224 protein-coding genes, 1 tRNA gene, 1 pseudogene and 2 riboswitches (2 of these 228 cut by a window edge) are annotated in these 230686 nt (G+C 68.4%); of the genes and pseudogenes, 109 read left to right on the forward strand and 117 right to left on the reverse strand.

Annotated elements, in window-relative coordinates; translation table 11 throughout:
- The 10 genes from ABZ195_RS14430 to ABZ195_RS14475 all read right to left on the reverse strand — a co-directional run.
- On the reverse strand, positions 1-1094 hold the 5' portion of the coding sequence (locus tag ABZ195_RS14430; protein ID WP_355218752.1) for a lipopolysaccharide biosynthesis protein. It extends 217 nt beyond the left edge of the window; only the first 1094 of its 1311 coding nucleotides appear in the window; its start codon is at positions 1092-1094; the stop codon falls past the left edge of the window.
- Entirely contained in the window at positions 1069-2148 is a 1080-nt protein-coding gene (locus ABZ195_RS14435) for a glycosyltransferase (RefSeq protein WP_355218754.1), read from the reverse strand. The genes ABZ195_RS14430 and ABZ195_RS14435 overlap by 26 nt, the downstream gene beginning before the upstream one ends.
- A 236-nt stretch (positions 2149-2384) precedes the next feature.
- Positions 2385-3305 (reverse strand): glycosyltransferase family 2 protein, encoded by a 921-nt coding sequence (locus ABZ195_RS14440; RefSeq protein WP_355219221.1) that lies wholly within the window; start codon positions 3303-3305, stop codon positions 2385-2387.
- Between the two features lie 61 nt (positions 3306-3366).
- The gene (locus ABZ195_RS14445; protein ID WP_355219223.1) at positions 3367-4128 is read right to left on the reverse strand and encodes a glycosyltransferase family 2 protein; all 762 of its coding nucleotides are present in this window, start codon (positions 4126-4128) and stop codon (positions 3367-3369) included.
- Between the two features lie 894 nt (positions 4129-5022).
- The gene (gene regX, locus ABZ195_RS14450; RefSeq protein WP_355218756.1) at positions 5023-5709 is read right to left on the reverse strand and encodes a two-component sensory transduction protein RegX; all 687 of its coding nucleotides are present in this window, start codon (positions 5707-5709) and stop codon (positions 5023-5025) included.
- The gene (locus ABZ195_RS14455) at positions 5706-6890 is read right to left on the reverse strand and encodes an ATP-binding protein (protein WP_355218758.1); all 1185 of its coding nucleotides are present in this window, start codon (positions 6888-6890) and stop codon (positions 5706-5708) included. Before ABZ195_RS14455 ends, regX begins: the two co-directional genes overlap by 4 nt.
- Positions 6891-7030: 140 nt before the next feature.
- Positions 7031-7771 carry a phosphoglyceromutase gene (locus ABZ195_RS14460; protein ID WP_355218760.1) on the reverse strand — a complete coding sequence of 247 codons (741 nt, stop codon included), beginning with the start codon at positions 7769-7771 and terminating at the stop codon, positions 7031-7033.
- 43 nt (positions 7772-7814) lie between these two features.
- Positions 7815-8312: a YbjN domain-containing protein gene (locus ABZ195_RS14465; RefSeq protein ID WP_355219225.1), complete on the reverse strand. Its 498-nt coding sequence runs from the start codon at positions 8310-8312 to the stop codon at positions 7815-7817.
- A 41-nt stretch (positions 8313-8353) separates the two neighbouring features.
- Entirely contained in the window at positions 8354-9640 is a 1287-nt protein-coding gene (mshA, locus tag ABZ195_RS14470) for a D-inositol-3-phosphate glycosyltransferase (RefSeq protein ID WP_355218762.1), read from the reverse strand.
- A gap of 55 nt (positions 9641-9695) precedes the next feature.
- Positions 9696-10997, reverse strand: a complete 1302-nt coding sequence (locus ABZ195_RS14475) for an ROK family protein (protein ID WP_355218764.1) — start codon at positions 10995-10997, stop codon at positions 9696-9698.
- A gap of 190 nt (positions 10998-11187) precedes the next feature.
- On the opposite strand from ABZ195_RS14475, the gene ABZ195_RS14480 reads away from it, so the two are divergent.
- Positions 11188-11940: an SDR family oxidoreductase gene (locus ABZ195_RS14480; RefSeq protein WP_355218766.1), complete on the forward strand. Its 753-nt coding sequence runs from the start codon at positions 11188-11190 to the stop codon at positions 11938-11940.
- On the opposite strand, the gene ABZ195_RS14485 is transcribed toward ABZ195_RS14480, so the two are convergent.
- Positions 11924-13270 carry an Ig-like domain-containing protein gene (locus ABZ195_RS14485; protein ID WP_355218767.1) on the reverse strand — a complete coding sequence of 449 codons (1347 nt, stop codon included), beginning with the start codon at positions 13268-13270 and terminating at the stop codon, positions 11924-11926. The genes ABZ195_RS14480 and ABZ195_RS14485 overlap by 17 nt on opposite strands.
- Positions 13271-13285: 15 nt before the next feature.
- Positions 13286-14350, reverse strand: coding sequence for a UDP-N-acetylmuramate dehydrogenase (locus ABZ195_RS14490; protein ID WP_355218769.1), 1065 nt, complete (start codon positions 14348-14350; stop codon positions 13286-13288).
- A gap of 26 nt (positions 14351-14376) precedes the next feature.
- Here ABZ195_RS14490 and ABZ195_RS14495 point away from each other — a divergent pair, with 26 nt between their 5' ends.
- From ABZ195_RS14495 to ABZ195_RS14510, 4 genes are read left to right on the forward strand one after another with little or no spacing between them, the layout of a single operon-like run.
- Positions 14377-14883 carry a DUF2505 domain-containing protein gene (locus tag ABZ195_RS14495; protein WP_355218771.1) on the forward strand — a complete coding sequence of 169 codons (507 nt, stop codon included), beginning with the start codon at positions 14377-14379 and terminating at the stop codon, positions 14881-14883.
- A gap of 7 nt (positions 14884-14890) precedes the next feature.
- Positions 14891-15649, forward strand: a complete 759-nt coding sequence (locus ABZ195_RS14500) for a class I SAM-dependent methyltransferase (protein ID WP_355219227.1) — start codon at positions 14891-14893, stop codon at positions 15647-15649.
- Positions 15650-15674: 25 nt separating this feature from the next.
- On the forward strand, positions 15675-16490 hold the full coding sequence (locus ABZ195_RS14505; protein WP_355218773.1) for a carbon-nitrogen hydrolase family protein: 816 nt from the start codon (positions 15675-15677) through the stop codon (positions 16488-16490).
- A complete protein-coding gene (locus tag ABZ195_RS14510; protein ID WP_355218775.1) occupies positions 16487-17404 on the forward strand; it encodes a DUF2993 domain-containing protein in 918 nt (305 codons plus the stop codon). The genes ABZ195_RS14505 and ABZ195_RS14510 overlap by 4 nt, the downstream gene beginning before the upstream one ends.
- Here the strand turns inward: ABZ195_RS14510 and deoC are convergent.
- The 6 genes from deoC to ABZ195_RS14540 all read right to left on the reverse strand — a co-directional run bounded on the left by deoC (position 17401) and on the right by ABZ195_RS14540 (position 21334).
- Complete coding sequence (gene deoC, locus ABZ195_RS14515; protein WP_355218777.1) at positions 17401-18084, reverse strand: deoxyribose-phosphate aldolase; 684 nt, start codon at positions 18082-18084, stop codon at positions 17401-17403. The two genes, ABZ195_RS14510 and deoC, sit on opposite strands and share 4 nt — an antisense overlap.
- Positions 18084-18506: a DUF2599 domain-containing protein gene (locus ABZ195_RS14520; RefSeq protein ID WP_355218779.1), complete on the reverse strand. Its 423-nt coding sequence runs from the start codon at positions 18504-18506 to the stop codon at positions 18084-18086. Before ABZ195_RS14520 ends, deoC begins: the two co-directional genes overlap by 1 nt.
- Positions 18507-18509: 3 nt before the next feature.
- Entirely contained in the window at positions 18510-18791 is a 282-nt protein-coding gene (locus ABZ195_RS14525; protein ID WP_263996967.1) for a DUF2516 family protein, read from the reverse strand.
- A 65-nt stretch (positions 18792-18856) separates the two neighbouring features.
- The gene (locus ABZ195_RS14530; protein ID WP_355218781.1) at positions 18857-19465 is read right to left on the reverse strand and encodes a heparin-binding hemagglutinin; all 609 of its coding nucleotides are present in this window, start codon (positions 19463-19465) and stop codon (positions 18857-18859) included.
- Positions 19466-19523: 58 nt separating this feature from the next.
- Positions 19524-19934 carry a helix-turn-helix transcriptional regulator gene (locus tag ABZ195_RS14535; protein ID WP_355218783.1) on the reverse strand — a complete coding sequence of 137 codons (411 nt, stop codon included), beginning with the start codon at positions 19932-19934 and terminating at the stop codon, positions 19524-19526.
- 98 nt (positions 19935-20032) lie between these two features.
- The gene (locus ABZ195_RS14540) at positions 20033-21334 is read right to left on the reverse strand and encodes a DUF445 domain-containing protein (RefSeq protein ID WP_355218785.1); all 1302 of its coding nucleotides are present in this window, start codon (positions 21332-21334) and stop codon (positions 20033-20035) included.
- 98 nt (positions 21335-21432) lie between these two features.
- On the opposite strand from ABZ195_RS14540, the gene ABZ195_RS14545 reads away from it, so the two are divergent.
- Positions 21433-22149 carry a TetR/AcrR family transcriptional regulator gene (locus ABZ195_RS14545; RefSeq protein ID WP_355218787.1) on the forward strand — a complete coding sequence of 239 codons (717 nt, stop codon included), beginning with the start codon at positions 21433-21435 and terminating at the stop codon, positions 22147-22149.
- Between the two features lie 4 nt (positions 22150-22153).
- Positions 22154-23014, forward strand: a complete 861-nt coding sequence (locus ABZ195_RS14550; RefSeq protein WP_355218789.1) for a polyphosphate kinase 2 family protein — start codon at positions 22154-22156, stop codon at positions 23012-23014.
- A gap of 7 nt (positions 23015-23021) precedes the next feature.
- On the opposite strand, the gene ABZ195_RS14555 is transcribed toward ABZ195_RS14550, so the two are convergent.
- From ABZ195_RS14555 to ABZ195_RS14565, 3 genes are all read right to left on the reverse strand, one after another.
- Positions 23022-23921: a 3-hydroxybutyryl-CoA dehydrogenase gene (locus ABZ195_RS14555; RefSeq protein WP_355218791.1), complete on the reverse strand. Its 900-nt coding sequence runs from the start codon at positions 23919-23921 to the stop codon at positions 23022-23024.
- A gap of 77 nt (positions 23922-23998) precedes the next feature.
- A complete protein-coding gene (aceA, locus tag ABZ195_RS14560) occupies positions 23999-25285 on the reverse strand; it encodes an isocitrate lyase (RefSeq protein WP_355218793.1) in 1287 nt (428 codons plus the stop codon).
- A 258-nt stretch (positions 25286-25543) separates the two neighbouring features.
- Positions 25544-26320 (reverse strand): acyl-[acyl-carrier-protein] thioesterase, encoded by a 777-nt coding sequence (locus ABZ195_RS14565; protein WP_355219230.1) that lies wholly within the window; start codon positions 26318-26320, stop codon positions 25544-25546.
- A gap of 120 nt (positions 26321-26440) precedes the next feature.
- Between ABZ195_RS14565 and ramB the strand changes: the two genes are divergently transcribed.
- Together ramB and ABZ195_RS14575 are read left to right on the forward strand one after the other, a co-directional pair.
- A complete protein-coding gene (ramB, locus tag ABZ195_RS14570) occupies positions 26441-27865 on the forward strand; it encodes an acetate metabolism transcriptional regulator RamB (protein WP_355218795.1) in 1425 nt (474 codons plus the stop codon).
- A 20-nt stretch (positions 27866-27885) separates the two neighbouring features.
- A complete protein-coding gene (locus tag ABZ195_RS14575; protein ID WP_355218797.1) occupies positions 27886-28440 on the forward strand; it encodes a carboxymuconolactone decarboxylase family protein in 555 nt (184 codons plus the stop codon).
- 6 nt (positions 28441-28446) lie between these two features.
- On the opposite strand, the gene ABZ195_RS14580 is transcribed toward ABZ195_RS14575, so the two are convergent.
- The 3 genes from ABZ195_RS14580 to ABZ195_RS14590 are packed head-to-tail and all read right to left on the reverse strand — an operon-like array spanning position 28447 to position 30670.
- Positions 28447-28719 (reverse strand): hypothetical protein, encoded by a 273-nt coding sequence (locus ABZ195_RS14580; protein WP_355218799.1) that lies wholly within the window; start codon positions 28717-28719, stop codon positions 28447-28449.
- 13 nt (positions 28720-28732) lie between these two features.
- Positions 28733-30127 carry a dihydrolipoyl dehydrogenase gene (lpdA, locus tag ABZ195_RS14585; protein WP_355218801.1) on the reverse strand — a complete coding sequence of 465 codons (1395 nt, stop codon included), beginning with the start codon at positions 30125-30127 and terminating at the stop codon, positions 28733-28735.
- Positions 30128-30172: 45 nt separating this feature from the next.
- Positions 30173-30670, reverse strand: coding sequence for a DUF779 domain-containing protein (locus ABZ195_RS14590; RefSeq protein ID WP_355219232.1), 498 nt, complete (start codon positions 30668-30670; stop codon positions 30173-30175).
- Between the two features lie 77 nt (positions 30671-30747).
- Between ABZ195_RS14590 and ABZ195_RS14595 the strand changes: the two genes are divergently transcribed.
- The 5 genes from ABZ195_RS14595 to ABZ195_RS14615 are packed head-to-tail and all read left to right on the forward strand — an operon-like array spanning position 30748 to position 34532.
- Positions 30748-32787: a prolyl oligopeptidase family serine peptidase gene (locus ABZ195_RS14595; protein WP_355218803.1), complete on the forward strand. Its 2040-nt coding sequence runs from the start codon at positions 30748-30750 to the stop codon at positions 32785-32787.
- A gap of 46 nt (positions 32788-32833) precedes the next feature.
- Complete coding sequence (locus ABZ195_RS14600; protein ID WP_355218805.1) at positions 32834-33304, forward strand: DUF417 family protein; 471 nt, start codon at positions 32834-32836, stop codon at positions 33302-33304.
- Positions 33305-33335: 31 nt separating this feature from the next.
- Positions 33336-33971: a sigma-70 family RNA polymerase sigma factor gene (locus ABZ195_RS14605; protein ID WP_355218807.1), complete on the forward strand. Its 636-nt coding sequence runs from the start codon at positions 33336-33338 to the stop codon at positions 33969-33971.
- On the forward strand, positions 33968-34204 hold the full coding sequence (locus ABZ195_RS14610; RefSeq protein ID WP_355218809.1) for a zf-HC2 domain-containing protein: 237 nt from the start codon (positions 33968-33970) through the stop codon (positions 34202-34204). Before ABZ195_RS14605 ends, ABZ195_RS14610 begins: the two co-directional genes overlap by 4 nt.
- Before the next feature lie 22 nt (positions 34205-34226).
- Positions 34227-34532 (forward strand): hypothetical protein, encoded by a 306-nt coding sequence (locus ABZ195_RS14615; RefSeq protein ID WP_355218811.1) that lies wholly within the window; start codon positions 34227-34229, stop codon positions 34530-34532.
- On the opposite strand, the gene ABZ195_RS14620 is transcribed toward ABZ195_RS14615, so the two are convergent.
- The 6 genes from ABZ195_RS14620 to ABZ195_RS14645 all read right to left on the reverse strand — a co-directional run bounded on the left by ABZ195_RS14620 (position 34529) and on the right by ABZ195_RS14645 (position 39384).
- The gene (locus ABZ195_RS14620; RefSeq protein ID WP_355218813.1) at positions 34529-35383 is read right to left on the reverse strand and encodes a hypothetical protein; all 855 of its coding nucleotides are present in this window, start codon (positions 35381-35383) and stop codon (positions 34529-34531) included. The genes ABZ195_RS14615 and ABZ195_RS14620 overlap by 4 nt on opposite strands.
- 34 nt (positions 35384-35417) lie before the next feature.
- Positions 35418-36284, reverse strand: a complete 867-nt coding sequence (gene ppk2 / locus ABZ195_RS14625) for a polyphosphate kinase 2 (RefSeq protein ID WP_355218815.1) — start codon at positions 36282-36284, stop codon at positions 35418-35420.
- 65 nt (positions 36285-36349) lie between these two features.
- Entirely contained in the window at positions 36350-37861 is a 1512-nt protein-coding gene (locus ABZ195_RS14630; RefSeq protein ID WP_355218817.1) for an aldehyde dehydrogenase family protein, read from the reverse strand.
- The gene (locus ABZ195_RS14635; protein WP_355218819.1) at positions 37845-38450 is read right to left on the reverse strand and encodes a PA-phosphatase; all 606 of its coding nucleotides are present in this window, start codon (positions 38448-38450) and stop codon (positions 37845-37847) included. Before ABZ195_RS14635 ends, ABZ195_RS14630 begins: the two co-directional genes overlap by 17 nt.
- On the reverse strand, positions 38447-38971 hold the full coding sequence (locus tag ABZ195_RS14640; protein WP_355218821.1) for a mycothiol transferase: 525 nt from the start codon (positions 38969-38971) through the stop codon (positions 38447-38449). Before ABZ195_RS14640 ends, ABZ195_RS14635 begins: the two co-directional genes overlap by 4 nt.
- A gap of 29 nt (positions 38972-39000) precedes the next feature.
- Entirely contained in the window at positions 39001-39384 is a 384-nt protein-coding gene (locus ABZ195_RS14645) for a VOC family protein (RefSeq protein WP_355218823.1), read from the reverse strand.
- Between the two features lie 47 nt (positions 39385-39431).
- Here ABZ195_RS14645 and ABZ195_RS14650 point away from each other — a divergent pair, with 47 nt between their 5' ends.
- Positions 39432-41153 carry an amidohydrolase family protein gene (locus tag ABZ195_RS14650; RefSeq protein ID WP_355218825.1) on the forward strand — a complete coding sequence of 574 codons (1722 nt, stop codon included), beginning with the start codon at positions 39432-39434 and terminating at the stop codon, positions 41151-41153.
- Positions 41154-41241: 88 nt separating this feature from the next.
- Entirely contained in the window at positions 41242-42549 is a 1308-nt protein-coding gene (locus ABZ195_RS14655) for an MFS transporter (RefSeq protein WP_355218827.1), read from the forward strand.
- Positions 42550-42611: 62 nt separating this feature from the next.
- On the opposite strand, the gene ABZ195_RS14660 is transcribed toward ABZ195_RS14655, so the two are convergent.
- The 3 genes from ABZ195_RS14660 to ABZ195_RS14670 all read right to left on the reverse strand — a co-directional run bounded on the left by ABZ195_RS14660 (position 42612) and on the right by ABZ195_RS14670 (position 45955).
- On the reverse strand, positions 42612-43445 hold the full coding sequence (locus ABZ195_RS14660; RefSeq protein WP_355218829.1) for a DUF559 domain-containing protein: 834 nt from the start codon (positions 43443-43445) through the stop codon (positions 42612-42614).
- Positions 43446-43590: 145 nt separating this feature from the next.
- Complete coding sequence (gene groL, locus ABZ195_RS14665) at positions 43591-45216, reverse strand: chaperonin GroEL (protein ID WP_355218831.1); 1626 nt, start codon at positions 45214-45216, stop codon at positions 43591-43593.
- A gap of 181 nt (positions 45217-45397) precedes the next feature.
- Complete coding sequence (locus tag ABZ195_RS14670) at positions 45398-45955, reverse strand: helix-turn-helix domain-containing protein (protein ID WP_355218833.1); 558 nt, start codon at positions 45953-45955, stop codon at positions 45398-45400.
- A 97-nt stretch (positions 45956-46052) separates the two neighbouring features.
- Between ABZ195_RS14670 and ABZ195_RS14675 the strand changes: the two genes are divergently transcribed.
- Positions 46053-46943, forward strand: a complete 891-nt coding sequence (locus ABZ195_RS14675) for an SDR family NAD(P)-dependent oxidoreductase (RefSeq protein WP_355218835.1) — start codon at positions 46053-46055, stop codon at positions 46941-46943.
- Here the strand turns inward: ABZ195_RS14675 and ABZ195_RS14680 are convergent, their stop codons facing one another.
- Complete coding sequence (locus ABZ195_RS14680) at positions 46944-47690, reverse strand: acyl-ACP thioesterase domain-containing protein (protein ID WP_355218837.1); 747 nt, start codon at positions 47688-47690, stop codon at positions 46944-46946.
- Positions 47691-47769: 79 nt separating this feature from the next.
- On the opposite strand from ABZ195_RS14680, the gene ABZ195_RS14685 reads away from it, so the two are divergent.
- Positions 47770-48264: a cupin domain-containing protein gene (locus ABZ195_RS14685; protein WP_355218839.1), complete on the forward strand. Its 495-nt coding sequence runs from the start codon at positions 47770-47772 to the stop codon at positions 48262-48264.
- A gap of 4 nt (positions 48265-48268) precedes the next feature.
- Here ABZ195_RS14685 and ABZ195_RS14690 read toward each other — a convergent pair whose 3' ends face one another.
- Positions 48269-49060 (reverse strand): polysaccharide deacetylase family protein, encoded by a 792-nt coding sequence (locus tag ABZ195_RS14690; RefSeq protein WP_355218841.1) that lies wholly within the window; start codon positions 49058-49060, stop codon positions 48269-48271.
- A 179-nt stretch (positions 49061-49239) separates the two neighbouring features.
- Here ABZ195_RS14690 and ABZ195_RS14695 point away from each other — a divergent pair, with 179 nt between their 5' ends.
- Complete coding sequence (locus tag ABZ195_RS14695) at positions 49240-50934, forward strand: DEAD/DEAH box helicase (RefSeq protein WP_355218843.1); 1695 nt, start codon at positions 49240-49242, stop codon at positions 50932-50934.
- A gap of 16 nt (positions 50935-50950) precedes the next feature.
- Here ABZ195_RS14695 and ABZ195_RS14700 read toward each other — a convergent pair whose 3' ends face one another.
- The 3 genes and pseudogenes from ABZ195_RS14700 to ABZ195_RS14710 form a co-directional block, all read right to left on the reverse strand.
- Positions 50951-51763 carry an HAD-IIA family hydrolase gene (locus ABZ195_RS14700; RefSeq protein ID WP_355218845.1) on the reverse strand — a complete coding sequence of 271 codons (813 nt, stop codon included), beginning with the start codon at positions 51761-51763 and terminating at the stop codon, positions 50951-50953.
- Between the two features lie 10 nt (positions 51764-51773).
- A pseudogene (locus ABZ195_RS14705) lies at positions 51774-53282 on the reverse strand (PH domain-containing protein).
- On the reverse strand, positions 53279-53779 hold the full coding sequence (locus ABZ195_RS14710) for a PH domain-containing protein (protein ID WP_355218847.1): 501 nt from the start codon (positions 53777-53779) through the stop codon (positions 53279-53281). The pseudogene ABZ195_RS14705 and the gene ABZ195_RS14710 overlap by 4 nt, the downstream one beginning before the upstream one ends.
- A gap of 22 nt (positions 53780-53801) precedes the next feature.
- On the opposite strand from ABZ195_RS14710, the gene ABZ195_RS14715 reads away from it, so the two are divergent.
- The 5 genes from ABZ195_RS14715 to ABZ195_RS14735 are packed head-to-tail and all read left to right on the forward strand — an operon-like array spanning position 53802 to position 59729.
- Positions 53802-54725: an SDR family NAD(P)-dependent oxidoreductase gene (locus tag ABZ195_RS14715; RefSeq protein WP_355218849.1), complete on the forward strand. Its 924-nt coding sequence runs from the start codon at positions 53802-53804 to the stop codon at positions 54723-54725.
- Complete coding sequence (glp, locus tag ABZ195_RS14720; RefSeq protein ID WP_355218851.1) at positions 54722-55915, forward strand: gephyrin-like molybdotransferase Glp; 1194 nt, start codon at positions 54722-54724, stop codon at positions 55913-55915. Before ABZ195_RS14715 ends, glp begins: the two co-directional genes overlap by 4 nt.
- Positions 55916-55936: 21 nt before the next feature.
- On the forward strand, positions 55937-56650 hold the full coding sequence (locus ABZ195_RS14725; protein ID WP_355218853.1) for a phosphatidylserine decarboxylase: 714 nt from the start codon (positions 55937-55939) through the stop codon (positions 56648-56650).
- A complete protein-coding gene (locus ABZ195_RS14730; RefSeq protein WP_355218855.1) occupies positions 56647-57504 on the forward strand; it encodes a phosphatidylcholine/phosphatidylserine synthase in 858 nt (285 codons plus the stop codon). The genes ABZ195_RS14725 and ABZ195_RS14730 overlap by 4 nt, the downstream gene beginning before the upstream one ends.
- 14 nt (positions 57505-57518) lie before the next feature.
- Entirely contained in the window at positions 57519-59729 is a 2211-nt protein-coding gene (locus tag ABZ195_RS14735; RefSeq protein WP_355219234.1) for an AAA family ATPase, read from the forward strand.
- A 2-nt stretch (positions 59730-59731) separates the two neighbouring features.
- Here ABZ195_RS14735 and ABZ195_RS14740 read toward each other — a convergent pair whose 3' ends face one another.
- Entirely contained in the window at positions 59732-60160 is a 429-nt protein-coding gene (locus ABZ195_RS14740) for an SRPBCC family protein (RefSeq protein ID WP_355218857.1), read from the reverse strand.
- A gap of 159 nt (positions 60161-60319) precedes the next feature.
- Between ABZ195_RS14740 and ABZ195_RS14745 the strand changes: the two genes are divergently transcribed.
- The 7 genes from ABZ195_RS14745 to ABZ195_RS14775 are packed head-to-tail and all read left to right on the forward strand — an operon-like array spanning position 60320 to position 67938.
- Complete coding sequence (locus ABZ195_RS14745) at positions 60320-63205, forward strand: Na+/H+ antiporter subunit A (RefSeq protein ID WP_355218859.1); 2886 nt, start codon at positions 60320-60322, stop codon at positions 63203-63205.
- Entirely contained in the window at positions 63202-63681 is a 480-nt protein-coding gene (locus ABZ195_RS14750; RefSeq protein ID WP_355218861.1) for a Na(+)/H(+) antiporter subunit C, read from the forward strand. The genes ABZ195_RS14745 and ABZ195_RS14750 overlap by 4 nt, the downstream gene beginning before the upstream one ends.
- The gene (locus ABZ195_RS14755) at positions 63678-65279 is read left to right on the forward strand and encodes a Na+/H+ antiporter subunit D (protein ID WP_355218863.1); all 1602 of its coding nucleotides are present in this window, start codon (positions 63678-63680) and stop codon (positions 65277-65279) included. The genes ABZ195_RS14750 and ABZ195_RS14755 overlap by 4 nt, the downstream gene beginning before the upstream one ends.
- Complete coding sequence (locus tag ABZ195_RS14760) at positions 65276-65845, forward strand: Na+/H+ antiporter subunit E (protein ID WP_355218864.1); 570 nt, start codon at positions 65276-65278, stop codon at positions 65843-65845. Before ABZ195_RS14755 ends, ABZ195_RS14760 begins: the two co-directional genes overlap by 4 nt.
- The gene (locus ABZ195_RS14765) at positions 65842-66123 is read left to right on the forward strand and encodes a monovalent cation/H+ antiporter complex subunit F (RefSeq protein ID WP_355218866.1); all 282 of its coding nucleotides are present in this window, start codon (positions 65842-65844) and stop codon (positions 66121-66123) included. Before ABZ195_RS14760 ends, ABZ195_RS14765 begins: the two co-directional genes overlap by 4 nt.
- A complete protein-coding gene (gene mnhG, locus ABZ195_RS14770; RefSeq protein ID WP_355218868.1) occupies positions 66120-66458 on the forward strand; it encodes a monovalent cation/H(+) antiporter subunit G in 339 nt (112 codons plus the stop codon). Before ABZ195_RS14765 ends, mnhG begins: the two co-directional genes overlap by 4 nt.
- Before the next feature lie 25 nt (positions 66459-66483).
- Positions 66484-67938, forward strand: a complete 1455-nt coding sequence (locus ABZ195_RS14775) for a DUF222 domain-containing protein (RefSeq protein ID WP_355218870.1) — start codon at positions 66484-66486, stop codon at positions 67936-67938.
- Positions 67939-67969: 31 nt separating this feature from the next.
- On the opposite strand, the gene ABZ195_RS14780 is transcribed toward ABZ195_RS14775, so the two are convergent.
- The 5 genes from ABZ195_RS14780 to ABZ195_RS14800 are packed head-to-tail and all read right to left on the reverse strand — an operon-like array spanning position 67970 to position 71318.
- Positions 67970-68605 (reverse strand): LON peptidase substrate-binding domain-containing protein, encoded by a 636-nt coding sequence (locus tag ABZ195_RS14780; RefSeq protein ID WP_355218872.1) that lies wholly within the window; start codon positions 68603-68605, stop codon positions 67970-67972.
- Between the two features lie 25 nt (positions 68606-68630).
- On the reverse strand, positions 68631-69782 hold the full coding sequence (locus tag ABZ195_RS14785) for a glutamate--cysteine ligase (RefSeq protein WP_355218874.1): 1152 nt from the start codon (positions 69780-69782) through the stop codon (positions 68631-68633).
- A complete protein-coding gene (locus ABZ195_RS14790) occupies positions 69763-70470 on the reverse strand; it encodes a superoxide dismutase family protein (protein ID WP_355218875.1) in 708 nt (235 codons plus the stop codon). Before ABZ195_RS14790 ends, ABZ195_RS14785 begins: the two co-directional genes overlap by 20 nt.
- A gap of 10 nt (positions 70471-70480) precedes the next feature.
- Positions 70481-70948, reverse strand: a complete 468-nt coding sequence (locus ABZ195_RS14795; RefSeq protein ID WP_355218876.1) for a LytR C-terminal domain-containing protein — start codon at positions 70946-70948, stop codon at positions 70481-70483.
- Between the two features lie 52 nt (positions 70949-71000).
- Positions 71001-71318 (reverse strand): DUF3263 domain-containing protein, encoded by a 318-nt coding sequence (locus ABZ195_RS14800; protein ID WP_355218878.1) that lies wholly within the window; start codon positions 71316-71318, stop codon positions 71001-71003.
- Positions 71319-71453: 135 nt separating this feature from the next.
- Here ABZ195_RS14800 and ABZ195_RS14805 point away from each other — a divergent pair, with 135 nt between their 5' ends.
- Genes ABZ195_RS14805 through ABZ195_RS14815 form a run of 3 tightly spaced genes read left to right on the forward strand, consistent with a single transcriptional unit; the run spans position 71454 to position 73748 of the window.
- Positions 71454-72047 (forward strand): peptide deformylase, encoded by a 594-nt coding sequence (locus tag ABZ195_RS14805; protein WP_355218879.1) that lies wholly within the window; start codon positions 71454-71456, stop codon positions 72045-72047.
- Positions 72047-72949, forward strand: a complete 903-nt coding sequence (locus ABZ195_RS14810; protein ID WP_355218881.1) for a GNAT family N-acetyltransferase — start codon at positions 72047-72049, stop codon at positions 72947-72949. Before ABZ195_RS14805 ends, ABZ195_RS14810 begins: the two co-directional genes overlap by 1 nt.
- 4 nt (positions 72950-72953) lie before the next feature.
- Positions 72954-73748, forward strand: a complete 795-nt coding sequence (locus ABZ195_RS14815; RefSeq protein ID WP_355218883.1) for an exodeoxyribonuclease III — start codon at positions 72954-72956, stop codon at positions 73746-73748.
- Here the strand turns inward: ABZ195_RS14815 and ABZ195_RS14820 are convergent.
- Complete coding sequence (locus ABZ195_RS14820) at positions 73745-74488, reverse strand: YoaK family protein (RefSeq protein WP_355218885.1); 744 nt, start codon at positions 74486-74488, stop codon at positions 73745-73747. The two genes, ABZ195_RS14815 and ABZ195_RS14820, sit on opposite strands and share 4 nt — an antisense overlap.
- Positions 74489-74742: 254 nt before the next feature.
- Between ABZ195_RS14820 and ABZ195_RS14825 the strand changes: the two genes are divergently transcribed.
- Positions 74743-74976, forward strand: a complete 234-nt coding sequence (locus tag ABZ195_RS14825) for a hypothetical protein (protein WP_355218887.1) — start codon at positions 74743-74745, stop codon at positions 74974-74976.
- 2 nt (positions 74977-74978) lie between these two features.
- Here ABZ195_RS14825 and ABZ195_RS14830 read toward each other — a convergent pair whose 3' ends face one another.
- Positions 74979-76730 (reverse strand): MFS transporter, encoded by a 1752-nt coding sequence (locus tag ABZ195_RS14830; RefSeq protein WP_355218889.1) that lies wholly within the window; start codon positions 76728-76730, stop codon positions 74979-74981.
- A 142-nt stretch (positions 76731-76872) separates the two neighbouring features.
- Positions 76873-76984, forward strand: a riboswitch (TPP riboswitch).
- Between ABZ195_RS14830 and thiC the strand changes: the two genes are divergently transcribed.
- The 13 genes from thiC to ABZ195_RS14895 all read left to right on the forward strand — a co-directional run bounded on the left by thiC (position 76976) and on the right by ABZ195_RS14895 (position 87159).
- Complete coding sequence (thiC, locus tag ABZ195_RS14835) at positions 76976-78577, forward strand: phosphomethylpyrimidine synthase ThiC (protein ID WP_355218891.1); 1602 nt, start codon at positions 76976-76978, stop codon at positions 78575-78577. It overlaps the preceding riboswitch by 9 nt.
- Positions 78574-79419, forward strand: a complete 846-nt coding sequence (gene thiD / locus ABZ195_RS14840; RefSeq protein WP_355218893.1) for a bifunctional hydroxymethylpyrimidine kinase/phosphomethylpyrimidine kinase — start codon at positions 78574-78576, stop codon at positions 79417-79419. Before thiC ends, thiD begins: the two co-directional genes overlap by 4 nt.
- Positions 79409-80044, forward strand: a complete 636-nt coding sequence (locus ABZ195_RS14845; protein ID WP_355218894.1) for an alpha/beta family hydrolase — start codon at positions 79409-79411, stop codon at positions 80042-80044. The genes thiD and ABZ195_RS14845 overlap by 11 nt, the downstream gene beginning before the upstream one ends.
- Complete coding sequence (locus tag ABZ195_RS14850) at positions 80044-80658, forward strand: septum formation family protein (RefSeq protein ID WP_355218896.1); 615 nt, start codon at positions 80044-80046, stop codon at positions 80656-80658. The genes ABZ195_RS14845 and ABZ195_RS14850 overlap by 1 nt, the downstream gene beginning before the upstream one ends.
- 98 nt (positions 80659-80756) lie before the next feature.
- Complete coding sequence (locus ABZ195_RS14855) at positions 80757-81083, forward strand: hypothetical protein (RefSeq protein ID WP_355218898.1); 327 nt, start codon at positions 80757-80759, stop codon at positions 81081-81083.
- Between the two features lie 26 nt (positions 81084-81109).
- A complete protein-coding gene (locus ABZ195_RS14860; RefSeq protein ID WP_355218899.1) occupies positions 81110-81661 on the forward strand; it encodes a hypothetical protein in 552 nt (183 codons plus the stop codon).
- A gap of 220 nt (positions 81662-81881) precedes the next feature.
- The gene (locus ABZ195_RS14865; protein WP_355218900.1) at positions 81882-82550 is read left to right on the forward strand and encodes a hypothetical protein; all 669 of its coding nucleotides are present in this window, start codon (positions 81882-81884) and stop codon (positions 82548-82550) included.
- A gap of 9 nt (positions 82551-82559) precedes the next feature.
- Positions 82560-82832, forward strand: coding sequence for a hypothetical protein (locus ABZ195_RS14870; RefSeq protein WP_355218902.1), 273 nt, complete (start codon positions 82560-82562; stop codon positions 82830-82832).
- 17 nt (positions 82833-82849) lie between these two features.
- Positions 82850-83080 carry a hypothetical protein gene (locus ABZ195_RS14875; RefSeq protein WP_355218904.1) on the forward strand — a complete coding sequence of 77 codons (231 nt, stop codon included), beginning with the start codon at positions 82850-82852 and terminating at the stop codon, positions 83078-83080.
- Between the two features lie 124 nt (positions 83081-83204).
- Positions 83205-84692, forward strand: a complete 1488-nt coding sequence (locus tag ABZ195_RS14880) for an NAD(P)/FAD-dependent oxidoreductase (protein WP_355218905.1) — start codon at positions 83205-83207, stop codon at positions 84690-84692.
- 15 nt (positions 84693-84707) lie between these two features.
- Positions 84708-84977, forward strand: coding sequence for a hypothetical protein (locus ABZ195_RS14885; RefSeq protein ID WP_355218907.1), 270 nt, complete (start codon positions 84708-84710; stop codon positions 84975-84977).
- Between the two features lie 154 nt (positions 84978-85131).
- Positions 85132-85923: a polysaccharide deacetylase family protein gene (locus tag ABZ195_RS14890; RefSeq protein WP_355219236.1), complete on the forward strand. Its 792-nt coding sequence runs from the start codon at positions 85132-85134 to the stop codon at positions 85921-85923.
- Positions 85924-85941: 18 nt separating this feature from the next.
- The gene (locus ABZ195_RS14895; protein ID WP_355218909.1) at positions 85942-87159 is read left to right on the forward strand and encodes an amino acid permease; all 1218 of its coding nucleotides are present in this window, start codon (positions 85942-85944) and stop codon (positions 87157-87159) included.
- On the opposite strand, the gene ABZ195_RS14900 is transcribed toward ABZ195_RS14895, so the two are convergent.
- From ABZ195_RS14900 to ABZ195_RS14915, 4 genes are read right to left on the reverse strand one after another with little or no spacing between them, the layout of a single operon-like run.
- Positions 87156-87821: a GntR family transcriptional regulator gene (locus ABZ195_RS14900; protein WP_355218911.1), complete on the reverse strand. Its 666-nt coding sequence runs from the start codon at positions 87819-87821 to the stop codon at positions 87156-87158. The two genes, ABZ195_RS14895 and ABZ195_RS14900, sit on opposite strands and share 4 nt — an antisense overlap.
- Positions 87822-87864: 43 nt before the next feature.
- Positions 87865-88848, reverse strand: coding sequence for a transketolase C-terminal domain-containing protein (locus tag ABZ195_RS14905; protein ID WP_355218913.1), 984 nt, complete (start codon positions 88846-88848; stop codon positions 87865-87867).
- Positions 88845-89687 carry a transketolase gene (locus ABZ195_RS14910; protein ID WP_355218915.1) on the reverse strand — a complete coding sequence of 281 codons (843 nt, stop codon included), beginning with the start codon at positions 89685-89687 and terminating at the stop codon, positions 88845-88847. The genes ABZ195_RS14905 and ABZ195_RS14910 overlap by 4 nt, the downstream gene beginning before the upstream one ends.
- Positions 89687-91021: an MFS transporter gene (locus tag ABZ195_RS14915; protein ID WP_355218917.1), complete on the reverse strand. Its 1335-nt coding sequence runs from the start codon at positions 91019-91021 to the stop codon at positions 89687-89689. The genes ABZ195_RS14910 and ABZ195_RS14915 overlap by 1 nt, the downstream gene beginning before the upstream one ends.
- A gap of 198 nt (positions 91022-91219) precedes the next feature.
- Here ABZ195_RS14915 and ABZ195_RS14920 point away from each other — a divergent pair, with 198 nt between their 5' ends.
- The 4 genes from ABZ195_RS14920 (at position 91220) to ABZ195_RS14935 (ending at position 94595) form a co-directional block, all read left to right on the forward strand.
- Positions 91220-92050, forward strand: coding sequence for a sugar phosphate isomerase/epimerase (locus tag ABZ195_RS14920; protein ID WP_355218919.1), 831 nt, complete (start codon positions 91220-91222; stop codon positions 92048-92050).
- A gap of 45 nt (positions 92051-92095) precedes the next feature.
- Positions 92096-92866 (forward strand): SDR family NAD(P)-dependent oxidoreductase, encoded by a 771-nt coding sequence (locus ABZ195_RS14925; protein WP_355218921.1) that lies wholly within the window; start codon positions 92096-92098, stop codon positions 92864-92866.
- Positions 92867-92995: 129 nt separating this feature from the next.
- Entirely contained in the window at positions 92996-94321 is a 1326-nt protein-coding gene (locus tag ABZ195_RS14930; RefSeq protein ID WP_355218922.1) for a solute carrier family 23 protein, read from the forward strand.
- Positions 94322-94334: 13 nt separating this feature from the next.
- Complete coding sequence (locus ABZ195_RS14935; RefSeq protein WP_355218923.1) at positions 94335-94595, forward strand: hypothetical protein; 261 nt, start codon at positions 94335-94337, stop codon at positions 94593-94595.
- An 88-nt stretch (positions 94596-94683) separates the two neighbouring features.
- Here ABZ195_RS14935 and ABZ195_RS14940 read toward each other — a convergent pair whose 3' ends face one another.
- Positions 94684-96099 carry a M28 family peptidase gene (locus tag ABZ195_RS14940; RefSeq protein WP_355219238.1) on the reverse strand — a complete coding sequence of 472 codons (1416 nt, stop codon included), beginning with the start codon at positions 96097-96099 and terminating at the stop codon, positions 94684-94686.
- 23 nt (positions 96100-96122) lie between these two features.
- A complete protein-coding gene (locus ABZ195_RS14945) occupies positions 96123-97631 on the reverse strand; it encodes a M28 family metallopeptidase (RefSeq protein WP_355218925.1) in 1509 nt (502 codons plus the stop codon).
- A gap of 115 nt (positions 97632-97746) precedes the next feature.
- Here ABZ195_RS14945 and ABZ195_RS14950 point away from each other — a divergent pair, with 115 nt between their 5' ends.
- Positions 97747-98493, forward strand: a complete 747-nt coding sequence (locus ABZ195_RS14950; RefSeq protein ID WP_355218926.1) for an SDR family oxidoreductase — start codon at positions 97747-97749, stop codon at positions 98491-98493.
- Between the two features lies 1 nt (position 98494).
- Here the strand turns inward: ABZ195_RS14950 and ABZ195_RS14955 are convergent, their stop codons facing one another.
- The 7 genes from ABZ195_RS14955 to thiO all read right to left on the reverse strand — a co-directional run bounded on the left by ABZ195_RS14955 (position 98495) and on the right by thiO (position 102371).
- Positions 98495-98983 (reverse strand): MarR family winged helix-turn-helix transcriptional regulator, encoded by a 489-nt coding sequence (locus tag ABZ195_RS14955; protein ID WP_355218928.1) that lies wholly within the window; start codon positions 98981-98983, stop codon positions 98495-98497.
- Between the two features lie 13 nt (positions 98984-98996).
- Entirely contained in the window at positions 98997-99764 is a 768-nt protein-coding gene (locus ABZ195_RS14960) for an SGNH/GDSL hydrolase family protein (protein WP_355218930.1), read from the reverse strand.
- Positions 99765-99766: 2 nt separating this feature from the next.
- Positions 99767-100054 carry a WXG100 family type VII secretion target gene (locus ABZ195_RS14965; RefSeq protein ID WP_355218931.1) on the reverse strand — a complete coding sequence of 96 codons (288 nt, stop codon included), beginning with the start codon at positions 100052-100054 and terminating at the stop codon, positions 99767-99769.
- Between the two features lie 10 nt (positions 100055-100064).
- Positions 100065-100367 (reverse strand): hypothetical protein, encoded by a 303-nt coding sequence (locus tag ABZ195_RS14970; RefSeq protein WP_355218933.1) that lies wholly within the window; start codon positions 100365-100367, stop codon positions 100065-100067.
- A gap of 39 nt (positions 100368-100406) precedes the next feature.
- The gene (locus ABZ195_RS14975; protein ID WP_355218935.1) at positions 100407-101162 is read right to left on the reverse strand and encodes a thiazole synthase; all 756 of its coding nucleotides are present in this window, start codon (positions 101160-101162) and stop codon (positions 100407-100409) included.
- On the reverse strand, positions 101155-101352 hold the full coding sequence (gene thiS, locus ABZ195_RS14980) for a sulfur carrier protein ThiS (protein ID WP_355218937.1): 198 nt from the start codon (positions 101350-101352) through the stop codon (positions 101155-101157). Before thiS ends, ABZ195_RS14975 begins: the two co-directional genes overlap by 8 nt.
- Positions 101349-102371, reverse strand: coding sequence for a glycine oxidase ThiO (thiO, locus tag ABZ195_RS14985; RefSeq protein ID WP_355219240.1), 1023 nt, complete (start codon positions 102369-102371; stop codon positions 101349-101351). Before thiO ends, thiS begins: the two co-directional genes overlap by 4 nt.
- Positions 102360-102470: riboswitch (TPP riboswitch) on the reverse strand. Its footprint overlaps the gene before it by 12 nt.
- Before the next feature lie 42 nt (positions 102471-102512).
- Between thiO and thiE the strand changes: the two genes are divergently transcribed.
- Positions 102513-103190, forward strand: a complete 678-nt coding sequence (gene thiE, locus ABZ195_RS14990; protein WP_355218939.1) for a thiamine phosphate synthase — start codon at positions 102513-102515, stop codon at positions 103188-103190.
- Here thiE and ABZ195_RS14995 read toward each other — a convergent pair.
- Entirely contained in the window at positions 103174-103671 is a 498-nt protein-coding gene (locus ABZ195_RS14995) for an NUDIX hydrolase (RefSeq protein ID WP_355218941.1), read from the reverse strand. The genes thiE and ABZ195_RS14995 overlap by 17 nt on opposite strands.
- Positions 103672-103803: 132 nt before the next feature.
- Between ABZ195_RS14995 and glnX the strand changes: the two genes are divergently transcribed.
- From glnX to ABZ195_RS15010, 3 genes are read left to right on the forward strand one after another with little or no spacing between them, the layout of a single operon-like run.
- Positions 103804-105123 carry a protein kinase G-activating protein GlnX gene (glnX, locus tag ABZ195_RS15000; RefSeq protein WP_355218943.1) on the forward strand — a complete coding sequence of 440 codons (1320 nt, stop codon included), beginning with the start codon at positions 103804-103806 and terminating at the stop codon, positions 105121-105123.
- Positions 105124-105149: 26 nt separating this feature from the next.
- Positions 105150-106127 (forward strand): glutamate ABC transporter substrate-binding protein, encoded by a 978-nt coding sequence (locus tag ABZ195_RS15005; protein ID WP_355218945.1) that lies wholly within the window; start codon positions 105150-105152, stop codon positions 106125-106127.
- Positions 106124-108376, forward strand: a complete 2253-nt coding sequence (locus ABZ195_RS15010; RefSeq protein WP_355218947.1) for a serine/threonine-protein kinase PknG — start codon at positions 106124-106126, stop codon at positions 108374-108376. Before ABZ195_RS15005 ends, ABZ195_RS15010 begins: the two co-directional genes overlap by 4 nt.
- Here the strand turns inward: ABZ195_RS15010 and ABZ195_RS15015 are convergent.
- The gene (locus ABZ195_RS15015; RefSeq protein WP_355218948.1) at positions 108373-109296 is read right to left on the reverse strand and encodes a cytochrome c oxidase assembly protein; all 924 of its coding nucleotides are present in this window, start codon (positions 109294-109296) and stop codon (positions 108373-108375) included. The two genes, ABZ195_RS15010 and ABZ195_RS15015, sit on opposite strands and share 4 nt — an antisense overlap.
- Positions 109297-109517: 221 nt before the next feature.
- On the opposite strand from ABZ195_RS15015, the gene ABZ195_RS15020 reads away from it, so the two are divergent.
- Positions 109518-111236: a DUF222 domain-containing protein gene (locus tag ABZ195_RS15020; RefSeq protein WP_355218950.1), complete on the forward strand. Its 1719-nt coding sequence runs from the start codon at positions 109518-109520 to the stop codon at positions 111234-111236.
- On the opposite strand, the gene ABZ195_RS15025 is transcribed toward ABZ195_RS15020, so the two are convergent.
- From ABZ195_RS15025 to fgd, 3 genes are all read right to left on the reverse strand, one after another.
- A complete protein-coding gene (locus ABZ195_RS15025) occupies positions 111129-112277 on the reverse strand; it encodes an acetate kinase (protein WP_355218952.1) in 1149 nt (382 codons plus the stop codon). The two genes, ABZ195_RS15020 and ABZ195_RS15025, sit on opposite strands and share 108 nt — an antisense overlap.
- Positions 112274-114361 (reverse strand): phosphate acetyltransferase, encoded by a 2088-nt coding sequence (gene pta, locus ABZ195_RS15030; protein WP_355219242.1) that lies wholly within the window; start codon positions 114359-114361, stop codon positions 112274-112276. The genes ABZ195_RS15025 and pta overlap by 4 nt, the downstream gene beginning before the upstream one ends.
- Before the next feature lie 135 nt (positions 114362-114496).
- Positions 114497-115507, reverse strand: coding sequence for a glucose-6-phosphate dehydrogenase (coenzyme-F420) (gene fgd, locus ABZ195_RS15035; RefSeq protein ID WP_355218954.1), 1011 nt, complete (start codon positions 115505-115507; stop codon positions 114497-114499).
- A gap of 59 nt (positions 115508-115566) precedes the next feature.
- Between fgd and ABZ195_RS15040 the strand changes: the two genes are divergently transcribed.
- Positions 115567-116298, forward strand: coding sequence for an MBL fold metallo-hydrolase (locus ABZ195_RS15040; RefSeq protein WP_355218956.1), 732 nt, complete (start codon positions 115567-115569; stop codon positions 116296-116298).
- Here ABZ195_RS15040 and ABZ195_RS15045 read toward each other — a convergent pair.
- From ABZ195_RS15045 to ABZ195_RS15055, 3 genes are read right to left on the reverse strand one after another with little or no spacing between them, the layout of a single operon-like run.
- Entirely contained in the window at positions 116291-116581 is a 291-nt protein-coding gene (locus tag ABZ195_RS15045) for a hypothetical protein (protein WP_355218957.1), read from the reverse strand. The genes ABZ195_RS15040 and ABZ195_RS15045 overlap by 8 nt on opposite strands.
- A gap of 19 nt (positions 116582-116600) precedes the next feature.
- Positions 116601-117713, reverse strand: coding sequence for an LLM class flavin-dependent oxidoreductase (locus ABZ195_RS15050; protein ID WP_355218959.1), 1113 nt, complete (start codon positions 117711-117713; stop codon positions 116601-116603).
- Complete coding sequence (locus ABZ195_RS15055; RefSeq protein ID WP_355218961.1) at positions 117710-118207, reverse strand: GNAT family N-acetyltransferase; 498 nt, start codon at positions 118205-118207, stop codon at positions 117710-117712. The genes ABZ195_RS15050 and ABZ195_RS15055 overlap by 4 nt, the downstream gene beginning before the upstream one ends.
- Before the next feature lie 117 nt (positions 118208-118324).
- Between ABZ195_RS15055 and ABZ195_RS15060 the strand changes: the two genes are divergently transcribed.
- Positions 118325-119188: an SDR family oxidoreductase gene (locus ABZ195_RS15060; protein WP_355218963.1), complete on the forward strand. Its 864-nt coding sequence runs from the start codon at positions 118325-118327 to the stop codon at positions 119186-119188.
- A 10-nt stretch (positions 119189-119198) separates the two neighbouring features.
- Here ABZ195_RS15060 and ABZ195_RS15065 read toward each other — a convergent pair whose 3' ends face one another.
- Genes ABZ195_RS15065 through ABZ195_RS15095 form a run of 7 tightly spaced genes read right to left on the reverse strand, consistent with a single transcriptional unit; the run spans position 119199 to position 123718 of the window.
- Positions 119199-119717, reverse strand: coding sequence for a hypothetical protein (locus tag ABZ195_RS15065; RefSeq protein ID WP_355218964.1), 519 nt, complete (start codon positions 119715-119717; stop codon positions 119199-119201).
- 43 nt (positions 119718-119760) lie between these two features.
- Positions 119761-120144, reverse strand: coding sequence for a hypothetical protein (locus ABZ195_RS15070; protein WP_355218966.1), 384 nt, complete (start codon positions 120142-120144; stop codon positions 119761-119763).
- Entirely contained in the window at positions 120145-121359 is a 1215-nt protein-coding gene (locus ABZ195_RS15075; RefSeq protein ID WP_355218968.1) for an O-succinylhomoserine sulfhydrylase, read from the reverse strand.
- On the reverse strand, positions 121356-121769 hold the full coding sequence (locus ABZ195_RS15080; protein ID WP_355218970.1) for a rhodanese-like domain-containing protein: 414 nt from the start codon (positions 121767-121769) through the stop codon (positions 121356-121358). Before ABZ195_RS15080 ends, ABZ195_RS15075 begins: the two co-directional genes overlap by 4 nt.
- Positions 121770-121803: 34 nt before the next feature.
- The gene (locus tag ABZ195_RS15085) at positions 121804-122238 is read right to left on the reverse strand and encodes a lumazine-binding protein (RefSeq protein WP_355218971.1); all 435 of its coding nucleotides are present in this window, start codon (positions 122236-122238) and stop codon (positions 121804-121806) included.
- Positions 122235-123380 carry an ATP-grasp domain-containing protein gene (locus tag ABZ195_RS15090; protein ID WP_355218972.1) on the reverse strand — a complete coding sequence of 382 codons (1146 nt, stop codon included), beginning with the start codon at positions 123378-123380 and terminating at the stop codon, positions 122235-122237. Before ABZ195_RS15090 ends, ABZ195_RS15085 begins: the two co-directional genes overlap by 4 nt.
- A 23-nt stretch (positions 123381-123403) precedes the next feature.
- Positions 123404-123718 carry a UBP-type zinc finger domain-containing protein gene (locus ABZ195_RS15095; RefSeq protein ID WP_355218974.1) on the reverse strand — a complete coding sequence of 105 codons (315 nt, stop codon included), beginning with the start codon at positions 123716-123718 and terminating at the stop codon, positions 123404-123406.
- A gap of 53 nt (positions 123719-123771) precedes the next feature.
- On the opposite strand from ABZ195_RS15095, the gene ABZ195_RS15100 reads away from it, so the two are divergent.
- From ABZ195_RS15100 to ABZ195_RS15110, 3 genes are read left to right on the forward strand one after another with little or no spacing between them, the layout of a single operon-like run.
- Positions 123772-125367 (forward strand): Na+/H+ antiporter, encoded by a 1596-nt coding sequence (locus tag ABZ195_RS15100; protein ID WP_355218976.1) that lies wholly within the window; start codon positions 123772-123774, stop codon positions 125365-125367.
- Between the two features lie 23 nt (positions 125368-125390).
- Positions 125391-126599, forward strand: coding sequence for a cytochrome P450 (locus ABZ195_RS15105; protein ID WP_355218978.1), 1209 nt, complete (start codon positions 125391-125393; stop codon positions 126597-126599).
- An 11-nt stretch (positions 126600-126610) separates the two neighbouring features.
- The gene (locus ABZ195_RS15110) at positions 126611-126799 is read left to right on the forward strand and encodes a ferredoxin (RefSeq protein ID WP_355218980.1); all 189 of its coding nucleotides are present in this window, start codon (positions 126611-126613) and stop codon (positions 126797-126799) included.
- Here the strand turns inward: ABZ195_RS15110 and ABZ195_RS15115 are convergent.
- From ABZ195_RS15115 to ABZ195_RS15125, 3 genes are read right to left on the reverse strand one after another with little or no spacing between them, the layout of a single operon-like run.
- Positions 126785-127459 (reverse strand): hypothetical protein, encoded by a 675-nt coding sequence (locus tag ABZ195_RS15115; protein WP_355219244.1) that lies wholly within the window; start codon positions 127457-127459, stop codon positions 126785-126787. The genes ABZ195_RS15110 and ABZ195_RS15115 overlap by 15 nt on opposite strands.
- A 54-nt stretch (positions 127460-127513) precedes the next feature.
- Complete coding sequence (locus ABZ195_RS15120; RefSeq protein ID WP_355218982.1) at positions 127514-128140, reverse strand: PaaI family thioesterase; 627 nt, start codon at positions 128138-128140, stop codon at positions 127514-127516.
- 34 nt (positions 128141-128174) lie between these two features.
- Positions 128175-129464, reverse strand: coding sequence for an adenylosuccinate synthase (locus ABZ195_RS15125; RefSeq protein WP_355219246.1), 1290 nt, complete (start codon positions 129462-129464; stop codon positions 128175-128177).
- A 42-nt stretch (positions 129465-129506) separates the two neighbouring features.
- On the opposite strand from ABZ195_RS15125, the gene ABZ195_RS15130 reads away from it, so the two are divergent.
- The 3 genes from ABZ195_RS15130 to ABZ195_RS15140 are packed head-to-tail and all read left to right on the forward strand — an operon-like array spanning position 129507 to position 132662.
- The gene (locus ABZ195_RS15130) at positions 129507-130142 is read left to right on the forward strand and encodes a peptidase M50 (RefSeq protein WP_355218984.1); all 636 of its coding nucleotides are present in this window, start codon (positions 129507-129509) and stop codon (positions 130140-130142) included.
- A gap of 14 nt (positions 130143-130156) precedes the next feature.
- Positions 130157-130939: a site-2 protease family protein gene (locus ABZ195_RS15135; protein WP_355218986.1), complete on the forward strand. Its 783-nt coding sequence runs from the start codon at positions 130157-130159 to the stop codon at positions 130937-130939.
- Positions 130940-130949: 10 nt separating this feature from the next.
- The gene (locus ABZ195_RS15140) at positions 130950-132662 is read left to right on the forward strand and encodes an FUSC family protein (RefSeq protein ID WP_355218988.1); all 1713 of its coding nucleotides are present in this window, start codon (positions 130950-130952) and stop codon (positions 132660-132662) included.
- Here ABZ195_RS15140 and ABZ195_RS15145 read toward each other — a convergent pair.
- Positions 132659-133075: a DUF3151 domain-containing protein gene (locus ABZ195_RS15145; RefSeq protein ID WP_355218990.1), complete on the reverse strand. Its 417-nt coding sequence runs from the start codon at positions 133073-133075 to the stop codon at positions 132659-132661. The two genes, ABZ195_RS15140 and ABZ195_RS15145, sit on opposite strands and share 4 nt — an antisense overlap.
- 102 nt (positions 133076-133177) lie before the next feature.
- Between ABZ195_RS15145 and ABZ195_RS15150 the strand changes: the two genes are divergently transcribed.
- Positions 133178-133963, forward strand: a complete 786-nt coding sequence (locus ABZ195_RS15150; protein WP_355218992.1) for a DUF4878 domain-containing protein — start codon at positions 133178-133180, stop codon at positions 133961-133963.
- Between the two features lie 27 nt (positions 133964-133990).
- Here the strand turns inward: ABZ195_RS15150 and fbaA are convergent, their stop codons facing one another.
- Positions 133991-135028: a class II fructose-bisphosphate aldolase gene (gene fbaA, locus ABZ195_RS15155; RefSeq protein ID WP_355218994.1), complete on the reverse strand. Its 1038-nt coding sequence runs from the start codon at positions 135026-135028 to the stop codon at positions 133991-133993.
- Between the two features lie 69 nt (positions 135029-135097).
- On the reverse strand, positions 135098-135649 hold the full coding sequence (locus ABZ195_RS15160) for a helix-turn-helix domain-containing protein (protein WP_355218997.1): 552 nt from the start codon (positions 135647-135649) through the stop codon (positions 135098-135100).
- Positions 135650-135888: 239 nt separating this feature from the next.
- On the opposite strand from ABZ195_RS15160, the gene ABZ195_RS15165 reads away from it, so the two are divergent.
- Both ABZ195_RS15165 and ABZ195_RS15170 read left to right on the forward strand, forming a co-directional pair.
- Positions 135889-136323 (forward strand): MmpS family transport accessory protein, encoded by a 435-nt coding sequence (locus tag ABZ195_RS15165; protein WP_355218999.1) that lies wholly within the window; start codon positions 135889-135891, stop codon positions 136321-136323.
- The gene (locus ABZ195_RS15170) at positions 136320-139169 is read left to right on the forward strand and encodes an MMPL family transporter (RefSeq protein ID WP_355219001.1); all 2850 of its coding nucleotides are present in this window, start codon (positions 136320-136322) and stop codon (positions 139167-139169) included. The genes ABZ195_RS15165 and ABZ195_RS15170 overlap by 4 nt, the downstream gene beginning before the upstream one ends.
- Here the strand turns inward: ABZ195_RS15170 and ABZ195_RS15175 are convergent.
- Positions 139145-140158, reverse strand: coding sequence for an alcohol dehydrogenase catalytic domain-containing protein (locus tag ABZ195_RS15175; RefSeq protein ID WP_355219003.1), 1014 nt, complete (start codon positions 140156-140158; stop codon positions 139145-139147). The two genes, ABZ195_RS15170 and ABZ195_RS15175, sit on opposite strands and share 25 nt — an antisense overlap.
- A gap of 77 nt (positions 140159-140235) precedes the next feature.
- Here ABZ195_RS15175 and ABZ195_RS15180 point away from each other — a divergent pair, with 77 nt between their 5' ends.
- Entirely contained in the window at positions 140236-140904 is a 669-nt protein-coding gene (locus ABZ195_RS15180; RefSeq protein ID WP_355219005.1) for a VTT domain-containing protein, read from the forward strand.
- On the opposite strand, the gene ABZ195_RS15185 is transcribed toward ABZ195_RS15180, so the two are convergent.
- The 7 genes from ABZ195_RS15185 to ttfA are packed head-to-tail and all read right to left on the reverse strand — an operon-like array spanning position 140901 to position 148173.
- A complete protein-coding gene (locus ABZ195_RS15185; protein WP_355219007.1) occupies positions 140901-141809 on the reverse strand; it encodes an LLM class F420-dependent oxidoreductase in 909 nt (302 codons plus the stop codon). The genes ABZ195_RS15180 and ABZ195_RS15185 overlap by 4 nt on opposite strands.
- Before the next feature lie 49 nt (positions 141810-141858).
- Positions 141859-143814: an acetoacetate--CoA ligase gene (locus ABZ195_RS15190; protein WP_355219009.1), complete on the reverse strand. Its 1956-nt coding sequence runs from the start codon at positions 143812-143814 to the stop codon at positions 141859-141861.
- A complete protein-coding gene (locus tag ABZ195_RS15195) occupies positions 143811-144959 on the reverse strand; it encodes a glycoside hydrolase family 76 protein (protein WP_355219010.1) in 1149 nt (382 codons plus the stop codon). The genes ABZ195_RS15190 and ABZ195_RS15195 overlap by 4 nt, the downstream gene beginning before the upstream one ends.
- Before the next feature lie 45 nt (positions 144960-145004).
- The gene (locus tag ABZ195_RS15200; RefSeq protein ID WP_355219012.1) at positions 145005-145661 is read right to left on the reverse strand and encodes an RNA methyltransferase; all 657 of its coding nucleotides are present in this window, start codon (positions 145659-145661) and stop codon (positions 145005-145007) included.
- A complete protein-coding gene (locus tag ABZ195_RS15205) occupies positions 145654-146553 on the reverse strand; it encodes a hypothetical protein (protein ID WP_355219014.1) in 900 nt (299 codons plus the stop codon). Before ABZ195_RS15205 ends, ABZ195_RS15200 begins: the two co-directional genes overlap by 8 nt.
- Positions 146554-147330: an SDR family oxidoreductase gene (locus tag ABZ195_RS15210; RefSeq protein WP_355219016.1), complete on the reverse strand. Its 777-nt coding sequence runs from the start codon at positions 147328-147330 to the stop codon at positions 146554-146556.
- A gap of 36 nt (positions 147331-147366) precedes the next feature.
- Complete coding sequence (gene ttfA / locus ABZ195_RS15215; RefSeq protein ID WP_355219018.1) at positions 147367-148173, reverse strand: trehalose monomycolate transport factor TtfA; 807 nt, start codon at positions 148171-148173, stop codon at positions 147367-147369.
- Between the two features lie 109 nt (positions 148174-148282).
- Between ttfA and ABZ195_RS15220 the strand changes: the two genes are divergently transcribed.
- Positions 148283-148960, forward strand: a complete 678-nt coding sequence (locus ABZ195_RS15220; protein WP_355219020.1) for an SDR family oxidoreductase — start codon at positions 148283-148285, stop codon at positions 148958-148960.
- Positions 148961-148976: 16 nt separating this feature from the next.
- On the opposite strand, the gene clpB is transcribed toward ABZ195_RS15220, so the two are convergent.
- Positions 148977-151523 (reverse strand): ATP-dependent chaperone ClpB, encoded by a 2547-nt coding sequence (clpB, locus tag ABZ195_RS15225; RefSeq protein ID WP_355219021.1) that lies wholly within the window; start codon positions 151521-151523, stop codon positions 148977-148979.
- Positions 151524-151622: 99 nt separating this feature from the next.
- Complete coding sequence (locus ABZ195_RS15230; RefSeq protein ID WP_355219023.1) at positions 151623-153911, reverse strand: bifunctional diguanylate cyclase/phosphodiesterase; 2289 nt, start codon at positions 153909-153911, stop codon at positions 151623-151625.
- Positions 153912-154076: 165 nt separating this feature from the next.
- Between ABZ195_RS15230 and ABZ195_RS15235 the strand changes: the two genes are divergently transcribed.
- Genes ABZ195_RS15235 through ABZ195_RS15245 form a run of 3 tightly spaced genes read left to right on the forward strand, consistent with a single transcriptional unit; the run spans position 154077 to position 158598 of the window.
- Positions 154077-154904 carry an FAD binding domain-containing protein gene (locus tag ABZ195_RS15235; protein ID WP_355219025.1) on the forward strand — a complete coding sequence of 276 codons (828 nt, stop codon included), beginning with the start codon at positions 154077-154079 and terminating at the stop codon, positions 154902-154904.
- The gene (locus ABZ195_RS15240; protein ID WP_355219027.1) at positions 154901-157618 is read left to right on the forward strand and encodes a molybdopterin cofactor-binding domain-containing protein; all 2718 of its coding nucleotides are present in this window, start codon (positions 154901-154903) and stop codon (positions 157616-157618) included. The genes ABZ195_RS15235 and ABZ195_RS15240 overlap by 4 nt, the downstream gene beginning before the upstream one ends.
- Before the next feature lie 8 nt (positions 157619-157626).
- Positions 157627-158598, forward strand: coding sequence for an antibiotic biosynthesis monooxygenase (locus ABZ195_RS15245; RefSeq protein ID WP_355219248.1), 972 nt, complete (start codon positions 157627-157629; stop codon positions 158596-158598).
- On the opposite strand, the gene ABZ195_RS15250 is transcribed toward ABZ195_RS15245, so the two are convergent.
- The 3 genes from ABZ195_RS15250 to ABZ195_RS15260 form a co-directional block, all read right to left on the reverse strand.
- A complete protein-coding gene (locus ABZ195_RS15250; protein WP_355219029.1) occupies positions 158579-159721 on the reverse strand; it encodes an AI-2E family transporter in 1143 nt (380 codons plus the stop codon). The two genes, ABZ195_RS15245 and ABZ195_RS15250, sit on opposite strands and share 20 nt — an antisense overlap.
- 30 nt (positions 159722-159751) lie before the next feature.
- The gene (locus ABZ195_RS15255; protein WP_355219031.1) at positions 159752-162928 is read right to left on the reverse strand and encodes a multicopper oxidase domain-containing protein; all 3177 of its coding nucleotides are present in this window, start codon (positions 162926-162928) and stop codon (positions 159752-159754) included.
- A 126-nt stretch (positions 162929-163054) separates the two neighbouring features.
- A complete protein-coding gene (locus tag ABZ195_RS15260; protein WP_355219032.1) occupies positions 163055-164440 on the reverse strand; it encodes a hypothetical protein in 1386 nt (461 codons plus the stop codon).
- Between the two features lie 158 nt (positions 164441-164598).
- Between ABZ195_RS15260 and ABZ195_RS15265 the strand changes: the two genes are divergently transcribed.
- From ABZ195_RS15265 to ABZ195_RS15275, 3 genes are read left to right on the forward strand one after another with little or no spacing between them, the layout of a single operon-like run.
- Positions 164599-165258 (forward strand): GAP family protein, encoded by a 660-nt coding sequence (locus tag ABZ195_RS15265; protein ID WP_355219033.1) that lies wholly within the window; start codon positions 164599-164601, stop codon positions 165256-165258.
- Between the two features lie 32 nt (positions 165259-165290).
- Positions 165291-166457, forward strand: coding sequence for an FAD-binding oxidoreductase (locus tag ABZ195_RS15270; protein WP_355219035.1), 1167 nt, complete (start codon positions 165291-165293; stop codon positions 166455-166457).
- A gap of 18 nt (positions 166458-166475) precedes the next feature.
- Complete coding sequence (locus tag ABZ195_RS15275; protein WP_355219037.1) at positions 166476-167378, forward strand: aldose 1-epimerase; 903 nt, start codon at positions 166476-166478, stop codon at positions 167376-167378.
- Here ABZ195_RS15275 and ABZ195_RS15280 read toward each other — a convergent pair.
- A complete protein-coding gene (locus tag ABZ195_RS15280) occupies positions 167365-168585 on the reverse strand; it encodes a mannosyltransferase (protein WP_355219039.1) in 1221 nt (406 codons plus the stop codon). The genes ABZ195_RS15275 and ABZ195_RS15280 overlap by 14 nt on opposite strands.
- Complete coding sequence (locus tag ABZ195_RS15285; RefSeq protein ID WP_355219041.1) at positions 168578-169786, reverse strand: mannosyltransferase; 1209 nt, start codon at positions 169784-169786, stop codon at positions 168578-168580. The genes ABZ195_RS15280 and ABZ195_RS15285 overlap by 8 nt, the downstream gene beginning before the upstream one ends.
- Before the next feature lie 229 nt (positions 169787-170015).
- Here ABZ195_RS15285 and ABZ195_RS15290 point away from each other — a divergent pair, with 229 nt between their 5' ends.
- Positions 170016-172124 (forward strand): acyltransferase family protein, encoded by a 2109-nt coding sequence (locus ABZ195_RS15290; RefSeq protein WP_355219043.1) that lies wholly within the window; start codon positions 170016-170018, stop codon positions 172122-172124.
- Here the strand turns inward: ABZ195_RS15290 and ABZ195_RS15295 are convergent.
- The 5 genes from ABZ195_RS15295 to dnaK form a co-directional block, all read right to left on the reverse strand.
- Positions 172121-173440: a mannosyltransferase gene (locus ABZ195_RS15295; protein ID WP_355219045.1), complete on the reverse strand. Its 1320-nt coding sequence runs from the start codon at positions 173438-173440 to the stop codon at positions 172121-172123. The two genes, ABZ195_RS15290 and ABZ195_RS15295, sit on opposite strands and share 4 nt — an antisense overlap.
- A 372-nt stretch (positions 173441-173812) precedes the next feature.
- Positions 173813-174202 carry a helix-turn-helix domain-containing protein gene (locus tag ABZ195_RS15300; RefSeq protein ID WP_355219047.1) on the reverse strand — a complete coding sequence of 130 codons (390 nt, stop codon included), beginning with the start codon at positions 174200-174202 and terminating at the stop codon, positions 173813-173815.
- Positions 174202-175380 (reverse strand): molecular chaperone DnaJ, encoded by a 1179-nt coding sequence (dnaJ, locus tag ABZ195_RS15305; RefSeq protein ID WP_355219049.1) that lies wholly within the window; start codon positions 175378-175380, stop codon positions 174202-174204. The genes ABZ195_RS15300 and dnaJ overlap by 1 nt, the downstream gene beginning before the upstream one ends.
- A gap of 43 nt (positions 175381-175423) precedes the next feature.
- Positions 175424-176065, reverse strand: a complete 642-nt coding sequence (grpE, locus tag ABZ195_RS15310; protein WP_355219051.1) for a nucleotide exchange factor GrpE — start codon at positions 176063-176065, stop codon at positions 175424-175426.
- Positions 176062-177924, reverse strand: a complete 1863-nt coding sequence (gene dnaK / locus ABZ195_RS15315; protein WP_355219053.1) for a molecular chaperone DnaK — start codon at positions 177922-177924, stop codon at positions 176062-176064. The genes grpE and dnaK overlap by 4 nt, the downstream gene beginning before the upstream one ends.
- 305 nt (positions 177925-178229) lie before the next feature.
- Between dnaK and ABZ195_RS15320 the strand changes: the two genes are divergently transcribed.
- The gene (locus ABZ195_RS15320) at positions 178230-178448 is read left to right on the forward strand and encodes a hypothetical protein (RefSeq protein WP_355219055.1); all 219 of its coding nucleotides are present in this window, start codon (positions 178230-178232) and stop codon (positions 178446-178448) included.
- A gap of 70 nt (positions 178449-178518) precedes the next feature.
- On the opposite strand, the gene ABZ195_RS15325 is transcribed toward ABZ195_RS15320, so the two are convergent.
- Positions 178519-179346 (reverse strand): alpha/beta hydrolase, encoded by an 828-nt coding sequence (locus ABZ195_RS15325; RefSeq protein WP_355219057.1) that lies wholly within the window; start codon positions 179344-179346, stop codon positions 178519-178521.
- A 154-nt stretch (positions 179347-179500) separates the two neighbouring features.
- On the opposite strand from ABZ195_RS15325, the gene ABZ195_RS15330 reads away from it, so the two are divergent.
- The 8 genes from ABZ195_RS15330 to ABZ195_RS15365 all read left to right on the forward strand — a co-directional run bounded on the left by ABZ195_RS15330 (position 179501) and on the right by ABZ195_RS15365 (position 187931).
- Positions 179501-180301: a class II aldolase/adducin family protein gene (locus ABZ195_RS15330; protein ID WP_355219059.1), complete on the forward strand. Its 801-nt coding sequence runs from the start codon at positions 179501-179503 to the stop codon at positions 180299-180301.
- Between the two features lie 49 nt (positions 180302-180350).
- The gene (locus tag ABZ195_RS15335) at positions 180351-180890 is read left to right on the forward strand and encodes a hypothetical protein (RefSeq protein WP_355219061.1); all 540 of its coding nucleotides are present in this window, start codon (positions 180351-180353) and stop codon (positions 180888-180890) included.
- 38 nt (positions 180891-180928) lie between these two features.
- Positions 180929-182371, forward strand: a complete 1443-nt coding sequence (zwf, locus tag ABZ195_RS15340; RefSeq protein ID WP_355219063.1) for a glucose-6-phosphate dehydrogenase — start codon at positions 180929-180931, stop codon at positions 182369-182371.
- Positions 182364-184196 carry a glycoside hydrolase family 15 protein gene (locus ABZ195_RS15345; RefSeq protein ID WP_355219065.1) on the forward strand — a complete coding sequence of 611 codons (1833 nt, stop codon included), beginning with the start codon at positions 182364-182366 and terminating at the stop codon, positions 184194-184196. Before zwf ends, ABZ195_RS15345 begins: the two co-directional genes overlap by 8 nt.
- Positions 184193-184816, forward strand: a complete 624-nt coding sequence (locus tag ABZ195_RS15350; RefSeq protein WP_355219067.1) for a TIGR03085 family metal-binding protein — start codon at positions 184193-184195, stop codon at positions 184814-184816. Before ABZ195_RS15345 ends, ABZ195_RS15350 begins: the two co-directional genes overlap by 4 nt.
- Positions 184817-184839: 23 nt before the next feature.
- Positions 184840-185772 (forward strand): LLM class F420-dependent oxidoreductase, encoded by a 933-nt coding sequence (locus tag ABZ195_RS15355; protein ID WP_355219069.1) that lies wholly within the window; start codon positions 184840-184842, stop codon positions 185770-185772.
- 37 nt (positions 185773-185809) lie between these two features.
- The gene (locus ABZ195_RS15360) at positions 185810-186241 is read left to right on the forward strand and encodes a hypothetical protein (RefSeq protein ID WP_355219071.1); all 432 of its coding nucleotides are present in this window, start codon (positions 185810-185812) and stop codon (positions 186239-186241) included.
- A gap of 109 nt (positions 186242-186350) precedes the next feature.
- Entirely contained in the window at positions 186351-187931 is a 1581-nt protein-coding gene (locus tag ABZ195_RS15365) for an alpha/beta-hydrolase family protein (RefSeq protein WP_355219250.1), read from the forward strand.
- Between the two features lie 7 nt (positions 187932-187938).
- Here ABZ195_RS15365 and ABZ195_RS15370 read toward each other — a convergent pair whose 3' ends face one another.
- The 4 genes from ABZ195_RS15370 to ABZ195_RS15385 all read right to left on the reverse strand — a co-directional run bounded on the left by ABZ195_RS15370 (position 187939) and on the right by ABZ195_RS15385 (position 193296).
- Positions 187939-189432, reverse strand: coding sequence for a dynamin-like GTPase family protein (locus tag ABZ195_RS15370; protein WP_355219073.1), 1494 nt, complete (start codon positions 189430-189432; stop codon positions 187939-187941).
- Positions 189433-189466: 34 nt separating this feature from the next.
- The gene (locus ABZ195_RS15375) at positions 189467-191308 is read right to left on the reverse strand and encodes a dynamin-like GTPase family protein (protein ID WP_355219075.1); all 1842 of its coding nucleotides are present in this window, start codon (positions 191306-191308) and stop codon (positions 189467-189469) included.
- Positions 191309-191391: 83 nt separating this feature from the next.
- Entirely contained in the window at positions 191392-192444 is a 1053-nt protein-coding gene (locus ABZ195_RS15380) for an IniB N-terminal domain-containing protein (protein WP_355219077.1), read from the reverse strand.
- A 279-nt stretch (positions 192445-192723) separates the two neighbouring features.
- Positions 192724-193296, reverse strand: a complete 573-nt coding sequence (locus ABZ195_RS15385) for an Rv0340 family IniB-related protein (protein WP_355219079.1) — start codon at positions 193294-193296, stop codon at positions 192724-192726.
- Between the two features lie 288 nt (positions 193297-193584).
- Here ABZ195_RS15385 and ABZ195_RS15390 point away from each other — a divergent pair, with 288 nt between their 5' ends.
- The 3 genes from ABZ195_RS15390 to ABZ195_RS15400 all read left to right on the forward strand — a co-directional run bounded on the left by ABZ195_RS15390 (position 193585) and on the right by ABZ195_RS15400 (position 201128).
- On the forward strand, positions 193585-195396 hold the full coding sequence (locus tag ABZ195_RS15390) for an Hsp70 family protein (RefSeq protein ID WP_355219252.1): 1812 nt from the start codon (positions 193585-193587) through the stop codon (positions 195394-195396).
- On the forward strand, positions 195396-197873 hold the full coding sequence (gene iniR, locus ABZ195_RS15395) for an isoniazid response ATPase/transcriptional regulator IniR (protein ID WP_355219081.1): 2478 nt from the start codon (positions 195396-195398) through the stop codon (positions 197871-197873). The genes ABZ195_RS15390 and iniR overlap by 1 nt, the downstream gene beginning before the upstream one ends.
- A 216-nt stretch (positions 197874-198089) precedes the next feature.
- The gene (locus tag ABZ195_RS15400) at positions 198090-201128 is read left to right on the forward strand and encodes a heterodisulfide reductase-related iron-sulfur binding cluster (protein WP_355219083.1); all 3039 of its coding nucleotides are present in this window, start codon (positions 198090-198092) and stop codon (positions 201126-201128) included.
- 37 nt (positions 201129-201165) lie between these two features.
- On the opposite strand, the gene ABZ195_RS15405 is transcribed toward ABZ195_RS15400, so the two are convergent.
- Positions 201166-201579 (reverse strand): hypothetical protein, encoded by a 414-nt coding sequence (locus ABZ195_RS15405; RefSeq protein ID WP_355219085.1) that lies wholly within the window; start codon positions 201577-201579, stop codon positions 201166-201168.
- A gap of 182 nt (positions 201580-201761) precedes the next feature.
- Here ABZ195_RS15405 and ABZ195_RS15410 point away from each other — a divergent pair, with 182 nt between their 5' ends.
- Positions 201762-203024, forward strand: coding sequence for a pyridoxal phosphate-dependent aminotransferase (locus ABZ195_RS15410; RefSeq protein WP_355219087.1), 1263 nt, complete (start codon positions 201762-201764; stop codon positions 203022-203024).
- Here ABZ195_RS15410 and ABZ195_RS15415 read toward each other — a convergent pair whose 3' ends face one another.
- A complete protein-coding gene (locus tag ABZ195_RS15415) occupies positions 203025-203588 on the reverse strand; it encodes a hypothetical protein (RefSeq protein ID WP_355219089.1) in 564 nt (187 codons plus the stop codon).
- A gap of 63 nt (positions 203589-203651) precedes the next feature.
- Here ABZ195_RS15415 and ABZ195_RS15420 point away from each other — a divergent pair, with 63 nt between their 5' ends.
- A complete protein-coding gene (locus tag ABZ195_RS15420; protein WP_355219091.1) occupies positions 203652-204887 on the forward strand; it encodes a YibE/F family protein in 1236 nt (411 codons plus the stop codon).
- Here the strand turns inward: ABZ195_RS15420 and ABZ195_RS15425 are convergent.
- The 6 genes from ABZ195_RS15425 to dcd form a co-directional block, all read right to left on the reverse strand.
- Positions 204884-205633 (reverse strand): maleylpyruvate isomerase family mycothiol-dependent enzyme, encoded by a 750-nt coding sequence (locus ABZ195_RS15425; protein ID WP_355219093.1) that lies wholly within the window; start codon positions 205631-205633, stop codon positions 204884-204886. The genes ABZ195_RS15420 and ABZ195_RS15425 overlap by 4 nt on opposite strands.
- A 2-nt stretch (positions 205634-205635) precedes the next feature.
- Positions 205636-206949, reverse strand: coding sequence for a cytochrome P450 (locus ABZ195_RS15430; RefSeq protein WP_355219253.1), 1314 nt, complete (start codon positions 206947-206949; stop codon positions 205636-205638).
- Positions 206950-206972: 23 nt separating this feature from the next.
- Complete coding sequence (locus tag ABZ195_RS15435) at positions 206973-207296, reverse strand: DUF1330 domain-containing protein (protein WP_355219095.1); 324 nt, start codon at positions 207294-207296, stop codon at positions 206973-206975.
- Between the two features lie 9 nt (positions 207297-207305).
- Positions 207306-208646 carry a UDP-glucose/GDP-mannose dehydrogenase family protein gene (locus ABZ195_RS15440; protein WP_355219097.1) on the reverse strand — a complete coding sequence of 447 codons (1341 nt, stop codon included), beginning with the start codon at positions 208644-208646 and terminating at the stop codon, positions 207306-207308.
- A gap of 92 nt (positions 208647-208738) precedes the next feature.
- Positions 208739-210295: a hypothetical protein gene (locus ABZ195_RS15445; protein WP_355219099.1), complete on the reverse strand. Its 1557-nt coding sequence runs from the start codon at positions 210293-210295 to the stop codon at positions 208739-208741.
- A gap of 161 nt (positions 210296-210456) precedes the next feature.
- The gene (gene dcd / locus ABZ195_RS15450; protein WP_355219101.1) at positions 210457-211026 is read right to left on the reverse strand and encodes a dCTP deaminase; all 570 of its coding nucleotides are present in this window, start codon (positions 211024-211026) and stop codon (positions 210457-210459) included.
- A 175-nt stretch (positions 211027-211201) separates the two neighbouring features.
- Here dcd and ABZ195_RS15455 point away from each other — a divergent pair, with 175 nt between their 5' ends.
- The 14 genes from ABZ195_RS15455 (at position 211202) to ABZ195_RS15520 (ending at position 224160) form a co-directional block, all read left to right on the forward strand.
- The gene (locus tag ABZ195_RS15455; protein WP_355219255.1) at positions 211202-211984 is read left to right on the forward strand and encodes a cutinase family protein; all 783 of its coding nucleotides are present in this window, start codon (positions 211202-211204) and stop codon (positions 211982-211984) included.
- Positions 211985-212045: 61 nt separating this feature from the next.
- Positions 212046-212954: an LLM class flavin-dependent oxidoreductase gene (locus tag ABZ195_RS15460; RefSeq protein ID WP_355219103.1), complete on the forward strand. Its 909-nt coding sequence runs from the start codon at positions 212046-212048 to the stop codon at positions 212952-212954.
- Positions 212955-213011: 57 nt separating this feature from the next.
- Positions 213012-213085 (forward strand) — tRNA-Gly (locus ABZ195_RS15465).
- A 631-nt stretch (positions 213086-213716) separates the two neighbouring features.
- Positions 213717-215429 (forward strand): cellulase family glycosylhydrolase, encoded by a 1713-nt coding sequence (locus tag ABZ195_RS15470; RefSeq protein ID WP_355219104.1) that lies wholly within the window; start codon positions 213717-213719, stop codon positions 215427-215429.
- Positions 215430-215550: 121 nt separating this feature from the next.
- Entirely contained in the window at positions 215551-216858 is a 1308-nt protein-coding gene (locus ABZ195_RS15475) for a LuxR family transcriptional regulator (protein WP_355219106.1), read from the forward strand.
- Positions 216859-216931: 73 nt separating this feature from the next.
- Positions 216932-217750: an alpha/beta hydrolase gene (locus tag ABZ195_RS15480; protein WP_355219108.1), complete on the forward strand. Its 819-nt coding sequence runs from the start codon at positions 216932-216934 to the stop codon at positions 217748-217750.
- On the forward strand, positions 217747-218625 hold the full coding sequence (locus ABZ195_RS15485) for a dioxygenase (RefSeq protein ID WP_355219110.1): 879 nt from the start codon (positions 217747-217749) through the stop codon (positions 218623-218625). Before ABZ195_RS15480 ends, ABZ195_RS15485 begins: the two co-directional genes overlap by 4 nt.
- Positions 218622-220151 (forward strand): GMC family oxidoreductase N-terminal domain-containing protein, encoded by a 1530-nt coding sequence (locus ABZ195_RS15490; RefSeq protein WP_355219112.1) that lies wholly within the window; start codon positions 218622-218624, stop codon positions 220149-220151. The genes ABZ195_RS15485 and ABZ195_RS15490 overlap by 4 nt, the downstream gene beginning before the upstream one ends.
- Before the next feature lie 67 nt (positions 220152-220218).
- Positions 220219-220734, forward strand: a complete 516-nt coding sequence (locus tag ABZ195_RS15495) for a nucleoside deaminase (RefSeq protein WP_355219114.1) — start codon at positions 220219-220221, stop codon at positions 220732-220734.
- Between the two features lie 7 nt (positions 220735-220741).
- On the forward strand, positions 220742-221137 hold the full coding sequence (locus ABZ195_RS15500; protein WP_355219115.1) for a PPOX class F420-dependent oxidoreductase: 396 nt from the start codon (positions 220742-220744) through the stop codon (positions 221135-221137).
- A 95-nt stretch (positions 221138-221232) separates the two neighbouring features.
- Positions 221233-221571 carry a DUF202 domain-containing protein gene (locus ABZ195_RS15505; protein WP_355219117.1) on the forward strand — a complete coding sequence of 113 codons (339 nt, stop codon included), beginning with the start codon at positions 221233-221235 and terminating at the stop codon, positions 221569-221571.
- Entirely contained in the window at positions 221568-221852 is a 285-nt protein-coding gene (locus tag ABZ195_RS15510) for a DUF202 domain-containing protein (RefSeq protein ID WP_355219119.1), read from the forward strand. Before ABZ195_RS15505 ends, ABZ195_RS15510 begins: the two co-directional genes overlap by 4 nt.
- Positions 221853-221999: 147 nt before the next feature.
- Complete coding sequence (locus ABZ195_RS15515) at positions 222000-223211, forward strand: DNA cytosine methyltransferase (RefSeq protein ID WP_355219120.1); 1212 nt, start codon at positions 222000-222002, stop codon at positions 223209-223211.
- A 43-nt stretch (positions 223212-223254) separates the two neighbouring features.
- Complete coding sequence (locus ABZ195_RS15520; protein ID WP_355219122.1) at positions 223255-224160, forward strand: XamI family restriction endonuclease; 906 nt, start codon at positions 223255-223257, stop codon at positions 224158-224160.
- Here ABZ195_RS15520 and ABZ195_RS15525 read toward each other — a convergent pair.
- Positions 224146-224589, reverse strand: a complete 444-nt coding sequence (locus tag ABZ195_RS15525) for a very short patch repair endonuclease (RefSeq protein ID WP_355219124.1) — start codon at positions 224587-224589, stop codon at positions 224146-224148. The genes ABZ195_RS15520 and ABZ195_RS15525 overlap by 15 nt on opposite strands.
- A gap of 68 nt (positions 224590-224657) precedes the next feature.
- Here ABZ195_RS15525 and ABZ195_RS15530 point away from each other — a divergent pair, with 68 nt between their 5' ends.
- Together ABZ195_RS15530 and ABZ195_RS15535 are read left to right on the forward strand one after the other, a co-directional pair.
- Positions 224658-225314 carry a GNAT family N-acetyltransferase gene (locus ABZ195_RS15530; RefSeq protein ID WP_355219126.1) on the forward strand — a complete coding sequence of 219 codons (657 nt, stop codon included), beginning with the start codon at positions 224658-224660 and terminating at the stop codon, positions 225312-225314.
- Between the two features lie 61 nt (positions 225315-225375).
- Positions 225376-225918 carry a hypothetical protein gene (locus ABZ195_RS15535; RefSeq protein WP_355219128.1) on the forward strand — a complete coding sequence of 181 codons (543 nt, stop codon included), beginning with the start codon at positions 225376-225378 and terminating at the stop codon, positions 225916-225918.
- A gap of 74 nt (positions 225919-225992) precedes the next feature.
- On the opposite strand, the gene ABZ195_RS15540 is transcribed toward ABZ195_RS15535, so the two are convergent.
- Positions 225993-227399: a hypothetical protein gene (locus ABZ195_RS15540; RefSeq protein ID WP_355219130.1), complete on the reverse strand. Its 1407-nt coding sequence runs from the start codon at positions 227397-227399 to the stop codon at positions 225993-225995.
- 717 nt (positions 227400-228116) lie between these two features.
- Here ABZ195_RS15540 and ABZ195_RS15545 point away from each other — a divergent pair.
- Entirely contained in the window at positions 228117-229214 is a 1098-nt protein-coding gene (locus ABZ195_RS15545) for a fatty acid desaturase (protein WP_355219132.1), read from the forward strand.
- On the opposite strand, the gene rfbA is transcribed toward ABZ195_RS15545, so the two are convergent.
- On the reverse strand, positions 229211-230074 hold the full coding sequence (gene rfbA, locus ABZ195_RS15550) for a glucose-1-phosphate thymidylyltransferase RfbA (protein ID WP_355219134.1): 864 nt from the start codon (positions 230072-230074) through the stop codon (positions 229211-229213). The genes ABZ195_RS15545 and rfbA overlap by 4 nt on opposite strands.
- A gap of 43 nt (positions 230075-230117) precedes the next feature.
- Positions 230118-230686, reverse strand: partial view of a hypothetical protein gene (locus tag ABZ195_RS15555; RefSeq protein WP_355219136.1) — the 3' portion only. It continues 67 nt past the right edge of the window; the window shows 569 of its 636 coding nt (coding positions 68-636); its start codon lies off the right edge, out of view — the gene reads right to left on this strand; its stop codon occupies positions 230118-230120.

Consider the following 230686-nt stretch of genomic DNA (forward strand, 5'->3'; position numbering starts at 1 on the left):
ACCATGCACTGCGTCATCACCGCCAGCGTCAGCCTGCGATAGACCCGTGCCAGCCCGTCGTACACCGCGCCAATCACGGTGAAGGGAATGAAGATTGCCGCGAGGAAGAGGATTGGAGTCCCGTGCTCGCGATACTGATTGCCGATGAAGCCGAGCGCAACGGGTCCGATGACCGCGAGCCCCGCACCGCCGAGCAAGGCAACGAAACCGATCGTCTTGACGAACTGGGCTGACAGCGTGCCGATACGATCCGGGTGCGCCGCGCATTCGGCGACGAAGGGGCCGATCAAGAGACTCAACATGACGTATACCGCGGTCACCATCGACCAGCTGACCGCGAAATACGCGCTCGCATCCGGTCCAAGTTGCGCAATGACGACCAGTGGAACGACGAGAGGCGCAATGGATGCAAGGGCTGTAATCCCGTACGAAGCTCCGAAATAGCGCCACATCTCACCGCGCGACGGCAGATCGGGCGGCCACGAGTACCTTGCATCGGTCCGGATCAACCGCCGCATCGCGATGATCACACACCCCATCGCGATGGCCGCGGTCATACCCCAGGACATGATGATCGCCAGCGCAGCACCAGACGCCGAAAGCGCCACGAGCAGGGCCAGTTTGGCTACCGCATGCACACCATTCTTCACGGCTCCCCAGCGCGCTACGCCGAGCCCGGCGACCGTGTTGTCCTGCAGCGCGAAGAGGGCGAGCACGACCACGAACAAGGGGTAGAACACCTTCTCCGCACTGGTCGGGAACAGCGCCTCGGGCCCCAGCAGGAGGACCCCGAGGGCGAGGACCACTGCCGCGACGGCGACCAGCAGATAGCCGCGGATCAACAACACACCGGCTCGGTGTCCGGCGACGGGCAGGAACCGCTCGTACATCGCACCGATGCTCAGATTCGAGAGGGTCGACAACATGATCGCCGATGCAATGGTCGCCGATGCCACTCCGACTTGGGCCGGCGTGTACAACTTGGCTGCAACGGCCCAGAACGCAAGTCCGAGCACACCAGTGCCGACATTGGAGACCACCACGGCGAAGGAGTTCAGCCGGAGGTTCCTACCCGTCGACGACAGCGGGCTCATGACAGCCTCCCATCAACGGAGAAGCGCGGCGACCTTCGCGTCGGGCGGCGCGATAGGCGAGAGGTCCGCGAAGAATCGACGTGAGTTCCAATTTGCCGACGCCGCCGGGAACCAGCGATACCAGTGCTGCCGGGGGGTTGGCGACCTTGGCCATCCGGTAACCAAGTCGGCCTGCGGTGCGCGCATTGCGCACCAAGGTGCGCAGAGCGAGCAAGGCGGTTCGCCGATCGAGCGCGATCTTGGTCAACCACGCACCCAGTCCGAGGCCGTAGCCGCGTGCTTGCACGGCCAAGGCATCGTTGTCGGCGCGGTGGCGGTGCCACACGATTGCCGACGGTTCGTACGCCAAGCTCCAACCGCCCAGCAGGATTCTGAAGAACATGTCCAAGTCTTCGCCGCCAGCGGTGGGCGATCCGACTCCAAGCGCCTCGTCGAACCCACCCAGCGCGAACACCACCTCCCGGCGGACGGCGAAGTTGGCACCGGTTCCGTAGATGCCTACCTGGAACGGAAAGAGCGGCACCCCGGCTGGGGGTGAATCCAGTTCGTACAGTGCGGGATTGCACGAGCTGGCCCAACCGACGCGCTGATCGAAATACGCCTGTGCGGGCGTTCTGATTTCGCCGCTGGGAACGATCCCGCTGACACACGCCGCCGTCGGCGCCCGGCCAAACCCGTCGGCGATGCCTTGCAGCCAGTGCCTGTCGACCAGGACGTCGTCGTCGGTGAATGCGACGATCTCGGTGGTCGCGGCGGACAACCCGGCATTGCGTGCACGCGACAGACCTGGTCGCGGTTCGACGACCAATCGCACGCGCGGATCGCCAAGACCGGTGACGTAGTTGCGAGTCTCATCGGTCCGTGCGGCATTGTCGACCACGATGACGGCGTAGTTGGCGTAGTCGAGCGCAAGGATGGAGGCGAGCGCGACCTTGAGCATGTCGACGCGGTCACGGGTGCACACGACGACGGTGATCCCCACCGCCTCGGCTGATCCAGACGACTTCGTCAGCGGCCCACTGTGCATGTGACTGACGGCATCGCTCAACTCCACCGGGTCGACCGTATCCGCCTGCACACCGACTTCGACGAACCCGACGGCGTCTCGGCCGCGACGAACGAGAAGCCGCGCGCGAGTGTAGCCATCCGAATCACGCAGCCGGTATGCACCTCGTCGGTCAACCGATGCGATGTCGATCGCCCCAATCCAGATGGCGCCAGCCCAGGTTGGCACATGCGTCGTCGGCAGGGCGGGGTGCAACTCAACCGCCTCTGCGGCGGTCGAGAGCGTCACCGGACGATCCGATGCGACGCGGCTTCCGCTTGGCCCTTCGCGTACCCGAGCGTGGTCAGCAAGACGCCGGTCACGACTACCGTCGCGCGGACGAATCCGGCGGCGCTGAAGCTCGCGAGGCCACGTGCCACCGCCCTCGGCAGCACCTTCGTGACGTAGGACCGTTCACTGCTCAGCCCGTCGGCTGCACCGACGAGACGAGACACCATCGCCTTCGACCTTCCCTCGTGGTAGCAACGGCTGACGAAGTAACGGAACGTCGTGCGTTCTCCGGTCACCGTGTGCAGCACGCGCATTTCCGGGTCGAAGAGGAGCCGAGCGGATGGCGTGCGCTGGCTGATTCGGATGCACAACTCGGTTTCCTCGCAGCCCGTAGGTTTCGAACCGACCCGCCCAACGGCAGAGTCGAAGCCGCTGACGGACACCATCGCATCCCGCCGCAGGGACATGTTGCATCCGAGGAAGTTGCGCACCGGAGTCACCACCATCGGCTGACCGACATAGCTGCACCCCACGACCCAGTCGAACTCGGCGGGCAACCACCAAGGGCGTCCAGCCGGCCATTGCGGAGCCGCGTATCCGCCGACGCCCGCCACATCCTCGACGCCGTAGTGTCCGACCATCGCTCGCGACCAACTGCTCTCGGCACGCGCATCATCGTCGAGAAAGGCGACCACATCCGAGGTGGCGGCCTGCAAACCCGTGTTGCGAGCACCGGACAGACCCCGACCGGCATCGTTACGCAACACCTTTACCCGTGGGTCGGCGCCATAGTGATCGACCGCAGCCTCGAATAGTTGGTCGTTGTAGTCGATGACCAAGAGGACTTCGTCGACCGGCCACTCCTGAGCCAAGACGGAGTCGACCGATGCACGCAAGTCTTGCCACCGTTGCATCGTGTAGGCGCAGATCACCACGGACGTCGAAAGTGGCTTCGCCCCTGGGCGATCCAGTTCGACGGTGCACGCACGCGTGACGTCATCGACTGACATGCTGACCAACTCGCGCAGCTTCGGCGAGAGCTCGCGTGCCGCGACGTCGCGGGGCCCGTTCACCGTGGATCGTGCGCAGTACACGCCACCCGTCGCTGAAGGCATGCAGATTGCTCGCGCCGTGGATGCGGCTGCGTTCGAAACTCGGGACCTCGACGACCTTCAAGCCGGACGTGAGGATCCGCACGTTGATCAACGTCTCGATCTCGAATCCGTCGCCCCACTGCGCTTCCGTGGCTTCGGTGTCGGGTAGCGCCATGGCAGGCAGGTGGCAGCGCCAGAACGCCATGTATCCGTAGCAGAGATCGGTGAACGAAGCCCCGAATTTCGCGTTGACCAATGCATTGAACAGCTTGTTGCCGAAGCGACGGGTCAGGGTGAAGTCAGCACTCCCGCCACCCTTTGCGAAACGACTTCCCTTCACGACGTCTGCTCCGCCGTTCAGGGCGTCGACGAACAGTGCGATCTCGCCTGGATCCGTTGATCCGTCGGCGTCGATCATCACGACGATGTCGGACGTCGCTGCTTGGAAACCACACACGAGAGCGTTTCCCTTGCCGCGCCGTGTTTGCGAGATGATCTTCGCCGTCGGCCACAGCATCCGAGCGACCTCGATGGAGTCGTCCTCGGAGTGCCCGTCCACGAAGATGATTTCGTCAATGCCATCGGGCATCCGCAGCGCCACGTCCGGTAGGTTCCGCGCCTCGTTCATGGCCGGAATGATGACCGTCACGGTGGTTCGTGGCATTGCCTCTACGAGCAGCGGATCGTTGCCCGTCTCGATCGTGTCTTGTTCCTCGGTGCCTGGTGCTTCGACACTCATGGCCTAAACCCCTTTTTCGGTGGAAGCAGCCATGGCTGTCCAAAGACCGTCAGTGATGATGAAGATGATCGCGTTCACGCGAGACCAACTTCGGTTCGTTGCCGAGCATCACTCCATCTGCTTTGACGGTGCTTGGCCGAGAACCCAGTGATTCCGACGTACGCAGGATGCCCGAACGACAGCTCGACGTCATTGCTAACTTTGCACGCCGATGCACACCTACACGGCAGGCGCAACACCAAGTCCGTATAGAGAGGGCGGACTGACCCGTCCGCCATCATCCGCAAGGCCATCCTCACCCCGTGGCGAAAACATGAATTCACGACTGGAAAGCTACCCGCCGACACTCTGCAACGCAACCTGAAGGTGCAATTTTGGCAAACGCCACTACCCAGTGGCGTGACAGCAGTTCCATGCACTTAAGCCGGTTAAACGAACGCGCCCTTGCAGATTTGGCTAACTTTTACGGGACACCGCCAGCGATCTTCAATCATCTGCGACCATTCGGGTGCCGGACTTGTGCGCGCCAGGGCGGGAACGGACGACCCTTGCCGCCTGTCAAATTGATGAAAAAAGTATGAAAGATGCAGCTCACAGGCCGTGCGATTTGCTGTGGTCAAGACGCGACGGCATCATCGCGGGACTGCTGAATGCGCAGTGATGTCGTTGGCCGGTCCTCGATGGCCGGCGCAAGGCGCTTGAAACTGTGCGGAGGCGCCGAGAACGGAAGTTTCTGCGGGGCGCCTGTGAATCGGTCTGAATTGTGGCTCGAGTCGCTCGGCCGCGGTAGCACCAGCGGCCTGGGGCAAAACCGAAGAATCAGCCCTCGAGCTTGTAGCCCAGACCGCGGACCGTCACCAGGTGAACCGGGTTGGCCGGGTCACCTTCGATCTTGGAGCGCAGCCGCTTGACGTGCACGTCGAGGGTCTTGGTGTCGCCCACGTAGTCCGCACCCCACACCCGGTCGATCAGCTGCCCGCGGGTGAGTACCCGGCCGCTGTTGCGCATCAGATATTCGAGCAGGTCGAATTCCTTGAGCGGCAACGTGATCGAACTGCCGTTGACCGACACGATGTGCCGTTCGACGTCCATCCTCACCGGCCCCGCCTCCAACACCCCGTCGTCGCCCCCGGAATCGTCGGTGTCGACGCCGCGGCGCAGGACCGCCCGGATGCGGGCGATGAGCTCACGTGCGGAGTACGGCTTGGTGACGTAGTCGTCGGCGCCGAGTTCCAGCCCGACGACCTTGTCGATCTCGCTGTCCCTCGCCGTGACCATGATGACCGGCACGCTCGAGCGGGATCGCAGTTGTTTGCAGACGTCGGTTCCGCTCATGCCGGGAAGCATCAGGTCCAACAGCACGATGTCGGCGCCCGAGCGTTCGAACTCGGCCAGGGCCGACGGGCCGTCGGTGACGACGGTGGCCTCGAAGCCCTCCTTGCGCAGCAGGAACGCCAGCGGATCCGCCAACGACTCCTCGTCCTCCACGATCAACACGCTCGTCACGATTGGTCCTCTCGTACATCCGACTCGTCGTCGGTTTCGGGATGGGCCGGGATCGACAGGGTGAACGTCGAACCGGTACCGGGCTGACTCCACAGCCGGATGGATCCGTTGTGATTGGCCGCCACGTGCTTGACGATGGCCAATCCGAGTCCCGTGCCACCGGTGGCCCGGGACCGCGCCGTGTCGACGCGGAAGAATCGCTCGAAGACGCGCTCCTGGTCGTCGCGCGCGATGCCGATGCCACGATCGGTGACCGCGATCTCGATGTCGTCGCCTCGGCTGCGCCGGCTGATCGACACCGGAGAGCCCTTGGGCGAGTACGCGATTGCGTTGGAGACCAGGTTGGCGATCGCCGTCACCAACAGACCCTGGTCGCCGCGGACGCTGAAGCCGGTCGGGGCGTCGGTGGTGATCGCGATGTCGGCGTTGTCGGCGGCCACCTTGTACCGCGACAGCGCCTCGCTGACCACGGAGTCGACGTCGACGGCCTCGAGGTTGGGCAGTGGTTCGGCGCCCTGCAACCGGGACAGCTCGATGAGTTCGCCGACCATGTTGGCCAACCGGTTGGACTCGGTGATCATCATGTCGGCGAACCGACTGACGGTCTCGGGGTCGTCGGTGGACGCCTGCAGAGCCTCCGCCAGCACGCCCATGGCGCCAACGGGCGTCTTCAGTTCGTGGCTCACGTTGGCCACGAAGTCGCGGCGGGTGGCCTCCATGCGGGCGTATTCGGACTGGTCGTCGACGAAGACCACGGCGAAGCGCCGGTCGTCCTCGCTGAGCAGGCGGACGTGACCGCCGACGGACAACCCCGATCGACCCGGGATCGGGCGCCGCACGGGTGCGAGGTCGAAGTCGACGTCGTGACCGGTGGCCAGGGTGCGCTGCGCGGCGGCCCACGCCCGGTCGTCGAGCAAGCGGTCGCGGACCAGGCCGAGCTCGCGCGCCTTGTCGTTCATGAAGACGACGTCACGGTAGGTGTCGACCACCACGGTGCCCACCGGCGACAACGAGACGATGCGCTGCAGCATCTGGGAGACGGTCAGGCCGTCCTCTTCGTCCGAGCGGCGTCGCCGTCGCTCGGCGATCCGGGGCGCCAACGCGAACCCGACGGCCACTCCGGCGGCCAGCGCGACGAGCGACACGACTGCCGTCAGCAGCAGCGCCGCTACCCCAGTCACGCGAAAATCGTACGCATTGGATGAACGTCATCCCAGCAGCGTGCGGCCAAATCGGGACAAGTCACAAAGACAAATACAGGAGTTCGGGCTCCGTTCACCGGAGTTCACCCACTGTTCGCCCGCGCCGGCCTCGGCGAGGACTACTTGGCACCCTGGGCGGCGACGGCGGCGGCACCCGCGGCGGCGGCGTCGGGATCGAGGTACCGGCCGCCCGCCACGGTGGGCTCGAGATTCTCGTCCAATTCGTAGACCAGGGGTATCCCGGTGGGGATGTTGAGTCCCACGACGTCGTCGTCGGACATTCCGTCGAGGTACTTGACCAGCGCCCGCAGGGAGTTGCCGTGCGCGGCGACCAGCACCGTCTTGCCGGCCCCGAGGTCCGGGGCGATCGTCTCGGTGAAGTACGGGACGAAACGCGCTACGACGTCGGCCAGGCACTCCGTCAGCGGGCCGCCGCCGATGCCCGCGTAGCGCGGGTCGGCGTCCTGGCTGAACTCGCTGCCACTCTCGATGGGCGGGGGTGGCGTGTCGTAGCTGCGACGCCACGCCATGAACTGCTCCTCGCCGTACTTGGCCTTGGTCTCGGCCTTGTCGAGGCCCTGCAGGGCGCCGTAGTGCCGTTCGTTGAGCCGCCAGTCCCGCACGACCGGGATCCAGTGCCGGTCGGCCGCATCGAGCGCCATGTTCGCGGTGGTGATCGCGCGCCGCAGCAGGGAGGTGTAGAGCACGTCGGGCAGGACGCCCTCGGCCTTCATCAGCTCACCGCCACGAACCGCCTCGGCCCGGCCCTTGTCGGTCAGGTCGACGTCGACCCAGCCGGTGAAGAGGTTCAGCGCGTTCCATTCGCTCTCGCCGTGACGCAGAAGCACCAGTGTCGCCATGGCGACGATGCTATCCCGCCGAGATACCGGGCGCGGCGTTCGCTCAGTCGTCGTCCTGATCGTCGATCAGGTGCTCGAAGGCCTTGAGATTCTTCAGCGATTCGCCGCGCTTGACCCGCCACTCCCACTCCTTCTGGATGGAGGAGTGAAAGCCCAACTCCAGCAACATGTTGAAGTCGGATTCGACGGCCTGAACCACCTGTCCCAGGATGCCGTCGATCACCTCGGGGGTGACGGACTCGAGCGCGATCTTGCCGACGAGGTAGATGTCGCCGAGATTGTCGAGGGTGTAGGCGACGCCGAACAGCCGACGGTTGCGCCGCAGCAGGTAGCGGTAGACCTTCTCGAAGTCCTCGTCGGGCTTGCGGCAGATGAAGGCCTCGATGCGGACCGTGTGGTCACCGACGGTGAGGATCGTGTTGGTGATCAGCCGCCGCTCGCCGGGCACCTGGATCACCACCCCCGACGGGGCGCCGTCGGCACCCTCGTGGAAGGCGAACTCGAGGTCGGCTTCCTTGCACGTGGCCTCGATGACCTGCAGGGCAGGGTTGTCGGCGAGCCGCGTGGGCGGCTGGTTGACGCTCACGAGGCCCGGATCCCGCGCCGGATCGAGAACCGTCGGGCGGTACGCCGCGACGGTGTGTCCGGCCGTTGGTGGCGGGCGCGATAGTCGCTGATCGCCCGGCCGTAGCTGGTCTGCAGGGCGTCCACGGTGTGAGCCCAGGAGAAGGTCGCGGCGTGCTCGACGGCGGCCGCGCGCATCGTGTCGGGTCCGCGGTCGAACAGCCCGCCGATGGCGGCGGCCCAGTCGTCGGGATCGTGGCCGTCGACGAGCACGCCGGTGACCCCGTCCCGAACGGCGACGGGAAGCCCGCCGACCGCGGCCGCCACCACCGGCGTTCCGCAGGCTTGGGCTTCCACGGCGACGAGGCCGAAGGACTCGGCGTAGCTGGGCACCGCCATCATGTCGGCGGCCCGGTAGAGACCGACGAGCTGTTCGCGGGTTTGGGGAGGAAGGAAGGTCACCCGGGGGGTGATACCCAGGTCCTCGGCCAGCCGAACCAACGAGTCCGGATTGGCCAGCCCGTTGCCCGAGGGGCCGCCCGCGATCACCACGCGCACGTCCCCCGCCAATTTGGCCGCGGCGCGCAGCAGCACGTCGGGCGCCTTGAGTGGCTGAATGCGGCCGACGAACGCGACGACCTTCTCGTCGGCCCCGAGGCCGAGCTCGCGCCGCGCCTTCGCCCGGTCACCCGGGGTGAACGTCGCAAGGTCGACGCCCGGATGGACGACGTCGATGCGGTCCGGGTCGGCGTGATGCAACGACACCAGCTCGCGCGCTTCGTATTCGGTGTTGACGATCAACCGGTCCGCCTCGTCGACGACCTGTTGCTCGCCCACCGACCGCAGCGGCGGCTCGGGTCGGTCGCCGGCGGCGAGGGAGGCGTTCTTCACCGCGGCGAGCGTGTGGGCGGTGTGCACGAGCGGCACCGCCCATCGGTCGCGTGCCAGCCAGCCGACCTGGCCCGACAACCAGTAGTGCGAGTGGACGACGTCGTAGTAGCCGGGTTCGTGAGTGGCCTCGGCGCGCAGGACGCCGGCGGTGAACGCGCACAGCTGGGTCGGCAAGTCGTGCTTGTCGAGGCCCTCGAAGGGTCCCGCCACCACGTTGCGGACCAGTACACCGGGGGCGACCCGCACTACCGCGGCGTCCGACGACGTCGTCGCCCTGGTGAAGATCTCGACGTCGACTCCGCGGCGGGCCAGTTCCAGCGCGGTCTGCAGGACGTAGACGTTCATGCCGCCCGCGTCACCCGTCCCGGGCTGAGCCAACGGGGACGTATGGACCGACAGGACGGCTACGCGCACAACCCATACTTACACCGGGCGGCCCCGGCTCCGACCTCGCCCTGGCCGGACGTCATCAAGCCGTCTTGTCCCGCGCCGCACGGCGCATCGCGGCGATCGGATCGGCGTAGAGACCGCCGAGGGACACCACGCCGGCGCCCGCCTCCTGAATGCGGTTCCCGAACGAGGTCAGCCGGAGGTCGCGCGGCGCGAGTACCGACCGCCGGGCGTAGGCGGCCTCGACCGCGGCCATGCCCTCCGGGTACTCGGTGAACGCCTGCCCGCCGACCACCAGGTCGTCGGGGTTGAGCATGTCCCGCAGCAGCGCCACCGATTCGCCGAGCACCCTGGCGCGCTCGTCGAGCAGTTCGACGGCCGTCTTGTTGCCCTGGCGCGCCGACCGCAGGACGGCCCCGATGGTCGAGGACGGGCCGTCGGCCGGCACGATCCGCAGCTTGCGCGCGGCGGTCAGCACCGCTTCGTCACTGACCGTCGACTCCAATTGCCCACTGCCGCCCAGCATTTCGGACTGTGCCGGAAGTGCGGCGATGGTGCCGGGGCCGCTGGTCGGCGAGTGCACCCGGCCGCCGATGGACAGGGCGTAGCCGACGGTCTCGCGGGCGTAGACGTACAGGCTGGTGGCCGGGGCCCCGGCGGCGGCGTTGGCGGTCGCCTGCCCGGTGAGCCGTCGGCCGCCACCCAACAGCAGTTCGGCACCGGCCATCGCGTCCACGTGGGAGGCCAGCGACACCGGCAGCCCGAGGGCCTCGGCCAGCACCGGACCCACCGGTGCGTCGGTCCACCCGAGCCGCGCGTGGTCGACGTGTCCGGTGGCGCTGTCCACGACCCCGCCCGCGGTCACGCCCACCCACAGCGGTCGGCGACGGTGCCAGCGGCTCAGGTATCGGCTGGCGCTGCCCGCCAGAGCCGCCAGCGCCGCGCTCTGTCCACCCCGCGGCGTCGGCGTCTCCACCACGTCGAGCGTGCGGCCGAACAGGTCGGTGGCCACGATGATCGCGGTGCGGGCGCCGATGTGGATGCCAAGGGTCAGGAACGGTTCGTGGTTGACCTCGACCGGCACCCGCGGCCGTCCGATGGCACCGGAGACCGCGAGGTCGGCCCGCTCCCGCAGGACACCGGCGTCGAGCAGGGCCGTGACCTGCCGGTTCACCGTCGCGATGCTCAGGCCGGTGGTCTGGGCAATGACGTCGCGGGCGATCGGGCCCCGCAACCGGGCTGCGCCGAACACCGACGCCGACGCCGCCTCGGCGACGCGCAACGACGGGGCGACGATGTGGTGCCGGGCGAGCAGCGCGCGCTTGGTGCGCGGGGTCGCGATGACGGCGGGGGTCTTGCGGAGGGCGGTGGGAGTGCTCACGAGGGGTCCTTGCGGGAAGTCGGCCGGTGGGGTTGTGCCTCACCTGGCGACTCAGCAGGACCGTTGGGTCCGGGGTTCAGTCAGGCGCGGCGAAGCTGGCGACGACAACAACACGCACGCGATGCGGCGGCGGTGAAACCCTGACTAGCGGACACGTGCCGAATTTAGCACGCTGATTACAGTAGGACGAATGACGTCACCAGAATCCGACCGGCCCGTCGCGGTCGTCACCGGCGCCAGCTCCGGCATCGGCCAGGCAACCGCGAGAACCCTTGCAGCCCATGGCTTTCACGTCGTCTGCGTGGCCCGGCGCCAAGAGCGTGTCCAGGCCCTGGCGACGGAGATCGGCGGCACCGCAGCTGTGGCGGACGTCACTGACGGCGAGGCCGTCGAGCGCCTCGCGGCCGGGTTGGACCGCGTCGACGTGCTCGTCAACAACGCCGGTGGGGCCAAGGGCGTGCAGTCCGTGCTCGACGCCGATCTCGACGACTGGCGGTGGATGTGGGAGACCAACGTGGTGGGCACCCTGCGCATGACGCGGGCACTGCTGCCCAAGCTCATCGCCTCCGGAGACGGACTGGTCGTCACGGTCACCTCGATCGCCGCCTTCGAGATCTACGACGGCGGTGCGGGTTACACCTCGGCGAAGCACGCCCAGGCCGCGTTGCACCAGACGCTACGCGGCGAGCTGCTCGGAAAACCGGTGCGCCTCACCGAGATTGCGCCGGGGATGGTCGAGACGGAGTTCTCCGTCGTGCGTTTCGGTGGCGACAAGGCCCGGGCCGACGCGGTGTACGAGGGCATGACGCCGCTGACCGCCACCGACGTCGCCGAAGTGATCGGATTCGTGGCCTCTCGACCGCCGCACGTCAACCTCGACCAAATCGTCATCCGGCCACGGGATCAAGCCACCGCGACGAGGAAGTTCACCCGCCCGGAGTGACCGTCGAGGTGGGGGTCGACGTCGGGGTCGTCGTCACCGTCGGCGAGACCGTCACCGCCGAGGGCGGCGTCGTCGTCGGAGTGCCCGACAGCGTCGGCGCGTCGGTGGGGGTGGCCGGCGCGTTGCTCGGGACGTTGGACAGCGGCGAGGTGTCGGTCAGTGCCGACATGGACTTCCATTCGTCCCAACCCACGGCCCAGTCCCAGATGTCGCCATCGGCGTAGGACAGCTCGATCGACGTGCCGGTCACCTCGACCGGGTCACCGTAGATGGCGGTGTTGAAGTACTGCTCGGCGTCCGAGGTGGACAGGTTGATGCAACCGTTGGTGACGTTGGTGTTGCCCTGCGCACCCGCACTCGACGGGTTGGCATGGATGAATTCGCCGTTGTTGGAGATCCGCACCGCCCATCGCTCGTGAGCGTTGGTGTAGCCCGCCGCCGGGTTGGACATGTAGAAGTCCTCGTACTTCTCGGTGACGACGTGGATGCCGCTGCGGGTCACGTTGCGCGGCAGGTCGGCCTCGCCGTAGCTGCAGGGCAGCGTCATGATCGTGCCGGCGTCGGTGATCACTTCGATCTGGTGCGACGACGCCTCGGCCTTGACCACCTGGCGACGGCCGATCTCGATGTCCAGGGTGGAGTCGGCGGCGCCGAACGCCCCCTCGCCGAACGGCACGCCGTAGGTGTTGGCCGCGACGTGCACCTTGGTGCCGGGCGGGTAGTAGTCCTTGGTGCGCCAATGCAGGCGCGAGCCGCCGACCTCGTCGGGCAGCCAGGCCCAGCTGCCCTCGACGGGCGGGGTGGTGGTGACGACCAGCGCGCGTTCGACGGCGGGCTTGGCGTCGTCGCCGATGGCGGCGTCGAACTGCATGATGATCGGCGCCGCGACGCCGACCACCTGACCGTCGGCGAGCTGGAACTGACCGTTGACCCGAGTCTGCGGGGTGACGGTGGTGAAGCTGCCCGTCAGCGGGATCGCCTTGCCGTCGCGACCGACCGCCGAGCCACCCCACGTGTACGTGGATCCGTAGCCGAGCGGCTCGGTCACCTTGAACGACGTGCGGTCGGGGTTGAGGACACCGGCCACGACGGTTCCCTCGGCGTTGGTCAGGGTGACGCGCTGCAGCCAACCGTTCTCGACGGACACGCCAACGGAGTCGGTGGGCACGACGTCGGCGGCGTTCTTGGCGGGCTTGAAGGCCACGTTCGCCTTGGCGGGTGCCGCGGTCGTATCGGGCGTCCCGGTCGTGGTCCTGCCGCTACAGGCGGCGAGCACGCCGGAGGCGCCCACGGCGAGGGCGGTCAGCGCTTGGCGCCGATTGAGGGTCACGTGTACACACGGTACCTAGAGTTCGCAGCCAACCAGAATCGGTTCTGGTACCAGATGGACCCCAAATGCCTGGAACACACCGTCACGCACGTCTCTGGCCAGCGACAACAGCTCTGCAGTGGTCGCCGAACCACGATTGGTCACAGCGAGGGCGTGCTTGGTCGACAGACGGGCCGAGGCGCCGTCACCGGGGTAGCCCTTGCCGAACCCAGCATGCTCCACCAGCCATCCCGCAGCCAGCTTGACCCCATCCGGGGCGGGGTAGTTCGGCACCGGTCCGTCCACCGACGCGCGCAGCCGGTCGAAGTCGGCCGGTGACACGACGGGGTTGGTGAAGAACGAGCCGACGCTCCAGGTGTCGGGGTCACCGTCGTCGAGGACCATGCCCTTGCCGGTCCGCAGCGCCAGCACGGCCTCGCGCACCCGGGTGGGGACCGCACGATCGCCGGGTTCGACGCCCAGCGTCCGCACGAGCTCGCCATAGCGCAGCGGCGCGCTGCGATCCGCGGCGTCCAGCGCGAACTCGACTTCCAGCACCACCACGTCCGACCGGTGCTTCAGGACGCTGGTGCGATAGCCGAAGCCCAGCTCCCCCGGCGGCGCCCATCGCACCTCGCCGGTGCGCCGGTCCAGCAGCCGGACGCGGCCGATGACGTCGGCCACCTCGACCCCGTAGGCGCCGACGTTCTGCACCGGCGTCGCTCCGGTGGAACCCGGGATGCCGGACAGGCACTCCAGGCCACCGAGCCCGTGGGCCAGCGCCGTCACCACCACGTCGTCCCAGCAGGCGCCCGCCTCGGCACGCACGACGTCGCCGTCGACGGTGATCTCGGTGTTGGCCAGTCGAACCACCGTGAGGTCGGGCAGATCGTCGGCGACGACGACGTTGGATCCCCCACCGAGGATCAGCGTGCGCTCACGGGGATCGTCGGGGGGAAGTTCGCGCAGGACGGCGATCACCGCGTCGGTGGTGTCGCAGGTGAGGACCCTGCTGGCAACGGGCCCCAGCCTCAGCGTGGTCATGGGCGCGACGGGGACGAACTCCTCCACCACGACGCCACCGATATCCGAACTGACCACGGGCCGTAACGGTAGCGTGGTCGGCTATGCCGCGTTCCTTCGACATGGCAGCCGACTACGACGGCACCGTCGACCAGATCCATCAGGCCTTCGGCAACGAGAGGTACTGGCGCGAGCGACTCGCCGAGTCGGGTGCCGACGACGCGACGTTGGACTCGATCGAATCCGACGCCGACGGCGGCGTCGACGTCGTGACCACCCAGACGATGCGGGCCGACCGGCTGCCTGCCGTCGTCGGGCAGTTCCACCACGGCGACCTCCACTTCGTGCGCGAGGAGGCGTGGACCCCGGTGCGTGACGGTCGCGCGACCGCAACGGTCCGGGGCTCGATTCCCGGTGCCCCGGCGACGCTCTCGGGCACCGCGGTGCTGTTTGCCACCGACAGCGGGTCCCGGCTGGAGTTCCGCGCCACCGTCGAGGTCCGCATCCCGCTCGTCGGCGGCAAGGTGGAGAACTTCGTCGGCAGCCAGCTGGTGGGATTGCTCACCGCGGAGCAGAACTTCACCACGGCGTGGATCAAGGCCAACGCCTGACGTGCCCATTGGGCAGCCAACCCGGGGGACGACCGGATACAACCGGTTGCGGCGCAGCGACCGCTGGCTGGTCCACGCGCCGAGGGTGCGGGCGGCCCTGCTCTCGGCGGCCAAGCCCGTCGTCGTGGACCTGGGGTACGGCGCGCTGCCCGTCACGACGCTGGAGTTGGCGGCACGACTGCGCACGGTCCGGCCCGACGTGCGGGTGGTCGGACTGGAGATCCACCCCGAGCGCGTCGTCCCCTCCCAGCAGGGCGTCGACTTCGGTCTGGGCGGCTTCGAACTGGCGGGGCTGAGTCCAATCCTGGTGCGCGCGTTCAACGTTCTGCGGCAGTATCACGTCGGCGAGGTCGCCGAGGCGTGGGCGCAGATGCGCACGCGACTCGCGCCGGGCGGGTTGATCGTGGACGGCACGTGCGACGAACTCGGAAGGCGTTGCTGCTGGGTGCTTCTCGACGCCACCGGGCCGGTGAGCCTGGTGCTGGCCTGCGATCCGTTCGCGATCGACAAGCCGTCGGATCTGGCCGAGCGCCTGCCGAAGGTGCTCATCCACCACAACGTGCCCGGCCAGCCCGTCCACGATCTGTTGGCTGCGGCCGATCGCGCCTGGGCGTCGGCTGCCGGGCACGGAGTGTTCGGTCCACGGGTGCGGTGGCGGGCGATGCTGGAGTCGCTGGCTGCCGACGGTCACCCGGTCGAGCCGCCGCGGCGGCGGTTGCGCGACGGTGTGCTGGCAGTGCCCTGGTCGGCGGTCGCGCCACTCTAGGCCCACCCCGCACTAGGCTGTCCCCATGCGGATTGCCCTTGCGCAGATCCAGAGCGGCACCGAACCCTCGGCCAATCTCGGCCTGGTCGAGGAGTACAGCCGCCGCGCCGCCGACGCCGGTGCGGCCATGGTGCTGTTCCCCGAGGCCACGATGTGCCGGTTCGGGGTGTCCCTCAAGCGCGTCGCCGAACCGCTTGACGGCCCGTGGGCCACGGGAGTCCGCGCCGTCGCCGAGAGCACCGGCGTCGTCGTCGTGGCCGGCATGTTCTGCCCCGCCGACGACGGCCGGGTCACCAACACGCTGCTGGCCACCGGCCGCGGCGTCGACGAGCACTACCACAAGATTCACCTCTACGACGCGTTTGGCTTCACCGAATCACGAACCGTCGCACCGGGTTTCGATCCGTTGATGATCACCGTCGACGGCCTGGCCGTGGGGCTCACCACGTGCTACGACGTTCGCTTCCCCGAGTTGTACGTCGAACTCGCCCAGCGGGGCGCACGCGTGATCACCGTGCACGCGTCGTGGGGATCGGGCCCGGGCAAGCTCGACCAGTGGACACTGCTGTCCAGGGCCCGCGCCGCCGACGCCACCAGCATCGTGGCCGCCGTCGGTCAGGCGTACCCGGGTGACGAGGTCGCCGCTGCCGGACCGACCGGCGTCGGGGGCAGCATGGTGTGCTCCCCTACCGGTGACGTTCTGGCCTCCGCCGGCGCCGACCCCGACCTCGTGGTGGTCGACCTCGACCTCGATTCGGTCGAGAAGGCCCGCGACACCGTCGCCGTGCTGCGCAACCGGACCGAGTTCGCTCGTTCCGGTAGGGCACAATCGCTGGGGTGACCGACCCATCCGATCCCTGGGCCCGCCAAGGCCAGCCGCCGCAGCAGTACCAGCCCCCGACGGGGTCGGCCGGGCCGCAGTACGCCGGGCCGCCGCCACAGGGACCGCCTCCGGGTCAGTACCCGACGCAGTCCGCCGCGCCCACCGAACCCGGTGAAGAACCGCCCCGCGGCAGGTTCGGACGACTGGTCCGCGACCCGCTGTCGATCGGGCTGGTGTTCGTCATCGTGCTCGCGCTGGCCGCCGCCGGCCTGGTCGGCGGCGAGATCTACGCCCGCCAACGCGGCGCGTCCATCGTCGAGGCCACGATGAAGTGCGTGCTGCAGGACGACGTCTCGGTGTCCTTCGGGGCCTTGCCGCCATTTCTGTACCAGTGGGCCACCGACGACTACGCCCACGTGTCGATCACCTCGGCCGGCAATCAGATCCGCGACATGAAGGGCATGAAGGTCCAGATCGACATCGACGGCGCGCGCCCGGCCAGCGACCCCAACTCCCAGGGCAGCCTCACGGCACTCGACGTCACGGCGACCTGGTCGACCGACGGCATCAAGCAGACGGTCCAGAACGCCATCCCCCTGCTCGGCGGCCTGGTCAGCGGCGTCACCACGAACGCCTCCGACGGCACGGTCGACATCCAGGGCCCCCTCGGCAGCATCGTCACCAAGCCGCAGGTCAACAACGACGAATTGACCCTGCAGGTGCAGCAGCTCACGGGCCTGGGCTTCACGTTGCCGCGCGAGGCGGTTCAGCCGGCTCTCGACGCCGTCAGCTCGCAGCTGACCAAGAACTCGCCGCTGGCCCTCAAGGTCGACGGCGTCCAGGTCACCGACACCGGTGTGGTCACCAAGCTCTCAGCCCGCAACGCGACGATTCCAGGCGGGCAGGACGAGCCCTGCAACACCGGACTCTAAGAGCCGCTGGGTAGTCCGTCGAGGACCGCGCGCGTTCCGGACAGCCCCAACCGGGTCGCGCCGGCCTCGAGCATCGACACGGCGGATTCGGACGTGCGGATGCCGCCGCTGGCCTTTACCTCGACGGTCGGTCCGACGGTGGCCACCATGATCTCGACGGCCCGCACCGACGCGCCGCCGGCGGGGTGGAAACCGGTCGAGGTCTTGACGAACTCGACGTCGGCTTCGGCGGCCGCCAGGCACACGTCGACCAGCGTCTGCTCGCCGGCCAATTCGAGTAGCGCCGCGGACTCCACGATCACCTTCAGCACCGAACCCGGCACTGCCGCACGCACGGCCGCGACGTCGGAGCGAATCGCGTCGATGTTGCCGCTCACCGCGGCCCCGACGTCGATCACCATGTCGACCTCGGCGGCGCCCGCGGCGACGGCGAGGGCAGCCTCGTGGGCCTTGACGTCGGAGACGTGCTTGCCGGACGGGAATCCGACGACCGTCGCGATCAGGGTGCCCGCGGTCCGGGCACGGACCGCGGCGGCCACCAGCGACGGTGACACGCAGACCGCGTAGACGTCCAAGGCGGCGGCCTCGGCGATCAGGGCGGCCACGTCGGCCTCGGTGGCCTCCGGCTTGAGCAGGGTGTGGTCGACCATGCTCGCGACCAGGTCGCGCGTCCAGATCATCAGAACGGCTCCTCCGTGCCACCGGGATTGCAGCGGGTGTCGACCATCGTCGCGTCGTCGACCACGGGACGCCACGGTTCGAGGTTCCAGCTGGTCTTGCCGGGCTGGACGATCTCGGCGAAGCTCCAGTGGCACATGAACTGGTCGTGCATACCGGGCATGTCGGCATCGGGCGCCAGTGCCAGCACCTCGCCCCACGCCTCCTCACCCTGGGCGGCGTCGTTCAGCTGGCCGGCGGCTTCGCGGCCAGCCGCGGTGGGATAGACGCGCAGGCTGGACAGGTCACCCCAGTGCGCCCACTGGGCGTGGTCGACGAAGGGCGGGCTCGCCACCGGCGAGGCGGCCGCGGTCGGCGCCAGCAGCAGGGGCGTGACGGCGCACGCCGCCGTCACCGCCGCGAGGGCGGTACGCAACGAGGACATCGGCTAGCGCGACTTTCCCTGGACTTCGAGGATCTTCGGGCGGACGTCGACCAGGTACACCCCGACCGCGCACGCGGCGATGGCTGAGCCGACCGGCGGCGGCAGGAACAGACCCACCAGGGTGGTGCCGCCGAGAATCGCCAACCAGATTGGCTTGCTGAGCTTCTCGGCGGCGGGATAGGCGTCGGTGCGCTGCAGCGCCGCGTGGACGAAGGCATACAACCCCGCCAGGAGTACGCCCACCTGAATGGCGAAGAGGACGTAACTCGCGAAGTCCTGAAGCATCACGCTCCAAGCCTAGGCGGGTTACGTCCCCTCAGTCGACCTGCCGGGTTCGGCAGACCAGATCGTTACTTCTGGGTCACCTTCTTGGCGGGGGCCTTCTTGGCCGGCGCCTTCTTGGCGGGAGCCTTCTTGGCCGGCGCCTTGGCAGCGGCCTTCTTCACCGGCTCGGCGGCCTTCTCGGCACGCTTGGGCAGTTCGACGCCGACCAGCTTGGCGGCGCGCTCGCCGACGGCGCGGGTCTGGGTGGCGACGGTTCCCAGCGCGTCCTGCGTGAGCTCGACGGCCTGGTCGGTCACGTTCTCGACGCGGCTGGCGGCGTCCTCGATCGCAGGCTGGCTGCGCAGGCGGGTCAGCGCCTCCTCGCCGCGCTCGACGAGCTTGTTGTACTGCGCGGTGGCGGCCTCGGCGTAGCCCTCGGCTGCCTTGCGCAGTTCCTCGGAGCTCAGCTTCTCGCGCAGCTCGCCGACCTGGGTCGGGATCTCTTCCTGCAGCTTGGTCAGCTTGGCGCGACGCTCCTCGACTCGGGCGGTGGCGTCGGTGCGGGCCTCTTCGGCGCGCTCGCGCAGGCTGGCGACGATCTCGTTGACGGTGGCGAGCGCGAGGTCCGCGGCGCCGACGGCGGCGAGCAGCGGAGCCTTGAGGTCTTCGACGGTGGGCTGGTTCTTCTCGGCCATGGTGATGATTCCCTTCGAAATTCGTGATCTGTGTGGCTGGTCAGCAGTTGATCGGAGGTCAGTCAGTAGCTGGCTCCTCATCTAGGTTGCGCACCTCGTCGAGCGCTTCGTTCTGCTCCCGAAACGAGGTGTAGATGTCGAGCAGCACCTGCTTTTGCCGCTCGGTGATCGCGGTGTCCGTGACGATGGCGTCGCGGACCTCGCTCGGCTCGCTGGGTTCGAGAAGTCCTGCCCTGACGTAGAGCACGTCCGCGGACACCCGGAGCGCCTTGGCGATCTGGTTGAGCACCTCCGCGGATGGTTTCCGCAATCCCCGTTCGATCTGGCTGAGGTAGGGATTGCTGACGCCGGCCTTCTCGGCCAACTGCCGCACCGAAACCTGCGCCAATTCGCGCTGGCTACGGATGAAGCCTCCGATGTCCTGCGCGGCGGTGGACACGACGGCGGCAAGATTTTCGTCCTGCGGCATGTCCGTCCCCCTTCGCGTCGGCGCTGGAAAAGCTTCAACCACAACGGTAGGACGGGGTGCTAGCTATTGCAAGCACTTGTTAGCGCCTTGGGCGTAAATCAGAACAGCAGCTGCGCCACCGAGTAGATGATCAACCCCGCGACCGAACCGACCACGGTGCCGTTGATCCTGATGAACTGCAGGTCACGGCCCACGTGCAACTCGATTCGCTGGCTTGCCTCGTCGGCGTCCCAGCGCTCGATGGTCTCGGTGATGATCGCTGTGATCTCCGTCCCATACTGCGCGACGAGGTGCTGGGCGGCCCGCACGATCCACTTGTCGACCTTGTCGCGCAGCTGCGGATCGTCGCGCAGCGACTCACCGATGTGCACCACGGAGTCGGCGATGCGGGTGCGCAGCGTCGAGGTGGGGTCGTCGACCGACTCCAAGAAGATGCGCTTGGCCGTGCCCCACGCCGTCTCCGCGGCCCTGGCCACCTCGTCGCGCGCCATGATCTGGTCCTTGACCTTCTCGGCGCGCGCGATCGTCGCCTCGTCGTTCTGCAGGTCCTCGGCGAACTCGAAGAGGAACTTCGTCGCCGACTTGCGCAGCTCGTGGTCGGGATTTCGGCGCACCTTGTCGGTGAAGTCCATCAGCTCCCGGTGAATGCGGTCACCGACGAGGCCGTCGACCCAGCGCGGCGTCCACGTCGGAGAGTCGCGCTCGATGACGCGTTCGATGATCTCGTCGGCGTTCAGCGACCACTCGAAGGCGCGGTCGGCCAGCAGCTGCAGCAGCGCCTCCTGCCGATGCTCGGCCAACATGCTGGAGAGCACCCGGCCGACCGGCGGGCCCCACTGGGGCTGCCCGATGCGCTTCACGATCATCTTGTCGAGCACCTGCTGAACGTCTTCGTCGCGCAGCATCTCGACGAGCACCCGCAACGCCGTCGACGCCTCCGCGGCCACCCTCTCGGCGTTGCGGGTGTCGGCCAGCCACTTGCCGGTGCGCTCGGCGACGTCGGCGTCGTGCAGCTTGGTCGCGATCACTTCCGGAGACATGAAGTTCTCCCGCACGAAGTCGCCAAGGCCCTCACCGAGCTGGTCCTTCTTGCGCTTGATGATCGCGGTGTGCGGGATGGGGATGCCCAGTGGGTGCTTGAACAGCGCGGTCACGGCGAACCAGTCCGCCAGCGCACCCACCATGCCGGCTTCCGCCGCAGCCCGGACGTATCCGACCCACCCGGCGGCACCCTGGGACTGTGCCCACGTGGACACCAGGAAGATCACCGTCGCACCGAGCAGGAAACTCAGCGCGACGGCCTTCATCCTGCGCAGCCCCCTGCGACGCTCGGCGTCGGCGGAGGTGTCGGCACCTGCAATCGATTCTGCGAAGCTCGGCCGCTGGCCGGACGTGGTCACCACACCACCATCATCCTGCATGTCTCCGCCGGCCCCTTCCTCCCGTCGGTGCAACGGGCGAATTCGGCCGTATCATCTACTGCGGACGAGGGAATGGAATGACTGCGGAAGTGTCAGGGGATGGTCCGGCGGGACCCGTGAAGACCGACGGGCGCAAGAGGCGCTGGCATCAGCACAAAGTCGACCGGCGCAACGAGCTGGTCGACGGCACCCTGGATGCCATCCGGCTTCGCGGCAGCAATGTCAGCATGGACGAGATCGCCGCGGAGATCGGTGTCTCCAAGACCGTTCTGTACCGCTACTTCGTCGACAAGAACGACCTCACCACCGCGGTGATGATGCGGTTCGCCCAGACCACGCTGATCCCCAACATGGCCGCGGCCCTGACGGCGAATCTCGACGGATACGACCTGACCCGCGAGATCATCCGCGTCTACGTCGCCACCGTTGCCGCCGAGCCCGAGATCTACCCCTTCGTGATGGCGAACAGCTCGGCGAGCAAGAGCAAGGCGGTCGCCGACTCCGAACAGATCATCGCGCGCATGCTGGGCGTCATGTTGCGCCGGCGCATGGCAGAGGCCGGCATGGACACCCGTGGCGCCCAGCCGTGGGCGTTCATGATCGTCGGCGGGGTGCAGCTGGCCACCCACTCCTGGATGTCGCATCCCCGGATGACCGCCGACGAGCTCATCGACTACCTCACGATGCTGTCCTGGAACGCGCTGCGCGGCATCGTCGAGGCCAACGGGTCACTCGAGAAGTTCAACTCGGCCCCCCATCCTTCCCCGTCATTGCCACCGCGCCTGCTTGACTGAGGTCGTGACCGACGACCTGCCCGAGCTGTGGACCCACGAACCGCACGTCCACCTGGCGTTCAAACCGGGCGACTCCGTCGCCGCCATCGACACCAACGCCACCCCTGGCTTCGAGGGCAGCAAGGGTGACGCACCCGATCTGCTGCTCGAACGCGCCGCGCGGTTCGCCGAGTTGCAAGAGATGTTGTACGCCAACAGCCTCGCCGGCGACAACCGCAAGGTGCTGCTGGTGCTACAGGGCATGGACACCGCCGGAAAGGGCGGCATCGTCAAACACGTTGTCGGAGCAGGCAATCCGCAGGGCATTCAATACGCCAACTTCGGCAAGCCGACCGATGAGGAACTCGCGCACGACTTCCTGTGGCGCATCGAGCGAAGGCTGCCCACGCCGGGGCACATCGGTGTCTTCGACCGCTCGCACTACGAGGACGTCCTGATCGTCCGCGTGCACGACCTCGTCGCCCCCGAGGTGTGGAGCACCCGATACGACACCATCAACGACTTCGAGAAGCGACTCACCCTCGACGGGACGACGATCATCAAGGTGGCCATGTTCGTCTCACTCGACGAGCAGAAGAAGCGGCTGTCCGAGCGCCTCGACCGGCCCGACAAGTACTGGAAGTACAACCCCGCCGACGTCGACGAGCGTCTGCTGTGGCCGCGCTACCAGGAGGCCTACCAGGCGATGCTGGAGCGCACGTCGACCGACGTCGCGCCGTGGCACGTCATCCCGTGCGACCGCAAGTGGTATGCGCGCCTGGCCGTCACCGAACTACTGATCGAGGCGCTCGAGGGCCTCGACTTGTCATGGCCGCCAGCAGATTTCGACATCGAGGCGGAGAAGAAGCGGCTCAAGGACGCCTAGCCCGGAGCTAGTACGTGTAGAAACCCCGGCCCGACTTCTTGCCAAGCTGGCCGGCCTCGACCATCCGCTGCAGCAGCGGCGGCGGTCCGTAGAGCGGCTCCTTGAACTCGGTGAACATCGAGTCGGCGATGAGCTTGAGGGTGTCCAAACCGACGAGGTCGCTGAGCTTCAGCGGGCCCATCGGGTGCGACAACCCGGCGACCACCGCGGTGTCGATGTCCTCGATGGTGGCCACGCCGGCCTCGGCCATCCGGATCGCGGCCAACAGGTAGGGCACCAACAGCGCGTTGACGACGAAGCCGGAGCGGTCGGTGCAGCGCACGACCTTCTTGCCGAGCTGCTCGCCCGCGAACTGCGCGACGCGCTCCAATGCAGCCTCGCTAGTGACCAGCGTCGGCACCAGCTCGACCAGCGGCAGCACCGGCACCGGGTTGAAGAAGTGCAGTCCGAGCACCCGGCTCGGATTCTTCGTCGCCGAGGCGATCTTCATGATCGGGATGCTGGAGGTGTTGGACGCCAGCACGGCGTCGGCGTCGGTGATGGCCTCGTCGAGCTGCGCGAACACCTTCGCCTTGACCGCCGCGTCCTCGACGATGGCTTCGACCACGAGCTGACGGTCGGCGAGGTCGGCCACGTCGGTGGCGACGCTCAGCCGGCCCAGGGCCTCGTCGCGTTCGGCCTCGGTCAGCTTGCCCCTGCTGACACCGCGCTCCAGTGACGTCGTGATGCGGTCGCGGCCGGCCTCGACGAGCGCCTCGGTGGGCTCGTAGATGCGGACGTCGACGCCCGCGCGCAGCGACACCTCCGCGATGCCTGCGCCCATTTGTCCGGCGCCGACGACGCCTACCCGCTCAATGCTCACTGCTTCTCCTTGGTCTCGGGCAGCAATCAGGCCCCGTCCGAACATGCGGACGGGGCCTGACGCTATCAATCTCTAGTGGCTCCGGCTTTTCGGTTCCACTTCTCCTCGCGCAAGCGCTCGGCTCAGTGGAACTGACCCTCTTCGGTCGAGCCCGCAAGCGCGGTGGTCGACGAGGTCGGGTCCACCGTGGTGGCGATCTTGTCGAAGTAGCCAGCGCCGACCTCACGCTGGTGCTTGGTCGCGGTGTATCCCCGCTCCTCGGCGGCGAACTCGCGCTCCTGCAGCTCGACGTAGGCGCTCATCTGGTTGCGGGCGTAGCCGTGGGCCAGATCGAACATCGAGTAGTTCAGGGCGTGGAAGCCGGCCAGGGTGATGAACTGGAACTTGAATCCCATGGCGCCCAACTCGTTCTGGAACTTCGCGATGGTCGCGTCGTCCAGGTGCTGCTTCCAGTTGAACGACGGGCTGCAGTTGTAGGCCAGCATCTGGTCGGGGAACTCGCTCTTGACGCCCTCGGCGAACTTCTTGGCCAGCTCCAGGTCCGGGGTACCGGTCTCCATCCAGATGAGGTCGGAGTACGGCGCGTAGGACTTGGCGCGGGCGATGCAGGGCTCCAGGCCGTTCTTGACCCGGTAGAAGCCTTCCTTGGTGCGCTCGCCGGTGATGAACGGCTGGTCGCGCTCGTCGACGTCGGAGGTGATCAGCGTGGCTGCCTCGGCGTCGGTACGGGCGATGACGACCGTCGGCACGTCGGCGACGTCGGACGCCAGGCGGGCCGAGGTCAGGGTGCGGATGTGCTGCTGGGTGGGGATGAGCACCTTGCCACCGAGGTGGCCGCACTTCTTCTCCGACGCGAGCTGGTCCTCCCAGTGCGACCCGGCGACGCCGGCGGCGATCATGGCCTTCTGCAGCTCGTAGACGTTCAGGGCGCCACCGAAGCCCGCCTCACCGTCGGCCACGATCGGGGCCAACCAGTTCTCGACGGAGCGATCGCCCTCGACCTTGGCGATCTGGTCGGCGCGCAGCAGCGCGTTGTTGATGCGGCGGACGACCTGCGGCACCGAGTTGGCCGGGTACAGGCTCTGGTCGGGGTAGGTGTGGCCGGACAGGTTCGCGTCGCCTGCGACCTGCCAACCCGAGAGGTAGATGGCCTTGAGGCCCGCGCGGACCTGCTGCACGGCCTGGTTGCCGGTCAGTGCGCCGAGGGAGTTGACGTAGTCCATGTCGTGGAGCTGCTCCCACAGCACCTCGGCACCGCGGCGGGCCAGGGTGCTCTCCTCGACCACGTGGCCCTGCAGCGCGACGACGTCCTGCGGGCTGTAGGTGCGGGTGATGCCCTTCCAGCGGGGGTTGTTGTCCCAGTCGTGCTGGATCTGTTCGGGTGACTTCGGCGTGCCAACGGTGGACATCGGGCTCCTTCGATTACGAGTGCCGGCGACGTTGCCTCGTTCGTTGTTAACGCCACCGCGCATTTAGCTGCTCTGCTGTTACGACCATGACACAGCCCATACGTGCAGGTCCACCGGTTTCGATTGCCAATTTTCGCCAAGCATTACGAGCGTTCTGCGAAGTTTGCGAAGATGAGTCGGCACTGAACCGGTTCAGAAGTTACCGTGAGGTAACCCAACGGTGCAGGTCAGTACGCTCGTACTGCTAGCGCGATCGATTCAGAGCGGGAAGACACTGGCGACGGCCTTGACCTCGTCGCCGACCACATATGTGAGCGTTGTAACAGTCCGATCCACGAGGTCCGGCCCGAACTGGTCAGTGGAACCGGCCGGATGAACGTGGCGGAGGATCTCGAGATCGTCGCCCAGCGCGACCGGGAGATCGTGCTCGATGGTCACCCGCAGCGGGGCGGCCACCAGTTCGGGGTTCTCGGAGAGGAAGTCCTCGATCACGCTCCAATACACCGAGTTGTTCATGTGGTCGAAGATGTCGATGTCACTGACGCGAACCGGGTACGACCGAACGTCGACGGCGTCCTCCCGGGATCCGGCCGTCAGATAGGCCTTCCACCGAAGGCGGTTGATCGGCGTCGTCTTCTGCAAGCCGGCGATGAAGTCGTCGGAGATGCGGGCCGGCCCCTGGGTCTCGCGGTTGATGTTGATCCAGAACGCCTCGGATTCCACGAGGCCCGCCCGCCTACCTTCTAGGCGAACCCGCATGTCGCACCACCGGTTCGAGGTGCCCGAACACCACCGCCGCAGTCGCAGCATGTCCTTGAACACGATCGGCTCGATCATGTCGATCATGGTGCGTCGCACGATCCACAGCGGATGCGTCTCCTCGAAGCCCATCTCGCGCAGCTGATCTGACCCGATGTCCTGAATGTGCCGGGTGGCGGCGTCGAACTTCAATCTGCCCGTGCGGTCGACGTCGGCCACCCGAAGTGGCCACTCGACGTCGAAGACGTCCGGATGCGGATCGGGGACGGGCATCATCGACTTCGCCAAGCCCGTCTCGGGCCGTCCCTCGGTGCTCACGAGACCAGATACTGCCACGAGAGGGCGCTGTGCCAATCCTGCGAAGCACGTCTTCGCAGCCTCATTATGCTGGTCGGCGTGGCCAAGACGTTCGTCGGATCGCGAGTGCGGCAGCTGCGCAGCGAGCGTGGATTCAGTCAAGCCGCCCTGGCCCAGATGCTCGACATCTCCCCCAGCTACCTCAACCAGATCGAACGCGACGTCCGACCGCTGACCGTCGCGGTGCTGCTGCGCATCACCGAGGTCTTCGGCGTCGACGCCACGTTCTTCGCGTCCCAGGACGACACCCGTCTGGTCGCCGAGCTGCGCGAGGTCACGATGGACAGCGACGTCGGAGTCGACGTGGCCCCGTCGGAGGTGGCCGACGTCGTCAACGCCCACCCTCAGATGGCCCAGGCGATGGTCAACCTGCACCGGCGCTACCGACTGGCGACCACTCAACTGGCGGCCGCGACCGAGGGCCGCTTCTCTGGCACCGGCTCCAGCTCCGGCTGGGGCTCCATCACGATGCCGCACGAGGAGGTGCGGGACTACTTCTACCAACGTCAGAACTATCTGCACGAACTCGACACCGCCGCCGAGGACCTGACCGTCCGCATGCGCATGAATCGCGCGGACCTGGCGGCCGAACTCTCCGACCGCCTCGTCCGGGTGCACGGCGTACACATCGTCAAGCGAATCGACCTGGGCGACACGGTCTTGCACCGCTTCGACCCCGCCACCAAGACCCTCGAGATCGGCGGCCACCTGCCGTCGGGGCAGACCGTCTTCAAGCTCGCCGCCGAGCTCGCGTTCCTCGAATTCGGCGACCTCATCGACAGCCTGGTCACCGACGGCAACTTCACCAGCGACGAGTCTCGCACCCTGGCGCGCCTCGGGTTGGCCAACTACTTCGCGGCGGCGACCATCCTGCCCTACCGCCAATTTCACGACGTGGCCGAGAACTTCCGCTACGACGTCGAGCGGCTCTCGGCGTTCTACTCGGTCAGCTACGAGACCATCGCACACCGGTTGTCGACGTTGCAGCGACCGTCGATGCGCGGCGTCCCCCTGTCGTTCGTCCGCGTCGACCGGGCCGGCAACATGTCGAAACGCCAGTCCGCCACGGGTTTTCACTTCTCTTCGAGTGGTGGCACCTGCCCGCTGTGGAACGTCTACGAGACCTTCGCCAACCCCGGCAAGATCCTCGTGCAGATCGCCCAGATGCCCGACGGCCGGCACTACATGTGGGTGGCGCGCACCGTCGAGCGTCGGGCGTCGCGGTACGGCCAACCGGGCAAGACGTTCGCGATCGGCCTTGGCTGCGAGCTGCGGCACGCACAGCGGCTGGTGTACTCCGACGGCCTCGACCTGTCCAGCGAGGTGGGCACTCCGATCGGCGCCGGGTGCCGGGTGTGCGAGCGCGACAACTGCCCGCAACGGGCCTTCCCCGCACTCGGCCGGGCGCTCGATCTCGACGAGCACCGCAGCACGGTGTCGCCGTATCCGGTCAGGCGCACCTGAGCCCACCTACACTCCAAGAGGTGAGCGCCCCCGAGACTGTTCCCGCCCGTATCCGGCCCGGAGGTTTCCGCGAACTGGGACCCCTCAACTGGATCATCGCCAAGCTGGGCGCCCGGGCCATCCGAGCCCCACGCTTCGCGCTGTTCAACGTCATCGGCCAGCACCAGTTGCTGTTCCTGGCGTGGCTGCCGTATTCGGGCATGCTGCTCGGGCTCGGCAAGCTGCCCCGTCAGGAGGCCGAATTGGTCATCCTTCGGGTGGGCCATCTTCGGGACTGCGAGTACGAATTGCAGCAGCACCGGCGTCTGGCGCGCAGCCGTGGCGTCGACCTCGAGACGCAGGCCCGGATCTTCGAGGGGCCCGACGCCGAGGGACTCACCGACCGGCAGCGCGTGCTCATCACCGCGACCGACGAGTTCGTCATCACGCGGTCGATGTCGGCGGAGACCTGGACCGCGCTGTCGACCTACCTCACCAAGAAGCAGTTGATCGAATTCTGCATGCTGGCAAGCCAATACGACGGCCTGGCCGCCACCATGGCGACTCTGAAGATCCCGCTCGACTTCCCGAACTGAGCGTCGCTACAAGTAGGTCACCGCGAGCACGCTGACCGAGAACAGCAGCGGCGAGACCGGCAGGCACCACAGGAACGCCGCCTTCGCGAAGTCCGCGTGACGATGGAACCGCCGACCGAGGAGCACGCACGCGACACCGACGGCGAGCGTGGCCGCCGCGATCACCAGCACCCACACGTCCACGGTGGTGCTCTTGGTGGCCAGCGAGATCGCGAGCAGCCACAGCATGTGGCCGAGGATCAATCCGCCGACGCCGGCGACGACGACCTGTGCTCTCACGCGTATGCGTCGATCAGAAGTTGATCATGTGGCCGGCCAGGCCGTGGAAGCACTCCTGCAACGCCTCCGACAGCGTGGGGTGGGTGTGCACGTTGCGGGTCAGCTCGTTGACGGTGAGGTCCCACTTCTGGGCCAGCGTCAGCTCGGGAAGGAGTTCGGAGACGTCGTGCCCGATCAGGTGACCGCCGAGGAGTTCGCCGTACTTCGCGTCGGCGATGATCTTGACGAAGCCACCAGGCTCGCCGAGGCCGTGCGCCTTGCCGTTGGCGGTGAACGGGAACTTCGCGACCTTGACGTCGTACCCCTCGTCGCGCGCCTGCTGTTCGGTCAGCCCGAAGCTGGCGACCTGGGGCTGGCAGAACGTCGCCCGCGGCAGCATCCGGTAGTCACCCAGCGGCAAAGTCTCTGCACCGGCGATGGTTTCGGCCGCGACCACGCCCATCGCCTCGGCCACGTGGGCCAGCTGCAGCTTCATCGTGACGTCGCCGATTGCGTAGATGTGCGGGACGTTGGTGCGCATGTGGTCGTCGATGCCGATCGACTTGCGGTCGGTCAGCTCGACACCGGCCTCGTCCAGACCGATGGTCTCGACGTTGGGCACGAAGCCGATCGACTGCATCACCTTGTCGGCGACCAGTTCCTCGGTCTTGCCGTCCTTGCTGACGACGACCTTGACGGACGACCCTTCATCGGTGATCGACTCGACCTTGGTGCCGGTGCGAATCTTCACGCCCAGCTTCTTGAACTGCTTCTCGATCTCCTTGGAGATCTCGGCGTCCTCGTTGGGCAGGGCGCGGGGCAGGAATTCGACGATGGTGACGTCGACCCCGTAGTTGCTCATCACGTAGCCGAACTCCATGCCGATGGCACCGGCGCCGGCGATGACGATCGACTTCGGGAGTTCGCCCTCCATGATCTGCTCTTCGTAGGTGACCACGTTCTCCGACAGCTCGGTGCCCGGCACCAGACGGGTGCGGCTACCGGTCGCGATGATGGCGTTGTCGAAGGTGAGCGTCTCGGTGCCGCCGTCGTTGAGCTCGACCGAGAGGGTGTTGGCGTCGGTGAAGGCGCCCTTGCCGTGAACCTCGGTGATCTTGTTCTTCTTCATCAGGAAGTGCACGCCCGCGACGCGGCCGTCGGCGACCTTGCGGCTGCGCTCGAACGCCGAGCCGTAGTCGAACGAGACGTCACCGCTGATACCGAACGTCTTGGCTTCCTTGGTGAAGATGTGCGCCAGCTCGGCGTTGCGCAGCAGCGACTTGGACGGGATGCAGCCCACGTTGAGGCATACCCCACCCCAGTACTTCGGCTCGACGATGGCAGTGTTGAGGCCGAGCTGGGCAGCGCGAATGGCGGCCACGTAACCGCCGGGACCGGCACCGAGCACGACGACGTCATAGTGAGTCACGACCCCAGCCTAATGGTCGCCGTCAGCGGAACTGCGGTAGATGCGTCAGCCGAGAGCGATCGCGGGCCGGGCCGCGGGGATGGGGCAGGCGTCCTGCGCCTCGGCCACGACGTGGGTGCCGCCGTCACGGGGGCGCTCCCCGCGCTCGTACCGCGATCCGGTGATCGGCGGCTCCGCCTCGAGCAGCCGGTTCTCCGCCTCGGTGAACGCGCGGCCGCGGCTGAGGAACCTCATGCCCTCGGGCGTCTCGAGGCTGAACCCGCCGCCGCGGCCGGGCACCACGTCGATGACCAACTGGGTGTGCTTCCACGCCTCGAACTGGCTGCCGGAGATCCACACCGGTACGCCGTCACCCACGTCGAGGACGGCCAGCAGTACGTCGCGGTCCCCCACCAGGAATTCACCGGCGGGATAGCACATCGGCGAGGAGCCGTCACAGCAGCCGCCCGACTGGTGAAACATCAACGCGCCGTGGCGACTTTGCAAGGTACGAAGCAGTTCGGCCGCCGCCTCGGTGATCAGCGCGCGGTTGGTTGCGTCCACCATCGTCAATCCCCTCCCCCGGCCCGTCGGCCAGGTGTTACTCAGCTCACAGTACGCCGGTGGTCACAATGGACCCCGTGGCTGATGAGCGCTTGCGCGAAGAACCAAGTACAGATGACGACCCCCAGCTGTGGCTCGAGGACATCACCGGCGACGACGCGCTCGAGTGGGTGCGCCGACACAACGAACCGACGCTCGCCGAACTCGGCGGCGAACGCTTCGAGACGATGCGGTCCGAGGCGCTGGAGATCCTCGACACCGACACCCGCATCCCCTACGTGCGGCGCCGCGGGAGGCATCTCTACAACTTCTGGCGTGACGGCGACCATCCGCGGGGACTGTGGCGGCGCACGACGCTCGAGCAGTACCGCACCGACGATCCCGACTGGGACGTTCTCGTCGACCTGGACGCCCTGGCCGCCGCCGACGGCGAGAACTGGGTGTGGGCGGGTGCCGAGGTCATCGAACCCGACTACACCCTGGCCCTCCTCGAGTTGTCCCGCGGCGGCTCCGACGCCACCGTGGTGCGCGAATTCGACCTGACGACACGCCAATTCGTCGCCGACGGCTTCGCCGTGGACGAGGCGAAGACCAGCATCTCGTGGGAGGACCACGACACCGTCTTGGTCGGCACCGACTTCGGCCCCGGTTCGCTGACCGAGTCCGGCTACCCGCGCGTGGTCAAGCGGTGGCGGCGAGGGCAGCCACTGTCGCAGGCGCAGACGGTGTTCGAGGGCGTCGCGTCCGACGTCAGCGTCGGGGTGGGCTTCGACCCGACCCCGGGGTTCGAGCGGCTGATCGCCTCCCGGTCGGTCGACTTCTTCAACCGGGAGTACTTCGAGATTCGTGGCGAGGAGTCGATCCGAATCGACGTCCCCACCGACGCCGGCATCTCGATTCACCGCCAGTGGTTGCTGATTCGGCCCCGAACCCCGTGGACCGTCGGGCAGACGACCTACCCCGCCGGTTCACTGCTGGCCGCCGCCTATGACGACTTCATCTCCGGCACGGCGGAACTCGACGTGGTCTTCGAGCCGGACGCCCACACCAGCCTCGACACCTACACCTGGACCCGCGACCGCCTGGTACTCGGCACCCTGGTCGACGTCGCCACCCATGTCGAGGTGGTCACCCCCGGTACGTGGCAGCGCGAACCCGTGGCAGGCCTTCCCGCCAATGCGACGACGGTCATCGTCGACGCCGACGAGCTCGGTGACGAGATCTTCGTCGACTCAAGCGGTTTCGACAGTCCGTCACGTCTGCTGTGGGGCCACGTCGGTGACGAGCTCGCCGAGGTCAAGAGCGCACCGGCGTTCTTCGACGCCTCGGACATCGAGGTGAACCAGCACTTCGTCGCCTCCGCCGACGGCACCATGATCCCGTACTTCGTGGTGGGGCACCGTGATTCGCTCGCGCCCGGCAAGACCCTGCTGGGCGGCTACGGCGGCTTCGAGTCCTCCAACACCCCCGGTTACGCGGGGGTCCTCGGCAAGCTGTGGTTGTCGAGGGGTGGCACGTACGTGCTGGCCAACATCCGCGGCGGCGGCGAGTACGGGCCGACGTGGCACACCCAGGCGATGCGCGAGGGCCGCCACCTCGTGCACGAGGACTTCGCGGCCGTGGCAGCCGACTTGGTGGCGCGCGGCATCACCACCGTCGAGCAACTCGGCGCCCAGGGCGGCAGCAACGGCGGACTACTCATGGGCATCATGCTGACGAAGTACCCAGAACTGTTCGGCGCGTTGGTGTGCAGCGTGCCGCTGCTCGACATGAAGCGCTACCACCTGTTGCTGGCCGGCGCGTCCTGGGTCGCCGAGTACGGCAATCCCGACGACCCGGACGACTGGGCCTTCATTGGCGAATACTCGCCGTATCAGAACATCTCGGCCGACCGGGAGTATCCCGCCCTGCTGATGACGACGTCCACCCGCGACGATCGCGTCCACCCCGGCCATGCCAGGAAGATGACGGCGGCGCTCGAGGCGGCCGGACACCGGGTGCGCTACTACGAGAACGTCGAGGGCGGTCACGCCGGGGCGGCGGACAATGCCCAAACCGCGTTCCGGTCGGCGCTGATCTACGAATTCCTGCACCGCATGCTCGACGTGGCACCGTAACGGTTGCCCCACGCGCCGACACACCCGTACGTCGAAGGGATGTGTCATGACCGTGATCGAGCGGCGCGCAGCTGTCGTGTCGAGTGTCCAACGGGTCGGCGGGCTCCTGGCCCGGTACGGCCTCGTCGTCGTCGTCGGGTGGATCGGGCTGATGAAGTTCACCGTCTACGAGGCCAAGGGCATCGAGCCGCTCGTCGCGTCCAGCCCGCTGATGAGCTGGCTCTACGAGCTGTTCTCCGTCACGACGTTCTCGGCGCTGCTGGGCGTGGTGGAGGTGGCCGCGGCGGTGCTGATTGCGCTCGCACCGTGGTGGCCGAGGGTCTCAGCCGTCGGCAGCGTCATTGCCGTCGGGTTGTTCGTCGGCACGCTCAGCTTCCTGTTCACCGCACCGGGAGTGTTCGAGTCGACCGAGGGCGGTTTTCCGATGCTGGGCTCGACCGGCCAGTTCCTGATCAAGGACGTGGCACTGCTGGGGATCTCGGCGTGGACGCTCGGCGACGCGCTCCGACAGCGGTGACTCCGAGGACGAGCGGCTACCATCCGTACGCGTGACGTGTGCGACCCCCGACGAGGCCACGCTCATTACGGCGCTGCGAGCCCATGACGAGGCGGCCTTCGCCGAACTGGTGGACCTGCACACCCCGTCGATGCTGCGGATCGCGCGTGGCTACGTGCCCAACGGCGCCATCGCCGAGGAGGTCGTCCAGGAAACCTGGATCGCGTTGCTCAAGGGAATCGACGCCTTCGAGGGGCGGTCGTCACTGCGGACGTGGCTGTTCACCGTGATGATCAACATCGCCAAACGCCGCGGCATCCGCGAACGCCGTGACGCCGACGTCGCGATCACCGCGTTCACCGGGGGGACCGTCGACCCCGCCCGCTTCCGCGCTGCCGGACAGCAATGGTCGGGTCACTGGCGCGAGACCGAGGAACCGTCACCGTTCCCGGAGACCCCGGAGGGCTCCCTTCTCGGGGCGGAACTGGTGGCGGTCACCAGACGAGCCCTCGACGAACTTCCCGAGCGGCAACGCGTCGTGGTGACCATGCGGGACATGCTGGGGTTCGACTCGGCGGAAGTGTGCGACATGCTCGAGATCAGCGTCGCCAATCAGCGGGTGCTGCTGCACCGTGGCAGGGCCGCGGTGCGGGCGCGGCTCGAGGACTACCTGGGGGATGCCCGATGAATACCGAACCTCTCGACTGCCGCGAACTCGTCGAACTGGTCACCGCCTACCTCGACGGGGCCCTGGACCCCGACACGCGCGCTCGCTTCGACCTGCACCTGCTCGGCTGCGACGGCTGCGAGAACTACCTGCAGCAGTTCCGCGTCACGGTGAGGACCCTGGGCACGATCCACGACGACGTCGAGCCGCAGTTTCGCCACCGTCTCATGGAGGCCTTCCGGGACTGGCACTAGCCGGGCACCTATCCTGGGCCACGTGAGCACCACGTCGACGATCCTGTTCTACGGTGGCGTGGCGATCCTCCTGGTCGGACTCCTTCTACCGGGGTGGCGCACCGCGACTCTGCCAAAGCGTGCGGTGAAGCGCCGGATCTATTGGGGCGCAACGATCGTCGCCCTTCCAGTCCTGTTCGCCGCGGGGTGGCCCGACGTGCAGAGCTCGCTGGCGTTTCTGGCGATGGCCTGTGTGCTGATGGGCGGCTGGGCCTACTTCCGCACTCCGAACATCAAGGTAGGCGGCCGAATCCTCACCGCAGATCCGTCGCACCGCGAGCCCGACTAAGTGCGCCGCAGCCCGCCGACCATCGACGTGAACACCCCGAGCAGCACCACCGCGGCCCCCGCGGCGAGGGTCAGGTTCAGCCACAGATGCAGGCTGCCGATCGCATGGTCGACCATGGCGGCGGCCACGTTCCTGACGTCGTCGGTGGTCGCACCGAGCGCGCGGTTCACGTAGCGCCGGCCCACCTCGATCCCGGCCCAGCCGGCGGCCCCGACGATCAGGGCCGAGACACCAAGCGCGCCAAGCGCCTTGCCGCGCCGTTTGGCCGAGGCCAGCGTCAGCAGCGCGAAGACCCCGGCGAGGACCGCGATCCCGACGCTGGCCCACGGGCCCCATTTCGCCACGTCTCGATACTTGCCCGGCCGCAGCGAGTCGGAGATGTTCTGGGTGAGCGGGATCTCCAGCGTCTCGGGCGGCTTGATGCCGAAGTCGGCGAGCGTCTGCTGAAAGGAGCTGTCCGCCAGCATCGGTGACAGGTCGACCTCCCACCGCCCCGACGCATCGGACCGTTGCACGGAATCGGTGAACAACCAACGGTGCGCAACCTGGTTGGCGAGCGCGAACTGGCCGGGGAACGCCGCACTGCCGGTGTAGGCCCGCGCCGCGCCGCTGAGCAGCGTCTCGTTGATTTCCCCGCTGGAGTAGCCGGCGCTGGTGGACAACCTCGTCACCTCGGAGGTCAACGCGGCCGCCATCGCCTGCTGTACGGCGGGATCCTTCGCCGCGGACGTGGCCAGCGCGGAGTACCCGTCTTGGTCGACGACGTTGTGCTGAACCCAGGTCGCGGGAATCGCGACCGCCAGCGCGACGGTGGTCAGAATCCAGAACACGAGGGCCGCCAGCGTCCGCATGCAGGCGTCCCTCCGTCCGGCTCGAGGACTGAGGTCAGTCGGCCAGCGCGCGGCCTACGATCAGCGGGTCGGCACGACCGACCACCTCGTGGTCCTTGTTGTCGTAGTCGAACTTACCCAGGACGTAGCGCATCGCGTTGATGCGGGCGCGTTTCTTGTCGTTGCTCTTGACCACGGTCCACGGTGCCATCTCGGTGTCCGTCCACGCGAACATGTCCTCCTTGGCTGCGGTGTAGTCCTCCCACTTGTCCAGCGACGCCAGGTCGGTGGGTGAGAGCTTCCACTGCCGGACCGGGTCGACCTGCCGGATGGTGAACCGGGTGCGCTGCTCGGCTTGGGTGACGGAGAACCACAGCTTGGTGAGGCTGATGCCGTCGTTGACGAGCATCTGCTCGAACAGAGGCGCCTGCCGGATGAACTCGGCGTGCTGCTTGCCCGAGCAGTACCCCATGACGCGTTCGACGCCGGCCCGGTTGTACCAGGAGCGGTCGAACAGCACGATCTCACCCGAGGCGGGCAAATGCTGCACGTAGCGCTGGAAGTACCATTGCGTCCGTTCGCGCTCGGTGGGCTTCTCGAGTGCGACGACCCGGGCCCCGCGTGGGTTGAGGTGCTCCATGAACCGCTTGATGGTGCCGCCCTTGCCGGCCGCGTCACGCCCCTCGAAGACGATGACGTGCCGCAGCCCGTTGGTCTGACTCCACTTCTGCAGCTTCAGCAGCTCGATCTGCAGCAGCCGCTTCTGCTCCTCGTACTCCTCGCGCTTCATGCGCTCGTCGTACGGGTAGTTCTCCCGCCAGGTGTCGACGACCTCGCCCGTGGGCTGGATGATCAGCTCGGGATCGTCGTCGTCGTCGTCGCGCACGGTGTAGCCGTTGAGGGCAGAGGCGTCCAGGGTCACCGGCGAAACGTAGCGACCCCGGCAAAATTGTCGGTGACCGCGACGTGAACGGAAGGTAGCGAGCGCTACTTGGCCGCTCGCTTGGGACGGATCAGCGCGAACTTCGTCATCATCGTGTTCATGCGCTTGAGCGCCTTCTGCGAGTTGTTGTAGTAGTTGCCACCCGCACCGGCGCTGCTGCGGGGGCTGACGATGGCCTCCTGGCGGCAGAACTTTCGCAGACCCTCGGCACCGCCGAAGCGCACTCCGATGCCCGACGTCTTCCACCCGCCCATCGGGGCCGTGGTGCACATCAGGTTGGAGATCACGTCGTTGATGTTGACGGCGCCGCAATCGAGTTCCAGCGCAACGTCGTTCGCCCGTTCGACGTCACGCGAGAACACCGCCGCACTGAGTCCGTAGGGGCTGTCGTTGGCCAGCCGGACCGCCTCGGCGACCGACTTCACCTTCATGATGGGCAGCGTCGGACCGAAGGTCTCCTCGGTCATGCAGGCCATCGAATGGTCGACGTCGACCAGGACGGTCGGCGGGTAGAAACTCCCCTGCCCGGTCGGGCGCACCCCGCCGGTCAACGCCTTGGCTCCCTTGGCGAGGGCGTCGTCGACGTGGCGGGCGGTGACGGCGACCTGGCTGTCGTCGATCATGGCGCCGAAGTCGTAGCCCTCCCCCGCACCCATCTTGAGCTTCTCGACGTCGCGCACGACGGCCTCGACGAACTGGTCGTAGACCTGCTCGAGCACGTACACCCGCTCGACGGATACGCACGTCTGGCCGGCATTGAACATCGCGCCCCACACGGCGGCGTGCGCGGCGAGGTCGACGTCGGCGTCCTCGAGCACGATCATCGGGTCCTTGCCGCCGAGTTCGAGGCTGACCGGGGTGAGCCGGCGGGCCGCCCGTTCCATCACCTTGGCGCCCGTGGCGCTGGACCCGGTGAACTGGATGTAGTCGGAGGCGTCGACGACGGCCTCGACTGCCTCGCGCGCGCCCTGCACGATCGCCATCACCTCGGGCGCCCCCGAGTCGAGCCAGCCACGTTGCAACAGTTCGGCGGTCAAGGGGGTGCGCTCGGAGGGCTTGAGCAGCACCGCGCACCCCGCGGCGAGGGCGGCGATGCCGTCCATCAGCAGATTGGCGACCGGGTAGTTCCACGGCGCGATGATCCCGACGACGGGGCGGGGTCGGTAATGCACCGCGATCTTCTTGATCGACAGGAACGGCAGCGACGCCGGGCGCTTCTCCGGCGCCAGCGCCTTCTCCATCGTCTTGATGTAGTAGGACGCGATCATGATCAGCAGTGGCACCTCCTGTGCCGCGTCCGTCGCCGACTTGCCGGTCTCGGCGATCAACAGCGACTCGATCTCCTCGCGGTGCTCACCGAGCCAGACGGCGTACCGGGCGATGACCTTGGCGCGTCCGGCGGCGCCGCGCGCCTCCCATTCCCGCTGGGCGTGGCGGAGTCCGGTGGCGATCCTGGCGACGTCGGCCGGGTCTGACCAACGGACGGTTCCGGCGACGGCACCGGTGGCCGGATTGAGGATCTTCGCGACCGCGTCGACTTCAGGCGTTGCTGTCATTCCCCCATGCTAAACCGTTGCTGTGATCCAGATCGCACCGGGGTTGACACCCGTCAAGTTTGACCGCGATCGCAGCCAACGCGACGAGTGAACTGCCGAGGCTCACCGCACCGATCGTGTCGGTGAAGTAGTGGTACGTGACGGCCTGACCGGCGGTGCCCAGCACGGCGAACGTCGCGACGACCACCAGTAGCCATCGGCGCACGCCCCATACGAGCACCACCATCCCCAACACCGTCATCATCACCGTCACGTGTCCGCTGGGATAGGCGAGCGCGCCCTCCCGTTGGCGACCGAACAGGCGCTTGAGCAGGCGCACCGCGACCACCCCCGCCAGCGGCGTCAGCACGACCACCGCAGCCAGCCGCCAGCGGCGCCGGTAGGAGGCGACGACGAACGCGCAGATCAGCAGAAGCTGCAGCAACAGCGGTTCGGTGAAGAACAACAACTCCCCGAGCACGGGGTGCGCCGCCCACCCGTTGCGGATGAACCAGTCGTCGACGCGCGTCGACCGGTCGCCGACCGCCAACCCCAACGCGACCGTCAGCGGCAGCCCGACGGCCGGCCACCACCTCAGCGCCGGACTCATCCCTCGGCGACGAGACCCCGCACGTAGGCCGCCTGACCCAGGTGCTGGGCGCAGTCGTCGACGATGCTGACGATGCGCGCACTCGCGGTCACCGGCGGCGTCCACCGCTTGTCGACGATCGTCTCGAGATCCTTGGCGGTGGTCGCCGCGACGTAGGACAGCGCCATCGAATGCACGGCGCGGTAGTACCCACCCAGCAGTTCGGCCGACGCGCGCACCTTGGCGACCTGGTCCGCGTCGTGGCCGTAGCCGCTCGAGTCCTTCGGCAGGTCGAGGTCGAACCTGCCGACCCAGTCGTCACGGAACCACACCTGATCGGCGCCGGCGATCTCGCTGAGCTGGGCGTCGATCACCCGGGCGCTGTGCCACAGCAGCCAGGCGACGGTATTGGCGTTCGGGGTGGCGCGGTAGTAGGCGACCTCGTCGGTCAACCCGTCGACGAGGTCGTCGACGTGTTCGGCGAGCCGGGTGAACGAATCACGCAGCAGCTCACGGGCAACGGAGATGTCGGTATCGGACATGGTCGAGACGCTACTCGGTGGCGGTGACGTCAGCCCTCGGCCGGGGATGCCCCGTGGAACACGGCCTCGACGTTGTTGCCGTCGGGATCCCGCACGAAGGCACCGAAGTACCCCGGGTGGTACTCGGGCCACAGACGTGGCGCGTGCAGCGACTCCGCTCCGAGCGCCAGCGCCGCGTCGTGGAACGCGCGCACCTCGTCGACGTCGGTGGCCTGGAAGGCGAAGTGGATCGGGGCGCCCACCTCTCGATCGCCGCCGTCCTCGATCCAGAAGTCCGGCTTGCCGTCCCGGCCGTAGCCGATGGCCGGCCCGAACTCCATCTGGCGGGTGTACCCCAGCACACCGAGCACTGAGTCGTAGAACTGCCGAGCCCGGCCGAAGTCGGCGCACACGATCCCGAAGTGGTCGATCACGAAATCGATCGTGGCACATGGCACCGACACCGCCGTAGATTCGGCCCATGAGCTATGACCTGATCATCCGCAACGGCACGATCGTCGACGGCCTTGGCGGTGACCCGTTCATCGGCGACGTCGCGGTGTCGGGCGCGGTGATCGCCGCGGTCGGCACGGTCGACGGCGACGCGACGCGCGAGATCGACGCCACGGGTCTGCTCGTCACTCCCGGCTTCGTCGACCTGCACACCCACTACGACGGTCAGGCCATCTGGAGTGATCGCATGACGCCGTCGTCGGCGCACGGGGTCACCACCGCCGTGATGGGCAACTGCGGGGTGGGCTTCGCTCCCTGCCGAGCAGACGACCACGACACGCTCGTCGACCTCATGGCGGGCGTGGAGGACATTCCGGGCGTGGTGATGACCGACGGCCTGCCGTGGACGTGGGAGACCTTCCCCGAGTTCCTCGACGCCTTGTCCTCGCGGCCCCGCGACATCGACGTGGCCGCACTCCTTCCGCACTCGCCGTTGCGGGTGTACGTGATGGGCCAGCGCGGTGTCGACCGGGAGGCCGCGACGCCCGAGGACCTGTCCCAGATGCGCAAGCTCGCCGCCGAAGCCGTCGAGGTGGGCGCACTCGGTTTCGCCTCGTCACGGTTGACGCTGCACAAGAGCGAAAGCGGCCAGCCCATACCGAGTTTCAACGCCGGCCGCGAGGAGATCGACGCGATCGCCCGCGGCATGAAGGACGCCGGCGGTGGGCTGATCCAGTTCGTTCCCGACCTCGTCGCCGGGGACTACGGCCCGGCACTGGAGGTGGTGTTCGCCGTCGCCGCGGACGTCGGCCTGCCCGTGACGTTCACCCTCGCCATCGGCAACGCGGGCGACCCCTTCTACGTCGACGGTCTGGACCTGGTGGCGAAGGCCAACGCGGCCGGCGGTGACGTCTCGGCCCAGATCTTCCCGCGGCCCATCGGTCTGATGATAGGCCTCGAACTCTCCGGCAACCCGTTCGTCCTCTACCCCAGTTACCGCGAAATCGCCCACCTGCCGCTGGCCGACCGCGTCGTCGAGATGCGCAAACCCGAAGTGCGCGAACGCATCCTGGCCGACCAGCCCGCCTCCGACGGTCACCCGCTGATGTTCGCCGCACAGGCCTGGGAGTGGATGTTCCCCCTCGGCGAGCCGCCCAACTACGAGCCGCCCCGCTCGGAGAGCATCGCATCACGTGCGCGAGCCCGTGGCGTCAGCCCGCTCGAAGAGGCCTACGACCGGGTGCTCGACGACGATGGTCGCGCGATGCTGCTGATCACCCTGGCCAACTTCCGCGACGGTTCGCTGGACACCGTCGCGGAGTTGATGAAGCGCGACGACGTCGTCCTCGGCCTCGGCGACGGCGGCGCCCATTACGGAATGATCTGCGATGCAAGCTTTCCCACCTACATGCTGGCGCACTGGGCGCGCGACCGGCCCGCCGGTCGGTTGCCCGTCGCCGACGCCGTCCGAGAACTGACGTCGGCCCCGGCGCGGGTGGCCGGCCTTGCCGACCGGGGTCGCATCGCCGTCGGCTACAAGGCGGACCTCAACGTCGTCGACCACGCCGCCCTGACCCTGCACAAGCCCGTCATCGTCCACGACCTGCCCGCGGGCGGCCGGCGACTCGACCAGACCGCCGACGGGTACGTCGCGACCGTGGTGTCCGGTGAGGTCATCTCGGAGAACGGAGTGCCGACCTCGGCGCTGCCGGGCAAGCTGGTGCGGGGCCGGCAGTCCGCACCAGCCTGACCGGGCCCGTGTCCCGACTTCGGATCATCGCGCGCGCAACGGTGGTCAACGGGCCCCACGCACGAGGTGATTGACTCCCGTGACGGTCATGAGCGCCCCCGCCGGCGACGAAGCTCCAGCCATCTCGCCACAGGCCCGAACAGCGCTGTGGGCGAGCCTGGTCGGCACGACCATCGAGTGGTACGACTTCTTCCTCTACGCCACCGCCGCCAGCCTGGTGTTCAACAAGGCGTTCTTCCCGGATCAGACCACGTTCGTGGGCACGCTGCTCGCGTTCGCCACCTTCGCGGTTGGCTTCCTCGTCCGCCCGATCGGAGGCTTCGTCTTCGGTCACGTCGGCGATCGCATCGGCCGCAAGAAGACGCTGGCGCTGACGATGTTCCTGATGGGTGGAGCGACCGCCCTCATGGGCCTGCTGCCCACCGCCGCACAGATCGGAATTCTGGCGCCGATCCTGCTGCTGGTGCTGCGCATCGTGCAGGGCTTCGCCCTTGGCGGCGAATGGGCGGGAGCGGTGCTCCTGGCAGTCGAGCACGGTCCACCCCGGCGCCGCGGTCTCTTCGGCAGCATCCCGCAGGTCGGGCTGGCCATCGGGTTGGCCTTGGGCACTGGCGTCTTCGCCCTTCTGCAGATCGCACTGCCCGACGACGCCTTCCTCGACTACGGCTGGCGCATAGCCTTTCTCTTCAGCGTCGTGCTGGTCGTCTTCGGCATCGTGGTGCGGTTGAAGGCCACCGAGACGCCGGCCTTCGAGAAGGTGCGCGACGGTGGTGAGCGGGTCGCGGTGCCGCTGAAGGCGGTCTTCAAACCACCGGCGCTGCGCTCCACGGTGCTGGGGATGCTGTCGCGGTGGGGCGAGGGCGCCGCCTTCAACACGTGGGGCGTGTTCGCCATCTCCTATGCCACCAGCACGCTCAAGCTCGACAAGATCCCGGTGCTGGTGACCGTGACCGTAGCGGCGCTGCTGATGGCCGTGCTGATTCCGGTGTCGGGCCTGCTGAGCGACCGCTTCGGCCCGAAGCGGGTGTACGCCATCGGGATCGCCGCCTACGGCGTCGCCGTGTTCCCAGTCTTCGCCCTCTTCGACACCCGCGACATCTGGCTCTACGCCCTTGGAATGGTGGTGGTGTTCGGCGTGGTCCACGCCTTGTTCTACGGCGCCCAGGGCACGCTCTACGCCTCGTTGTTTCCGGCGCGGATTCGCTACACCGGGCTGTCGACGGTGTACCAGCTCTCCGGCGTCTACGCCTCCGGGCTGACCCCGCTGATCTTGACCGCGTTGATCGGGGTGGCGGGCGGCACGCCGTGGCTCGCCTGCGGCTACCTGGTGGCGACTGCGTCGATCGCCGTCGTCGCCACGCTTCTGCTCAAGCCCACCCCGCTGGCCGACATCTAGTCGCCGAGTGTGGGCCTAGCGTAACGAAATTGACACGGAACCGTGCACGAGGCCCACAGTCGTCAGACAGGGCACCCGGCCGCTAGGAGCTTGTCGCGAATTCGCTGAATTACCAAGTGTGGCCGCGACATCATCGCCGCACTGACGCGTACGACGCTCCATCCGGCTGCTTCGAGGCGCGCGAGCCGCTCGATGTCCCAGGCTCGCTGCCCACCGTCGGTCCAGTGCTGCACACCGTCGTATTCGACCGCGACCTTCCATCGACGCCAACCCATGTCGACCCGAATGTGCAGTCGCGGAAACTCGATCTGCGTCTCGGGTCGGGGTAGCCCGGCGGAGATGATGAGGAGTCGCAGCTTGCTCTCCTGCGGGGACTCGGCACCACCGTCGGCGAGGTCGAGCACTCGGCGCAACCGCGCCACGCCGCGTACGCCGGGGTGTGCGTCGGCGACCGCAAGGACGTCCAGCGGCGTGATGCGCGTGGCGTTGAGCGAGGCGTCGATGGCGGCGATCGCCTGATCGATCGGACGCGTGCGACCAATGTCGAACGCGGTGCGCGCAGGTGTCGTCACCGCCACGCCACGGACGCGGCACACCTCGCCAGGGACCAGCTCCCACGTATGCACGACGATGCCCGCGGGCGCATGCCGATCCGCTCGGACGACCTCCGCTGGAGCCGACGGGTCGAGCCATTTGGTGCCGAACACCGCCGCGGCGGACGGCCCACACAGCGTCGCTCCGGTTGCCAGCCACGCGGCATGAGCTCGGATCAGGGCCGTGATCTCGATGTCGCGCGGCAGGTAAACGTCGCGATGGATGGCGATGTTGTCGCGAGCAAGCGAGCGACGGGTCAGGTCACCGTTGCGGATGGCTGTGCTGCCGAGGAATGGTTCCATGTCGAGACCGTCGCGGCGGTCCCCGACGACCGTGGGCCTCGCGTACGCCAATCGAGGCGAAGCTGTGCATAGGACCCACACTGGGGAGACAAACGAAAAAGCCCCGGTGCGCGGAGCGCACCGGGGCCTTCTTCGTAGACGGGACTTAGAAGTCCATGCCGCCCATGCCACCGGTCGGGTCGCCCGCGGGAGCGGACGCCTTCTCCGGCTTGTCGGCGACGACGGCCTCGGTGGTGAGGAACAGCGCCGCGATCGAGGCTGCGTTCTGCAGCGCCGAGCGCGTCACCTTGACCGGGTCGGCGACGCCGGCCTTGAGCAGGTCCTCGTACACGTTGGTCGCGGCGTTGAGGCCGTGACCCGCGGGCAGGTTGGAGACCTTCTCGGCCACGACACCGGGCTCGAGACCACCGTTGAAGGCGATCTGCTTGAGCGGGGCCGACAGCGCGACGCGCACGATGTTGGCGCCGGTTGCCTCGTCACCTTCGAGCTTGAGCTCGTCCAGCGACGGGGCCGCCTGCAGCAGGGCCACGCCGCCACCGGCGACGATGCCCTCTTCGACGGCAGCCTTCGCGTTGCGAACGGCGTCCTCGATGCGGTGCTTGCGCTCCTTGAGCTCCACCTCGGTGGCAGCTCCGGCCTTGATCACCGCAACACCGCCGGCCAGCTTGGCCAGGCGCTCCTGCAGCTTCTCGCGGTCGTAGTCGGAGTCGCTGTTCTCGATCTCGGCGCGGATCTGGGCGACCCGTCCGGCGATCGCGTCGGCATCGCCGGCGCCACCGACGAGGGTGGTCTCGTCCTTGGTGATGACGACCTTGTCGGCCTTGCCGAGCAGCGCGACGTCGGCGGTCTCGAGGGACAGTCCGACCTCTTCGCTGATGACCTGGCCACCGGTGAGGATGGCGATGTCCTGCAGCATGGCCTTGCGGCGGTCACCGAAGCCGGGCGCCTTGACGGCGACGGACTTGAAGGTGCCACGGATCTTGTTGACCACCAGGGTGGAGAGAGCTTCGCCCTCGACGTCCTCGGCGATGATCAGCAACGGCTTGCCGGACTGGATGATCTTCTCCAGCAGGGGCAGCAGATCCTTGACGGTCGAGACCTTGGAGCTGACCAGGAGGATGTAGGGCTCCTCCAGGACGGCTTCCTGACGCTCGGCGTCGGTCACGAAGTAACCCGAGATGTAGCCCTTGTCGAAGCGCATGCCCTCGGTGAGCTCGAGCTGCAGGCCGAAGGTGTTGGACTCCTCGACGGTGATGACACCCTCGTTGCCGACCTTGTCCATGGCTTCGGCGATCAGATCGCCGATGGACTGGTCACCGGCGGAGATGCCGGCGGTGGCAGCGATCTGCTCCTTGGTCTCGATGGCCTTGGCCTGGGACAGCAGGGTTTCGGTGACCTTCTCGACGGCCTTCTCGATGCCGCGCTTGAGGCCGAGCGGGTTGGCGCCGGCCGCAACGTTGCGCAGACCCTCGCGCACGAGCGCCTGGGCCAGCACGGTGGCGGTGGTGGTGCCGTCGCCGGCGACGTCGTCGGTCTTCTTGGCGACTTCCTTGACCAGCTCTGCGCCGATCTTCTCGTACGGGTCCTCCAGCTCGATCTCCTTGGCGATGGACACACCATCGTTGGTGATCGTGGGGGCGCCCCACTTCTTCTCGAGGACGACGTTGCGACCCTTGGGGCCCAGCGTCACCTTTACCGCGTCGGCGAGGGCGTTGAGGCCCCGCTCGAGGCCGCGGCGGGCCTCTTCGTCATACGCAATTGTCTTGGCCATTGCGAAGTGTTCCTCCGGATTGGGGATGGCACGTATTTCGGTCGGGCTCAGTGCCCGCGACGGACGACTGGAGTGTGCGACCGCAGTAGCGGCCCCAGTCTCACCGTCCCGACCTAGCACTCGCCGATCGCGAGTGCCAACGTCATTTTTAGCACTCGACCATGGCGAGTGCAAGGCTCGTTCAGGCGCGTAAACCGTCGATGACGACGTCGACGACCCGGTTTGCGACCCCAGCGCCGTACTCCGCGTTCGACTTGCACATCACCAGCAGTGCCTTGACCTCCGGCACGCCGACGTCCGCCCGCACCGTGCCGGCCCCCCGCGCTGCTTCGAGTAGTTCTTCGAGCACGCCGAGGAACTCCTTCTCGGCACCCGTGGTGGCGGCCTCGACGTCGAAGCCGTAACTGGCCAGTGCATCGAACAACCCGTGGTCGACGGCGCTGGACCGAGACATGCCCCGCATGAATTCGTACAGCGCCTCGCCGGGCCCCTTGGTCGTGATCAACGCCCGGGCGTCCTCGACGATGCGGCGCACCCGGTCTTCGAACACGGCCTGGAAGAGAGCTTCCTTGGTCGGGAAGTGCCGGTACACCGTGCCCGCGCCGACGCCGGCACGACGGGCGATCTCGTCGATGGGGACGGCCACCCCCTCGGCGGCGAAGGTTTCGTAGGCCACTTCGAGCACCCGCGCGCGATTGCGGGCGGCGTCGGCACGCAGCGGCCGAAGGGATTCGGTCACGATGCCTCCTAAGGGTTGACAAAACGGAGTGCGCGTTCCGTATAGTCGTGGGCAACCGGAGTGCACGTTCCGCTTCGATCCTACCCAGGAGGCTGACATGAGTTGGACCACTACCGACATTCCCGACCAGACCGGACGCACCGCCGTCGTCACCGGGGCGAACACCGGCCTCGGCTACGAGACGGCAGCAGCGCTCGCCGCCAAGGGCGCCCACGTGGTGCTCGCGGTCCGCAATCTGGAGAAGGGCAAGGCCGCCGCCGACCTGATCAACCGGCGCACCCCGGGCGCCGACGTCACCCTGCAGCAGTTGGACCTCTCGTCACTCGACTCGGTCCACGACGCCTCCGATCAGCTACACGGCGCTCTCGACCACGTCGACCTCCTGGTCAACAACGCAGGGGTCATGTTCACCCCGAAGTCGACGACGAAGGACGGCTTCGAGCTTCAGTTCGGCACCAACCATCTCGGCCACTTCGCCCTCACCGGCCGGCTGCTCGACCTGCTGCTGGAGACCCCAGGCTCGCGAGTCGTCACGGTCAGCAGCATCGGCCACCGGTTCGGTCGGGTCCGCTTCGACGACCTGCAGTCCGAGCAGCGCTACAACCGCGTGGCCGCCTACGGGCTGTCGAAGCTGGCCAATCTCTTGTTCACCTACGAGCTGCAGCATCGGCTGGCCGGCACGAGCACCGTCGCCGTCGCCGCTCATCCCGGTGGCTCGAGTTCGGAGCTCGACCGCTACCTGCCCGCCCCGATCAAGATCGCCTTCGCGGCGATGTCGCAGGACACCGAGACCGGTGCCCTGCCCACGCTGCGGGCGGCAACCGACCCGACCGTCCGAGGTGGTCAGTACCTCGGCCCCGGCGGCTTCATGGAGATGCGCGGCAACCCCAAGGTCGTCACGTCCAGTCGCCGCTCGCATGACGCGGACGTGCAGCGCCGGCTGTGGACGGTGTCCGAGCAGCTGACCGGTGTGGTCTTCCCGGTCTAGCTACAGCTTGCGCAGCAGCGCCGCTGCCCGCACCTCGTCGCCGACGCTCAACGCGACGTGCACGTCGTCGCCGCGGCGGGCGTAACCGATGGTCACGTCCTCGCCGTACTGAATCGGTTTGCGGTATTCCACCACCGCCCGGTAGGGCGGGACGCAGACGTCGGGCTCCATCGCCATCACCTCGTGGATGGCGTGCCAATACGCGGTGTTGGTGACGTGCTGGAAGACGTCGACGTCGGTGCGGCGCAGGGGAAACTCCGTGGTGGCGTCGACGGTCTCCGGATCGGTCAGCCACTTGCGCCACTTGAGCCGGTGCTCGGTGGTCGTCGTGGCGAACTTCTCGATCAGGGTGTCGGAGACCCGCAGCGGGGTCATGGTCTTGGCGTTGACCGCGATCCAGAAGCCCTCCGTCTCGATGCGCCCGCCCTCGGCGCCGACGAGGTCGACGCGCATCGTGCACCACCGCGACGACAGCGCCGAACACCAGCGCCGCAGGGTCACCTCGGTGGGCAACTCGATCGGCTCGATGACGTCGATGACGGTTCGATTGACGATCCAGTGCGGGTGGGCTTCGGCCTCGCCGGAGTCGACGAGGTTCTCCGCTCCGGCCTCTTGGATATAGCGGGCCACCCCGTCCAGGCGGAGCATCAGACGGTCGTCGACGTCACCGGTGGCGACCGGCCACGACGTTTCGTAGACGTAGCCGGCGGCGGGAAGCGGGCTCAGCGGTGACTCGGCGTTGCTCATCGCGTCCTGTCTACCGGCAGCGCTGGTGGCAGTGGGTGCGGGGTGGTGCCAACCGTCCACCGGGTAGCAGACTGCTCGTGTGTCGCTGATCGTGCCGCCCTATCCCCCAGACCGCTACACCGCGGCGCAACCGGAGGTGTCCGCGTCCCTGCGGCGAGCAGACCAACCCGCCGACCACGACTCCTTCGGGCTGGTTCAGTACCACTATCTGGCCGACCAGAAGAAGACCGACGGCGACTACGGCCTGTACCGCGTCGACCTCGCCGCCAAGGCCGGCGGGCCGGGCCCGCACTTCCACCGGGCCATGTCCGAGTCGTTCTTCGTCCTGTCCGGGCGGATGCGCCTGTTCGACGGCACCGATTGGGTCGACGGCAACCAGGGTGACTACCTCTACGTGCCGCCCGGCGGGATTCACGGCTTCAGCAACGAGGCCGACGAGCCCGCGTCGATCTTGATGCTGTTCGCCCCGGGCGCCCCGCGGGAGCACTATTTCGAGGGGCTCGCCCAACTAGGCGATCTCACCGACGAGGAACGCGCGGCGTGGTTCTTCGCCAACGACAACCACTTCGTCTGAGCACTCACGACAGCGACTGACCGGCCACGGGGACGAACTGCCAGCCGGCCGCCAACATGGCCGGGATGGCGGCGGCCACCCCGGCGCCCGTACCCGCGCGGGGATGGTTCATGTGCGCGAGGACGATCGACCCCGGCGCCGCATGCGAGATTGCCGCGCTCACGGCGCCGGCCGACGCCGTCGCACCGTCGTCGGCGTTCACGGAGAAGCCCACCGGGGTGAGGCCGAGGTCGTGGACGATCTGCACGGCGACGTCGTCGTAGTGCGCGGTGCCCGTGCGGAAGAAGAAGGGTGCCTTGCCGGTCAGTGCCGTCAGCCGGGCCTGTTCGCCCGATACCTCGTCGACCACCTCGCTCGCGGACGTCGTGCCCGCGATGCCGTAGGCCGACCGCCCGGTCACCGACAGCGGGACGTGTCGCGTGCCGTGGTTGCCGATGTCGAACAGCGGGTTGGCGGCCAGCTGCTCCGTCCGACCCGGATTGGCGTCGATCCACTTGGAGCAGACGAAGAGGGTGGCGGGGACGCCGTTGCGCTCGAGGGTGTCGAGCAGCGCGTCGTCGCACGCGTGGTCGCACGCGTCGAATGTCAACGCGAGTTGACGTCCGGAGGGAACGAACGACGTCACGATTCCCGGGAGCGACATGCCCCACTGGGTGGGTCGGCGCACGAGGTCCGCGGCAGGCACGGCGTTGGGGTCCACGCCGGAGGCGGCAAACGCCGCGGGCATGCGGGCACCCGCGCCGATGACCACTGCGGCGCCGGTCAGAGCCGTCAGAAACGTCCGGCGGTTGGGCATGGGCGAACGGTAAATGGGCAGTCTGGACCCGCGTTGCCAGTGAGGTGGCAAGTCCCTGAGCGAGCCGCTCGCCCCGCACGGTGACGACACGCGCGCATCCCCGCCGGACACGCCCTGCGGGAATGCGGACGCGGAACCCCTTGCCCTAGACTGCGCTTCGATCAGTGAGGAGTCTCCGGGTGCAGGGTCATGCAGCGCCCAGCACCCAGGCGTTGCGGGGCTGGCAACGTCGGGCGATGGTGAAGTACCTGACGGCGGCGCCGCGGGACTTCCTGGCGGTGGCAACCCCTGGCGCGGGCAAGACGACCTTCGCGCTACGCATCGCCGGCGAACTGCTGGGCGACGGCACCGTCGAACGCATCACGATCGTCGTGCCGACCGAGCACCTCAAGATTCAGTGGGCCAAGGCCGCGGCCGCGCTCGGAATCTCGCTGGATCCCAAGTTCAGCAACAGCTCGGCCCAGAACTCCGACGAGTACCACGGGGTGGTGGTGACCTACGCGCAGGTGGCCAGCCATCCGGGGCGTCACCGCGTGCGCACCGAGAACCGCAAGACCCTCGTCGTATTCGACGAGATCCACCACGGGGGCGACGCCAAGAGTTGGGGCGAGGCGATCCGGGAGGCGTTCGACGACGCCACCCGCCGGCTGTCGCTGACCGGTACCCCGTTCCGCAGCGACGACAGCCCGATCCCGTTCGTCAGCTACGAGCGCGGGCCCGACGGGCTGGAGCGCTCCCGCGCGGATCACGTCTACGGCTATGCCGATGCGCTCGCCGACGGGGTCGTCCGGCCGGTCGTGTTCCTGGCCTACTCGGGTGAGTCGAGGTGGCGCGACAGCGCGGGCGAGGAGCACTCCGCACGTCTCGGTGAACCGCTCAACGCAGAGCAGACCGCCCGCGCCTGGCGCACGGTGCTGAACCCAGCTGGTGAATGGATGCCCGCAGTGATAGCCGCGGCCGACAAGCGACTACAGCAGAAGCGGCAGCACGTGCCCGACGCCGGCGGCATGATCATCGCCTCCGACCAAACGGCAGCCCGGGCCTATGCCGCGCTGCTCACCACGATCACCGGTGAGGCCCCGACGGTGGTGCTCTCCGACGACCCGGGCTCCTCGGATCGCATCACTGCGTACTCGCAGGGCACCAGCCGCTGGCTGGTCGCCGTGCGCATGGTGTCCGAGGGCGTCGACGTGCCCCGCCTCGCCGTCGGCGTCTACGCGACCAGCGCGTCCACGCCGCTGTTCTTCGCCCAGGCCATCGGCCGGTACGTCCGTTCCCGTCGTCCGGGCGAGACGGCCAGCATCTTCCTGCCGTCGGTGCCCAACCTGCTACAGCTGGCCAGCGAGATGGAGGCGCAGCGCAACCACGTACTCGGCAAGCCGCATCGCGAGTCCCAGGGCGACGAGTGGGACGAGGAATACGAAGAGAAGCAGAAGAACGAGCCGAGCGAGCTGGACAACGGCTTCGAAATGCTCGGCGCCGACGCCGAATTGGACCAGGTCATCTTCGACGGCTCGTCATTTGGGACGGCGACACCGTCAGGCAGCGACGAGGAGGCCGACTACCTCGGCATCCCCGGCCTGCTGGACTCCGCGCAGATGCGAGACCTGTTGCGGCGCAGGCAGGAAGAGCAGTTCGACAAGCGGACGGCCGCTGGCGGCACGGTCCCGGTGCGGTCCACCACCCACGGGCAGTTGCGCGACCTGCGTCGTGAACTCAACGCACTCGTGACCCTCGCGCATCACCGGACCGGCAAGCCGCACGGCTGGATTCACAACGAGCTGCGCCGCATCTGCGGCGGCCCCGTCCTGGCGGCGGCGAACTCAGAGCAGATCGCCGCGCGCATCGAGGCGGTCCGCACGCTGCGGGCCTGAGAGTCGAGCGCCAGAACTACAGCCCGAGCAGCTCGGGCAGGTCGGCCACCGAGTCGATGACGTAGTTGGGCTGCATCGCGAATTCGTCTGCCGCCCAACGGTCCAACGTGTCCTGTCGGAACTTGCCGGTCCGCACCAGCACGCCGGCCATGCCGACCACCTGGCCGGCCAGCACGTCGTTGTTCAGATCGTCGCCGACGACGTACATCTCCTCCGGTTCCACGCCGAGACGCCCCGCGGCGGCGAGGAACCCCTCCGGCGCGGGCTTGCCGACGGCGGTCGCCTTGCGGCCGGACGTCTCCTCCATGCCGATGAGGTACATGCCGGTGTCGACCCGCAGACCGTCGGCGGTGTTCCAGGCGGTGCTGCGGTGCATCGCCACCACGGGCACACCCTTGGCCATCCAGTCGTAGACCCGGCTCAGCGTGACGTGGTCGTACTCCGATCCCGCACCGCCGAGCAGGACGACGTCGGGAGTGTCGGCGTCGTTCCCGCTCATCTCGTCGGGGTGGACGATGTCGATACCGTGCATGTCCTCGGCGATCCGACCGCTGTTGACCAGGAAGCATCGGGCCTCCGGATAGCGGTCCCGGACGTAGTTGGCGGTCAACACGGCCGCGGTGATGACCTCGTCGGCGCTGACTTCCATGCCGGCGTCGGTCAGCAACTCGGCGATCTGAGCGCGCGTCTTGGTGGTGGTGTTGGTGAGGTACGCCCTGGCGATCTGATGGTCGGCGAGCACGCGCAGCGTGTCCGCCGCCCCGGCGATGGGCTCCCAGGAGGTCACCAAGACGCCATCGATGTCGAACAGCACTCCACCGATAGCCATGGTGCCGAGGTTAAACGGCAAACGAGTCAGCGCAACTCGGGCCCCGCTGATCGGCGGCCCAGTCGTTCTCGGCGAGCCATGGTGACGCCGACGCCGCCACCGACCACGCGAGCTCGGCGGGCACGTCGAGCACCCGGTATCCCTTCACCCCCGCGGCGGTGGCCGCCACCAAAGTCGCCACGCCCGCGCGCCGCTGAAAGAACGTTTGGCGCACCGTCCACCCGATGATGCCCGCCGCGTCGATGCAGTCGCGGCGACGTTCCAGGCTGCCCGCCCGGGCCACCAGCCAGCCGTCCCCGGCGCGGTGTCCCAGGGCCCGCGACCGGTCGGCGGCGAGCAACCCGGCCACCACCACGGCCAGCCCCCACGCCAGCCACGCCGTCGGCGGCATCGCCACGACGAACGTCACCCCCACCATGGCGAGGCCCAGAATGGCGGGAAACGCCAGCGCGCGGGTCCACCGCCTGCGCGTCGCGCTCCGACCGTGCCGTCGCAGCTCACCGCCCACGACGTCGGGACGCCCGATCAGCTCGGTCAGCACGCCCCGGGCCGTCGCCGCCGGACACGGTGGCAGCAGCAGCGACGCCTCGCCCGCGCCGTCGACCCCGGTCATCACCGCGTCGAGGCGGGCGCCGCCGAACAGTCGCACCAGCAGGGGTTCGCGAATCGTGCCGCCGCGCAACCGGCGCATGTCGAAGGTGCTCTCGCGCGCTCGCAGCAGACCGTGTTCGAGGTGGAGGACACCGGCACCGTCGTGGTCCTCGCGACGCGACAACACCAGGTTGCCGAACGTCACCAGGGAGCGCACGACGGACAGCACCACCGAGACCACGAGGAGCGCGACGACGCCGACCGCCACAGTCACCACCACCCCGAACCGTTCGGCGGCGTCGACTCCCTGGCGCGCCAAGGTCGAATCGCGAAGGGCCACGGCCGCTCCTGTCTAGTACACCAGACCGACGGCGGCGACGATCATCGCCAGCCCGGTGAAGCTCAGCGGGCTGTAGCGCAGCCACGACGGCTGCCACCTGGCGATCACCCGGTTCGGTGGCGGCACCATCTCTGAAACGGGTCCCAGTGAGTCGGCCAGCAGAACCGCCCGCAACGCCGGCACGTCGGCCGACCGCACCGCGTCGAGGGTGAACTCCGCCTCCCCCTTGACCTCCCGGCCGGTGCTGACCTTGACCACGGTCAACCCGAGCAGACGGTGCAGCAGCCGGGCATCGGTCGAGACCGAGCGAATTCTGTTGCGCGGCAACGAGGAAACCGTACGCTGCAGCACTCCCTCGCGGCGCTGGATCTGTTCGCCGTCGATGCGGTAGGTAGTGGTGAACCAGCGCGCCACGCCGAACACGACGAGCAGCACCAGCACTGCGGCCGACCACTTCTGGTTGCCGGTCGCCGAGCCGAGCACCACCGTGCCGATCAGGAGCGGCAATTGCCGCAGCAGCTCGTGCGCGGGGTGGACCAGCAGCATGCGGGGGCTGAGCCGGCGCCACTGGACGTCTGGCGAGGTCATGTGGCGTCGCGGTCGCCGATCGCGGCGACGTCGGTCAGCTGGGCGACGATCCGGTCGGCGACCTCGGAGTCGAGCGCGACGATGCGCACCGCCCCGGCCGAGGACGCGGTCGTCACGGTCACGTTGGCCAGTCCGAAGATTCGGTCGAGTGGGCCGCGGTGGACGTCGACGGTCTGCACGCGGGAGATCGGGGCGATGCGGCGCTCCTGCACCAGCCAGCCCGTCCTGGTGAACACCGCCGGCGTCGCCGAACCCAGGGAGACGTCCCAACGGTGCACGCGGTAGCGCCACAGGGGTGCCACCACCACGAACGTCACCATCCCGACCGCGGTGAGCGCCGCCGCCGCGGCGTGCAGCCAGCCGGGAGTACGCGGGTCGACGACGAACCACGCCACCTGCGCGGCCGCGAGCACCGTCCACGGGATCGCCGCCGCCAGCGCCCACACCATCGGCGCCTTGCGGCTCGGTGGGTTGGCGGGGTCGACGAGGGTCACCATCGCCTGTGAGTATGGTCTGCCCATGAGCTCGCATGCCAAGTGGACGGCCGCCGACGTACCCGATCAGAGCGGCCGTGTCGCGGTCGTGACCGGCTCCAACACGGGTCTGGGATATGAGACGGCGCTGGTGCTCGCGACCCGCGGCGCACACGTCGTGATGGCGGTCCGCGACGTCGACAAGGGCAAGGCCGCGGCGGCCCGGTTGCAGGGTCAGGTGCCGCGTGCCGACGTCACCGTGCAGCGGCTCGACGTCGGTTCGCTGGACTCGGTCCGAGCGGTGGCCGACGAGATCAAGGGCGCCTATCCCCGGATCGACCTGCTGATCAACAACGCCGGAGTGATGTACCCGCCGAAACAGCTGACCCCGGACGGTTACGAGCTGCAGTTCGGGACCAATCACCTCGGCCCGTTCGCGCTGACCGGCCTCCTGCTGGAGAACCTGCTTCCCGTCGAGGGATCCCGCGTGGTGGCGGTGGCCAGCATCGCGCACACCATTCAGGCCGCCATTCACTTCGACGATCTGCAGTGGGAGCGCAAGTACAACCGCGTCGCCGCCTACGGACAGTCGAAGCTGGCCAACCTGATGTTCACCTACGAACTGAACCGGCGGCTCGCGGCGAAGGACGAGGCGACGATCGCCGTGGCCGCGCATCCCGGCATCTCCAACACCGAACTGATGCGGCACATCCCCGGTTCCAGCCTGCCTGGTTTCAGTGCCCTCGCCGGGCTGGTCACCAACAGCCCCGCGATGGGCGCGCTGGCCACGCTGCGGGCCGCCACCGACCTCGGCGTCCGCGGCGCGCAGTATTACGGGCCAGACGGCATCCGCGAACTACGCGGACACCCCAAGCGGGTCGAGTCGAGCAAGCAGTCCCACGACCAGGACGTCCAGGGCCGACTGTGGACGGTGTCCGAGAAGCTCACCGGCGTCACGTATCCGGTATGAGGTCCGTCGACGAACACCAGAGGGTCGTCGCCGGGTTGATCACCGCACGCCCCCCGGTCGACGTCGTCGTCGGGGACGCGCTGGGCCTGGTCCTGGCCGCCGACGTCGTGGCGCCGCTCGCCCTCCCCGGCTTCGACAATTCGGCGATGGACGGCTACGCCGTGGTCGCCGAGGACGTCGCCGACGCCACCGAGGATCACCCCGTGAGACTTCCGGTGGCAGAGGACATTCCGGCCGGCCGCACCGACGCGCTGGTTCTCGCGCCCGGCACTGCACACCGGATCATGACCGGTGCGCCGCTGCCCACCGGCGCGACGGCGGTCGTCCCCGTCGAGGCCACCGACGGGTCGACGGACACCGTGTCGATCCGCACGAGCGTGACGCCCGGACAGCACCTGCGCCGTGCCGGTGAGGACGTCACCGCCGGCACGACGGTGCTGCATGCCGGGCAGGTGCTCACTCCCGCCGCCCTCGGGCTCGCCGCCGCCCTGGGGCTTGCTTCGGTGAGAGTCGTTCCGCGGCAACGTGTTCTGGTGATGTCGACGGGGTCGGAACTGGTGGCCCCCGGCACGCCGCTGCAGCCCGGTCAGATCTACGAGTCCAACGCCGTCATGCTCGCGGCCGCCGTGCGAGACGCCGGTGCCGACGTGGTGACCTCGTCGATGACCGAGGACGACGTCGACCTGTTCCGCGCCGAGTTGCACGAGCATGCCCGCGAGGCCGATCTGGTGATCACCACCGGCGGCGTCAGCGCCGGCGCCTACGAGGTGGTCAAGGATTCCCTCGGCGAGGAGGTCGAGTTCGTCAAGGTGGCGATGCAGCCGGGCATGCCGCAGGGTTCGGGCGTCGTGTGGGGCACGCCGATCATCACGCTGCCGGGCAACCCGGTCAGCGCCCTGGTGTCGTTCGAGGTCTTCATCCGCACGCCGCTGCGCGCCGCCATGGGGTTGCCGCATCCCCATCGGCCTCGGCTCTCGGTGACGCTGTCGGAGTCGTTGACGTCGCCGCGCGGCAAGCGTCAGTTTCGGCGTGGCGTGCTGGGGGCCGACCAGCAGTCGGTCACCAGCTACGGCCCGCCCGCGTCGCATCACCTGCGCTGGCTGGCGTCGGCGGACTGCCTGCTCGAGATCGGCGAGGACGTCGCCGAACTGTCGGCCGGTTCACAGGTGCAGGTATGGGATCTGACCTGACCACGTAGAATTCGAACTCTCATGGCCAGACCCGCGAGACCCGCCGATGCCGCCAACGACTCCGAGATCGCCCGCTTCGTTGAGCTGGTCCGTTCCACCGTCCCCCCCATTCACGCCGCCGGCCTGCCGTTCATCGCAGGTGGGCTTGGCGTGGCCGCCGTCGGTCGCAAGCACCGGTGGCTGCGCACTGCGGGCCTGACCGCCGCAAGCGCGTGTGCGTTGTTCTTCCGGCATCCGCCGCGGGTGCCGCCGACCCGGCCGGGCGTCGTCGTCGCCCCCGCCGACGGGCTCGTCACCCTGATCGAGGGAGTCCGCCCGCCCGCCGAACTCGGCATGCCCGACGTGCCGATGACCAGGATCAGCATCTTCCTGTCGATCTTCGACGCCCACGTGCAGCGGGCCCCCGTCGCGGGCGAGGTCGTGACCGTCAAGTACCGGCCCGGCCAGTTCCAGTCCGCCGACAAGGACTCGGCCAGCGAGCTCAACGAGTGCAACGCGGTGTGGTTCCGCACCGTCGAGGGCGTCGACGTGGCTGCCGTGCAGATCGCCGGCCTGATCGCGCGCCGCATCGTCTGCTCGGTGCACCCCCGCGACAAGGTGGCACTCGGCGAGACCTACGGACTGATCCGCTTCGGGTCGCGCCTGGATACCTACGTCCCCGCGGACTCCCGCGTGGCGGTCGAGTTGGGCCAGCGGGCCATCGGCGGCGAAACGGTCCTCGCGGAGCTGGCGTGAATCGGCCCAAGGGCCAACCCGCCCGCGGTCTTCGCATCCTGCCGAGCGCCACGACGGTGCTGGCCATCTGCGCCGGACTCACCTCGATCAAGTTCGCCCTCGACGGAAAGCCGTGGATCTCGCTGGCGCTCATCGGCGCGGCTGCCATCCTCGACGGCATCGACGGCGGCATCGCGCGTGCCCTCAACGCCCAGTCGCGGATGGGCGCCGAGATCGACTCGCTGGCCGACGCGGTGAACTTCGGCGTCGCCCCGGCCCTGGTGGTCTACCTGACGCTGCTGCCCAACTCCCAGCTCGGCTGGATCTTCGTGCTTCTGTACGCCGTCTGCGTGGTGCTGCGGCTGGCCCGGTTCAACGCCCTGCTCGACGACGACACCCAGCCCGCCTACACCCGCCAGTTCTTCACGGGCATGCCCGCGCCGTGCGGCGCCGTCGGAGCGATTGGCCCGTTGGTGGCGTTCATGCAGTTCGGGCACGGCTGGTGGACGTCGCACTGGTTCGTCTGCGCGTGGCTGGCGGCCAACGCGGCCCTTCTGGTCAGCCGCGTGCCCACGCTGGCGCTGAAGGCCATCTCGGTACCCGAGAACGCCGCGCCCATCCTGCTGATCCTGGTCGCGGCGGCCGCGGCGGGACTGTTGCTGTTCCCGTACGTGCTGGTGCTGCTGATCATCGCCGGATACGTCGCCGTCATGCCGTTCACCATCCGCAGTCAGCGTTGGGTGGCGGCGCGTCCGGAGGCCTGGGACACCAAACCCGAACAGCGCCGGGCGGTTCGCCGCGCGGCGCGGCGTGCCGCGCCCAACCGGCGCTCGGTGGCGCGGCTCGGGCTGCGCAAGCCCGGCTCGCGGGGCTGACGGTGAGCGATCTGGTGTCCGACGCGTTCGACGACACACCGCGGGGTCGCCTTCCGCTGACCGCGCGTCTGAACACCTCGGCCACCGACTCGCGCCGCGGCGTGGTCCGGTTGCATCCGGAAGCGCTGGCCGCACTCGGCATTCGCGAGTGGGACGCGGTGTCGCTGACCGGTTCGCGGACCACCTCGGCCGTCGTCGGCGTGGCCGGTCCCGACACCCCGGCGGGCACCGCGCTCCTCGACGACGTCACGCTGTCCAACGCCGGACTCCGCGAGAACACCGTCGTGCTGGTCGCCCCCGTGACGGTGTACGGCGCGCGGTCGGTGACCGTCAGCGGCTCCAAGCTCGCCACCCAGTCGATCTCGTCGGCCACCCTGAGACTGGCGTTGCTCGGCAAGGTGATGACGGTCGGCGACACCGTCTCGCTGCTGCCCCGAGACCTCGGCCCCGGCACCTCGACGTCGCAGGCGTCGTCGGCCCTGACGTCGTCGGTCGGCATCACCTGGACCTCGGAGTTGCTGACGGTGACGGGCGTCGACCCCGCCGGACCGGTGAGCGTGCAACCGAATTCGGTGGTGGCGTGGGGTGACGGCACGACGCTGAACACCGACTCCCCCGCCGGGGCGCACACCGTCTCCGAACCGCGTCGCACGCCGACGGTCGAGCCCACTGCCCCGATATCGGTCGACGACCTGCGTGGCGCCCACACCCAGGCCGGCCGCCTGGCCGAATGGTTGAAGCTCGCCCTCGACCAACCGGAACTGCTCGAAACCCTGGGCGCGAAACCGCATCTGGGCGTCCTGGTCTCCGGCCCGGCCGGGGTGGGCAAGAGCACGCTGGTGCGCGCGGTCTGCGCCGAGCGGCGACTCGTCGAACTCGACGGACCCGAGGTCGGTGCGCTGCGCGCCGAGGACCGGCTCTCGCGGGTGACCTCCGCGGTGGCCACGCTGCGCGACGGCGGCGGCGTCCTGCTCATCACCGACGTCGACGCGCTGTTGCCTGCCACGGCCGAGCCCGTGGCGACGCTGATCCTCGCGGAGTTGCGGGCGGCGGTGGGTACGCCTGGCGTGGCATTCGTCGCGACGTCCGCGGTGCCGGACGCCGTCGACGCCCGACTGCGGGCACCCGATCTGTGCGACCGCGAGCTGGGACTCAGCCTGCCCGACGGCGCCACCCGCAAGGCCCTTCTCGAGGTACTCCTGCGCGGCGTTCCGGCCAATGATCTCGCGCTCGACGAGATCGGCAAGCGCACACCGGGTTTCGTCGTCGCCGACCTTGCCGCGGTGGTGCGCGAGGCTGCCTTGCGCGCCGCGGCCAGGGCCAGTTCCGACGGTCAGGCCCCGGCACTGACGCAGGACGACCTGACGGGCGCGCTGTCGGTCATCCGACCGCTGTCGCGCTCGGCCACCGAGGAGGTCGCGGTCGGCTCGGTCACCCTCGAGGACGTCGGCGACATGGTCGAGACCAAGCAGGCGCTCACCGAGGCGGTGCTGTGGCCGCTGCAGCACCCCGACACCTTCGAACGCCTCGGCGTCGAACCGCCGCGTGGCGTCCTGCTCTACGGCCCGCCGGGATGCGGAAAGACCTTCGTGGTGCGGGCACTCGCCAGCAGCGGCCGGCTGTCGGTGCACGCGGTCAAGGGTGCCGAGCTGATGGACAAGTGGGTTGGCTCCTCGGAGAAGGCCGTGCGCGAATTATTCCGTCGCGCACGCGATTCTGCGCCGTCGCTGGTGTTCCTCGACGAGATCGACGCCCTGGCCCCACGCCGCGGGCAGAGCTTCGACTCCGGTGTCACCGACCGGGTGGTGGCCGCCCTGCTCACCGAGCTCGACGGCATCAACCCGCTGCGTGACGTCGTCGTCCTCGGCGCGACCAACCGACCCGATCTCATCGACCCCGCCCTGCTGCGACCGGGACGGCTGGAGAAGTCGGTCTTCGTCGAGCCGCCGAACGCCGACGCGCGCCGCGACATCCTGCGCACCGCGGGCAAGAACATCCCACTCAGTGCCGACGTGAACCTCGACGAACTCGCCGACACCCTCGACGGTTACAGCGCCGCCGACTGCGTCGCGCTGCTGCGCGAATCGGCCCTGACCGCGATGCGGCGCTCGATCGACGCGGCCGACGTCACCGCCGCCGACGTCGCGAACGCGCGCGCCACCGTCCGGCCGTCACTGGATCCGGCGCAGGTCGACGCGCTTCGGGCGTTCGCCGCGACCCGCTGAGCTCAATGCTCGGCGAGGTCGGCCAGTCTTCGCAGCGACGACATCAGCGTGTCCTCTCCGGTGGCACGGGCGCGCACCATGCGCTTCTCGTCGGTCAGCTCGGACCAGTCGTAGGTGTGGGTGACGCGAGTGTGGGAGTCGTCGAGCGGCGTCAGCTCCCATCGCCAGAGGTGCCCGGGTGGTGCCAGACCGGGCTCCGACGGGCGCCAGGCGATGCGCCTGCCCTCCTCGAACTCGACCACGTGGTTCTCCCGGACCCCGCCCTGGGTGATCGCCGTCAGGAACACCTCGCCGACGGCGTGCACGCGCTGCCCCTCGGCAGCCTCGGCGAGGTTGCCGTTGCCGTCCCACGTCGGTTGCCTGGCCGGGTCGGCGATCAACTCGAAGATCCGGTCGGCCGGCGAGGCGACGTCGAGGGTCGCGCTGGCCACTTTCTCGTCTCCATTCACGAGGTCATTCAACCGGGTCACTTCGGCCGCGGTTAAGGGATCCGGGCACGCCCCCGTAAACTAGGTGAAGACATAGCCTTAGACGGCTGACACCCCACTTGGCTGACGCGCTCGCCAGCGCTCGACCAGAACCGGAGTGCCATGCTCGCCATTCTCTACGCTCACGCGGCGGCCGCCCTGGTGGCGCCCCTCCTCGTGCGGCGTTGGGGACGACACGCGTTCTACGCGCTGGCCGTGGTTCCGCTCGGGTCGCTGCCCTGGGTCGCGATGAACTGGCCCGGGCGCGGCGAACAGACGGTTCACCTCCAATGGGTGCCCGAACTGTCGATGGACATCACGTTCCGCTTCGACGCTCTGGCCGCGATCATGAGCGTGCTCGTCCTCGCCGTCGGCGCCCTGGTCCTCTTCTACTGCGCTGAGTACTTCCACCACCACGACGGCCACACCGAACGCCGGCTGCCCAGCTTCGCCGCCGAACTGGTCGCGTTCGCCGGCGCCATGTTCGGCCTGGTCATCAGCGACAACATGCTGATGCTGTACCTGTTCTGGGAGCTGACGACCGTCTTGTCGTTCCTGCTCGTCGGCCACTACGCCGAGCGGGCCACCAGCCGCCGGGCCGCCACCCAGGCCTTGCTGGTCACCACCGCCGGCGGTCTGGCCATGCTGGTCGGCATCATCGTGCTCGGCGAATCGGCCGGCACCTACCGGCTCTCGGAATTGGTCGCGGCGCCGCCGACGGGCCTGGCCGCAAGCGTCGCGATCGTGCTGGTGTTGGTCGGCGCGGTGTCGAAGTCCGCGCTGGTGCCATTTCACTTCTGGCTGCCGGGCGCCATGGCCGCGCCGACGCCGGTCAGCGCGTACCTGCACGCCGCGGCGATGGTGAAGGCCGGTGTCTACCTCGTCGCGCGCTTGACGCCCGGCTTCGCCGACTCCCCCGCCTGGCGGCCGATGATCGTCACCCTCGGCCTGGCGACGATGCTGCTCGCCGGCTGGCGGGCCGTCCGGGAGTACGACCTCAAGCTGATCCTCGCGTTCGGCACCGTCAGCCAGCTCGGTCTCATCACCCTCATGGTGGGTGTCGGCGGTCGCGACGTGATGCTCGCCGGCCTGGCCATGCTCTGCGCGCATGCGATGTTCAAGGCCGCGCTGTTCATGGTCGTCGGCATCGTCGACCACGCAACCGGCACCCGTGACATCCGTCGCCTGGCCTGGCTCGGCGATCGGCACCGGCCCCTCCTGATCATCGCGATCTGCGCGACGGCGAGCATGGCCGCACTGCCCCCGTTCCTCGGCTTCGTCGCCAAGGAGGCCGACCTCGCGACGCTCGCGGACAGCGCGGCGCTGGGCCCGACCGCGCCATGGGTGCTCGGCGGTGTGGTCTTCGGTTCGGTCTTCACCACCATCTACAGCCTGCGGTTCATCTACGGGGCGTTCGCACGCAAGGGCCGATCCGAGCCGAGTCAGCGCGTTGCCGAAATGCACCGTCCCCCAACGATGTTCCTGATCCCGCCGGCCATCCTGGCCCTGGCCGGGTTGGCGTTCGGCGTGTGGCCGACGGGCTTGGACCACGCGCTGGCCGACTACGCCGACGACCTGACCCCCGAGGCCGACTACCACCTCGCGCTGTGGCACGGCGTCAACGTGCCGCTACTGCTGTCGATCCTGGTGCTCGCCGCCGGTGCCGTCGCGTTCTTCGGTCGCAACCGGCTGCGTCGGGCCCGGCTGGGTTACCTGCCCCTGGGTAACGCCGACCGCATCTACGACGCGGTGATCCGCGAGACCGACGTCTTCGCCGTCCGCCTCACCGCTCTCACCCAACGCGGATCCATCCCCGCCACCCAGGCCGTCATCCTGTCCACGTTGGTGCTGCTGCCGACGGCGATGCTGCTGCTCGGGGCCCGCGACCGTCCCGAATTCACGCTGTGGGGCTCGCCGCTGCAGGCCGTCGTCGGCCTCGTCATCCTCGCCGCGGCGATCAGCGCGACGATGCTGCGCAACCGGCTCGCCGCCGTACTGGTCGTCGGGGTGACGGGGTACGGCTGCGGCGCGATCTTCGTCTTCCACGGTGCACCCGATCTCGCACTGACCCAGTTCCTGGTGGAGACGTTGACGTTGGTCATCTTCGTCCTCGTCCTGCGAACCCTGCCCGCGGAGGCGGATCAGGGCAACATCAGCCGTCACCGACTGCCGCGGCTGGCATTGTCGCTCGCGGTCGGTGCGACGGTCACCACCCTCGCGGCGTTCGCGATGGCCGCCAGGACCACCCGACCGCTGGCCGACCTGCTGCCCGACGCCGCCTACTACCGCGGCCAGGGCGCCAACACCGTCAACGTGCTGCTGGTCGACATCCGCGCCTGGGACACCATGGGTGAGGTCTCCGTACTCCTGGTGGCGGCGACCGGTGTGGCCTCGATGGTGTTCCGCAACAGGCGCTTCGGCAGTGCGCCGCGAGTGCCGAGGGATCTCCGGGACGCCGGCCAACCCGACATCGGCCGCATCCCGGTGCTGCCCACCAGCCCGGCCGTCGGCGACATCACCTGGCTGCGGGGCAGCGAGCTGCGCGACCCGCGCTACCGGTCACTGGTGCTCGAGGTGGCGACGCGAATCATCTTCCCGCTCATCATGGTGCTGTCGTTCTACTTCTTCTTCGCGGGGCACAACACCCCCGGCGGCGGTTTCGCCGGAGGATTGACCGCCGGCCTCGCGCTGGTGCTGCGCTACCTGGCAGGCGGGAGATTCGAACTCGGCGAAGCACTTCCGGTCGACGCGGGCAAGGTGCTCGGGGTCGGACTCGCGCTGTCGGCGGGTACCGCGGTCACGTCGTTGTTCCTCGGCGCCCCGGTGTTGTCCTCGGCCGTCTTCGAATTCGACGTGCCCGTGCTCGGGCACATCAAGCTCGTCACCGCTCTGTTCTTCGACGCCGGCGTCTACCTGATCGTCGTCGGCCTGGTCCTCGACGTCCTGCGCAGCCTCGGCGCGCGCGTCGACGTGGAGATGGCACAACGCGACGAGGTGGCTAGCCGATGAGCGCTACCGTCGTCGACGTCGTGCCGCTGATCCTCATCGGCGGACTCACCACCGCCGGGGTGTATCTGCTGCTGGAGCGCAACCTGACGCGAATGTTGTTGGGGCTGCTACTGGTCGGCAACGCCGTCAACCTCCTGATCCTCACCGTCAGCGGGCCGGCGGGCAATCCGCCGATCCGTGGCCGGGCCAGTGACGGCAAGACGACCACCGCAGATCCCCTGGCGCAGGGCATGATTCTGACCGCGATCGTCATCTCGATGGGCATCGCCGCGTTCGTCCTGGCTCTGACCTACCGCTCCTACCGGCTCTCGCGCGCGGAGGACGTCGCGAACGATCCCGAGGACACGAGAGTCTCGGAGCTGTCGGACAAGTCCGCCGGAGCCATCGACGAAGACCTCGTCACCCACGACCCGGCGCGCGACACCGACGCGCCCGACGAGCTGGACGCGCTGCCCGGGCACGAGGGATCGCGATGAGCCCCTCCCTCAGCGCGGTGCTCACACCGCTCCCGGTCCTGATTCCCACCCTCGCCGCGGCGGTCACCCTGTTCGCGGGGCGCCGCCCGAGGCTGCAGCGCACCATCGCGGTGGCGGCGTTGGCCGCGGTGGTCGCGGTCTGCGCGGTGCTGGTCCACCTCGCCGACCGAGACGGCACCATCGCGGTGCACGTCGGCGGATGGGGGCAATCAGTTCCCGGCATGGGGCCGCTGGGCATCACCCTGGTGGTGGACCGGCTCTCGTCGCTGATGCTGCTGGTGTCGGCGATCGTGCTGCTGGCCGTCGTGTTCTACGCCATCGGCCAGGGCATCCGCGACGGCGACGAACGCCAGCCGGTGTCGATCTTCCTACCGACCTATCTGGTGCTGTCGGCGGGCGTGTGCACCGCGTTCCTCGCCGGTGACCTGTTCAACCTCTTCGTCGGCTTCGAGGTGCTGTTGTCCGCGAGCTTCGTCTTGCTGACCATCGGCGCCAGTACCGACCGGGTTCGCGCCGGCATCGCCTACGTGATGGTGTCGATGGTGTCGTCGCTGATCTTCCTGATCGGCCTGGCCATGATCTACGCGGCGACCGGCACCCTCAACATGGCCCAACTGTCGGTGCGGCTGCAGGACGTTCCGTCGGGCACCCGCGGCGCGATGTTCGCGGTGCTGATGGTGGCGTTCGGCATCAAGGCCGCAGTGTTCCCGCTGTCGACGTGGCTGCCCGACTCCTACCCCACGGCGCCCGCGCCCGTCACCGCCGTCTTCGCGGGCTTGCTCACCAAGGTCGGCGTCTACGCGATCATCCGAGCGCACTCGCTGCTGTTCCCCGGCGGCGCGCTCGACGACGTACTGATGGTCGCGGCGCTGATCACGATGCTGGTCGGCATATTCGGTGCGATCGCGCAGAGCGACATCAAGCGTCTGCTGTCGTTCACGCTGGTCAGCCACATCGGCTACATGGTGTTCGGCATCGCGCTTGGCAGCCAACTGGGCATGTCCGGGGCCATCTACTACGTCGCGCACCACATCGTCGTGCAGACGACGCTGTTCCTCGTCGTCGGCCTGATCGAGCGTCAGGCCGGAGCGTCGACGCTGCAGCGTCTCGGCGGTCTGGCCGCCGCCAGCCCCCTGCTGGCACTGGTGTTCTTCATTCCGGCGCTCAACCTGGGGGGCATCCCGCCGTTCTCCGGCTTCATCGGCAAGGTCGCGCTGTTGGAGGCCGGCACTCAGGACGCCTCGGTGCTCGCCTGGACGCTGGTTGGCGGCAGCGTCGTGACGAGCTTGCTGACGCTCTACGTGATGGCCAGGGTCTGGACTAAGGCGTTCTGGCGGGCCCGCGCCGATGCGCCCGAGGGCAACCTGGCCGACGTCTCCCCATCGTCGCTGATCGATGATTCCGAGGAGGACATCGCGCACGCCGACCGCGACGACGTCGGGCGCATGCCCGTCGGCATGCTGGTGCCCACCGCCGCGCTGATCGCCGTCGGACTGGCGCTGACGGTCTTCGCCGGTCCAATCTTCGCCTTCAGCGAGCGGGCTGCGGCCGAGGTCGTCGACCGTAGTCAATACGTGTCGGCGGTGTTGACGCCATGAGCGCTCCCACGAAGAACCGGCTGACCGTGGCGCGAACCGTCCTGCTGCGCGTCTGGGTGGTGTGCTGGTTGACGCTGGTGTGGAACCTGTTGTGGGGCAACGTGTCCGCGGCCAACATCCTGAGCGGGGTGGCGGTGGCCCTGGTCATCACGCTGTTGCTGCCGCTGCCGCGGGTGCCGGTCGAGGGCAAGCTGCATCCGCTGTCGCTGGCGCGCTTGGTCGCGTTGACCGCGTACTACCTGGTGCTGTCGTCGGTCCAGGTGGCCTGGCTTGCGATCAAGCCAGGCCCGCCGCCGCGCAGCGCCGTGCTGCGCGCACACGTGGCGATCAAGTCCGACTTGGTGCTGGCGCTGACCGTCAGCGTGCTGAACCTGATCCCCGGCGGGATCGTGCTGGAGATCGACCAGACCCGCCGGATGATCTACGTGCACGTGATCGACGCGGGTACCGAGAAGGCCGTGGCGCGCTTCTACCGTCAGGTCGCCGACATCGAACGGTTGATGATCGCGGCGTTCGAGAAGGACGTCGACTGGCGGCCGAGCGCGGAGAGGGAGGCGGGCGCATGAATACCGTGTGGACAATCTCAGCGGTAATGCTGGGCGCCGCCATCGTCATCACCATGTTCCGGCTGCTCGCCGGCCCTGGAACGCTGGACCGCCTCGTCGCACTGGACACCTTCGTCGCCGTCACGATGTGCGCGATCGGCACGTGGGCCGCCTACAGCCTCGACACCACGGTGACCTACAGCCTGACAGCGCTGGCGCTGATCAGCTTCGTCGGCTCGGTCAGCGTGGCGCGCTTCCGAGTTCGAGACACCGACCGCGCGGACGGGGAGCCTCAATGAGCGGTGTCCTCGACGTACTCGCCGGCATCCTGGTGCTCGCCGGTTCGACGCTGGCGCTGACCGCGGCGATCGGCGTGGTGCGGTTTCCCGACACGCTGTCCCGCATGCACGCGGCCACCAAGCCGCAGGTGCTGGGGCTGCTGCTGGTGCTCGCAGGCGCGGCCCTGCGCCTACGCGGCCATCCCGACGTCGGAATGCTGATCCTGGCCGGGCTGTTCACCCTGATCACCGCGCCGGTCGTGGCCAACCGCGTCGGACAGCTGGCATATCAGGAGCAGAGCTTCCGCGACGACCTGCTGACCAGGGACGAGATGGCGGACCGGCCCGAGGACTGACGGTCGACGACCTGTCGGTGGTCGAATGTATGTTCGAACCATGTCCGGAGCAGCGGCAGTGCGAGAGGCGTTGGCGGCGCTGCGCGACGCGCATGACGCGCTGGCAGCCTGCGGCGTCGACCTGCTCACTCGCCAGGAACTCTTGGAGACCCTCGACGAAGTCGAGACGCTGACCTGCCAGCTGCCCACCCAATCGCAGCGACTGCTGGCCCGGCTTCAGCTGGAGACGACGGCGAAGGAACTCGGCGCCAAGTCCTGGCGGGACGTGCTGATGATCCGCTGGCGCATCTCGAGCGCTGAGGCCGGCCGTCGACTGACCGACGCCGAACTGCTGGCACCGCGGGGGGCTCTATCGGGCGAACCGCTCGAGCCGGAGCTCCCCGCGACCGCGAAGGGGCAGGCGCTGGGAATGCTCAACGGCGAGCACGTCGAGGTGATCCGCAAGGCGATGGCGCGCATGCCGGGCTTCGTCGACCCGCACACGCGCCGGCAGATCGAAGTGGACCTGGTCCGCACGGCGACGCGAGTCGGCCCGAAGGAGTTGAAGGACGCCGCCGATCTGACGTTGTTCCTGCTCGATCAGGACGGTCCCGCACCCGACGACACGGAGCGCGGCCGCAAGCGCGGGATTTCGAAGGGCAAGCAGCGCCACGACGCGATGACGCCGATCATCGGGGAGCTCACCCCGGAGGCATGGTCAGTCTGGGAGTCGATATTTGCGAAGTACGCCGCACCGGGCATGTGCAATCCCGCCGACGACGAGCCCTGCACGTCGGGCACGCCGTCTCAGCAGCAGATCGACGACGACCACCGCAGCCTCGCCCAGCGCCGTCACGACGCGATGCTCGTCGTGGGCCGCATGGCCTTGATGAGCGGACGACTCGGCCAGCTCAACGGGCTGCCGGTGTCGGTGATCATTCGAACCACGCTGCAAGACCTGGAATCTCGAGCCGGTGTCGGTGTCACCGGCGGTGGAACGATCATGCCGATCCGCGACGTCGTCCGTCTCGCCGGCCATGCCAACCACTACCTCGCGGTGTTCGACCGCGCCACCGGGTCGGCGCTGGATCTGTTCCGGACTCGACGGGTGGCGTCGGCCGCGCAGCGGATCATGCTGATCGCCCGAGACGGCGGGTGCACCAAGCCGGGCTGCACGGTAGGGGCCTACGGTTCGCAAATCCACCACGCCCGGCGTGACTGGGCCGCGGGCGGGCTCACCAACGTCGACGATCTCGCACTGGCGTGCGGGCCGGACAATCGGCTGGTCGGCGCCGCGGACGGCTGGACCACCACGATCAATTCCAGCGGCGACGTCGAATGGGCACCGCCACCTCGGCTGGACACCGGACAGGCTCGGGTCAACTACCACCACCAGCCCGAGCGACTGCTGCATCCCGAGGACGAGCCAAATTCACTGCGGCACAGTGACGATCCGGCCGAACCCGGCGGACCCGCGCCGCCAGCTGATCAGGTCGCGTGAACACGCGGCGGTGCGTCCGGGCCGCCGAGCGCTATTCGTCGGCGAGCTGGAACTCCACCATCGCGGCCACGGTCTCGACGGCGTCGCGCAGCGCGTCCAGCCGCGCGGCCGCCGAGGGTGCCTCGAGCACCGCGTACCGGTCGGCCTGGCCCATCGGCACGCGAGCGGACAACGCGTAGAGCCGCTTTCCAGCGTCGTCGCCCGGCTCCGGCTCGCCGAGCAGCTGCAGCCGCGACGGCAGTGTCGTCTCCTGCGCTGCGGCGACCCGTTCGAAGATCTCGATCAGACGGTCCTCCACGACGGCGATGTCATCCCCGGTGACGGTCGCACCCGGCTCGTCGGGCCACGGCTCGACGTCGGCGCGCGGGTACGGGTCGTCCTCCAGCCAGGCCGTCACCCGAATTCGGTCTCGCATCTCGCATTCGAGGATGTAGTGACCCTCGCCGAGCTCCTGGTATTCCACGATGTGCGCCATCGAACCGACGTCACATCGGGCGTCCTCGCCACCGACCTCGCGCCCGGCCGCGATGAGGACGACGCCGAACTCCCGGTCACCACTGAGACATTCGCGCACCAGCGCGCCGTAGCGGGGTTCGAAGATGCGCAGCGGCAGATCCTCACCCGGCAGCCGCACGGATTCCAGCGGGAACATCGGCCTGATGGTCATGGCTAAGACGTACCCGTCTGTCGACCTACAGAACCAACTCGGCGACCAACGCGTCGACGACGGCTCGCAAGTCGCCGTCGTTGTCCTCGGCGACTCGACGCTGCCGCTGATAGGACGCACCGGCCTGATAGATGCTCGAGACCCGCGCCAGGTCGTCGGCGCAACCCAGCGACTTGGCGACCGGCTCCAGCTTGTTCAGCAGGTCGTCGAGGTCTTCGGTGACCAGTCGCTCGTTGCTGTCCTCGTCGAGGATGATCACTGCGTCGAGGCCGTACCTCGCCGCGCGCCACTTGTTCTCCTGCACGTGCCACGGCGGCATGGTCGGCAGGTGTTCCCCCGCGTCGAGCCGACGGTCCAGGTCGACGATCAGACAGTGCGTCAGCGCCACCAACGCGCCGAGCTCGTCGATGTTGGAGATGCCGTCGAAGACCCGCACCTCGATTGTGCCCAGATGAGGCGAAGGCCGTATGTCCCAACGGATTTCGTTCATGTGGTCGATGATGCCGGTCTTCTTCTGATCATGGACGAACTGCTCGAACTGCGACCACTCCTGAAAGTGGAAGGGCAGGCCCGCGGTGGGCAACTGCTGGAACATCATGGCCCGGTTGCTGGCATACCCGGTGTCCCCACCGTCCCAGTAGGGCGACGACGCCGACAGGGCCAGCAGGTGCGGGTACTGGTTGAGCAACGAGGTGATGATCGGCATCACCTTGTGCGCCGACGACACCCCGACGTGAACGTGCACACCCCAGATCAGCATCTGCCTGCCCCACCACTGGGTGCGCTTGATCAGTTCGGCGTAGCGCGGCGCGTCGGTCAGCTGCTCGGCAGACCACTTCGCGAACGGATGGGTGCCCGCACAGAACAACTCCATCCCGCGGTCGCGCACGATGCGGCGGGCCGGCGCCAGCGTGGCCCGGAGATCGTCCATCGCCTCACCCGAGTTGTCACAGATTCCGGTGACGACCTCGACGGTGTTGCGCAGCAATTCCTTGTGTACGTGCGGACTTTCGCCGATCTCGGCGATCACCGCGGCAGCCTCGTTGCTCAGCTCCCGGGTGACGGGGTCGACGAGCGCGAACTCCCACTCGACCCCGATGGTCGGCCGCGCCGATCCCTTGAAGTCGATCCGTTGCGGCCGCGGGACGGCCGAGGAATCACTCGGGGGATATGACACCGCACGCCACCCGCTTACCGGCGTCGCCGGTGGCCATCGTCGTCTCGTCGGGGCCCGGGGTGCCGTTGACCTGCTGGTAGCGCTCCGGCGGGATGTTGGCGAAGTTGTCGGCCTTCTCGTGGATGATGATGGCCGTCTTGGTGCCGGCCTCCAGATCCGCCGCGGTGAAGGCGTCGGTGGTGGTCACCGACATCGCCGAGCCGTCGGCGCGGACCTGCAGCGAGGAGAGGTCGCCGCTGGCCGGGTGCCCGGAGTGGCCACCCACCTGGAAGTGACCGCCAGCGGAGTTGAAGTCGCCGGGCGCTCCGCCCGTCGGCGCGACCGAGGCCGGCTCGCACTTGCCCACCGAATGGATGTGCATGCCGTGGAAGCCCGGGGTCAGCTGACCCGACGCGGTGGTCTTCACGGTGATCGTGGCGAACCCGCCCGAGAACACGAACTCGGCGGATGCCACCGACGTGCCGTCGGGTGTCTTGATGTCGGCGGTGAGCGTCTCGCCGGTCTTGGTCGTGGCGCCCTCGGCGCTCCCGCCCGCCTCACCGGCGGCCGACGGCGGCGGCGAACCCGTCCACACCGGCGGAGTGGTGCCAGGCTGCGTGGCGACCGGCTCGTAGGGGGAGCATGCGGCCGCGATCGGGACGACGAGTGCCGCGGCGGCGAGAAGGCGAAGCGGGGCAGGGATCGACATGCCGGAAAGCCTAACCGGTGACCGCCACGATCACGCCGGGCGGTTGCTCTGCAACTGCGGGTGTCCTGGGTTCGACGGCCGCACCGAGCAATGCGCCGATCTCGTCGGCGGCTTCCTTCTCACCGGGCGTCTCGCCGAAGAACACGGTGGTCCCGTTCAAACCCTCGAGGGTCAGGTTCCCGGTCTCGGTGACGTTCCACTCGGCGTCACGCAGCCGGGTCGCGGTCTGGTCCGCGAGTCCGGCGACCTCGGAGGTGTTGAACACCCGCACGTCGGGCTTCGCGGCGGCCGGCGCGGAGGTCTCCGACGTCGACGGCGCGGCCGAGGTCGCGCTGGTGGTGGCACTGGCCGAACCGGAGTCGTCGTCGTTACCGGAGCCGATGGCCTGGAACCCGACCAACAAAAAGACGACACCGAGGAACAGCAGCACCATGACCATGGCGCGCAGCGGCAACCCGGAGGAGTCTCGTTGATTCATCGCACTCACTGTATCCAGCCGGTGCCGTGGGGAGAAAACCCCTAGGTACCGATCACGTCACGTCGAAGCCGAGGCGACGCGCGGCGCGTGCCTTCTGGCGGCTGGCCCGCAGGCGTCGGAGCCGCTTCACCAGCATGGGGTCGGCCGCGAGGGCCTCGGGACGGTCGACCAGGGCGTTGAGCACCTGGTAGTAACGCGTCGCCGACATGGAGAAGAGCTCCTTGATGGCGTCTTCCTTGGATCCCGCGTACTTCCACCACTGCCGTTCGAACGCAAGGATGTCGTGTTCGCGGCGGGTGAGACCGTCGGCGAGCGCGGTGTCGTCCTCGGAGTCCCCGGACTTGCCAGTCCGCGCAATGGCGCCGTCCATTTGCTCTGTGGACCCTTCCAAACACTGATGACATTCCGGTGGTGACGGCCCACATTCAACCATGACCGAACGTGTCGAGCCGTGACCGTCGCCCGCGAGTCGGCAGCCAAGAGGTCGCCCACTAATCTTCTCCGCATGGCCGTCGTACCCATCCGCATCGTGGGAGATCCCGTCCTGCACACCGCGACCAATCCGATACCCGTCGGCGACGACGGTTCGCTGCCCACGGAGCTGGCCGATCTCATCCAAGATCTGTACGACACCATGGACGCCGCCAACGGTGTCGGGTTGGCCGCCAACCAGATCGGCGTCGCCCAGCGGGTGTTCGTCTACGACTGCGCCGACGAGCGCGGGATGAGCTCGCGCCGCCGTGGCGTGATCGTCAACCCGGTGCTCGAGACCTCCGAGGTGCCCGAGACCATGCCGGATCCCGACAATGACGACGAGGGTTGCCTGTCGGTGCCGGGCGAGTCCTTCCCGGCCGGCCGGGCCAGCTGGGCGCGGGTGACCGGACTCGACGCCGACGGCACCCCCATCACCCTGGAGGGCAACGGCCTGTTCGCCCGGATGCTGCAGCACGAGACGGGTCACCTCGACGGCTTCCTCTACATCGACAAGTTGATCGGTCGGCACGCCCGCGCGGCGAAGCGGACCGTGAAGTCGAACGGCTGGGGCGTGCCGGGGCTGACGTGGACCCCCGGCGAGGATCCCGACCCGTTCGGGCACTGATGGCCGACGGCGCCGGCGTCCAGCTTCCCGAGGTCGGCACCCGGGTCAGCCTGCGTTACCGGCTGCCCGCGGGATCGGTGCCGCCGATGAGCGACGTCGTCGGGCACCTGGTCGAGACCGGGCCGACGCTCTGCGTCGAGACCAAACTCGGCGACGTGGTGAGCGTCTCGGTCGCCGACGTGGTGTCGCTGCGGCCGTTGTCGGCCGCGCCGGTGCGCAACCGCGACATTCGCAACCTCGAACACGCCGCGGCGCTGGGGTGGCCGGGGGTCGAGCAGGAGTGGATCGGAGGCTGGCTGCTGCGGGCGGGCCGCGGCAGCACCCGACGGGCGAATTCGGCGGTGCCACTGCTGCCCACCCCCGGCGAGCATGCCGACCAGATCGCCGAGTGGTACGCCGCACGCGGGCTGCCTGCGCTGCTCGCCGTACCGGACCGGCTCTACCGCATAGCGCCCGGTGTGCCGACCGACGGCGAGAACGTAGTGATGACAAGGCAATTGACCGACGGCGCCATCGATACGGCGCTGAACGTCACGTCCCGGCCCGACGAGGACTGGTTGCGCCTGCACCCGCGGCGAGTGCCGACTGACGTCCTCACCGCCGCCGTCGACGGTGTCGTGGGGTTCGGGCATCTGGGTGACGCGGCGGTGGGCCGCGTGGCGGTCACCGTGGCCCCCGACGGCACCCGGTGGGCCGGCCTGTCGGCGGTCCACGTGGCCGAGCACGCGCGACGGCGTGGGCTGGCCCGAGCACTGGGCGAGGCGCTGCTGGGGTGGGGCGCCGACCAGGGCGCGACACGCGCCTACGTGCAGGTTCTCGCCGACAACGCACCCGCGAAGACGCTCTACCTCGCCATGGGATTCGCCGAGCACCACCGCTGCCGCTACGTGTCGCTAGGGTAACCGCGTGCGACTGGCCACCTGGAACGTCAACTCCATCCGCTCCCGCATCGACCGGGTCACCGGTTGGCTGGAGCGCGCCGACGTCGACGTGCTGGCCATGCAGGAGACCAAGTGCACCGACGCGCAGTTTCCGACGATGCCGTTCGCCGCACTGGGATACGAGGTGGCCCATGTCGGGCACAACCAGTGGAACGGCGTCGCGATCGCCTCCCGCGTCGGGATCTCCGACGTCACGCTCGGCTTCGACGGTCAGCCCGCCTTCAACGACGCCGACGAGGCCAGGGCGATCGGGGCGACGTGCGGTGGGGTTCGGGTCTGGAGTCTCTACGTGCCCAACGGCCGGACCGTCGACGATCCGCACTACGCCTACAAGCTGGAATGGCTTGCGGCCCTTCGCAACAGCGCATCCGGCTGGCTGGCTGCCGAGCCGGATGCGCCGATCGCCCTGGTGGGTGACTGGAACATCGCCCCCACCGACGACGACGTGTGGGACGTCGAGGTCTTCAAGGGCAGCACCCACGTCACCGAACCGGAGCGGGCGGCGTTCCGCGCCATCGAGACTCAGTTCGCCGACGTGGTCCGGCCGTTCGCACCGCCGCCGGAGAACTTCACCTACTGGGACTACACCCAGCTGCGATTCCCCAAGCGTCAAGGCATGCGCATCGACTTCATCCTCGGCTCACCAGGTTTGGCGTCGCGCGTCACCCACGCCGAGATCGCGCGCGACGAGCGCAAGCCGGGCAAGAAGGGCACCCCGGCACCGAGTGACCACGCCCCGGTCTGGGTCGACGTCTCCTAGCGTCGCAGCAGGACCGCCGGGGGCGCCGACGGATGGGCGTCGGGTTGGGGGGCGTACTCACTGGTGACCAGCGGGCTCGAGGGCTCCTTGAGAAGTCTGATCAGCGCCCAGATCCCCAACGCCGCCAGCATTGCCGCCGGCACCAGGAACGCCGTCTGACCGAACAGTCGTTGCAGGACTCCGCCGAGCACCGCCCCGGAGGCCAGCCCAGCCCACAGCGGACCCTGGATCCAGAAGGAGGGCGCGGGCTTGTGAAGCAGCAGGTTGGCCAGACCCGCGCCGAATCGGACGATGGTGCCGGTGACGTAGGTCAGCGCCATGCTCCGGCCCGCCTCGTCCTGCAGCGTCGCGTTCTGTAGGCCCAGGGCCAGGACGATCGGATAGACGTGCCACGGGATCGCGTCGGAGGCCACCGGCAGGAAGGCGCCGAGGGCCAACAGGGTGGTCTGGATGCCGAGCAAGGTGACCAGGCGCCACCGTCCGGACCAGGCCGCGAACAGGGTGCCGAGGAAGGCGCCGAAGCAGAAGACGGCGATCACCCCGCCGAACCGTGCGACCATCACCCACTCGGCTGAACTGGCGGCCTCACCGAGGCGGGTGGTGTTGCCGCTCATGAACGACAGGAAGAGCTGCGAGTACTCCATGAAGCCGATGACATCGGCCGTTCCTGCGATCGCGGCGAGGGCGACCGCGAATCGGTTCCTGGTCGTGGCATCGGCGGGATATCCCTTGTCCGGCATGAACGTGTCCTTCGCGCTGTGATGGGTGTCGGGCAGAGACGATCACTTCCATCGATACCGGGCAGGTCGACCCGCCGCCGCACGCGAACCAGCCTTCATGGCGAACGCATATATGCCCGCGACCATCTGAGGCTGGCTGCAGATATGCGTTCTCCATGAACGTCTTTCGCGGCGTTTCTCGGCATTCCGGGCCCGGGTAGTCAGGAGCTGAGCGCGAGAACGCGCATCACCTCGACACCGAAGAAGGAGAAGACATGTCGTTCAGCATGATCGCCGTCACACCCGTACTCGCCGCCGCGGGCATCGCCCTCGGAGTGGCCGGCGCACCCGTCGCCCTGGCCGACGACCCGTGCGACGTCGCGGTGTCGACCTCGCGCTGCCTGGGACCGCAGGGCGTCGACGGCGGAACCGCCCCCAACGTCCAGCCGGGGCCAGGTGCGCAGAACGGGCCCTACGGACCGTGGGGCAATCTGCCGCCGCTGGGCTGACCTCAGGCGGCGTTGTCGGCGCCGGCTTCGGTGCCGTAGCGCCCCGGGTTGAACAGCGACGCCGCCGCACCGAGGAGCATCATCACCGCGGCGGCGATGAACACCACGGTGAGCCCGGAGTGGAAGGGCTCGGTGATCAGTTGCGGGAAGAACGTCTTGCCCGTCAGCAGGTCGGCGTTGACGCCAGGTTGGGTCAACGCGCCCGAGGGCCCGAGCAATTCACCCATCGGGTTGTAGCCCAGGAACGCCGCGAAGAGGCTGCCCACCGGTGGCAGGTTGGCCACGTCATTGGCGATCGACGGCGAAACCCCTTGAGCCTGAAGGCCGCTGCTCATCGCAGACGGAAGGCTGTGGGCCAGGCCGACGATCATCAGGGAGAAGAAGACACCGATCGACAGTGACGACCCGGCGTTGAAGAAGGTCGCCCGCACACCGGAGGCCGCGCCGCGCTGGGCGGCGGGCACGCTCGACATGATGGCCGCGGTGTTGGGGGCGGTGAAGATGCCGCCCCCAAGGCCGTTGAGGAACACCAGGAGCGCGAACATCCAGTAGTCGAAGTTGACGGGAATCAGCACCAGCGCAATGAAGGTGGCCGCCATCAGCAGCATGCCGCCGACGGTGAAGGGCCGCGCGCCGAAGCGGTCGGACAGGGATCCCGCGACGGGCCCGGCGATCAGGAAGCCGACGGTGATGGGCAGCAGGTAGATTCCCGCCCACAGGGGCGTCGACTCGAAGCTGTAGCCGTGCAACGGAAGCCAGATGCCCTGCAGCCAGATGATGAGCATGAACTGCAGCCCGCCGCGACCCATGGACGACATCAGCCCGGCGAGGTTTCCCATCCCGAACGACGCCGACTTGAACAGCCGGACGTCGACCATGGGCGACTCGACCTGCAGTTCGATGACACAGAACGCCACCAACAGCAGCAGGCCAATGCCGATGGCGCCCAGCACCATTGGATTGGTCCAGCCGGTCGTCGCGTCGCCGTAGGGCTGAATGCCGTAGGTGATGCCGGCCAGCAGCACCGTCAGCCCGAGACCGAAGGTGATCGCGCCGGGCCAGTCCAACTTGCCCGGCGTGCGGGAGCCCAGTTCGCGCAGCGATCGCACGCTCCAGATCGTGCCGGCGATGCCGATCGGCACGCCGACCCAGAAGATGGCCTTCCAGTGCCACTCGGAGAGGAACCCACCGATCAGCAGGCCCAGGAACGAGCCGGCGACGGCCGAGACCATGTTGACCCCCAGGGCCATGCCTCGCTGATTGGCGGGGAAGGCGTCGGTGAGGATCGCCGACGACGACGCCATCAGCATCGCGCCGCCGACGCCCTGCACCACTCGCCAGCCGATCAGCCAGAGTGCACCGCCGCCAAGGTGGAACGGGTCGAACGACAGCGCGACCGCGGCGACGGTGAACACAACGAAGCCCCAGTTGTAGATCCGCACCCGGCCGAGCATGTCGCCGAGGCGTCCGAACGGGACCACCAGCACGGCCGTCACCACCAGGTAGCCCATCAGCATCCACAGCAGGTAGCTGACGTTGCCGGGGGCCAGCGGGTTGAGCCCGATGCCGCGGAAGATCGCCGGCAGTGAGATCAGCACGATGGAGGCGTTGATGGTGGCCAGCAGCGTCCCAAGCGTGGTGTTGGACAACACGACCCACTTGTAGTGCGGGTGATCGTGATCCATCCGCCGCCGGCGGGTGGCGGTGTCGGTGAGGGCTTCGTCGGTCTTCGTCATCTCGATCTCGGTCGTCATCGGCTTCGCTTCACGTCTCGGCAATCGGAGCATGCGGGGCTGCGCTGCCCAAAACGCATATGTTAGCTATACAAATTATCTCGTGGCAATTCCTATTCCCTCGGCCCCCTCGCGCGGACGCCGAATCCTGGGGTACCTTCGACCTCGTCCGCGCGGGAGTGCACGCCAAGTGCGCTGAGAGGACGGCTAGCGCGCCGTCGACCGTATGAACCTGACCGGGTAATGCCGGCGTAGGGAGCTATGAGATGACTGCTGTGCCCAACCCCGTCTCCGTCACCACCGGGCCCATCACCGGGAGCACGAAGGTCTACCGGGAACTCCCCGACGGCGGCCGGGTGCCGCTGCGCCGGGTGCATCTGACCAACGGCGAACACCTCGACCTGTACGACACGTCCGGTCCGTACACCGACCCGACCGCGGAGATCGACCTCACCGCCGGGCTGCCGGCGCGACCGGGAATCAGGCGGGACCGCGGCACGCAGTTGCAGCGCGCCCGCGCCGGCGAGATCACCGCCGAGATGGCGTTCATCGCCGAGCGCGAGGGCGTCGGGGCCGAGCTGGTTCGTGACGAGGTGGCCGCGGGCCGCGCGGTGATCCCGGCCAACCACAACCATCCCGAGAGCGAGCCGATGATCATCGGCAAGGCGTTCGGGGTCAAGGTCAACGCCAACATCGGCAACTCCGCGGTGACGTCGTCCATCGCCGAGGAGGTCGAGAAGATGGTCTGGGCCACCCGCTGGGGCGCCGACACCATCATGGATCTGTCCACCGGCCGCGACATCCACGCGACCCGCGAATGGATTCTGCGCAACTCCCCGGTGCCGGTGGGCACGGTGCCCCTGTATCAGGCGCTGGAGAAGGTGAACGGCGAGCCGACCGCCCTGACCTGGGAGATCTACCGCGACACCATCGTCGAGCAGTGCGAGCAGGGCGTGGACTACATGACCGTGCACGCCGGCGTGCTGCTGCGCCACATCCCGCTCACGGTGAACCGCGTGACGGGCATCGTCAGCCGCGGCGGGTCGATCATGGCGGCGTGGATGCTCGCCCGGCACACCGAGTCGTTCCTCTTCACCCACTTCGCCGAGTTGTGCGACATCCTCGCCCGCTACGACGTCACCTTCTCCCTCGGTGACGGGCTGCGGCCAGGGTCCATCGCCGACGCCAACGACGAGGCGCAGTTCGCGGAACTCAGAACTCTCGGGGAGCTGACCAGGATCGCCAAGGCGCGCGGCGTGCAGGTGATGATCGAGGGCCCGGGCCACGTGCCGATGCAGAAGATCGTCGAGAACGTCCGGCTCGAGGAAGAACTGTGCGAGGAAGCGCCGTTCTACACCCTCGGCCCGCTCACCACCGACATCGCGCCCGCCTACGACCACATCACCTCCGCGATCGGCGCGGCGATCATCGCGCAGGCCGGGACGGCGATGCTCTGCTACGTCACCCCCAAGGAGCACCTCGGGCTGCCCGGCCGCGAGGACGTCAAGGACGGCGTCATCGCCTACCGAATCGCCGCGCACGCGGCCGATCTCGCCAAGGGCCACCCCCGGGCGCAGCAGCGTGACGACGCTCTGTCCAAGGCGCGCTTCGAGTTTCGCTGGCAGGACCAGTTCGCCCTGTCGCTGGATCCGGACACCGCCCGGGAGTTCCACGACGAGACGATGCCCGCCGCACCGGCCAAGACCGCACACTTCTGTTCCATGTGCGGGCCCAAGTTCTGCTCCATGCGCATCAGCCACGACGTGCGCGACGCCTATCAGAAGGACCTGGCTGAAGATGGCATGGCCGAGAAGTCCCGGGAGTTCGCCGCGGGCGGGAACCGCGTCTACCTACCATTGACCACGTGAACTACCTGCCGCTCGCCCCACCGGGTCAGACACCGCTGCGTGTGATGACCATCGCCGGCTCCGACTCCGGGGGCGGCGCGGGCATCCAGTCCGACGTGCGGACCTTCGCCCTCCTCGGCGTGCACGGCTGCGTGTCCGTGGCCGCGGTGACCGTGCAGAACTCGTTGGGCGTCAGGGCCTTTCACGAAATCCCGGTCGACGTGGTGGCCGGGCAGATCCGGGCCGTCGCCGAGGACGTCGGCATCCAGGCCGCGAAGACGGGCATGCTCGCGTCCTCGGAGATCATCGACGCCATCGCGGGCACGTGGCGCGACCTGACCGCCGAGGGCCTGGCGCCACCGCTGGTGGTGGATCCGGTCTGCGCCTCCATGCACGGCGACCCGCTGCTGCACCCCATGGCGCTGGAGACGATGCGCGAGCAGCTCTTCCCACTGGCCGCGCTGGTCACCCCGAATCTCGACGAGGTCAGCCTGATCACCGGCATCGACGTCGTCGACGGGGCCACCCAGCGCGACGCCGCCCGAGCCCTGCACGCGATGGGCCCGGCATGGTCGCTGGTCAAGGGCGGTCATCTGCGCTCGTCGTCGCGCAGCACCGACCTTCTGTTCGACGGCACCGAGTTCCACGAGTTCGTCGCCGAGCGCATCGACACCGTCCACGACCACGGTGCCGGGGACACGCTGGCGTCGGCGACGGCGTCGGCACTGGCCCACGGCCTCTCGATGCCCGAGGCGGTCGCCTTCGCCAAGGAGTGGGTCACCGAATGTCTGTGCGGCGCATATCCGTTGGGGGCCGGGCACGGTCCGGTGTCACCGCTGTTCCGGCTGGCCGATGGAGTTTGACGCCGTTGCGGGCGCGGCGCACGCGCCCGCCGGCGACGCGACCGGAATCGTCCTGCTGACCCACGGGGCGGGCGGCAACCGCGAGTCACCGATGCTGGTGAAGCTGTGCGACGAGTGGGCCCGTCGCGGCTGGCTCGCGGTGCGTTACGACCTGCCCTACCGCAGGCGCCGGCCCAAGGGTCCGCCGTCGGGTTCGGCCACCGCCGATCAGGCCGGCATCGTCGAGGCGGTCGCCCTGGCCCGGTCGCTGACGACGGGCCCGGTGCTCGCCGGCGGTCATTCCTACGGCGGCCGGATGACGTCCATGGCGGTCGCCGACGGCCTCGCGGTCGACGTCCTCACGCTGTTCTCCTATCCGTTGCATCCGCCGGGCAAGCCCGAACGTGCACGCACCGAACACCTTCCCCGCATCACGGTGCCGACGGTCTTCACCCACGGCACCTCCGATCCCTTCGGCACCGTCGACGAATTGCGGTCGGCGGCGGCCCTGGTCGTCGGCCCCACCGAGCTCGTGGAGGTGACCGGCGCCCGTCACGACCTCGGCTCCAAGACACTCGACGTGCCCGCCCTGGCCGTCGACGCGGCACTCCGGTATTGCGGCCCGGACCCTGCTATCTTCCGGTGATGACCTGGCCGTCGGGAGACCCGAATCAGCCGCCCGCGTACCAGCAGCCCGGGGCTCAGTACCCGCCCCCACCACCGCCCCTGCCGTATCAGCAGGGCCCCTACGGCCAGCCGGGACAGTACGGTCAGCCGCCGGCGGGTTACCCGTACCCGGCTCCGCCGCCGAAGAAGTCGCGCAAGGGCCTGATCATCGGGTTGTCGGTGGGCGCGTTCGTCCTCGTCGCATGCCTGGTGGGTGCGGCGGTGTTCTTCGTGATCGCGACCAAGGACAAGGTCATCGCGACCGACCTGGCCGCGGGCGACTGCCTCACCGAGATCCCCGACGCCGCGTTGGTCCAGATGGTGCCCAAGACCGACTGCAGCCAGCCGCACGCCGGTGAGGCGTATGCGGTGCTGACCATGCCCGACGGCGCCTACCCCGGCGAGGCCACGATCAGCGAGTGGCAGAACAAGTGCCCCGCCGAGCTGGAGTCCTACTCCCCCGACGCGATGCAGGACTCCTCGGTCGGGGTGTTCGTCCTCTATCCCACCGCCGAGACGTGGGGCCAGGGCGACCGGGCCATCGTCTGCATCGCCACCACCGAGGACAAGCGCACCGGATCCCTGAAGGGCTGACGGGCCGGCGGGCGACGGACCACCTCACGCACGCAGAGTTGGTGCGGGGTCATCCCAAATTTCGGACGTAATGTAGTCCAGGATGGAGGTGTCAGACGATGGGCAAGAAACTGCATGTCAATACCGATGAGCTCAGGATGGCCGCGGAGCGACTGGACATGCATGCTGCAGACTTGGGCCACGGCCATGCCGTCGCTCACGCCAACATCGCATCGGCCGTTCCCGGCTTCGGCGCATCATTGTCAGCCGCAGCGTTGGCGGAGCGAGTTGCTCAGTGGGAGCTTGAGACAGCTGAGCACCAAGCCGAACTCGCTCGCCACGCGAGGGTCATCGTGCTGCAGTCGCTAGGTACACGACCACTGATTCGGACAGCAGCACGCACATTGCCGCCGTCTGGAGCAACACGGGTGCTTCGCGCAAAATAGACCTTTAGAGCACTCTGCGTATGGCAATGACATTGGCGGAGCTGCGCATGTGGCCACCTGAGATCAAATCAGTCGCTGACGCCGCGACCCAGCGAGCGAAGACCAGTCGCGAAGCTGCCGCCAACGTTCAATCCATCATCGACAATTCCTCGTGGGAGGGCAGTGCCGGCGATGCTGCCCGCGACGCTATGAAGCGGTCCGCGACCAAATTCGAGGAATCCGGTCTAGAAGCGCTCGCGCTCGCACTTGGTGCCAATCAGGCGCACCAAGAAGCGTTGCGAGTCGCACAGATGATCGACGAACTCACGTCCGATGCACATGCCTCCGTCGGCGGCGAGCCGGTCATGGACATCGACATGAGTACCAACTCTGTAATCCCACCCGATACCAGTTACATGACCGACGATGCAATTGCCAAGACGGCCCAGAAAGTGGCGCGTCTTCGCGGCGAGATCAGCACGATACTGACGGCCGGTGAGGCAGTGGATTCGGATTTGGCGCGTGTCATCGCTTATGGGACGGGAGGTACGCCGCCGGTGCGCGATCCGTGGCCTGCGGAGCATCTGGGGGGGCCCTGAGCGTGAACACAACCAGCGCAATGCATTTCAGGCGATGTTCGGGCGACAGCCAACTAGCCCGTCAGATTGGCGTACTGCTGCGGCACTCGATGCGCACAGTTATGGTCCGCTAACTCGTGGGCATGCTCCGAACATCGTGGTCGGGAGAATCCGGAAGGTACCGGGCGCTGGCGTCGTTCAGACTAACGCTTTCACTGACACGAAGACTGCGCCCGCAGGCGTGCTGACCAATGCCGGCGACGATCGGGGTTTTGATCCTGAGGCGCTTCCTGACACGTCGCGGGTCACGTTTCTCATCGACTACGAAAATGGCATCGTCGTAGCGCGGCAGAATCCATCGATCAGACTCGACGACGGCGCGGTGATGACTGGACATCCTGATATCAGCGTTGCGCAGGAAAGCAATGGAAAGGTCCATGTCAAATTCAACGCCGCTGACCCGTTCACCCCGGTACTTGGTGAAAATACGAAATTGGTGGGCGCGAGCGTGAACGGCGATCTCTTCTACGAGCCCACCGCGGACGGGGGCGTTCGCGTCGGGGGAACAACGGGCTACTACCCGGCTTGGGAAGTCAACCACTACGACCCCGACGGCGCGGCGACGGCCGCGCTACAGGAAAGGCCACCACTTGTTGACAACCCAGCGCTTCTTACGTTTCCCGAACGCGGTATCGGCGATCTGCAATTGCCCTACGAGTTCAACAATGTGTTCCCCACTGTTCCTGGGATGAGCGAGCCAGCCGGTATACCGGACATTCCGCGCGGCCCGGTCGCAGCCGGAGGCATGCCGCCCTTGGTCATATCGCCTCTGGGCACGACAGACCTCGGCCCCGTGGGGAGCGCGCCGACCATCCCCGTCACAGACCCAATCGTCCTCCCCCGAAAGTAGGCTGCCGGAATGACGCATAGAGACTGGCTGGTGAGTATCTATGCGGGTGCAGCGTTTGGCGGGGCCTTCTGGGCAGGTCTGCCGATCATGACGTCGTTGTCGGAATCTGCGCCACCCCCCTACGCCACCCTGACGACTGTTGCCGTATCGCTCGTGGTTGCCATCGCCGGTTTGCTGCTGTTTCGCATGCCGCGCAGCACCAGCGCCCGGCGAATTGGCCTGGCAGTCAGCATCGGTGCATTGATCGGGCTACCGGTACTTGGCTGGTTCGCGTTGTGGTGAGCGATCAGCGTGTCCCCGTGCAACAGCTGCTGGGGCTGTTCCTGGGAGCGATCTCCGCCGTCGCCTATCCCGGGATGTATGTTCTGCTGTTCTTGGCGTGGATCATCCCGGGAGTGATCGCGCTCCTGCTCCAAATCAGCCCGCGTACGCGCTCCCTGGCGGTTGGGTTCGCCGCCGCAAGCTTGGGCTGGCTCTGCTACTACGTGGCGTTCTACGTCTATGTACTGGTGGCAGCCGCCCTGCAGTGATCCACCCCCTTCGGGTGGCCCCACGCCTTGAACCAGTCGCAGTCCTCGTCTGCTCGTGTGTCCCAGCTCTGCAACGTCCCTCTCGCTGGGTCAGCCGCCCCGCTACCTGAGGTACCGTCTTGCCATGACTGGGGAACATCACGACGCGGTCATCGTCGGCGCGGGATTCGCCGGAATCGGCGCGGCCATCGCACTCAAGCGCAACGGCGTCGACGACTTCGTCATCTTGGACCGCGAGGACGACCTCGGCGGCACCTGGTACGTCAACCACTACCCGGGTCTGGCCGTCGACGTCCCCACCACCACCTACTCGTACTTCTTCGAGCCCAACCCGAACTGGTCTCGGCTGTTCACCCCGGGCCCGGAGATCAAGCAGTACGCCGACGACGTCGCCGACAAGTACGACGTCCGCAGGTACATGCGGTTCAACACCGCCGTCGAGGGTGCTCGCTGGGACGAGGACGCCAGCCTCTGGCGCATCGCGCTGGCCGGCGGCGCGACGATCACGGCCCGCTACCTCATCACCGCGACGGGCTTCCTGTCCCAGCCCGCGGTGCCCGACATCCCCGGCATCGCCGACTTCGCGGGCAAGGTCGTCCACACCACGCAGTGGGAGGACGACTTCGACCCCGCGGGCCGCCGCATCGCGGTGATCGGCACCGGCGCGACCGCCGTGCAGCTGATTCCCGAACTCGCCAAGCGGGCTGCCGACCTGACCGTGTACCAGCGCACCCCGATCTGGGTGGTGCCCAAGGTCGACGTGCGGTTCGGCGAGCGGGCGAAGCGGTTGTTCGCCCGAGTCCCGGCGACCCAGCGTCTGCTGCGGTGGCTGACCTCGTCGATCTACGAGGTGATGGTGTCGGTCGGCGTGCGGCACTACCGCACGTTCCGCGGCCGGTTCAACATCTCGGCCGCGGACCTGTCCCGGATGCATCGCTTCGCGGTGATCCGCGATCCGGAGCTGCGGCGTCGCCTGACGCCCGACTACGACTTCGGCTGCAAGCGCCCGACGTTCTCCAACGGCTACTACCGCGCGTTCACCAAACCCCACGTGCATCTTCAGGACGTCGGCATCGACCACATCGTCGCCGACGGCATCGTGGGCAAGGACGGCACCAAGAACGTCGTCGACACCTTGGTGCTGGCCACCGGTTTCGACCTGTGGGAGGCCAACTTCCCGGCCATCGAAGTGATCGGCCGTGACGGTCGCGATCTGGGAAAGTGGTGGCGCGACACCAGGTTTCAGGCCTATCAGGGCGTCTCGATGCCCTACTTCCCGAACTACCTGAGCCTGGCGAGTCCGTATGCGTTCCTCGGTCTGAACTTCTTCAACACGATGGAGTACCAGATGCAGCTGATGGACCGGCTGCTCTCGGAGGTCAAACGGCGTGGGGCCACCACCTTCGAGGTGACCGAGCAGGCCAATGCCGCGTTCCTGGACCGGATGACCGAGTTGCTCGGCGACTCGCTGTTCACCAACGGCAACTGCGGCAGTGCCCACTCGTACTACTTCAACCCCGCGGGTGAACCCACGTTGCTGCGGCCGTCCTCGACCGAGGCGGCCATCAAGGAAGCGTCGGAATTTCCGTTGACCGACTACCAGATCGCCTGACGAGAGGATCCTCAAGTGCCGCAGGAGAAGAGTTCGACGTCAGCCACGTTCGCCGGATTGGCCTTGGCCGGAACCGGTGTGGCGCACTTCGTCCGTCCGGAACTGTTCGAGGGCATTACCAAGGCGGCGTTTCCGAAGGACACGGCACGCTTCCTGAAGATCAACGGTGGACTCGAGACGGCGCTGGGCCTCGGCGTGGCCATCCCCCAGACCCGAAAGCTCGCGTTGGTCGGGCTGCTCGGGTACGGCGGCTACCTGGCCGTGAACGTCATCCGCAACCGCTAGGACCGGCACTCAGCGGACTGTCAGCCCAGCTTCCCGGGTTATCGGCCGCGCGACAGCTACCCTGCTGAACGTGCCCGATGTGACCAGAGTGACGAATGGGACGTTGCTGTCCCGACGAAACCTGCTCGCCGGGGCCATCGCGTCGGCGGCCGGCATTGCCCTGGTGCGGTGCGGCGCGGATGCCTCGAGTCACGCCGCGCAGGCACCCGCCCCGGCACCGCCTGCCGCGCTTCCGGCCGCTCCCACCTGGCCCGAACTGCTGCCCGCCCCACCGCCGCAGGCCCGGATTCCGTTGCCCGGGGGTGGCGTGTTGAGCGCCCTTCCCGTACCGGGTGACCTGCTGTCGCTGACCCTCGACGACGGCGTCGACACCGCGGTGGTGCGGGCCTACGCGCAACTGGCCAAGGACACCGGCATCCGCCTGACGATGTTCGTCACGGGGGTGTTCTCGTCGTGGACCGACAACCGCGACCTGCTGACGCCCCTGGTCGACTCGGGTCAGATCCAGTTGGGCAACCACACCTGGGTGCACCCGGACCTGACGAAGCTGACGGGCAGCAGGATCGCCGACGAGTTGCGGCACACCGATCAATTCATCAGAGACACCTTCGGCGTGGACGCCACCCCCTACTACCGGCCGCCCTACGGCGCGTACGACGACCTGGTGCAGTCGGTGGCCGCCGACTTGGGCTACACCCAAACCGCCCTGTGGGACGGCAACATCGGCGACGACCAGATCCTGGCGCCGCGCGACATCGTCGCCAACGCCGACCAGTACTACGTGCCGCAGAAGATCGTCATCGGCCACCTCAACCACCCGCCGGTCACGACCGTCTACCACGAACTGGTCGACATCATCCACGACCGCCGCCTGCGTACGGTCACCCTGAACGACGTGTTCTCCAAGCCCGAGACCAGTCGCCTCACCTCCGCCTACCCCGCCTGACGTCGCTACGCTGCACCCGTGGCCGCGCCAGAACCGCCCGCCCTGCGTCGCACCCTCGGCACCGCGGACGCGGTCACCATCGGACTCGGTTCGATGCTGGGGGCGGGCGTCTTCGTGGCGCTGGCACCCGCCGCCGCGGCCGCGGAGTCGGCGCTGCTCATCGGACTGGCCCTCGCCGCCGTCGTCGCCTACTGCAACGCCACCTCCTCGGCCCGGCTCGCCGTGCTCTACCCCCAGTCCGGCGGTACCTACGTCTACGGCCGTGAGCGGCTCGGCCCGTTCTGGGGCTACCTCGCCGGATGGAGCTTCGTCGTCGGCAAGACGGCGTCGTGCGCCGCGATGGCGCTCACCGTCGGCGTCTACGCCTGGCCCGCCCACGCGCACGTGGTCGCGGTCGCCGCCGTGGCCTTCCTGACGGCGGTCAACACCGTCGGGGTGCAGAAGTCCGCACGGCTCACCAAGGTCATCGTCGCCGTCGTGCTTGCGGTGCTGGCCGCGGTCGTCGTCGCGATCGCCACCTCCGGTGGCACCGACGTCTCGCGGCTGGCCCTGCACGACGCGAGCGCGCTCGGCGTGCTGCAGGCCGCGGGGTTGTGCTTCTTCGCCTTCGCCGGATATGCACGGATCGCCACCCTGGCCGAGGAGGTGCGGGACCCGACGACGACGATCCCGCGGGCGATCCGGATCGCACTCGGCATCGTCCTAGTGGTCTACGCCGCCGTCGCAGTCGCCGTGCTGGCCGAATTGGGCAGTGCGGGAACGGCTTCGGCGGGCGCACCGTTGGCCGGCGCGGTGAGTGCGGCCGGCCACCCCGGGCTGACGCCGGTGGTGCGGGTCGGTGCGACGATCGCCGCGCTCGGCTCGCTGCTGGCCCTGATCCTCGGAGTGTCGCGGACGGCCCTGGCGATGTCGCGGGACCGCCACCTTCCGCCCGCCCTGGCCGTCGTGCATCCCCGGTTCGCCACCCCATACCGGGCCGAGATCGCGGTGGGCGTCGTCGTCGCCGTCCTCGCCGGCGTTCTCGACCTGCGCGGTGCGATCGGTTTCTCGTCCTTCGCGGTGCTCGTCTACTACGCGATCGCCAACGCCTCGGCATCTACGTTGGGCGCCAGGCTCATTCCGGTCGCGGGACTCGTCGGATGCCTCGTGCTGGCGGTCACGCTACCGATGACGTCGGTGCTCGCCGGGATGGCGGTCCTGCTGGTCGGCGCGGTGCTCTACGCGGTCCGCCGCTAGGCGGCACCGTCGACGAGCACCGAGGCCGCGCCCGCCATGTGCGCCCGCACCGCATCGGCGGCCGCCACACCGTCCCCCGATTCGATCGCGTCGACGATATCCAGGTGACGCTTGGCGTCCATGTTCTTCAACGCCCGCTCGACGCCGGCGTACATGATCGACATCCGGATGCTGCCCTCGAGCGACGACCAGGAGTGCATCAACGTCTCGTTGCCCGTGAGCCGGCACAGCGTGCGATGGAACCGCAGATCCGCCTCGATGCGGTCCTCGAGGTTGGAGGCGGCCCAGCGGTCCATGTCCTCGACGGCGTCGCGCAGTTCGGCGACGACGGCCGCCCGGTCGGGCCGCGACGCCAATTCGCTTGCCGCCAAGGCCTCCAACGCGGCACGGACGCCGAAGATGTCGCGGATCTCCTTGGTGTCGAGGTGCCGCACCGACAGCCGACCTCTGGCGCCCGCCGAGATCAAGCCCTCCTGCTGAAGCTGGCGCATGGCCTCGCGCAGCGTGCCGCGGCTGATCTGGAGGGCCTCGGAGAGTTCCGTCTCGACCAGGTGCGTGCCGGGCTTGATCTGCCCGGTGGTGATGGCCTTGCGCAGCGCCGACAGTGCCTGCTGCCGCAGGCTGGTCTTCTCCAGGCGCAGGAATCCGGGTTCGGCCGTCATTCGTTGCCCCTCGAGTGTCAACATCTGAATGTCGACATCGATGCTACAGCCGGTCCAGGACCGAGGCGACGATCCGACGCGTCGACAGGCCGTACCGATCGTGCAGGGTGGGTAGTGCTCCGGCGGCGAGGAACTCGTCGGGCAGCGCGATCGGCGTGACCTGCTTGCCGACGCCACGGCGCACCGCGGCCGAGGCCACCGTCTCGAACAGACCGCCGACGACGGTGTGGTTCTCCAGGGTCACGGCCAAGCGATCGGTGTCGATCTCGCGCAGCACCGTGTCTTCGTCGAAGGGCTTGATGGTGGGCGTGTGCACCACCGCGGCGTCGACGCGGTGGGCGGCGAGTTCCTCCGCGGCGAGCAGCGCCCGCATCGTCATCAGCCCGCTGGAGACGAAGACGACGTCGGTCCCCGGACGCACCACCTTGGCCTTGCCGAGTTCGAAGGTGTAGTCGTACTCGTCGAGGACGGTGGGCACCTGCCCTCGCAACAGCCGCAGATAGGTCGGCCCCGGAGTCTCCGCGAGTTGCGGCACGGCCTGCTCGATGTCCACCGAGTCACACGGGTCGACGATCGTCAGTCCGGGAATGCCCCGGAAGATCGCCATGTCCTCGGTGGCTTGATGCGACGGCCCGTACCCCGTGGTCAGTCCAGGCAGACCGCCGACGACGTTGACGTTGAGACCGGGCTCGGCGATGTCGAGGCAGATGAAGTCATAGGCCCGCCGGGTGGCGAACACCGAGTAGGTCGATGCGAAGGGGATCAGGCCCGTCTCGGCCATTCCCGCCGCAGCGCCGAAGAGCAGCTGCTCGGCCATTCCCATCTGAAAGAAGCGGTCCGGCATGGCGTTTGCGAAGATGTGCATGTCGGTGTACTTGCCGAGGTCGGCGGTGAGCCCGACGATGCGTTCGTCGGCCCGCGCCGCGGCCACGAGGGCGTGCCCGAACGGGGCGGGCGTGGTGCGTTGGCCGGGGTCGGCGAACGAGGCGATCATCGCCGAGGTCCGCAGCGGCGCCTGAGCGGTCATGCCGGTACTCCTTCGTATCCGAGGGTGAGCTGCTCGCGGCAGATCTGCCACTCGTCGGCGTCGATGCGCATGAAGTGCGCCTTCTCCCTGTTCTCCAGCAGCGGCACGCCGCGGCCAACCTTGGTGTCGCACACGATGACCGATGGTTGCCCGGTCGGCGCACACCGTTGCGTGACGGCGTCGAAGGCCGCCAGCAGGGCGTCGACGTCGTTGCCGTCGATGCGTTGGGTGAACCAGCCGCACGCGGCCCACTTGTCGCCGACGGGTTCGGTGCGCAGGATTCCCGCGGTGGGGCCGTCGGCCTGCAGGGCGTTGACGTCGACCATGGCGATCAGGTTGCCGAGCTGGTGGTGACTGGCACCCATCGCCGCCTCCCACGTGGAGCCCTCGTCGAGTTCTCCGTCGGAGAGGAAGTTGATCACCCGTGCGGGCGAACCCTGATGCCGCAGCCCCAGCGCCATCCCGACGGCGACCGTCAGACCGTGGCCCAGCGACCCGCCAGAGATCTCCATTCCCGGTGTGTAGCTTGCCATTCCGGACATTGGGAGACGTGAGCCGTCACTGCCGTAGGTGTCGAGTTCGGTGACGTCGACGATGCCTGCTTCGGCGAGCGCCGCGTACAACCCGATGGCGTAGTGACCGGTGGACAGCAAGAACCGGTCCCGCTCGGCCCAGTGCGGATCGTCGGCGCGGTACCGCAATTGGTCGGCGTAGACGCAGGCGAGCATGTCGGCGGCGCCGAGCGCCTGGCCGACGTAACCCTGCCCCTGCGCCTCGCCCATGTTCAGCGCGTGATGCCGTGCGCGGTAGGCCGCGGCTTCGACCGTCTGACGGCGCATCAGACGGCCAACTCCGGCGACTTGGCCACGGCCTCGTCGGCGAGGGCCCGCTCGCGCGGACCCCACGTCTCGCGGGTGGCCAGGGCCGCGCACAGCCCGATGGCCATGTAGGCACTGAACAGCAGGGCCGGGCCCGTCCAGCCGATCCACTCGAACAGCAGGGTCGTGATGAACGGGGTGAAGCCCGAGACCATGGCCGAGATCTGGTAGGCCAGTGAGGCTCCCGAGGCGCGGGTGTTCGCGTTGAACAGCTCGGGGAACCACGCGCCCTGAGCGCCGGCCAAGGCGTTTTGGCACACCCCGTAGGCGATCACGAAGGTCGCGACGATCAGGATCATCAGGCCGGTGTTCACCAGCATGAACATGATGACGCCGAACGGGATGCCGAAGGCGGTGACCCACAGGTAGACCGGCCGTCTGCCGATCTTGTCGGTCAGCCGGGCCCACGCCATGGTCGCGACGATGCCCAGCGCCGAGGCGACGCACAGCGCCAGCAGCGTCTCGGTCTTCGTCGCCAGCTGGGCGCCCTTCAGGTAGGAGATCATGTAGGTGATGGAGACCGCGTAGCCGGCGGTCTCGGCGATGCGAAGGCCGATGCCGCGCATGATGTTTCGCCAGTCGGTCTTGACGACCTCGACGATCGGCGACTTGACGATGTCGCCCTTGTCCTTGACGTCTTCGAAGACGGGCGACTCGGGCACCCGGGCCCGGATGATCAACCCGACGATGACCAGGAAGATGCTGGCCAGGAACGGCACTCGCCACGCCCAGTCGCCACCGAGGTGGACGCTGACGAGGAAGACCAGGTTGGCCAGCAGCAGGCCGACGGGGAAGCCAGCCTGCACGATGCCGGTGTAGCGACCCTTCTGCTTCCAGGGGGCGTGCTCGTAGCTCATGAGGATCGCACCGCCCCATTCGGCACCGAACGCCAGGCCCTGGATCATTCGGACGGTGACCAGGAGGATCGGCGCCACGATGCCGACCGACTCGTAGGTGGGCAGCAGGCCGATGGCGAAGGTGGCCAGGCCCATCACGATGAGAGAGGCGACCAGGACGGGCTTGCGTCCGAGCTTGTCACCGAGGTGCCCGCCGATGATGCCGCCGAGCGGACGAGCGGCGAAGCCGACACCGAGGGTGGCGAATGCGGCGAGGGTGCCCGCGACGGGGCTGGCCCCCGGGAAGAACGCCGTACCGAAGTAGAGGGCGGCGGCCGTCCCGAAACCGATGAAGTCGTAGGTCTCGATGACGGCGCCCACCCCGGACCCGATCGCGACCCGTCTGGCGTCCTTGGTGCCGCGCACCGGACCCCGCATCTCCAGAGCGTCATCGCTCATGGGCTCATCCTCTCAACTTGGTTCCACCAGGGCAATCGTCGTCACTGTTGACGGTCAACAGTGCGGTACGTCACTCAGTGTGACTCCGCCCACATGCAATGTCAACAGTCGACATCGACTGCCGTTAGTAGGTTGACTGTTAACAGTCAACCACCTACTGTGGTTGGCATCACACCGTCGAAGAGCCCGAGGAACGCCGTGTCGAACACCTTCTCCGCCCGTCTGGGGTGCTCCACGATCAGCTTTCGGCATCAACCGCTGGCCGAGGCGCTCGAGACGATCGCCTCCCTCGGCTTCGACGAAATCGACCTCGGCGCTCTGCCCGGGGTGTGTGACCACGTGCCGTACGTGCTGGACGCCGACGCGGTGTCCGCCGTCGCGCGCACCGTCGCGGCGTCGGGCCTTCGCGTGCGCTCGGTCAACGGGGACGTCGGCGATCTGAACGCGCCTGCGAGGGGTGGGCGTCGTTCGGATCGCCGAACGCACCTCGAGATGCTGTCGAGCCTGGCGGCGGCCGTCGGAGCGCACGCGCTGGTGCTGCCCTGCGGCGCACTCGACCACACGCCGATCGCGACGCTGGAGACCGACGTCGCCCTCGTCGCCGACGAGCTCGCGGCGGCGGCGACCATCGCGGCGTCGCATTCCGTTGCGCTGTGGACCGAGTCGCTGCATCTGCATCGACTGTGCTGCGACCTGGAGCGCGCGCAGATGCTGTTCGACCGTCTCGCCGCCGACATCGGCATCGTGATGGACTTCAGCCACGTCGTCGCCTCGGGCGGTGACCCCGCGGACTTCGTCGCCCGCTTCGGGCCTCGGATCGCGCACGTCCACGTTCGCGACGCCACCCCGGGCAACATCAACGTCTCGGTCGGCAACGGCGACGTCGACTTCGCCCGCGGCATCAAGGAACTCGCCGCCGCCGGGTATCGCGGGCACTTCGCGCTCGAGCTGGAGACCCGCGACCTCACCCATGACGAACGACCCGCGGCCGCCGTCAAGGCCGGCCACCTCATCTCCGGCTTGATCTAACCCGTACCCGAACACCCCCATCTGACAACGAGAGGCACACAACCCATGGCAACGACCCGCACCGCCGTCATCACCGGAGCGACCTCCGACCGCGGCATCGGCATGACCCTCGCGCAGCGCTACGCCCGGGAGGGCTGGGCCGTCGTCATCCTGGACCTCGACGGCGAGAAGTCCGCGAAGGTCGCCGCCGACATCGGCAACCAGTTCGCCGTGCCCGCCTACGGTCATGCCGTCGACGTCACCTCCGAGGAGTCGGTGGCCGCCGCCGAGGCCGCGGTCGCGGCCGAGGTCGCGTCGGGCAATCTGCCCCCGGTCGGTGCGCTCGCCAACATCGCCGGCATCACCTCCCCCATCCCGTTCCTCGAGACCACCCTGGACATCTGGAACAAGGTGATGGCGGTCAACGCCACCGGCACCTATCTGGTCACGAAGGCCTTCCTGCCCGCCATGATCGACAACGGGTGGGGCCGCATCGTCAACATGTCGTCGGTGTCCGCGCAGCGCGGCGGCGGCGTGTTCGGCAAGGTGCCCTATTCGTCGGCGAAGGCGGCGATCCTCGGCTTCACCAAGTCGCTGGCTCGGGAGATCGCCGACACCGGCGTGACCGTCAACGCCGTCACCCCCGGCGCCGTCGACACCAACATCCGGGTTGGCGCGACCGACGAGTCCGAGGCCGCCCTGGCAGCCGGGATTCCGGTGGGGCGCACCGCCACCACCGAGGAGGTGGCCGCCGTCATCACGTTTCTGTCCAGCGAGGACGCGAGCTATCTGACCGGGACCACCGTGGACATCAACGGCGGCAGCCACATTCACTGAGGCGTGCGCGGCTGCCCTCGCCCAGCGTGAAGTCGTTGGCGGAGAACCGCCGAAATGTCGCCGACGAGTTCACACTCGGCGCGCTGTTCGCCTCGCGCGACGCCCGCCGATGGTGTGTAGTCGACAACCGTGATCTCACTTGGCTGGAAACCCGTCCCGTCCGACGCCTTCGTCGTGGCGCCGGACGAGCGGCTGAGCTGGCCGCGCACCCTCGGCATCGGCGCCCAGCACGTCGTGGCGATGTTCGGCGCCACGTTCCTGGTGCCCGTGCTGACGGGATTCCCGCCCGCCACCACGCTGCTGTTCTCGGGGATCGGCACGGTGCTGTTCCTGATCATCGCCGGCAACCGGCTGCCCAGCTATCTGGGGTCGAGCTTCTCGGTCATCGCACCGGTCACCGCGGCGGTGGCGTCCCACGGCACGGGTAGCGCGCTGGGCGGACTGGTCGCCGTGGGCGTGCTGCTGATGATCATCGGCGGCATCGTCCACGTGGTCGGCACCGGCTGGCTCGACGCCACGCTGCCGCCCGTCGTCACGGGTGCCATCGTCGCCCTGATCGGATTCAACCTCGCACCTGCGGCCAAGAACAACTTCGAGAAGGGCCCCGTCGTCGGGCTCGTCACGCTGGTCCTGCTGGTCGGCATCCTGGCCTTCTTCCAGGGAATCATCGGTCGGCTCGCGATCTTCCTGGCGGTGGTCATCGGCTATCTGCTGGCACTCGGACTCGGCCAGGTCGACACGTCGGCGATCAGGGCGGCACCGTGGATCGGCCTGCCCGACTTCCAGGCGCCGAGTTTCAACCTGTCGGTACTGCCGCTGTTCCTGCCCGCGGTGATCGCGTTGATCGCCGAGAACATCGGCCACGTCAAATCGGTCGGTCAGATGACCGGCACCGACACCGATGCGGTGATGGGTCGTGCGATCGCCGCCGACGGCGTCGCCACGACGCTCGCGGGGTTCGGCGGCGGTTCGGCCACCACGACCTATGCCGAGAACATCGGCGTGATGGCAGCCACCCGGGTCTACTCCACGGCGGCGTACTGGGTCGCCGCGGCGGTCGCGATCGTCTTGGCCATGTGTCCCAAGGTCGGTGCGACCATCTCCGCCATTCCGCCCGGCGTACTCGGCGGCGCGACGGTCGTCCTCTACGGACTGGTCGGCATCCTCGGCGTCCGCATCTGGCTGACCAACCACGTCGACTTCAGCCTGCCGGTCAATCAGATGACCGCCGCGATCCCCCTGATCGTCGGCATCGCCGACTTCACCTGGCAGGCCGGTTCGTTGATCTTCACCGGCATCGCACTGGGCTCGATCGCCGCATTGGTCATCTACCACGGCATGCGGCTGCTGGGCTTTCGCGCGGCCAGGCCGGCGGACGGCGCCTCCAGTGAAAACGGCGAAACCCGCACCGCGCGTATTGACGTGCGTGACAATGGCGGCGAGTCGGCCAACTGAGGGGACGAGATTGATGAAGAAACTTGCAGCGGTGCTGCTGACGTCGGCAGCCATGGGGGCTCTGCCCTTCGCCGTGGCACCGGCGGCTCAGGCTGACATCTGCGCCGGCGCGGGCGGACGCCACGTAGCGGTGGGCGGTTGCACCAACGTCGCAGGCGACGTGGCGCGAGGCGTCGCCATCGCCTCGTCGGACACGCCCTACGTCTGGGGCGAGGTGCCGTGCTACACCGTCGAGGGTGTGCCGTACTACACGCCTCCCGGCGACCCCTGCTGACGACCGGACCAGCCCGGTAGCCGATCACCGCGTCCACGGCCGCCCCGACGGCATGGAGCAATACTTTGCCCGCCCCCGGAATGAGCACCTAGCCGCGCGCCGGCACCCCGTTCGGACCCTCGGTGCTCTGGGCGTAGGTGCCGACCGCGAACGCCACCGCGGGGCCGGTCGTCGACAGCGTCGCCCGGTCGACGTTGGCGATCGTGTCGCCCCGGCGTTGGTAGTTGGGGTCGAACGCCACCCCGGCGCGGCCACCCCACAGCCGCGCCTGCGTCGCGGTCTTGCGCTGCGACGAACCGGTGGTGATGCCGCCGATGGGGATGCCGGCGCGCAGGAACGCGCTGTAGTCACTCGTCAGGCCCAGTGGCTGATCGGCTGGCCGCACGCCGGCGAGGTTGAGGTATCCGGCCAGGGTGCGCTCGACGCCAGCCGAGCCGGCGGGTACCCGCGCGGCCGGGACGTCGGGGTTGGGCTGGCCCGACTGGTCGCCGTCGAGGGTGAAGTAACCGGCGTTGGTCGAACCCAGCAGGTCGAAGTCCAGATAGAGGGCGACGTCGGCCAAACCGGTCGGGCCCAGGCCCGCGACGTACTTCGAGGAGCCCTGCAACCCGGTTTCCGTGCTGCCCCAGAACACGAACCGAACCGCGTTCGTCACCGTCGGCGAACTGCCCAGCTGCACCGCGGTTTCCAGGACCGCCGCCACCCCGGAACCGTCGTCGTTGAGGCCGGGGCTGTTCGGCGCCGAATCCAGGTGCGCCCCCGCGACGACGACGTTGTGCGGATCGCCGCTCTTGGTCTGGGCCACCACGCTGCGCGACGTGACGACGGCGCTCCTACCGTCCAACACCAATCGCACGTCGGCGGTCGTCCGACGCAGCGCCGCGTCGGCCGCGTCGTCGATCACGGCGACCGGTGAGGTCAGCTGCTGGTAGTAGCCCGGGGTGAACAGGCCGGCCGGGCTCGTGCCGGCATCGGGATCGCTGACCACGAGCACTCCGATCGCACCGCGGCCCGCGGCCGCGTTCTGCTTGTCGACCACCGAGCAGCCCGCGTCGTCGACGATGGCGAAGGCGCCGCGGACGTTCACCGAGCCGTAGTCGGCGGCAGCGCAACCGGACGCCTTCTCCGGTCGCAACGTCACGCCGCTGAGCCCGCCGGCCGGAGTCGACACCAGCGGCGAGGCCTGCGTGACCGGGAAGTTGCGTCCCGACACGGTCAGGGTCGGCCGGCCGGGTGACGTCATGGCGAGCCGGTCGAATTCAGGTGTTTGGACGTCGAAACCCTTGTCGCGCAACGTCTGGGCGACGTAGTCGACGCTGGCGTCGAAGCCGGGCGTGCCGTCGGCCCTCGTCTCGTCGTGGGCGGTGGCGATGTCGGCGAGCTTCTGCAGATGGACGTACATGCCGTCGGCGGTCACCTTGTCGGCCAGTTCGCGACCGGACAGCGGGGCCGGCGCCGCGGGCGCGCTCTGCGACGAGCAGCCGGCCACCACCAGCAGCAGCATGCTGGCCGCGATGAGCGCCGTCCTCACGATCCGGACACCACGTGCCGCGTGCGGTCGTCGCGGACGGGGACGCCGTTGCGCCCGCCGACGTCCTTGGCGTAGACGCCGATCGCGTAGGCGACTCCCTTGCCCTGGATGTCGAGCGCGGTGCGGTCGAGGTGGTCGTAGGTGTCGGAGGCCTTGTGGTAGTTGGGATCGAACGGTTGATCGGCCTGCCCGCCCCAGATCTTCGCCTCGTCGGCGCTCTTCTTCTCCTCGGCTCCGGCGAACAGTCCGCCCGCTGGGATCCCGGCCTGGGTGAAGGCGTCGTAGTCGGAGCGCCCGTCGAAGCCGGTGTCGCGCGGTTCCTTGCCTGCGTCGTCGAGATAGGCCGACAGCAGGCGCTCGATGCCCGCCGAGCCCTCCGGCACCCGCGGCACGTCCGCCGTCGGAGGTGCGGACTGGTCGCCGTCGTAGGTGAAGTAGCCGGGGTTCGGCGAGGCCAGCATGTCGAAGTTGAGGTAGAGCGCGATGTCCTTGAGCGCCTCCTCGTCGAGGGTCTTGACGTACTCGGCCGACCCGACGAGTCCCTCCTCCTCGGCGGCCCAGAAGCCGAATCGCACGGCGTTCTTCACATCGGGCGAACTGCCAAGCTGCACAGCAGTTTCCAGGACGGCGGCCGCCCCGGAGCCGTTGTCGTTGATGCCCGGCCCCTCGGGCACGCTGTCCAGGTGGGCGCCGGCCATCACCACGTCGTCGGGTGCCCCGGTCTTGGTCTGCGCGATGACGTTGCGCGTGCGGTCCACGCGGACGCCCGCGTTGAGGGCGATCGTCGTCTGGGCGGGCGTCGCCCGCAGGCGGGCACCGTCACCCTTGGAGACGCTGACCGACGGAATCTTCACGTCGGTGTCCTCCCCCAGGGTGCCGCCACCGATCTCGTCGCCGTCGACGTTGTTCGCCACGATGACGGCGACCGCGCCGCGTTCGGCGGCCACCGCCTGCTTGTCACCGAACGGGCACGCCCCACGGTCGACGAGCACCACCGCGCCCTTGACGTCGAGGCCGTCGTAGTCCGATGCCGCGCAGCCGGGCCGGGGGCCGGTGCGGGCGGGCACCAAGCGCCCGGCCACCCCGCCCTCGGGCGTACCCACGGTGTAGTTCAGCGGCGCGGCCTTGATTCGCTGACCGCCGACCGTCACGACCGGCTCGTCGGCGAACGGAATGCGGACCTCGAAGTCGTCGGTCTTCACGTCGAAGCCCTTGTCCCGCAGGGTATGCACCACGTAGTCGACGCTCGCGTCATACCCCGGTGTGCCGAGGGCCCGGTTTCCGCCGTGGGCGTCGGCGATGTCCTGCAGCTTCTTGAGGTGCGCCATCATCGCGTCGGTCGTCACACGGTCCATCAACGACACCGCGAAGTCCTCGGCGGAGGGCGAGGCGGAACCCGAGGACGGAGACTCCGGTGCAGCACCCTCCGCGCCGCATCCGGCGACACCCGCCGCCAACACCGCTGCCGTCAAGGCAGCCCCAACAGTCCGTGATCTCCGCCGCATCGCCCCAACGTTAGTCACGCCGCGCGGAATACCTCCGGGCCCGTGCCAGTTGATTGACATGTCACGCAAAAGCGCGAACCCTCGAACCGAGACGACATCACGAGAAGGAGCAGTCATGGGATCACTGGACGGCAAGAACGCTCTCGTCACCGGCGGCACCGCCGGCATCGGCCTGGCCTCGGCGCAAGCCCTGGCCGAGGCAGGCGCCCACGTCTTCCTCACCGGCCGCAACCAGGAGAAGATCGACGCCGCCGTGGCGTCGATCGGATCGTCGGCGACCGGCATTCGCAGCGACGTGAGCGAGTTGGACCAGCTGGACGCCATCGTCGATGCGGTGACCGCTCGTGGCGGCGGCCTCGACGCGGTGTTCACCAACGCCGGAGGTGGCGAGTTCGCCACCCTCGCAGAGCTGACGCCCGAGCACTACCACGACACCTTCGACCGAAACGTCGCCGGCACACTGTTCACGGTGCAGAAGGTGCTGCCACTGCTCAACGAGGGCGCATCGGTGATCCTGGCGGGGTCGACGGCGGCGTCGAGGGGCGTCGCCTCCTTTGGCGCCTACGCCGCGTCCAAGGCCGCCGTCCGCTCGTTCGGCCGTACCTGGGCCGCGGAGTTGGCGCCACGTGGCATCCGGGTCAACACCCTGGTACCCGGACCCATCGAGACACCGGGACTCCTCGGACTCGCACCGGCCGGTGGCGAGCAAGAGTTGCTGAAGAACCTCACCGCCGACGTCACGCTGGGGCGCGTCGGGCAGCCCGCCGAGATCGCCGCGGCGGTGGTGTTCCTGGCCTCCTCGGCCAGCAGCTTCATGACGGGCAGTGAGCTGTTCGTCGACGGCGGCGAGGTGCAGACCTAGGTCACTCCTTCGGCGGCCAGTCCGGCCTGGGCAGCGTGCCCTCGCGCAGGATGGTGCCGTAGACCAGGTCGAGGAGATCACCGAGCTCCTCGACCTGGTCGTCGTCGAGGTCGGTGAAGAACACCTTGCGCACCCAGGCGGCGTGCTTGGGGGCTGCCGCGCGGAGCGTTCGCATCCCGGCGTCGGTCAGCATCGCGTCGGTGGCCCGGCCGTCGGTATCGGATTGCACCCGGTCGACGAGGCCGCGGCCCGCCATCCGCTGCAGATGGTGCGACAGCCGGCTGCGCTCCCACCCGATGGTGATCGCCAACTGGGACAGCCGCATCCGTCGTCCCGTGGTGACCGACAGCGCGTTCATCACCGTGTAGTCGGGGAGGGACAACCCGCATTCGGCTTGAAGATGCCGGTTCATCTCGTACTCGAGCCGGTGGTAGACGCTCATGTAGTGCAACCAGGTGCGCCCCTGGGGCGCCGTCAACCACACGGCCATCCGGTCATCATGACTATTGGTGATACTTCACGCAAATCAGATCTGCCACCGCGCGCATTCCCACCGCGTTGGGGTGCAGCGGCGCCGCTCGGCCCGGCAGGGGTACGCCGAACCTCGTCGTCCACGGATCGGTCGACCACCCATGGTGCTCACGGCTCGCGGCGCCGGCGGCGACCACCTCGCACCCCGTGGCGGCGGCCGCCTCGGCGGTGAGTCGCTCCAGCGCCGACGCGATCCGACGGCCCGTCTCGACGGCGTCCTCCGGCAGCGGATCCGCACGAACTCCCTTGGGCGGCAACAGGCTCAAATAGTCGACGAAGAGGACCCGCGCGTTCGGGGCGCGACGGCGCACCTGGTCACCGACGGCCTTGAGGGAGTCGCCCACAGCCGCCAGCGCGCGGTCCCGCTCGGTGACGTCGAGGTGCCCGAGCACGATTGCGCCGAGCACCGGCACCATCCGCACCCAGCGGGGCAGACCAGCCGCGTAGAGCATGGGAACGTAGCCGACGTCGTTGCCGCCGACGGTCACGGTGACCAGGCTCTCCGAGCCGTCCAGTGCGTCCATCTGCGGGGGCGTGCCGCGCTGAGGCTCGGACAGCAGATTGGCCGTGGTGGCACCCGAGAACGTCACGTCGACGAGGTCGTAGGACAGCCGCTCGGCGACCAGGTGCGGGTAGTTGGCCGCCGACCGCCCGGAGCCCCGCGGAGCGTGCGCCGCCCTCGGCCGGATCCCGGGCCCGGCCGCCATCGACGAACCGAGCGCGACGTACCGTCCCGCCACGACTAGGAGAACAACTTGCCGACGGAGGAGTCCACGCCGTTCATGTGCGTGGTGGCCCCGTGGAGAGCGGCCGTCAAGCGGTGCAGCGACGCGGCGAGGGCGTCGGCCCTCTGCTGCCAGCGCGTCTGCTGCGCTCCCCATGCTTCGCTGCCGGTGCCGCCCCAGCAGTCGGCCACCCGCGGCAACTGAGCCCGCTCCGCCTCGAGTGTCTCGAGCGTTGCCGCGGCTTCCCCGTCAAGTTCGGCCAGCGACTTCTCGATGGCGCCGAAGTCCCACTTCTGATCCGTCACGGCGATCCCCTCAGATGCCCATCTGGCTCTCGAGGCCGCCTGCGGCGGCGCCGTCGACTGCCTCGTAGGCGTCGATGGCGGTCTCCATCTTGACGTTCATCTCCGCCTCCTCGGCGCGCAGTGCCTGCGACGCCGCGAGGTAGTCCGCCAGCGCCTTCTGGGCTGCCGCGCCGGTCTGCCCCTGCAGCGAACTCGTCAGGTCGCCCGCGATTTGGGCCACCCGCGCCTCGTGGGTGGCCCGCTCCTCTTCCAGGTGTTCGAACGTCCGTACCTCCCTGCGGAGTCGGTCGCCGTCCATCTCGAGCCGTGCCATGATTCCGATCCTGCCACGTTCGTCGAGGGCTCAGAAGCGCTACATCGCCGGACTCGACGCGTGAGCCCAGAACCGCTTCGGTATCCGACCGGCGCCTCGGGCCATCCTGCCGGCGGTCACCGCGGCGGCCATCGCGGCCGCCATCATCGGTGGGTCCGCGGCCCGCGTGACGGCCGTCGCCAAGAGCACGGCGTCGCAACCAAGTTCCATCGCCTGGGCGGCGTCACTCGCCGTGCCGATGCCGGCGTCGAGGATCACCGGCACGCCCGCGCGCTCGACGATCATCTCGATGTTGTGGGGATTGGCGATGCCCAGGCCCGTGCCGATCGGCGAACCCAGTGGCATCACCGCCGCGCAGCCGGCGTCCTCCAGGCGCCTCGCCAGTATCGGATCGTCGTTGGCGTAGGCCAGCACCACGAAGCCGTCGTCCACGAGTTGCTCTGCCGCCCTGATCAATTCGACCCCGTCGGGCAACAGGGTGCGATCGTCGGCCACCACCTCGAGCTTGACCCAGTTGGTTTCCAACGCCTCTCGCGCCAGTCGGGCCGTCAGCACCGCCTCGGCGGCCCCACGACACCCCGCCGTGTTGGGCAGTGGCGTGATGCGCAAGCGGGTCAGCAGATCGAGCACCCCGGTGCCGCCCTCGGCGTCGACCCGGCGGATCGCGACCGTCGTCAGCTCGGTGCCCGAGGCGACCAGCGCCTCCTCCAGCACCGCCAGATTGGCCGCGCCACCGGTGCCGAGGATGAGCCGCGACCCGAAGCTGCGGCCCGCGATGGTCAGCACGTCAGCCACCCTGCACCGCCGTCACCACGTCGACCCGGGCGCCGTCGGGAAGTCCCCGGCACCACTGCGACCGCGGCACCACCGCCCAGTCGACGGCCACCGCGATTCCCTTCTCGGACAGGCCCAGGCGCGCCAGCAGGTCCGTCACCGAGGCACCGTCGTCGATCTCGACGGACTCGTCGTTGACCACGATCCTCATGCGGACACTCCCACCGTCAACTCGGCCGAGATCGTCGCCGCGGTCCACGGCGCCAACAGGAAACCGGAACGGCCGTGGCCCGAGGCCACCAGAGTTCGGTCGTCGAGCCGCCCGACCAGTGGCAGGTTGTCCGGCGTCATCGGGCGCAGACCCGCCGCACACTCGGCGAGCTCGTACTCGGCGAGCGCGGGCACGACCTCGCACGCGTCGTCGAGGAGTTCGCGGACGCCGGCCACCGTCGGTGTGGTGTCGTGTCCGTGCTCGTACTGCGTCGCACCCACCACCACGCCGTCCGGCCGCGGCACCAGGTACACCTGCCTACCGTGCACTCTGGCCCGAATCACTCTCTTCGGCAACGGCATGCACCCGCGGCGCCAGCGCAGTCGCAGCACCTCACCCTTGACCGGCCGGATCGGCAGTCCGGGCCACAACGCCGGGGCGTCGACCCCGTTGGCGATTACCGCTACCTCGGCGTCGCGCACGTCGTCCAGGGACCGGACCGGACCCGCCCACGTGACTCCGACGGTCTCGCACCGATTCGCCAACGCGGCGACCAGCGCCCGGTTGTCGACCGCCAACTCGGCGCCGGCCACGAATCCGTGCCGGATGCCACGCGCGAGCAGCGGCTCCATCTCGCGGCAGTTCCTGGTGATCTCCACCGGATGTCCCTGGGCGGCAAGCCATTCGCCGATCATGGCGAGATCCTCGGCGTCGGCGCGGTCGATCGCGACCACCATCGACTCCCTGGCGGTGACGACCTCCGGGGGCAGCCCGTCCAGGAAGTCCTCGTGCCACATGCGCAGCGACGCGAGACCGATCTCCAGCAACCGTTCCTCACCGGGCCGGCCCTCGCCGAGCGGCGACACCATCCCGCCCGCCAGCCACGACGCACCGGGAGCCTCGGCCCGATGCACCCGCACGACCCAGCCGTCCACGGCCGCCCGTCTGGCGACCGCCAATCCGATGACGCCGCCTCCGATCACGGCAAGCGTTCTCCTGGCACCGTCGACGTGCACGATTCGTCCTTCCTACGCCGGCATTACCCGGATCAGGTGTGACGGTCAGGGTGATCGCACCCACTCTCAGCCCCCGGCATCGGGACTCCCGCGTCTCTAGCTCTCTCGTAGCCGAGGGTACCCACAGTCGCTACCGTTCGCGTCATGGCTCTCGACCGTCGTCGCCGTCTCGCGACCGCCCGGCTCTACCTCTGCACCGACGCCCGGCGCGAACGCGGCGACCTCGCGGAGTTCGCCGATGCCGCACTGGCGGGTGGCGTCGACGTCATCCAGCTTCGCGACAAGGGTTCGGCTGGTGAGCGGGAGTTCGGCCCGCTGGAGGCTCGCGGCGAACTCGCGGCGTTGGAGGTGCTCGCCGACGCGGCGCGGCGGCACGGGGCACTCTTCGCGGTCAACGACCGCGCCGACGTCGCGCGCGCCGCGTCGGCCGACGTGCTGCACCTCGGCCAGGACGACCTGCCGCTTCCGGTGGCCAGGGACGTCGTCGGCCCGGACGTCGTCATCGGGCGGTCCACCCACGACGCCGAGCAGGTCGGCATGGCCGCGGCCCGGGAGCCCGTCGACTACTTCTGCGTCGGCCCGTGCTGGCCCACGCCGACCAAGCCGGGACGACCGGCCCCGGGCCTCGAGCTGGTCCGCACGGCCGCCGACCTCTCCACTCAGATGCCGTGGTTCGCCATCGGCGGGTTGGACCTCGACCGGCTGCCCGACGTGCTCGCCGCGGGGGCGCGCCGCATCGTGGTGGTGCGGGCGATCACCGCCGCCGAGGACCCGACCGCGGCGGCCAGGGCACTGGTCGCCGGGCTCAGGTCTCGCGACTGACCTCCAGCGGCAACGACGCCGACTCGCTGCGCAGCCGCTCCCAGCTGGCAGCGAATCCGGGGTGCAGGGGCATGTCGGCCACCTCGTCCTCGGGCACCCAGCGCAACTCGGAGCTCTCCCGGTTCGGCACGGTCTGCAGGGGCTCAGGGGCGTCGGCGATGACCGTCGTGTAGGTCCAGGACACGCCCTTCGGCCGGAACGTGACGACCTCGCGCCGGACCACCAACTGGTCGGCGCTCAGGCCGGCCTCCTCCTGAGCCTCGCGGACGGCGGCCTGCTCGACGGTCTCGTGACTGTCGCGGGCGCCACCGGGCAGACCCCACGTGCCGCCCTGGTGACTCCACGGTGCGCGGTGCTGCAGCAGGACAGCGGCACGACCGTCGGGCCGCGGCGCCCGAAGCAGCAGTCCGGCAGCACCGTGCAGGCCCCAGAAGTGCGCGCCATCCGTCGAACTGACCCAGCCGTCACCGTCACCGCGCACGATCCCAGGATAGGGAAGGTCCGGCGGACATGGGTGTCGGCGTTTGTCCCGCGCGTCCCGCCCCCTGCTCTTAGAATTCCTTTACAGTTGAGGGGCCGGGAAAGCACACCGAAAGCAGAGGTCCACGCACAGGTGACCGTGGAGTTGGCGCATCCTTCCACCGAGCCCCTTGCGTCGCGCTCGCAGACCAGACCAGCACACCCGCGCTGGTGGTTCCTCTGGACCACCCCCGGCCGCATCCTGACCATCGGCGTCGTGCTCGCCGCCATGGTCATCGCGTGCGCGTTCGCGACGTCGACGACCATCAACAATCGCCAGCAGGCGCTGTCCAACGTGCTCGACCACACCGAACCGCTGGCGTTCGCAGCGGGCCAGCTCTACACCACGCTGTCGGTCGCCGACGCGGCTGCCGCGACCGCCTTCATCTCCGGCGCCGAGCCGCGGGCGGTGCGGCAGCGCTACGAGCAAGCCATCACCGACGCGTCGGTGGCGGTGACGCGGGCCTCCAGCGGCCTGACCGACGACGACATGGTCCGGCTCCTCGGCCGCGTCAACGCAGAACTCGCCGTCTACACCGGCCTGGTCGAGACCGCCCGCACCAACAACCGGGCGGGCAACCCCGTGGGGTCGTCCTACCTGTCGGAGGCCTCGTCTCTGATGCAGACGCAGATCCTTCCCGACGCGCAACGCCTCTACGAGGAGACCAGCAAGCAGGTCGACACCGAGACCACGGCCTCGACGCGCATCCCCGCCCCCGTCATCCTGGTGGTGCTCGCGACCTTGATGTTCGGCGCGTTCGCGAACCGATGGCTGGCCAGGCGCACCCGCCGGCGCGTCAACGTCGGCTTCGTCGCCGGCGGCGTCGCCGTGCTCGTCATGATCGTGTGGGTGGGCACCGCACTGGCGATCTCGACCGCCGACAGCCGCAGCGCCAAGAGCACCGCGGCAGAATCGCTGAAGACCGTCACCACCATGGCCATCACCGCCCAACAGGCGCGGGCCGACGAGACGCTGTCGTTGATCCGCCGCGGTGACGAGGGTGTCCGCAAGCAGTCGTACTACCAGCGCATCGACGCCATGCAGCAGCAACTCGCCGGCTACCTGGGTCGCAAGGATGCGATCGACAAGTCCGATCTGGCCGACGCCGAACAACTGCTGCGGCGGTGGCGCGCCGCCGACGACCGGATCAACGCCTACATCGCGGTGGGCAACTACCAAGCCGCCACCCAGGTGGCCCTCGGCACCGGCGAGGATGATTCGACCCCGGCGTTCGACAAGCTCGACGCGGCGCTGACCAAGGGCATCGGGGAGAGCCGCCAGCAGTTGCGCAACGACATCGTCAACGCGCGCCGGGTGCTGTCGGGGGCGACGGTCGGCGCGGCGGTGCTCAGCATCATCGCCGCGATCGCGGTGGCGTTGGGGCTGTGGCCGAGGTTGAGTGAGTACCGATGAGCGCTCGCGCGAAGAGCATGACTCCGATGAGGGCTCGACGGATCCTGGCGGTGGTGGCAGCGGTGGTGACGGTCGCCGGCTGCAGCCAGACCGCGCCCGTGGACGACGTGCCGAGCGTGACCCTCGCCCCTCCCACCCCCGCTGGCATGCAGGAGGCGCCGCCGCAGCCGGCAGTGCCACCCGACGCGCAGGAGGACAACCTGGCCTACGGCGGTTGCACGGCGAGCCTGCGACCGTTCAGCACCAAGGCCGAGGCCGACGAGGCCGTCATGAACATCCGCAACCGGGGCCGGCTCATCGTCGGCCTCGACATCGGCAGCAACCTGCTGAGCTTCCGCGATCCGATCACCGGTGAGATCACCGGTTTCGACGTGGACATCGCCGGCGAGGTCGCCAGGGACATCTTCGGTACGCCCTCGCAGGTGGAGTACCGCATCCTGTCCTCGGCCGACCGCATCACGGCGCTGCAGAACAACCAGGTCGACATCGTCGTCAAGACCATGAGCATCACCTGTGCGCGCAAGGAACTGGTGAACTTCTCCACCGAGTACCTGGCGGCCACCCAGCGCATCCTGGCGCCCCGGGACTCGCCGATCGCGCAGGCATCCGACCTCGGCGGTAAGCGGGTGTGCGCGGTGACCGGGACGACGTCGCTGCAACGGGTCCGGCAGATCAACCCCCCGCCGGTCATCGTCGAGGTGGTGACGTGGGCCGACTGCCTGGTCGCCCTGCAGCAGCGCCAGGTCGACGCCGTGAGCACCGACGACTCGATCCTCGCCGGACTGGTCAGCCAGGATCCGTACCTGCACATCGTCGGGCCGTCGATGGCCAAGGAGCCCTACGGCATCGGGGTCAACAAGGAGAACACCGGCCTGGTCCGGTTCGTCAACGGGACCCTGGAACGCATCCGACGCGACGGCACGTGGAACACGTTGTACCGCAAGTGGTTGACGGTGCTCGGCCCGGCGCCCTCGCCGCCCTCGCCGAGGTACGAATCCCAATGAGCGCACCGGAGGAACACGACGACGCCTATCCCGGCACTCAGCCCGCCGACGCGATGAGCTACGACTCTTTGGCCACTTTGCGGCCGATGGCCACCCAGGCCGTCTTCCGACCGAACTTCGACGACTCCGAGGGCTTCACGGTCGGCAGCGTCGAGACCGAACCGCACGAACAGACCACGATGCTGACGCGGCAGTGGTCCCCCATCCGGCGCCTCGGCGGCGGACTGGTCGAGGTGCCGCGCGTCCCGGAGCGGGATCCGCTGGAAGCGCTGATGACCAATCCGGTCGTCGCGGAGGTCAAGCGGTTCTGCTGGAACTGCGGCAAGCCGGTTGGTCGCTCCACCTCGGACGGCGGGGCGCTCTCGGAGGGCTGGTGCCCCCACTGCGGCAGCCCGTATTCGTTTCTGCCGCAGCTGAGTCCGGGTGACATGGTCGTCGACCAGTACGAGATCAAGGGCTGCATCGCCCACGGCGGTCTCGGCTGGATCTACCTGGCGTTCGACAAGAACGTCAACGACCGGCCGGTGGTGCTCAAGGGCTTGGTGCACTCAGGTGACGCCGAGGCGCAGTCCATTGCGATGGCCGAACGTCAGTTCCTCGCCGAGGTCACCCACCCGGGGATCGTGAAGATCTTCAACTTCGTCGAGCACGACGACAAGAACGGCGACCCCGTCGGCTACATCGTGATGGAATACGTCGGCGGCACGTCGCTCAAACAGGCCAAGGGGCACAAGCTTCCGGTCGCGCAGGCAATTGCCTACATGCTGGAGATCCTGCCCGCGCTCGGTTACCTGCATTCCGTGGGCCTGGTATACAACGACCTCAAGCCCGAGAACATCATGGTGACCGAGGAGCAGCTCAAGCTGATCGACCTCGGCGCGGTGTCGCGGCTGAACTCCTACGGATTCCTCTACGGCACACCGGGTTATCAGGCTCCCGAGATCGTCAAGACCGGGCCGACGATCGCCACCGACATCTACACCGTCGGCCGCACCCTGGCCGCGTTGACACTGGAGCTGCGCACCCGCAACGGTCGCTACGACGACGGATTGCCCGAGGGTGATCCCGTTCTGCTGAAGTACGATTCGTTCGGGCGTCTGCTGCAGCGGGCCATCGACCCCGACCCTAGGCGCCGGTTCGCCAGCGCCGAGGAGATGTCCGGTCAGCTCATCGGCGTGCTGCGCGAGGTGGTGGCCCAGGACACGGGCGTGCCGCGACCGGGTCTGTCGGCCGTGTTCAGCCCGTCGCGTTCGACGTTCGGCGTCGACCTGCTCGTCGCCCACACCGACGTCTACCTCGACGGCCAGGTGCACTCGGAGAAGCTGACCGCACAGGAAATCGTTCGGGCGCTGCAGGTTCCGCTGGTCGACCCCGCCGACGTCGGCGCCGCGGTGCTGTCGGCGACGGTGTTGAGCCAGCCCGTGCAGACGCTGGACTCGCTGCGCGCTGCTCGCTACGGGTCACTGGACTCCGACGGGGGTGTCGACCTCTCGGAGTCCGTCGAGCTTCCCCTCATGGAGGTGCGGGCCTTGCTCGACCTCGGCGACGTGGCCAAGGCCAATCGCAAGCTCGACGATCTCGGCGAACGGGTGGGCTGGCGCTGGCGTCTGACGTGGTTCCGCGCGGTGGCCGAATTGCTCTCCGCGGATTACGAATCCGCCACCAAGCACTTCACCGAGGTGCTCGACACCCTGCCCGGCGAGCTCGCCCCGAAGTTGGCACTGGCAGCCACCGCCGAACTGTGCGGGGCGGCCGATGAGCGCCGGTTCTACAAGACCGTGTGGAACACCGACAACGGCATCATCTCGGCCGGCTTCGGGCTGGCTCGAACGCAATCCGCCGCAGGCCTGCGCGACGAGGCCGTCACCACGCTCGACCAGGTGCCGCCCACCTCCCGGCACTTCACCACGGCGCGACTGACCAGTGCCGTGACGTTGTTGTCCGGCCGCTCCGGTAGCGAGATCACCGAACAGCAGATTCGCGACGCCGCACGACGTGTCGAGGTGCTGCCCGACACCGAACCCCGGGTGCTGCAGATCCGGGCGCTGGTACTCGGCACCGCGATGGACTGGCTGGCCGACAACGAGGCAAGCACCAACCACATCCTCGGCTTCCCCTTCACCGAACATGGTCTGCGACTCGGGGTGGAGGCCTCGCTGCGGGGTCTCTCCCGCGTCGCGCCGACGCAGGAACACCGCTACGCGCTGGTCGATCTCGCCAACAGCGTGCGACCGATGAGCACGTTCTAGCCCCTCCGGAAGCGTTGGTTCAACTGCGGGTCGGCTTCCCACCACAGTGCGGGTTGGGCCGTCTCCGCGACGTCGTCCTCGAGCTCGGCGTCGACCTCCCGCGCTCTGGTCTTCTCGTGGCTCGACAATCGCCGGAAGAGCACGGCCAGGAACGGCACCCCAAGGACGTCGCCGACGATCCAGAGGACACCGGCCCCGACGGATTGGTCGGTCCGCGGGCTCGGGCCCCAATCGCGCTGCAGCGCTTCGTAGTACCGGTAGGCGATCACCGGGCCCAGCCAGAGCACCAGGCCCAGCAATCCGTCGCCGAGAGATTCCACCACGCTGATGCCCACGGAGAGCAGCGGTGGATAGCGGCGGGGCACCGGATCGCTCTGTACCCGGGCGTAGAAGTAACCGAAGCCGACAACCACCAACGCGATTCGGGTCAGCGTCGCGACGGCTCCCGTCATCGACGCGACGTACCAGGGCGTCAGGTAGAGCAACCACGGCAGGCCGAGCATCGCCGCCGAGGTGCACAGCGGCGACGCCGCGATCCGGCACGCCCGTGACGCGAGCACGTGATCCACCCGGTCCTGGCCGCGCTGCGACAGGGCGGCTCGCAGTGTGGTGACGGGCCTGCCGAGGGCGAGAAGGAACGGGACGACGAACAACAGCACGAGCACCTGGAGAGATCGCATCCAGAACAACACGGGCGCGTACACGGCGATCACGCTCGACGTGGCGAGGAGCCACGTGACGAGGCCGGCGGTGAAGCAGTACGCGGGAGCGCGTTCCGGAGGTGCGTCATCGCCGGCGGTTCTGCGGCACCACGCGTAGCCGGTGGCGAGGGCCACGATGAGCAGCAGCGCGGCGGGGTCCACCTGCCACGACTCGACCGCGACCTGAACGGTCAGCGGGTTGTGGGCTGGCGATGACACCGAGCGACGCTACGGCTCGAACCTGGGAATTAGCCAGTGGCCCTGTGTCTTTCACAGGGGGTTGATTCAGTCACCGGCGTCGGTGCCCTGGTCCGGCCATTTGCCATGGCCCGCCGACATCTTCGAGCCATGTGCCCGGGGTTGTGCACAGGCCGGCGATTCATCCACAGCTCGCGTTCTTGCAGTGTCGAACGTCGGTCTCCGTCGCTAAAATCGAACATATGTTTGATCAATTGGTGGACGCGGCGACCGGCACCCGTGGTGCCGGGGCGCTGTCGTCGTGGTCGCGGGTGGAGAACGCGGCGTGCGCCCGTCGGGTGGCGACGATGGCGGCCATGTTCGACGAGGCCCATGCCGCGTCAGGATCCGCGGATCGCGACCAATGGTGCCTGGACAACGTCGACGCCGTCGCCGCGCACATCGGCGCCGCACAGAGAATCACGTCTGGTGCGGCCAGTCACCAGCTATTGGTCGCGGTCGCGCTGCACGAACGCTTTCCCAGGGTGGCGGCGGTCTTCGCCGACGGACTGATCACGTATGCGTTGGTGAAGACCATGGTGACGCGAGGCGCCCTGGTCATCGACCCCGACGCCCTACGGGCGCTGGACGCTCTGCTGGCCGAGGCGTTCGGTGACTGGGAGCCGATGTCGGTCGACAAGACCGAGAAGACGATCGACGCCTACGTCGCCCAAGTGGATCCGCAGGCGGTGCGGCGGACCGAGACCAAGGCGCGGAGTCGATCGGTGGAGATCTCCATCGACGAGGACGGCAGCGGTATGGCCACCCTGTACGCCACGCTGTTCGCCCATGACGCGAAGGCGTTGCAGGCCCGACTGCGAGCCCTGGCCGCCACCGTCTGCCCCGCCGACCCGCGGACCGCCGACCAACTCCGCGCCGACGCCTTCGGCGCTGGCGGGAACGACCGCATGGCGTGCCTCTGCGGCACCGACGACTGCCCCGCCGCCCAGAACCCACCCGCGTCGGGAGTGGTGGTCTACCTCATCGCCAGTGAAGACACCCTGGCCGACCCCGCACCCGAACCCGAACCCGAACCCGAGACTCCCGCACCGCCACCGGAGACGGGCGCCGACGCGCCTACCGTCGATGACGCACTTGCGCCACACGGCGAGTCACGGCCGACCACGACCATGCCTCCCACCGACGAATCCGCCGCCCTCGACGGCGACCACCCACCGCTATTCGACAAGCCGCTTCGTGACCTCACCCTCACTGAGGCGATGACCCCGACCCCCGGCACCCTGGCCAACCTGCGCCCCGCAGCGTTGATGGGCGGTCAATTCCTCCCCGGTGCCGTCGCCCGCCGCGCCACCATCGGAGCGACCATCACCCCGATCGTGCACCCCGGGCAAGCCCCACCGGAGAACCGCTACCGACCGTCGAAGAAGCTGGCTGACTTCGTCCGTTGCCGCGACATGACCTGCCGCTTCCCGGGCTGCCGCATGCCCGCCACCCAGACCGACATCGACCACACCATCCCCTGGCCCCACGGACCTACCACGGCATCCAACCTCAAATGCCTATGCCGAAGACATCACCTGCTCAAGACGTTCTGGGGTGGTGAGAATGGTTGGCGCGAAGGCCAACTCGACGACGGCACCATTATCTGGACTGCACCGGACGGCCAAGAATTCATCACCACACCAGGCAGCAGGCTGCTGTTTCCGGAACTGTCCAAACCCACTGCCACGGTGACGACGACCGGCAGACCCGTGGCTCACACCACCGGACTTACCATGCCGCGGCGCAGAATCACCCGCGCCCACGAGCGGGCCGACCGAATCCGCCGCGAACGCGAACTCAACGCACTGGAGCTAGGCGTCGACGACGCCGGCGCAGGCTCGGGCGATGGCGAGTTCCTCGTCGGTGGGGATGACGAGCACCGTCGTGGGAGACGTCTCGAAGGAGATGCGTCGGGGTGAGCGACCCGGGCTGTCGTTGAGATGCTCATCGAGTTCGATGCCCAGGGGCGCCAGACCGCTGAGCGCGTCGCGGCGGACCGCGGCGTCGTTCTCCCCCACCCCCGCGGTGAAGGTGATGACGTCGGTGTTGCCCAGCAGCACCAGGTACGAACCGATGTACTTGCGCAACCGGTGAATGTAGACGGCATAGGCCAATTGGGCGTCCGGGTCACCAGCGTCGATGCGGCGGTGCAGCTGACGGAAGTCGATCTCACCGCCGAGGCCCAGGACACCGGAGCGCCGGTTGAGCATCGTCTCGATGTCGGCCATGCTCATGCCCGCGGTGCGATTCAGGTACATGATGACGCCCGGATCCACGTCACCCGACCGCGTGCCCATCACCAGGCCCTCCATCGGCGTCAGACCCATCGACGTGTCCTGCGGGCGACCACCGACGATGGCCGACGCCGACGCCCCGTTGCCGAGATGCAGCACGATCTGATTCAGCGACTCCACCGGCACCTGCAAGAACTGCGCGGCCTGTTCGCTCACGTACTGATGCGACGTGCCGTGAAATCCGTAACGTCGAATGTGCCACTGCTCGGCCACATCCCGCGGAATCGCGTACTGCGCGGCAGCGGCGGGCAAATCATGGAAGTACGCCGTGTCGAATACCGCCACGTGCGGCAGGTCCGGCAGCACCTTGCGGGCCACTTCGATGCCCAGGATCGCCGGCGGATTGTGCAGCGGCGCCAGCGGGGCCAGCGTCTCGAGCGTGGCGATCAGGGCGTCGTCGACGACCGTCGGCCGGTACAGGTCGGGGCCACCGTGCACGACGCGGTGCCCCACCGCCACCAGCCCCAGCGAATCCAGCTCCAGCCCAGCCTCGGCCAACTCGTCGAACGCCGCCCGAAGGGCGGCCTCGTGGTCGGCGACCGGCCCGGCACCGATGCGCTCGACGATCCCGTCAGCGATCTGCCGTCCCGAATCCGGTTCCACCACGGCGTACTTCAGCGACGACGAACCGCAGTTGAGCACCAGGACGGTGCGCTCGGCGCTCACTTGCCCTGAGCCTGAATCGCCGTGATCGCCACGGTGTTGACGATGTCCTCGACGAGCGCACCCCGCGACAAATCGTTGACCGGCTTGTTGAGACCCTGCAGCACGGGCCCGATGGCAATGGCACCCGCGCTACGCTGCACTGCCTTGTAGGTGTTGTTGCCGGTGTTGAGATCGGGAAAGATCAGCACCGTCGCTCGGCCCGCCACCTTGGAGTCCGGCATCTTCGTGGCCGCCACCGAGGGCTCCACCGCCGCGTCGTACTGGATGGGACCCTCCACCAGCAGATCGGGTTCCCGCGATCGCACCAATTCCGTTGCCGTCCTGACCTTGTCGACGTCGGCGCCCGTTCCCGACGTACCCGTCGAGTAGGACAGCATCGCGACCCTGGGTTCGATGCCGAACTGCCCGGCGGTGCGGGCCGAGGAGATGGCGATGTCCGCGAGTTGCTCGGCCGTCGGATCCGGCACTATGGCGCAGTCGCCATAGGCGAGCACCTCGTCGGCCAGACACATCAGGAAGATGCTCGACACCGTGGACACGTTCGGCAGCGTCTTGATGATCTCGAACGAGGGCCGCACGGTGTGCGCGGTCGTGTGCCGAGCGCCGGACACCATTCCGTCGACCATGCCGTTGTGCACCAGCATCGTGCCGAAGTACGAGACGTCGTGGATGATCTCGCGCGCCTGCTCCACCGTGACGCCCTTGCGCTTGCGCAATTCGGCGTATTGCTCGGCGAATTGGTCGCACAGCTCGCTGGTCTGCGGGTCGACGACCGTGGCCGCGGACAGGTCCACGCCTAGTTCAGCCGCCCGGGCACGGATCGCGGATTCGTCGCCGAGGATCGTCAGGTCGGCCACCGACCGCTGCAGCAAGCGGCCCGCCGCCTTCAAGATCCGGTCGTCGTCACCCTCCGGCAACACGATTCGCTTGCGGTCCGAGCGCGCCCGCTCCTGCAGCTGGTAGGTGAACATCTGCGGGGTCACCACCGATGGACCCGAGATCGACAGCTGTGCAAGCAGATCCGCGGTGTCGACGTAGGTGTCCATCAACGTGAGCGCCGTGTCGATCTTGCGTTGCGAATCGACCGTCACGCGACCTCGAGCGGAGGCCACCGCCCGCGCCGTGTCGTAGGTGCCCAGGTCGGTCGTCACCACCGGCAGCCGCAGCCCGAGCCCGGACACCAGCGCTGCGATGGCCGGATGCAGTGCCAGCCCGCCGTTGAGGATCATGCAGGACAGCGACGGAAAGCCCTCTGCGGCATGCGCGCTCGCCACGGCGAGCACCACGTCGGAGCGGTCGCCCGGGGTGATCACCGCCATCCCCTCGCGCAAGCGCTCCAGCACGTGCTCGGCCGTCATCCCTGCGACGAGGACACTCAGCGCCTCCCGGCTCAGCAGATCCTCGTCACCGCTGAGCACCGCCCCATGCACGGCCTCGGTCAGCTCGGCGACCGACGGCGCGATCAGCAATGGCTCCTCCGGCAACACGTAGCTCTTGAGCGCCACCCGCTCGAGCGCCTCGGCGACGGCCGTCAGCTCCGCCGGGTCACACCGGTTGGCCACGACGGCGGCGGTGTGCGCGTGCTGACCGGCGATCTCGGCCAGACACAGCTCGACGACGTGGGCGACCTCATCCGGGGTGCGGTCGGCAGCCCGCACCGCCAGCACGATCGGGGCACCGAGGTTGACGGCGATGCGCGCGTTGGCCGACAACTCGCTGGGCGAGGCGACGTCGGTGTAGTCGCTGCCGACGACGAGCACGGCGTCACAGCGCTCGGCGACCTGGTGATAGCGGTCCACGATCTCCGACAACGCCGCATCGGGATCGTCGTGCAGCCGTTGGTAGTCGACGCCGACGCACTCGTCATAGCTCAGCCCGGCGGTGGTGTGCGCCAGGAGCAGCTCGAGGATGTAGTCGCGGTCCTCGCCCAGACCGCTCACCCGGTCGCTGCGCTCCTGCCCCGCCGGAACCCGGGTGATGGGTCGGAACACCCCCACCTTGGCGACGGTCGCGGCGAGGCGATGCAGGATGCCGAGCGCGATCGTCGACTTGCCGGTGTCGCCCTCGGGTGACGCGATATAGATGGCGGATGAGCGCTCGCGCGAAGACTGTGATTCCGATGAGCGCTCGCGCGAAGACTGTGATTCCGATGAGCGCTCGCGCGAAGACTGTGATTCGGAGGCCGCACTCGTTGAGGTCACGAGTGCCAGCCTGCCAAATCAGCCGAGCTTGCGCAGACGCGGCTCCAGGTCGCGCTGGAACAGCTCCAGGAACCGGCGCTGGTCGTGACCCGGGGCGTGGAACACGAGGTGGTTCAGTCCGTAGTCGACGTAGTCCTTGACCTTGGCAACGGCCTCGTCCGGATCCGAGGCGACGATCCAGCGCTTGGCGACCTGCTCGATGGGCAGCTCGTCGGCCGCCTTCTCCATCTCCAGCGGATCGTGGATGTTCGTCTTCTGCTCGGCGGTCAGCGACAGCGGCGCCCAGAATCGGGTGTTCTCCAACGCCAACTCCGGATCGGTGTCGTAGGAGATCTTGATCTCGATCATCCGGTCGATCGCATCCGGGGCCTTGCCCGCGGCCTCCTCGCCCTCCTTGACCGCCGGGATCAGCTTGTCCCTGTAGAGCTCCTCACCCTTGCCGGAGGTGCAGATGAACCCGTCACCGGCGCGGCCGGCGTACTTGGCCACCTGCGGCCCGCCCGCGGCGATGTAGATCGGAATGCCACCTTCGGGCACGTCATAGATGGACGCGCCCTTGGTCTTGTAGTAGTCGCCGTCGAAGTCGACCCGGTCACCGAGCCACAACTCGCGCATCAGCCGCACCGACTCGCGCAGTCGCGCGTAGCGCTCCTTGAACTCCGGCCATTCGCCCTCGAATCCGGTGGCGATCTCGTTGAGGGACTCACCGGTACCCACCCCGAGGAAGATCCGGTCGGGGTACAGGCACCCCATCGTGGCGAACGCCTGCGCGATCACCGCCGGGTTGTACCGAAAGGTCGGGGTCAGCACCGAGGTGCCGAGCACCAGCCGCTTCGTGCGCTCACCGACCGCGGTCATCCACGCCAGGGAGAACGGCGCGTGCCCGCCTTCGTGACGCCACGGCTGGAAGTGATCGCTGACCGTCGCACTGTCCATCCCGTGCGCCTCGGCCTCCACGGCCAGCTCGACGAGTTCCCGCGGGGCGAACTGTTCCGCCGACGCCTTGTATCCCAACTTGAGTTCAGCCACGCTTCTTTTCTACTCCTGGGGCGGACGGAGTATTCCACCCGTCTCGTTACACTCCTGGCATGGCGGCCCTTACAGCCATCACCGACTCCGTGCACTTCGCCCAGACCGACTTGGTCAACTGGACGCTGGTCACCGATGGCAGTGGTGTGGTGATCATCGACGCCGGGTTCCCCGGCCAGCGCGACGAGGTCCTGGGTTCGGTGCGCCAACTCGGCTTCGACGTCGACGACATCCACGCGATCCTGCTCACCCACGCCCACGTCGACCATTTCGGCTCAGCCATCTGGTTCGCGAAAACCCATGGCACACCGGTGTTCTGCCACGCAGGCGAGGTCGGCCATGCCCATCGTGACTACCTCGAACAGGTGTCGCCGCTCGCCCTGGCCGCCAAGGCGTGGCAGCCGAAGTACCTGACGTGGTCACTGAACATCGCCCGCATCGGTGCGCTGAGCCGGGGCGCCATCCCCACCGCGCGCGCCTTGACCGACGAGGTCGCCGCGGCGCTACCCGGCACTCCGAGGGCGATTCCGACACCGGGACACACCGGTGGGCACTGCTCGTACGTGGTCGACGGCGTGCTCATCAGCGGCGACGCGCTGATCACCGGTCATCCGGTGTCGACGCGCCGCGGACCGCAACTGCTGCCCGGACTGTTCAACCACGACCAGGCTGCCTGCGTTCGCAGTCTGTCGGCGTTGGCAGCGGTGGACGCCGAGGTGCTGCTGCCCGGTCACGGCCCGGCGTGGCGTGGCCCGGTTCGCGAGGCGGCGACGCAAGCCGCCGCTACGTGAGCAGTCCGTAGCCGAGTAGGAAGATCGCGGTCAGCAGGAAGCCGCAGCCCAGCACGATCGTCGGCATGAGAACCGTCTGGTCGAGTTCCTCGGGGTCGCGGGCGTCGGAGGCGACGGGTCCGTAGAGGACGCTGCCGACCGCGGACTCCCGAAACCTGCTCAGCACCCTGCCGATTCGATCGTCGGGCCGTCGGCCGACGTGAGAGCGAAGGCCCACACCGGCAACGAAGGTCAACAGACCGGCGGCGAGGAGTAACCAGCCCACCGTCAGCTCCGACAGCACGGTTCGAGGGTAACGGCCCCTACAACCCCCACCGCGAGGCGATCAGCTCGTGGGAGCGCAACCGGTCGGCATGATCGTGGGTCACGGAGGTGATCACCAGTTCGTCGGCGCCGCTGAGCCGTTGCAACGCCTCCAGGCGGTGGGCGACCTCGTCCGGGTCGCCGACGAACTGCGTTGCGGTGCGATCCTCGACCACCTCCAACTGGTCGGCCGTCAAGGGGGCGGTCGACGCGGGGTCGGGATACGGCACGGCCCCGTCCCCCGCGCGGATCGCGTGGACCCACTGCCCAAAGCTCGACGCGAGGTGTTCGGCCGTGGCGGTGTCCTCGGCGACCACGACGTCGGCGGAGACGACGACATAGGGCTCCGGCAGCTCCGCGGAGGGCCGGAAGTTCTCGCGGTAGACCTCGACCGCCTCCAGCGCCGTGGCGGGCGTGATGTGGTAGCTCGCCACGAACGGCAGGCCGAACGTGGCCGCCACCCGCGCACTTTGACCCTTGCTACTGCCGAACACCCACGGCCGCAACGCCGCTCCCTCACCGGGGACGACGTGCACCTCCACCTCGCCGACGCGATAGGTGCCCTCGATCATGGCCAGGATGTCGGCGACCTGGTCGGCGAAGTCGGGTGCGTTGGCCTCGGGTTGCTGCAGCACCGACGCCCGCGCGCGCAGGCGCGGGTTGCGCATCATCAGGCTCAGGTCGAAGGGCTTCGGGACGACGACGCCGTCGACCTCGCGCCAGACCCGGGGCGACCGGGGCGCCTTCGGCGTCGTCCCTGCGACCGCCTCGCGGCGGCGCTGACCAGAGCGCCCCACCCCGAGGTCGATGCGGCCCGGGTACAGCGCGTCGAGGATGCCGAAGCTCTCCACCACGGCCACGGCGGTGGTGTAGCCGAGCTGGACCGCCGCCGCGCCCACCTGAATGCGCGAGGTCGCCGCGGCCAGCTGACCGATCAGCACCGCGGGTGCGGAACTCGCCACCGAGACGAAGTGGTGCTCGGCGAGCCAGTATCGGCGATAGCCCCACCGCTCCGCGTGCCGAGCCAGGTCGACGGTGTTGCGCAATGCCGTCGCGGCGTCGGCGCCCTCGCTGATCGGCGACAGGTCGAGGATGGACAGCGGCACGTTCACGGCGCCAACTCCTTGAGAAAGGCGATCGCATAGACCTCGCCCTCGGCGGGCAGTGGCTCGGCGAGTTTCGCATAGCCAGCGGCCAGGTACAGCGCCTCGGCCTCCGGCTGGCGGTCCCCGGTGGTCAGGTAAACCCTCCGGTAGCCGCGCGCGGCGATCTCGGCTTCGAGGGCGAGCAGCAGCGTCCGCGCCAGCCCCCGCCTGCGGTGCCCGCTGTCGGTCCAGATCCGCTTGAGTTCGGCCGTCCGCTCGTCGAATCGCCGGAACGCGCCACCGGTCACCGGGATGCCGTCGAGCACGCCGATCAGCATGCCGCCGCCGGGCTCCTGGAACTCGGCGGCAGGGTAGCCGCGCAGCCACGCCGACACCTTCTCGGTCGTGTTTCCGTAGCGCGTGGCGTACTCGACGGCGAGCTCCGCCATCAACGGCTCGGCGAGTTCGTCGTCCTGACCAACGGCCACGAAGCGCAGTCCATCGACGGTGGGCAGAGTCATCACCTCCATGTCTACCGCGAATGGACCGCCCGCATTCCGGTCGGCGCCCTTCGCCTCGTGCTGATCGAAACAATCCGCTCTTGGGATCCAAACTTGACACGTGTAAAGTTTTCTTCCATGGACAACATCAGGGGCAGGACAGTCGCCATCACCGGAGCCGCCCGCGGTATCGGACACGCCACCGCACGCGCTCTCCTCAACCGCGGCGCACGGGTCGTCATCGGTGATCGCGACGTCGCGGTCCTCGAGTCGGCGGTCACCGGACTGGCCCGATACGGCCAGGTCACCGGCTACCCCCTCGACGTCACCGACCGCGAGTCGTTCGAGATGTTCCTCGACAAGGCCCGCGCCGACGGCGACGGCCACATCGACGTCCTGATCAACAACGCCGGCGTCATGCCCGTCGGCCCGTTCCTCGAACAGTCCGAACAGTCGATCCGCTCCTCGATCGAGGTCAATTTCTACGGCGTGCTCACCGGCTGCCAACTCGTGCTGCCCGAGATGGTGCGCCGCCGGCGCGGGCACGTCGTCAACATCGCCTCGATGGCGGGCATGGTCGCGGTACCCGGGCAGGTCGTCTACGCCGGCACGAAGTTCGCCGTCGTGGGGCTGTCCACCGCGATGGCCGACGAGTTCGCTCCCCAAGGCGTCGAGGTCACGTGCATCCTGCCGACGTTCACCAACACGGAGCTGATCTCGGGCACCAAGAACACCGGCGCTCAGAAGCCCGTCGAACCCGAGGACATCGCCGCGGCCATCGTGAAGTCCCTCGACAAGCCCAAGACCCACGTGTCGGTCCCCGGCCCGCTGCGCTTCGTCGGCGCCGTCACCTCGATGCTCGGACCGCGCGGCCGGCGCTGGCTGTCCAAGCAGATGGGCAACGACCACGTGTTCCTGCAGTTCGACACCGCGGCGCGCAAGGCCTACGAGGATCGCGCCCAGGCGGCGGTCGGCGTGCTGGAGAAGCCCGGCGAGAGTTGACCCGCACGCTCTAGAACAACGGCTCGGTCACGTAGACATCAAGCGGGCGCACCAGCAACTCCGAGTCCACCGGCGTGAACCGGAAGAACGAGTAGTCGATCGCGCACGTCGGACGGCACGTCTCGATACTGAACTGGCCCAACATGTCTGGCGACCACGGCAGCCGTGCGCGATGGGCACGGCGCTGTTCGATCTCCCGGAGGAACGGCTCCCAGACCAGAGCCTGAAGCAGGTCGCGCCAGCCGCCGGCCAGCGGGTAGACGGTGTCGGCGAGCAGGTACCCGTGGAACACCTGCTCCTCGTCGAGATCCGGCGCGCTGCCGACGTCGGCGATCTGCAGGTACCAACTCGCGGCGTCGGCGATCACGTCGCCGTGCACCATGCGGCTCAGCGTCATGACCACGCCCAACTCCGAGCGCGCCTCGTCCTCGGATTCGTACACGCGGGGTATCTCGATGGTGTCGGGTGCCCCGGCGACCCCCCGCGGCACACCTCTCAGGTAGTACAGGAGGCGATCGGAGCCCGACATGGGACGAGGGTACGTCCGGGCCCCGACAAGGCTGGGCCAGCGGTCAGCTCGCGCGGTGCGCCTCGAACTCGTCGAGCCGGGCGAACAACTCCTCGACGGACAGTGCCACGTCGCCTCCCCCGTCCTCACCGGATCCGACCAGGATGACGTGCGGCTCGTCGGGGTCGGTCAACCAGATGCGCGTGACCGGCTCGACGGACTCGTCGACGTCGTCGGACTCGTCGACCGCCGAGGGCGGGTAGTACCAGGTGACGAACTCGTCGGTCGAGAAGTCGGTGTCGAATTCCCATCCGCGCGGGATGATCTCGTCGGCGATGCGGCCCACGCCCTTGATGTCGGCGTGGACGTCGGCGGGCAGCCAGGCCTCGTTTCGCGCACCGAGACGCTTCTTGCGCCGAGCCTTCTTGGCCGCACTCGAACGCGACACCTAGCTCAGCGCCTGATCCAGATCGGCGACGAGATCCTCGGTGCCCTCGAGCCCGATGGACACCCGCACCACCGCGTCCCCAAGTCCGATCGCCGCCCGGCCCTCCGGGCCCATGGCGCGGTGCGTCGTCGTGGCCGGATGGGTGATCAGCGACTTGGCGTCACCCAGATTGTTGGAGATGTCGATGACCCGCAACTGGTCGAGCACGTCGAACGCACTCTGCTTGGTGCCTCCGGCCAATTCGAAGGTGACCACGGTGCCACCGCCACGCATCTGACGCTTGGCAAGGTCGTACTGCGGGTGGCTCTCCAGGAACGGGTACTTCACCCAGCTGACCGCCGAGTGACCCTCGAGGAACTCGGCGACGCGTTGCGCCGAGGCGTTGGAGTAGTTCACCCGGACCGCCAGCGTCTCGAGGCCCTTGAGCATGGTCCACGCGTTGAAGGCGCTGATCGCCGGTCCGGTGTGGCGCATCAGCTTCTGCACCGGACCGTCGATGAATTCCTCGTCGCCCAGGATCGCGCCGCCCAGGACGCGGCCCTGCCCGTCGATGTGCTTGGTGCCGGAGTAGACGACGACGTCAGCCCCCAGGGGCATGCCCTGCTGCAGCAGCGGGGTGGCGAAGACGTTGTCCAGCACCACCTTTGCGCCGGCGGCGTGGGCGAGGTCGCATACCGCGGCGATGTCGACCAGCGACTGCATCGGATTGGACGGGGTCTCGAAGAAGACCGCCTGCGTGGGTACCGAGAGCGCCTGCTCCCACTGCGCGAGGTCCTCGCCGTCGACGAAGACGACTTCGACGCCCCAGCGCGGCAGGATCTCGCTGCACACCACGAAGCACGAACCAAACAGGCTGCGGGCGGCGACCAGACGGTCACCCGCCCCGAGCAGGGCACCTAGCGCGGTGAACACCGCGGCCATGCCCGTGGCGGTCGCGAAGGCAGCGGGTGCGCCCTCGATCAACCGCAAGCGCTCCTCGAACATCGAGATCGTCGGGTTGCCGTAGCGGGAGTAGACGTAGCGGTCGATCTCGCCGGTGAAGGCCTTCTCCGCGTCGCCGGCCGAGGCGTAGACGTAGCCCGAGGTGAGATACAGGGCCTCGGAGGTCTCCTCGAACTCCGACCGCAGCAGACCGCCACGCACGCCGATGGTGGCCTGACTGACGCCTTCGGGCAACGGTTTCGGGATGCGAACGCTCGGCACCGGTTCGGTCATGACTGCCTCCACGGCAGGCCGACGGCCTTCCAGCCACTCGCACCGCGGTGACCCGCCTCGTCGAGGTTGCCCTCGAAGCCGTCGAGCACGTTGTAGGACGGCGTCATGCCCGCACCGGTCGCGGCCTCGGCCGCACCGATGGAACGGTTGCCCGAGCGGCACAGGAAGACGACGGGACGCTCACCCGGGGTGACCCCCGCGGAGACCAGATCGTCGACGAAGCGGTCGTTGTGCGAACCGTCGGAGTGGTTCCACTCGACGTAGAGCACCTCGCGCTGCAACGACGAGACGTCGGGCACGCCCACGAAACGCCATTCCGCCTCGGTTCGACAGTCGACCAGGACGGCGTCGGGGTGCTCCGCCAACAGCTTCCAGGCCTCTTCAGGGGTGATGTCTCCCGCATAGCTCACGACCGCGAGTGTCCCACAGCCGGCTGGGGCCGCCCTAGCTTGGGCAGACCTTCCAAGCCCCGTCCTCCTGGACGAATGCGACCTGCGCCGGTGTCTTCACGTCGGCGGTCTTGTCGAAGTGATAGGTGACGGTCGCCGAGGCGCGACCACCGTCCACGGTGATGTCGGTGACGTCGTCGAGATAGCGCTCGCCGTTCTTGGCCACCGAATCGCGTTGGCGGGCCAGGAAGTCGGCCTCGGCTCCCTGCGCGGCGCGGCAGGTGAACGTTTGGAACTTCCCGAAGTCCTGCCGCTGCAACGCGTCGTTCTGGCCCACGGCCGCCTTCGCCACCTGGTCCCCCGGTGTCGTGGTGTCGGACCCGAACACGTTGAACAGGACTATTCCGATCAGAACGAGCGCGAACACGGCGAATCCACCGAGGAACGGCGCGATGCTCGGTCGGTCGGAGTCGGGTTCCGGCTCGCTCACGACCCGAGCCCGTGTACGACGGTCGACACGCGATGCGCCCGGTCGCGGGCCCGGACGACGTCGGGCGCCGTCGCGATCGCGACCGACGCCGACCCGAGCAGTCGAACATCGCTCTCCGGCACGTCGAGGGCTTCGGTGAGATTGCCGACGGACACGTCGCGGCGAGCGCCGACCTCCGCGGCGGCCGGGGAGATCATGATGGTGTCCAGCGACAGCCCGAGGATCGCCCTGGCGTGCAGTTCGTACTGCGAAAGACGTTGCGAGCGAAGGGTTAGCAGGCCTACCTCGCAGAGCTGCGCGTCGACCGTGGCGAAGTACACCTCGTCGCCACGCACCAGCAGTTCGACCGCGAACACCCCTCGGCCGCCCAGCGAGTGCACGATGCGGGCTGCGATCGACCTGGCCGCGTCGAGGGCGGCGAGCGACAACCGCTGCGGCTGCCAGATCTCCAGCGGCCCCCCGGTGGCCCGCGCGTCCCGCGCACTCGATTCCCCGGGTCGCTTCGCTCCTGCCCGCCGGAACCCGATCGGCTCGCAGAATTGCACCGCCGGACCGGACGGCTCGGTGGAGCGCACGGTCAGCAGGGTGATCTCCTCGTCGACCTCCACGACGGTCTCGGCCATCACCCGGTTCTGCGGCGTCGGCAGCGCGGCGGCCGCGCGGCGCCACGCCGCCTCCACGTCGTCGTCGCGGGTGAGCACCGACTGCCCGTCGGAGACCGCGCCGAACAACGGCGTCACCACCAGCGGGAAGCCCGCGTGGTCGGCGACGGCGGCCAGTTCCTCGGCCGAGGATGCGAACCAGAACGGCACCGTCGGAAGGCCGAGTTCGTCACCGGCCAGCTTGCGCAACCCCTCGCGGTCGGCGCCCAGACGCGTCGCACGAGGGGTCGGGAACACCTCCACCGAGTCGCGTTCGGCCGCGGCGATGAGCGCCGCGGGCGAGACCTCGGGGGACACCGCGACGACGTAGTCGGGCCGGTGGTCGTCCAACAGTGCGTTCATCGACTCGGCGTCGGCGCATTCGGCGACGCGCACGACCGCGACACCGAGGCGTTCGAAGGCCAGAGCCAGCTCGGGACCGGTGTCACCGCCGCCAAGCAGCAGGACCGTCGTGGTGGGTCGATCGGTGCTTTCACTCATCGCCACACCACCCTGCCAGACGCTCAGCCGAGGCGAATGTCGACGTAGCACCACCGCCACTCCTCGCCCGGCTCGACCGAGCGCATGACGGGGTGTTGGGTCTCGTGGAAGTGGCGGTTGGCGTGCTTGTGCGGGCTGGAGTCACAACACCCGACGTGCCCGCACGTCAGGCACATCCGTAGGTGCGCCCAGGTACTCTCACCGAGTTCTTCGCATTCCTGGCACCTGCCGGGCGTGTGGGGTTCCGGCTCGGCCGCGTCGACGGCCTCGGCCAAGTGCTCGCACGTCGAGGGGGCCGGCGGGGAATTCACGTCGCGCTGTCGCGTTCTCCTCCGCATGCCGTCAACAATAGGGCGGCCCCGGTCGGTTGATGGACGGAAGGGTTGGCAGCGTGGGTGGAGCCTCATTGCTCGCGGTGCTCGTGGCGTCGGTGGTGCTCGCCGGGATCGCGCGCCGGTACGACGTCTCGGGTCCGTTGGCGCTGGTCGTGGCCGGGCTGCTGGCCGGACTGATCCCCGGCGTGCACGGTATCGAGCTGGAACCAGACCTGGTGCTGTTCGTCATCCTGCCGCCGCTGCTGTGGTCGGCGGGCCTGGAGAGCAGCTACGTCGCGATGCGCAAGAACACCCGCAGAATCGGCCTGCTGGCCGTCGGGCTGCCCCTGGTGACCACGTTCGCCGTCGGCATCGTCGCCTATCACACGGTGCCCGAGCTGACCCTGGCCGCGGCGCTGACCCTCGGTGCCATCGTCGCCCCACCGGACGCGGTGTCCGCCACGGCAATCGGCCGGCGGCTCGGCCTGCCCCGGCAGATCATGACGTTGCTCGGCGGCGAGAGCCTGCTGAACGACGCCACGGCTCTGACTGCCTACAAGGTCGCCCTCGCCGCGGCGATCGGCACCGCCTCGAGTTGGGGTACGCCGGTGTTCACCTTCGCCCTCGCCGCGGTCGGCGGCACCGTCATCGGGTGGGTGACGGGTTCGCTGATCGTCTACGTCCGGGGGTGGCTCGGCGACTCCCTGGTGGAGAGCGCGCTCGGTCTGGTGGCGCCGTTCTTCATCTACCTGCTCGCCGAGGAGGTGCACGGCTCGGGCGTCATCGCCGTCGTGGTGGCCGCGCTGATCCTGGGTCAGCGCTCGACGAAGGCCAGCTACGCCACGCGCCTGCAAGACACCGCGGTGTGGAAGACGCTGCAGTTCGTCCTGGAGTCGTTCGCCTTCCTCCTGATCGGGTTGCAGCTGCCGACTGTCGTCGCCGAGCTCAAGGGCATCTCCGCCCAGGTGCTGGCGATCGCATCGGCGGCGGTGCTGGCGACGGTGATCGGGGTGCGCATCGTCTGGGTGTTCCTCATGGCCTACGTCCCCCGAAGGCTGTCGCGCCGCATCGCCGAGAACGAGGAGGCCCCCACCAAGTCGCAGGTCTTCATCGTCGCCTGGGCCGGGATGCGCGGGGTGGTGTCACTCGCCGCGGCGTTCGCCGTCCCCGTCACCACCCTGTCGGGGGAGGAGTTCCCGGGGCGGCCGCAACTGGTGTTCCTGACCTTCGTGGTCGTGGTCGGCACGCTGCTGCTGCACGGTCTGACCCTGCCCTGGATCATCAAGGTGCTCGACGTTCCCGGCGACGACGCCCACCAGGACGCCCTCGCCGAGGCCGCCGCCCAGACCAAGGCGGCCCAGGCCGCCGCCGACCGGCTCGACCAGATCATGGCCAATCAGCGCCTCGACACCGACGTCCCCGAACGCGCCGCCACCATCCTGCGCCACTGGAACGATCGTCGCAGCAACGCGGCGTGGGAACAGCTGGGCCGCAGCGACGACGAGATTGGCGAAGGCCCCGCGGCCGCGTTCCGCCGGTTGCGTCTGGAGATGCTGCGCGCCGAGCGGGCAACGTTCATCGCCGAGCGCGACGCCGGCCGGATCGACGACGAGGTACTCCGGTCGGTGCTCAGGGGCCTCGACCTCGAAGAGGCGACGCTCGACCGCGATTGACAACCGTCGGTACCGTCGAAGTCATGACCACATCGGCTCCCTCGTTGCCACCGGTGCACATGCGCCGCAACGCCTTCGACCCCACCCCCGAGCTCAGCGAGATCCGGCGCGTGGTCGGCGTCGAACGGGTGGTCAACGCGCTCGGGATGCCGGTGTACCTCGTCACCCGGCACGACGACGTCAAGCGGGTGCTCTCCGACCACGACTGCTTCTCCAACTCGCGGCCACCGGGTTTCGTCGTCCCCGGCGCCCCCGTGTTGTCCGAGGAGGAGTTGGCCAGCAGCCGGGCGGGCAACCTGCTGGGCCTCGACCCTCCGGAACACCAGCGGCTGCGCCGCATGCTGACCCCGGAGTTCACCATCCGCCGCATCAAGCGCCTCGAGCCCAGGATCACCGACATCGTCACCGAGCACCTCGACGCCATGGAGGCCGCAGGATCGCCGGCGGACCTGGTCGAGAACTTCGCCCTGCCCATCCCGTCGCTGGTCATCTGCGAGCTGCTCGGCGTGCCGTACGAGGACCGCGCCGACTTCCAGGCCCGCTCGGTACGTCAGCTCGACCTGTCGCTGCCGATGCCCGAGCGCCTCGAGATGCAACGCCAGGGCCGCGCCTACATGCAGTCGCTGGTGACGCGCGCCCGCAGCCACCCCGGGGAGGACATCCTCGGCATGCTGATCCGCGAACACGGTGACGAGTTGAGCGACGACGAGCTCATCGGCGTCGCCGGACTGCTGCTGCTCGCCGGCCACGAGACGACCTCGAACATGCTCGGATTGGGCACGCTCGCGCTGCTGCGCAACCCCGACCAGTTGGCCGCCGTGCGCGACGATCCCGACGCCGTCGGGCCGGCCGTCGAGGAACTGCTGCGGTGGCTCTCGATCGTGCAAACCTCGATTCCCCGGGTGTCGACGCGCGAGGTCGAGGTGTCAGGGGTGACCATTCCCGCGGGACAACTGGTGTTCGCCTCGCTGCCGTCGGCCAATCGGGATCCCGAGTTCACCGACGACCCCGACACCTTCGACATCCGACGCGGCGCCGCCGGGCACCTGGCCTTCGGCCACGGGGTGCACCACTGCCTCGGCGCACCGCTGGCGAGGATGGAGATGCGGATCGCCTGGCCGGCCCTGTTCCGCCGCTTCCCGCGCCTCGCGCTCGCCGAGGACTTCGACGACGTCGCGTTCCGGTCGTTCCACTTCATCTACGGCCTGCGGTCGCTGGCCGTCGGCTTCTAGGGGGTCATCACGTGAGACTCGAAGCCGATCGCGACGCCTGCGTCTCGTCGGGCAACTGCGTGATGATCTCCGAGGCGCTGTTCGACCAGGACGACGACGGCGTGGTGATGCTGCTCGCCGAGGACGTGCCCGAGGCCGAGGAGGGCCACGCGCGCGAGGCGGTCGACGTCTGCCCGGCCCAGGCGCTACGCCTGGCGTGAGGCTCGCGGTCGTGGGTCGTCGCGGTGCAGGTCGATCACGCCGGCGCGGGAGAGCGCCAGCAGGCTGACCACCAACACCCACGCCGGGAACGCCAGCGCGAACCACATGCTGACGTCGCTGGCGACGAGGACGACGACCGCCACGCCGTAGGTGCCGAACACCAGCCAGCGCGGCATCAACCGCGTCTTCAGCCAGATCGTGGCCAGGGAGAACATGAAGACCCCCGCCATCCGCAGCGCATAGGTGTTGCTCAACGTCACGAGCAGCGCCTGCCCGAAGGCCACCACCGCGTCCTGCACGGCCGGCTCGGAACCAAACCGGCGGGTGGCCACCAGACCGGCGCCGACGGCCGAGGCCGCGAACATCATTGCGAGGAACAGCAACCCGCTGCCCAGGAACACCGACGAGAAGAACCTGTCCTCGAACCTGCCGATGCCGTCGCGCACCACGCCGATGAACCACAGGAAGGAGATGCCCGCGAACGGCATCAGGAGCGCCGCCACCTTGAGCTTGCCCTCGGCGCCGTCGGCCCACTGCGACCCTCGGGCGCCGCCGTTGGGCAGCGCAATCCTGATGAGCGTCAACGACGTTGCGAACAACACGGCGAACAGAACCCCCGCCGCTCCCGCGGCGCGCGGCGTCGACAAGCGGTTCGGCATCGAGGCGCGGCGTTCGGTCACCGGGTCATGGTGACACGTGGACCGCGCTTTGGGTCAGGGTTGGCCGGGGAGCAACCGGCTCATCAAACCGTTGGCCTCGGCGCACAGCGTGCCGTCGGGCTGCCGCAGTTCGGCGTTGACGAACGCCTTGCGGCCGTCGGTCTCCCGGATCCAGCCACGCGCGGTCAGCGTGGTGTCGATGGGTGTGACGTTGCGGTAGTCGACGTGTAGGAAGGCGGTGCGGCTGATGGGGCGGCCCGCCGCGTGGATGACCATCCCGAAGATCGAGTCGAACAGCAGCGGCAGCACTCCGCCGTGCACCGCGGAGTTGCCCCCCACGTGGAAGCGACTGAACCGGACGGTCAGGTCCACGCCGTCGGATGCCATGCCGGTGATCGTGTACGGCGCCATCAGCAGGCTGCCCGCCCCCGGCAGCGCGGGCACCCGGTTGGCCGGGCCGACGCCCTCGGGTGCCTCGAACGGGGCGAGCAGATCGATCAGCGCGTCCACCCTCGCGGCCGCATCGGTCCAGGTGTCGCCGTCCGGGTCGGCCGAGACGGCGAGATCCTGCAGTCGCCGCATCGAGCCCAGGAAGTGCCCGAACCCCGGACCGGGGTCGACGGGTTCCAGGAGCGGGAAGCCGCCGTGGCGGTCGTAGTCACCGTCTGCGGACTCGCTCACTCCAGCCCTCTGCTCTTCGCACAAGCGCTCATCGCTACGCCAGGATGTCCCGGCGCACGATCGTCTGCTCGCGGCCGGGGCCGACGCCGATGCACGAAACATGGGCTCCGGCAAGCTCTTCGAGACGCATCACGTAGTCGCGTGCCTTGGCGGGCAGCTCCTCGAAGGTGCGACAGGCGCTGATGTCCTCCCACCACCCGGGCAGTTCTTCGTACACCGGCTGGGCGATGGCGATGTCGCGCTGGGTCATCGGCATCTCGTCGGTGCGCTTGCCGTCGACGGTGTAGCCGACGCACACCGGCACCGTCTCCAGGCTCGACAGCACGTCGAGCTTGGTCAGGAAGTAGTCGGTGATGCCGTTGACGCGCGTGGCGTAGCGGGCGATGACGGCGTCGAACCAGCCACACCGACGCGCCCGGCCGGTGGTGACGCCGACCTCGCCGCCGGTCTTCGACAAGTAGGCGCCGAACTCGTCGAACAGCTCGGTCGGGAACGGGCCCGAGCCGACGCGCGTGGTGTACGCCTTGAGGATTCCGAGCACCGCCGTGATCTTGGTGGGCCCGATGCCGGAGCCGACGGACGCCCCGCCCGCGGTCGGATTCGACGACGTGACGAAGGGATACGTGCCGTGGTCGACGTCGAGCAGGGTGCCTTGAGAGCCCTCCAGCAGGACCGTCTCACCGCCTTCGAGCGCCTCGTTCAGCAGCAGCCGGGCGTCGGCGATGCGGTGCTTGAAGCCCTCGGCCTGCTCGAGGAGCGCGTCGCGCACCTCGTGCGGGTCCAACGCCTTGCGGTTGTAGATCTTGACGAGCACCTGGTTCTTGAATTCCAGTGCGGCGTCGATCTTCTGGGTCAGCGACTCCGGGTCGAGCACGTCGGCGACACGGATGCCGATGCGGGCGATCTTGTCCTGATAGCAGGGTCCGATGCCGCGGCCGGTGGTGCCGATCTTCTTGCTGCCCATGTACCGCTCGGTCACCTTGTCGATGGCCACGTGATACGGCATCAGCAGGTGTGCGTCGGCGGAGATCAGCAGCCGCGAGGTGTCGACGTCGCGATCCTCGAGCCCCTTGAGTTCGGTCAGCAGCACACCGGGGTCGACCACCACGCCGTTGCCGATGACGTTGGTGACACCGGGGGTCAGGATGCCCGACGGGATGAGATGGAGGGCGAAGTTCTCACCGTTGGGGAGGACGACGGTGTGCCCGGCGTTGTTCCCCCCTTGGTAACGAACAACCCATTGGACGCGGCCACCGAGCAGATCGGTGGCCTTTCCCTTGCCCTCGTCGCCCCACTGGGCGCCGATGAGGACGATTGCCGGCATCGCGTTTCTCCCGCTCATCTGCCTCTAATACTGTGACAGCCGGTGACATACCCTATCCGACCTGATGCCCAGCAGGTGAATCCCGACCTCCTCGTCCTCCGCTTCGGCGGTCGACGAGCACCGCGTTCGCTGGCCGCACTGCCCGTCGTCGATGTCAGCGCCGCGGCCGACGTGGACGCCGCGCTCGACGCCCGCCGGCTGATCGTGCTGGGCGAACACCGCGACCTCGCGGTCGTGCTGGCCAGGCTCTTGCGCGCGGACCGCCTCGACGTCGAGGTGGCGCACGTGCGGCGCTGGCGGGCCCGTCGCGCACGCACCGGGACGGCGCGACGGGTGCCGTTGATCCGCGACGAGACAGGGGCGGTGCTCACCCGCACCGGCCTCTGGCTGCCGCCCGACGACGGTGCGCGGACCCTCACCGGTGAGGCCGTCGTCGACGACACGCTGCTGTTCGACGGCGAGGTGGCAGGGGTGCGGATCGAACCGACGGACGACCTGCCCGGGTTACGGGCCCGGGTGCTGACCGGAGGGCTGCGACCGCGGCGCTGGGTGACCGGGCGAGCCGCGCAGTTGGGCACCACCGGGGTGACGGTGGTCCGTGACGGCGTGCATGCACCACGGCCGGCGCGCCGGTCGACGTTCTACCGGCACACCACGGGCTGGTTGGCCGTTCGGTGACGTAGTTTCGTGGGGTGAGCAACGTCCGTCCACTGCGCCAATCCGTGCGGCCCAGCCCGGTCTTCCTGGCCATCGTGGCGATCACCGCCGTCGGTGGCGTGCTCGCCTGGCTGGCCGAGTTCGACGCGACACCGCTGGCCTACGCCGGCGTGTTCGTCTTCGTGGTGTTCGGCTGGCTGGTCTCGCTGTGCCTGCACGAGTTCGGCCACGCCTACACCGCCTGGCGGTATGGCGACCACGACGTCGAGGTCCGCGGCTACCTGACGCTCAACCCGCTGAAGTACTCCAATCCGCTTCTCTCACTGGGTATTCCGGTGCTGTTCATCGCGCTGGGCGGCATCGGGCTGCCCGGTGGCGCGGTGTACGTCCGGACGTGGTCGATGACCAAGCGGCAGCGCACCACCGTCAGCCTGGCCGGCCCGTTCGCCAACGTCGTCCTGGCGATCGTGCTGCTGACCGTGACACGGCTGTTCTTCGATCCCGAACACGCGGTGTTCTGGGGCGGGGTGGCGTTCCTCGGCTTCCTGCAGGTCACGGCCGTGCTGCTCAACCTGCTCCCCATCCCCGGCCTCGACGGCTACGGCGCGCTGGAGCCGCACCTCAAGCACGAGACCCAGCGTCAGCTGGCACCGGTCAAGCAGTGGGGTTTCCTCATCCTGTTCGTGCTCCTGATGGCCCCCATGCTGAACCAGTGGTTCTTCGGGCTGGTGACGTGGTTCTTCGAACTCTCGGGGATTCCGGGCACGCTGTGGCAGGTAGGGGCATCGGTGACGCGGTTCTGGTCCGCCTGGTTCTGATCGACCGCCGATGAGCCCCAGTCGGTGGCCGCTGGCGGTGCGCGCGGCGACGAGCACCGCCGTCCCCATCCTCATCGGATCGGCCGTGGGCAACGTCGGGGCCGGCCTGATCGCCACCCTCGGCGCGTTCACCGCCCGCTTCGGCGGTGACCGGCCCTACCTCAACCGGGGCGTGCAGCTGGCGACGGTGTCGGTGGCCTTGGCGTCGGCGGTCGCGGTGGGATCGTGGTCGGCGCGGGTGGAATGGCTCGGTGTCGCCGTCGTCTCGGCGGTGGCGGTCGCGGCCGTGTGGTTGTGCAACGCGCTCGCGGTCGGCCCGCCGGGGGCCTACGTGTTCGCGCTGGCCTGCGCGGCTGGCGTCGGGGTGTCGGCGTCGGGGTTGGCGCCATGGCAGCTGGGACTGCTGGTGCTCGGAGGCGGTGCGATCGCCTGGCTGGTGCAGATGCTGGGGGCGCTGCGCGGACGGCGCCACCCGGAGCGGGTCGCCGTCGCCGCAGCCGGCGCCGCCGTGGCCGACTACCTCGACGCGGTGGGGTCGGCCCGCGAGACGGTCGCCCGACACCGCGCGGCGGTGGCCCTGCACGCGGCGTGGAACACCCTGATCAGCTTCCAGCCGACTACCCGCTCCGACGGCACGCTGCAGCAGTTGCGGGCCGCCAACCACGCCCTGCACGTGCTGTTCGCCGACGCGATGTCGGCATCGGTGGTCGGCGACGGCCCACCGGCGGGTGCCGCCGGCACCGCCCGCCACCTCGCCGACCTGACCGTGGACCCCGCCACGGTGTCGGCCCGCGATACCGGTCGGGCACCGCTCGGGCGTGCCCCGGCCGGCACCCTGCTGCGGCGCGCGCTGCGCCCCGGTTCGCACGTCCGCCACGTCATGGTCCGGGTCGCGATCGCCGCGCCACTGGCGGGCGCGGCGGCGGTGCTGCTCGGCATCGGGCACGCCTACTGGGCAATCGCCGCGGCGGTACTGATCCTGCACCAGGGGTCAGATCGCAGCCGCACGCTGCGGCGGGGGGCCGACCGGCTGATCGGCACCTGGGTGGGGCTGATCCTGGCCGCCGGCATCCTGTGGCTGCACCCCCAGGGCTGGTGGCTGGCAGCGATCGTGGCCGCCCTGCAGCTGATGATCGAGATGCTCGTGGTCCGGCACTACGGGTTGGCCTCGGTGTTCATCACCGCCGCGGCCCTGACCATCGCGACCGGCAGCCATCGCGTCGACGTCGTCGACCTGCTGCTGGCCCGCGGCAGTGACACGCTCATCGGATGCGCGGTCGGGGTGGCGGTGTTCCTCGCGGTCAGCCGCCTCCAGGAGGCCGACAGGCTGGTCGACGCGATGGCCGACGTGGTGGACGCCGTCGCCGCGACCGTGCCGCACCTTGCCGACGACACGGCGACCTTGGCCGCTCGCGCCGCCCGGCGGGACCTGCAGCTCGCCGCCGTCGACCTGCGCGAGGCCGTCGACGCCGCCGCGGCCGGCCCGACCCGGCGGCGTGCCGGGGGTGAGCGGCTACGGCCTGCCACGGAAGCCGCGGAGCACCTCGCCTACCGCGCGATCGCGGCATGCTGGGAGGCCGACGTCCGGACCGCAGGGCCGGTGCTCGGCGTCGGCGACGCCGAGTCGCTGGCCCGACGGTTGCGCGAGCTGGCGGTCGCGATGCGTGGCGGGACCTTCGTGGCCTCGGACGTCACCGCGTTGACCGAGGCGCTACACCGCTAGGCGAGACCCAGTTCGCCGCGGGCCGACCGATCACAGTCGTCGAGGAGATCCAGGCACCGCTGATACTCGTCGGTCTCACCGATGGCGTCGGCGGCGTGGGCAAGGGCGGCCACGCAGCGCAGGAAGCCGCGGTTGGGTTCGTGCGAGAACGGCACCGGGCCGAACCCCTTCCACCCGTTGCGCCGCAACTGGTCCAGTCCGCGGTGATATCCGGTGCGCGCATAGGCGTAGGCGGTCACCGCCTTGTCGTCGTCGAGGGCATCCTCGGCGAGCGTCGCCCACGCGACCGAAGCCGACGGATGCGCGGCGGCGACGATGGCCGGGTTCTCCCCGGCCGCCAGTTCCGCCTCCGCTTCGGTGTCGCCTGGAAGCCGGACCGGGTCAGGCCCCAGCAGATCGCCCATGTGAGTCATGCGCTTATTGTGCCGTGCGGATCCCACGCCGACGCCCTCAGGCTTCGCCGACCGCGAGGCGGATAGGATTCGGCATAGTCACGAGGGAGGACTGAAGCGCCCATGTCGAACCCATCGGGGACGAACGAGAACGACGAACGTCGCAACGAACCTGGTGCAGACGACGGCCACTCGCCCGAGACCGAGATCATCGATCCGGCCGCGTTGGCCGGCGCCGCCGAGGTCGAGTCCCCAGAACGCAGATTCACCGCACCGTCGGGCATGGACGCGGGCAAGACCCAGATCATCCACACCGCACCCGAGCCGGCCACCGAGATCTTCGCGATGCAGCGGGAGCACTCCGACGCCGCGGAGGCCGGGGCCTTCACCGCGCCGATCCCGCACGCGGGAGGTGCTGCGCCGCAAGTGATTCCCGGTCGCGGTGAGCAAGCCAAGACGCCGCGGAGCCGACGCAGCTGGGGCTGGGTGATCGCGGTGGTGCTCGTCATCGCCGCGCTGGTCGCCGTCGCCATCCTGGGGACCGTGCTGCTGTCCCGCGACGATTCCTCGGCGGTGTCGCAGGAGGACATGGTGCGCACCACGATCCAGAACTTCGACACCGCGATCCAGAAGGGCGACCTCTCGACGCTGCGCACCATCACGTGCGGCGAGACCGCCGACAGCTACATCAGGTACGACGACGACCAGTGGCGGGACATCCACTCCCGGGTCGCCGCGGCACGTCAGTACCCGATCGTGGCCAGCATCGACCAGGTCGTCGTCCACGATTCGCACGCCGAGGCCAACGTGACCTCGTTCATGGCGTTCGACCCCTCCACCCGCTCGACGCGGAGCTTCGATCTCGAGCTCCGCGACGAGCAGTGGAAGATCTGCCAAGCGCCGCAGTAACCAGCTGGCCCCCGTCCGATTGCCAGCTCAGCTGGCGGACACACTCCGGCCGCTGCTGTGCAGGTCGTTGCACGCCTCGACCACGCGCTCGGACATCGACGCCTCGGCCTTCTTCAGGTAGCTGCGCGGGTCGTAGACCTTCTTGTTGCCGACTTCGCCGTCGATCTTCAGCACGCCGTCGTAGTTGGCGAACATGTGCCCGGCCAGCGGACGGGTGAACGCGTACTGCGTGTCGGTGTCGACGTTCATCTTGACCACGCCGTACTTCAGCGAATCCTCGATCTCGGACTTCAGCGAGCCCGAACCGCCGTGGAAGACGAAGTCGAACGGCTTGCTGCCCTCGGAGAGCCCCAGCTTGGCCGCGGCGACGCGCTGGCCCTCGGCGAGCACCTCGGGGCGCAGCTTGACGTTGCCGGGCTTGTAGACGCCGTGCACGTTGCCGAACGTGGCGGCGAGCAGGTACCGGCCGTGGTCACCCGCGCCGAGCGCCTCGATGGTCTTCTCGAAGTCCTCGGCGGAGGTGTAGAGCTTGTCGTTGATCTCGGCCTCGACGCCGTCCTCCTCGCCACCGACGACGCCAATCTCCACCTCGAGGATGATCTTGGCCTCGGCCGCGAGCTTCAACAGTTCCTTGCCGATCTCGAGGTTCTCGTCGATCGGCACGGCGGAGCCGTCCCACATGTGTGATTGGAACAGCGGGTTGGCACCCTTGGCGACGCGCTCGGCCGAGATGGCCAGCAGCGGACGTACGTAGGTGTCGAGCTTGTCCTTGGGGCAGTGATCGGTGTGCAGCGCGACGGTGACGTCGTACTTGGCGGCGACCACGTGGGCGAACTCGGCGAGGGCCACCGCACCGGTCACCATCTCCTTGACACCCAGGCCCGAAGCGAATTCCGCTCCACCGGTGGAGAATTGGATGATTCCGTCACTGCCGGCGTCGGCAAAGCCCTTGATCGCGGCGTTCACCGATTCAGAACCGACGCAGTTGATGGCGGGGAATGCGAAGGAGTGCTCCTTGGCACGGTCCAGCATCTCGGCGTAGACCTCGGGAGTCGCGATGGGCATGTCAGTTTCCTCTCGGCATTCGTCCGGGTTCGTAGAGGAGTATCTCAACCGCCGCCGGGTCGCGGCACCTCAGGGTTGAGACGGCTCCGTCGCGGGTGACAGGATTCGTCCCGACAGTTCGAGCAGCGCTCGATGCAGGTCCTCGTCGTCGATGTCGGCCAGCTCCGGATCTGCGGCGGCCCGGCCCACCCCGGAACAGAAGACCGAGAACGCGATCCGGTCGACCGCATCGCGGTCCGGGCCCTCCATGAGTTCGCGCAGCCGGCCCGTCACCGCGTTGAACTCGGGATCACTGGTCACCAGCGCGTCGATGGCCGGGTCGCCGTAGAACACCACCGCCAAGCTCCGATGCCGCACCACCATCTCGACGAGCCCGCTGACGGCCACGGCCCGCCGTTGACGGGCGTCGGGCAGCGCGTCGGCGATCCTGATGACCCGGGCGATGTCCTCGATGGACGGCCGGATCACCTCCAGCGCGATGCCCTCCTTGGACTGGAACTGGTAGTAGACCGCGGCCTTGCTGACCCCCACCCGGTCGGCGATCATCTGCAGCGACGTCCCGTGCACGCCGTGTTCGGCGAAGAGGGCCACCGCGGCGTCGAGGACCCTGTCACGGGCCAATCCTCGCGGTGCTACGGGTTTCGCCAATGCCTTGCCTTCGCGATGGTGGCCTGCGAGCTCTTCTGCGACCGGATGTCTCGGACGGCGGAAGTGTACGTCCGCGACGTGCCGTCCCGAGGTGTCAATCGACCATTCAACTGAAGTTAGCCGTTCGGCTTGCCCAACTCCAGCACGCCCTCTATTGTTTGACGCGCTAACCACTTGGTGGGCTGCGGCGCCAAGGCGATGAAGGGGCTTCTGTGGTCGGGATCGTCAAGCGAGCGTGGATACCGCTGCTCATCGTGGTCGTAGTGGCAATCGGTGGCGTCGTGGTCTACCGGATGCACGGATTCTTCGGATCGAACAACGAGACGACCCGTCCTGGGGCCGGCCTGGCGCAGGACGCCGAACCGTTCAATCCCAAGGTCGTGACCTACCAAATCACCGGAACGGAAGGCGCCGTGGCGACCATCAACTACCTCGACCTCGACGCGACGCCGCAGCGCGTCGACGACGCCCGCCTGCCCTGGTCGATCACGCTGAGGACCACCAAACCGTCGGCCAGCGCCACCATCATCGCCCAGAGCGACGGTGACCAGATCGGCTGCCGCGTCAGCGTCGACGACGTGGTCAGAGACGAACAGTCCTCGACCGGGGTCAACGCCCAGGTGTCCTGCCTGGTGAAGTCCGCATGACCGACCAGCAGACGATCCAACAGACCGTCCACCGCGCGCGGATTCCTCGTTTCCTGCGCCTGTTCTGCGTGCCGGTCCTGCTCGGCTGGCTGGCCCTGACGGCACTGGTCAACGTCGTGGTGCCGCAGCTGGAGGCCGTGGGAGCGGCCAACTCCACGTCGCTGACCCCGAATGACGCACCCTCGCTGCAGGCCACCCAGCTGGTGGGCAAGCTGTTCGGCGAGTACGACTCCAACAGCTCGGCGATGATCGTCCTGGAGAGCGACAAACCCCTTGGGGCACGAGACCATCAGTACTACGACGGTCTGATCAAGGATCTGGAGAAGGACAAGACCCACATCCAGCACATCCAGGATCTGTGGGGCGATCCCCTGACCTCGTCGGGATCGCAGAGCGCGGACAACCTGTCGGCCTACGTCCAGCTCTACATCGCGGGCAACCAGGGTGAGACGCTCGCCAACGAATCGGTGCAGGCAGTGCGCGACATCGTCGCCGCCCACCCACCCCCACCGGGACTGAAGGTCTACGTCACGGGCGCCGGGCCGCTGAACTCCGACCAGCAGCACGCCGGCGACAAGAGTCTGCAGTTGGTCACGGCGCTGACCTTCGTGGTCATCGTGACCATGCTGCTGTTGGTCTACCGCTCAATCGTCACGGTGCTGGTGGTGCTGCTGACCGTGGTGCTCGAATTGGCCGTGGCCCGAGGCATCGTCGCGTTCCTGGGCTATCACCACGTCATCGAGCTCTCCACCTTCGCGGTGAACCTGTTGACGCTGTTGGCGATTGCCGCCGCCACCGACTACGCGATATTCCTCGTCGGCCGTTATCACGAGGCACGCAGCTCCGGGGACGACCGCGAAGACGCGTTCTACGTGATGTATCACGGCACCGCGCACGTCATCATGGGGTCGGGTCTGACGATCGCCGGTGCCACGCTGTGCCTGCACTTCACCCGGCTGCCGTACTTCCAGACTCTCGGAATCCCGCTGGCCATCGGCATGTTCGTCGTGACGATGTCGGCGTTGACACTGGCGCCGGCACTGCTGACCATCGCCTCGCGCTTCGGCCTGCTCGACCCCAAGCGCAAGACCAAGACCCGCGGGTGGCGACGGATCGGCACGGCCGTGGTGCGCTGGCCCGGACCCATCCTGGTGGCGTCGACGGCGATCACGCTGGTCGGCCTGCTCGCCCTTCCGTCCTACAAGACCAGTTACGACGACAAGAAGTACCTGCCGGCCGACGTCGAGGCCAACATCGGCTACGGCGTTGCGGCCAAGCACTTTCCACAGGCCCGGCTCAACCCCGAGGTGCTGATGCTGGTGGCCGACCACGATCTGCGCAACTCGACGGACATGCTCATCGTCGATCGGGTCGCCAAGAACGTCTTCCACCTACCCGGCCTCGCTCGGGTGCAGACCATCACCCGTCCGCTGGGCACGCCGATCGAGGGCAGTTCCATCCCCTTCATCGTCGGCCAGCAGGGCGTGAGTCAGAAGCTCGGGCAGTCCTACGCCGAACAGCGCACGTCCGATCTGCTGACGCAGGCCGCTGACATCAACGCCCAAATCGACGTCCTGCGGCAACAGTTATCGCTGCAGAAGCAAAGTGCCGCAGCGCAACAGGAGCAGACCGACGACCTCAAGAAGACCGTGGCGGTGACCAACGACCTGCGGGACAAGATCGCCAACTTCGACGACTTCTTCCGGCCCCTGCGCAGTTACTTCTACTGGGAACCGCACTGCTACGACATTCCCGTCTGCTACACGTTGCGGTCGATCTTCGACGCACTCGACGGCATCGGCGAACTGACCGACCTGCTGGGTGAGACGACTGCCAGCCTGGACAAGCTCAACGCCCTGCAGCCCAAGCTCATTGCGCTGATCCCGCCGCAGATTGCCAGCCAGGAACGCAATCGCGACCAGATCATGACCAACTACGCCACGCAGAAGGATCAGCAGAGTCTGCAGGACCGGCAGCAGTCCGATCCCAGTGCCATCGGCAAGGCCTTCGACGACTCCAAGATCGACGATTCGTTCTATCTGCCGCCCGAGGTGTTCGACAACCCCGACTTCAAGAGAGGCCTCAAGCAGTTCGTCTCGCCAGACGGAAAGGCCGTCCGGTTCATCATCTCCCACCAGGGGGATCCGGCGACCCCGGAGGGCATCTCACACATCGACGAGATCAAGAACGCCGCCTTCGAGGCCATCAAGGGCACGCCGCTGGAGACCTCGAAGATCTATCTGGGTGGCACCGCGGCCACCTACAAGGACATGCGCGACGGCTCGAACTACGACCTGATCATCGCCGCGGTGTCGGCGATCTGTCTGATCTTCATCATCATGTTGATCATCACCAGGGCTGCGGTCGCCGCACTCGTCATCGTCGGCACCGTGGTGTTGTCGCTGGCCGCGTCGTTTGGTCTGTCGGTTCTGTTGTGGCAGCACGTGATCGGTCTCGAGCTGCACTGGCTGGTGCTCGCGATGTCGGTCATCATCCTGCTGGCGGTGGGGTCTGACTACAACCTCCTTCTGGTGTCCAGATTCAAGGAGGAACGCGCCGCCGGGCTGAACACGGGCATCATCCGGGCGATCGCGGGCAGCGGCAGCGTCGTGACCTCGGCCGGCCTGGTGTTCGCGTTCACGATGATGTCGTTCGCGATCAGCGACCTGAAGGTGATGGCCCAGGTGGGCACCACCATCGGTCTCGGTCTGCTCGTCGACACCCTGGTGATCCGGTCGTTCCTCACGCCGTCGATCGCCGCGCTCATGGGCCGCTGGTTCTGGTGGCCCCAGAACGTGCGCCAGCGGCCCGCCCGCCAACCTCAGACGGTGAGCACCATCCGGTAGCGGGCCTTGCCGCTGTCCATGGCCGCGTACGCCTCCGCGGCCTGGGCCAGTGGCCGCTCCTCCACCATGGCGCGAACGCCCGACTGCACGGCGAATGCCATGGTCTCCTCGACGTCGCGGGAGGTGCCCGAGGGGTGTCCCGCCACCGAGAGGCCCGCGTTGATGAGGTCGAGCGGGCTGATCGGCAGGTTGTCCGGCGTGACCCCGATGATGACGAGCTCGCCCTGAGGGCCGAGGCCCCCGACCGTGGCGGCCATCGCGTCGGAGTTGGCCGCCGTCGCGAGCACGACCGCCGCGCCACCGAGCTTCCCGAGCGCCTCGGAGACGTCTTCGGCGGTGGAGTCGACGTAGTGGTGCGCGCCCAGTTCCTTGGCGTCGTCCGCCTTGCCCGAACCGCGGGCGATGGCCACCGTCTCGAAGCCCATCGCGCGGGCGAATTGCACGCCCAGGTGACCGAGACCGCCGACGCCGAGCACGGCGACGAGATCACCGGCCTTGGCCTTGGTGCTGCGCAACCCGTTGAACACCGTCACGCCGGCGCAGCCCAGCGGCGCCGCCTCGACGAAGGACAAACCCTCCGGAATGCGGGCCAGCGCCGTCCAGGGCACGGTGGCCGACTCCGCGTAACCGCCCGGGTACTGCAAGCCGGGCACCTGCAGGCGTTCGCACTGCATGAACAGCCCCTTGCGGCACGGGATGCAGCGATTGCAGTTGCCGCCGAACCAGCCGACCTCGACACGGTCGCCGACCTCGAAGTCCTCGACGCCGTCGCCGATCTCGGCGATGGTGCCGGCGATCTCGTGACCAGGCGTGATCGGCCAGTTCAACCCCGGAAAGCCGCCGTTGACGAAGGCGTGATCGGTGCCGCAGACCCCGGCGGCCTTGACGGCGATGCGGACATGGCCGGGCGGCGGGGAGGTGGTCTCGACGTCGACGAGGGTGAGGTCTGCGCCGGGCTCGGCGACGTGGACGGCTCTGTGTGTGGACATGGTTCGAGATTAGTGAGGAGGCGACGACGGTGTGAGGGTGTCGGCGACATCAGCTACCGCCGGTATCCTCGGCAGCCATGACGACCACGACCCTGGCGCTGCTGCCGGACTTCCTGGATCCGCTGACGCTTCTCGGGTACTTCGGCACGTGGGCGCTCGTCGGCCTGCTGGTCGTCGTGTTCATCGAGTCCGGCGTCCTGTTCCCCGTGCTACCCGGCGACTCACTGCTGTTCGTGGCGGGCATGCTGGCGGCGGGCACGGCCGCGCAGGCCTCGACGGTGCAGACCAACTTCCACCTGTGGCAGCTGCTGCTGTTCATCCCCATCGCCGCGGTGGCCGGCAGCCAGGTCGGCTACTGGATCGGCCGCAGCCTGGGCACCTCGATGTTCAAGCCGACCAACCGCGTGCTCAAGCAGAAGTATCTCGACGAGGCGCACGCGTTCTTCGAGGCGCGCGGCCCGTTCGCGATCGTGCTGGGCCGGTTCGTCCCGATCGTCCGCACGCTGGTGCCGATCACGGCGGGTGCGGCGCGGATGAACTACGGCGTCTTCACCTTGTTCAACGTCATCGGGGCGGTGGTCTGGGGTGTCGGGCTGACGCTGCTCGGATACTGGCTCGGTCAGTTCGAGATCATCCAGAAGCTCCTCGAGCCCATCTTCATCGTGATCGTGCTGGCCTCGCTCGCCCCGATCGTCTACGAGTGGTACAAGCGACGCAAGGCGGCCAAGCGGGCCGGCGGGGTCTAACCGAGTCCCAGCGCGGACGCCAGCGTCCGCAACGCCGGCCGGGGATCTGCCGTCGGATCGCCCTGGAGCACCTGCACCACCACGTGGTCCGCGCCCGCGTCGAGGTGCGCGTGCAGCGTGGCCGCGGCGTCGTCGACCGAGCCCATTCCGACGAGCCCGCGGGCCAACCGGTCGGATCCGCCGCGCACCAGGTCGGACTCGTCGAAGCCTTGCCGCAGCCACGAGTTGCGGTAGTTGGGCAGACCGCTGTAGACGTTGAGGTGCCCGTGCGCGGCGCTCAGCTGCTCGGCGTCGTCACCGCCCACGACGACGGCCTGCTCGGAGACGATCCACTTGTCGGGCCCGAGGATCTCCCGGGTCTTGCGGGACTGTTCGGGCATCACCAGGTAGGGGTGCGCGCCGTCGGCGTGCGTGCCGGACAGCTCGATCATCTTCGGTCCCAGCGCCGCGAGCAGACGGGCCGTCCGACCCGAGCCCGGCTCGATCTGTTCTGGTACCGACGCCATCTTGTCGAGGTAGCTGCGCATGGTGGCGAGCGGTTTGGCGTAGGTGCCGCCGAAACCGTGCTCGACGAGCGGGGCGTGACTCACGCCGAGGCCCAGCACGAAGCGGCCGGGGTGCAGCGCGGTCAGCGTGCGTGCGCCGGACTCCGCGGCCGACGCGGCGCGCGCGTGGATGTTGGCGATGCCGGTGCCGACGACCAGCCGCTCGGTGGCCGCGAGGAACGCCGCCGACTGGGTCAGGCACTCCTTGCCGGTGACCTCCGGAATGAACAACGAGCCGTAGCCCAGGGATTCGATCTCGCGGGCGACGTCCTGGGCCCGGCCCATCGGCCAGGTGTCACTGGACCACCAGACGCCAATCGTGGAGGGAAAGTCGATGCGGGCGCGGGAGGTGTCGGTCACGCGTCGATGGTAAGCGGTCAACCATCGGGTTGGTCGGGCGCCTCCGGCGTCACGTCCTCGCGTGACCCTCGAACTCGGTGAGCAACTCGGGGCGATCCACGGCGCTGGGGGTGAGGACGTCGGAGGCCTTGGCGCCCAGCAGGATCCGCTTGATCGGAATCTCGAGTCGCTTGCCCGTCATCGTGCGCGGGATGCCGGGCACGGCGATCACGTCGTCCGGGACGTGCCGGGGCGAGGCGCCCGAACGAACGGCGTCGACGATCCGCGACCGAAGATCGTCGTCGAACTCCACGTCCTCGGCGCAGGCGACGAACAGCGGCATCCAGTACCCGCCGTCGTCGAGTTCGACGCCGACCACCAGGCAGTCCTGGATCTCCGCCATGCCCTCGACCGCGTCGTAGATCTCCGCGCTGCCCATCCTCACGCCGCCTCGGTTCAGGGTGGCGTCCGAACGGCCGTGCACCACCACCGAATCGCGGTCGGTGACGGTGATCCAGTCACCGTGGCACCAGACCCCGGGGTACTTGTCGAAGTACGCCGACCGGTACTTCTCCCCGTCGGAGTCGTTCCAGAAGTACACCGGCATCGACGGCATGGGCTTGGTCACCACCAGTTCACCCGCCTGCCCGACCACCGGTCGCCCGCCGTCACCCCACGCCTCGGCGGCGACGCCGAGGCAGATGGCGTTGAGCTCACCGGCCCGGATGGGCACCAGCGGCGTTCCGCCGATGAACGCGGTCACGACGTCGGTGCCGCCGCTCATCGAGATGACGGGAATCGCACGACCCAGACCTTCCTGCACCCAGCGAAAGCCGCTGGCGGGCAACGGCGATCCCGTCGACCCGACCGCGCGCAACTTCTCGAGGTCGTGGTCGCGGCCGGGACGCAGCTCCTCCTTGGCACACGCCAGCCAGTACCCGGCACCGGCACCGACCACCGTCACCTCGTGCTCGGCGACCACCTGCCACAGGTAGTCCGTGCGGCCGAAGGTCGGGCTGCCGTCGTAGAGCACGATCGTCGAACCGACGAGCAGTCCCGACACCAACAGGTTCCACATCATCCAGCTGGTGCTGGACTGCCAGAGGAACCGGTCCTCGGGCGTGAGATCGAGTTGCAGGCCGAGGTACTTCAGGTGCTCGAGCAGGACTCCGCCATGGCCGTGCACGATGCCCTTCGGCGTTCCGGTGGTGCCCGAGGAGAACAGCACCCACAGCGGATGGCCGAAGGGAACGGGGCTGACGTCGAGCTCCTCCCCTGCTCCGCGCTCGAGCACCTCGGCCCACGGCGTCGTCCCGTCCACGGGCAGGCCGAGCCGGGGCACCAGCACCGTGTCCACCAAAGTGCTCAGGCGAGAACGTATTTCGTCGAGCTCGACATGCCGGTCTCGCCCCTTGCCGCCGTACACCGAGCCGTCGCTGGCCACCAAGACCTTCGGCTCCAGTTGGCCGAGCCGCGCGACCACGCCAGCGACGGCGAGATCCTGGTTGCACACCGCCCAGGTGGCCCCGACGCTGGCCGCCCCGAGGAAGGCGACGACGGCCTCGCCGACGTTGGGCAGGTAGCCGACCACGCGGTCTCCTGGAACGACGCCGACGCTGCGCAGGTACCCCGCGAACGCCGCGGTCTCGGCCCGCAACCGGTCCCACGACCATTCCGTGAAGCCGTCCTCGCCGGCGACCACCATGGCCGGCCGCTCGTCGGTCGCGTGCCGGAAGGCCTGGGTGACGTAGTTCAGCGTCGCATCGGGAAACCATTGGGCGCCAGGCATGTCCGCATTGCCGAGCACCCGGGTGGGCGGCGTCGCCGCCTGGACGTCGAAGAAGTGCCACACCGCGTCCCAGAACCACTCGAGATCGGCCACCGAGGCGCGCCACAGGGCGTGGTAGTCGGCGAACTCACCCCGGCCGGTCTCGGCCAGCCACGCCATGAAGGACGTCACGTTGGCGTCGTCGCGGACCCGCTGATCGGGCTCCCAGCCGCCGGAGAGGAATTCGGGTGACGTCACCGGTCGGGCTCCTCGGGCACGTCGAGGAGCAGCTGCCCGGCGGGGGTCTCGTCGGCGACGGAGAAGGCCGCCTCCATGAGCATCCATCCCGACAGCTGGACCGACAGGTCCTTCTCGGGGACCTCCGAGGCGTTGACCGCGCCGTCGACGGACTGCGCGTCCGTGCCGCCGGCCTTCGGCAGGTCGGCGTTACGATCCCAGAATGCCCCGAACAGCGGCAGACCGTCGACGCTCTGCCGGAAGTCCCAGGCCGACTGAGCGGACTTGACCACCAATTCCCGTGCGGTGGCGCGCGCCGCGACGTCCTCCGGGGTGTCCTCCGGAAGCCGATTGGCCGCCAGCGCCAGATAGCGGGCCAGGATGCCGTTGAACAGACCCCCGTCTCCCCCACCCGCACCCTGGATGACACCACCCGGCGCCATCCCGTCGGCGATCGCGTCGATGAGTCGACGCGCCCGACCGGAGTGCCGGGCGTCCTGGGTGCGATCGGCGAGTTCGACCTCCAGCCCAAGGACGACGCCCTGGCAGTAGGTGTATTGCGCACGCACCAGCGAGCCGCCCTTGATCCCGTCGAACACCAGGTGGGTCTCCGGGTCGATCAGCGTCTCGTCGATCCAGTCCGACATCTGCTGGGCGCGGCGCAGCCGGTCGTATCGCGCCAGGAAGATGCCCGCGGGTCCGTTGGCCGGTGCGTTGAAGAACTGGTCCTGTTTGCGCCAGGGGATGCCGCCGCCGTCCTCGGGCACCCAGGCGTTGAGGAACTGGTTGGCCAACGTGTCGAGCGCCTTGGGCCGCTCCACCCCGGCCTCGCTGCCGGCGCGCTCCAAAGCCAGTGCGAGCCATGCCATGTCGTCGTAGTAGTCATTGGTCCACTTCAACGTGTTACGCCAGTGGTGACCCTTGATCTGGCGCTCGATGGTCGCCTTGCGCTCGGGCTGCGGGTCGCGCATCTGGGCGTCGACCAGACAGTCGAGGAGGTGAGCCTGCCACCAGTAGTGCCACGTGCCGAACGACAGGTTCTTCTTCGTGGGCGGCCAGGACACGACGCCGAGTTGGGTGCCGGGCAGCCGCCACAGCTTCCGGTAGTGCCGTTTGGCGATCGCGGCCTCTGCACTGGCCGCGCGATTGGCCCACAGCTGATCCATTGACTCTTCCCGTCGCTTCGCTCACCTGGTGGATTTCATCCTGCCCTACCAGGCGTGCGCCGTGTCGGCATGCGTCGTGATCCAGGCATGCATCGCGATTCCCGCAGCCACCGCGGCGTTGACGCTGCGCGTCGAGCCGAACTGCGCGATCGACACCGTCAGCGCGGCACCGGCCTGCGCCTCGGGGGTGATGCCCGGCCCCTCCTGTCCGAAGATCAGTAGGCAGTGACGCGGCAGACGGGTGTGCTCGAGGCGGACGGACCCCGGGACGTTGTCGACCGCGACCACCTCCAAGCGCTCGCGCGCGGCGTAGTCGAGCAGTTCGGCGGTGCTCGCGTGATGCCGCAGTCGTTGGTAGCGGTCGGTCACCATGGCACCCCGGCGGTTCCACCGGCGCTTGCCGACGATGTGCACGGTGTCGACGGCGAACGCGTTGGCGGTGCGCACGACGGCGCCGATGTTGGCGTCGTTGCCGAAGTTCTCGATGGCAACGTGCAGAGGATGGCGCCGATGGTCGATGTCGGCGATGATGGCCTCGCGGGTCCAGTAGCGGTATGCATCGACGACGTTGCGAGTGTCGCCCTCGCGCAACAGGTCTGGGTCATACCGCGGGTCGTCGGGCAGTGGGCCGTCCCAGGGGCCGACGCCGGGCGCCGTCCCCCACTCGGTCGGACCGGGCGGCTCGGGGCCGGCCTCAGTCACGGGTGGTCCACAGCGCGGCGTGGGTGCCGACCACGGCGACCGTGGCGTACAGCAGAGCCTGGTTGATCTCGCCCTGCGTGCACAGGGAGGCCCGAATCGACACCGCGTCCAGCGATGCGTCGGGCAGCACCAGCAGTGACGCGCCGTAGACCGAGCAGGCATACGACAGCCCCTTGCCGGGCAGCGTCGGCGTGACCTGCACCATGAGCGGTCCGCCGCGCCGCACCGAATCCTCCCGGTATCGCGATGCCAGCCCGCTGATGTCGAGCCCCAGCAGCATGTAACCGTTGCCGTTGAACGCGTTTGGCTCTCCGAGGGCGGTGGGGGCCAGTTGGGATCCGTCGGCGTCGAACGCGTCGACGCTGGTGGACTTCACCACCAGGCCGGTCTCGGTGTCGGCGGTGGGGCTCAACCCGACCGGGAACGACGCCCCGTAGGCGGCGATGGTGCCGGGGATGCGGTCCTGCGGCGAGTAGACGTACACCCCGCGCACCTGGGTCTGGTCCCGAAGCGGACCCAAACACACGGTGCCCGAGACCTTGTCGGGATTCGGCGAGACCGCGGGCTGCAGGCTCAGGGTCGTGACGTTCGCGCAGCTGCCCAACGCGGTGCTCTCGATCGGATGGGCCAGTGCCCCGTAGAGGCCGAACCGCAGTGAGTCGGCCCGGGCGTGCTGACCGCCGGGCTGCGACGGGGACGCGTCCACGTCGACCAGGACGTAGTCACCGTCGAACCGGAGGTTGGACGCCGAGACGTTCCAGCCGAGCACGGCCAGCGACTCACCGATCTTGGCGCCCTGGGTGGCATACGGACTCGGTTGGGGATCGTCGGAACAGGCGACCAGGGCAGCGCCAACCACGAGGGTCAGCAGCAACGCGACGACAGCGCGCACTCAGGTACGGCCCCGGCCGCGGCCGACGACCTTGGTCGCGGCCCTCACCAGACTCCTCGGCACCACGCGTCCGGCGGTGGTGAGCGCCTTGTACTGCAGACCCGGCACGATCACCACCTCACCCTTGGCCACCGCGGCCAGGCAGTCGCGCACCACGTCGTCGACCTCCAGCCACAGGAACGACGGCGTGCCGTCCATGTCGATGCCCGCTCGCTCGTGGAACTCGGTGCGCACGAAGCCGGGGCACAGCGCGTGCACGCCGACGCCGGTGCCGCCGAGACCGTTGGCCAGCCCCTCGGACAGCGAGATGACGTAGGCCTTGGACGCCGAGTAGGTCGAGCCCCGGCCCGGCAGCAGACCGGCGACGCTGGCCACGTTGACCACGGTGCCCGCACCGGCGGCCAGCATCGGCGGCAGGGCGGCCCGGGTCAGCTGCATGACGGCGGTGACGTTGACGTCGAGTTGGGACTGCAGGGTGCCGAGGTCGGCGGTCCAGAATTCACCCGACGTGCCGAAGCCGGCGTTGTTCACCAGGATTCGCACGCCCAGTGCGAGACGGTCGGCCACCTTGAGGCGGTCGTCGGCGACGGCCAGGTCGGCCGCGAGAACCTCGACGTCCACCCCGGCGTCGGCACGCAGTTCGGCGGCGAGCCGCTCCAGGCGTTCGACGTCTCGGGCCACCAGCACCAGGTCATGCCCGTCGAGGGCATATCGGCGGGCGAATCCCAACCCCAGTCCCGACGTCGGTCCGGTGATCAGTGCAACGGGTCGTGGCATGCCCGACAGGTTACGCGGGCACGCCCGGGCGGTGCGTCAGCGTTGGTAATGGGGCGACTGGCGCCCGTTGCGCACCGGCGGACGCTGCTGGGTGAAGCGGCCGACGTCACCGCGATTGGGCGGCGCGTCGGTGCGACCGGCGGGCAGTTCGGCGGGGCGTGCGGCCACCGGACGGCTGGGCGAGCCACCGCGGCGGGCGATGGCCTGGCCGGCGACGCCGCTCTGGCCGGGCTGCGGGATGGGCGGAAGGACGCGCAGCAGGTCGTTGAACTGCCGCACCACGAGCAGGCCCTCGTCCCACTGGGCGCGGGTGCTGGTGACCGGCATGCTGACGAGCGTCCAGTGCTGCTCGTTCCACATGACCTCGGCGCAGTCGGGAGCGGCGTGGGCGAAGGTCACCATGCGGCGGTCGCAGGCGCGACGGGCGGCGTCGAGGTTGGTGGAGTACACCATCCGCGGTCCAATGGCGCCGAGCAGCCAGATGTCGCTCTCGCGGGGTTCCTTGATGTCCTTGAGCCGGACGTCGACGACGACGTTGGTCCCGACCTTGCGGTGCAGGGCGATGACGGTCGCGACGTCCTCGAGGTCGAAGATGTAGACGGCTTCGCCACGGATCTGCCCGAGGACCACGTTCTTGGCGTCGACGTCGCCGACGGTGGACATCACGCCGCGCTTCCAGCGGTCGACGATCTCGCTCGACTCGTGTTCGTAGTCGAACCCGTGCGACTTGGCCCACGACTTGCGGCGGCGACCGAGGCCGCGACGTTTGTCGAGGTCGACGTACAACAACACGGCCGCACCCACGAAACAGAGTGCGGACAGTGTGAACCAAAGCGGGACCATTGAGCCCCAGCCTACTGGTTGGTACGGGTTTCGCCCGAACTCGAGTTGATCACAAACCGGTCACGCCTCGTCGCCGCCGTTCAACGGGCAGGTCGCGCAGACTGGTCTGGTGAGCGATCTCTCCGGCAAGGCCTTCCTCGTCGTCGGCGCCAGCGGCGCCCTGGGCTCCCGCATCGCGCAACTGCTGGCCGACCGCGGGGCCGACGTGTCCGTCAGCGGCCGGTCGTCCGAGGCGCTGGCCGGGCTCGGCATCGACGGCGCCCACGAGGTGGTCGGCGACTTGCGCGAACCCGATGCGCCGCGCTCGATCGTCGCGGCTGCCCTGGAGCGGCACGGACGGCTCGACGGCCTGGTGATCGCGGCCGGGATCGTGGCGTTCGGCGCGCTGACCGACGTCGACGACGACACCGTCGACGACCTCGTGCTGGTCGACTTCCTCGCCCCGCTGCGGCTGATCCGCGCCGCGCTGCCCGTGCTGGAGCGCGACGGGGTGATCCTCGGCATCAGCGCGGTGGTGGCGGAGAAGCCGATGGCCAACATGGCCGCCTATTCGGCGGCCAAGGCCGCGACGGCGGCGCTGTTCACCGCGGTGCGCGGCGAAGCACGCCGGCGCAAGGTCCGCGTCGTCGACGTGCGGCCCCCTCACACCGAGACAGGGTTGGCCGGTCGCGCGATCGCCGGCGAGGCACCCAAGCTGCCGACGGGGCTGGACCCCGACGCCGTCGCGGCGCGCATCGTCGAGGCCCTCCTGGGCACCGAGACCGACGTCCCCAGCACCGCCTTCTGAGGCGCGAGCAGAGGAATCAGCCCAGGACGAGGCCGTCGCCGTCAGCGGTGACGTTCACCGGCACCACGTCGCCGTCGTGCACGTCTCCGGCCAGCAGTTGCTTGGCCAGCTGGTCGCCAATGGCCTGCTGCAACAGCCGGCGTAGCGGCCGGGCCCCGTACAGCGGGTCGAAACCACGGTCGGCCAGCCACTTCTTGGCCGGCAGCGACACCTCGAGCAGGAGCCGCCGCTGCGCCAGTCGCTTCTGCAACTGACCCAGCTGGATGTCCACGATCGACACCAGTTCCTCGGGGTTCAGCCCGTCGAAGACGATGACGTCGTCGAGGCGGTTGATGAACTCGGGCTTGAAGGCCGAGCGCACCGCGGCCATCACCTGCTCCTCGGAACCCCCGGCGCCCAGGTTGGACGTCAGGATCAGGATGGTGTTGCGGAAGTCGACCGTGCGGCCCTGGCCGTCGGTCAGCCTGCCCTCGTCGAGCACCTGAAGCAGCACGTCGAAGACATCCGGGTGCGCCTTCTCGATCTCGTCGAACAGCACGACGGCGTAGGGCCGCCGGCGGACCGCCTCGGTGAGTTGGCCGCCCTGGTCGTATCCGATGTAGCCGGGGGGCGCACCGACCAGTCGGGCGACGGAGTGCTTCTCGCCGTACTCGCTCATGTCGATGCGGATCATCGCCCGCTCATCGTCGAACAAGAACTCCGCCAGCGCCTTGGCCAGCTCGGTCTTGCCGACGCCGGTGGGGCCCAGGAACATGAACGAACCCGTCGGCCGGTTGGGGTCGGCCACGCCGGCGCGGGTTCGGCGGACGGCGTCCGACACCGCCTGCACGGCCTTGCGCTGTCCGATGACGCGCTTGCCCAGCTCGGCTTCCATGCGCAGGAGTTTGGCGCTCTCGCCCTCGAGCATCCGGCCGGCGGGGATGCCGGTCCAGGCCTCCACGACGTCGGCGATGTCGTCGGGCCCGACCTCCTCCTTGAGCATGACGTTCTCGCGTGCCTCGGCGACGGGCAGTGCCGCGTCGAGCTTCTTCTCGACCTCGGGGATGCGCCCGTAGCGCAGCTCGGCGGCCTTGGCCAGGTCGCCGTCGCGTTCCGCCCGCTCGGACTCGCCGCGCAGCGTGTCGAGCTGCTCCTTGAGTTCGCGGACGACGTCGATGGCACTCTTCTCGTTCTGCCACCGGGTGGTCAGCTCCGCCAGCTTCTCCTTGTGGTCGGCCAGCTCGGACCGCAGCTTCTCCAGCCGGTCCTTGGACGCGTCGTCGGACTCCTTCGACAACGCCATCTCCTCGATCTCCAGCCGTCGGACCAACCTCTCGACCTCGTCGATCTCGACGGGCCGGGAGTCGATCTCCATGCGCAGCCGCGACGCCGACTCGTCGACCAGGTCGATGGCCTTGTCGGGCAGGAAGCGCGAGGTGATGTAGCGGTCGCTGAGCGTGGCGGCGGCCACCAGCGCGGAGTCGGTGATGCGGACGCCGTGGTGCACCTCGTAGCGGTCCTTGAGACCGCGCAGGATGCCGACGGTGTCCTCGACCGACGGTTCGCCGACGAGAACCTGCTGGAATCGGCGCTCCAGGGCAGCGTCCTTCTCGATGTACTTGCGGTACTCCTCGAGCGTGGTGGCACCGACCATGCGCAGTTCGCCGCGAGCCAGCATCGGCTTGATCATGTTGCCGGCGTCCATCGCGGACTCACCGGTCGCGCCGGCGCCGACGATGGTGTGCAACTCGTCGATGAAGGTGATGACCTGCCCGGCCGAGTTCTTGATGTCGTCGAGGACGGCCTTGAGGCGTTCCTCGAACTCACCGCGGTACTTGGCGCCGGCCACCATCGACCCCAGGTCCAGGGAGACGACGGTCTTGTCGCGCAGGCTCTCCGGCACGTCGCCTTCGATGATGCGCTGGGCCAGGCCCTCGACGATCGCCGTCTTGCCGACGCCGGGCTCGCCGATGAGGACCGGGTTGTTCTTGGTGCGGCGGCTGAGCACCTGGACGACGCGACGAATCTCATTGTCGCGGCCGATGACCGGGTCCAGCTTGCCCTCGCGGGCGGCGGCGGTCAGATCGGTGGAGTACTTCTCCAGCGCCTGGTAGGTACCCTCGGGGTCGGGGCTGGTGACGCGGGCGCTGCCGCGCACCTTGGTGAAGGCCTCCCGCAGGGCCTGCGGCGAGGCGCCGTGCCCCGTCAGCAGCTTGGCGACGTCGGAGTCACCGGTGGCCAGGCCGACGAGCAGATGCTCGGTGGAGACGTACTCGTCGTCCATCTCGACGGCGAGTTGCTGGGCGGCGGTGACCGCCGAGAGCGATTCGCGCGACAGATTGGGCGTCGAATTGGCGCCGCTGGCCTTGGGCAGGCGGTCGACGAGGTTGGCGGCCTCGGAGCGGATGATCGCGGGATCGACGCCGACGGCCTCGAGTAGTGGTGCTGCGATGCCGTCGCTCTGGGCGAGCAGCGCCGTCAGCAAGTGGGCGGGCCGAATCTCGGGGTTGCCTGCGGCACTGGCCGTCTGCAACGCCGAGCTGAGCGCAGCCTGGGTCTTCGTGGTCGGGTTGAACGAGTCCACGACACCTCCGTTTCTTTCGTGGAAAATGCTTGTCGCGTTGTTCAACGCCGTCAAGGTTGAGTCTGTTCCGCTCAACTCTGACGAGTTTTGGGCCGGACGTCAACCCCGGGTGGTCTGCGGGTCCAGACTCGGCAAGGCATCCAGCAGCTGCGGCGCCGTCAGCGGGGGGCTGAAGTGGTACCCCTGCGCCAGATCGCAGCCGTACTCCTCGAGGCGAGCGGCGACGGCCGCGTTCTCGACGCCTTCGGCGACACACGTCACCTCGAGGTCGTGCGCGAGGTCGATCACGGCCCGCACGATGGAGGCAGTGCGCCGATCTTCGAGAATGGGCATGACGAACTGCCGGTCCAGCTTCACTTCGTCGACCGGCAACTCCCTCAGGTAGTGCAGTCCGCCGAATCCGCTGCCGAAGTCGTCGACCGACACCCGAATCCCTTTCTCCCGCAGACACTCCAGCACCTCGCGGGCCTTCGGAAGATCGTCGATGACGAGGTCCTCGGTGATCTCCAACGTCAGCTCGGTCGGGGCCAGCCCGTGCTCGCCGAGCGCGGCGGTCAACCGGTCGGGCAGGTCGGAATCGTCGAAGGATGGCGCGAACAGGTTGACCGCGACGGGCACCGTTCGACCGGCCTCGTGCCACCGCGCCGAGTCCGCGAAGACCAGTTCGGTCATCGCGGCCATCAGGTCGTGACGACGGACCAGGGGAAGGAAGTCTCCCGGGGTCAGCAGCCCGTGCTCGGGATGGGGCCACCTGACCAACGCCTCCACCCCGACGACGTGGCCGCCGAGTCGCAGGTCGACCTTCGGCTGATACACCATCGCGAGGTCGCCGTGCTCGATCGCCTGGCGGAGGTCGTTGAGCAATCCCAGCCGGGGCGCGTCGTCGTCGACGGTCAAGCGACGCATCGGGCCGGAGTCCGAGGCGAACGTCACGACCCCGGAGTCCCGGGTGCGCTTGGCGGCGTACATCGCGAGGTCGGACTGCTTGAGCAGCATGTCGGCCTGCAGGTCTCGATCCCGCGCCGGCGCGACGGACAATCCGACGCTTGGGCGAATGGGCAGCAGGTGCCCGTCGACCAGGAAGGGCTCCTCGAAGGCGTCGAGCACGCGTTGCGCGACGGAGTCAGGTGTCTCGGGACCCTTCTCGATCAGGATCGCGAACTCGTCGCCGCCCAGCCTCGCGATGGTGTCGCCGCTGCGTACCGCCGACCGGATCCGCGCCGCGACGTCGACCAGCAGGGCGTCGCCGGCGGCATGGCCCAGACCGTCGTTGACGAGCTTGAAGTCGTCGAGGTCGAGCGTCAACACGGCCAGCACTCCGAACAGCTCACGCCGGTGCAGTTCGACGGCGTGGTTGAGCCGGTCGTTGAACAGGTATCGGTTGGCCAGGCCGGTCAGCGGATCCTGCAACGCCTGTTCGGCGACCACGGCGAGCAGACGCTGGTTGGTGCCCATCACCAGGAACTGACGCAACATCACGACGATCACCAGTGCCACCGACACCGACAACACCACGACCGAGGCCGGCTTGGCCAGATCGGCCACCACACAGACACCCGCGACCGACAGCGGCACGTAGGGCAGCCACAGAGTGTCGTGGACGGGGATCTGTCCGGCGCGCCGCTGACCACGACCGGCGAGCGCGCCCAGTCCGACCGCCAGCAGTGAGGTGGCCCAGCCGAGGTCCAGCAGGTCTCCCCGGCTGCGTCCGCTGTCGGCGACCACGTGGTAGAGCACGTCGTTGGAGATCGACATCAACACGATGCCAACGGTCAGCAGGGCCACCGACATCCGGGCGGCGCCCTTCGCGCGGATCGTGACGAGCACTCCGACGGTGATCGCGACGAGGTCGAGAATCGGGTAGGCCAACGTCACCGCGAATACGACCGGATCGGTGCGGCCGGCGTCGAACAAACCCCGCAGCACCACGATCCAGGCGATGAGGAACAGCGACCCCGCCACGACCAACCCGTCCATCAGCAGCCTCGTGGCCGAGGGCCCGGTGGAACCGACGGGCAACAGCAGCAGCGCGCCGCACGTCACGATCGGAAAGACGATGAATCCGAGGTCCGCCCACGCGGCGAGGGGACCGTGGACGCCACCGTGGGGTGAGCGTAGATCCGAGCCGGCGATGGCCACGATCCACGCGGCCGCACCCACGCCCACCATGGCCCAGGCCGCGCGGGCGCGACCGCCGTTGGACACCGCGGCCGCGGCGCTGCACGCCAGCGCGAAGAGCCCGAAGACGGCGAAGGCCACGTCGCCGACGATCTGCGCCGCCGGACTGGACGTCTGCCCCGTGACCCGCTCGACGATCAACCACACGACGTAGCCGACCCAGACGGCAACCCCGAGCGGCGCGGCGCGGTGAGGCTGCAGCAAAGTCACTCTCAGCACCTTCCCGACGATCCGACGCTGCATGGGCGTGATCACCGACGATCGTCGCAGAACGGTAGCCAATTTACGAACGCGACAGACGGCGGTGTCGTTCGTCGCCGACGGACGACGGCGCTGCCCTAAAGTCAAGCGGGCATTGACGGAGTGAGGAGACGAGTGGACATCAGCACGGTCACCGAGGTCGTCCGCGTCCCGTCGAACCCGCCAGGACGGACGTGGCGCCCGGGCGACGCATGGCTCGCCGGTGGCACGTGGCTCTACTCCGACCCGCAGCCCGAACTCCGACGTCTGATCGATCTCGCTCCGTTGGGTTGGGATTCGTTGCGCGCCAACGCCAACGGTCTCGAGATCGGGGCGACGTGCACCATCGCCGACCTCCACGCCTTCAGCGCACCCAGCGACTGGACCGCGGCACCGCTACTGCGCACCAGCTGCGAGGCGTTCCTCGCGTCGTTCAAGGTGTGGAACTCCGCGACCGTCGGCGGCAACGTCTGCATGGCCCTGCCCGCAGGCCCCATGATCACCATGGCGGTGGCGTTGGAGGCGACCTACGAACTGTGGTCGACGACCGGGACCGCGCGCACCGTCGATGCAGGCGACTTCGTCACCGGCAACCACACCACCATCCTTCGACCCGGAGAGTTGTTGCGCAGCATCCACATTCCGGTCGACGCGCTTCGCAGCAGGCAGGTTCACCGCCGCTTCACGCTGACCAAGATGGGTCGGTCGACGATATTCGTGGTCGGAACGCAGCGCGACGGCGCGAACGATCTGACGCTGACCATCACCGCGGCCACCACGCACCCGATCCAGCTGGCCTTCGACGCCGTACCGTCCGCCGACGCCATGGCCGCAGCCGTCGACGCCATCGACGACGACGTCTGGTTCGACGATCCCAACGGCAGCCCGGGCCACCGCAAGCACCTGGCGAGGCACTTCGCCGAGCAGATCCGCACCGAACTCGGCATGGGAGCCACCCGATGAGCTACACCGTGAACGGTCGGGTCTTCGACGCCGAGCCGCAGCCCGGCCAATGCCTCCGCACCTTCGTCCGGTCGTTGGGCGTGTACGGGGTCAAGAAGGGTTGCGACGCAGGCGATTGCGGTGCCTGCACGGTGTGGCTCGACGGCAAGCCGGTGCACAGCTGCATCACCCCGGCCTTCCGCGCCGACGGCTCCGAGGTCACGACGATCGAAGGCCTGGGGACGCCGGAGAACCTGCATCCCATGCAGGAGCAGTTCCGGCGGGCACCGGGCTTTCAGTGCGGATTCTGCACCGCCGGCATGATCATGACCGCTGCTACGTTCACCGACGAGCAGAAGGAGGATCTCCCCCGGGCGCTGAAGGGAAATCTGTGCCGCTGCACCGGTTACCGTGCGATCGAGGATGCGGTCAAGGGAGTCGGCGCCATCGAGGAGCCCGCACCGGGGCAGGCCGTCGGCACGAGCGTCGGTGCGCCGGCCGCCACGGAGGTCGTGACCGGGACGGCCGAGTTCACGATGGACACCCAGATGGAGGGCATGCTGCACCTCAAGGTGCTGCACTCCCCCCACGCGCACGCTCGGATCGTGTCCGTCGACTGCTCGGCGGCGATGGAAGTCCCCGGGGTGCAGCGGGTCTACACCTGGCAGGACGTACCCCGCAAGCGTTACAGCACGGCCATCCACACCGATCACCTCGTCGACCCCGACGACACCTACATGCTCGACGACGTCGTGCGCTTCGTCGGTCAGCGCGTCGTCGCGGTGCTCGCCGACTCCGTCCGAGCCGCCGAGGAGGGCTGCCGCCGCGTCGTCGTCCAATATCAGATCCTGCCCGCGGTATTCGACCCCGAGGAGGCGATGCGCGACGGCGCACCCCGGCTGCACGCCTCCGACGACCCGTTCGCCAGCGACGAGGGCCACAACGTGCTGCTCGAACTGCACGGCGAAATCGGCGACCTGGCAGTGGGTTTGGCCGAGGCCGACGTCGTGCACGAGGCGACCTACACGTCGCCCAGGGTCCAGCACGCCCACCTCGAGACGCACGGTTCGATCGCGTGGATGCAGGGTGGGCGGCTCAACGTCCGCACGGCCTCCCAGTCCCCCTCGATCGCCAAGCTCAAGCTGGCGCATCTGTTCGACCTGCGGCCCGACCAGCTGCGGGTGTTCTGCACCCGCGTCGGCGGCGGCTTCGGCGGCAAGCAGGAGTTGATCACCGAAGACCTTCCCGCTCTCGCCGCGATGGAGACCGGTCGGCCGGTGTCCCTGGAGTTCACCAGGGAGGAGGAGTTCGTCACGGCCTCCCCTCGACACCCCATGAAGATCACGGTCACCCTGGGTGCCAGGGCAGACGGCACGCTGACCGCCTTCGGCTACCGCAACGTCTCCAACACCGGCGCCTACGGCAACCACGGTGGCGAGACCTTGTTCGCGGGCGGCGCCGCGATTGCGCTGTACCGCTGCGCCAACAAGAAGTTTGACGCTTGGTCGGTCTACACCAACACCGTGCCCAGCGGCGCGCTGCGCGGTTACGGCATGACCCAGCCCGGCTACGCCGTCGAATGCGCGATCCACGAACTGGCGGTCAAGCTCGGGATCGACCCGATGGAACTGCGCCGACGAAACGTCGTGCGTCCCGGCGACCCGTTGCTGGCGCTGGCCGATCACGCCGACGACGTGGAGTTCACCGAGGACGGCATCACCGAGTGCCTAGACCTGGTCGACGCCGCCCTACGGCGTGACCAGTCCGGAGGCGACCTCGGGCCCGACTGGCTCGTCGGATCCGGGGCGGCTAGTTCGTTGCACGAGACCGCACCACCCACCGACCACATCAGCGACGCCTGGGCGACACTGCGCGCCGACGGTGTCTACGAGATCGCCGTCGGCACCGTCGAATTCGGTGAGGGCACTTCCACGGTGCACGTTCAGATCGCCGCGACCAACCTTGCGACGACCCCCGACCGCATCCACCTCGTGCAGTCCGACACCGACCGGACCGGCTTCGACACGGGTGCGTTCGCCAGTGCGGGAATGTTCGTCGCCGGCAACGCCGTGAACTACGCGTCGACGGCGCTCCGCAACCGCATCCTGCGCTTCGTCGCTCAGCACACCGGCGTGGCCCTCGAGGAGTGCACCCTGGATCACGACGGCGTGGTCTACGGAACCGGCAGGATCTCCCTGTCCGAGATCGTCGCGGCTGCGGCGGTCCGGGGAATCCGGCTCACGGAGTCGCGCAAGGCCTTTGGCTCGCCGCGAAGCGTCACCTCCAACAGCCACGGCTTCCGCATCGGGGTACACCGCGTCACCGGTGAGATCCGCATCCTCTACAGCGTGCACGCCACCGACGCCGGGGTGCTCATCAACCCGGCTCAGGTACGCGGGCAGGTCGACGGCGGGGTGGCGATGGGCATCGGCTTCGCGTTGACCGAGAACTTCCACGTCGACGACGCGGGCGTCATGACCAATCCGAGTCTTCGCAACTACCGCATCCCGACCTATGCCGACGTGCCCAGGACCGAGATCCTGTTCGTGACGTCGGGCGACTCCGTCGGCCCCATGAAGGCCAAGGGCATGGCGGAGTGCTGCATCAATCCCGTTGCCCCCGCCTTGGCCAACGCACTCCAGGACGCGACCGGGGTACGGTTCCGCGACCTGCCACTGACCCCCGAACGCATCTACGACCGGCTGCCCGCAGGTCGCCCGACTCCCGTGGCGTGAGCGGCGCCGTGGACAGCCAGAGGTCTACCGACACGGCGGCCACCGTCATCATCGGCCAGAAGGTGCGACCCGGCTCCGAGCGCGACTTCGAGGCGTGGCAGCTGAACATGAACGCCCGTGCGGCGGTGTACCCGGGGTTCCTCGGTGCCGAGGTCAACCCTCCGACGGCGGTGCAGTCCGACTGGGTGGTGGTGTACCGATTCGACTCGATCGCCCACGTGCAGGCATGGCTCAACAGCGCCACCCGTCAGGCGATGCTGATCGAGGGAGCGAAATTCTTCGACGGACCTGGCACGCAGCAGGTGATCAGCGGCGGGGCACGGCCGATCGACCCTCTGGTGACCGTCGTCGTGACCCATCGCGTGACTCCCGACTGCGTGGCGGACTTCCTTGCCTGGCAGGAGCGGCTGCGCCTGGCGGAGGCACGATTCGAGGGCTTCCGGGGGAGCGAGGTCTTCCGGCCCGTCGAGGGCATCCAGAACGAATGGACCACGCTCTACCGGTTCGAGAACGAGTCGGATCTGGAGAAGTGGCTGATCTCCGACGAGCGCCGTGAACTATTGGCCGAGGGCGAGAAGTTCGCCGACTTCCAGTCCCGTACGGTCGACGATTCGTTCGGCAGCTGGTTCGCCTTCGACGAGAACGGCCGCGAGGCGCCGCCGCCGTCGGAGGTGAAGACCTCGCTCGCGGTCTGGATGGGTCTCTACCCCACGGTGGTGTTCCTGACCCTCGCGCTCTCGCCGCTACACCTGCCGCTGTGGCTCGGCATGCTGGTGGGAAATCTGTTGTCCAGCTTCGCGATGAGCTTTCTGGCGATGCCGTACTACGTCAACCCCGTCCTCAAGCGCTGGCTGCGTCCGGCGCCGGGGACGTCCTCCCGACGCAACGACCTGCGCGGTCTGGCGCTGCTGGTCGGACTCAACGCGTTCTGGGTGGTCGTCTTCTACGTGGTGACGCAGGTCATGTGGCATCTGCCGTGACCGGTTCCTCGTCGTCCTCGTCGTCCTCGACGCCTTCGTCGTCCGGTGGCGTCTCCCCGGCCCGCATGCCGACCTGTTCGCCGTAGTACCGGACGATCACGGCCAGCGTGGCGGCGACGGGCACGGCGAGGAACGCTCCGATGATGCCGAAGACCGTGCCGCCCAACGTCACCGCGAGCAGCACGATCACGGCGTGCAACTTCATCGACTTCGCCTGCAACCACGGTTGCAGGACGTTGCCCTCCAGTTGCTGGACGGCCAGGATCAGTCCCAGCACGATGAGCGCGTTGACCGGACCGTTGGACACCAAGGCGATCAGGACGGCCAGACCCCCGGCGACGAATGCACCGACGATGGGGACGAACCCGCCGATGAAGGTGACGATCGCGAGCGCATAGGCCAGCGGCACTCCGAGGACCACCAGGCCGATGCCGATGAGCACCGCGTCGACGAGGCTCACCAGGGCCTGGGTGCGAATGAAGCCACCGAGGGTCGACCAGCAGCGGCTCAACACCTCGGCGAGGTGCGGCGCCGCGGGCATCCCGGCGCTGCGACGCAACCAGGGCATGAACCGCGGGCCGTCCTTGAGCAGGAAGAACGTCACGACGATGGCGGTGAACAGCGTGACGAGTGCCGACGCAGCCGCACCGACGCCCGTGAACAGTCCCGACGCGATCTGCGTGCTGCTGGAGTTCAACGCGTCGTTGATGGCCGACACCCCTGAATTCAGCTGGGCCTCGCTGATGTTCAGGGGCGGTCCGGCGAGCCAGTTGCGTACCTGGACGACGCCGGCCTGGGCCTGGTCGGCCAATTCGACCGACTGCTCGAAGATGGCCGGCGCGACCGCCGCGACCAGACCGGCGACCACACCCACGGCCAGCAGGAGCACGAGCAGCACCGCGGCGGCGGGAGGCACCCCCTTGGCGCGCAACCACCGCACCGGCGGCCAAAGCACGGTGCAGACGATCAACGCCAGTACCACCGGCAGGATGACCACCCAGGTCTTGCCGACCACCCAACCCAGCACCCACAGCGCGGCCACCACCGCGACGAACTGGATCGCCACCGTGCCGCTCGATCGCAGATGGGCGCCGTAGATCGAACCGCGGGTGGGGACCGTCATGGCACGCCTGTACCCGCCGCCGGCCGCTTCCTACCGGCCGGCCAGCGGCGCAGGGGTTCCGGTCCCGGTGACCACCGGCAGGGTCGCCACCAATGTCGGGTCGAGGGTCGTGGCCACGGGCGTCGCCCGCCCGAGCGTGTACTTGCGCACCTCCGAGCCGGCGGGCGTGAGACCGGCCACCAGGACGTCGGCCCCGACCGTGGTGCTCGTGGTCGCCAGGGTCACCCCGCCGGGCATGGGTGCGAACGACGCGATCTGGGCGTAGGTGGCGTTGTCCTCGTGGTGGTTGGGGTCGTCCAGGTAGATCTCCGGTTGCCCGTCGAGCAGCGATCCCGTCGACCACACCCGCACGCTGCCGGCACCACCCGACTGGCCGGTCAGAATGCTCTTCGAGCCGCCCTCAGCTCCTGCCACCCAGCCCGTCGCCAGTGACAGGCCGCCGGTGTAGCTCTCGTCGTAGGCCATGAACTGCGACGTCATCCGGGGGTCGTTGCGGCCACCGGCCGAATGTGATTGCGGCGCAGTGCCGTTGGCGCGGGCGCGAGCAGTCGGCTCGTACAGGTCGTATCGGAACGTCTTGACCAGGGGCGCGTCACCGGGGCCTGGCGCGGTGACGATGCTCTCGCGGCCAGAACCGGACTCGACCATGCCCGTCGCCAGCGCCACCCCGGATTCGGAGCCGGGATAGGGGGTGAAGGCCGAGAAGACGTCGGGCGCGGTGCCGGTCCGATCGGGCAGGGTCGAGGAGAACACCTTGACCTGTGACTCCATCCCGGGGCCCGAACCGACGACGACGTTGTCTCGCACCGAGTTGCCGTCGATGTCGGCACCGGCCACCGTCACCCCGCCGCTGAAGCCGGCGTCGAAGGGCGCGAACCGGGCCAACTCGGACTTGAACACCCCCTGGGTCGTGTCGTTGCCGTCGTAGACGACGACCTCGGCCGCCACGCCCTTGCCGGTACCCACGACCAGGTCGAGGATGCCGTCGCCGTTGACGTCGGCCATCGCCACGCTCGGCGTGCCCTCGAAGTCCGGGAACGGGACGACGGTTTGCAACACCCTGTCGCCGTTGCCATCTCGCACCGCGACCGTGGCGGGCTTGCCGTTTCCGCCCGGAACGGCCACGGCGTAGCTGGAGACCGCCGGGATCACGTTGATCGTCGCCATCAACCCGTTGTCCTCGTGGTTGAGCCGGTGACAGTGGATCACGTAGGTGCCGACGAACTCGAGGAATTCCTGTCGCAACGTCAACGTGGCGGGGGTCGTCACCACGTGCTTGTCGTCGAAGATGGGCGCGGGAACGTTGGCGTTGTCCAGACCCCACGGTTGCACGCCCGACTTGCCCCGGTTCGGGTCGTCGATGGCCGTCACCTGAAAGTCGTTGACGTGGATGTGCATTGGATGGGCGTCGTTGTTTTGGTTGCTGATCTTCCACTCCTCGACGGAGTTCAGCCGCGGCTGGATCAGCGGCACGTTGGGGAACGCGCTGCCGCCGAACTGGTAGATGACCGCCTTCGGGTCGTTGTTGCTGGCCTTGTCCCCGCCGATCGTGTCGGTGATAGTCATCTGCCGCGTGACGGCCGGAGTCATCACCGACGTGTCGACGAACGAGGTGTAGGCGTCCAGATCTTGGCCCGGATCGAAGGCCGTCGTCTCGCCTGCACCGCTGGTGTCCGGCGTGGCGTGGATCAGCGTCTGGGTCGGGAACACGAAGAAACCGTCGGCATAGCTGATGTACTTCGGATCCACCGACAGGGTGCCGAGTACCGCCGGCGGCGACTTGGTGCCGTTCGCCGTATACAGCACACCGGGATTGACGATCTCCCTGGCCTTGGGATCGGGTGGGAACTCGAGAACCAGGTCACCCTTGGCGGGCATGGTCACGGCAATCGCGTAGCGCGACGCGGGTGGCACGTCGAGCGTCGTACCGTCACCGTAGACGGGCCGGCCGACCTGGGTGTAGGGGTTGCCGTCCTGCCCGACGATGGCGAACTTGGGGTGGTTTGCCGTCGCGGTCTCGGTGAGTCTGACCGTCATGTAGGCGATGTCGCTGATGTTGGCCACCACCCAGATCTCCGTCTGGCCTGGCTTGATCTTCAACTCCGGCTGGAACTGTCCGTTGACGGTGAACTGGACGTCACGCTGGTTCTCCGGCAGGGCCGGATTCTCCGCGACCCTCTTACCTGGTCCGTCGAACGCGATCAGGTTCGACGGCATGAACTGGGTCTGGCCGCGGTTGTTGTGCGGTGAGAGTGGACCCGACCACCAGGGGGTGACGTACTGCGTGCCCGCGGTGACCTCGGCGGAGTTCACCGGCGCCAGACTCGGTTGATACGTGCCGTCGGCCAACTGGTTGCCGACCGGCGGGGTGAGCGTGCTGACGAACTGCGGCCAGCTGTAATTGTTGAGCTGATGCCCCTTGCCGGCGCGGTCGAAGACGTAGTTGTACTGAATCGCCATGTCGCGCACGGGAATGTGACGCTCCGTCACCAGGGGCAGGTTCCCGTCGGGCCTGCCGATCTCGAGCAGGCCGGCCAGGCCGTAATAGGTCTGCTGCGAGGTCATGGTGTGGCGGTGGCTGTGGTACCAGTACAGCCCGTTGGGCATGTTCGAGGGCACGTCGTAGGTGTAGGCGTTGCCCATACCCGCCGGGATCGACAGGAGCACGTTGTCGGCGTTGCCCGAGGGGCTGACGTGCAGGCCGTGGGTGTGCAGGTTCAGCGGCGCCTCGGTGAGCGTCGGCGGGTAGACCGGCACGTCGCCGCCCTTCGGGGTGAAGGCCGGGTCGTAGAAGTCCTGGATCGTCAGGTTCTGAAGGTCGTTGTCGAACTGGACGATCAGCCGTTGACCCGGATCGACGTGCAGCGTCGGCGCGGGGTAGAGGTCGTCCCCCGTGGTCGACCCGTCGGAGCTGGTGCCCTTGATCAGATCGAAGCCGAAGACCAGGAAGTTGGTCACGGGCTGCGCGACGGTGTCCAGGTTGACGGCGCCCTGGTGCGCCGAGAGTCGCACCTCGAGGACGCCGTCCCGGCTCGACAACCGCACCGGCTCGCGAAAGGGTGCGGGCTTGCCCTCGGGCCCTGCGTTGACCCCGGGTGGCGGATTCTGCGACACCCGCGGCTCGTTCGCCGAACAACTGGTGAGCATGGCGATCACCGAAAGTACGACGACGAGTGCTACGGCCGATCTCCGGTGACGTGGCTGCATGGTGTCCCCCGCTCAGCCCGACACGGCAGTCGGGCTGAGCGGAGGGTACAACCGGGGACCCGTCACGGGCGTCGAATGGCCTCGGCCCAGGAGCCGAGGAAGAATCTCTCGCCGGGTGAGTGACGGTCAGCCCGCCGACGACGAACCGTTGGAGTTTGAGTGGTCAGCCGACGAGGCGCTGCCCGACGCAGCAGACTTGGTCGCTCCGTCGGACTTCGTGGCACCCTCGGACTTCGTGGCACCCTCGGACTTCCTGGCACCCTCGGACTTCGTGGCACCCTCGGACTTCGTCGGACCGGAGGTCTCCGTCGAAGCGGAGGTCTCCGTCGAACCGGACTTCGTCGAACCGGACTTCGTCGAACCGGAGGTCTCCGTCGACCCGGACTTCGTCGAACCGGACGTCTCCGCCGACCCGGACGTCTCGGTCGAGCCAGATTTCTCCGTCGTGGTGTCGGGGTTGGCTCCCTTGTCGGTCCCCGGCGGCGTCGAGGCCGGCGGTGCGTCCTTCGTCGCCACGGAACTGACCTCAGCATCGCTGGACACCGCGACCGACTTGGCCGTCGCAGCCTTCGCCACGCTCGAGGCGGTGACGTCCGCTGCGGCGGCGGTGGTTGCCGGAGCTCCGATCTGGCCGATCGCCTGGAGAAGCTGACTGCCGCTGGCCAACAAGGCGGAGACCAAGCCGTTTTCTCCGAATGTGTCGGCGATGCCCTTCTGCGCGATGGTCACCAACCCCGAGACGAAGCTGGCAACCGCTCCGCCGACGTCGCCCGCCTTGAGTCCGTCCCGCACGCCTTCGAACGTGTCCGCTACGCCCTCGCGGGCGTCGATGAAGAGCTGAAGCCCCGTGACGCTGACGTTGAGGATCACGTCGGGCAGCGCATTGATCACGGGCGCGAAGAAGGGCGCTAGCTGCGCCAGCGGCGCGGTGATGTTCGGTAGGTCGAGCAGGCCGATGAGCACCAACGGCTGGATGACGATATTCGAGAACGTCGACATCGCGGACCGCAGATCGCCGTCGAGTAGCTGTCCCACGGACATGACGACGTTGCCGGGGGCTGCGAGAATCGCGTCCTGGATCTTCCCGAACGCCGATTGCAAGGCGGCGAGAAGGTCGGCCGTCGGATCGGAGGCGGCGAGCTGCGCCACCCCGGACTGGCCGGAGTCCGCCAGGACCTTCGCCAGCGGCACCGTGGATTGGGGCTGGGCGACGAAGTTCGCCAGCTGGTGGGTGCTGAGCGTGTGCAACACCGTCGGGGTCCCGGCCAAGAGTCCCGCAGCCGAGAGCTGATTGGCGCCGACGATCGAACCGGCATCGGACGAGACGTGCCCGAGGGTGGCCTCGACCGAGGCGACTGCGCCTTGAGAGTACGAGACCAGTTCCGCGGCAAGAGCATTCGGTGTTGGCTGCGGTACGACGACAGGGGCTACGGCAAGGCTTGCCGCCGCCACCACCGCGACGGGGAACGCAACGGAAAGGTGGCGGGAACGGATGGCGAAGGTAACGGACACGATCGGGGGGGCCTTTCGATTCGGTCTGGGGACGCGGCGGAACTTACCAACAAGTAAGCACAGTTGTTCACTGTTTTTGAAAGCATTCATTTCTTGATTCGATCGGCGCGGCGGCGACTCGGCAGCGGCTGGCATCGTCGCTTGCTACGTTTACCGCGATGCTGGCCGAACTGATCCCGCTGGCGCTGGTGGTCGCGCTGTCACCCCTGTCGATCATTCCGGGGGTGCTGGTCCTGCATTCGCCGCGCCCACGGCCGACGGGGCTGGCCTTTCTGACCGGCTGGATTCTGGGACTCGCGGTGGTGACCCAGGTCTTCGTCGAGGTGTCCAACGTCGCCGGGGGCGGCCTCGACAAGCCACCGGGTTGGGCGTCGTGGGTGCGCGTCGTCGTCGGCGGCGCACTGGTGGTCTTCGGGGTCTACAAGTGGCTGACCCGTGGCCGCTCGGACCATTCGCCGAAGTGGATGAACAGCTTCGCGAAGATCACCCCGCGCAAGGCTCTGGTCACCGCACTGGTGCTGGTGGTGGCCAACCCCAAGGTGTTGTTCATGTGCGCCGCAGCAGGTCTGGCGGTCGGCACCGAGGGGCTGGGACGCACGGGGGCCGCACTCGGGGTGCTGTTCTTCGTCGCGATGGCCGCCTCCACGGTGGCGCTCCCGGTGCTGGCCTACGCGGTGTCCGGTGATCGGTTGCACCAGCCGCTGACCCGGCTGAAGGACTGGATGGAGGAACAACACGCCGCGCTGGTGGCCGGGATTCTGATCGTCCTCGGCCTGCTGGTGCTCTACAAGGGCCTGCACGGACTTCACGTCCTCTGACCCGCTCTGCGCAGCCCCTACACTCGAACGGCGTGGGACTCGACGATCGTGACGCGCTGGCGACGCTGCGCGACGCCTTCGATCCCGAGGCAGGCTCCGGCGAGCTGATTCACCGCTTCTACACCCGCTGGTTCGCCGTCGACGGCACGGTCCGCGACCTGTTCCCGCCCGACATGGACCGGCAGCGCACCGTGTTCGCGACGGCGATGACGTGGTTGTTCGGCGAACTGGTCGCCCAGCGGGCCGACGAACCCGTCGCCTTCCTGGCGCAGCTGGGTCGCGATCACCGCAAATATGGTGTCACGCAACGACATTACGATTCCATGCGCGACGCCCTGTTGACGACGTTGCGTAGTCACCTCATCGAGCAGTGGGATGAGCGGCTGGCCGACACCGCGCAGCAGGCCGTGACGCTCATCGTGGGGATCATGCGCGGGGCGGCCGAGGCGGAGAAGGGTCCACCCTTCGTCGACGGCACCGTCGTCGAGCACGTCCGCGTCACCCGCGACGTCTCGGTGGTCCGGCTGCAACTGGACGCGCCGCTGCACTTCCACGCCGGTCAGTACGTGACCGTGCAGGTGCCGCAGTGGCCCCGCCGCTGGAGGTACCTGAGCCCCTCGATTCCCGCCGACCGCGGCGGCGCGGTCGAGTTCCACGTGCGCTCGGTCCCCGGCGGGATGGTCAGCACCGCGATCGTCGGCGAGACCGCCCCCGGCGACAGGTGGCGGCTGTCCAACCCACACGGCGCGATGCACGTGGACCGCGCCGGCGGCGACGTGCTGATGGTGGCGGGAGGTACGGGTCTCGCGCCGCTGAGGTCGATCATCATGAACCTCGCACGCTGGGGCCAGAATCCGCGCGTGCACCTGTTCTTCGGCGCCAAGTACCCGTGCGATCTCTACGACCTCCGGACGCTGTGGCAGGTCGCCTCGACCAACCCCTGGCTGTCGGTGACGCCCGTCTCGGAGTACTCCACCAATCCACCGTGGGCAGCCGACTACCCCAGCGTGGACCCGCCGCGCGGACTGCACGTCCGCCAGACCGGCCGGCTGCCGGAGGTGGTGACGCGATACGGCAGCTGGAGTGACCGGCAGATTCTGGTGTGCGGCGGGCCCGCGATGGTCGAGGCGACGAGGGCTGCCCTGATCGCCAGGGGTGCCGATCCAGGCCGCATCCAACACGATCCCCTGACCGGGTAGGCGTGACAGAATCGCCGGATGTCTGAGTTCGAAGCCGTCACGCTGACCGACCCGTCGTCGTCGCTGACGGCGACCGTGGTCCCCATGGCCGGCATGATCGTGACGTCGCTGCGCGACGGGGACAACGAATTCCTCGGCCAGCGGCGCGGCCTGGACGCCTACATCACCGCCGGCAAGACCATGGGGGTGCCGATTCTCTATCCGTGGGCAAATCGGTTGAGCGCCAGCAAGTATGGGATCAACGGCGCCGTCGTCACCCTCACCCCCGGTACCGGCGGGGTGCGCACCGACGAGCACGGCGTGCCCATTCACGGGGTGCTCACGGCCTACCCCGGGTGGCTCGTCTCGGACCGCTCGGAGAATTCGTTGACCGCGGTCCTGGACTACGGCGGGCGCCCGCGGCTCCTGGCGTCGTTTCCGTTCCCCCACGTACTGACCCAGACGATGACGCTCGAGGATCGCACCCTGACGGTGGAGACCACCGTGATGCCGACGACCGCCGCGTCGGTGCCGCTGTGCTTCGGCTACCACCCCTACCTTCGGCTGCCAGGCGTCCCGCGGGCCGACTGGGTTCTGACGACCCCGGCCATGCGGCACCGCACCGTGGACAACTGGGGCCTGCCGACCGGCGAGCACGCCGATTGGCCGGGTGGTTCGGAGACCTTGGGCACGACCACCTACGACGACGGCTTCGACCAGGTGCCCGACGGTGCGGTCTTCGCCGTCGCCGGCGGTGACCGCCGCGTCGAGGTGGCGTTCCTCAGGGGGTATCCCGCCACGCAATTGTTCGCGCCACCCAACGACGACGTCATCGCGATCGAACCGATGGCCGCGCCGACGGATGCGTTGCGGCAGGGCACCTATCGCTTCGCGGTCGCGGGAACGCCGGAGAGGACGAGGTTCTCGATCAAGGTGTGGTGATCGTGTCCTCAGCGCTTACCCGTCGCCCGGTCACCACGATCCACCCCAACGTCCCGATCGCCGCGGCGGCGTAGATCACGGCAGCCCACGCGAGGTACCACGGCCGACTGATCTGCCAGACGCTCGGTTCGGCCTGGGCGAGAAGAGTCGGGATGCCCACCAGGGTCACGGCCAACCAGATCCATCCGAGCACCCGGGCACCAGCGTGATCGCCGAGCGAGCCGCGGAACAACCAGATGATGAGCGAAATGAGCCACGGCCAGTGGTGCACCCAGGAAATCGGTGACACCAACAAGCCGAAGACCTGCACGACGAGCAGCGAACCCACGTGATCGCGAGGCTGCCCTCCCCGCCCCCCGAGCGCACGCCACGCAAGCAGCGCCACCACTGCCGTCACGATGATCAACACGATCACCACGATGCCGCGACCGACGTCGTGACCCGCGATCCGCGATATGGCACCCCTCCAGGACTGGTTGCTCGCCGTACCGACCGGCACCGCGAAGCGGCTAATCAGACCCGTGAAGTAGAAGCGCGTTTCGGTCGGAACGACGAGTACCGACACCGCGATCGTGGCGAAGAAGACCACCGCCGACGCCACGGCCGCCGCCCAACGGCGTACGCCGACGAGGTAGACGCCGGTGATCGCCGGAGTCAGCTTGACCCCGGCCGCCAACCCAACCATCAGACCCGACACCCACCACCGTCTGCTGTAGACCGCGTACAACCCGGCCAAGGTCAAGAACACGCCCAACTGACCAAAGTTCAGGCAGACCCGGATCGGTTCGAGCCAAATCACACCGGCGGTCCACAGCATGGCTTCTCGGTGCGTCCCATTTCCCATGAGCAGTTGGGTGATCCGCACGATGCCGTAGACGGCCGCGAGAATTGCGAGCTGCCACAACAGCCCTGCCACCACGAAGGGGAGAACCGACAGCGGGTAGAACATCATCGCCGCGAAGGGGGGATAGATGAACGGCAGCGGCTCGGATGGCACCTGTCCCACCATCGGCGACTGACCGGAGTAGACGAACGTGTACAGCGTGTGCGGATGCTCGAGCGCCGCGCCACCCAGCACGTAGACGTGCAGGTCGACGAGATTGTTCGGGGTGAGGACGGTGACGGCGAGCAGGACCGTGGCACTGACGACGAGCACGAGTGGCGCCGTCAGGGGCCGCCGATAGATCCGCAGGGCGGTGTCAGTCACGACGACCCGTCGCCACGATCCAGCCCAGCGTCGACAGCGTCGCGATGATGTAGACGAGCCCGGCCCACGCGAGGTGCCAGGGCCTGCTGAAGTCCATGATGTTCGGCTGGGCCAGGGATAGCAGGCTTGGCACGCTGATCACCATGAGCACCAGCCAGCCCCACCCCAGGATCTTGGCGCCGGGCTTGTCGCGCCACCGACCGTGAATGAGCCAGATCATCAGGGGCACCACCCACACCCAGTGATGGATCCACGACACCGGTGCCGCCGTCAAACCGAACAGCTGGACTACCAGGAGGGAACCCAGGCGGTCGCGTCCGCCCGTACCGGAACCCAGTGCCCGCCAAGCCAGTACGCTCAGCACCGCGGTGGCCGAGATCGCCACTATGACCAGCGAGCGGGGCCCTGCATCGTGTCCCACGATGCGCGAGATGCCACCCAACCACGATTGATTCCACGAGGAGCCGACCGGCAGAGTCTGGCCCGCCTTGATCATCTGATGGGGGAAGTAACGGCCCGTGTCGACGGGCAGCGAGAGGTAGGCCACCGCAACCGTGCCGAAGTACGCCACCGCCGAGAACGCCGCGGCGGCCCAGCGCCGCATGCCGAGGAAGTAGAGACCGGTGATCGCCGGCGTCAGCTTGATGCCGGCACCGACGCCGATGAGGAGGCCCGACACCCACCAGCGTGTGCTGTAGGCGGCGTAGAGCACGCCCAGCATGAGGAACACACCAACCTGACCGGTCTGAAAGTTGCTCGCCACGGGTTCCAGCCACAGAGCTGCCGCCGTCCACAACATGGCGACGCGCCGACTGTCGTCGTCGCCCATCAGGCGCTGACACAGACGTACCGAGCCGTACACCGCGGCCACCTGAGCCACCTGCCACAGGAGCGCCAGAAGGCCGAACGGCAGCAGATGCAGCGGGTAGAAGACCATTGCCGCGAACGTGGGATAGGTGAACGCCAGGTGCTCGCCCTTGACCGGGTCGACGTAGAAGACGTCATAGAGCGTGCCCGGGTGGTTCAGTGCCGCCCCGCCGATCACGTAGACGTGAAGGTCGAAGAAGAAGTCGCCTGCGACGAAGTAGGAGATCATCGTCGATGCCAGCCGGATGACCACGCTGACGGCGAGCAGGACTGGCGCAAAGTACATCATTCGGGCGAGCCGGGGACGCGTGTCCGAGACCAGCTCCGCATTCACTGGAGTGACTATAGCGTCGAGGGAATGGCCTTGCATCGCCGCGATCGAGCAATCGCACCCGATCATCGCCGGCCCGATTATGAAACTTTTCGAATTGTTTTCCCGAACCTCCACGCAAAGCCGGATCGACCTATTTACATCATCGTCATTGGCGACGTCGCCAGCCCTTATGCGCCTGCAAGAATGGCTTGCCCGTCATTCGACGGTCGAGAGAGATGAGGCTCGCACGTTGACCGACCCGACAGCGTCGTCGATCGTCGCAGCCGATCGCCCACCCTCGCGAGAAGCGTACCGCCGGGACATCGACGCGCTCCGCGCCGTCGCCATCGTCATGGTCGTTGCGTTTCACGCTGGGGTGCCTGGTTTCACCGGCGGATTCACCGGCGTCGACGTCTTCTTCGTCATCTCGGGATTCGTGATTCTTCGAAGCCTGACCGACGAGCGGACCAGGACCGGGGCCGTCAGTTGGTGGGCGTTCTACGGCCGCAGAGTCCGAAGATTGGCCCCCGCAGCACTGCTGATGATCGTGGTCACCCTGGTGCTCAGCGTCCTCGTCTTCAATCCAGCCGGCGAACAGCAGGCCGTCGCCAAGAGCGCCATCGCCGCCGCCACGTCGACGTCGAATTTCTACTTCAGCCTGTTGGCCGGTGACTACTTCGTTCCGACGTATCAACCGAACGTGTTCCTCCACACCTGGTCGTTGTCGGTCGAAGAACAGTTCTACCTCGGTGTGCCGCTGCTGTTCGGTCTCACGGCTCTGATCGTGCGCCGCCTCGGCCGCGACCGACGACGGGTGATGACCGCACTGATCGTCCTGGTCTGCCTGGGTTCTCTGCTCTGTGCCATCTACGTGGCGCGCTTCGCTCCGAGCCAGGCGTTCTACCTTCCGTTTGGTCGCGCTTACGAGTTGGGCATCGGCGCGCTGTTGGCAGTGGTCAGCCCGGCGAAGGGGTCACCACTGCTTCGCCGACTCGCGTGGGTCTGTTCGGCATTGGTGCTGCTGACCGTGACGGTGATGGGTCTGCCCGAGTACGGCTTTCCGGGCGCCTGGGCCCTGATCCCCACCCTGGCGACTGCCGGATTGATCTGGGCGCAGATCTCCCCCAGCGACCTAGGTGGTCGATACCTCCTCTCTGCGCCGGTCATCGGAATCGGAAAGGTGTCCTACGGGTGGTACCTGTGGCACTGGCCGCTGCTGTCCATCGTCGCGACGTGGTACTTACGAGAACCTCCGGAGTGGGTTCGTCTCCTCGCGGTTCTCGTCGCGCTGGGACTCGCCGTGGCCAGCTACCGGTTCTGGGAACCTCGCTTCCGCTCCCGCCCGGGTGGCGACGTCGCGCACCGCCCACGGGACGGCCGCCGGACGGTAGGGGCCGGACTGCTCGCCATCGCCGTCACCTGCTCGCTCGCCGTTGGCACCTTGGTCTTCGCCAACCGGATGGCAGGCGACGAACGGTGGGCTGCGGCCTGGCATGCGAAGTACGACACGGCATTTCCCTCGGAGTGCTCGCATGACATGGACTTGCAGGCCACATCCCATGACGCCGCATGCCCGGTGAATGGCTTCGATGCGACGCGGCCGTCCATCGTCGTGTGGGGTGACTCGTACTCCCAGATGATCCTCCCGGGAGTGTTGAAGGCGGCGGATGGTCGACCCGTGAACGTGGTGGCGATGACCCTTGGCGCCTGCCCGCCCTTCCTCTCCAGCGCCGCCCCGCTGCCGAACATGCCCTACGGACTGGAGCGAACGCGACTCGACATGTGCCGACGGCACAACGACGCGGCCCTTCAATGGATCCACGCTGCCATCGCCGGAGGAAGCACCGTGCGGGTCGTATTGGCCGCGAGATGGCCCATCTACCAAGGCCGTCCCGAGTTGTTCCTCAGCCTCGACCGCGAGTCTCGTAACCTGATCACCGACAGTGGCCCACTCATGAACGCCGGGTTGCCGGCTCTACTGGCCGAACTCACACGCTCCGGGGTGGGCGTCGATCTGTTCGGCCTCTCCCCCGAGCTGGACAGACCCGGGCCCGAGTGCGCGACGCGACGCTGGCGGTCATTCGACTGCGACGTGAGCCGACGGGACGAGGAGCAGTATTGGGGCGGCACAGCCGAATGGTTCCAGCGCTTGCATGCCACCCTGGGGGGCCGCTCGCAGGTGATCGATCCCGTCGACGTGGTGTGCGACGCTCAGATGTGCCGAGCGGTTCGGAATGGCATCGTCAACTTTCACGACACCGACCACTTGAGCGCGGGAGCCACCGAGCTGCTCGCGGATCAGTTCGCCCCGACGGTGACGGCAGTGCTGGCACCCCATCCCGCTGGCGCGCCGAACTAATTCCTCGCCGCAGACCCCGCGTGGCGCGAATGGTCGACGAGTCCCGTGGCGCCGACCGGATGCTCGACCGAGGGGCTGATCTCAGGCGCGACACGCGGGATCAGCCGCGCGCCTGCCGATCTGCGCCTGCCTACGACGACCATCCACGCCAGCACGACCAGTGTCATGGGCACGTAGACGGCCTCGGCCCACGCGAGGTACCACGGGCGCGACCAATCCTGCGGCTGCCGCGACAACAGCGTCGGCACTCCGACGACGAGCACGGCAATCCAGGCCCACCGGATCAGAGCGGCTCCCGACGCGTGGCGCCAGGGCCCGTGGAACAGCCAAATCATCAACGGCACCACCCATACCCAGTGGTGGACCCAGGAGATGGGCGACGCCGTCAAACCGAACAATTGGACGACGAGCAGTGATCCCAGCGCATCACGGCCGGCCGGGCTGGCGCCCAACGCGCGCCAGGCGAATACCGCCAGTACCGCGGTCCCCCCGATCGCGATCAACAGAAGCGCTCCGCGGCCCGTGTCGTACCCGACGATCCGCGAGATCGTGCCCTGCCAAGACTGATTGGGCGCATAGTCAACGGTGCCGATCCGTCGCACGTCACCGAGCAAGTGGATGAAGTAGAGCTCGGTGTCCTGCGGATTGACGAGGGCGGCCACCCCGATCGTTGCGGCGAACGCCACCACGGTGGCGCAGACCGCGGCCCATCGTCGCATCCCCATCAGATAGATGGCGGCGATCGCGGGGGTCAACTTGACGCCCGCCCCGGCACCGATCAGCAATCCCGACAGCCACCATTTCGAGGAGTAGGCGGCGTAGAGGACGGCCAGCAGGAGGAAGACGTTGACCTGACCGAGGTCCAGGGTGCTTCGAACCGGTTCGAACCACATGGCTGCGGTGGTCCACAACATGCCAACCCTGCGACTGCCGCCACCTGTCATGCGCTGACTGATGCGCACCACGCCGTACAGAGCCGCCACGGTGGCTGCCGTCCAGACGAATGCGACGACCACGAATGGCACCAGGTGCAGCGGGTAGTTCAGAATTGCGGCGAAGGGTGGGTAGGTGAAGGGCAGATGCTGGCCAACGCCGTCGACGGAGAAGGCGTCGTACAACGTGCCGGGGTGGGCCACGGCCGCCCCACCCACCACGTAGACCCGCAAGTCGGGATAGAGATCCTCGTAGACCATGACCGACCCGACGAGACGAAAGATCAAGCTGGCGCCGAGCACCCATGGCGCCGCCGTCGTCAGATGGTGCGGCCATGACGCCGATGCACGCCGGCCGTGGATGTTCGAGTCAATCGTCGTCATCCGGCCATTCCCCCTCGACCATGGCGCTCCCCCACGCTTCACTGCACTTCGATCAAGAACGCGTTCAGCTAGCCCGACACTGTGTGGCCCCGCGAGCGCACACCCAAGGGCTCACGACGCAGCATCAATTTAATGGCAAGACGCAATTTGCGCAGGCTCTCCACCCGCATCGCCCGACGAAATCAATCGCCCGAATTTCGGTCGGCGTCGCTCGTCGAATTACCAAATTCATGATCAGTCGAATTTGGCAAACTCACGCTGCGAAACCAAATCCTTGGAACGAAATGACGACTACGGGGAATGGGGAGAAAGTAGGGAGAATGTGCGGACCGATCGACGACCACAGCAACCCAAGTGCTGTCCGGCGTTCGACTACCTGGCGCCCTTACGCGGCTGCCACACCACGAGCGCCGTGCTCTTGGGCACGACGGCGAGGTCACGACGTTGGTTGGCACGCAACCGCTCCACCTCGTCGGCCATCTCACTGAGCCGCGAGCGCAACGCCTCGACCTGATTGGTCAGCTCGATGATGCGTTTGATGCCGGCCAGGTTCACGCCCTCGTCCTGAGAGAGCCGCTGCACCTCCCGGAGCAGGTCGACGTCGCGCTCGGAGTAGCGGCGTCCGCCGCCGGAGCTACGCTGCGGACTGACCAGGCCGAGCCGGTCGTATGTCCGCAGCGTCTGGGCGTGCATGCCCGCGAGCTCAGCGGCCACCGAGATCAGGAAGGTGCGGGCCTCGTCACGATTGCGTTCGGCGCTCATCACGCACCCGTCCATCCGGCCCGCGGGTCGAACCCGCTCGCCCGCTCGGCCTTGGCGTAGGCCTCGAGCGCCTCGGCGGCCTCGCCCTCCACGTTCGGGGGCACCGCGACCTTCACCGTGACCAGCAGGTCACCGTGACCGCCCGCGCGCTTGGGCACCCCGCGGCCGCGGACCCGAAGGATGCGTCCGTCCGAGGTTCCCTTGGGCACCCGGACCCCGACCTTGCCCTCCAGCGTCGGCACCGAAAGCGTTGTGCCAAGGGCCAATTCGTGGAAGCTGACGGGAACGGTCACGGTCAGGTCGTCACCGGTGCGCCCGAACACCTTGTCGGGTCGCACGTGCACGGTGACGAACAGGTCGCCCGAAGGTGCTCCGCGCAGACCCGCCTCGCCTTGGCCGGCCAGCCGGATGCGTTGGCCGTCCTCCACCCCCGGTGGGATACGGACGTTGATGGTGCGGGTCCTGGTCGTCGCGCCCTTGCCCCCGCACTCGTCGCACGGCTCTTCGATGATCGAGCCGGTGCCGCGGCATTCGGTGCACGGCTCGGAGAACCCGAAGGCACCCTGGTTGCGGTTGACCACGCCGGCGCCGTTGCAGTTCGGACACACCTTCGGGCTGGTGCCCGGCCGCGCACCGCTGCCGTGGCAGTTGGTGCACGGGGCCGGGCTCGTCAGCCGCAGCGGCATCGCGACGCCCTTGGTGGCCTCGAGGAACGACAGTTCGGTCTCGGTCTCCAGGTCGTTGCCCCGGCGGGGGCGGCTGGGCCGCGGCTGCTGAGCACCGCGACCGAACAGCCCACCGAAGAGGTCGCCGATGTTGGCCCCACCCGTCTGGGGGGCGGCGTCGAAGAGGTCGCCGAGGTTGAATTCGCCACCCTCACCGCCGAAGCCGCCGAAGTTGCCGCCGCCCCCGCCGCCACCGAAGCGACGGCCGCCGCCGTTGGCGAAGAGCCGACGGGTCTCGTCGTACTCCTTGCGCTTGGCCTTGTCCAAGAGGACGTCCTTGGCTTCGCCGACCGCCTTGTACCGCTCCTCGGCAACCGGGTTGTTCGGGTTGCGGTCGGGGTGGTTCTCCGCCATCAACTTGCGGGCGACACTCTTGATTTCGCTGTCGCTGGCATGGGAGGAGACGCCGAGTTCCTTGTAGAAGTCCTTCTCAACCCATTCGCGCTGGACCACGCTGCGTCACCTCCCTTCCTGCCAGTCCTGTGGAACCATCGATCTAATTCTCGTTGCCGTTCGGTGCGTCGTGAGTATTCGACACGTGATTCGTGTCGGGATCGCCGACGGAGTCGACCACCCCGACCATTGCGTGCCGCAGCACCGGGCCGTCGCCGAGGCGATAGCCCTGGCGCATGACGGTGCCGATCACCGGGTTAGTGCCGTCGCCCTCGTGCTGCACGGCCTCGTGTAGCGACGGATCGAACGGGTCGCCCTCCACGCCGTAGGCCACCAGCCCGATGGCTTGCAGCGCACCGGTCAGCTTGTCGGCCACCGACTTCAGCGGTCCGGCTTCGAGGTCACCGTGCTTGCGTGCCCGCTCGAGATCGTCGAGGACGGGCAGAAGCTGGGTGGCCGCGAAGGCCTTGCCACGCTCGGCCGCGGACTGTTCCTGACGCACGGCGCGCTTGCGGTAGTTGTCGTATTCCGCCTTGACGCGTTGCAGCGTCGCCTTGAGCTCGGCGGCCTCGTCGTTCTCCGCTACCGGCTCGGAGGCGGGCGCCGACCCCTCGGGGGCCGGCGCCACGTCCCGAACTTCACCCGTGTCGGGATCGACGCGCCGTTTGTCGGTGATGGTCACCGGCTCGTGCGGATCGTTCTCCTGACCGAATTCTCTTCGCGCAAGCGGCTCATCGCCAGTCACTTGCGCTCCTGCTCGTCGTCTTCGACGACCTCCGCGTCAACCACGTTGTCGTCGGCCTTCTGCGACGATCCGCCCGCAGCGTCTCCGGCGCCCTGCTCGGCCTGGGTGGCCTCGTAGATCGCCTGCCCGAGGGCCTGGGATTCGACGCCCAGCTTCTCCATCGCCGACTTGATCGCGGTGATGTCGTTGCCCTCGAGTGCGGACTTGGCGTCGGTGATCGCCGCCTCCACCTTGGTCAGCGTCTCCTCGGGGACCTTGCTGCCACCCTCGGCTTCACGCTGTTCCTTGATGAACTTCTCGGTCTGGTAGACCAGCGCCTCGGCGTCGTTGCGGGCCGTGGCCTCTTCGCGACGCTTGCGGTCCTCCTCGGCGTGCGCCTCGGCGTCCTTGATCATCCGATCGATGTCCTCCTGGGAGAGGCCGGAGCCCTCCTGGATCTTGATCGTGTTCTCCTTGCCGGTGCCCTTGTCCTTGGCGGTGACGTGGACGATGCCGTTGACGTCGATGTCGAAAGTGACCTCGATCTGCGGCGTGCCACGCGGGGCCGGCGGGATGCCGGTCAGTTCGAAGGAGCCGAGAAGCTTGTTCGCCGAGGCGATTTCGCGCTCACCCTGGAACACCTGGATCTGCACCGAAGGCTGGTTGTCGTCGGCGGTGGTGAAGGTCTCCGACCGCTTGGTGGGGATGGTGGTGTTGCGCTCGATGAGCTTGGTCATCACGCCACCCTTGGTCTCGATGCCGAGGCTCAGCGGGGTCACGTCGAGCAGCAGCACGTCCTTGACCTCACCGGCCAGCACACCTGCCTGCAGCGCGGCACCGACGGCCACGACCTCATCGGGGTTGACGCCCTTGTTGGGCTCCTTGCCACCGGTGAGTTCCTTGACCAGTTCGGTCACCGCGGGCATGCGGGTGGAACCGCCGACCATCACGACGTGGTCGATCTCGGAGACCGAGACGCCGGCGTCCTTGATGACGGACTGGAACGGCTTGCGGGTGCGGTCCAGCAGGTCCTGGGTGATCTTCTGGAATTCCGCGCGGCTGAGCTGCTCGTCGAGGAACAGCGGGTTCTTGTCCGCGTCGACCGTGATGTACGGCAGGTTGATCGAGGTGGACTGACCGGAGCTGAGCTCGATCTTGGCCTTCTCGGCTGCCTCGCGCAGACGCTGCATGGCCATCTTGTCCTTGGTCAGGTCGATGCCCGCCGAGGCCTTGAACTTGTCCACGAGCCAGGTGACGATGCGGTCGTCCCAGTCGTCGCCACCGAGGTGGTTGTCACCGGAGGTCGCGCGGACCTCGACGACACCGTCGCCGATGTCGAGCAGCGAGACGTCGAACGTGCCGCCACCGAGGTCGAACACCAGAATGGTCTGATCCTTGTCGGCCTTGTCCAGGCCGTAGGCGAGCGCCGCCGCGGTGGGCTCGTTGACGATGCGCTGAACCTCGAGGCCGGCGATCTGGCCGGCTTCCTTGGTGGCCTGGCGCTGGGCGTCGTTGAAGTATGCCGGCACGGTGATGACCGCGTCGGTGATGTCCTCACCCAGGTAGCTCTCGGCGTCGCGCTTGAGCTTCATCAGGATGCGCGCGCTGATCTCCTGCGGCGTGTAGTCCTTGCCGTCGATCGCCACGGACCAGTCGGTGCCGATGTGGCGCTTGACCGATCGGATGGTCCGGTCGACGTTGGTGACTGCCTGGTTCTTGGCGGGCTGACCAACCAGCACCTCGCCGTTGCGCGCGAACGCGACGACCGACGGGGTGGTACGTGAGCCCTCCGAGTTGGCGACGACGACGGGTTCGCCGCCTTCGAGCACCGAGACGACGGAGTTGGTGGTCCCGAGGTCGATACCGACCGCACGAGCCATAGTTACTGCCTCCTGTATAGAAAAACGTTCATGGGTCTGAGTGGACCGCGCTCAAGCTTGCCCCCGCGGGTGCGGTGCTGTCAAGCAAGAGTTGAGTCTGATTCACTCAAGTTGTCGAATGGGTCAACCGAGCCGGTGCGCGATTCATTCCCCGGCAGAGCCACACGCTCGACGGCCTCCCCCGATCGGTGGACACCACGTTCATCCCCGCCGTCCGCCGGTCATCGGACATACACCGCCGCCGCACCACGACATAGTCATCTCAACGCCAAAACGGCAGTCAGACAACGACACAGGGAGTCACCATGAACGCCATCACCCGCAGCCTCATCGCCGCCACCGTCCTGGGCGCCGCCGCCCTCGGACTCGCCGGCACCGCCGCCGCCGCACCCACCGCCACCACCCCGCAGAGCACCGGCAACTTCCACAGCCCCAACACCTACGCCACCCCGGCCCCCACCGTCGGCCCCGGCTGGTACGGCAACCACGGCCCGGCCTACATCGCCCACCTCACCGGCAAGTAGCCCGACCGCACCACCCCACGAACCCATCAGGCCCTCCCCAACCAATCCCCGGGGGAGGGCCTGATGTACGTCAGCGGCCGGTCAGCTTCTGCAGTCCTCGGACGCAGAGGTCCCAGGCCGGCGTACCGACGGTGATCGGATCGAAGTGGTCGCCGTCGAAGGTGTGCAATTCGGTGGTGTCACCGGCGGCGGACGCCGCGGCGACGAAACCCTCGGACTGGTCGAGCGGCACCAGCGTGTCCGCAGTGCCGTGCACGCAGACCGTAGGCACGCGTAGCGGCACCAGGGCAACGGGTGAGGCCGCGGCGTACGCAGCAGGGGCACTTTCCGGCGAGCCACCGAGGTAGGCGTCCACGGCACCGCCGCCGAGCCCGTCAGCCGAACCACGGACGAGATCCAGCACACCCGCCTGCAGCACGGCGCCCGCGAGAGTGACGGCACCGCCGCGCCGAGCGGCCAGCCACCCCGCCAGTTGTCCACCCGCCGAATGGCCAAGTCCGACAACCTGACTGAGATCCAGTCCCGCCGAATGACCCGCGAGCGCGTCGACGGCCGCCGCCACGTCCTGACCCGTCTGCGGCCAGCCGCCGCCGCTGCCCACCCGCCGGTACTCGACGTTGAGCGCCGCGAAGCCGCGGTCCACCAGGTCGGCGGCCAACGGGCGGCCGAGTTCCAAGCCATAGCTCGAGGACCAGTAGCCGCCGTGGACCACGATCACCACCGGGGCCGACGTCGAATCCTTCGGCAGCGAGAGTTCGGCGTACTGGCTGGGATCGGGGCCGTAGGTGATGCGCATCGACCCATCGTCGTCGCCGCGGGCGCGTGGCGAGCAGCCGGCCACCAACGCCGCCACCCCACCCGCCGCGGCGATCACGCGGCGCCGACTCAGGAACGTCATGCCGACAGCAAAGCAGAGGCCCAACCCCGGACTGGCCCCGTAGTGCTTGCCATCTCGTGACGTCATCGCGTAGCTGGCGGAGAAGGCACTCGAGCCACCAGGAGCTACCCGCCATTGCCCGGTGCCGCTCAGGTGACGGTCGTACCATCGAGCCATGTCCGACACCGGAATCGAAGACGCCACCAAGCTCGCGGGCGGCAACGTCTCGGCGTTGCTTCCCCGCACCGATCGCACGGTCGAGGAGGAGCGGCTGCATCGCAAGCAGAACCTGGCCGCGTCATTCCGCCTGTTCAGCCGGTTCGGCTTCGACGAGGGGGTGGCCGGCCACATCACCGCCCGCGATCCCGAATTCACCGACCACTTCTGGGTGAACCCGTTCGGAATGCACTTCGGCCACATCCGCGTCAGTGACCTCCTCCTGGTGCGCCACGACGGAGAGATCGTGCACGGCGACCGGCCGGTCAACCAGGCGGCGTTCGCGATCCACTCCCAGGTGCACGCCGCCCGCCCGGACGTCATCGGCGCGGCGCACTCCCACTCGGTGTACGGCAAGACGTGGTCGACACTGGGCAAGCTGCTCGACCCCATCACCCAGGACGCTTGCGCCTTCTACGAGGACCACGCGCTGTTCGACCAGTACTCCGGCGTCGTCCTCGACCTCGAGGAGGGAAAGCGCATCGCGCACGCGCTCGGCGACCGCAAGGCCGCGATCCTGCGCAACCATGGATTGCTGACCGTGGGGCAGTCCGTCGAGGAGGCCGCGTGGTGGTTCATCACCATGGAACGGTCCTGCCAAGCGCAGTTGCTGGCCGAGGCCGCGGGCACGCCCATCCTCATCGACGACGAGATGGCCGCGCTCACCCGCGGACAGGTGGGCAGCCACTTCGCCGGCTGGTTCAGCTTCCAGCCGTTGTTCGCCAAGATCACCAGGGAGCAACCCGACCTGTTCGAGTGAGCGAGTCACTCCCGCCACTTCCGTCACGCCACCAGTAGCCTGGAGCTCAATGAATGCACGGGTGGCGGTCGTCGGCCTACTTGCAACGGGCGCGCTCCTGGCCGGTTGTCAGTCCACGGTGCCCGGCAGCCCCGAGACCAATGCCCAGAACCCCACCGAGCCGACCTTCCCCACGTCGCGACCCAGCCGGTCGAGCCCCACCCCGACGACACCCCCGGCGCCGACGTCGACCGTCTCAGCTCCGACGCCGGCCGAGGCGCTGGCACCGCAGAACGGCTACGTGTTCATCACCACCAAGTCGGGTCAGACCCGTTGCCAGATCAGCACGACCGAGGTGGACTGCGAGGCTCCGTTCACCCACTCGCCACCGGTGGACGGCACACCCGCCAACGGCGTCCGCGTCACGGCCGACGGTCAGCTCAAGTGGGTGCTCGGCAACCTGGGCGACATCCCCGTCGTCCCCATCGACTACCGCACCTACAGCGCGCAGGGGTGGACCATCGTCGCGACCGAGGACGGCACCCGCTTCACCAACGACGCCACCGCCCACGGGATGTTCGTGGCCATCGGCGGCGTGGACGCCTTCTAGACGTTTAGCCGGGACGCGATACCGGGAACACGCCCGCGGTGAATGCCCACGACAGCTCCGCCACCGATCAGCAGCGCCCAGGACCGCACGTCTTCGTGATCTTCGGCGCCACCGGAGACCTGGCCAAGCGCAAGTTGTTCCCCGGCCTGTACCGACTCGCCGCGGCGTCACGACTGCCCGAGGAGTACGCGATCATCGGATCGGGGCGTCACTCACCCGGCACCGACGACGAGTTCCGAGACCAGGTTCGCAGCGGACTCGAGGAATCGGTCGACGACATCGACTCCGACGTGCTGTCGGACCTGTTGGGCCGCTTGAGCTTTCAGACTTCCGATCCCGCCGACGACGACGGGGGCAAGGAACTCGCCGCGGCCGTCCGCACGGCGCACGACGGGCTGGGGGAGGATTCGCGGACGCTGATCTACCTCTCGGTCCCGCCGACGGCGATGGAGTCGATGATCGACATGCTCGGGAGCGAGCACCTGACCGACGACGCCCGCGTCGTGGTGGAGAAGCCGTTCGGCACCGATCTGAAGTCCTCCCGCGAACTCGACGCCGCCTTGAAGAAGGTCATCAGCGAAGACCAGGTGTACCGGATCGACCACTTCCTGGGTAAGGAAGCGGTGCAGAACATCTTGGCGCTGCGCTTCGCCAACGGGCTGATCGAGCCCGCCTGGAACCGTGACCACCTGGTCTCGGTGCAGATCGACGTGCCGGAGACGCTCACGGCCGAGGGCCGGGGCGCCTTCTACGAGTCGACGGGGTGCTTTCGCGACATGATCTCCACGCACCTGTGCCAGGTGCTCGGGTTCATCGCGATGGAGGCGCCGGTGCACCTCGACCCGACCGCCCTTCGCAACGAGAAGTCGAAGGTCTTCGCCGCGATGAAGCCACTCGACCCAGACCGCGTCGTGTTCGGCCAATACGAGGGCTATCGCGACGAAGAGGGCGTCGCCGACGATTCGACGGTGGAGACGTTCGTCGCACTGGAGGCCTTCGTCGACACCGAGCGGTGGCAGGGCGTGCCGTTCTTGTTGCGGACGGGCAAGGCGCTGGGCGCCACCCGGCGCACCGTCACGCTGACCTTCCGCACCCCGCCGATGGGACGGTTCGGCGACAGCGAGTACGGGCCCAACCAGTTGGTGCTCGAGCTGAGTGACTCCCCCGAGTTCGGCGTCAGCCTGATGGCCAAGCGGCCGGGACCTCGAATGGACCTGGTGCCCTTGACCTTCCACCTCGACATCGCCGAGGAGGATCCCGACGACAAGCCCCTGGAGGCCTACGAGCGGCTGCTGCTCGACGTGATGCGCGGCGACCAGACGCTGTTCACCAGGGCCGACGAGGTGGACCGGCTGTGGCAGATCTGCCAGCCGATTCTCGACAACCCGCCACCGACGCTGCCGTACGCTCGCGGTTCGTGGGGCCCGGAACAGGCGATCGAACTGGCAGGCCCGGAAGGGTGGCACCTGCCCGATGCCTGACGACTGGCCCGCGATAGCGGACCACGGACTGATCGGCGACCTGCGCACCTGCGCCCTGGTGGCGACCGACGGAACCGTCGACTGGTTTTGCGCGCCCCGCTTCGACTCGCCCAGCGTCTTCGGAGCCATCCTCGATCCCGAGCAGGGCGGCAAGTGGACCCTGTCCCCCACGGGCGAGGTGTCGCGCACCCAGCAGTTCTACTTTCCGGACACCGCCGTCCTGATCACCCGCTTCCTCACCCCCGACGGTGTCGCCGAGGTGCACGACTTCATGCCTGTACTCGGGGCATTGGACCCGGAGCACCGCCAACGCCTGGTCCGGCGGGTCAGTGGCGTCCGAGGCACCATCACCATGCGGATGTGCGTCGATGCCCGGCCCGACTACGGTCGCGAACGGTGCGTCGCCGAGGAGAGCGGCGACGGCGTCCTGATCACCGGGGACGGCATCCGGCTCGGTCTCGTCGCGTCCACCGAGCTGACCGTCGAGGAGGGTGCCGACAACACTCGCGTCAGCGCGAAGGTCGAACTCTCCCAAGGTGACAGCGCGCTGTTCGTCCTGGAGATGCTCGACGGTGACGACCTGCCGTCGAGCAATGCCGTCGACCTGACCGACGACCTGCTCGACGCGACGACGTCGTACTGGCGGGCGTGGCTGCGCCAGTCTCGTTACGTGGGCCGCTGGCGCGAGATGGTGCACCGCTCGGCCATCACGCTCAAGCTGCTCACCCACGAGCCGACCGGTGCCGTCATCGCCGCCCCGACCACCAGCATCCCCGAGTACGTCGGCGGGAGCCGCAACTGGGACTACCGCTACGTGTGGGTGCGCGACGCCGGCTTCAGCCTGTACGCCCTGCTGCGGCTGGGATTCACCGACGAGGCGAGCGCGTTCATCGGCTGGCTCTCCGAACGGCTCGGCGACGAACGCGAACGCAACGACGGCGTCGGACCGCTGCGCGTGCTGTACGACATCGACGGCAACCGGCCCGTCGAGGAGACCGAGTTGACGCATCTGCGGGGGTACCGGGACTCCCGGCCGGTGCGGATCGGCAACGCCGCGGTCGACCAGTTGCAGCTCGACATCTACGGCGAACTCATCGACTCGGTCTACCTGTTCAACAAGTACGGTCCCGGCATCAGCAGCGACGCCTGGGACGACGTGGTGAAGGTCGTCGACTGGCTGACCGAGAACTGGGATCGCGAGGACGCCAGCATGTGGGAGGTGCGCGGCGACCACCGCGCGTACACCACCTCGCGGCTGTTCTGCTGGGTCGCCCTGGAGCGCACCATCCGGATCGCCCGCCAGCGCGGGCTGCCCGGCGACCTGGGCGCGTGGTCGAAGACGCGCGACGAGATCTACCAACGCATCATCTCCCGGTCCTGGAACGAGGACCTACGGGCGTTCACCCAGACCGAGGGCGGCACCGAACTCGACGCCGGCGTGCTGCTGATGCCCATGGTCAAGTTCCTCTCCCCGGCCGATCCCAAATTCCTGTCCACGCTCGAGGCCGTCGAGAAGGACTTGGTCACCGACACCCTGGTCTTCCGCTACTCCCCTGAGACCGACGGCCTCGACGGCGCCGAGGGTACGTTCTCGCTGTGCTCGTTCTGGTACGTCGAGGCGCTGACTCGAGCGGGTCGCCTCGACGATGCCCAACTGGCACTCGAGAAGATGTTCACCTATGCCAACCACGTCGGCCTCTACGCCGAACAGGTCAGCGCGACCGGCGACCAGGTCGGCAACTTTCCACAAGCCTTCACCCACTTCGCACTCATCAGCGCAGCGATCAACCTCGATCGCGCACTAGGCACAGGAGACAAGTCATGACCGTTGCACAGCGGGAGCGCGCGGCGCTCGTCACCACCATGCGCGGCGCCGGCCCGGAGCAACCGACGCTCTGCGGCGACTGGACCACCCGAGATCTGGCTGCCCACTTGGTCATTCGCGAACGGCGGTTGGACGCCGCGCCGGGCATCATGGTGCCCAAGTTCGCCGGGTACACCGAACGGGTGCAGAATCAGGTGGCCGCCGAGAACGACTGGAACGTGCTGCTCGACCAGATCGCCTCGGGTCCACCGCTGTTGTCGCCGTTCAAGCTGCTGGACCCGTTCGTCAACGTCGCCGAGATGTTCATCCACCACGAGGACGTCCGGCGCGCCGTAGAAGGTTGGGAGCCAAGGCAACTCGATGCCGAGACCAACTCGTCGCTGGCCAGCCGGGTCAGCCTGATGTCGCGCATGACCATGAAGAAGACGCCGGCTCGAGTGTCGTTGAAGACCCCCGACGGCAAGACGCTGGCGACCGTCGGCTCCGGGCCCGCGGTCACCGTCACGGGTGAGCCCGGCGAGCTGATGATGTTCATCTCGGGTCGTGACCAGGCGAAGGTCGAGTTCACCGGTGACGACGCCGCGGTGAGCGCGGTGCGTGCCGGCGAGCGCGGGCTCTAGGCTTCGGGGATTAGGCTCAGCACATGGACTTCCGCGTCTTCGTCGAACCGCAGCAGGGTGCCACCTACGCCGACCAGTTGGCGGTGGCCAAGACCGCCGAGGCAGCCGGCTACTCGGCCTTCTTCCGCTCCGACCACTACCTGGCGATGTCGGGCGACGGTCTGCCCGGGCCGACGGATTCGTGGGTCACGCTCGGCGGCATCGCCCGTGAGACCTCGACGATCCGGCTCGGCACGATGGTCACCTCCGCGACGTTCCGTCACCCGGGAGTGCTCGCCATCTCGGTCGCCCAGGTCGACGAGATGAGCGGCGGCCGAGTGGACCTCGGTCTGGGCGCCGGCTGGTTCGAGGCCGAGCACGAAGCGTATGCGATTCCGTTCCCGCCGCTGGGCGAACGATTCGAACGCCTCGGTGAGCAGCTCGACATCCTGACCGGCATGTGGAAGACCCCGGTGGGCGAGACGTTCGACTACAGCGGCAAGCACTACACGGTCAAGGACTCCCCGGCGCTGCCGAAGCCGGCGCAGTCGCCGTACCCGCCGATCGTCATCGGCGGCGGCGGACCCAAGCGCACCCCGGCGTTGACGGCGAAGTACGCCGCGGAGTTCAACATTCCGTTCGCCGACCTCGACACCCTTACGACGCAGTACGGCCGGGTCGCCGCGGCGGTCGCCGACGCCGGCCGCGAGCCGGACTCGCTGACGTATTCGGCGGCGTTCGTGGTCTGCGCCGGGCGCGACGACGCCGCGGTGGCGGCTCGCGCGGCGGCCATCGGCCGCGACGTCGACGAACTGCGGGGCAGTTCACCGTTGGTGGGCACCCCCGAGGAGATCGCCGAGAAGCTGGCCCCGTTCGCCGAGGCCGGCGTGCAGCGGGTGTACCTACAGGTGCTCGACCAGTCCGATCTCGACCACGTCGACTTCTTCGCCGGCGAGGTCATACCGCGTCTGAGTTGATCCCGCCCGGGCAGACCCCCGCGGCTACCATCGAGCCGTGAACGACGTCGACGACAACGATGAGCCGGCGTGGCACGAACGCACGTCGACCCTCGTCGGAGCCAGCGTCGGCGCGATCGCCGTGATCGGTCTGCTGTGGTTGCTCATCTCCTACGTGGTCGGCGGTGACGACGATCCCGCGAGCAACCCGCAGTACTACCCGGATCCGAGTTTCTCCGAGCGCAGTTCCGCGTCGACGACGGCGGGTGAGACCACGAGCACCGAGACGATCACCAGCACCAGCCCTCCGGTGACCACCGACATCGATCCCGGCGACACGACGACCAGCAGCACCGACACCTCGTCGACGCCGACCACCACGTCGTTCGACCCGTCCAATCTGCCCAGGACGCGGGCCTCGACCACCTACAGCGACGGCCGTCAGCGGCCGCGGCTCAACGAGACCCGCACGCTGTACCCCCGGCCCTGACCTCGCCGATCGCATGCGGGCACCCCTACGCTGCGATCATGATCTTCGACCCGCCGGTGACGAGGTGACCACGACGCGGTTCGCCTTCACCGGCGCCGCGGTGGGCCTGATGTTCCTGTGGTTGTCGCTGACGCCGTCGCTGCTACCCCGCGGTCCGCTGTTCCAGGGGTTGATCAGCGGCGCTTCGGGCGCGGTCGGCTATGCCCTCGGCGTGTTCGCGGTGTGGTTGGTGCGGTTCATGCGGTCCCGGGACGTCAGCCCACGCGCTCCGCGACCGGCATGGACCGTGCTGGGCGTCGCAGCCCTGCTCGGTACCGCGGTGATGATGGTCCGGTTCCGCCTCTGGCAGAACGACGTCCGAGACCTGATGGGCATTCCGCGGCTGGCCTGGTGGGAGTATCCGCTGGCCGTCGTGGTGTCGATCCTCGCGCTGGCGATCCTCGTCACGCTCGGTAAGCTCGTCGGTCGCCTCGTCGGCGTCATCGTCCGCCGGCTCGAGCGCGTCGCCCCGCCCCGGGTGTCGGCGGTCATCGCGACGGGCCTGGTGATCGCGTTGGGTGTCGCCGTGCTCAACGGTGTCGTCATTCGAGTCGCCAAGAACACACTGAACGACTCGTTCGCCGCCTTCAACGACATGGTGGACGACGCCACGGCGCCACCCACCTCACCGCGGCGCTCCGGGGGTGCGGGCTCCCTGGTGTCCTGGGAGTCGCTCGGCAGGCAGGGTCGCGCCTTCGTCCAGGCCGGCCCCTCGGCTCAGACGCTGGCCACCTTCAACGGGGCGCCTGCCCTCGAGCCGATCCGGGTCTACGCCGGGCTGAACTCCGCGGACGACATCACCGCGACTGCCGAGCTGGCGGCAGCCGAACTGGAGCGTACGGGCGGCCTCCGCCGCAAACTGGTGGCGGTGGCCACCACCACCGGGACCGGCTGGATCAACGAAGCCGAAGCCGACGCGTTGGAGTACATCCTCAACGGGAACAGTGCCATCGTCAGCATGCAGTACTCGCACCTGCCCAGCGCACTGTCATTCCTGATGGACGTGGGGAACGCCCGGCAGGCGGGCCGAGCTCTCTTCGAGGCCGTGGACCGGCGGGTGCAGGCGATGCCGCCCGCACAGCGCCCCGCAGTCGTGGTGTTCGGCGAAAGCCTCGGATCCTTTGGTGGCGAGGCCCCGTTTCTGAGCCTGAACAATCTCCTCGCCCGCACCGACGGCGCCCTGTTCAGCGGGCCCACGTTCGCCAACACCATGTGGGATGAGTTGACCCGCAGCCGCGACGCGGGCTCACCGCAATGGCTGCCCATCACCGACCGCGGTCGCCACGCCCGTTTCGTCGCGCGCCCCGAAGACCTCGCGCGTCCCGACACCGATTGGGCCACACCACGATTGGTCTACCTACAGCATCCGTCCGACCCGATCACCTGGTGGACCCCCGATCTGCTGTTCCGCCAACCGGACTGGTTGCGCGAACCCCGCGGGGACGACGTGTCCCCGCAGATGCAGTGGATCCCCGTCGTCACGTTCCTGCAGGTGGGCGCGGACATGGCGGGCTCTGCCGACGTGCCGGACGGCCACGGGCACCGCTTCGTCCGCGACGTCGCGAATGCATGGGCCGCCATTCTCGATCCGCCCGGGTGGACGGCGGCGAAGACCGACCGGCTGCGGGACGTCCTGGCCACCACGAACTGAACGGCGCTCAGCGACCCTGGGCGTGAAAGTCGGCCACCATCGCCTCGGCACTGCGGACTGCGGCGCGGCATGCCCTGGTGGTGAACGGGTCGTTGAGCGGGTGGTCGGCACGCCGCCGCCAACGCTGGGCGGCGGCGAACGCCGCCCGCGGGCCGTCATACGGCGCGTCGGGTACCAAGCCGAGACGGCTCGCGGCGTCGGTACCGGAGCCACCAATGATGCGGCGCAGCGACGCCATCTCGTCGTCGTTCAAGGTCGTGGGGCGCGAACGCAATTGACTCAGCAGACGCAGCTCCTCGAAGGCATGGGTGTCGGCGAGCAGTGGTTCGATGTCGGCCAGGATGAAGGGCGTGGCGTAGATCGGGTCGTCCTCGACCACTCGGCGCAGCGACAGCAGCGCCGTGTGCGCCTTCAACAGGTCCGAACGCTGGGCGAACTGCTGGTCGATCACGTCGCGCAAAGCGATCAGCCCGCTGCGCTCGAGGAGCTCGTCGGCCAGGGCGACCGAGTCCGAGATGCCCGCCCGCAGCACGGCGATCGAGATGCGGATGCCGAACATGCCGAACCGCTCGAGCAGTGCCGCGCGGGTGGCGGCGTCCACGGGCAGCTGGGCGTCCTCGCGGACGAATCGGTCCACCGACAGCATCGCCTTGGCCAGCTCCGCGGCGTCGATCCCGGCCAGCTTCTCCAGCGCGACGAATTCGCTCTGGCGCAACGTCCGAGCTGTCAGTGCCAGCAGGCCCGACACCGGCACGACGGCCTGGCAGATCCCCGTCTCGTCCATCTCGGCGGTGAACCGGGTGGCGACGTCCTTCGCCGACAGCATCGCGTCTATTCGCCCGGCGCCGATCTCGTCGGCCCGCGACGCCACGCCGATGACGCCGAGCGCGCCGGCGGACCCGCCGACCAGCGTGCCGATCTGCTTGAGCAGCCCGATGTCGGTGGCGTTGAGCGTGCGCAGCAGGAACACCACCGCATCCACCCGCGGCACTCCGTCGTCGGGCACCAGCAGCCTCAGCGTGCGCTCGGAGACGTCGCGCGACAAAGACGACGTGCCGGGGGTGTCGATGATCGTGGTGTCGACCAGTTCGGCGGCCGGCCACTCCACGTCCAGGTCGACCACGTCGGCGGGGTCGAGGCTGGCGAAGTCGAACGTGAGCCCGCGGTCACCGGGATCGCGGGCGATCGGGACGTTGGATCGTCGGCCACCGCGGTGGTTGGCCGTCACCTTGGGGGTCGTCCCATGGCGGAACCACGTCACGATGCGGGTGGCCTCGGTGGCGTCGGTCGGGGCGATGTCCTCGCCGACCAGCGCGTTGACCAACGTGGACTTACCCGCCTTCAGCGTGCCGGCGAGCGCGATCCGGATCGGCTGGTTGAGGCGGCGGCCGATCCAGTCCAGTTCGTTGAGCACGTCCGGGCGCTCACGGTAGGCCGGGTCGTTCCGGTAGGCCTGAATGGTGCCGCCAAGGATCGCGCGTACTCGATCGCTGGTGCTCATGTCGGTTGCCCAGCTTAGTGACCGTTCCCGGGAACTAGGTGGCGACCGGCTCCGGCCGCGGCGAGAGGTTGACGGCGTGTTCGGTCACCTGTCGCAGGATGTTGAGCCGCCGCTCCAATTCGCGGACCCGCGTATCGCGTTCGTCCATCTCCATCTTCGCCGCGGTGAGCGAGGCCTGCAGCGACTCGTTCAGCGACCGGGTGGTCTGGTTGGCGATGTCGCGATAGTGGTCGCGCAGCTGGCGTTGCACGCCCTTGAGCCGGTCGCGGGACTCCTTGCTGACGACGAAGGACACGTCGTCGACGAAGCGCCGGACGTTGGTCTTGGCCTCGTTGCGCACCCGCAGCATGCGGTTCTCCATGTCCTCCTTGTAGGCCTTGCGGCCCAGCAGCAGCCCCGCCCCGAGCGAGAGCGGGTTGAACATGCCCAAGCCGGCGAACGAGGTGAGCATGCCGAACATCAAAACGCCGCCGTAGGATCCCCGCATTCCGGTGACGACCTTGTGCCCCTTGCCAATTGGCTTGGCCTCCAGCCGGCTCAACGACTTCATCTCACCAAAGCCGGCACCCATCTCGCGGGCGTTGATCTGCGGCATCTCGACCGCGTCGAGGCCCGCCTCGGAGAAGGTGCGGCCAACCTCCTGTGCGAGTGCCTCGGCCCGCTGGTAGGCCCACACGAAGTTGTCGCCGACGGCGGTGGCGATGGCGTTCTCCAGTTCGGCGCCGATCTCGGCCCAGCGCTGGGTGGGATCGGAGGTGTCGATCGCGTGCTCGGTGTGCTGGGTGATGGCCCGGAATCGGGCGCGCAGATCGTGGTCGACGTCGGCGGTCAGGTCGCTGATGCCGTCGTTGAGGACCTGCTGCCACAGGGCGGTGTGCTGCAACGCATCCTGCGCCTCCTGCTTGCGTCGTTCCAGGTCGGCGTTCAGCGCGTCACGGGCCTCGGGGTCGTTGATCGACGACAGTTCGGTCTCGACGGTCATCGTCAGGTGCTCGGCGGCCGACCTCACTTCTGCGAGCACCTGGTCGCGGATCCGGTCGTCCTCGCGGCTGAGCACCTTGTCGCTGAGGAACTTCACGATCGCCGGGAAATTGGATTCCTCGTTGAGTTCCTTGTCGTTCATCGCGATGGCGTGAGATCGCAGCACCGAGGAGACCGGAGTCACCGCGACGTCGACCCCCGCCCGCTGCAGATGCGCGACGTTGGCGGCGACGATCTCGCGCCAGTGCGGGTAGAGGTCGGTCTTGGTGGCGAGAATCGTTGCCACCGGGCAGATTTCGAGCGCCTGCCGGATGAACGTCATCTCGGGCTCGGTGAACTCCTGGCTGGTGTCACTGACCATCAGGACCGCGTCGGCGTCGGGCAACAGCCCCAGCGTCGCCGAGAGGTGCGGCTGGCCGTGGCCGCCGACACCGGGGGTGTCGACGAACGCCAGCCCGTTCTTCAGCAGCGGGCTGGCTGCGGTGACCTCAACGCGCAACACCTCGCGGCCGCCGGCCTGCGGCGCCTGGCGCAGGTCGTTGCGGACGTCGGCCATCGGGATCTCCACGGCCTCGGGCTCGGCACCCTCGCCGCGCGCCACGATCAGCCGGGCCGTCGCCTGCTCTCCGTAGGACACGATGGTCGCCAAGGTGGTGGTCTCGTCGTCGCCGACGCGGGCGACGGGCACGTTGAGCAGCGAGTTCAGCAGTTGACTCTTGCCTTGCTTGAGCTGGCCGGCGATCACCACGCGGACCTGAGGATCGCTGATGCGTTTCTTGGCCGTGGCGAGTCGCTCGACCAGGTCGCCCCGGTCGTAGGCCTGGGCGATCTTGGTGCTGTGGTCGATCAACTCGACGATCACCTTGACCTTGCGGGGGTCGTTCGGTTGCGTCACGTGCTCCTCCTTCGCCGCGGTCCACGGTAGGCGTGAAACTGGCGGGGACCCCTAGTGGAGTCCCCGCCAGTCCTGGTGGTGGATCAGAAGCCGATGTGTCCGTCGTTGTGCGACGCCACGTCGTTGTGCGACGCGAGATCGGTGTCGTTGTTCGAGGCCACGTTGCTGGTGAAGCTGTGGTCGTCGACGTGGGTGTTCACCGAGTCGTCGGTGTGGGTCTCGGTCTGGGTGGACACGTGGGTGTTGACCGAGTTGTCGGTGTGGTTGCCGCTGCCCAGGTCGCCACCGGCGGTGGTCTGGTTGCCGCCCACGGTGGTGTTGGCCGAGTGCGAGGACGTGTCGTTGACGATGATCGACCCGCCGCTGCCGCCGTTGCCGGCGTTGGCCTCGTTGCCACCGTTTCCGATGCCCACGCCGAGCAGACCACCACCACTGGAGCCGCCGCTGGCGCCGGCGCTGCCGCCGTGTCCGCCGGACATGTCGTTGTCCTTGATGACGGTGCCCTCGTTGCCGGTGATGATGTCGCCACCCGAGTGCTGCGAGGTGTCGGTGACCTTGGTGTCGTTGCCCTCACCGAAGACGATCGGCGAGTGGCTGCCGCCGCCGACGTAGCCGGTGTTGGCGCTGTTGCCCTCGCCGACGACGTTGCCGTCACCGTTGACGCTGGTGGTGTCGATGTGTCCGGCCGTGCCGGTGTTGACGACGCCGCCGTTGGTGGCGCTGTTGCTGGTCTTGTCGCCCAGGGTGATGTCGCCGAAGCCGAGGTTGAAGGCACCCTGCTGGGCATTGGAGCCGGCGTGCTGATCGGGGCTCAGCAGCGAGGTGTCGTTGTTGCTGGCGAGCTCGGTGGCGTTGTGGCTGGCGAAGTCCGTCTGCGGCGCAAAGGCCGTCTGCGGAGAGAACGCCGCGGGGATGTTGTGGTAGCTCGCCACCGCGTTCTGCAGTCCGTAGACCGGGTCGCCGCCACCGAGCAGGACGCCGGCGGGGGCGGCCGAGGCGGCCACGGCGGCGAACTGCTGGGCGCTGACGTTCTGCAGGCCGACGGAGCGCAGGGCGCCCTCGGGGTCGGCGACGTAGTTGGCGGCAACTGCCGGGCTGCGGAACAGGTCGAGGATGTAGTCCAGGAGGTTCGTCATGAGAGTGCCTTCCGTTGTCGGTGTGGAGGTCGGGTCGCCGCGTCTCCGGCGATCTGTCCACTACGTTATGGGCCCGCCACGACCCCGGGAACGGGGACGCGACCCCTCGCTCCCCCGGCACGTTGCGGGGCGCCCTAGGGGCATCCGTTAGGGGATTAGGGGGTTACCCTGGGGACGGTGCCGCGGGTCGCTGACCTGCACCGACGACACCCCCAAACGACGACAGCGCGGCCATTGCTGGCCGCGCTGTCGCAGAAATCGTTCGAGGAGGGTCGTCGATCAGGTGAAGATGTCGAAGCCCGGGTCGTGCGGGTGATCCAGGTGGTCCTCGACGGCGTCGGAGAGGTGCTGGCCGGCGTCCTGGCCGAGGTCCGAACCGTCGACCGAATCGTGCACGGACGCGAGGTGCAGGTCGTCGACGGCGGACGCGTCGACCGTCGGAACGCTCAGATCGTCGAGGCCGGCGCCGAAGTCGTGGTCCACGATGGTCGGCGTGGAGTCCTCGGGCAGCTGGATGACGTTGGCAACCGCAGGCACGTGATCTGCGACGACGTCGGCGCCCTGAAGCGGGAGGTGGTCGTCGAACGCGTCGAAGGCCGCCGTGGCGGCGCCGCTGGCCCATACGTTGTGAGCCGAATCCAGCAGCGTGTCCGCGCCAGCCGGGACGCCGGTCGAGGGCGCAGGCGCCGACATCGACTCCGCGACCACGGGAATCAGGTTGGCGACGTCCGCGTGGGTCACGTCGGTCAGGTTGGCGTCGGCGATGCTCTGGGCGGGGTTGGCCGCGTAGTGGGCTGCAGCGTCGGGATCGCGCACCAGCGACATCACGAAGTCGAGCAGTGAATTCGCCACGACGTACCTCCTCTTCTCTGCTCGGGCGTCGACGTGGTGCGCGTCGCGAGGTGCGGCGGTCACGGTTCAGCTCGAATGTTATCGACGCGGGGGGCCGCGGTAATCGGTGCTGACGCCACCCGCGCAGGGTGGGCATTAGGGGCCGACGCATTAGGGGTTTGCAATCGTTAGGGGGATGTAACCCGCACCGCGTGCGAACGCCGCTATGGTGAGTGCTGATTTTCTCCGAATCCCCTCAGGGATGCACGGCTCGACGAGGAATTGCGAGACATGAGCGAACCACGGGACATGACCGAACCACTGGGATTCTCCGTCGGATCCACGAATCTGGTGGCGGCCCGCGTCGGGTCGGCTCCGATCACGCGACGGTCCGTCCTGGTCGTCTACCCCGACCGCGCCCCCGAGGTGGGGGTGTTCCCCGGCCCGAATCAGCCCGGCCTGGTGCTGGCGGGCTTCGTCGAACGGGTCGGCGACCCGGTGCCCCTCGTGGCGGCCGACGGCTCCTCCCATCGCGGCGAGATCGTGCTGACCGAAGCGCTCGACGTGATGGCCCGGGAGGTCGGCGGCGGCGCGCCGGTGACCATCGCCGTGCCGGCGCACTGGGGACCGGGACCCGTCGGTGCGCTGCGCAGCGCCCTGCGCGCGAAACCCGTGCTGGCGGGTGCCACGCTCGTTCCCGACTCGGTCGCCGCGCTCGAGGGTCTGCGGGCGAACCCCGGACTTCCGTCGCAGGGCGTGGTGGTGCTGTGCGATCTCGGCGGTGGCGGCACCAGCATCACACTGGCTGATGCGGCCGCCGGACTGGCCGTCATCGGCACCACCACCCGGTACCAGGACTTCTCCGGCGACCTCGTCGACCAGGCGCTGCTGAGCCACGTCGTCACCGGCATCGCCGAAGCCAACACGGCCGATCCGGGGAGCACTGCCGCCGTCGGATCGCTGAGCCGACTGCGTGATGCGTGCCGCGGTGCCAAGGAGCGGTTGTCCGCCGACACCGCCACCGTGATCCAGGCCGAGGTCCCGGGATACTCCTCGGACGTCCGCATCACGCGGCCCGAACTCGAGGGTCTGATCGAGGCACCCCTGTCCGGTCTGGTGTCGGCCGTCGCGGAGACGTTGCAGCGCTTCCGAATTCCGTTGGCCAGCGTCTCGGCGGTCGCCACGGTCGGTGGCGGCGCCGCGATCCCGTTGGTCACGCAGCGACTCTCGGAGCAGTTCCGTGCCCCCATGGTCACCGCTCCGGCGCCGGTGCTGTCGATCGCAGCGGGTGCCGCGGTCGTCGGCGCTCTCGGATTCGACGACGCGCAGACGGGTATGGCGCCGACGGGCTTGGCCCCGAGCCTCGACGCGGCGACGGGGCTGGCCCCGACGATGGGGTGGGCGGGTGCGCAGGTGCCCGGGCAGGCCAACGCGGGTGACTCGGGCGCCCTGGCGTGGTCTCAGGACGACGACGTGCCCGGCAGCGAGCCGATGCCCTATGCCGGGGGCGAATACAACTCGGAGTACTCGTCGACGGGTGCCCGACCGGAGATGGCCTTCGCCCACGAAGAAGAGGACGATCGGCCCGATACCGAGCCGCTCCCCTGGTACAAGCGGCCGCCGATCCTGTTCGGCGCAGCGGCGGCCGCGGCGCTGCTGGCCGTCGGCGGGTTCGCCGCGGTGCAGCTGACCGGCAACTCGACCGACAGCGGCACCGTCACCGAGGTCGTCACCATCTCCTCGACCGGGGCCAACGGTCTGGTGACCACCAGCCTGTCGACCCGGACGTCGACCCAGGAGAGCAGCGCGCCGAGCAGCACCTCGACGGTGTCGAACTCGTCCTCGTCCGACTCGTCGACCACGTCGCCGACGAGCACGACGACCACCACCTCGCCGACCACCACGACGACGACGACCACCACGACCACCACCACGACGACCACCACGACGCCCCCCACGACGACGACCACTCAGCCGCCCACCACCACGACGACCCAGCCACCGGTCACGACCACGCAGCCACCGGTCACGACGACGGCTCCACCGGTCACCACCACGGTGGCGCCACCGACTCAGACACAGACGACTCCGGTGATCGCCCCGGTGACACCCGCGAACTAATGACCGTCAGCGACGCGGTCGCGCGCTGGCGCTCGACGCCGAACGAGCCCGCGAAGCTGCTGGTGACCGGCGGACTGGGCACCGGCAAGTCCACCGTTCTCGCCGAGATTCGAGCGGCCCTGCGCGCCGCAGGCGTGACCGTCGTCGCCCGGCACCCGCGGGCCGGTGACCCGCCGGGCACCGCGGTGGTCGTCGACGACGCCCATCTGTTGGGCGCTCCGGAACTAGAGGGGCTCCTCGAACTGGTCGGCGACCCTGCCGCGACGGTCGTCATCGCCGCCGAACCGCTGTCCCACCAGCCAGCCCTGACGTCGCTGCGCACGGCGTTGACGCGCGAGGCCCCCGAGGTGGTGCTGGCTCCACTGACGCCGACCGAGGTGCATCACGCCGCCGCCCAACTCCTCGGGGCGCCCCCGTCGACGAACCTGGTCAGGGACACGATGGCGGTGACCGCGGGTCTGCCCTTCCTGGTGAACGCCGCGCTGTCGGCGGTGGGCTCCGCCGACGACACCCCGGTGACCGACGTGGTCGCCCGCGCCGCCCGCGTGGCGCTGATCGAGCGGTTGCGTCGAGTCGAGGAGCCGGTGCTCGACACCCTCCTGCTGTCGTCGCTGAGTCAGGATCTCGGCCCGGACGACGTCGCCGCGGCCCTGGGAGTGGCGCAGGACGAGGCGCAGCGGCTGGTCGACTCCGCGCGGGCCAGCGGGCTCATCGCCCCGGCGCACACCCACGCGTTCACCGTGAGCCTGCACCGCAGCGTCGCCCAGATCATCGGAGCGGCCCGTCACCACCAGGTCGAAACAGCACTGCTGCGAACACAACTCGAGCAGTCGACGCTCTCGACCGAGTTGGCCCTCCGGCTCGCCGAGCACGGTCTGCGTGACGCCGGGCTGGCCACGGCGCTGACCGATCTCGCCGCCCGTCACCAGGATCACCCCGCCACGGCCGCCCGGCTGTACCGCGCGGCCACCAGCGTGGGGGCCAGCGAGCTCAGCGCGAAGCTCGCCGACGCGCTGGCCCTGACCGGGGACTGCGCGACCGCGGGCCGGCTCGCCGACGACCTACTGGGTTCCGAGGTGGCCGCCGAACGGGCGGCGGCGGTACGGATCGCGGCCAGCGTCGCGGCGCACGACGGCCGTGCCGCCCAGGCGGCCGAGCTCGTCCGCTGGCTCGGCCCGTTCCCCGACGCCTTGGTGGGGTCTGCCGCTGTCGTGTCGGCCCTCGGTGTCGGGGACGTCGGGACGGCGCGCGCCGCGGCGGCCGCCGACGCCGCAGGCCCGCCCACGTCGACCGCCCGCGCGGCCCGCGCCATGGCCGAGGGACTGCTGCTCACCGTGGACGGCGGATACCCGGCGGCGGTCGCCCGGTTGGCGCAGTCGGTGACCGAACAGACGTCGGCCGCCGTGGCGCCCGACACCGCATCGGCAATGGTCACGCTCGTGGCGATGCACGGCGGCGATTCCGTGCGAGCGCGCAGCGTCGTCGGCCGGGCGGTCCGGGGCACCGGTGACGACGAGGGGTTCGCCGGCCGGCGGCACGCCCTCTTGCTGGCCTGGGCGCGAATGCTGGACGGAAAGTTGACCGCGGCCGACGCCGCCTCGGTGGCGGGTGGGGACTTGCACCGTCGCGACGCGCTCTGGGCCGCGGCACTGCAGACCGCGGTGGCGCGCCGCGCCGGTGACAGCGGCTCGGTGCAAAGGCATTGGTACGCGGCCATGGAGGTGCTCACCGAGTACTCCATGGATCTCTACGCCCTGCTGCCCCTTGGTGAGCTGTGGGTGGCCGCCGCCCGGTTGCGGCAGGTCGACCTGATCAAGCCGGCGGTCGACGAGGCCTTCGGTGTGCTTGGCGCCCTTGGCAATCCGGTCCTGTGGTCGGTCCCGCTGCACTGGTCCGGCGTGCACGCCGGCATCCTGGCGAATTCACCGGCGTCGGTGGCACCGCACGGGCAGGCGCTGACCGCGGCGGCCGCGCACAGCTCCTTCGCGCGGGCCCTGGCGACGGCGGGCCGGACGTGGTTACGGGTCCTGGCCAACCACGTCGACGCCGACGAGGTGACCGTGGCCGCACGCGCGCTGACGCAGTTCGGTCTGACGTGGGACGCGACCCGGCTGGCCAGCCAGGCCGCGTTGCACACCCCCGACGGCAAGGTGTCGGGGGCGATGCTTCAGCTGGCGCGCGACCTGAAGATCGCCACCGGCGGTCACGGAGACGGCGTCGACGTCGCCGAGATGCCCGCCGCGGCGGCGCCGCGACCCGGTTCGCAGGCGGCCCGCGAACCCCGGTTGTCCGACCGCGAGCGCGAGGTGGCCGAACTGTTGCTGCAAGGCATGCCCTACCGGGACATCGGCAGCCAGCTGTTCATCTCGGCCAAGACCGTCGAGCACCACGTCGCCCGCATCCGGCGCCGGCTCGGCGCCGAATCGCGATCCGAACTGATGTCGATGCTGCGCGCCATGCTCGGCACGACCAGTTAGCCGTCGCCGGATGTGACCACTGCCACAGCAGTGGCGGACGCACCGCTCACGACGAGCGCACTAGCAGCTGACGCCCAGGCAACCAACCGGTAGGTTAGGTCATCCTTCGTAGCGTCGGGAAAGCCGCGGATGCCACTATGAGCTGGTATTCAGCGCAAGTTACCCATCGGTAACCAGAAACCTTACTGGGCGGTAACTTCAACCCGGGAGGAACGCGTGGACACGCAGACTCTGATCAGGCTGACCCTCGGCCTGTTGTTGACGGCAATCGTGCTGGCCTTCGCCGCCAAACGCGTGCTGTTCCTCACCAACTTGATCCGGTCGGGTCAGCCCACGATCGACGAAGAGGCCCGCAAGGACGACCTCAAGGCGCGGATCACCACGCAGTTCACCGAGGTGCTCGGCCAGAAGAAGCTGCTGAGCTGGTCGATCCCCGGCATCGCCCACTTCTTCACCATGTGGGGCTTCTTCGTGCTGTCCACGGTGTACCTCGAGGCCTACGGCGTCCTGTTCACCCCGAAGTTCGCCATCCCGTTCGTCGGGCACTGGGACGTCCTGGGCTTCCTGCAGGACTTCTTCGCGCTCGCGGTGCTGCTCGGCATCATCGTGTTCTCCATCATCCGACTCCGTTCGGAGCCCAAGGAGTACGGCCGCGACTCGCGTTTCTACGGCTCCCACACCGGTGGCGCCTGGCTGATCCTCTTCATGATCTTCAACGTCGTCTGGACCTACGCGCTGTTCCGCGGCGCGGCCGTCGCGACCGGCAACCTGCCCTACGGCTGGGGTGCGTTCTTCTCCCACACGATCGGCGCCGCGCTCGAGCCCCTGGGCCACGGCGTCAACGAGATCATCGAGACCGTCGCCCTGCTGCTGCACATCGGCGTCATGCTCGTCTTCCTGCTGATCGTGTTGCACTCCAAGCACCTTCACATCGGCCTCGCACCGGTCAACGTGACCTTCAAGCGCCTGCCCAACGGTCTCGGACCGCTGCTGGCCATGGAGTACGACCGCAAGTACATCGACTTCGAGGATCCCGCCGAGGACGCGGTGCTGGGTCGCGGCAAGATCGAGGACTTCACGTGGAAGGGCTACCTCGACTTCACGACGTGCACCGAGTGCGGCCGCTGCCAGTCTCAGTGCCCCGCCTGGAACACCGGAAAGCCGTTGTCTCCCAAGCTCGTCATCATGAACCTTCGCGACCACCTGTTCGCCAAGGCGCCCTACATCATCGGCGGCCAGGAGAGCCCGCTGGAGAACACTCCCGAGGGTGGTCTCGGTGAGGACCTCAAGGGCGAGAAGCACGCCGACCAGCACCACGTCCCCGAGTCGGGCTTCGAACGCATCCTCGGCTCCGGTCCCGATCAGGCCACCCGCCCGCTCGTCGGCACTCTGGAGCAGGGCGGCGTCATCGACCCCGACGTCCTGTGGTCGTGCACCAACTGCGGCGCGTGCGTCGAGCAGTGCCCGGTGGACATCGAGCACATCGACCACATCGTCGACATGCGCCGCTACCAGGTCATGGTCGAATCGGAGTTCCCCGCCGAGCTCAACGGCCTGTTCAAGAATCTCGAGCGCAACGGCAACCCGTGGGGCCAGAGCGCCAAGGAACGCACCAAGTGGATCGACGAGGTCGACTTCGACGTGCCGGTCTACGGCGAGGACGTCGACTCGTTCGACGGCTTCGAGTACCTCTTCTGGGTCGGTTGCGCCGGCGCGCTGGAGGACCGGGCCAAGAAGACCACCAAGGCCGTCGCCGAACTGCTCGCGACCGCCGGAGTGAAGTTCCTCGTCCTCGGCAGCGGGGAGACCTGCACCGGTGACTCCGCCCGCCGCGCGGGCAACGAGTTCCTGTTCCAGCAGCTCGCCGCACAGAACGTCGAGACCATCAACGGCGTGTTCTCCGGTGTCGAGACCGTCGACCGCAAGATCATCGCGACCTGCCCGCACTGCTTCAACACGATCGGCCGCGAATACCCGCAGCTCGGCAGCAACTACACCGTGGTGCACCACACCCAGCTGCTGAACCGCCTGATCCGCGACAAGAAGCTGGTGCCGGTAAGCCCGGTCAGCCAGGACGTGACCTATCACGACCCGTGCTTCCTCGGCCGGCACAACAAGGAGTACTCCGCCCCACGCGAGCTCATCGGAGCCTCGGGCGCCACGCTGACGGAGATGCCCCGCCACGCCGACCGCGGCCTGTGCTGTGGCGCCGGCGGCGCCCGGATGTGGATGGAAGAGCACATCGGCAAGCGCGTGAACCACGAACGCGCAGAAGAGGCCCTGAACACCAACGCCTCGAAGATCGCGACCGGTTGCCCGTTCTGCCGCGTCATGATGACCGACGGCGTCGGTGACCGTGCCGAGGAGATGGGCAAGGAGGCCGAGGTCCTCGACGTCGCGCAGCTGCTGCTCGCCTCGCTGGACAAGGACTCGGTGACGCTGCCCGAGAAGGGAACGGCGGCAAAGGCGTTCGCGACCCGCGTCGCCGAACGCGAGGAGCAGGCGCCCGCCGTGGCCGAGCCCGTCGAGGCCAAGGTGGCCGCACCGGTTACCGAGGCCGAGACCGCCGCACCGGAGGCTCCCGTCGCCCAGGCCAAGGGCGGTCTGACGATCGCCAAGAAGCCCGGCCGCAAGCCAGGCGCCAAGGCCGAGACCGCACCCGCCGAAGCGGCCGCGCCGGCCGAGGCACCCGCCGCCGCCGAGGCACCCGTCAAGGGCCTGGCCATCGCCAAGAAGCCGGGTTCCAAGAAGGCCGCCGCCCCGACTGCCGAAGCCGCCCCGACCGAGGCACCCGCCCCGACCGCCGAGCCGGCAGCCGCCGAGCCCCCGGTCAAGGGCCTGTCGATCGCCAAGCGCCCCGGCAGCAAGAAGGCCGCGCCGAAGGCCGAAACGCCGCACGAAGGCGACTCGACCGTCGTGCAGCCCGCCAACGTCACCCCCGACGATGCACCCGCCGGCACGGATCCGAAGGACTCCGCCGATTCGGACCTCGGTCTCGACAAGCCCGAGCCCGAGGTGAAGGGTCTCGCCATCGCCCGCCGACCGGGAAGCAAGCGGGCGGCCAAGCCGTCCGAACCCGTTGCGCCGCAAGCATCCAACGGACACGCTGCATCGCAACCGACACCCGAACCGGCCGCCGACTCGACTCCGGAGCCGGCGAGCGAGCCCGCCCCCGCGGACACGCCTGCCGAACCGGAAGCGTCGGTGAAGGGCTTGGGCATCGCGCCGGGAGTACGTCGTCCCGGAAAGCGCTGACGGAGCGGTGGCCGCCTCGGCTAGCGAGGACTGGCCGTCAGCCCACCCGGTGAAGCTGGAACGGTGCCTGGGTGAGCGTGCCGCCCGGGCAGTCGTAGTTGGAGTCGGTGGTGATCGTGCCGGCCAGCGTCGTGGGATCCAGTGCCAGCGAAATGAAGGCCGGCGCGTAGCTGCCGTCGGAGCAAATGGCCCCGTCGGGCTTGGTGATCTTGAAGTTCCACATGCCGTCGGCGAACGTCGCGGGGACGGTCCAGCCCTGATTGCTGGAGACGCTGCCCGTGCATCCCGTGGGGTCGCACGTCGTCGCGAACGTCCAGAGGTTGAGCACGTCCCCACCCGAGTACGTGCCGTTGAGCGCGGGTGGATCGGCGTGGGCTGGTGACGCCGTCCCGACGGCAGCGGCGATGATCGCCGCCGCCGACGCCAGCGTGCGTGTTACTACGAACTTCATCTCTACGCCCTTCGAACGGTACCGACTCAGCAAGTCAACAGCCACCGTGGGGCAAATCGTGGGACCACGGCCAGGATTTGCGGTGTCGTGTCCAAGCCGACGCAGAAATGACGGCGAACCGACCTCTCGGGAGACCGTCGACGGAGATAAAGCGGTTGAACGGCCATGGGAGACTTGACGGCGTGAGTACCCATCAGGTGCCCTGGCATACCAACAACCAGCCACGGCAACGCACGTTCGCGCAGTCCACGAAGCTGCAGGACGTCCTCTACGAGATCCGCGGGCCCGTGCACCAGCACGCGTCGCGACTCGAGTCGGACGGTCATCGAATCCTGAAGCTGAACATCGGCAACCCCGCCCCGTTCGGCTTCGAGGCACCCGATGTCATCATGCGCGACATCATCGCGGCCCTCCCCCACGCCCAGGGGTACTCCGACTCCAAGGGCATCGTCTCCGCCCGCCGCGCCGTGGTCACCAAATACGAACTGGTGGACGGTTTCCCGTATCTCGACGTCGACGACGTCTACCTCGGCAACGGCGTCTCCGAGCTCATCACGATGACACTGCAGGCGCTGCTGGACAACGGCGACCAGGTGTTGATCCCCGCCCCGGACTACCCGCTGTGGACGGCGTCGACCGCGTTGGCCGGCGGCACGCCCGTGCACTACCTGTGCGACGAGACGCAAGGCTGGATGCCCGACGTCGCCGACATGGAATCGAAGATCACCGAGCGCACCAAGGCGATCGTCGTGATCAACCCGAACAACCCCACCGGCGCGGTCTACACCCGCGAGAACCTCGAACAGATCGCCGAATTGGCCCGCAAGTACCAGCTGCTGCTGCTGGCCGACGAGATCTACGACAAGATCCTCTACGACGACGCCGAGCACGTCGCGATGGCGGCGGTGGCACCCGACCAACTCTGTCTGACCTTCAACGGACTGTCGAAGGCCTACCGGGTGGCGGGATACCGCTCCGGCTGGTTGGCGATCACCGGGCCCAAGGAGCACGCGGCCAGCTTCCTGGAGGGCATCAATCTGCTGTCCAACATGCGGTTGTGCCCGAATGTGCCTGCGCAGCATGCCATTCAGGTCGCCCTCGGCGGTCACCAGAGCATCGAGGACCTCGTGCTGCCCGGCGGCCGTCTGCTCGAACAGCGCGACGTCGCCTGGCACCAGCTCAACGAGATCCCCGGGGTGTCCTGCGTGAAGCCGCAGGGGGCGCTGTATGCGTTCCCGCGCCTGGACCCCGAGGTGCACGACATCCACGACGACGAGCAGTTGGTGCTCGACCTGCTGCTGCAGGAGAAGATCCTGGTGGTGCAGGGTACCGGATTCAATTGGCCCGCACCGGATCACCTTCGCATCGTGACCCTGCCATGGGCCCGCGACCTGTCCAACGCCATCGACCGGCTCGGCAACTTCCTGGCCAGTTACCGGCAGTAGTCACCACCCGGTGTCGGCCAGTCCGCACATCCACCAGCCACCGCCGAGGTCGACGGGATTGCGGCACGACGAGCCGTAGAGGTCGGCGCCGACTGGGGACCGGATGGGGTCGTACAAATAGCCGCCCGCGTCGTCGGGGACGCCGATCCACTGCGGGAAGAAGCGACTGCCGTCCTGATCGGACACCCGGCCCCCGCTGCTCAGGAATCGCAGATGCAGCGGTAAGGCGTTGCCGTAGTAGGACTCTCCGGGTTGCGTCGCGAGGGCCATGTCGAACAGCGGACGGTGCATCGCGAACCAGGCGCGGGGCGCCACCTGCCACCCCGGGTTTACCAGCGCGGTGACCACGATCATCACCGGCACCACGGTCAGCAGCGCCGTGCGCCGGCGTTGGGCCACCAGCGCGACGATCACCGCGCCGAACCCGAAGACGTAGAGCACCACCGACAGCGGCTGTACCACCACGTCGAGCAGCCACAGCGACGGCGGCCGCAGGAAGTGCCACAGCGCCGCGACCGACCAGCACGCCAGACCGAACCACCACAGCACCCGCACCGCAGCCATCTTGCCGTCACGGCACCAACCTGCGCACACGCTTCACACGAGTGCCACCTCTACCCTGTCCGGGTGGCGCATTCGCACTCGCACTCGATGTCCTCCGGCCCCGCGCCACTCGGCCCGCTGGCGGCCAGGATCGTCGTCGGATTGCTCGTCGCGATCGGGGTGGCGGTGCTCGCCGGGATGGCGCTGCTGTGGCCGAGCCACCAGAGCGTCGACGTCCCCCTGCCGTTTCAAAACGCCGCCGGGGGTGCGGTCACCACGGAGTCCGGCCGGGTCGTGTCCAGCGCGCAGGGCCCGTGCGGCAGCCCGTCGGCGGGCGGGGTGCTGACCTCGGCTCCCGTCGCCGCGCCACCCGGCGGTGGCCAGTGTGTGCAGTCGCTGGTCGAGATCGGGTCGGGCCCGAACCAGGGCGCCGACACCCTGCTGGAGTTCAGTGGCGGCCCTGGCCAGCCGAGTCTCGCCGTCGGCGACGAGGTCCGCATCAGCAGGCAGGTCGACCAGAACGGCACCACGACCTATGCCTTCTACGACTTCGAGCGCAGCTGGCCGCTGGGCATCGTGGCCGCGATGTTCGCGGTGGTCGTGGTCGCCGTCGCGCGCTGGCGCGGTCTGCGGGCGATCATCGGCATCGCCGTGGCGTTCGGCGTGCTGATGGTGTTCCTGCTGCCGGCGTTGCGCGACGGGGCGCCCGCGGTTCCGGTCTCCCTCGCCGCCTCCGGAGCCATCCTGTACGCCGTCATCTATCTGGCGCACGGGGTGAGCCTGCGCACCAGCGCAGCCCTGCTCGGCACCCTGACCGCGCTGCTCCTGGCGGCCGGATTGTCCTGGGCCACGATCGAACTGGTCCACCTGACCGGCCTGTCGGAGGATCAGAACAACGAGGTGGCGGCCTACCTCGGCAACGTGTCGATCACCGGCTTGCTGCTGGCGGGGTTCATCATCGGGTCATTGGGCGTGCTGAACGACGTGACGGTCACCCAGGCGTCGACGGCCTTCGAGATCGCCGAGCACGGCGCCAACCGTCGGGCCATCTTCACCGGCGCGATGCGGGTGGGCCGCGACCACATCGCCAGCACGGTCTACACGCTGGTGTTGGCCTACGCCGGCAGCGCACTTCCCCTGCTACTGCTGTTCAGCGTCGCCAACCGGTCCCTCGGCGACGTGCTGACCAGCGAGAGCGTGGCGATCGAGATCACGCGCTCCGCGGTCGGCGGCATCGCCTTGGCCCTCTCGGTGCCGCTGACCACGGCGATCGCCGCCGTCCTCGCGACGCCTCGGGCCCAGACGACTCCAACGGCCTAGAAGGGCGTCCGATCGAGCCAGGCGTCCCACACCGCGGCGTCGCCCAGCACCTCGAGACCCGCCTCGGCCGTGGTGCGGCGACGGGTCAGCGCCAGAAACAGGTCGACCGCGCTGCCGCGAACCGCGGCCTCTCCCTTGGCGTGGGCGTGGGACCACTGCACGCCGTCCTCGTCGTGGGTGACGGTCCACTCCCCCGTCGGGCCGAGTCCGTCGTCGGTGGCGTGCAGGTGCAGGGTCTGGCCGCGAGGCAGCGGTGGGTGGTGGCGATCGGCTCCGGTCACTGCGAGCTCGATCCACTCGCTGATGCCGTCGGAGGCCAACTCGACCGGTAGCTGAAAGTCACCGCCAACCGCGAGCACCGCGTCGGCCCGGTGCACGGTCGCCTCGTGGACGCGACGTCGGATCCACCAGCCTGCAGGACGGGGTCCGTTGAACGTCCACACCCTGGTCTCGGCGCCTACCCGGTCGACGGCGTTGATCACGGCCTGGGCACCGGAGTCGAGCCATTCCACCGCACCGTCGACGTCGGCGGGCGGCTTGCCGTCGCGCACGTCCCGCGGGTCGAGCGGCTCGCGCCGACGTTCGGCGATGATCTGCGCCGACCAGCGGTGGCCACGTCCGACGTGTTTGAGCAGCTGATTCATCGTCCAGCCGGGACAGGACGGCACCGGCGACTCGGGGTCGGCGGCGCGAATGACCTCGCCGAGGGCCTGGGTCTCCTCGAGCAGCGTTGCGCGAAAATCCACGCCTAAGACGGTACCGCCGCACGGGCCTCGCCGAGCGTGATCGGCAACGTCGCCCAACCACGCAGCACCCGCGTGTCACGGCGGCTGCCGGCTCCGGCGAGCCGCGCGTCCGGGTAGCGGTCGAAGAACGCCCGCAACCCGACCTCGCCCTCCGCGCGGGCCAGCGCCGCACCAAGGCAGAAGTGTCTGCCGCCGGAGAACGACAAGTGCTTGCCGGCGTTGTCGCGGGTGACGTCGAACCGGTGTGGGTCCTCGAAAACCTTCGGATCGCGGTTCGCGCCGGCCAGGTACAGGATGACGAGTTCACCCGCGGCGATGTGGTGGCCCGCGACCTCGGTGTCCACCTTCGCCAGGCGGGCGCTGAGTTGCACCGGCGATTCCAGCCGCAGGATCTCCTCCACCGCGCCGGGCCACAGCTCGGGGTCGGCGCGCAGCATCGCCAACTGGTCGGGATGCTCGAGGAGGATGCGAATGCCGTTGCCCAGCAGGTTCACCGTCGTCTCGAAGCCCGCGGCGAGCACCAGGCCGGCGGTCGCGCGCAGCTCCTCGTCGTCGAGCCGGGTGCCGTCGTCACCGGCGGCGATGATCTGACTCATCAAGTCGTCGCCGGGGTTGCGCTCGAGGTGTCCGAGGTGTCGTTCCAGCCACGTGTTGAAGCCGTCGAGTCCGCGTTCCACCCGCAGGTACTGCTCCCAGGACAGACCGATGTCCAAGCTGGGGGCGGCGAGCTCACCGAACTCGAGGATTCGCGGCCGGTCGTGGTCGGGCACTCCAAGGATGTCGCCGATGACGGTGACGGGCAGCTGCGCGCAGTAGGCGTCGACCACGTCGACCCGGTCGGTGGGCGCGGCGACCACCCCGTCGAGCAGGTCGACAGCCGCCCGCTCCACTCGTTCCCGAAGCGCCGCAACGGCTCTGGTGGTGAACACCGACGACACGGTCTTGCGGTACCGGGTGTGCTCGGGCGGTTCCACCGACAGCATCGACGGCGGCAGCAGCGGATGCAGCCTGCCCTTGACGGTGGTCTTCTGCTCCAACCAGCCCAGGGGTCCCGGCAGGGTCTTGCCGATCGCGGTGACGGAGAAGTCGTCGGAGCGCAGGAGCTGGTGGGCCAGGGCGTGGTCGGCGGTCAGCCACGCGGCGCGCCCCCGGACGATGGTGCCGTGGTGGCGCAGTTCGTCGGCGAACCCACCGGGATCGGCCCGCACCGCGGGGTCGGCGATGAGCCGGCCCTGCATCTCACCGTGCTTGGCGCCGTAGGACGCCAGCCCGCGAATCACCCCGTGCAGGGCGAACCAGTGCAGTCGCTGCTTGATGGTCGGCCTGGTTGCCTCGGTCATCACCCGAGCTTAAGCACCGGCCGCAGATCGTCCAACCGATCGAATAGTTGCCAGACGTAGGCCGAGGTGCCGTTCTCGCGGTGGGCGTGCAGATCCGCGAGTTCGGGATCGTTGCAGTAGCCGTCGAAGGCGTCCCGGTCGGGCCACTCGACCAGGATCAGCACCTGCCGCCCAGCCACCTCACCGTGCACGTTCTCGCGGAACTTGCCCAGCGCCACCACCTTGCCGCCGTAACGGGCGACCTCGGCGACCGAACGCTTCGAGTAGGCCAGGTACTCGTCGCGATCGGCGACGTCGAACAGGTTCAGCGCATAGACGGTCATGGCTGCACGCTACGACGCGACGGGCTCCGGCACTCGACGGCCCAGGGCGAACACCCGCCAGCCCGCCGCACGCCACCGGTCGGCGTCGAGGCAGTTGCGGCCGTCCACCACGATGCGGGAGCGGACGGTTTGCGCGAGGTCGGCCGGGTCGAGGTCGACGAACTCCTGCCACTCGGTGAGCACCAGCACGGCGTCAGCCCGGTCGCACGCCTCGAGGGCCGACGCCGAGTAGTTCAGCGTCGGGAACACGCGACGCGAATTCTCCATCGCCTTCGGGTCGTAGACGTTGACGGTGGCCCCGTTGAGTTGCAGTAGTCCCGCGACGTTGAGGGCCGGGGAGTCGCGGACGTCGTCGGATTCGGGCTTGAAGGCCGCACCGAGGACGGCGACGTTGGCCCCGAGCAGGGACCCGCCGCACGCGGTGGTCGTCAACTCCACCATCCGGGTGCGACGGCGCATGTTGATGCTGTCCACCTCACGCAGGAACGTGAGCGCGTGGTTGGCGCCCAATTCGCCGGCGCGGGCCATGAACGCGCGAATGTCCTTGGGCAGGCAACCACCGCCAAAACCCAGGCCGGCGTTGAGGAATCGCCGTCCGATGCGGGGGTCGTAACCGAGCGCGTCGGCGAGGGTCGTCACGTCGGCGTCGACGGCCTCGCACACCTCGGAGATGGCGTTGATGAAGGAGATCTTCGTCGCCAGGAAGGCGTTCGCCGAGACCTTCACGAGCTCCGCGGTCTGCAGGTCGGTCACCAGCAGCGGCACGCCCGTCTCGAGGATGGGCGCGTAGAGCTGACGCATGGCCGCCTCGGCCCAGAGCGAATCCCGTTGCACCCCAAGCACGATGCGATCGGGATTCAGGGTGTCCTGGACCGCGAAGCCCTCCCGCAGGAACTCGGGGTTCCACGCGATTTCGACGCTGACACCGGGCGGGGCCAGCAAGCGGGCCCGTTCGGACAGGTCGGCCGCCGTGCCCACGGGCACCGTCGACTTGCCCACGATCACCGCAGATCGCGTCAGACGCGGCACCAACGTGTCGATCACGGCATGGACGTGGCGCAGATCGGCGCCATACTCGCCCTTCTTCTGCGGCGTACCGACGCCGAGGAAGTGCACGTCGGCAAAGTCCACCGCCGCATCGTAGTCCGTGCTGAACTGCAACCGGCCCGCGTCGAGGTTGTCGCGCAACACCTTTCGCAACCCGGGCTCGTAGAACGGGATCTCACCCGAGGCGAGCTTGGCCACCTTGCCGGGGTCGACGTCGATGCCGATGACGTCGTGTCCGAGTTCGGCCATGCCGGCGGCATGAGTGGCGCCGAGGTACCCCGTCCCGAACACAGTGCATCTCATACCGCCTGCTTATCCGCTGGGAGTGAGCGCAAACCCACGTGACACCCAGCGGCAGACCAACGGCGGGTGACGAGTCGGATTCGAGACGGTGCTCAGCGACCCGCTGGAGCGCAGAAGATCAGGAAGCAGTTCGTGCCACCACCACGGGGACCGTCACCACCACGACCGGGGCGTCCGTCGTCGCCGCCGCCACCGGGCCAGCCACCGTGGCCACCCGAACCGGGCCAGCCGTCGTCGCCGCGCGACGGACCCTGGTTACTCGGCGGCTGCCACGGATTCTGCTGCCAAGGCGGGCGCTGCGGCTGGGGCTGCCACTGCGGCTGTTGCTGCCAGGGCGCCTGCTGCTGGTACTGCGGGTACTGGTTGTACTGCGGGTACTGCTGCACCGGTGGGGCGAAGATGTTCGGGAGCAACGGCGGGATCACCGCGGGCACCGGTGGCGGGGCCGCCGGGGGCGCCGGATCGGGAGCCGGCGCGGCCGCGGGCGGATCGGGAGCCGGCGCGGGCGGCGCCTCCGGGGGCGCGACGTAGACCTGCCGACGCGGCGCCTGCTCCTGCTGGACGACCGGGATCGGCGCCTTGATGGTCTCCGCGGGCGCCGCGGGCGCGGGGGCGGCGGGCGCCGGTGCCGGTGCGGGCGCCGCCTCGGGAAGTGGCGCAGCCGGGGCGGCGGCGTTGGGCACGATCGCGCTCTGACCGGGATCGGGGCGCTGATCGGCCGTCGGCCGGATGCTGACGGCCAAGGAGATGACCAGGGCGATGACGCCGATGACGAAGACCGAGGTCAGAGCGCTGCCGACCAGGAGGAACGGCTTGCGGCCCTCTTCGACCGGCGACTCCTCGACGGGGAAGTCGAGATCGTCGCCGAGCATCCGAATCTGGGTGTCGGCCCCGGCGAGGCCGGGGTAGTCGTTGCCCGCCGTGACCCCGTCGGGGTCCTGCGAGTAGGCCAGCCCCACGGTGGAGGCGTCGAAGACCGGGGCGTTGGCGGCCGCGATCGCCGCGCCGCGCGCCAGGGCGAGGCCCGACTCCTCGGGTGCGCTGACGGGCACGTCGACCAAGTCCTGCAGATGCGACTTGACCGAGGCGACGTCGACGCCGGACCCGACGACGAACATGCCCTGCGGAGGCGAGTCCTGCGCGGCGGCGGCCGAGGCCATGTCGGTCAGCACGGCCATCGCGTCGGTGCTGTGCAGGCTTCGGCTGAGCACCTTCACGATGGAGCCGTCGTCGGTGCGCACCACCGACAGGGTGGCGGTGTCGCGGTCGACGAACAACAGGCCGGTGGTCTCGTAGCCGACGGCCCGGCCTGCGGTCTGGGCGAGCGCGCCCGCGGCGTGCAGTTCGGAGACCAGGACGGCGTCGTCGACGCCGGCGGCGGCCAGCGCGTCGCGCAGCGTGGCGGCCTCCGCGTGATCACTCCAGGTGACACCGATGGCCTTGAGTTGATGGCCGCCCTCGCGGGCACTCTCCAGGGTTCCCAGCACGGCGCCGACCACCTGCGCAGACGCGCTCGACGTTGCCGAGCCGTCGGACGGACTGACGTCGAAGGTGTCGTGGTCGACGATCTCACCGTCGGCCTCATTGCCCTCGACCAGCACCAGTCGCACCGTCTTTGGCGTCAGAGACACACCAAGTACGATGTCCACGAACTCCTCCAAGGTATTAGCTGAACTAGCAGTTATCGTCGTCACGTGGGCTTGAACGCACAGAGCGCGCCCTGATGTCTCATCGTCGCCCACGGCGCGGTCGTTACATCGGACGCGTCGGCCCTCGGCCCGCTTTTCCGACCCTACCCGCGACGGCGGAGTCAGTGCTTGATGAAGTTCTGGTAGGACTTCGACGGGGTCGGTCCCCGCTGGCCCTGGTACTTCGAACCGACCGAGGCGCTGCCGTAGGGGTGTTCGGCGGGGCTGGTCAGGCGCAGCAGGCAGAGCTGGCCGATCTTCATTCCGGGCCACAGCGTGATCGGCAGGTTGGCCACGTTCGACAACTCGAGGGTGATGTGGCCACTGAACCCGGGGTCGATGAAACCGGCCGTCGAGTGGGTCAGCAGACCCAGGCGCCCCAGGGACGACTTGCCCTCCAGCCGGCCGGCGAGGTCGTCGGGCAGGGCGCAGCGCTCCAGCGTCGACCCGAGCACGAACTCGCCGGGATGCAGCACGAAGGGTTCGTCTTCCTTGGGCTCCACCAGCGTGGTCAGGTCGTCTTGGCGCAGGGCCGGGTCGATGTGGGTGTAGCGGGTGTTGTTGAAGACCCGGAACAGGTTGTCGAGCCGGACGTCGACGCTCGAGGGTTGGATGAGGCTGTCGTCGAAGGGGTCTATCGCCAGGCGGCCTGAGGAGATCTCGGCCCGAATGTCGCGATCGGAGAGCAGCACCCGACGAGCCTAGCGTCGGTCGCGTGCGCCCTCGGCATCGCTCCGTTGAGTAAGGAATCGATGGGTTTCTTGACGAAACTCTGAGTCTTCGCCGACTGGGGCGACACTCGCGAGACAGGCGTGACAGCATTTGCCAATGGGGCTGTTGAATCGTAGTGGGGCCATCGTGACGTCGATGTTGACCGCGTTGGCCGCCGTCTCGTCCGTTGCCGGGCCGACCGCAGCGGCCGCGCCGTGTCCGGATTCAGAAATCGTGTTCGCCCGCGGGACCACCGAGGCACCGGGGGTCGGCCCCGTCGGGGACGCCTTCGTCAGCGCGGTGCGGGCCCGGGTCGCGCCCAAGTCGGTCGACGTCTATGCCGTCGACTATCCCGCCACCATGGCGTTCTCGACCGCAATGCAGGGCATCGTCGATGCGCGGGCGCACATCCTGGCCACCGCGGCGGCGTGTCCGACCACCAAGCTGGTGCTGGGCGGCTTCTCCCAGGGCGCGGCGGTCATGGGTTTCGTCACGGCGAGTGTCGTTCCCGACGGGGTACGGCAGACCGACGTGCCTGCCCCCATGCCCCCCGAGATCGCCGACCACGTCGCAGCGGTCGCGCTGTTCGGCACGCCCTCGGCCCGCTTCATGAACGTGATCAAGGATCCCGACGTCGAGGTCGGGCCCAACTACGTCGCGAAGGCAGTCGAGCTGTGCGTCGACGACGACCTCGTCTGCGATCCGCACGGTAGGAGCTTCTCCGCACACAACACCTATGTCGAGGCCGGCATGGTCGACCAGGCGGCGACGTTCGCGGCGCAACGCCTTCAGGCGGCATGGGCTGCGGACGCGACGGCTGCCGCGACCGGCCCCGTGGGCGAGCTCGATCAGGACCCGTCGCAGCACTTGGCGCCGAGCGTCCCGAGCGCGATACCCCTGCCCGGGCCGACGGCGCTGACGTATTCGTCCACTCCGTAGCCAAGAGGGCGGCCGACCGACGGGCCCGCCCCGTTGCGGCGTTGGTCCCTAGACTGGCCGAGTGCGATTCTCCGTGTGGCCGTCGACGACTCAACCGTGGGACGACGTGCTCGAACTGGCCAAGTTCTCCGACGACGGGTTCTGGCATTCGATCTACGTCGCCGACCACTTCATGTCCCCCGGCGACGAGCCGGGGAAGACGAGCGACTGGCTGGAGGCCACCGCGGTGATGGCGGCACTAGCCACCGTCACGTCGAAGATCAGGCTGGCCAACCTGGTGCTGTCGATGACGTTCCGGCATCCGGCCGTCCTCGCGAATCTCGCGGTGACGGTCGACCGAATCAGCAACGGCCGCTTCACCCTTGGGCTTGGCGCGGGCTGGCAGGTCACCGAACACGAGCAGTACGGCTTGGCGCTGGGTGAGCCCAAGGAGCGGGTGGACCGCTTCGCCGAGGGGCTGGCCGTGATCTCGGGACTGCTGACCGACGAGACGACGACGTTCGACGGCACCTACTACCAATTGGCCGACGCGCTGTGCGAGCCGAAGCCGCTGCAGTCACCGCTGCCACTGCTGGTCGGCGGGACGGGCCCGCGGATGCTGCGGCTGATCGCGCGGCACGCCCAGGAGTGGAATCAGTGGTCCGCGCCGGGCGGGTTCGCCGAGAAATCGACGGCGCTGGATGCGGCGTGCGAGAAGGAGGGCCGTGACCCGGCGACGGTGTGGCGATCCACGCAGGCCGTGGTGATGGTCACCGATTCACCCGAGGCCGAAGCCAAGGCCAAGGACGCCGCCGAGTCGATGCCGCAACCGGTGGTCTACGGGCCGGCCGCGCGGATCGCCGAGGCCGCCGCGACGTGGCGCGACGAGGGCGTCGACGAGGTGATCGTCCCGGACTTCGGCATGCCCCGCGGTCCGGCGCGGCTGGACGCCTACCGGGCGTTGAAGGACGCCTTCGCGCCGCTGGCCTGACGGCATGGCGCGCGGCCGGGGGTGCTAGCCTTCGTTCTCACCAGCACCGCTGGTCAGGCCGATGTAGTTCAATGGCAGAACATCAGCTTCCCAAGCTGAATACGCGGGTTCGATTCCCGTCATCGGCTCCACGCTCATCAGCGGCGACCAACTCGCGGATTCATCCGTATGGTCGCGAATCCCCATCTCCGCCCTACCGCGCGTCGGCGCTCACTGGCGTCTCCTCTCCGCGAGCCGTCGGCCGACTTCCGTCGTCGCCCCCAGCTTCCGCGCCGTCGCCTTCAGAGGGACTTGCGAACTTCCAATCCGGTCTCTGAACCGCCCGCACCCGACGTTGCGGAAGGGTTCAAGCCCCATTTGCGGTGACGTCCGCGAGGCAAAATCGCCGATCTCGTCCGACTCGTGACCGGAAATTTGCCAAACCGCCAATAACCCGTTGCGAATCATTCGGAGCTAATTGAAAAACCAGCACAGCTAACTTCGTTAGTGGGCCGAATGAGTTGATCGTGACTTTGCTGAATCTGCAGCGCGACGACACGAACGCACCTCCGCCGCGGGGATTGAAAGGTTATAACCGCACGTCCAGGCCATATTTGGAAACCAAACTGTGATTGGGATCGCGCCTGCCCGGGAACCACTACTTCGTGAATCGGCAACGATCCGAGACCGCAATGTAGGAAATCACACACCTAGGAGCAAGCTATGTGGCAAATAAGCAAACAAGATCCCCAACCGACTTTCAAGAGATATCTGGTGGTCGGTATGGCGACCGTCGCCGTGTCGGCGTTCGGCGCAACCTCGATGACACCCGGTTTGCGCACGGTATCCGTCGAGGTTGCGGAGATGGCTGCGATCGACCCGTCGAATACCACCGTCGGGATCGCTGACTCGGACATCTACTTCGCGTCGCACGCCCAGATCGATGCAGCACTCGACGAGATGCAGGCCATGGGCGTGAACACCGTCAGGATCGGCATCCCGTGGGCGGGCATCAACCCGATCCCCGGTTACTACGATTGGTCGCAGTCCGATTACCTGATCAATGCGGCTGATCAACGCGGCATGGGCATCCTCGCGGTGGTCACCACCACACCCGGCTACCAGCAGAACGGCTCCGGGTTCTACAGCGCGCCGAATGACCCGGCGGCATTCGGACAGTTCGCCGGGCTCGCCGCCCAGCGGTACGCCGGAAAGGTCGGCGCGTATGAGATCTGGAACGAGCCCAACGCGGCGCCCTTCTACGGACCGGCGCCCGATCCGGCCGGTTACACGCAGCTTCTCAAGGCGGCGTATCCCACGATCAAGGCAGCCGACCCCAACGCGACGGTGATCGGCGGCGTGGTCGGCTCCACCATCACATACCAGAACCTCACGCTGAACCCGGTTACGTTCGTCGACCAGATGTACGAGGCGGGCGCGGAGGGCTACTTCGATGCGCTCTCGTTCCACCCGTACCAATACACGACGCCCTTCTCCCAGGGTGGCCCGTACCCCACCTCACCCATCAACCAGCTCGACGACATCCACAACCTGATGGTGGCCAATGGTGATGGCAGCAAGCTGATTTGGGCAAGCGAGTACGGTGAACCCACGTCGATTGCCAGTGAAGCCCAGCAGGCGGACTACCTCCGGGACATGCTCACCACGTGGCGCACGATCGGGTACACCGGCCCGGCGTTCGTGTACACCCTGCAGGACACCGACAGCAGCAGCACCGACCCGGAGGCCACGTTCGGCCTAATCCGCAGTGACGGCACTTGGAAGCCGGCGGCGTACGTCATTCAGCAACTGGCGCAGTCGCAGACCACGACGCAGCAGACGGCACGGATGGCCCTTGCGCTGCCGCAGGCGGACACCGCCGCTCCCGCGGATCTTGCTGCGCTGCAAGCAATTGCCGGACCCAATGAGGAGACCACCCAGACGCAGCTGGCCTCAGCCGCGACACAGTTGGCCGCGACCGCCGTGGTTCAACCGGCCATCGCGTCGCCCGTCCTCGCAAAGCCCGTCCTCGCCGAGCCCGTCCTCGCAAAGCCCGTCCTTGCAGAGCCCGTCCTTGCAGAGCCCGTCCTCGCCCAGCCCACCTCGGCCGAGCCGACCGTCGTGGCACCGGCGACGACTAAGCCCGCACCGGTGGTGGCACAGCCCGCTCCGGTGGTGACCCGGGCGGCTTCGACGTCGCCCACGTTGGCGACGCCGACTCTCGTGACCCCGACTCTGATGACCCCAACTGTCGTACAGCCGACGATCGCGGTGGCTCCGACGGCGCCTGCATCGATCCCGTCCCGGACGCTGGAAGCCCCGACGCGCACGGCCCCGAATCCCTCGACGTCCACTACGCGCGGCAGCACCACCGCCGGTACGACGAGCGGCGCAACCGCTGGATCCACGAGTTCGACGAAGGGTTCCGCATCGTCGGCCCGTTCGCCCAAGACGAAGACGCCCGCGGATCAGCCCAAGAAGGCACGCACCCGGTAAGCGTCTCGCTCTGCCGCTGCGTTGGTGTCGCCGTCGAAGCACGGCGGCACCTTCGCTCCGCGGCGGGTGCGTAGCGGCGTGATATGCAATATATTGCGACCCTTGGTCGTTACAAGCGGGCATGACGCAACTGTTCGGACGCGACATCGAACTCGCACGCATCGCCGCCTTTCTCGAGAAGGCCAGTCGCGAAGGCGACACCCGGCTCGTCCGCGGCGAGCCTGGCGTCGGTAAGTCCGCGCTGCTCGACGCCGCCGCGAGCAGGGCGCGCGCAGCCGGTATGCAGGTGCTGCGCGCCGCGGGTTCCGAACTCGAGGCCGACGTCGACTACGCCGGCCTCAACCAGCTGCTGCTACCGCTGCGCGACGAGATGAGCCAGCTCGACCCCGAGGCCCGGGCAGCGCTGTCGGTGGCGCTGGGTTTTGGCTCCGGTCCGCCGCCGGGGGCGCTGCTGGTCTGCAACGCCGCGCTGTCCCTCGTGGTCGCCGTCGCACGGACGCGACCCGCGCTCCTGCTCGTCGACGACGTCCCCTGGGTCGACCGGGCAAGCGCCGCCGCGTTTGGCTTCATCGCCCGCCGGGTGGAGGGTCACCCCGTCGGGATGGTCCTGTCGTACCGAACCGGCGAGGACTGTCCATTCGACCGGATGGGGCTGACCGAGCAGGTCCTCGACCCGCTCGACGACGATGCTTCCGGACGATTGGCCGACCTCACGTGGCCCGATTTGCCACCGCGCGTCCGCCGACGGCTGCTCGACCTCGCGAGAGGAAACCCCCTCGCGCTAATGGAACTGCCTGCCTCACTGGGTCAACGCAGGTCGGCGCAGCTCGCGCCACCCGACGTCGTGCCGTTGAGTGACCGGCTGCAGCGCCTGTTCCGGTCGCGTGTCGCGGATCTTCCGGAAGCCACCCGTCGGCTACTGCTCGTGGCCGCATTCGAGAGCGACGGTGACGTCCGCGCGCTCCGCGACGTGACCGACGACCAAACCGGCCTGTGCCACCTCGCCCCGGCCGAGCACGCCATGCTGGTGCACGTCGACGACGCCGCCGGTCGAGTCACGTTCCGGCACCCGGTGATTCGGTCCACGATCGTCGCCATGTCGACCCACGAGGAGCGGCGCCAGGCTCAGCTGGTCTTGGCCGCCTCACGTCGTGGCGATCAGGACCGGCGGGCCTCGCCCCCGGCTTCTGCGGCCCCGGATGGGTTGACGTCTCAAGAGTTGCACGTCGCCCACCTCGCGGCCTGCGGCCTGACCAATCGTCAGATCGGCGAGCGGCTGTACCTGTCGCATCGAACAGTCGGAGCCCACCTCTACCGCGTCTTCCCCAAGTTGGGTGTCTCCTCCCGGGCCGGGCTTCGTGACGCGCTGGCCGGCAACCCCGGCGGCCTCGGCACCCGGAGCGAGACGGAGATTAGGTCGAATGACTGATTCGCCCGGCGGCCACCGACGCGATAGTGGACCTGCGTTCGTTCTGCACTCCCATCAACGATCAAGGAAGACAATGCGTTTCACGTTATCCCTGGCCACGACGATCGTCTCCGCCGCCATGCTGGCCACGCTCGCCGGCTGCGACGGCGCGCTCGCCGAGCCCTCACGGGATCAATCCGACAAGCCCACGGTAGTGCTGGTCCACGGCGCCTTCGCCGACTCGTCGAGCTGGAACGGCGTCGTCGAGCGACTCCAGCGCGAGGGCTATCCCGTTCTCGGCGTGGCCAATCCGCTGCGTGGGCTGCACCAGGACGCGCACTACGTGTCGAGCGTGCTCGACGACGTGTCGGGCCCGGTCGTGCTGGTGGGCCATTCCTACGGCGGATCGGTCATCAGCGAAGCCGCGGTCGGTCATCCCGACGTGAAGGCGCTGGTGTACGTCGCCAGCTTCATCCTGGAACCCGGTGAGAGCACCAACGACCTGGTGGGCAAGTTTCCCGGCGGCCAGCTCGGCCCGACCCTCCACGGCGTGCCCGTGGCAGGACCTGGCGGCGGCGAGGACACCGACCTCTACGTCGATCAGGACGAGTTCCGAAAGGTGTTCGCCGCCGACGTGCCTCCGGAGATCGCCGATCTGATGGCAGCCACCCAGCGCCCCGTCACCAAGTCCGCGCTCAGCGAACCGGCCACCGGGGCCGCCTGGCACGACCTCCCGTCATGGAACATGGTGACCACCGACGACCTCGCCATCCCCGCCGAGTCGATGCGCTTCATGGGGCAACGCGCAAAGTCGACGACGGTGGAGATCGCGGCCTCGCACGCCGTGACCGTCTCACGCCCCGGAGCCGTCGCCGATCTCATCGGCCAAGCCGCCCGCGCCACCGAATCGTGAACGCCCACGACCTCACCGCCGTCGCCACGGCACGTTGGGCCAGCGCCGACGATCCGCGGCTCTCGGAGATCATGCAGGCAGTGGTGCGACACCTGCACGACTTCGCGCGCGAAGTCCGTCTCACCGAGCCCGAATGGGCTGCCGCGATGGCATGGCTCACCCTCGCCGGTCAGATCAGCGGTCCCAAGCGTGGGGAGTTCATCCTGGCCTCCGACGTCCTGGGACTGTCGATGCTCGTCGTCGAGATGAACCATCACGAGCCGGGGACGACACCGGCCACGGTCCTGGGGCCCTTCCACGTCGAGGGCTCCCCGGCGTTACCCCACGGGGCGAACATGGCCGACGGCGTCGACGGCACACCCCTCTACGTCGCCGGTGTGGTCCGCGGCGTCTCCGGCCAGCCCATCGACGGGGCGGTACTCGACGTGTGGCAGGCCGACGCGCATGGACGCTATGAGAGCCAGGTCGACGGCGACGACGTCCGGTTGCGTGCGAAGTACACCTCGCGGAACGACGGTGCCTACTGTGTTCAGACGATCGCACCGCTGGGCTACTCGATCCCGATGGACGGGCCCGTCGGCGACCTGATCTCGCGGACCGCCATCAGTAACCACCGCCCGGCGCACGTGCACTTCCTGATCACCGCCCCGGGTTACGAGCCACTGGTGACGCACCTGTTCCCCAGTGGCGCAGCGTATCTCGACTCCGATGTCGTCTTCGGCACCAAATCCGACCTGGTGGTCGACTTCGACCGTCGACCCCCGGGGCCCACCCCCGACGGCGGAACCTCCGCCGTGCCCTGGCTCTCGGCGCACTACGACTTCGTGCTGCAGCCGACGACCACCCATGACGATCCAAGGAGTGACGATCGATGACGACCGCCAGATCGAACGAATACGACTACGTGGTCATCGGCGCCGGGTCGGCCGGGAGCGTGATCGCCGCCCGCCTGTCGGAGGACCCGAGCGTCGAGGTGCTGCTCCTCGAATCCGGACCGGCCGACACCCGGCCCGAGATCGCCACCCCGTCGGCATGGCCGACGTTGTGGGGCACCGAGGTCGACTACTCCTACGACACCGTTCCACAGCGGGGGACCGCCCAACTGGTCCACAACTGGCCGCGCGGGCACACACTCGGAGGCAGCAGCAGCATCAACGCGATGGTGTACGTGCGCGGGCACCGCAGTGACTTCGACGCATGGGCGCAAAGTGGTTGTGCTGGTTGGGATCACGAATCCGTCCTGCCCTACTTTCAGCGCATGGAGACGGTCCCGGGAGCAGATCCGCGCCATCGCGGCACCGTCGGCCCGATGCGCCCCGCACCCGCCACGCCCGAGGTGTCCAACCCGCTGTCACAGGTGTTCCTCGACGCCGCCGTGGCGGCCGGGTTCCCGCTGACCGACGACTTCAACGGCCGCCAGGCCGAGGGTGCGGGGTGGAACGACCTCTCGATCTCGGAGGGGGCGCGCCAAAGCACCGCCGCGGCCTACCTACGTCCAGCGCGGGGCAGGACCAACCTGACCGTCATGACCAACACGCGCGCCCACGCGCTGCGGTTCGCCGGAACCCGTTGCGTCGGAGTCGACGTGGTGCAGAACGGCCGCGCCACCACGGTCTACGCCGAGGCCGAGGTGGTGCTCAGCGCGGGGGCGGTCGACTCGCCGCGCCTGCTCCTGCTGTCGGGCATCGGCCCCGCCGAAGAACTGCGCGCGGCGGGCGTCGGTATCCGCCACGACCTGCCGGGGGTGGGGCGAAACCTGCAGGACCACCCGCTGTGCGGGGTCGTCTACGAAGCGGCCCAAACGATTCCGGCGGGGCGGACCAATCTCGCCGAGACGTCACTGCTGTGGCGCAGCGACGACGCGCTGGCCGGCCCCGACATGCAGATGATGTTCATCCATGTGCCGTTTCACCCTCCGCACCTCGCCGCGCCGCCGAACGGCTACACCCTGGCGGTGGCCACGGCGCCCGACGCACGTGGATCGATCCGGCTGGCGGGGCCGGATCCGGCGACGCCGCCGCTGATCGATCCGGACTACCTCGGCACCGAATCCGACGTTCGGCGAATGGTCGACGGCCTCAAGGTCGCCCGCGACATCGCCGCGACGGAACCCTTCGCGCCCTGGCGCGCCCGCGAGGTGCTGCCTGGCCCCGACGTCACCGACGACGACGCCCTGCGGGCCTTCCTCGCTCGCGGCACCGGCACCTACTACCACCCGGTGGGCACGTGTGCGATGGGCACGGGTCCCGGAGCCGTCGTGGGGCCGGATCTGCGGCTGCACGGGCTCAGTGGCGTGCGGGTGGCCGACGCGTCGATCATGCCCCGCCTCGGGCCGGTGAACACCAACGCCGCGGCGATCATGATCGGCGAGAAGGCCGCCGACCTGATCCGGGCCACGTAGGCGGGGGCGACACTCCGAGACCGGTACATCGCGGTTGAATCCGGCCCGCAGCGGCTACACCCTCGCCGTGGTCGACTTCGCACAGCACACAGTGGACATCGCACGCCGCAACGTGGCGGAGGGCGGGCGGCCGTTCGCCACCGTGATCGTCCGCGACGGCGAGATTCTCGCCGAGAGCGCCAACCAGGTCGCCCAGACCCACGACCCGACCGCACACGCGGAGATCCTCGCCATCCGCGAGGCCTGCACGCGGTTGGGCACCGAGCATCTGGTCGGCGCCACGATCTACGTGCTGGCCCACCCCTGCCCGATGTGCCTGGGCGCGCTGTACTACTGCTCCCCCGACGAGGTGGTCTTCTTGACCACGCGCGAGGCCTACGAACCGCACTACGTCGATGACCGCAGGTACTTCGAGCTCAGCACGTTCTACGACGAGATGGCGAAGTCGTGGCAGGAGCGTCGCCTTCCGATGCGCCACGACGCTCGCGACGACGCCGTCGAGGTGTACCGGGTCTGGCAGGAGCGCAACGGTGGGGAACGACGCGTCAGCGACGCGCCGTGGTCGGCTGGCCAGCGGGCATGATGTGGTCATGTCCGATGGCCTGACCTCGCTCGCCGCCGAGAAGTTCGTGTCGTTGACGACGTTCAAGAAGAACGGCGAGAAGGTCGCGGGCGCGATGTGGTTGGCGCGCGACGGTGACGCGCTGGTGATGTGGACCCACGCGGACAGCTGGAAGGTCAAGCGGCTGCGCCGCGACGGCCGAGTCGAACTGACGCCGTGTGGTCGGACCGGCAAGGTGCCCGACGGGACGACGACCACCACCGGCTCGGCAGTGGTCGACCCGGATCCAGCAGAGACCTCCCGGGTCGAGCGGCTCATCAAGGGCAAGTACGGCTTCGAGTTCTTCGCGATCACGTTCATCGAGCGGTTCCTCGCCCGCGGCAAGAAGGGTCGCGTCGCGGTCCGAATCACGATCGACGCCTGACCCTCCCCGGCTCGTGCCACGATTCTTGGCGTGCCCCTCAGTTCGCGCGTGCCGGACCTCCACGAGTGCCAGTCCTTCTGGCTGCGGTGCAACGCATGAATTACGACGAGCCCGACTACCGCTTCACCCTCGCCAACGAGCGCACGTTCCTGGCGTGGATCAGGACGGCGCTGGCCCTCATCGCCGGTGGCGTGGCGGTCGCCCAGCTGCTCCCGCCGTTCCCGGTGCCGTGGGGCCGGCACGGGCTGGCCACGCTGCTCGTCGCCGCCGGAGCGGTGCTTGCCGCCGCATCGGTGCGGCGCTGGCAGCTCGTGCAGCGCGCGATGCGGGCTGACGACGTCCTGCCGCCGACGCGGCTACCTGCCGTCCTGACCGCGTTCTTGCTCGTCGCCTGCGTGGGGGTGCTCGTCATGATCCTCCTGGGAACGTCATGACGCTGCCGCGCCAGCGAACCCATCTAGGTTGGGAGAGAACCGCTTTCAGCTTCATGGGGATCGCCATCCTGCTGGGCTTCCGCAACGGGGAGACGCTCGTCCACGGCCATGTGGTCCTCGCGGTTCTGGCGCTGCTCGCGGCCGCGCTGACATCGCTGGTCCGCCGCCGCGAGCTGAGTGGCAGCGACGGCGACGTCGCGCCGGCCCGGTGGCAGGTCGGTCTGACGGGTGGCCTCACCGTGGCGCTCGGGATCGGGTGCGCCGTCGCCATCTGGTGCTGACCGACGACGGCGCGCGTCCCCCGAACGCGGCGGCCGTCGACGACAATGAACCTGCCGAAGGGACGTGCGGGTCTTGTCGGTGCGAGGCTGTATACCTGTCGTCGGTACCTGTTCTCGACGACCGTTCGACGCACGAAGGGGGTGGCGGTGGCACCGCGTGGTACGCGCAAGCCCCAGGTGGTGAGCCTGTTCGCCGGCGCCGGCGGTTTCGACATCGCCCTCGAACGCGCAGGTTGGGACGTCGTCACCGCGACCGACCACGCGGCCGACGCGATGGAGACCCTTCGCGCCAGCAAGGCCGCCGGCATCCCGGTCAAGGGCCGCCGCGGCAAGCACCTGGCGAGGACGACGCTGATCGAGCAGGACGTCGCGACGCTCACCGCCGAGGAACTGCGTCCGCGCAATGCCGCCGCCGACTGGCGCCCCGACCTGCTCGCCGGCGGACCACCGTGCCAACCATGGTCCTCGGCCGGTCACCAGAAGGGGTTGAAGGACTCCCGCGGCCAGTTGATCGCCCACATGATCCGCCTCGTCGAGGAACTCCAGCCCCGTTACGTGCTCTTCGAGAACGTCCGTGGTCTCGTCACCGCGGTCGGTCCACACGGGGCCCCCGGAGAGGTGCTCCGAAGCATCCAGCGTGACCTCCTCGACCACGGCTACGCCAGCCGGATCGCCACGCTCAACGCCGCCGACTACGGCGCCGCGCAGCGAAGGGTGCGGGTGTATCTGATCGCCACCGCCGATCACGAGCTTCCGGAGTTTCCCGAGCCCACCCATCACCGGCACGGCGAGAACGGCCTCAAGCCCTGGGTCTCCCTCGGCGAACTCCTCGACTCACTCCCCCCCGCGCCGCGGGACGCCGTGGTCCGGCCCACCGGGGTCGACGGCGACGCGCTGCGGCAGCTGGCCCCGGGCACCGGGCTGCGCACGAAGGGCCGCGTGATGAACAATCGGCCCAGCGGGCAGTGGGGCTACCGGCAGGACGCCTTCCTCGCCAACCTCTCGCTGCCGTCCCGGACCATCCGCACCGCGGCCACCCCGGACTGGGTCCGGCTACCCGGCGATCACGATCTGCGCCGCCTCACCTGGCAGGAATGCGCGGCGCTGCAAGGCTTTCCGCGTGAATGGCGATTCGCCGGCAAGACCAGCAACTTCTTCCGCCACATCGGCAACGCCGTGCAGATCGACGCCGTCGAAGCCATTGGCCGCACCCTGCTCGACGCGGTCCGCAGCGGTCCCGCCCAGACCCCGCCGGCGATGCCGCCGTGGCCGGACTACTTGACCAAACGCGTTCGGTACACCGAGGCCGAGCACCGGGTCAACGGAAGCCTGCGCACGAGGATCCTCGCCAAGCAGTAGCGTGTCGGCCGGACCCGACCGCCCTCGGTGGCAGACTCGGCCTGTGTCGCCACCGTTCGTCGTCCCGCCCCGCTGGACCACGGCGGAGTTGAGGTCCGCACGCGACGCATCCGAGGACGCGTTCACCCACCTCCGCCGCGAGGAGGGCCCCAAGGCCTTCGAGTCGGTGTACAACCAACTCCGCCCGCGGGTCGAGCAGGTCTTCGAGGCCTCCGACGACATTCAGAACCTCACCGGCAAGGTCTTCGAGGCCGATCCGCAGGCCTGGCAGGCCTGCCGCTACCTGTGCGGCCCGCCGATCAGCCAGGAGGATCTGTGGACCCTCGTCGGCGGGCCGAAATTCCGTTCGGTGCCAACGGAATACGCCGAGGACACCGCCGAGGCGATCCGCGACGTCGTCGACCCCGTGCGATTCCCCTGGCTCGTGCAGGGCCGGCCACCGTGGCCGGACGAGCGGGACGCCGCCATCATGGCGACGACGGTGCTCTGGGCCGCGCAGCAGACCGGCACGGAACGACGCGGCGAGGCGTCCTCCCGGCAGGAGACGATGACCGCCAGGACTCTCGACGACGCGGGTTTGACCCTCGAACCCTCCCGCACGCCAATCCAATTCATCGACGACATGCCGCGCGGGGGTTACAGTCGCGAGCGCCGGTTGGCCGGGGCCAAGTGCGACGTGCCCGCCCGACTGTTCGACGGTCGTCTGCTGGCACTCGAGTGCAAGGTCTCCAACGGTCCGAAGAACGGGTGGAAGCGCGTCAACCGCGAGGTGGGCGGCAAGTCCGACGCCTGGAGAGCCCATTTCGGAACCCAAGCCCTGACCGGTGTGATCCTCGCCGGGGTGTTCGATCTGTCCTGCCTCATCACCGCACAGGACCGCGGCGTCGTCATCCTCTGGGAGCACGACCTGACCCCGCTGCGCGATTTCGTCGAGTCAACCTCGGCCTGAACGACTTTCGACGATCCGGGCCACGGTGGCGGCGGCTTCGTCGACCGATTCGTGCTCCCACACCCGAACCGACTGCCAACCGGCGTCCCGCAGCGCCTCATCGGTCGCCCGGTCCCGCGCGACGTTCCCGTCGATCTTGGCGGCCCAAAAGGCGTCGTTGCGCTTGGGCTTCGTCGAATGCAGCGGACACCCATGCCAGAAGCACCCGTCGACGAAGACCGCGACCTTGGCACGCCGGAAGACGACGTCGGCCTCGCGCCGCAACGCCGGCAGCGGACGTTGATGGACTCGGTACCTCAGCCCAGCGGCGTGAAGACGCGACCTCAACGCCAACTCGATCGCCGTGTCACGCCGCCGTTGGCGCTGCATCCGCGCCGACGTGGCCTCGTCGGTGTGCAGATCGAAGCCCAGAGGTCTTTCTCGGGACACCGCCCCACGGTAGCGCCGGTGGCGAATCTCGGTTGCGGTCGGCACCGCGGATGCGGTGCGATGGCCCCATGACCGGTGCCGTCTGGCCACTCTTCGACCTCCATGCGTCGACGCCGAGCCTGACGCTGCGCTACGTCACCGACGACCTCGCAATGGAGTTGGCCGAATTGGCCGCCCACGGCATCCACGACCCGCAGACCATGCCGTTCTCCGAGCCGTGGACCGACGTCGAGCCCCCGGAGCTGCAGCGCAACAGCGTGCGCTACTTCTGGCGCTGCAGGGCCGAGACCACCTCTGCCAATTGGCATCTCAACCTTGCGGCCCACGACCGCGCCGGCACGCTGCTGGGCGTCTGCACCCTCAGCGCCGAGAACTTCCCCACCACCCGCACCGCGACGACCGGCTCGTGGCTGGGCCGCCGCCTTCAGGGCCGGGGCCATGGCCGCGAGATGAGGCAGGCCGCCCTGCACCTGATCTTCGCCGGATTGGACGGCGACACGGCCGTCACCCGGGCCTGGCACGACAACGCGGCCTCCCTTGGCGTCACCAGATCACTGCCCTACTCCGAGCGCGAGCCCGTTCGCGAACCTCGGCGCGGGAGCCTCGACACCATGCTGGTGTTCACCATGGACCGATTGCAATGGCAGACCGTTGCCCGCACCGACGTCCAGCTCGGCGGCATCGAACCGGTTCGCGAATTCCTCGGCATCACCGCGCGACGGTGACCGCCGCGTCGAGACGTCGAATCGGCCCGTCAGCAAATTGAGCGGATACGATCAGCACACTATGACCCACGCCGCCGAGCCCGACGAGGAGCTACCTCCCCCACCGCCTCCGTCGCCCCCGTCGCCGCAGCCTCCTGCGCGATCCCCGTGGCGATGGGCCACCGCAGCCCTCGCCGTCGTCGCCGTGGCGTCGACCGGGGTGGCGGTGTGGGCGTTGACGCGTACCCCGGCCGCCCAGGAGTCGCCAGCGCCCACCGCGCAGCAGGTCGCCGAGGCCAAGGCGCGCGCATGCCAGGCCTACGTCAAGGTGCGCACCGCGGTCGCCCTGCAGACCCAGTCCTCGGGCGGCGGCGATCCCGTTGCGACGCAGGCGGTTGCGGCAAACGCTCGGCTGGCCATGGCCGTGGGCAGCGAGCACCTGGTCGACAACCTCAGCCCCGCCGTCCCCGCCGAATTGGCAGGACTGCTACGCACGCTGGCGACCGATCTTCAGGACCTTACGATCGACGCCCTGGCCGGAAGCGCCGACGCTGAATCCGGCCAGGTGGCGCGGTTGCAGGCACTGGAGACCAACAGCGCCAAGATCGTCGAGCTCTGCAAGTGAGCTGAGGCCGCCCGCCGACGTACGAAGGCCGCCCCGGATGAATACCGGGGCGGCCTTCGTGTCTTCGAATATCTCTACTTGTCGGAGCCCCCGCTGGAGCCAGCCGAGCCGGCACCGGCACCGCCGGTGCTGCCGGAGGCGCCGCCCGCGCTCTCCGAGCCGGACCCACCCGTGCCGGCGGCGGGTGCCGGTCCGGTGCCGGTGAACCGCTCGATTCCGCCCCTGACGGAGTCGGCGAAGGAGCGCAATCCTGCGAACGGATCGGCCGGGCCGTTGCCGCCGCCGGAGGACGTTCCTGCCCCCGTACCGGGTGTGGCGGTCAGCGGAACGCCGTTGACACCGGGGATCTCGACCTTCGGCTTGGGCTCGCTGACCTCGGTCGGCTCGCTCACCTTCGTCGCGTCTACCTTCGGCTCGTCGGCGACGACCGTCGGATCGGCCGGGGCCTCGTCCTCGGCGGCGGCCTTCGCGTCAGCCGGGGGCGGACCGCTGATGGTCTCGGTGGCAGGTGCCGACCGGGCCGTCAGGGTGGTGGGCGGGGTGAAGGGCAACGGGTTGGTGACGGGCGGGTCGATGGTTCCCGGCGGCGGCGGGGTGATGTCCCTGAATTCGGTCTCGGCGGCCGTCATGTCCGGTGCCAACGAGACGCTGAGGCTCGGCGGGTAGAGGCCCGCCCGGATCGACGGCAGGAAGTTGAAGTCGAACACCATCCCGCCGATCGTCGTGGTGGTGTGCAGACCGCCGACGAAGAAGGCGTCGAGCCCGTTGCCGAAGTCAAGGGAGAAGACGAAGCCCGTCGTCCCGGTGTTGGTGATGACCCCGGGAATGCCGGCCGACCACCGGCCGATGTCGACGGCACTCCAGTCGTCGGGCCGTCCGCTGGCCAGGACGTTGCCGCTGGAGGCGTTGGGGGCCTGCGTCAGGCCAATGGCCTTGAGGACGTTGAGGTTGAAGAACGCTGGGCCGAGGTTGTTGGTGGTCTGAAGAAAACCGGCGTGCGTGGCGATGTACGGGTCGTAGTAGGCGGCGTTGTCCACGAAGCCGATGGCGCCCGCGGTATTGGCCAGTCCCGCCAAGCCGACCTGCCACTGGTCTAGATCAGTCACGTTGACGCTGGACGGTTGCACTCCGTTGGGGCCCTGCTGGGCACTGATGGCCTTGATCGAGTTCAGACCATATGTCAGCGGACCAATCTGGTTGGCCGTCTGGAGCGCGGCGCCCGCACCGAACAAGACGGCGTTGCTGTAGGCGCTGACAGCGGAGACGGTCGCCGATCCGACACTGCTGACGACGTTGCCAGGAGCCACGGCCCACGGGAAGGTCCGGTTGAAGTCGAATTCGAATGGCAGGGCCGCCGTGCGAATCTCCGGCACGGCCGGTTGCTCGGGAGTAGCAGCGATCGCCCCGTACTGACTGATGAGCAACGCGACGGCTCCCACGGCAGTGACGCCGGCTCCCACCGAAAGACTGCTGCTCCTCATCGCATTTCCCCTTTGCCAACAGTTAACCGCTGTCCTGACTGTGCGTCGAATTTACCCCGGCGACCGGGAATTGCAACCGTTTCAGCTAACAAGACCGCGACGTAATTCGACTTTGCTTGCAATCGAGCCTTGCCGTCGGCAGCGAGTGGGGTTCGCCGACGGGGGAATTCACCGTTCTCGCGGTCGCGGCGGCAATGGGCAAATGGTGATCTAGGCACGCCGCCAAGCGCCACGAATGATCACACCGCAGCTCAGAGCGCCCGTTCGCCGCATCGTGATTCACGGGGCCAGGCCGAGAACGTCGCGTCAGCAAATGATCATGAATGATCATTTGCTGTGATCTTGAATTTCAAATACAGGTACCGGTCGGGTTCGTTAGCGACACTGCATGGGGTAAGTAAACGAATCTCGTTCGACACGCTCTGAAGTGCGCAAATCGATTTCGTCGTTAAAGCGCACTTGTTAGCAGTGCCGAAGTTCCCCGCGATCGTATCCCGTTAGCTCCTTGCGCGCGCGCCGATCAGATGAGACCAAAGGTATTTTGCTGAGCCGCCACCGATGACGGCGGTTCCCGGTCGAGCCCTCGAGGCGTCTAGGCTGAAGCGCACCTACACGGGCAGGCACCTCGGTGCCTGCACACGCGTCTTGGGCCCGGACCCTGCCGATTCGCGACCCCGACTGCGGGGCCGTCCGAACCGATGAGAAGCCGATGAACCGATGGCCATTGCCGACGTCGCCGAATACGCGCACCTAACCTCCTCAGATCTCGACGCGCTCGCCGCTCGACTCGACGAGATCCGCCGCGACGTCGAAGCCAGCCGCGGCACCAAGGATCGCAACTACATCCGCCGGACGATCGCCTTTCAGCGCGCGCTCGACGTCGCCTCCCGGTTGACCATCGCTGCCACCTCGGGCAGGCGCGGGTGGTGGGTCGGCGCCGTCGGCCTGGCGGCCGCCAAGAGCATCGAGAACATGGAGATCGCGCACAACGTCGGCCACGGGCAGTGGGATTGGATGAACGATCCCGAGATCCACTCCACCACCTGGGAGTGGGACATGGCGGGACTGTCGTCGCAATGGCGCTACTCCCACAACTATCGGCACCACGTGAACACCAACGTCGTGGGCGTCGACGACGATCTGGGCTACGGCGTGCTGCGGGTGACCAGGGACCAGCAGTGGAAGCCGGAGTTCCTCATCCAGCCGCTGCGAAGTGTGTTGCTGGCACTCGGCTTCGAGTGGGGCATCGCGTTGCACGACCTGTACTCCGAACACGAACGCGCCGACGACGACGTGCCCAAGTCCGCGCATAATCGCGCACTGCTGCGCAAGATCGGCCGTCAGATGGGCAAGGACTACGTCCTGTTTCCGGCGTTGAGCCTCACGCGCTGGCGTCGAACGCTCGGTGCGAACGTCACGGCCAACGTGCTGCGAAACGTCTGGGCCTACGTGGTGATCTGCTGCGGCCACTTCGCCGACGGCGCCGAGAAGTTCGAACCCGAGACACTGGCCGACGAGACCAAGCCCGAGTGGTATCTACGGCAGATGCTGGGAAGCGCCAACTTCGACGCCGGACCGGTGATGGCGTTCATGAGCGGCAACCTCTGCTACCAGATCGAGCACCATCTGTTTCCCGATCTGCCCAGTAACCGCTACGCCGAGATCGCCACCCGCGTGCGGGCCCTCTGCGACGCCTACGACCTGCCCTATACGACGGGTCACCTGATCAAGCAGTACCTGACGACGGTGCGGACGGTGTTGGTGCTTGCACTACCGATCGGTTCACGCAGAACCGCTTTCGCCTCCGGAGGCTAGAGGTCGAGCAGCTGCAACAGGTACGCGCCGTACCCTGACTTGAGCAGCGAGTGCGCCCGCTCGACCAACTGGTCGTCGTCGATGAAGCCCAGCCGCCACGCGACCTCCTCGGGAACACCGATCTTCAGCCCCTGCCGCCGCTCGATGGTGCGTACGTAGTCGCTGGCGTCGAGCAACGAGTCGAACGTTCCGGTGTCCAGCCACGCCGTGCCGCGCGCCAGCACCTCGACGCCCAGCTTGCCCTGCTCCAGATACGTCCGGTTGACGTCGGTGATCTCGTATTCACCGCGCCCCGACGGGCGTAGGGACTTGGCGATCTCGACGACGTCATTGTCGTAGAAGTACAGCCCCGGCACCGCGTAGTGCGACTTCGGCTTGGCCGGTTTCTCCTCCAACGACAGCGCCCTGCCCTCGTCGCTGAACTCGATCACGCCGTACGCCGAGGGGTTGGCCACCCAGTAGGCGAAGATCGCGCCGCCGTCGACGTCGGCGAACCGGGCCAGGCTGGTGCCCAGGCTGGGGCCGTAGAAGATGTTGTCACCCAGGATCAAGGCGACTGAATCATTGCCGACGTGGTCGGCACCGACGACGAAGGCCTGGGCGACGCCGTCGGGCCGCTCCTGGACCGCGTAGGTGATGTTGGTGCCGAATGCCGAACCGTCCCCGAGCAATCGGGTAAAGGCCTCGACGTCGCCAGCGGTGGTGATGACCTGGATGTCGCGGATGCCCGCCATGATGAGGGTCGACAGCGAGTAGTAGATCAGCGGCTTGTCGTACACGGGCAGCAACTGCTTGCAGACACCCATGGTGATCGGATAGAGCCGCGACCCCGTTCCGCCGGCCAGGATGATTCCCCGCATACGAGCACCCTAGGACAGAAGCGCTGGGCGATGGCCGCGGAGACTAACCTGCGGCGGCCCCACCACCGCTGGGTGTCTCGGGCGCCTGCGTCGGAGGCACCGTCACCGTCTGGGTGACCGTGCTCGTGCTGGTGCTCGTCGACACCGTCGTGGACGTGCTCGGCGTCGTCGTCGTGGTGGTCGTCGTCGTGGTCGGACTCGTGGTGGTCGAGGTCGAGGAGTCCGTCGTCGAGCTCGGCGTCTCGGTCTGCGTCACCGTCTCGGCGCCGCCAGTGGGCGCCGGCGCAACGGATTCCGCGCCCGAGGTCGTCGTGGTCGAGCTGCTCGCCGTGGTGCTCGAGGTGGTGGAGGTGGAACTGGAGTCGTCGCCTCCGGTGAGCGAGACGATGGCGTAGACGATCAGCGCGATGACGATGACGCCGATCGCGCCGAGGCTCACCAACCCGGGGGCGGTGCGGTACCAGGGCCTGGGCGGTTCCGGCGGCGGCTGCTGTCCGTACTCGGGCTGTCCGTACTGGGGTTGCTGACCGTAGGGGCCCTGCGCTCCGTAGTTCGCCGCCATCGTCGGATCCCCGTGGGCCTGCGAGTCACCGCGTGGGTAGCCGCCGTACT

The sequence above is a fragment of the Mycobacterium sp. NPDC006124 genome (assembly GCF_040614235.1).
Taxonomy (GTDB): domain Bacteria; phylum Actinomycetota; class Actinomycetes; order Mycobacteriales; family Mycobacteriaceae; genus Mycobacterium.

Coding starts and splice junctions, on each gene's coding strand:
- ABZ195_RS14935 (WP_355218923.1), top strand. CDS start 94,335: ATGAAGAAACTTGCAGCGGTGCTGCTGACGTCGGCAGCCATGGGGGCT.
- ttfA (WP_355219018.1), bottom strand. CDS start 148,173: ATGGTCCCGCTTTGGTTCACACTGTCCGCACTCTGTTTCGTGGGTGCG.
- ABZ195_RS15355 (WP_355219069.1), top strand. CDS start 184,840: ATGGACTTCCGCGTCTTCGTCGAACCGCAGCAGGGTGCCACCTACGCC.
- ABZ195_RS14880 (WP_355218905.1), top strand. CDS start 83,205: ATGACTGGGGAACATCACGACGCGGTCATCGTCGGCGCGGGATTCGCC.
- deoC (WP_355218777.1), bottom strand. CDS start 18,084: ATGATCTGGACGCGCGACCTGGTCGCGAGCATGGTCGACCACACCCTG.
- ABZ195_RS15195 (WP_355219010.1), bottom strand. CDS start 144,959: ATGGATCAGCTGTGGGCCAATCGCGCGGCCAGTGCAGAGGCCGCGATC.
- ABZ195_RS15250 (WP_355219029.1), bottom strand. CDS start 159,721: ATGACGGTCCCCACCCGCGGTTCGATCTACGGCGCCCATCTGCGATCG.
- ABZ195_RS14855 (WP_355218898.1), top strand. CDS start 80,757: ATGGGCAAGAAACTGCATGTCAATACCGATGAGCTCAGGATGGCCGCG.
- ABZ195_RS14445 (WP_355219223.1), bottom strand. CDS start 4,128: ATGCCACGAACCACCGTGACGGTCATCATTCCGGCCATGAACGAGGCG.
- ABZ195_RS15505 (WP_355219117.1), top strand. CDS start 221,233: ATGAATTACGACGAGCCCGACTACCGCTTCACCCTCGCCAACGAGCGC.
- ABZ195_RS15510 (WP_355219119.1), top strand. CDS start 221,568: ATGACGCTGCCGCGCCAGCGAACCCATCTAGGTTGGGAGAGAACCGCT.
- ABZ195_RS14825 (WP_355218887.1), top strand. CDS start 74,743: ATGTCGTTCAGCATGATCGCCGTCACACCCGTACTCGCCGCCGCGGGC.
- ABZ195_RS14790 (WP_355218875.1), bottom strand. CDS start 70,470: ATGTCGATCCCTGCCCCGCTTCGCCTTCTCGCCGCCGCGGCACTCGTC.
- ABZ195_RS14760 (WP_355218864.1), top strand. CDS start 65,276: ATGAGCGCTCCCACGAAGAACCGGCTGACCGTGGCGCGAACCGTCCTG.
- ABZ195_RS15480 (WP_355219108.1), top strand. CDS start 216,932: ATGCGTTTCACGTTATCCCTGGCCACGACGATCGTCTCCGCCGCCATG.
- ABZ195_RS15320 (WP_355219055.1), top strand. CDS start 178,230: ATGAACGCCATCACCCGCAGCCTCATCGCCGCCACCGTCCTGGGCGCC.
- ABZ195_RS15530 (WP_355219126.1), top strand. CDS start 224,658: ATGACCGGTGCCGTCTGGCCACTCTTCGACCTCCATGCGTCGACGCCG.
- mnhG (WP_355218868.1), top strand. CDS start 66,120: ATGAGCGGTGTCCTCGACGTACTCGCCGGCATCCTGGTGCTCGCCGGT.
- ABZ195_RS14755 (WP_355218863.1), top strand. CDS start 63,678: ATGAGCCCCTCCCTCAGCGCGGTGCTCACACCGCTCCCGGTCCTGATT.
- ABZ195_RS15170 (WP_355219001.1), top strand. CDS start 136,320: ATGACCGACCAGCAGACGATCCAACAGACCGTCCACCGCGCGCGGATT.
- ABZ195_RS14845 (WP_355218894.1), top strand. CDS start 79,409: ATGGAGTTTGACGCCGTTGCGGGCGCGGCGCACGCGCCCGCCGGCGAC.
- ABZ195_RS14800 (WP_355218878.1), bottom strand. CDS start 71,318: ATGGACGGCGCCATTGCGCGGACTGGCAAGTCCGGGGACTCCGAGGAC.
- ABZ195_RS14910 (WP_355218915.1), bottom strand. CDS start 89,687: ATGCGCCGTCAGACGGTCGAAGCCGCGGCCTACCGCGCACGGCATCAC.
- ABZ195_RS15470 (WP_355219104.1), top strand. CDS start 213,717: ATGGCGACCGTCGCCGTGTCGGCGTTCGGCGCAACCTCGATGACACCC.
- ABZ195_RS15010 (WP_355218947.1), top strand. CDS start 106,124: ATGAGCGCACCGGAGGAACACGACGACGCCTATCCCGGCACTCAGCCC.
- ABZ195_RS15055 (WP_355218961.1), bottom strand. CDS start 118,207: ATGACTCTGCCCACCGTCGATGGACTGCGCTTCGTGGCCGTTGGTCAG.
- ABZ195_RS14690 (WP_355218841.1), bottom strand. CDS start 49,060: ATGCCCAACCGCCGGACGTTTCTGACGGCTCTGACCGGCGCCGCAGTG.
- ABZ195_RS14820 (WP_355218885.1), bottom strand. CDS start 74,488: ATGCCGGACAAGGGATATCCCGCCGATGCCACGACCAGGAACCGATTC.
- ABZ195_RS15125 (WP_355219246.1), bottom strand. CDS start 129,464: ATGCCGGCAATCGTCCTCATCGGCGCCCAGTGGGGCGACGAGGGCAAG.
- ABZ195_RS14710 (WP_355218847.1), bottom strand. CDS start 53,779: ATGGTGACCCTCGTCGACCCCGCCAACCCACCGAGCCGCAAGGCGCCG.
- ABZ195_RS15060 (WP_355218963.1), top strand. CDS start 118,325: ATGGACAACATCAGGGGCAGGACAGTCGCCATCACCGGAGCCGCCCGC.
- ABZ195_RS14905 (WP_355218913.1), bottom strand. CDS start 88,848: ATGACCGCTCAGGCGCCGCTGCGGACCTCGGCGATGATCGCCTCGTTC.
- ABZ195_RS15390 (WP_355219252.1), top strand. CDS start 193,585: ATGACCGAACCACTGGGATTCTCCGTCGGATCCACGAATCTGGTGGCG.
- ABZ195_RS15440 (WP_355219097.1), bottom strand. CDS start 208,646: ATGAGATGCACTGTGTTCGGGACGGGGTACCTCGGCGCCACTCATGCC.
- ABZ195_RS14715 (WP_355218849.1), top strand. CDS start 53,802: ATGAGCTCGCATGCCAAGTGGACGGCCGCCGACGTACCCGATCAGAGC.
- ABZ195_RS15345 (WP_355219065.1), top strand. CDS start 182,364: ATGCCTGACGACTGGCCCGCGATAGCGGACCACGGACTGATCGGCGAC.
- ABZ195_RS15150 (WP_355218992.1), top strand. CDS start 133,178: ATGTCGAACCCATCGGGGACGAACGAGAACGACGAACGTCGCAACGAA.
- ABZ195_RS14860 (WP_355218899.1), top strand. CDS start 81,110: ATGACATTGGCGGAGCTGCGCATGTGGCCACCTGAGATCAAATCAGTC.
- fbaA (WP_355218994.1), bottom strand. CDS start 135,028: ATGCCCATCGCGACTCCCGAGGTCTACGCCGAGATGCTGGACCGTGCC.
- ABZ195_RS14530 (WP_355218781.1), bottom strand. CDS start 19,465: ATGGCCGAGAAGAACCAGCCCACCGTCGAAGACCTCAAGGCTCCGCTG.
- ABZ195_RS14600 (WP_355218805.1), top strand. CDS start 32,834: ATGACCGTGATCGAGCGGCGCGCAGCTGTCGTGTCGAGTGTCCAACGG.
- ABZ195_RS14870 (WP_355218902.1), top strand. CDS start 82,560: ATGACGCATAGAGACTGGCTGGTGAGTATCTATGCGGGTGCAGCGTTT.
- ABZ195_RS14925 (WP_355218921.1), top strand. CDS start 92,096: ATGGCAACGACCCGCACCGCCGTCATCACCGGAGCGACCTCCGACCGC.
- rfbA (WP_355219134.1), bottom strand. CDS start 230,074: ATGCGGGGAATCATCCTGGCCGGCGGAACGGGGTCGCGGCTCTATCCG.
- ABZ195_RS15275 (WP_355219037.1), top strand. CDS start 166,476: ATGTCTGAGTTCGAAGCCGTCACGCTGACCGACCCGTCGTCGTCGCTG.
- ABZ195_RS15300 (WP_355219047.1), bottom strand. CDS start 174,202: ATGAGCGCCGAACGCAATCGTGACGAGGCCCGCACCTTCCTGATCTCG.
- ABZ195_RS14780 (WP_355218872.1), bottom strand. CDS start 68,605: ATGACCATCAGGCCGATGTTCCCGCTGGAATCCGTGCGGCTGCCGGGT.
- ABZ195_RS14655 (WP_355218827.1), top strand. CDS start 41,242: ATGAGCGCCCCCGCCGGCGACGAAGCTCCAGCCATCTCGCCACAGGCC.
- ABZ195_RS15475 (WP_355219106.1), top strand. CDS start 215,551: ATGACGCAACTGTTCGGACGCGACATCGAACTCGCACGCATCGCCGCC.
- ABZ195_RS14700 (WP_355218845.1), bottom strand. CDS start 51,763: ATGGCTATCGGTGGAGTGCTGTTCGACATCGATGGCGTCTTGGTGACC.
- ABZ195_RS14535 (WP_355218783.1), bottom strand. CDS start 19,934: ATGCCGCAGGACGAAAATCTTGCCGCCGTCGTGTCCACCGCCGCGCAG.
- ABZ195_RS14915 (WP_355218917.1), bottom strand. CDS start 91,021: ATGAGCGATGACGCTCTGGAGATGCGGGGTCCGGTGCGCGGCACCAAG.
- ABZ195_RS14660 (WP_355218829.1), bottom strand. CDS start 43,445: ATGGAACCATTCCTCGGCAGCACAGCCATCCGCAACGGTGACCTGACC.
- ABZ195_RS15210 (WP_355219016.1), bottom strand. CDS start 147,330: ATGCCACGACCCGTTGCACTGATCACCGGACCGACGTCGGGACTGGGG.
- ABZ195_RS14945 (WP_355218925.1), bottom strand. CDS start 97,631: ATGCGGCGGAGATCACGGACTGTTGGGGCTGCCTTGACGGCAGCGGTG.
- ABZ195_RS15295 (WP_355219045.1), bottom strand. CDS start 173,440: ATGACGACGATTGACTCGAACATCCACGGCCGGCGTGCATCGGCGTCA.
- ABZ195_RS14810 (WP_355218881.1), top strand. CDS start 72,047: ATGGCCGACGGCGCCGGCGTCCAGCTTCCCGAGGTCGGCACCCGGGTC.
- ABZ195_RS15415 (WP_355219089.1), bottom strand. CDS start 203,588: ATGGCTGCGGTGCGGGTGCTGTGGTGGTTCGGTCTGGCGTGCTGGTCG.
- ABZ195_RS15175 (WP_355219003.1), bottom strand. CDS start 140,158: ATGTCCACACACAGAGCCGTCCACGTCGCCGAGCCCGGCGCAGACCTC.
- ABZ195_RS15020 (WP_355218950.1), top strand. CDS start 109,518: ATGTTTGATCAATTGGTGGACGCGGCGACCGGCACCCGTGGTGCCGGG.
- ABZ195_RS15365 (WP_355219250.1), top strand. CDS start 186,351: ATGTTCCTGTGGTTGTCGCTGACGCCGTCGCTGCTACCCCGCGGTCCG.
- ABZ195_RS14950 (WP_355218926.1), top strand. CDS start 97,747: ATGGGATCACTGGACGGCAAGAACGCTCTCGTCACCGGCGGCACCGCC.
- ABZ195_RS14545 (WP_355218787.1), top strand. CDS start 21,433: ATGACTGCGGAAGTGTCAGGGGATGGTCCGGCGGGACCCGTGAAGACC.
- ABZ195_RS15335 (WP_355219061.1), top strand. CDS start 180,351: ATGAATGCACGGGTGGCGGTCGTCGGCCTACTTGCAACGGGCGCGCTC.
- thiC (WP_355218891.1), top strand. CDS start 76,976: ATGACTGCTGTGCCCAACCCCGTCTCCGTCACCACCGGGCCCATCACC.
- ABZ195_RS14680 (WP_355218837.1), bottom strand. CDS start 47,690: ATGAGCAACGCCGAGTCACCGCTGAGCCCGCTTCCCGCCGCCGGCTAC.
- ABZ195_RS15350 (WP_355219067.1), top strand. CDS start 184,193: ATGACCGTTGCACAGCGGGAGCGCGCGGCGCTCGTCACCACCATGCGC.
- ABZ195_RS15330 (WP_355219059.1), top strand. CDS start 179,501: ATGTCCGACACCGGAATCGAAGACGCCACCAAGCTCGCGGGCGGCAAC.
- iniR (WP_355219081.1), top strand. CDS start 195,396: ATGACCGTCAGCGACGCGGTCGCGCGCTGGCGCTCGACGCCGAACGAG.
- ABZ195_RS14940 (WP_355219238.1), bottom strand. CDS start 96,099: ATGCTGCTGCTGGTGGTGGCCGGCTGCTCGTCGCAGAGCGCGCCCGCG.
- groL (WP_355218831.1), bottom strand. CDS start 45,216: ATGGCCAAGACAATTGCGTATGACGAAGAGGCCCGCCGCGGCCTCGAG.
- aceA (WP_355218793.1), bottom strand. CDS start 25,285: ATGTCCACCGTTGGCACGCCGAAGTCACCCGAACAGATCCAGCACGAC.
- ABZ195_RS14630 (WP_355218817.1), bottom strand. CDS start 37,861: ATGACAGCAACGCCTGAAGTCGACGCGGTCGCGAAGATCCTCAATCCG.
- ABZ195_RS14525 (WP_263996967.1), bottom strand. CDS start 18,791: ATGCTTCAGGACTTCGCGAGTTACGTCCTCTTCGCCATTCAGGTGGGC.
- ABZ195_RS14850 (WP_355218896.1), top strand. CDS start 80,044: ATGACCTGGCCGTCGGGAGACCCGAATCAGCCGCCCGCGTACCAGCAG.
- thiE (WP_355218939.1), top strand. CDS start 102,513: ATGGCTCTCGACCGTCGTCGCCGTCTCGCGACCGCCCGGCTCTACCTC.
- ABZ195_RS14610 (WP_355218809.1), top strand. CDS start 33,968: ATGAATACCGAACCTCTCGACTGCCGCGAACTCGTCGAACTGGTCACC.
- ABZ195_RS15545 (WP_355219132.1), top strand. CDS start 228,117: ATGGCCATTGCCGACGTCGCCGAATACGCGCACCTAACCTCCTCAGAT.
- ABZ195_RS14900 (WP_355218911.1), bottom strand. CDS start 87,821: ATGACGGCCGAACCCGGATTCCTGCGCCTGGAGAAGACCAGCCTGCGG.
- ABZ195_RS15090 (WP_355218972.1), bottom strand. CDS start 123,380: ATGAGTGAAAGCACCGATCGACCCACCACGACGGTCCTGCTGCTTGGC.
- ABZ195_RS15240 (WP_355219027.1), top strand. CDS start 154,901: ATGAGCTACACCGTGAACGGTCGGGTCTTCGACGCCGAGCCGCAGCCC.
- ABZ195_RS14830 (WP_355218889.1), bottom strand. CDS start 76,730: ATGACGACCGAGATCGAGATGACGAAGACCGACGAAGCCCTCACCGAC.
- ABZ195_RS15370 (WP_355219073.1), bottom strand. CDS start 189,432: ATGAGCACCAGCGATCGAGTACGCGCGATCCTTGGCGGCACCATTCAG.
- ABZ195_RS14650 (WP_355218825.1), top strand. CDS start 39,432: ATGAGCTATGACCTGATCATCCGCAACGGCACGATCGTCGACGGCCTT.
- ABZ195_RS15180 (WP_355219005.1), top strand. CDS start 140,236: ATGACGACCACGACCCTGGCGCTGCTGCCGGACTTCCTGGATCCGCTG.
- ABZ195_RS15435 (WP_355219095.1), bottom strand. CDS start 207,296: ATGACCGTCTATGCGCTGAACCTGTTCGACGTCGCCGATCGCGACGAG.
- ABZ195_RS15095 (WP_355218974.1), bottom strand. CDS start 123,718: ATGCGGAGGAGAACGCGACAGCGCGACGTGAATTCCCCGCCGGCCCCC.
- ABZ195_RS14635 (WP_355218819.1), bottom strand. CDS start 38,450: ATGAGTCCGGCGCTGAGGTGGTGGCCGGCCGTCGGGCTGCCGCTGACG.
- ABZ195_RS14745 (WP_355218859.1), top strand. CDS start 60,320: ATGCTCGCCATTCTCTACGCTCACGCGGCGGCCGCCCTGGTGGCGCCC.
- ABZ195_RS15040 (WP_355218956.1), top strand. CDS start 115,567: ATGGCGGCCCTTACAGCCATCACCGACTCCGTGCACTTCGCCCAGACC.
- dnaK (WP_355219053.1), bottom strand. CDS start 177,924: ATGGCTCGTGCGGTCGGTATCGACCTCGGGACCACCAACTCCGTCGTC.
- ABZ195_RS15145 (WP_355218990.1), bottom strand. CDS start 133,075: ATGACTCACATGGGCGATCTGCTGGGGCCTGACCCGGTCCGGCTTCCA.
- ABZ195_RS15140 (WP_355218988.1), top strand. CDS start 130,950: ATGAGCCCCAGTCGGTGGCCGCTGGCGGTGCGCGCGGCGACGAGCACC.
- ABZ195_RS14795 (WP_355218876.1), bottom strand. CDS start 70,948: ATGAATCAACGAGACTCCTCCGGGTTGCCGCTGCGCGCCATGGTCATG.
- ABZ195_RS15075 (WP_355218968.1), bottom strand. CDS start 121,359: ATGACCGAACCGGTGCCGAGCGTTCGCATCCCGAAACCGTTGCCCGAA.
- ABZ195_RS15380 (WP_355219077.1), bottom strand. CDS start 192,444: ATGACGAACCTCCTGGACTACATCCTCGACCTGTTCCGCAGCCCGGCA.
- ABZ195_RS15005 (WP_355218945.1), top strand. CDS start 105,150: ATGAGGGCTCGACGGATCCTGGCGGTGGTGGCAGCGGTGGTGACGGTC.
- glp (WP_355218851.1), top strand. CDS start 54,722: ATGAGGTCCGTCGACGAACACCAGAGGGTCGTCGCCGGGTTGATCACC.
- ABZ195_RS14765 (WP_355218866.1), top strand. CDS start 65,842: ATGAATACCGTGTGGACAATCTCAGCGGTAATGCTGGGCGCCGCCATC.
- thiS (WP_355218937.1), bottom strand. CDS start 101,352: ATGAGGATCGTGGTCAACGACGAGTCCGTCGAGATCGACGACGGTGCC.
- ABZ195_RS14640 (WP_355218821.1), bottom strand. CDS start 38,971: ATGTCCGATACCGACATCTCCGTTGCCCGTGAGCTGCTGCGTGATTCG.
- ABZ195_RS15535 (WP_355219128.1), top strand. CDS start 225,376: ATGACCCACGCCGCCGAGCCCGACGAGGAGCTACCTCCCCCACCGCCT.
- ABZ195_RS14750 (WP_355218861.1), top strand. CDS start 63,202: ATGAGCGCTACCGTCGTCGACGTCGTGCCGCTGATCCTCATCGGCGGA.
- ABZ195_RS14495 (WP_355218771.1), top strand. CDS start 14,377: ATGCCGCGTTCCTTCGACATGGCAGCCGACTACGACGGCACCGTCGAC.
- ABZ195_RS14480 (WP_355218766.1), top strand. CDS start 11,188: ATGACGTCACCAGAATCCGACCGGCCCGTCGCGGTCGTCACCGGCGCC.
- ABZ195_RS15405 (WP_355219085.1), bottom strand. CDS start 201,579: ATGAAGTTCGTAGTAACACGCACGCTGGCGTCGGCGGCGGCGATCATC.
- ABZ195_RS15255 (WP_355219031.1), bottom strand. CDS start 162,928: ATGCAGCCACGTCACCGGAGATCGGCCGTAGCACTCGTCGTCGTACTT.
- ABZ195_RS14505 (WP_355218773.1), top strand. CDS start 15,675: ATGCGGATTGCCCTTGCGCAGATCCAGAGCGGCACCGAACCCTCGGCC.
- ABZ195_RS14955 (WP_355218928.1), bottom strand. CDS start 98,983: ATGGCCGTGTGGTTGACGGCGCCCCAGGGGCGCACCTGGTTGCACTAC.
- ABZ195_RS14775 (WP_355218870.1), top strand. CDS start 66,484: ATGTATGTTCGAACCATGTCCGGAGCAGCGGCAGTGCGAGAGGCGTTG.
- ABZ195_RS15115 (WP_355219244.1), bottom strand. CDS start 127,459: ATGCCGAACCGCTTGTCGACGCCGCGCGCCGCGGGAGCGGCGGGGGTT.
- ABZ195_RS14565 (WP_355219230.1), bottom strand. CDS start 26,320: ATGATGCCCGTCCCCGATCCGCATCCGGACGTCTTCGACGTCGAGTGG.
- ABZ195_RS15455 (WP_355219255.1), top strand. CDS start 211,202: ATGTTGACCGCGTTGGCCGCCGTCTCGTCCGTTGCCGGGCCGACCGCA.
- ABZ195_RS15265 (WP_355219033.1), top strand. CDS start 164,599: ATGCTGGCCGAACTGATCCCGCTGGCGCTGGTGGTCGCGCTGTCACCC.
- ABZ195_RS14460 (WP_355218760.1), bottom strand. CDS start 7,771: ATGGCGACACTGGTGCTTCTGCGTCACGGCGAGAGCGAATGGAACGCG.
- ABZ195_RS14805 (WP_355218879.1), top strand. CDS start 71,454: ATGGCCGTCGTACCCATCCGCATCGTGGGAGATCCCGTCCTGCACACC.
- ABZ195_RS15540 (WP_355219130.1), bottom strand. CDS start 227,399: ATGAGGAGCAGCAGTCTTTCGGTGGGAGCCGGCGTCACTGCCGTGGGA.
- ABZ195_RS15500 (WP_355219115.1), top strand. CDS start 220,742: ATGTCCGATGGCCTGACCTCGCTCGCCGCCGAGAAGTTCGTGTCGTTG.
- ABZ195_RS14725 (WP_355218853.1), top strand. CDS start 55,937: ATGGCCAGACCCGCGAGACCCGCCGATGCCGCCAACGACTCCGAGATC.
- ABZ195_RS14620 (WP_355218813.1), bottom strand. CDS start 35,383: ATGCGGACGCTGGCGGCCCTCGTGTTCTGGATTCTGACCACCGTCGCG.
- ABZ195_RS14520 (WP_355218779.1), bottom strand. CDS start 18,506: ATGTCCTCGTTGCGTACCGCCCTCGCGGCGGTGACGGCGGCGTGCGCC.
- ABZ195_RS15325 (WP_355219057.1), bottom strand. CDS start 179,346: ATGACGTTCCTGAGTCGGCGCCGCGTGATCGCCGCGGCGGGTGGGGTG.
- ABZ195_RS14675 (WP_355218835.1), top strand. CDS start 46,053: ATGAGTTGGACCACTACCGACATTCCCGACCAGACCGGACGCACCGCC.
- ABZ195_RS14970 (WP_355218933.1), bottom strand. CDS start 100,367: ATGGCACGGCTCGAGATGGACGGCGACCGACTCCGCAGGGAGGTACGG.
- ABZ195_RS15065 (WP_355218964.1), bottom strand. CDS start 119,717: ATGTCGGGCTCCGATCGCCTCCTGTACTACCTGAGAGGTGTGCCGCGG.
- ABZ195_RS15105 (WP_355218978.1), top strand. CDS start 125,391: ATGACCACATCGGCTCCCTCGTTGCCACCGGTGCACATGCGCCGCAAC.
- ABZ195_RS15490 (WP_355219112.1), top strand. CDS start 218,622: ATGACGACCGCCAGATCGAACGAATACGACTACGTGGTCATCGGCGCC.
- ABZ195_RS14555 (WP_355218791.1), bottom strand. CDS start 23,921: ATGTTCGGACGGGGCCTGATTGCTGCCCGAGACCAAGGAGAAGCAGTG.